The organism is Clostridium kluyveri DSM 555 (assembly GCF_000016505.1).
In the GTDB taxonomy this organism is placed as follows: domain Bacteria; phylum Bacillota; class Clostridia; order Clostridiales; family Clostridiaceae; genus Clostridium_B; species Clostridium_B kluyveri.
On the sequence record NC_009706.1, the window covers coordinates 749,537 to 980,222 of the forward strand.

Annotated in this window: 212 protein-coding genes, 3 tRNA genes, 8 rRNA genes, 1 other RNA gene, 2 pseudogenes, 3 riboswitches and 2 other annotated features (2 of these 231 cut by a window edge); of the genes and pseudogenes, 188 read left to right on the plus strand and 38 right to left on the minus strand. The window is 32.3% G+C overall.

The annotated features are described in order from the left end of the window. Both CKL_RS03700 and CKL_RS03705 read right to left on the minus strand, forming a co-directional pair. Window positions 1–214 carry the 5' end (the start) of a pyridoxamine 5'-phosphate oxidase family protein gene (locus tag CKL_RS03700; RefSeq protein ID WP_011989321.1) on the minus strand. It extends 236 nt beyond the left edge of the window, so 214 of the gene's 450 nt are visible here — the first part of the coding sequence; its start codon is at window positions 212–214; its stop codon lies off the left edge, out of view. Between the two features lie 112 nt (window positions 215–326). Beyond that, on the minus strand, window positions 327–1,310 hold the full coding sequence (locus CKL_RS03705; protein WP_011989322.1) for a phosphatase PAP2 family protein: 984 nt from the start codon (window positions 1,308–1,310) through the stop codon (window positions 327–329). A gap of 463 nt (window positions 1,311–1,773) precedes the next feature. Between CKL_RS03705 and CKL_RS03710 the strand changes: the two genes are divergently transcribed. Further along, the gene (locus tag CKL_RS03710) at window positions 1,774–2,328 is read left to right on the plus strand and encodes an ECF transporter S component (RefSeq protein ID WP_172634788.1); all 555 of its coding nucleotides are present in this window, start codon (window positions 1,774–1,776) and stop codon (window positions 2,326–2,328) included. A gap of 90 nt (window positions 2,329–2,418) precedes the next feature. On the opposite strand, the gene CKL_RS03715 is transcribed toward CKL_RS03710, so the two are convergent. Then, a complete protein-coding gene (locus CKL_RS03715; RefSeq protein WP_012620224.1) occupies window positions 2,419–2,583 on the minus strand; it encodes a zinc-ribbon domain-containing protein in 165 nt (54 codons plus the stop codon). A 409-nt stretch (window positions 2,584–2,992) separates the two neighbouring features. On the opposite strand from CKL_RS03715, the gene CKL_RS03720 reads away from it, so the two are divergent. From CKL_RS03720 to tyrS, 3 genes are all read left to right on the plus strand, one after another. Continuing rightward, complete coding sequence (locus CKL_RS03720) at window positions 2,993–4,135, plus strand: AlbA family DNA-binding domain-containing protein (protein WP_011989324.1); 1,143 nt, start codon at window positions 2,993–2,995, stop codon at window positions 4,133–4,135. 156 nt (window positions 4,136–4,291) lie between these two features. Next, entirely contained in the window at window positions 4,292–4,705 is a 414-nt protein-coding gene (locus CKL_RS03725) for a hypothetical protein (RefSeq protein ID WP_011989325.1), read from the plus strand. Between the two features lie 203 nt (window positions 4,706–4,908). Continuing rightward, a complete protein-coding gene (gene tyrS / locus CKL_RS03730) occupies window positions 4,909–6,129 on the plus strand; it encodes a tyrosine--tRNA ligase (protein WP_011989326.1) in 1,221 nt (406 codons plus the stop codon). An 86-nt stretch (window positions 6,130–6,215) separates the two neighbouring features. Here the strand turns inward: tyrS and rimI are convergent, their stop codons facing one another. The 4 genes from rimI to CKL_RS03750 are packed head-to-tail and all read right to left on the minus strand — an operon-like array spanning window position 6,216 to window position 9,170. Beyond that, window positions 6,216–6,665 carry a ribosomal protein S18-alanine N-acetyltransferase gene (gene rimI, locus CKL_RS03735; protein ID WP_011989327.1) on the minus strand — a complete coding sequence of 150 codons (450 nt, stop codon included), beginning with the start codon at window positions 6,663–6,665 and terminating at the stop codon, window positions 6,216–6,218. Further along, window positions 6,658–7,371, minus strand: a complete 714-nt coding sequence (gene tsaB, locus CKL_RS03740; protein WP_011989328.1) for a tRNA (adenosine(37)-N6)-threonylcarbamoyltransferase complex dimerization subunit type 1 TsaB — start codon at window positions 7,369–7,371, stop codon at window positions 6,658–6,660. The genes rimI and tsaB overlap by 8 nt, the downstream gene beginning before the upstream one ends. A gap of 4 nt (window positions 7,372–7,375) precedes the next feature. Further along, the gene (tsaE, locus tag CKL_RS03745) at window positions 7,376–7,831 is read right to left on the minus strand and encodes a tRNA (adenosine(37)-N6)-threonylcarbamoyltransferase complex ATPase subunit type 1 TsaE (protein WP_011989329.1); all 456 of its coding nucleotides are present in this window, start codon (window positions 7,829–7,831) and stop codon (window positions 7,376–7,378) included. A 37-nt stretch (window positions 7,832–7,868) separates the two neighbouring features. Further along, window positions 7,869–9,170, minus strand: coding sequence for an HD-GYP domain-containing protein (locus CKL_RS03750; RefSeq protein ID WP_011989330.1), 1,302 nt, complete (start codon window positions 9,168–9,170; stop codon window positions 7,869–7,871). A gap of 273 nt (window positions 9,171–9,443) precedes the next feature. Here CKL_RS03750 and CKL_RS03755 point away from each other — a divergent pair, with 273 nt between their 5' ends. The 3 genes from CKL_RS03755 (at window position 9,444) to CKL_RS03765 (ending at window position 13,340) form a co-directional block, all read left to right on the plus strand. Continuing rightward, a complete protein-coding gene (locus tag CKL_RS03755; protein ID WP_011989331.1) occupies window positions 9,444–10,373 on the plus strand; it encodes a metal ABC transporter substrate-binding protein in 930 nt (309 codons plus the stop codon). Window positions 10,374–10,463: 90 nt separating this feature from the next. After that, a complete protein-coding gene (locus CKL_RS03760; protein WP_011989332.1) occupies window positions 10,464–11,279 on the plus strand; it encodes an alpha/beta fold hydrolase in 816 nt (271 codons plus the stop codon). A gap of 417 nt (window positions 11,280–11,696) precedes the next feature. After that, the gene (locus tag CKL_RS03765; RefSeq protein ID WP_011989333.1) at window positions 11,697–13,340 is read left to right on the plus strand and encodes a glutamate synthase-related protein; all 1,644 of its coding nucleotides are present in this window, start codon (window positions 11,697–11,699) and stop codon (window positions 13,338–13,340) included. Between the two features lie 87 nt (window positions 13,341–13,427). On the opposite strand, the gene CKL_RS03770 is transcribed toward CKL_RS03765, so the two are convergent. Next, window positions 13,428–14,321 (minus strand): DMT family transporter, encoded by an 894-nt coding sequence (locus tag CKL_RS03770; protein WP_011989334.1) that lies wholly within the window; start codon window positions 14,319–14,321, stop codon window positions 13,428–13,430. 270 nt (window positions 14,322–14,591) lie between these two features. Here CKL_RS03770 and CKL_RS03775 point away from each other — a divergent pair, with 270 nt between their 5' ends. The 8 genes and pseudogenes from CKL_RS03775 (at window position 14,592) to CKL_RS03800 (ending at window position 18,384) form a co-directional block, all read left to right on the plus strand. Beyond that, the gene (locus tag CKL_RS03775; protein ID WP_011989335.1) at window positions 14,592–15,443 is read left to right on the plus strand and encodes a dimethylarginine dimethylaminohydrolase family protein; all 852 of its coding nucleotides are present in this window, start codon (window positions 14,592–14,594) and stop codon (window positions 15,441–15,443) included. Between the two features lie 143 nt (window positions 15,444–15,586). Further along, entirely contained in the window at window positions 15,587–16,033 is a 447-nt protein-coding gene (locus CKL_RS03780) for a pilus assembly protein PilX (protein ID WP_242652525.1), read from the plus strand. Further along, window positions 16,030–16,278: an FAD-binding protein gene (locus tag CKL_RS21690; RefSeq protein ID WP_011989337.1), complete on the plus strand. Its 249-nt coding sequence runs from the start codon at window positions 16,030–16,032 to the stop codon at window positions 16,276–16,278. Before CKL_RS03780 ends, CKL_RS21690 begins: the two co-directional genes overlap by 4 nt. Then, window positions 16,265–16,423 (plus strand): FAD-binding protein, encoded by a 159-nt coding sequence (locus CKL_RS21695; RefSeq protein WP_011989338.1) that lies wholly within the window; start codon window positions 16,265–16,267, stop codon window positions 16,421–16,423. The genes CKL_RS21690 and CKL_RS21695 overlap by 14 nt, the downstream gene beginning before the upstream one ends. Next, a complete protein-coding gene (locus CKL_RS21700; RefSeq protein ID WP_011989339.1) occupies window positions 16,423–16,566 on the plus strand; it encodes a hypothetical protein in 144 nt (47 codons plus the stop codon). Before CKL_RS21695 ends, CKL_RS21700 begins: the two co-directional genes overlap by 1 nt. A gap of 25 nt (window positions 16,567–16,591) precedes the next feature. Then, window positions 16,592–17,101, plus strand: a pseudogene (locus tag CKL_RS21705) (FAD-binding protein); the annotation flags it as partial. A 240-nt stretch (window positions 17,102–17,341) separates the two neighbouring features. Next, window positions 17,342–17,683, plus strand: coding sequence for a hypothetical protein (locus tag CKL_RS21710; RefSeq protein ID WP_341271433.1), 342 nt, complete (start codon window positions 17,342–17,344; stop codon window positions 17,681–17,683). Further along, window positions 17,680–18,384 carry a 2Fe-2S iron-sulfur cluster-binding protein gene (locus CKL_RS03800; RefSeq protein WP_012620228.1) on the plus strand — a complete coding sequence of 235 codons (705 nt, stop codon included), beginning with the start codon at window positions 17,680–17,682 and terminating at the stop codon, window positions 18,382–18,384. The genes CKL_RS21710 and CKL_RS03800 overlap by 4 nt, the downstream gene beginning before the upstream one ends. A gap of 81 nt (window positions 18,385–18,465) precedes the next feature. Here CKL_RS03800 and CKL_RS03805 read toward each other — a convergent pair whose 3' ends face one another. Both CKL_RS03805 and CKL_RS03810 read right to left on the minus strand, forming a co-directional pair. After that, entirely contained in the window at window positions 18,466–19,824 is a 1,359-nt protein-coding gene (locus tag CKL_RS03805; RefSeq protein ID WP_011989343.1) for a PFL family protein, read from the minus strand. Window positions 19,825–19,842: 18 nt separating this feature from the next. Continuing rightward, window positions 19,843–20,112 (minus strand): ACT domain-containing protein, encoded by a 270-nt coding sequence (locus tag CKL_RS03810; protein WP_011989344.1) that lies wholly within the window; start codon window positions 20,110–20,112, stop codon window positions 19,843–19,845. A gap of 136 nt (window positions 20,113–20,248) precedes the next feature. Beyond that, window positions 20,249–20,340: riboswitch (glycine riboswitch) on the minus strand. 234 nt (window positions 20,341–20,574) lie between these two features. Here CKL_RS03810 and CKL_RS03815 point away from each other — a divergent pair. The 5 genes from CKL_RS03815 to CKL_RS03835 all read left to right on the plus strand — a co-directional run bounded on the left by CKL_RS03815 (window position 20,575) and on the right by CKL_RS03835 (window position 25,541). Then, the gene (locus CKL_RS03815; protein ID WP_011989345.1) at window positions 20,575–21,759 is read left to right on the plus strand and encodes a quaternary amine ABC transporter ATP-binding protein; all 1,185 of its coding nucleotides are present in this window, start codon (window positions 20,575–20,577) and stop codon (window positions 21,757–21,759) included. A 1-nt stretch (window position 21,760) separates the two neighbouring features. Next, window positions 21,761–22,585, plus strand: coding sequence for an ABC transporter permease (locus tag CKL_RS03820; protein WP_011989346.1), 825 nt, complete (start codon window positions 21,761–21,763; stop codon window positions 22,583–22,585). A gap of 23 nt (window positions 22,586–22,608) precedes the next feature. Next, a complete protein-coding gene (locus tag CKL_RS03825) occupies window positions 22,609–23,505 on the plus strand; it encodes a glycine betaine ABC transporter substrate-binding protein (protein WP_172634789.1) in 897 nt (298 codons plus the stop codon). A gap of 328 nt (window positions 23,506–23,833) precedes the next feature. Then, entirely contained in the window at window positions 23,834–24,577 is a 744-nt protein-coding gene (ymfI, locus tag CKL_RS03830; RefSeq protein ID WP_011989348.1) for an elongation factor P 5-aminopentanone reductase, read from the plus strand. A 127-nt stretch (window positions 24,578–24,704) separates the two neighbouring features. Continuing rightward, on the plus strand, window positions 24,705–25,541 hold the full coding sequence (locus CKL_RS03835; protein WP_011989349.1) for a response regulator: 837 nt from the start codon (window positions 24,705–24,707) through the stop codon (window positions 25,539–25,541). 59 nt (window positions 25,542–25,600) lie between these two features. Here the strand turns inward: CKL_RS03835 and CKL_RS03840 are convergent, their stop codons facing one another. After that, window positions 25,601–26,929, minus strand: coding sequence for an SH3 domain-containing protein (locus CKL_RS03840; protein ID WP_011989350.1), 1,329 nt, complete (start codon window positions 26,927–26,929; stop codon window positions 25,601–25,603). Between the two features lie 411 nt (window positions 26,930–27,340). On the opposite strand from CKL_RS03840, the gene CKL_RS20605 reads away from it, so the two are divergent. The 17 genes from CKL_RS20605 (at window position 27,341) to CKL_RS03920 (ending at window position 44,602) form a co-directional block, all read left to right on the plus strand. Further along, window positions 27,341–27,493, plus strand: coding sequence for a hypothetical protein (locus tag CKL_RS20605; protein ID WP_011989351.1), 153 nt, complete (start codon window positions 27,341–27,343; stop codon window positions 27,491–27,493). Between the two features lie 165 nt (window positions 27,494–27,658). Then, window positions 27,659–28,693 (plus strand): 3-deoxy-7-phosphoheptulonate synthase, encoded by a 1,035-nt coding sequence (gene aroF, locus CKL_RS03845; RefSeq protein WP_011989352.1) that lies wholly within the window; start codon window positions 27,659–27,661, stop codon window positions 28,691–28,693. Window positions 28,694–28,720: 27 nt separating this feature from the next. Further along, complete coding sequence (locus CKL_RS03850; RefSeq protein ID WP_011989353.1) at window positions 28,721–29,593, plus strand: prephenate dehydrogenase; 873 nt, start codon at window positions 28,721–28,723, stop codon at window positions 29,591–29,593. Window positions 29,594–29,598: 5 nt separating this feature from the next. Next, window positions 29,599–30,678 (plus strand): 3-dehydroquinate synthase, encoded by a 1,080-nt coding sequence (aroB, locus tag CKL_RS03855; protein ID WP_011989354.1) that lies wholly within the window; start codon window positions 29,599–29,601, stop codon window positions 30,676–30,678. Window positions 30,679–30,718: 40 nt separating this feature from the next. After that, window positions 30,719–31,999, plus strand: coding sequence for a 3-phosphoshikimate 1-carboxyvinyltransferase (gene aroA, locus CKL_RS03860; protein WP_011989355.1), 1,281 nt, complete (start codon window positions 30,719–30,721; stop codon window positions 31,997–31,999). After that, window positions 31,977–33,059, plus strand: coding sequence for a chorismate synthase (gene aroC / locus CKL_RS03865; protein ID WP_011989356.1), 1,083 nt, complete (start codon window positions 31,977–31,979; stop codon window positions 33,057–33,059). Before aroA ends, aroC begins: the two co-directional genes overlap by 23 nt. Window positions 33,060–33,087: 28 nt before the next feature. Next, entirely contained in the window at window positions 33,088–34,227 is a 1,140-nt protein-coding gene (gene pheA / locus CKL_RS03870; protein ID WP_011989357.1) for a prephenate dehydratase, read from the plus strand. A gap of 31 nt (window positions 34,228–34,258) precedes the next feature. Further along, entirely contained in the window at window positions 34,259–35,068 is an 810-nt protein-coding gene (aroE, locus tag CKL_RS03875) for a shikimate dehydrogenase (protein WP_011989358.1), read from the plus strand. Window positions 35,069–35,145: 77 nt separating this feature from the next. Next, a complete protein-coding gene (locus tag CKL_RS03880) occupies window positions 35,146–35,655 on the plus strand; it encodes a shikimate kinase (protein ID WP_011989359.1) in 510 nt (169 codons plus the stop codon). 146 nt (window positions 35,656–35,801) lie between these two features. Continuing rightward, the gene (locus tag CKL_RS03885) at window positions 35,802–36,233 is read left to right on the plus strand and encodes a hypothetical protein (protein ID WP_011989360.1); all 432 of its coding nucleotides are present in this window, start codon (window positions 35,802–35,804) and stop codon (window positions 36,231–36,233) included. 30 nt (window positions 36,234–36,263) lie between these two features. Continuing rightward, window positions 36,264–36,926, plus strand: coding sequence for a L,D-transpeptidase family protein (locus tag CKL_RS03890; protein WP_011989361.1), 663 nt, complete (start codon window positions 36,264–36,266; stop codon window positions 36,924–36,926). Between the two features lie 104 nt (window positions 36,927–37,030). Further along, complete coding sequence (locus CKL_RS03895) at window positions 37,031–37,789, plus strand: YncE family protein (protein ID WP_011989362.1); 759 nt, start codon at window positions 37,031–37,033, stop codon at window positions 37,787–37,789. Window positions 37,790–37,940: 151 nt separating this feature from the next. Beyond that, entirely contained in the window at window positions 37,941–38,213 is a 273-nt protein-coding gene (locus CKL_RS03900) for a metal-sensing transcriptional repressor (protein ID WP_011989363.1), read from the plus strand. Window positions 38,214–38,224: 11 nt separating this feature from the next. Further along, window positions 38,225–40,480, plus strand: coding sequence for a heavy metal translocating P-type ATPase (locus CKL_RS03905; protein ID WP_011989364.1), 2,256 nt, complete (start codon window positions 38,225–38,227; stop codon window positions 40,478–40,480). Between the two features lie 67 nt (window positions 40,481–40,547). Next, the gene (locus CKL_RS03910; RefSeq protein ID WP_011989365.1) at window positions 40,548–40,781 is read left to right on the plus strand and encodes a heavy-metal-associated domain-containing protein; all 234 of its coding nucleotides are present in this window, start codon (window positions 40,548–40,550) and stop codon (window positions 40,779–40,781) included. A gap of 133 nt (window positions 40,782–40,914) precedes the next feature. After that, window positions 40,915–42,435 (plus strand): phosphohexomutase domain-containing protein, encoded by a 1,521-nt coding sequence (locus CKL_RS03915; RefSeq protein WP_011989366.1) that lies wholly within the window; start codon window positions 40,915–40,917, stop codon window positions 42,433–42,435. A 166-nt stretch (window positions 42,436–42,601) separates the two neighbouring features. Continuing rightward, window positions 42,602–44,602, plus strand: a complete 2,001-nt coding sequence (locus CKL_RS03920; RefSeq protein ID WP_011989367.1) for a fructose-bisphosphatase class III — start codon at window positions 42,602–42,604, stop codon at window positions 44,600–44,602. A 169-nt stretch (window positions 44,603–44,771) separates the two neighbouring features. Here the strand turns inward: CKL_RS03920 and cls are convergent, their stop codons facing one another. After that, complete coding sequence (gene cls / locus CKL_RS03925) at window positions 44,772–46,202, minus strand: cardiolipin synthase (protein WP_011989368.1); 1,431 nt, start codon at window positions 46,200–46,202, stop codon at window positions 44,772–44,774. A gap of 356 nt (window positions 46,203–46,558) precedes the next feature. Between cls and CKL_RS03930 the strand changes: the two genes are divergently transcribed. The 10 genes from CKL_RS03930 (at window position 46,559) to CKL_RS03975 (ending at window position 56,021) form a co-directional block, all read left to right on the plus strand. Next, the gene (locus tag CKL_RS03930; protein ID WP_011989369.1) at window positions 46,559–46,954 is read left to right on the plus strand and encodes an HNH endonuclease; all 396 of its coding nucleotides are present in this window, start codon (window positions 46,559–46,561) and stop codon (window positions 46,952–46,954) included. A 240-nt stretch (window positions 46,955–47,194) separates the two neighbouring features. Continuing rightward, the gene (locus tag CKL_RS03935) at window positions 47,195–47,374 is read left to right on the plus strand and encodes a hypothetical protein (RefSeq protein ID WP_011989370.1); all 180 of its coding nucleotides are present in this window, start codon (window positions 47,195–47,197) and stop codon (window positions 47,372–47,374) included. A gap of 195 nt (window positions 47,375–47,569) precedes the next feature. Continuing rightward, on the plus strand, window positions 47,570–48,004 hold the full coding sequence (locus CKL_RS03940) for a CBS domain-containing protein (RefSeq protein ID WP_011989371.1): 435 nt from the start codon (window positions 47,570–47,572) through the stop codon (window positions 48,002–48,004). A gap of 74 nt (window positions 48,005–48,078) precedes the next feature. Beyond that, window positions 48,079–48,324 (plus strand) — a binding site (T-box leader). Window positions 48,325–48,393: 69 nt separating this feature from the next. Continuing rightward, entirely contained in the window at window positions 48,394–48,909 is a 516-nt protein-coding gene (locus tag CKL_RS03945; RefSeq protein ID WP_011989372.1) for a tryptophan transporter, read from the plus strand. Between the two features lie 135 nt (window positions 48,910–49,044). Next, window positions 49,045–49,242: an alpha/beta-type small acid-soluble spore protein gene (locus CKL_RS03950; RefSeq protein ID WP_011989373.1), complete on the plus strand. Its 198-nt coding sequence runs from the start codon at window positions 49,045–49,047 to the stop codon at window positions 49,240–49,242. Between the two features lie 145 nt (window positions 49,243–49,387). Beyond that, window positions 49,388–50,905, plus strand: coding sequence for a hypothetical protein (locus CKL_RS03955; RefSeq protein ID WP_011989374.1), 1,518 nt, complete (start codon window positions 49,388–49,390; stop codon window positions 50,903–50,905). 304 nt (window positions 50,906–51,209) lie between these two features. Next, window positions 51,210–51,803, plus strand: coding sequence for an ECF transporter S component (locus tag CKL_RS03960; protein ID WP_011989375.1), 594 nt, complete (start codon window positions 51,210–51,212; stop codon window positions 51,801–51,803). 88 nt (window positions 51,804–51,891) lie between these two features. Beyond that, window positions 51,892–52,851 (plus strand): P1 family peptidase, encoded by a 960-nt coding sequence (locus CKL_RS03965; protein ID WP_011989376.1) that lies wholly within the window; start codon window positions 51,892–51,894, stop codon window positions 52,849–52,851. Between the two features lie 161 nt (window positions 52,852–53,012). After that, window positions 53,013–53,957 carry a 30S ribosomal protein S1 gene (rpsA, locus tag CKL_RS03970; RefSeq protein ID WP_011989377.1) on the plus strand — a complete coding sequence of 315 codons (945 nt, stop codon included), beginning with the start codon at window positions 53,013–53,015 and terminating at the stop codon, window positions 53,955–53,957. 162 nt (window positions 53,958–54,119) lie between these two features. Next, window positions 54,120–56,021, plus strand: a complete 1,902-nt coding sequence (locus CKL_RS03975) for an EAL domain-containing protein (RefSeq protein WP_012620241.1) — start codon at window positions 54,120–54,122, stop codon at window positions 56,019–56,021. A gap of 222 nt (window positions 56,022–56,243) precedes the next feature. Here the strand turns inward: CKL_RS03975 and CKL_RS03980 are convergent, their stop codons facing one another. Beyond that, window positions 56,244–56,564 (minus strand): DUF3892 domain-containing protein, encoded by a 321-nt coding sequence (locus tag CKL_RS03980; protein WP_242649449.1) that lies wholly within the window; start codon window positions 56,562–56,564, stop codon window positions 56,244–56,246. A gap of 231 nt (window positions 56,565–56,795) precedes the next feature. Here CKL_RS03980 and CKL_RS03985 point away from each other — a divergent pair, with 231 nt between their 5' ends. The 3 genes from CKL_RS03985 to CKL_RS03995 all read left to right on the plus strand — a co-directional run bounded on the left by CKL_RS03985 (window position 56,796) and on the right by CKL_RS03995 (window position 61,036). Continuing rightward, window positions 56,796–57,392, plus strand: a complete 597-nt coding sequence (locus tag CKL_RS03985) for a TetR/AcrR family transcriptional regulator (protein WP_011989380.1) — start codon at window positions 56,796–56,798, stop codon at window positions 57,390–57,392. Between the two features lie 72 nt (window positions 57,393–57,464). Beyond that, complete coding sequence (locus CKL_RS03990) at window positions 57,465–59,267, plus strand: ABC transporter ATP-binding protein (RefSeq protein ID WP_011989381.1); 1,803 nt, start codon at window positions 57,465–57,467, stop codon at window positions 59,265–59,267. Window positions 59,268–59,386: 119 nt separating this feature from the next. Beyond that, the gene (locus CKL_RS03995) at window positions 59,387–61,036 is read left to right on the plus strand and encodes an ABC transporter ATP-binding protein (protein WP_278184434.1); all 1,650 of its coding nucleotides are present in this window, start codon (window positions 59,387–59,389) and stop codon (window positions 61,034–61,036) included. 74 nt (window positions 61,037–61,110) lie between these two features. Here the strand turns inward: CKL_RS03995 and CKL_RS04000 are convergent, their stop codons facing one another. Beyond that, the gene (locus CKL_RS04000; protein WP_011989383.1) at window positions 61,111–61,851 is read right to left on the minus strand and encodes a polysaccharide deacetylase family protein; all 741 of its coding nucleotides are present in this window, start codon (window positions 61,849–61,851) and stop codon (window positions 61,111–61,113) included. A gap of 174 nt (window positions 61,852–62,025) precedes the next feature. On the opposite strand from CKL_RS04000, the gene CKL_RS04005 reads away from it, so the two are divergent. Both CKL_RS04005 and thiI read left to right on the plus strand, forming a co-directional pair. Next, complete coding sequence (locus CKL_RS04005) at window positions 62,026–63,162, plus strand: cysteine desulfurase family protein (RefSeq protein ID WP_011989384.1); 1,137 nt, start codon at window positions 62,026–62,028, stop codon at window positions 63,160–63,162. Further along, window positions 63,159–64,304: a tRNA uracil 4-sulfurtransferase ThiI gene (gene thiI, locus CKL_RS04010; RefSeq protein ID WP_011989385.1), complete on the plus strand. Its 1,146-nt coding sequence runs from the start codon at window positions 63,159–63,161 to the stop codon at window positions 64,302–64,304. The genes CKL_RS04005 and thiI overlap by 4 nt, the downstream gene beginning before the upstream one ends. A gap of 56 nt (window positions 64,305–64,360) precedes the next feature. Here thiI and CKL_RS04015 read toward each other — a convergent pair whose 3' ends face one another. Both CKL_RS04015 and CKL_RS04020 read right to left on the minus strand, forming a co-directional pair. Next, window positions 64,361–65,509, minus strand: a complete 1,149-nt coding sequence (locus CKL_RS04015; RefSeq protein WP_011989386.1) for a S1C family serine protease — start codon at window positions 65,507–65,509, stop codon at window positions 64,361–64,363. Window positions 65,510–65,518: 9 nt separating this feature from the next. Beyond that, window positions 65,519–66,811 (minus strand): FxLYD domain-containing protein, encoded by a 1,293-nt coding sequence (locus tag CKL_RS04020; RefSeq protein ID WP_011989387.1) that lies wholly within the window; start codon window positions 66,809–66,811, stop codon window positions 65,519–65,521. A gap of 460 nt (window positions 66,812–67,271) precedes the next feature. Here CKL_RS04020 and CKL_RS04025 point away from each other — a divergent pair, with 460 nt between their 5' ends. Then, a complete protein-coding gene (locus CKL_RS04025; protein WP_011989388.1) occupies window positions 67,272–68,429 on the plus strand; it encodes a DUF4317 domain-containing protein in 1,158 nt (385 codons plus the stop codon). 49 nt (window positions 68,430–68,478) lie between these two features. On the opposite strand, the gene CKL_RS04030 is transcribed toward CKL_RS04025, so the two are convergent. After that, window positions 68,479–69,096 (minus strand): acetate uptake transporter, encoded by a 618-nt coding sequence (locus CKL_RS04030; RefSeq protein ID WP_011989389.1) that lies wholly within the window; start codon window positions 69,094–69,096, stop codon window positions 68,479–68,481. A 234-nt stretch (window positions 69,097–69,330) separates the two neighbouring features. Then, a riboswitch (SAM riboswitch) is annotated at window positions 69,331–69,435 on the plus strand. A 203-nt stretch (window positions 69,436–69,638) separates the two neighbouring features. On the opposite strand from CKL_RS04030, the gene CKL_RS04035 reads away from it, so the two are divergent. The 11 genes from CKL_RS04035 to sufU all read left to right on the plus strand — a co-directional run bounded on the left by CKL_RS04035 (window position 69,639) and on the right by sufU (window position 80,845). Next, entirely contained in the window at window positions 69,639–70,418 is a 780-nt protein-coding gene (locus CKL_RS04035; protein ID WP_011989390.1) for a methionine ABC transporter ATP-binding protein, read from the plus strand. Continuing rightward, window positions 70,415–71,083 carry a methionine ABC transporter permease gene (locus CKL_RS04040; RefSeq protein WP_011989391.1) on the plus strand — a complete coding sequence of 223 codons (669 nt, stop codon included), beginning with the start codon at window positions 70,415–70,417 and terminating at the stop codon, window positions 71,081–71,083. The genes CKL_RS04035 and CKL_RS04040 overlap by 4 nt, the downstream gene beginning before the upstream one ends. A 25-nt stretch (window positions 71,084–71,108) precedes the next feature. Beyond that, complete coding sequence (locus CKL_RS04045) at window positions 71,109–71,933, plus strand: MetQ/NlpA family ABC transporter substrate-binding protein (protein WP_011989392.1); 825 nt, start codon at window positions 71,109–71,111, stop codon at window positions 71,931–71,933. Window positions 71,934–72,317: 384 nt separating this feature from the next. Next, window positions 72,318–73,784 (plus strand): nitrogenase component 1, encoded by a 1,467-nt coding sequence (locus tag CKL_RS04050; protein ID WP_011989393.1) that lies wholly within the window; start codon window positions 72,318–72,320, stop codon window positions 73,782–73,784. Next, the gene (locus tag CKL_RS04055) at window positions 73,784–75,112 is read left to right on the plus strand and encodes a nitrogenase component 1 (protein ID WP_011989394.1); all 1,329 of its coding nucleotides are present in this window, start codon (window positions 73,784–73,786) and stop codon (window positions 75,110–75,112) included. Before CKL_RS04050 ends, CKL_RS04055 begins: the two co-directional genes overlap by 1 nt. A 131-nt stretch (window positions 75,113–75,243) precedes the next feature. After that, window positions 75,244–75,351: riboswitch (SAM riboswitch) on the plus strand. A gap of 126 nt (window positions 75,352–75,477) precedes the next feature. Then, entirely contained in the window at window positions 75,478–75,636 is a 159-nt protein-coding gene (locus CKL_RS19695) for a YezD family protein (protein ID WP_081427957.1), read from the plus strand. A 166-nt stretch (window positions 75,637–75,802) separates the two neighbouring features. Beyond that, window positions 75,803–76,549 carry a Fe-S cluster assembly ATPase SufC gene (gene sufC, locus CKL_RS04060; RefSeq protein WP_011989396.1) on the plus strand — a complete coding sequence of 249 codons (747 nt, stop codon included), beginning with the start codon at window positions 75,803–75,805 and terminating at the stop codon, window positions 76,547–76,549. 29 nt (window positions 76,550–76,578) lie between these two features. Continuing rightward, a complete protein-coding gene (gene sufB, locus CKL_RS04065) occupies window positions 76,579–77,985 on the plus strand; it encodes a Fe-S cluster assembly protein SufB (RefSeq protein WP_011989397.1) in 1,407 nt (468 codons plus the stop codon). A 16-nt stretch (window positions 77,986–78,001) separates the two neighbouring features. Beyond that, window positions 78,002–79,156, plus strand: coding sequence for a Fe-S cluster assembly protein SufD (sufD, locus tag CKL_RS04070; protein ID WP_011989398.1), 1,155 nt, complete (start codon window positions 78,002–78,004; stop codon window positions 79,154–79,156). Beyond that, the gene (locus CKL_RS04075) at window positions 79,156–80,418 is read left to right on the plus strand and encodes a cysteine desulfurase (protein ID WP_011989399.1); all 1,263 of its coding nucleotides are present in this window, start codon (window positions 79,156–79,158) and stop codon (window positions 80,416–80,418) included. Before sufD ends, CKL_RS04075 begins: the two co-directional genes overlap by 1 nt. Further along, window positions 80,405–80,845, plus strand: coding sequence for a Fe-S cluster assembly sulfur transfer protein SufU (sufU, locus tag CKL_RS04080; protein ID WP_011989400.1), 441 nt, complete (start codon window positions 80,405–80,407; stop codon window positions 80,843–80,845). Before CKL_RS04075 ends, sufU begins: the two co-directional genes overlap by 14 nt. A gap of 79 nt (window positions 80,846–80,924) precedes the next feature. Here sufU and add read toward each other — a convergent pair whose 3' ends face one another. Further along, the gene (gene add, locus CKL_RS04085; RefSeq protein ID WP_011989401.1) at window positions 80,925–81,971 is read right to left on the minus strand and encodes an adenosine deaminase; all 1,047 of its coding nucleotides are present in this window, start codon (window positions 81,969–81,971) and stop codon (window positions 80,925–80,927) included. Between the two features lie 455 nt (window positions 81,972–82,426). Between add and CKL_RS04090 the strand changes: the two genes are divergently transcribed. The 53 genes from CKL_RS04090 (at window position 82,427) to CKL_RS04345 (ending at window position 135,616) form a co-directional block, all read left to right on the plus strand. Further along, entirely contained in the window at window positions 82,427–83,419 is a 993-nt protein-coding gene (locus CKL_RS04090; RefSeq protein WP_011989402.1) for an IS110 family transposase, read from the plus strand. 217 nt (window positions 83,420–83,636) lie between these two features. Next, window positions 83,637–83,807, plus strand: a complete 171-nt coding sequence (locus CKL_RS19700) for an aspartyl-phosphate phosphatase Spo0E family protein (protein ID WP_011989403.1) — start codon at window positions 83,637–83,639, stop codon at window positions 83,805–83,807. A gap of 587 nt (window positions 83,808–84,394) precedes the next feature. Further along, window positions 84,395–85,905, plus strand: a 16S ribosomal RNA gene (locus CKL_RS04095). Window positions 85,906–86,395: 490 nt separating this feature from the next. After that, a 23S ribosomal RNA gene (locus CKL_RS04100) occupies window positions 86,396–89,292 on the plus strand. The 16S and 23S rRNA genes sit together here, the layout of an rRNA operon. A gap of 541 nt (window positions 89,293–89,833) precedes the next feature. Beyond that, entirely contained in the window at window positions 89,834–90,796 is a 963-nt protein-coding gene (locus CKL_RS04105) for an NADH-ubiquinone oxidoreductase-F iron-sulfur binding region domain-containing protein (RefSeq protein ID WP_011989404.1), read from the plus strand. 15 nt (window positions 90,797–90,811) lie between these two features. Beyond that, the gene (locus tag CKL_RS04110) at window positions 90,812–91,573 is read left to right on the plus strand and encodes a 2Fe-2S iron-sulfur cluster-binding protein (RefSeq protein ID WP_011989405.1); all 762 of its coding nucleotides are present in this window, start codon (window positions 90,812–90,814) and stop codon (window positions 91,571–91,573) included. Between the two features lie 35 nt (window positions 91,574–91,608). Next, window positions 91,609–92,145, plus strand: a complete 537-nt coding sequence (locus CKL_RS04115) for a 4Fe-4S dicluster domain-containing protein (protein WP_011989406.1) — start codon at window positions 91,609–91,611, stop codon at window positions 92,143–92,145. A 62-nt stretch (window positions 92,146–92,207) separates the two neighbouring features. After that, window positions 92,208–93,581, plus strand: coding sequence for a [FeFe] hydrogenase, group A (locus CKL_RS04120; RefSeq protein ID WP_011989407.1), 1,374 nt, complete (start codon window positions 92,208–92,210; stop codon window positions 93,579–93,581). Between the two features lie 559 nt (window positions 93,582–94,140). Further along, the gene (gene eutM, locus CKL_RS04125) at window positions 94,141–94,419 is read left to right on the plus strand and encodes an ethanolamine utilization microcompartment protein EutM (RefSeq protein ID WP_011989408.1); all 279 of its coding nucleotides are present in this window, start codon (window positions 94,141–94,143) and stop codon (window positions 94,417–94,419) included. Between the two features lie 467 nt (window positions 94,420–94,886). Further along, the gene (locus CKL_RS04130; RefSeq protein ID WP_011989409.1) at window positions 94,887–96,551 is read left to right on the plus strand and encodes a propanediol/glycerol family dehydratase large subunit; all 1,665 of its coding nucleotides are present in this window, start codon (window positions 94,887–94,889) and stop codon (window positions 96,549–96,551) included. 102 nt (window positions 96,552–96,653) lie between these two features. Further along, a complete protein-coding gene (locus CKL_RS04135) occupies window positions 96,654–97,184 on the plus strand; it encodes a diol dehydratase small subunit (RefSeq protein WP_011989410.1) in 531 nt (176 codons plus the stop codon). A gap of 447 nt (window positions 97,185–97,631) precedes the next feature. Then, window positions 97,632–98,723 (plus strand): BMC domain-containing protein, encoded by a 1,092-nt coding sequence (locus CKL_RS21485; protein WP_011989411.1) that lies wholly within the window; start codon window positions 97,632–97,634, stop codon window positions 98,721–98,723. 6 nt (window positions 98,724–98,729) lie between these two features. Continuing rightward, complete coding sequence (locus CKL_RS04145) at window positions 98,730–99,392, plus strand: phosphate propanoyltransferase (protein ID WP_011989412.1); 663 nt, start codon at window positions 98,730–98,732, stop codon at window positions 99,390–99,392. 13 nt (window positions 99,393–99,405) lie between these two features. Further along, a complete protein-coding gene (gene eutJ, locus CKL_RS04150; protein ID WP_011989413.1) occupies window positions 99,406–100,404 on the plus strand; it encodes an ethanolamine utilization protein EutJ in 999 nt (332 codons plus the stop codon). A gap of 60 nt (window positions 100,405–100,464) precedes the next feature. Further along, window positions 100,465–101,415, plus strand: coding sequence for a flavoprotein (locus CKL_RS04155; RefSeq protein ID WP_011989414.1), 951 nt, complete (start codon window positions 100,465–100,467; stop codon window positions 101,413–101,415). A 33-nt stretch (window positions 101,416–101,448) separates the two neighbouring features. Then, window positions 101,449–101,730 carry a EutN/CcmL family microcompartment protein gene (locus tag CKL_RS04160; RefSeq protein WP_011989415.1) on the plus strand — a complete coding sequence of 94 codons (282 nt, stop codon included), beginning with the start codon at window positions 101,449–101,451 and terminating at the stop codon, window positions 101,728–101,730. A gap of 292 nt (window positions 101,731–102,022) precedes the next feature. Beyond that, entirely contained in the window at window positions 102,023–103,348 is a 1,326-nt protein-coding gene (locus CKL_RS04165) for a 4Fe-4S dicluster domain-containing protein (protein ID WP_011989416.1), read from the plus strand. Between the two features lie 17 nt (window positions 103,349–103,365). Then, a complete protein-coding gene (locus CKL_RS04170) occupies window positions 103,366–103,914 on the plus strand; it encodes a BMC domain-containing protein (protein WP_011989417.1) in 549 nt (182 codons plus the stop codon). Between the two features lie 118 nt (window positions 103,915–104,032). Beyond that, window positions 104,033–105,361 carry a 4Fe-4S dicluster domain-containing protein gene (locus CKL_RS04175; RefSeq protein WP_011989418.1) on the plus strand — a complete coding sequence of 443 codons (1,329 nt, stop codon included), beginning with the start codon at window positions 104,033–104,035 and terminating at the stop codon, window positions 105,359–105,361. A gap of 17 nt (window positions 105,362–105,378) precedes the next feature. Next, a complete protein-coding gene (locus CKL_RS04180; RefSeq protein ID WP_011989419.1) occupies window positions 105,379–105,927 on the plus strand; it encodes a BMC domain-containing protein in 549 nt (182 codons plus the stop codon). 70 nt (window positions 105,928–105,997) lie between these two features. Next, window positions 105,998–107,323 (plus strand): 4Fe-4S dicluster domain-containing protein, encoded by a 1,326-nt coding sequence (locus tag CKL_RS04185; protein ID WP_011989416.1) that lies wholly within the window; start codon window positions 105,998–106,000, stop codon window positions 107,321–107,323. Between the two features lie 17 nt (window positions 107,324–107,340). Further along, complete coding sequence (locus tag CKL_RS04190) at window positions 107,341–107,889, plus strand: BMC domain-containing protein (RefSeq protein WP_011989417.1); 549 nt, start codon at window positions 107,341–107,343, stop codon at window positions 107,887–107,889. Window positions 107,890–108,108: 219 nt separating this feature from the next. Continuing rightward, complete coding sequence (locus CKL_RS04195) at window positions 108,109–109,437, plus strand: 4Fe-4S dicluster domain-containing protein (RefSeq protein ID WP_011989418.1); 1,329 nt, start codon at window positions 108,109–108,111, stop codon at window positions 109,435–109,437. 17 nt (window positions 109,438–109,454) lie between these two features. Continuing rightward, a complete protein-coding gene (locus CKL_RS04200) occupies window positions 109,455–110,003 on the plus strand; it encodes a BMC domain-containing protein (RefSeq protein ID WP_011989419.1) in 549 nt (182 codons plus the stop codon). A 218-nt stretch (window positions 110,004–110,221) separates the two neighbouring features. Further along, window positions 110,222–110,659, plus strand: coding sequence for an ACT domain-containing protein (locus CKL_RS04205; protein ID WP_011989420.1), 438 nt, complete (start codon window positions 110,222–110,224; stop codon window positions 110,657–110,659). Between the two features lie 81 nt (window positions 110,660–110,740). Beyond that, window positions 110,741–111,034 (plus strand) — a binding site (T-box leader). A gap of 77 nt (window positions 111,035–111,111) precedes the next feature. Next, a complete protein-coding gene (locus CKL_RS04210) occupies window positions 111,112–112,353 on the plus strand; it encodes a homoserine dehydrogenase (protein ID WP_011989421.1) in 1,242 nt (413 codons plus the stop codon). Window positions 112,354–112,491: 138 nt separating this feature from the next. Beyond that, complete coding sequence (thrB, locus tag CKL_RS04215; protein ID WP_011989422.1) at window positions 112,492–113,394, plus strand: homoserine kinase; 903 nt, start codon at window positions 112,492–112,494, stop codon at window positions 113,392–113,394. A gap of 159 nt (window positions 113,395–113,553) precedes the next feature. Then, a complete protein-coding gene (locus CKL_RS04220) occupies window positions 113,554–114,066 on the plus strand; it encodes a GNAT family N-acetyltransferase (RefSeq protein WP_011989423.1) in 513 nt (170 codons plus the stop codon). 58 nt (window positions 114,067–114,124) lie between these two features. Further along, window positions 114,125–114,805 (plus strand): hypothetical protein, encoded by a 681-nt coding sequence (locus CKL_RS04225; protein WP_012101240.1) that lies wholly within the window; start codon window positions 114,125–114,127, stop codon window positions 114,803–114,805. A 178-nt stretch (window positions 114,806–114,983) separates the two neighbouring features. Continuing rightward, a complete protein-coding gene (locus CKL_RS04230; protein WP_012101241.1) occupies window positions 114,984–115,244 on the plus strand; it encodes a DUF4321 domain-containing protein in 261 nt (86 codons plus the stop codon). 11 nt (window positions 115,245–115,255) lie between these two features. After that, window positions 115,256–115,834, plus strand: a complete 579-nt coding sequence (locus tag CKL_RS04235) for a Maf-like protein (protein ID WP_012101242.1) — start codon at window positions 115,256–115,258, stop codon at window positions 115,832–115,834. Between the two features lie 14 nt (window positions 115,835–115,848). Continuing rightward, window positions 115,849–116,535: a RadC family protein gene (gene radC, locus CKL_RS04240; RefSeq protein WP_012101243.1), complete on the plus strand. Its 687-nt coding sequence runs from the start codon at window positions 115,849–115,851 to the stop codon at window positions 116,533–116,535. A 22-nt stretch (window positions 116,536–116,557) separates the two neighbouring features. Next, complete coding sequence (locus CKL_RS04245) at window positions 116,558–117,568, plus strand: rod shape-determining protein (protein ID WP_012101244.1); 1,011 nt, start codon at window positions 116,558–116,560, stop codon at window positions 117,566–117,568. Window positions 117,569–117,584: 16 nt separating this feature from the next. Then, window positions 117,585–118,445: a rod shape-determining protein MreC gene (mreC, locus tag CKL_RS04250; RefSeq protein ID WP_012101245.1), complete on the plus strand. Its 861-nt coding sequence runs from the start codon at window positions 117,585–117,587 to the stop codon at window positions 118,443–118,445. Window positions 118,446–118,456: 11 nt separating this feature from the next. Next, the gene (mreD, locus tag CKL_RS04255; protein ID WP_012101246.1) at window positions 118,457–118,948 is read left to right on the plus strand and encodes a rod shape-determining protein MreD; all 492 of its coding nucleotides are present in this window, start codon (window positions 118,457–118,459) and stop codon (window positions 118,946–118,948) included. A gap of 39 nt (window positions 118,949–118,987) precedes the next feature. Next, window positions 118,988–121,678, plus strand: a complete 2,691-nt coding sequence (locus tag CKL_RS04260; protein WP_012101247.1) for a penicillin-binding transpeptidase domain-containing protein — start codon at window positions 118,988–118,990, stop codon at window positions 121,676–121,678. A gap of 223 nt (window positions 121,679–121,901) precedes the next feature. Beyond that, complete coding sequence (minC, locus tag CKL_RS04265; RefSeq protein ID WP_012101248.1) at window positions 121,902–122,531, plus strand: septum site-determining protein MinC; 630 nt, start codon at window positions 121,902–121,904, stop codon at window positions 122,529–122,531. Between the two features lie 14 nt (window positions 122,532–122,545). Continuing rightward, window positions 122,546–123,343, plus strand: coding sequence for a septum site-determining protein MinD (minD, locus tag CKL_RS04270; protein ID WP_012101249.1), 798 nt, complete (start codon window positions 122,546–122,548; stop codon window positions 123,341–123,343). A gap of 13 nt (window positions 123,344–123,356) precedes the next feature. After that, entirely contained in the window at window positions 123,357–123,623 is a 267-nt protein-coding gene (gene minE / locus CKL_RS04275) for a cell division topological specificity factor MinE (protein WP_012101250.1), read from the plus strand. Between the two features lie 72 nt (window positions 123,624–123,695). Beyond that, window positions 123,696–124,817, plus strand: coding sequence for a rod shape-determining protein RodA (rodA, locus tag CKL_RS04280; protein ID WP_172634792.1), 1,122 nt, complete (start codon window positions 123,696–123,698; stop codon window positions 124,815–124,817). 194 nt (window positions 124,818–125,011) lie between these two features. Beyond that, window positions 125,012–125,377, plus strand: coding sequence for a hypothetical protein (locus CKL_RS04285; RefSeq protein WP_012101252.1), 366 nt, complete (start codon window positions 125,012–125,014; stop codon window positions 125,375–125,377). 18 nt (window positions 125,378–125,395) lie between these two features. Continuing rightward, window positions 125,396–126,241 (plus strand): M50 family metallopeptidase, encoded by an 846-nt coding sequence (locus CKL_RS04290; protein ID WP_012101253.1) that lies wholly within the window; start codon window positions 125,396–125,398, stop codon window positions 126,239–126,241. Window positions 126,242–126,383: 142 nt separating this feature from the next. Then, the gene (locus tag CKL_RS04295; RefSeq protein WP_012101254.1) at window positions 126,384–128,237 is read left to right on the plus strand and encodes a TIGR03960 family B12-binding radical SAM protein; all 1,854 of its coding nucleotides are present in this window, start codon (window positions 126,384–126,386) and stop codon (window positions 128,235–128,237) included. Further along, on the plus strand, window positions 128,206–128,922 hold the full coding sequence (locus CKL_RS04300) for a TIGR03936 family radical SAM-associated protein (protein WP_012101255.1): 717 nt from the start codon (window positions 128,206–128,208) through the stop codon (window positions 128,920–128,922). Before CKL_RS04295 ends, CKL_RS04300 begins: the two co-directional genes overlap by 32 nt. A gap of 46 nt (window positions 128,923–128,968) precedes the next feature. Next, the gene (locus CKL_RS04305; protein ID WP_012101256.1) at window positions 128,969–130,405 is read left to right on the plus strand and encodes a ribonuclease E/G; all 1,437 of its coding nucleotides are present in this window, start codon (window positions 128,969–128,971) and stop codon (window positions 130,403–130,405) included. Between the two features lie 130 nt (window positions 130,406–130,535). Further along, window positions 130,536–130,847: a 50S ribosomal protein L21 gene (gene rplU / locus CKL_RS04310; protein WP_012101257.1), complete on the plus strand. Its 312-nt coding sequence runs from the start codon at window positions 130,536–130,538 to the stop codon at window positions 130,845–130,847. 3 nt (window positions 130,848–130,850) lie between these two features. Then, the gene (locus tag CKL_RS04315; RefSeq protein WP_012101258.1) at window positions 130,851–131,180 is read left to right on the plus strand and encodes a ribosomal-processing cysteine protease Prp; all 330 of its coding nucleotides are present in this window, start codon (window positions 130,851–130,853) and stop codon (window positions 131,178–131,180) included. A gap of 3 nt (window positions 131,181–131,183) precedes the next feature. Then, on the plus strand, window positions 131,184–131,486 hold the full coding sequence (gene rpmA, locus CKL_RS04320; protein ID WP_012101259.1) for a 50S ribosomal protein L27: 303 nt from the start codon (window positions 131,184–131,186) through the stop codon (window positions 131,484–131,486). 225 nt (window positions 131,487–131,711) lie between these two features. Beyond that, window positions 131,712–132,986, plus strand: coding sequence for a GTPase ObgE (gene obgE / locus CKL_RS04325; protein ID WP_012101260.1), 1,275 nt, complete (start codon window positions 131,712–131,714; stop codon window positions 132,984–132,986). Window positions 132,987–133,000: 14 nt separating this feature from the next. Beyond that, window positions 133,001–133,612 (plus strand): nicotinate-nucleotide adenylyltransferase, encoded by a 612-nt coding sequence (nadD, locus tag CKL_RS04330; RefSeq protein WP_012101261.1) that lies wholly within the window; start codon window positions 133,001–133,003, stop codon window positions 133,610–133,612. A 33-nt stretch (window positions 133,613–133,645) separates the two neighbouring features. After that, a complete protein-coding gene (gene yqeK, locus CKL_RS04335; protein ID WP_012101263.1) occupies window positions 133,646–134,221 on the plus strand; it encodes a bis(5'-nucleosyl)-tetraphosphatase (symmetrical) YqeK in 576 nt (191 codons plus the stop codon). Between the two features lie 43 nt (window positions 134,222–134,264). Further along, window positions 134,265–134,645, plus strand: coding sequence for a RidA family protein (locus tag CKL_RS04340; RefSeq protein WP_012101265.1), 381 nt, complete (start codon window positions 134,265–134,267; stop codon window positions 134,643–134,645). A 71-nt stretch (window positions 134,646–134,716) separates the two neighbouring features. After that, the gene (locus CKL_RS04345) at window positions 134,717–135,616 is read left to right on the plus strand and encodes an RluA family pseudouridine synthase (protein WP_012101266.1); all 900 of its coding nucleotides are present in this window, start codon (window positions 134,717–134,719) and stop codon (window positions 135,614–135,616) included. Window positions 135,617–135,667: 51 nt separating this feature from the next. Here CKL_RS04345 and CKL_RS04350 read toward each other — a convergent pair whose 3' ends face one another. After that, window positions 135,668–136,891, minus strand: a complete 1,224-nt coding sequence (locus CKL_RS04350; protein WP_012101267.1) for a D-alanyl-D-alanine carboxypeptidase family protein — start codon at window positions 136,889–136,891, stop codon at window positions 135,668–135,670. 246 nt (window positions 136,892–137,137) lie between these two features. On the opposite strand from CKL_RS04350, the gene CKL_RS04355 reads away from it, so the two are divergent. The 6 genes from CKL_RS04355 (at window position 137,138) to holA (ending at window position 145,760) form a co-directional block, all read left to right on the plus strand. Next, window positions 137,138–137,740 (plus strand): helix-hairpin-helix domain-containing protein, encoded by a 603-nt coding sequence (locus tag CKL_RS04355; protein WP_012101268.1) that lies wholly within the window; start codon window positions 137,138–137,140, stop codon window positions 137,738–137,740. Window positions 137,741–137,905: 165 nt separating this feature from the next. Beyond that, complete coding sequence (locus CKL_RS04360) at window positions 137,906–139,096, plus strand: pyridoxal phosphate-dependent aminotransferase (RefSeq protein WP_012101269.1); 1,191 nt, start codon at window positions 137,906–137,908, stop codon at window positions 139,094–139,096. 51 nt (window positions 139,097–139,147) lie between these two features. Further along, window positions 139,148–140,059, plus strand: coding sequence for an AEC family transporter (locus tag CKL_RS04365; RefSeq protein WP_012101270.1), 912 nt, complete (start codon window positions 139,148–139,150; stop codon window positions 140,057–140,059). A gap of 192 nt (window positions 140,060–140,251) precedes the next feature. Then, entirely contained in the window at window positions 140,252–142,840 is a 2,589-nt protein-coding gene (locus tag CKL_RS04370) for a P-type ATPase actuator domain-containing protein (protein ID WP_012101271.1), read from the plus strand. 41 nt (window positions 142,841–142,881) lie between these two features. Beyond that, window positions 142,882–144,687 (plus strand): ComEC/Rec2 family competence protein, encoded by a 1,806-nt coding sequence (locus CKL_RS04375; RefSeq protein WP_012101272.1) that lies wholly within the window; start codon window positions 142,882–142,884, stop codon window positions 144,685–144,687. Between the two features lie 38 nt (window positions 144,688–144,725). After that, window positions 144,726–145,760 carry a DNA polymerase III subunit delta gene (gene holA, locus CKL_RS04380; protein WP_012101273.1) on the plus strand — a complete coding sequence of 345 codons (1,035 nt, stop codon included), beginning with the start codon at window positions 144,726–144,728 and terminating at the stop codon, window positions 145,758–145,760. Between the two features lie 29 nt (window positions 145,761–145,789). Here holA and rpsT read toward each other — a convergent pair whose 3' ends face one another. After that, window positions 145,790–146,056: a 30S ribosomal protein S20 gene (rpsT, locus tag CKL_RS04385; RefSeq protein ID WP_012101274.1), complete on the minus strand. Its 267-nt coding sequence runs from the start codon at window positions 146,054–146,056 to the stop codon at window positions 145,790–145,792. A 298-nt stretch (window positions 146,057–146,354) separates the two neighbouring features. Here rpsT and gpr point away from each other — a divergent pair, with 298 nt between their 5' ends. The 28 genes from gpr to CKL_RS20610 all read left to right on the plus strand — a co-directional run bounded on the left by gpr (window position 146,355) and on the right by CKL_RS20610 (window position 174,675). Continuing rightward, window positions 146,355–147,329, plus strand: coding sequence for a GPR endopeptidase (gpr, locus tag CKL_RS04390; protein ID WP_012101275.1), 975 nt, complete (start codon window positions 146,355–146,357; stop codon window positions 147,327–147,329). 145 nt (window positions 147,330–147,474) lie between these two features. Then, on the plus strand, window positions 147,475–148,539 hold the full coding sequence (locus CKL_RS04395) for a stage II sporulation protein P (protein ID WP_041700919.1): 1,065 nt from the start codon (window positions 147,475–147,477) through the stop codon (window positions 148,537–148,539). Between the two features lie 61 nt (window positions 148,540–148,600). Continuing rightward, window positions 148,601–148,933 carry a hypothetical protein gene (locus tag CKL_RS04400; RefSeq protein WP_242649451.1) on the plus strand — a complete coding sequence of 111 codons (333 nt, stop codon included), beginning with the start codon at window positions 148,601–148,603 and terminating at the stop codon, window positions 148,931–148,933. A gap of 79 nt (window positions 148,934–149,012) precedes the next feature. Beyond that, window positions 149,013–150,821: a translation elongation factor 4 gene (gene lepA, locus CKL_RS04405; RefSeq protein ID WP_012101278.1), complete on the plus strand. Its 1,809-nt coding sequence runs from the start codon at window positions 149,013–149,015 to the stop codon at window positions 150,819–150,821. Window positions 150,822–150,832: 11 nt separating this feature from the next. Next, on the plus strand, window positions 150,833–151,984 hold the full coding sequence (gene hemW, locus CKL_RS04410; RefSeq protein ID WP_012101279.1) for a radical SAM family heme chaperone HemW: 1,152 nt from the start codon (window positions 150,833–150,835) through the stop codon (window positions 151,982–151,984). Window positions 151,985–152,174: 190 nt separating this feature from the next. Continuing rightward, a complete protein-coding gene (hrcA, locus tag CKL_RS04415; protein ID WP_012101280.1) occupies window positions 152,175–153,215 on the plus strand; it encodes a heat-inducible transcriptional repressor HrcA in 1,041 nt (346 codons plus the stop codon). Window positions 153,216–153,317: 102 nt separating this feature from the next. Next, entirely contained in the window at window positions 153,318–153,971 is a 654-nt protein-coding gene (gene grpE / locus CKL_RS04420; RefSeq protein WP_012101281.1) for a nucleotide exchange factor GrpE, read from the plus strand. Between the two features lie 83 nt (window positions 153,972–154,054). Further along, window positions 154,055–155,911, plus strand: coding sequence for a molecular chaperone DnaK (dnaK, locus tag CKL_RS04425; RefSeq protein ID WP_012101282.1), 1,857 nt, complete (start codon window positions 154,055–154,057; stop codon window positions 155,909–155,911). 131 nt (window positions 155,912–156,042) lie between these two features. After that, complete coding sequence (dnaJ, locus tag CKL_RS04430) at window positions 156,043–157,182, plus strand: molecular chaperone DnaJ (protein ID WP_012101283.1); 1,140 nt, start codon at window positions 156,043–156,045, stop codon at window positions 157,180–157,182. Window positions 157,183–157,266: 84 nt separating this feature from the next. Beyond that, on the plus strand, window positions 157,267–158,205 hold the full coding sequence (gene prmA / locus CKL_RS04435; protein ID WP_012101284.1) for a 50S ribosomal protein L11 methyltransferase: 939 nt from the start codon (window positions 157,267–157,269) through the stop codon (window positions 158,203–158,205). A 27-nt stretch (window positions 158,206–158,232) separates the two neighbouring features. Next, the gene (locus CKL_RS04440; RefSeq protein ID WP_012101285.1) at window positions 158,233–158,988 is read left to right on the plus strand and encodes a 16S rRNA (uracil(1498)-N(3))-methyltransferase; all 756 of its coding nucleotides are present in this window, start codon (window positions 158,233–158,235) and stop codon (window positions 158,986–158,988) included. 87 nt (window positions 158,989–159,075) lie between these two features. Further along, window positions 159,076–160,380, plus strand: a complete 1,305-nt coding sequence (gene mtaB / locus CKL_RS04445; protein WP_012101286.1) for a tRNA (N(6)-L-threonylcarbamoyladenosine(37)-C(2))-methylthiotransferase MtaB — start codon at window positions 159,076–159,078, stop codon at window positions 160,378–160,380. A gap of 59 nt (window positions 160,381–160,439) precedes the next feature. Continuing rightward, entirely contained in the window at window positions 160,440–160,784 is a 345-nt protein-coding gene (locus tag CKL_RS04450) for a histidine triad nucleotide-binding protein (protein WP_012101287.1), read from the plus strand. 148 nt (window positions 160,785–160,932) lie between these two features. Next, entirely contained in the window at window positions 160,933–161,109 is a 177-nt protein-coding gene (gene rpsU, locus CKL_RS04455) for a 30S ribosomal protein S21 (RefSeq protein WP_007061146.1), read from the plus strand. 28 nt (window positions 161,110–161,137) lie between these two features. Beyond that, a complete protein-coding gene (locus tag CKL_RS04460; protein WP_012101288.1) occupies window positions 161,138–161,443 on the plus strand; it encodes a GatB/YqeY domain-containing protein in 306 nt (101 codons plus the stop codon). A gap of 243 nt (window positions 161,444–161,686) precedes the next feature. Then, window positions 161,687–161,968: a sporulation protein YqfC gene (gene yqfC, locus CKL_RS04465; protein WP_012101289.1), complete on the plus strand. Its 282-nt coding sequence runs from the start codon at window positions 161,687–161,689 to the stop codon at window positions 161,966–161,968. Continuing rightward, window positions 161,955–163,124 (plus strand): sporulation protein YqfD, encoded by a 1,170-nt coding sequence (yqfD, locus tag CKL_RS04470; RefSeq protein WP_012101290.1) that lies wholly within the window; start codon window positions 161,955–161,957, stop codon window positions 163,122–163,124. Before yqfC ends, yqfD begins: the two co-directional genes overlap by 14 nt. Window positions 163,125–163,162: 38 nt before the next feature. Further along, window positions 163,163–165,289 carry an HD family phosphohydrolase gene (locus CKL_RS04475; protein WP_012101291.1) on the plus strand — a complete coding sequence of 709 codons (2,127 nt, stop codon included), beginning with the start codon at window positions 163,163–163,165 and terminating at the stop codon, window positions 165,287–165,289. Then, window positions 165,286–165,780 (plus strand): rRNA maturation RNase YbeY, encoded by a 495-nt coding sequence (gene ybeY, locus CKL_RS04480; RefSeq protein ID WP_012101292.1) that lies wholly within the window; start codon window positions 165,286–165,288, stop codon window positions 165,778–165,780. Before CKL_RS04475 ends, ybeY begins: the two co-directional genes overlap by 4 nt. Before the next feature lie 46 nt (window positions 165,781–165,826). Beyond that, complete coding sequence (locus tag CKL_RS04485; protein WP_012101293.1) at window positions 165,827–166,525, plus strand: diacylglycerol kinase; 699 nt, start codon at window positions 165,827–165,829, stop codon at window positions 166,523–166,525. A 45-nt stretch (window positions 166,526–166,570) separates the two neighbouring features. Then, on the plus strand, window positions 166,571–166,987 hold the full coding sequence (locus CKL_RS04490) for a cytidine deaminase (RefSeq protein WP_012101294.1): 417 nt from the start codon (window positions 166,571–166,573) through the stop codon (window positions 166,985–166,987). Continuing rightward, complete coding sequence (gene era, locus CKL_RS04495; protein ID WP_012101295.1) at window positions 166,980–167,861, plus strand: GTPase Era; 882 nt, start codon at window positions 166,980–166,982, stop codon at window positions 167,859–167,861. The genes CKL_RS04490 and era overlap by 8 nt, the downstream gene beginning before the upstream one ends. 45 nt (window positions 167,862–167,906) lie before the next feature. Next, window positions 167,907–168,680, plus strand: a complete 774-nt coding sequence (gene recO / locus CKL_RS04500) for a DNA repair protein RecO (protein ID WP_012101296.1) — start codon at window positions 167,907–167,909, stop codon at window positions 168,678–168,680. Between the two features lie 16 nt (window positions 168,681–168,696). Next, window positions 168,697–169,296 carry a DUF4342 domain-containing protein gene (locus CKL_RS04505; RefSeq protein WP_012101297.1) on the plus strand — a complete coding sequence of 200 codons (600 nt, stop codon included), beginning with the start codon at window positions 168,697–168,699 and terminating at the stop codon, window positions 169,294–169,296. Between the two features lie 235 nt (window positions 169,297–169,531). Next, window positions 169,532–170,176, plus strand: a complete 645-nt coding sequence (ccpN, locus tag CKL_RS04510; RefSeq protein WP_012101298.1) for a transcriptional regulator CcpN — start codon at window positions 169,532–169,534, stop codon at window positions 170,174–170,176. Window positions 170,177–170,255: 79 nt separating this feature from the next. Further along, window positions 170,256–172,898 carry a pyruvate, phosphate dikinase gene (ppdK, locus tag CKL_RS04515; protein ID WP_012101299.1) on the plus strand — a complete coding sequence of 881 codons (2,643 nt, stop codon included), beginning with the start codon at window positions 170,256–170,258 and terminating at the stop codon, window positions 172,896–172,898. Between the two features lie 626 nt (window positions 172,899–173,524). Then, window positions 173,525–174,514 (plus strand): NAD(P)-dependent oxidoreductase, encoded by a 990-nt coding sequence (locus CKL_RS04525; RefSeq protein ID WP_012101301.1) that lies wholly within the window; start codon window positions 173,525–173,527, stop codon window positions 174,512–174,514. Continuing rightward, window positions 174,514–174,675 (plus strand): hypothetical protein, encoded by a 162-nt coding sequence (locus CKL_RS20610; protein WP_155814019.1) that lies wholly within the window; start codon window positions 174,514–174,516, stop codon window positions 174,673–174,675. The genes CKL_RS04525 and CKL_RS20610 overlap by 1 nt, the downstream gene beginning before the upstream one ends. A gap of 147 nt (window positions 174,676–174,822) precedes the next feature. Here CKL_RS20610 and CKL_RS04530 read toward each other — a convergent pair whose 3' ends face one another. Then, complete coding sequence (locus tag CKL_RS04530) at window positions 174,823–175,689, minus strand: LysR family transcriptional regulator (protein ID WP_012101302.1); 867 nt, start codon at window positions 175,687–175,689, stop codon at window positions 174,823–174,825. 126 nt (window positions 175,690–175,815) lie between these two features. On the opposite strand from CKL_RS04530, the gene proB reads away from it, so the two are divergent. Both proB and CKL_RS04540 read left to right on the plus strand, forming a co-directional pair. Then, window positions 175,816–176,622, plus strand: a complete 807-nt coding sequence (gene proB, locus CKL_RS04535) for a glutamate 5-kinase (RefSeq protein ID WP_012101303.1) — start codon at window positions 175,816–175,818, stop codon at window positions 176,620–176,622. A gap of 170 nt (window positions 176,623–176,792) precedes the next feature. Then, entirely contained in the window at window positions 176,793–178,838 is a 2,046-nt protein-coding gene (locus CKL_RS04540; protein ID WP_012101304.1) for an oxidoreductase, read from the plus strand. Window positions 178,839–179,137: 299 nt separating this feature from the next. Here the strand turns inward: CKL_RS04540 and CKL_RS04545 are convergent, their stop codons facing one another. The 4 genes from CKL_RS04545 to CKL_RS04555 form a co-directional block, all read right to left on the minus strand. After that, a complete protein-coding gene (locus CKL_RS04545) occupies window positions 179,138–179,800 on the minus strand; it encodes a B3/B4 domain-containing protein (protein WP_012101305.1) in 663 nt (220 codons plus the stop codon). A gap of 7 nt (window positions 179,801–179,807) precedes the next feature. Next, window positions 179,808–180,017 carry an EamA family transporter gene (locus CKL_RS21775; protein ID WP_081427959.1) on the minus strand — a complete coding sequence of 70 codons (210 nt, stop codon included), beginning with the start codon at window positions 180,015–180,017 and terminating at the stop codon, window positions 179,808–179,810. Window positions 180,018–180,021: 4 nt separating this feature from the next. Then, entirely contained in the window at window positions 180,022–180,540 is a 519-nt protein-coding gene (locus tag CKL_RS04550; RefSeq protein ID WP_012620278.1) for a DMT family transporter, read from the minus strand. Between the two features lie 92 nt (window positions 180,541–180,632). Further along, window positions 180,633–181,358, minus strand: a complete 726-nt coding sequence (locus CKL_RS04555) for a helix-turn-helix domain-containing protein (protein WP_012101307.1) — start codon at window positions 181,356–181,358, stop codon at window positions 180,633–180,635. Between the two features lie 230 nt (window positions 181,359–181,588). Here CKL_RS04555 and CKL_RS20230 point away from each other — a divergent pair, with 230 nt between their 5' ends. The 6 genes and pseudogenes from CKL_RS20230 to asrC all read left to right on the plus strand — a co-directional run. Then, window positions 181,589–181,747, plus strand: coding sequence for a transposase (locus CKL_RS20230; protein WP_041700774.1), 159 nt, complete (start codon window positions 181,589–181,591; stop codon window positions 181,745–181,747). Between the two features lie 351 nt (window positions 181,748–182,098). Next, entirely contained in the window at window positions 182,099–182,833 is a 735-nt protein-coding gene (locus CKL_RS04565; protein ID WP_012101308.1) for an AAA family ATPase, read from the plus strand. A 103-nt stretch (window positions 182,834–182,936) separates the two neighbouring features. Further along, window positions 182,937–183,566, plus strand: coding sequence for a class I SAM-dependent methyltransferase (locus tag CKL_RS04570; RefSeq protein ID WP_012101309.1), 630 nt, complete (start codon window positions 182,937–182,939; stop codon window positions 183,564–183,566). 116 nt (window positions 183,567–183,682) lie between these two features. Then, window positions 183,683–184,219 (plus strand): GNAT family N-acetyltransferase, encoded by a 537-nt coding sequence (locus tag CKL_RS04575; RefSeq protein ID WP_012101310.1) that lies wholly within the window; start codon window positions 183,683–183,685, stop codon window positions 184,217–184,219. 50 nt (window positions 184,220–184,269) lie between these two features. Then, complete coding sequence (locus tag CKL_RS04580) at window positions 184,270–185,049, plus strand: PhzF family phenazine biosynthesis protein (protein ID WP_041700775.1); 780 nt, start codon at window positions 184,270–184,272, stop codon at window positions 185,047–185,049. 128 nt (window positions 185,050–185,177) lie between these two features. Beyond that, window positions 185,178–185,876, plus strand: a pseudogene (gene asrC / locus CKL_RS04585) (sulfite reductase subunit C); the annotation flags it as partial. A 115-nt stretch (window positions 185,877–185,991) separates the two neighbouring features. Here asrC and CKL_RS04590 read toward each other — a convergent pair. Continuing rightward, window positions 185,992–186,687, minus strand: a complete 696-nt coding sequence (locus tag CKL_RS04590; RefSeq protein WP_012101314.1) for a Crp/Fnr family transcriptional regulator — start codon at window positions 186,685–186,687, stop codon at window positions 185,992–185,994. A gap of 116 nt (window positions 186,688–186,803) precedes the next feature. On the opposite strand from CKL_RS04590, the gene hcp reads away from it, so the two are divergent. From hcp to bioA, 4 genes are all read left to right on the plus strand, one after another. Continuing rightward, window positions 186,804–188,507, plus strand: coding sequence for a hydroxylamine reductase (hcp, locus tag CKL_RS04595; protein WP_012101315.1), 1,704 nt, complete (start codon window positions 186,804–186,806; stop codon window positions 188,505–188,507). Between the two features lie 486 nt (window positions 188,508–188,993). Continuing rightward, window positions 188,994–189,551 (plus strand): biotin transporter BioY, encoded by a 558-nt coding sequence (locus CKL_RS04600; RefSeq protein ID WP_012101316.1) that lies wholly within the window; start codon window positions 188,994–188,996, stop codon window positions 189,549–189,551. Between the two features lie 53 nt (window positions 189,552–189,604). Next, window positions 189,605–190,330, plus strand: a complete 726-nt coding sequence (gene bioD / locus CKL_RS04605) for a dethiobiotin synthase (protein ID WP_012101317.1) — start codon at window positions 189,605–189,607, stop codon at window positions 190,328–190,330. A 19-nt stretch (window positions 190,331–190,349) separates the two neighbouring features. Beyond that, window positions 190,350–191,705, plus strand: coding sequence for an adenosylmethionine--8-amino-7-oxononanoate transaminase (gene bioA / locus CKL_RS04610; RefSeq protein WP_012101318.1), 1,356 nt, complete (start codon window positions 190,350–190,352; stop codon window positions 191,703–191,705). Window positions 191,706–191,835: 130 nt separating this feature from the next. On the opposite strand, the gene CKL_RS04615 is transcribed toward bioA, so the two are convergent. Next, on the minus strand, window positions 191,836–192,876 hold the full coding sequence (locus CKL_RS04615; RefSeq protein ID WP_012101319.1) for a CotS family spore coat protein: 1,041 nt from the start codon (window positions 192,874–192,876) through the stop codon (window positions 191,836–191,838). 113 nt (window positions 192,877–192,989) lie between these two features. Between CKL_RS04615 and CKL_RS04620 the strand changes: the two genes are divergently transcribed. From CKL_RS04620 to CKL_RS04655, 9 genes are all read left to right on the plus strand, one after another. Continuing rightward, on the plus strand, window positions 192,990–194,015 hold the full coding sequence (locus CKL_RS04620; RefSeq protein WP_012101320.1) for a deoxyguanosinetriphosphate triphosphohydrolase: 1,026 nt from the start codon (window positions 192,990–192,992) through the stop codon (window positions 194,013–194,015). 261 nt (window positions 194,016–194,276) lie between these two features. Further along, entirely contained in the window at window positions 194,277–196,049 is a 1,773-nt protein-coding gene (dnaG, locus tag CKL_RS04625; RefSeq protein ID WP_012101321.1) for a DNA primase, read from the plus strand. 20 nt (window positions 196,050–196,069) lie between these two features. After that, window positions 196,070–197,134 (plus strand): RNA polymerase sigma factor RpoD, encoded by a 1,065-nt coding sequence (gene rpoD, locus CKL_RS04630; protein ID WP_012101322.1) that lies wholly within the window; start codon window positions 196,070–196,072, stop codon window positions 197,132–197,134. A gap of 94 nt (window positions 197,135–197,228) precedes the next feature. After that, window positions 197,229–198,116: a PH domain-containing protein gene (locus CKL_RS04635; RefSeq protein ID WP_012101323.1), complete on the plus strand. Its 888-nt coding sequence runs from the start codon at window positions 197,229–197,231 to the stop codon at window positions 198,114–198,116. Between the two features lie 48 nt (window positions 198,117–198,164). Next, window positions 198,165–198,854 carry a tRNA (adenine(22)-N(1))-methyltransferase gene (locus CKL_RS04640; RefSeq protein ID WP_012101324.1) on the plus strand — a complete coding sequence of 230 codons (690 nt, stop codon included), beginning with the start codon at window positions 198,165–198,167 and terminating at the stop codon, window positions 198,852–198,854. Continuing rightward, window positions 198,845–199,660: a Nif3-like dinuclear metal center hexameric protein gene (locus tag CKL_RS04645; RefSeq protein ID WP_012101325.1), complete on the plus strand. Its 816-nt coding sequence runs from the start codon at window positions 198,845–198,847 to the stop codon at window positions 199,658–199,660. Before CKL_RS04640 ends, CKL_RS04645 begins: the two co-directional genes overlap by 10 nt. A gap of 89 nt (window positions 199,661–199,749) precedes the next feature. Next, window positions 199,750–200,460: a zinc ribbon domain-containing protein gene (locus CKL_RS04650; RefSeq protein WP_012101326.1), complete on the plus strand. Its 711-nt coding sequence runs from the start codon at window positions 199,750–199,752 to the stop codon at window positions 200,458–200,460. Window positions 200,461–200,556: 96 nt separating this feature from the next. Further along, window positions 200,557–200,915: RNase P RNA component class A (rnpB, locus tag CKL_RS19565), an RNA gene on the plus strand. A gap of 333 nt (window positions 200,916–201,248) precedes the next feature. Then, window positions 201,249–201,560 (plus strand): hypothetical protein, encoded by a 312-nt coding sequence (locus tag CKL_RS04655; protein ID WP_012101327.1) that lies wholly within the window; start codon window positions 201,249–201,251, stop codon window positions 201,558–201,560. A gap of 125 nt (window positions 201,561–201,685) precedes the next feature. Here the strand turns inward: CKL_RS04655 and feoB are convergent, their stop codons facing one another. Then, window positions 201,686–203,803 carry a ferrous iron transport protein B gene (gene feoB, locus CKL_RS04660; protein ID WP_012101328.1) on the minus strand — a complete coding sequence of 706 codons (2,118 nt, stop codon included), beginning with the start codon at window positions 203,801–203,803 and terminating at the stop codon, window positions 201,686–201,688. 11 nt (window positions 203,804–203,814) lie between these two features. Next, window positions 203,815–204,093, minus strand: coding sequence for a FeoA family protein (locus CKL_RS04665; RefSeq protein ID WP_012101329.1), 279 nt, complete (start codon window positions 204,091–204,093; stop codon window positions 203,815–203,817). Window positions 204,094–204,357: 264 nt separating this feature from the next. On the opposite strand from CKL_RS04665, the gene CKL_RS04670 reads away from it, so the two are divergent. Beyond that, a complete protein-coding gene (locus CKL_RS04670) occupies window positions 204,358–204,756 on the plus strand; it encodes a hypothetical protein (RefSeq protein ID WP_012101330.1) in 399 nt (132 codons plus the stop codon). 248 nt (window positions 204,757–205,004) lie between these two features. Here CKL_RS04670 and CKL_RS04675 read toward each other — a convergent pair whose 3' ends face one another. Continuing rightward, window positions 205,005–205,307: a hypothetical protein gene (locus CKL_RS04675; protein ID WP_012101331.1), complete on the minus strand. Its 303-nt coding sequence runs from the start codon at window positions 205,305–205,307 to the stop codon at window positions 205,005–205,007. Window positions 205,308–205,973: 666 nt separating this feature from the next. Between CKL_RS04675 and CKL_RS04680 the strand changes: the two genes are divergently transcribed. From CKL_RS04680 to folK, 9 genes are all read left to right on the plus strand, one after another. Beyond that, window positions 205,974–207,484 (plus strand): 16S ribosomal RNA (locus CKL_RS04680). Window positions 207,485–207,588: 104 nt separating this feature from the next. Beyond that, window positions 207,589–207,665 (plus strand) — tRNA-Ile (locus CKL_RS04685). A gap of 421 nt (window positions 207,666–208,086) precedes the next feature. Next, window positions 208,087–210,983, plus strand: a 23S ribosomal RNA gene (locus CKL_RS04690). Between the two features lie 56 nt (window positions 210,984–211,039). After that, window positions 211,040–211,156: ribosomal RNA gene (gene rrf / locus CKL_RS04695) — 5S ribosomal RNA — on the plus strand. 10 nt (window positions 211,157–211,166) lie between these two features. Then, a tRNA-Phe gene (locus CKL_RS04700) sits at window positions 211,167–211,242 on the plus strand. Window positions 211,243–211,391: 149 nt separating this feature from the next. Then, complete coding sequence (folP, locus tag CKL_RS04705; protein WP_012101332.1) at window positions 211,392–212,207, plus strand: dihydropteroate synthase; 816 nt, start codon at window positions 211,392–211,394, stop codon at window positions 212,205–212,207. A 94-nt stretch (window positions 212,208–212,301) separates the two neighbouring features. Beyond that, the gene (folE, locus tag CKL_RS04710) at window positions 212,302–212,859 is read left to right on the plus strand and encodes a GTP cyclohydrolase I FolE (RefSeq protein WP_012101333.1); all 558 of its coding nucleotides are present in this window, start codon (window positions 212,302–212,304) and stop codon (window positions 212,857–212,859) included. Between the two features lie 15 nt (window positions 212,860–212,874). Then, a complete protein-coding gene (locus tag CKL_RS04715; protein ID WP_012101334.1) occupies window positions 212,875–213,351 on the plus strand; it encodes an HD domain-containing protein in 477 nt (158 codons plus the stop codon). Between the two features lie 27 nt (window positions 213,352–213,378). Next, window positions 213,379–214,269 (plus strand): 2-amino-4-hydroxy-6-hydroxymethyldihydropteridine diphosphokinase, encoded by an 891-nt coding sequence (gene folK / locus CKL_RS04720; RefSeq protein ID WP_012101335.1) that lies wholly within the window; start codon window positions 213,379–213,381, stop codon window positions 214,267–214,269. Window positions 214,270–214,296: 27 nt separating this feature from the next. On the opposite strand, the gene CKL_RS04725 is transcribed toward folK, so the two are convergent. The 6 genes from CKL_RS04725 to CKL_RS04750 form a co-directional block, all read right to left on the minus strand. After that, on the minus strand, window positions 214,297–215,544 hold the full coding sequence (locus CKL_RS04725; protein ID WP_012101336.1) for a S41 family peptidase: 1,248 nt from the start codon (window positions 215,542–215,544) through the stop codon (window positions 214,297–214,299). Between the two features lie 30 nt (window positions 215,545–215,574). Beyond that, window positions 215,575–216,303: an ABC transporter permease gene (locus tag CKL_RS04730; protein ID WP_012101337.1), complete on the minus strand. Its 729-nt coding sequence runs from the start codon at window positions 216,301–216,303 to the stop codon at window positions 215,575–215,577. Between the two features lie 121 nt (window positions 216,304–216,424). Next, entirely contained in the window at window positions 216,425–217,174 is a 750-nt protein-coding gene (locus CKL_RS04735) for an ABC transporter permease (RefSeq protein WP_012101338.1), read from the minus strand. Then, window positions 217,175–218,086: an ABC transporter ATP-binding protein gene (locus tag CKL_RS04740; protein WP_012101339.1), complete on the minus strand. Its 912-nt coding sequence runs from the start codon at window positions 218,084–218,086 to the stop codon at window positions 217,175–217,177. A 102-nt stretch (window positions 218,087–218,188) separates the two neighbouring features. Next, a complete protein-coding gene (locus tag CKL_RS04745) occupies window positions 218,189–219,118 on the minus strand; it encodes a sensor histidine kinase (protein WP_012101341.1) in 930 nt (309 codons plus the stop codon). 1 nt (window position 219,119) lies between these two features. Next, window positions 219,120–219,812 carry a response regulator transcription factor gene (locus CKL_RS04750; protein ID WP_012101342.1) on the minus strand — a complete coding sequence of 231 codons (693 nt, stop codon included), beginning with the start codon at window positions 219,810–219,812 and terminating at the stop codon, window positions 219,120–219,122. Between the two features lie 647 nt (window positions 219,813–220,459). On the opposite strand from CKL_RS04750, the gene CKL_RS04755 reads away from it, so the two are divergent. From CKL_RS04755 to CKL_RS04770, 4 genes are all read left to right on the plus strand, one after another. Continuing rightward, window positions 220,460–221,970: ribosomal RNA gene (locus CKL_RS04755) — 16S ribosomal RNA — on the plus strand. Window positions 221,971–222,525: 555 nt separating this feature from the next. Then, window positions 222,526–225,423 (plus strand): 23S ribosomal RNA (locus tag CKL_RS04760). Between the two features lie 56 nt (window positions 225,424–225,479). Continuing rightward, window positions 225,480–225,596: ribosomal RNA gene (rrf, locus tag CKL_RS04765) — 5S ribosomal RNA — on the plus strand. Window positions 225,597–225,603: 7 nt separating this feature from the next. Continuing rightward, window positions 225,604–225,678, plus strand: a tRNA-Asn gene (locus CKL_RS04770). A 48-nt stretch (window positions 225,679–225,726) separates the two neighbouring features. On the opposite strand, the gene CKL_RS04775 is transcribed toward CKL_RS04770, so the two are convergent. Together CKL_RS04775 and CKL_RS04780 are read right to left on the minus strand one after the other, a co-directional pair. After that, a complete protein-coding gene (locus tag CKL_RS04775) occupies window positions 225,727–226,593 on the minus strand; it encodes a ComEC/Rec2 family competence protein (protein WP_012101343.1) in 867 nt (288 codons plus the stop codon). Between the two features lie 36 nt (window positions 226,594–226,629). Then, on the minus strand, window positions 226,630–227,355 hold the full coding sequence (locus CKL_RS04780; RefSeq protein ID WP_012101344.1) for a lysophospholipid acyltransferase family protein: 726 nt from the start codon (window positions 227,353–227,355) through the stop codon (window positions 226,630–226,632). 450 nt (window positions 227,356–227,805) lie between these two features. Between CKL_RS04780 and CKL_RS04785 the strand changes: the two genes are divergently transcribed. Next, on the plus strand, window positions 227,806–229,167 hold the full coding sequence (locus tag CKL_RS04785; RefSeq protein ID WP_012101345.1) for a 2-isopropylmalate synthase: 1,362 nt from the start codon (window positions 227,806–227,808) through the stop codon (window positions 229,165–229,167). A gap of 36 nt (window positions 229,168–229,203) precedes the next feature. Further along, a protein-coding gene (locus tag CKL_RS04790) for an aconitate hydratase (RefSeq protein WP_012101346.1) crosses the window boundary here: on the plus strand, window positions 229,204–230,686 show its 5' portion. 443 nt of this gene lie beyond the right edge of the window; the window shows 1,483 of its 1,926 coding nt (coding positions 1–1,483); its start codon is at window positions 229,204–229,206; its stop codon lies off the right edge, out of view.

Genomic DNA, 230,686 nt, shown 5'->3' on the forward strand with positions numbered 1-230,686 from the left:
ATGCCTTTGAATTATTTTTAATGTTTGCCACGGTTTTATGTACTTTCATCAGGGCCAGTCTAATGGTTGAATGGTCTGGTGCAAACATTAAATGTACAGGCATAGCATGAGGAAAGCCTTCCTCTGTAACTGTTGATATTATAGCTGTAGTTAGTTCTTTATTAAATAAATCTATAACATCAGCAGGAAGAGTATTGCCTAAAATCTTACTCATTTGAATCATCCTTTCATAAATATAATTATCCTTACTTTACATATTACTTGCATATAAATAATCTGTCAATGAATCCTATTTATTATTATATATTTGTCTATATAAGTTCTATTTAATTTTTCATATTGCTTATATAAAAGCTATCCACATATATAGAATTTCTATTTTTATAGTAAAATATATCTAAAGGTCTTTTTAGAGGTATTTTAATTTTGTTCAATATAAGATCTGCTAGCTTTACAGTTATATAACCTAATAGCATTCCAGCAATAACATCTAGTACCCAGTGAATTTCTAGGTATAAAGTTGAATATATTATACTGAGGCAGAAAAAACTAAATAAAATTTTAAATAATTTATTTTTTTCTCTAAGTGCAAGCAAAAACATGGCAAAGGATATGGATGTGTGCATGGATGGAAAACAGTTAAGGGTAGTACCAGCGGCAGCATTAGTAGCTAAATGCCTGACTAATCCATCAGGATGTTTAAGTACATACCACACCTCTTGCAGATGGAAGGTAAGATAAAAAGGTGTTATCAGGAATACCTGTAGTATATGTGATGATAAAGTGTATCTCACCATCTTTTTTAAATCCATTATTATAGCGGATCTGTATAGGGCAAGTAATACAGGTAATACAAATCCGTTATTATAGACTATTCTAAAAAACCAGGTCAAAGTTTCAGATTTGTAAATTCTTGCGAAACTACCATCGTTGAAAGGTATATGAGCAAATATAGGATTTAAATTTACCACTATGGTTCTGCTTATTTGCCATCTTAACATTCTTCCCCAAAAATTATATCCATTCTTATTTATATAAAATATAAATATAAAAAATAGGGTGCATAGTATTAAAAATGAAATTGTATTTATATCTTTCCGTATATCTGAATAGGCAGAGAAACATATTAATGCCAGTATGAACATATGTATATTTTGTCTTTGGACAATAGATGAATGAAAAGTGTTATATATGGCTGATAAAAGGAAACATGAACCTATAAATATAAAATAGTAATTTTTCATCCAATTCAACAGTCCATAAAATTTATATTCATTCATAGTGGATATTTTTTTTATAAACTTACGCATAAAAATATACCTCCCTCTTATGCACAGAATAAATTATATCATTAGCAAAAAGGAAAGTATATGAAAATATTTTAAGTAAAAAGAGTGTGTTTTACAGTTACTTAAAGTCCTTTCTTTTAATAAAAAATATATCTATCATAAAAATGAAGGTACATATTAAAAGCAGTATATTTATAAATATAGCTCCTACTTTCAGTATTATACCTACAAATAGGAATATTAGTATAAGGCTGCAGAGCCATTTAAAAAATGTCATATTAAGTACTCCTTAATAGTTTAGTTTAGTATTTTATGCTCTATAATTCAAATATATTATAAATGTTATATAGTATAGTATTACCTTTAATCTATAAAGTTATTAAAATAAAAAGTAGTTTTTTAAAAATTGTATGGGTACATTTGATTTTTTTGTAAAAAAAAATATAATGGTATTAATTTATAAAAAGGAGGCGGCATATTTTTGATAGAACAAAAAAAATTAGAACTTAATACTTTGAAAGTAAGAGATATGGTTCAAGTATCACTTATGGCTGCAATAATTTATATTTCTACAGCTATAATTAATATACCTACACCAGGAGTTATATTTAAAGGAGTTGTACATCTTGGAGACAGCATGGTGCTTTTAGGGGCCATATTACTAGGAAAAAGAAAAGGGTTTTTTTCAGCAGCGGTAGGAATGTGTTTATTTGATATTCTTTCACCCTATGCTGTTTGGGCTCCATTTACCTTTTTTATAAAAGGAATCATGGCATGGATTGCTGCGGCTATTGCTTATAGAAAAGGAAATAATGGAGAGAAATTTGCAAATAATGTATTTGCATTTATTATAGCATGTATTTGGATGATACTAGCCTATTATGTGGTAGGTGCTTTAATGATGCATTTTGTAGCTAACTTAGGTTTAGTTAAAGCATTTGCGGTATCCGCTGCAGAGATTCCTGGAAATATAGCTCAAAGTTTGATGGGTATGGTTATAGCGCTGCCTTTAAGTAGGATACTAAAGAGAAAAATTTAATTTAGTAATGCAAGATTAAATAATTATTAGATTTATATGGAATTTGTTTACAAACAATAACTAGGAGGGATAAATTCCCTCCTAAGATTATTATCTAGGTCTCATTTTATTTTTTTCAGCTTTTCTTTTTCTTCTACAGTCTATACATCTTACAGGATCATTTTCAAATCCTTTTTCTTTGTAGAATTCCTGTTCACCTTCTGTGAATATAAATTCTTTTCCACAATCTTTACATACAATTGTCTTGTCTGTCATAAAAAAAACCTCCTTAAACCTAGGACTAATTTTATTCTTGATAATCTACCTCCAGGATTAAGGAGAATATAGTACCTTGAAAAAATTTGACCTAACATTATATAAAAAATATTTATAGTTAGAGTAAAACTCTATGCTCATTATACCATATTCTAATAAAAAAACAATGTTTTAGAAAAATATTGTTTTTTGTAATGGCTTGATATAGCTGGAGGAAGGGGAATATGACGGGTTTTAAATTTACATAATAAGGAATTTGAAAAATAGCTCATAAGTAAATATAATATTATATATGTAAATTAAAATTCTATGAAAAATCTATAAAATAATAACAATAGATTATAATTAAATTAACTTTTATAGAGTATAATTAAAAGTATACATACATATAAATATTGAGGTTATTTTTATGGATACTAAAAAATTTCTTAATTTATTAAAAAAAATAGAAGGACCTAAATTGGATTTTAAGCAGTGTATAAATATAGATAGTGATGGTGGAAAAAAGGAGTTAGCTAAAGATGTATGTGCCATAGCTAATTCTAGAGGGGGAAGAGGTTATCTCATAATAGGGGTTGAAGATAAAACAAAAAAAATACTTGGTATAGGTGAAGCAAATTTTGATGAGGAAAAAATACAGCAGATAATAAGTTCCAGAATAGATCCTCCTATACCAATTTCCTTGGAAATTTTTAAATATGAAGGTGAAAAAATAGCCATTATAACTATATACGATGGCCCTCAAAAACCCTATCAGATGAGGGACAATGGTTCTTTTTATATAAGAAGGGGATCTACAAACGATACTATGCGCAAGCAAGAAATAGTTTCTGCACTTGAAGAAAATCTCAGCATAAGTATAGAATCATGTCCCATACCCCGTAGTAATTTGAATTGCATAGATAGTGAACTGGTAAATAAATATTTTTCATTTCAAGGAATAAATGTGACAGATGAAAATAAACTAGAATTAATGGAGAATACTTCAATAGTATATATGGATAAAGATTCAGGAAAATATATGGCAACTTTAGGAGGATTATTAATTTTTTCTAAGAACAATAATGTATATATACCTCATAATATGATAAGAATAGTTAATAAGGTTAATAAAGATTTGAGTCCAATTAGTATAATCCAAGGTGATCTTATATCTATAATGGATAAAACAGAAAGTGTGATAGAAAAAATTATAACTGCAAAATCCTATCCTCTAGGATTTGTAAATGAAGGAATAAGAGATGCAATAATATATAGAGATTATTCTGATTTTTATAGAGCTATAGAAGTTATTATAGATTTTAACAGTATAATAGTTACAGGACCAGGCATTTTGGAGCATAAAAGAAATAAAAATGAATATAACTACATGAAAAGAAATATGTGGGTATATGAAAAGATAATTGCACTAGATACAAAGAAAAGGCTTATAAGAACTTCCACGGGATTAAATAAAATGAAAAAGGTATTTAAAAATACAGTTAAATTCATAAACTCTATAAAAAATAATGATTTTAAAATTATTTATCCTGGGATTAAGAAATTTAAATAGAAAATTTTATTTTAAGAAAAATGTAAAAATATGTAATGATTTTTTTAAAAGAATTTCTCATTTATATGTTGAAAAAATATTCTGAACATTATATAATTTAAATATAATTTGATTATGAGAATGGCACCTATGTATTAAATTAAAGGGGTGGTAAAAATGATTAATGTATTCTGCAGTAAAAGAGGTTCAGGGAAGACTAAGGAGTTAATTAATTTGGCCAATGAAAAGGCAATGATAGGAAGGGGGCATGTTGTATATATAGACGATGATAAAGGACCTATGTGTCAATTAAATAGGGAAATTAGGTTTGTAGTAACAAGCGATTTTAAATTAAGAAAAATGGAAAGCTTTTATGGTTTTTTGTGTGGCATACTTTCAAAAGATTATGATATTGATACGATTTTTGTAGATGGATTACTCAATATTATAGATGAAAATCTTGAAAATGTGTCACATTTGTTTTATAATATTGAAAAATTAGCAGAGGAATATAATGTGGATTTTTATATAAGTGTAAATGAGGATGAAGGAAAAATGCCTCAATTCATAATGAAGTATGTAGCAGCATAATTAATGCTGACATAGGCAGTTATGTTATTAATTAGAAAATAATGGTGATTTTATATATTCAAGACTGGAAACCTTTCCAGTCTTAAAATTTTACTTAATATGAAATTTCAGTAAAGGCGATTATAGGTTGATAAAAAGAAGGTTTAAATATATACTATAACTTATAACAACTGTGCTAGTTATTTGAAAGGTAGGGATACAAGTTGGCTAACGTTTATGACATATTATTAGAACGTGGTTACATAAAACAAATTACTCATGAAGATGAAGTAAGAGAATTATTAGGAAAGGAAAAGGTAACATTTTATATAGGATTTGATCCTACAGCAGATAGTTTGCATATAGGACATTTTCTACAGATGATGGTTATGTCCCATATGCAAAAAGCAGGGCATAAACCTATAGCTTTGCTTGGGGGAGGAACTGCAATGATTGGTGATCCCACAGGAAAGACTGATATGAGAAAAATGTTATCACGAGAACAGATACAGCATAATGCTGATTGTTTTAAAAAGCAGTTTTCTAAGTTTATAGATTTTGAAGATGAAAAAGCTATAATGGCAAATAACGCAGATTGGCTTATGAATTTAAATTATGTTAATTTTCTGAGAGAAATAGGGGTGCATTTTTCTGTAAATAAAATGCTTACGGCGGAATGCTTTAAGCAGAGAATGGAAAAAGGATTAACTTTTCTTGAATTTAATTATATGTTAATGCAGGGATATGACTTTTTAGAATTAAACAGAAGATACGGATGTACATTCCAAATGGGAGGAGACGACCAGTGGGCAAATATAATAGCAGGGGTAAATCTGATTAGAAAAAAGGAGAGAAAACCTGCTTTTGGAATGACTTTTACACTTTTAACCAAAAGTGACGGCAAGAAGATGGGAAAAACTGAAGGAGGAGCTATATGGCTGGATAAGGAAAAAACATCTCCTTATGACTTCTATCAGTATTGGAGAAATGTAGATGATGCAGATGTGGAAAAATGCCTTTTGCTTTTAACTTTTCTTCCTATGGATGAGGTAAAAAGACTGTCATCTCTTCCAGGAGAAAAAATAAATGAGGCTAAAAAAGTACTTGCCTATGAGGTTACTAAAATTATACATGGTGAGAAAGAGGCTCAAATGGCTAAAGAAGCGGCAGAAGCTTTATTTTCTGGAGGAGAAAGCTTAAATAATGTACCAACCATAGAATTGGATGAGAGTAGTTTAGGATGCTCTGTAGTTGAATTATTGGTTGATATTCACATATTACCGTCAAAAAGTGAAGCAAGAAGACTTATAAAACAAAATGGACTTACTATAAATGGTGAAAAAGTAACGGATTCAGAGCTAAAGGTTACAAAGGACCATTTTAAAAATGGAGAATTGCTTATAAGGAGAGGTAAGAAAAATTATAATAGAATTATAATTAAGTAAAATAATTAAATATGTAAAGTCTATAAGGCTGTTTTTATAAATTAAAGGTGAGTGTGCCTATTAAGTTATAAAAACAGTCTTATATTTTAAATATGATATTTCCACATTATTATAGCATCTTCTTTGTTATCTCCATAGTATTCTCTTCTTATACCGGATTCTATAAAACCATATTTTTTATAAAGGTTTTGGGCTACTATATTGGATTTTCTAACTTCTAAAGTCATACTGTTCATAGATTCAATTTTACAGATTTCTATTAGGGATTCAAGGAGCAGATTTCCCGCACCTATTCCTCTGTATTTTGGATGAACGGCTACAGTGGTTATATGTCCTTCATCTAATATGAGCCACATACCCGCATAACCAATAATGAATTCAGATTTTTTAGCTATAATATATCGGGCCAGAGTATTACCTTCAATTTCTTTTTTAAAGGATTCACGACTCCAGGGTACAGGAAAACATAAATTATCTATTAAAAGGATTCTGTCAATATGTTCTAATTTTAAAGAAGATATTTCTATGTCATTCATTTCTACAAGACTCCAATTTTTTTTCGTATTCTCTTTCAGCTTGTGACTTTCTCAAGTAAAAAGGGGCAAAATTATATATATTATCTTCTATGCCTGAATTCAATAGATGTAAGCCTAATTCACCAAGTGAAGAAGCTTTTACCGCATTTAAACTTATGGGGGCAAAGCTGGGATTTTTTACTTTTGAAATCAATATATCCTTGAATTTTGGAACAGCATCTCCTATAAAACATACAGGTTGGTGATACTTATTTACAAGTTCAATTAAGTCATTGATGGATACAGCCATATAATCAGTTATAATATCCAATTTATTATGAACAAATCTATATAGTGCAGTATATACATTTTCTCTTAATGCATCTAATATAGGACATATAATCCCCGGAGTATAGCACAAACTATATGCAAGAGCATCTAGTGAAGAAACTCCCACAAAAGGTTTACCAGTACCTTGACTTAGTCCTTTAATAACGGAGGCCCCAATTCTGAGACCAGTAAAGGAACCTGGACCTTTAGATACTACAAAACCGTCTAGAGAAGTGACATCCGTGTTTAAATTTTTTAAAAGTATATCTATTGTAGGCATAATAATTGTTGAATGTTGTTTTTTACAGTTTAAAGTAATTTCACCTAACAATTTGTAATCATCTAATAGGGCACAAGTTGCTGATTCAGTAGAAGAATCTAAACTCAATATTTTCATGTTATCATTTTAACTCCTTTATATAATCATATCTGCTGCCATGATATTCTATGGTTATTTTTCTCCCATTGGGATTTTCTTCAGGTAATTTATAGATATTTATGTATATATGTTCCTCTGGTATTAGTTCATCAATATAATTAGCCCATTCTATAATATTTACAGCATTACTATAAATATACTCATCAAATCCTAAAGAGAGGAGGTCCTCTATATCGTTAACTCTATATACATCAAAATGATGGAGTTTCAGTCTGCCTCTATATTCATTTACTATTGTAAAAGTAGGACTTGTTATAGGTTCTTTTATTTCAAGTCCCTTTGCTATTCCTTTAGCAAAATAGGTTTTTCCAGTACCTAAATCACCAATGAGACAAATTACATCACCAGGATTTAATAGATTACCTAATTTTTCACCCAGTTTTACAGTATCTTCAACACTGTTTAAAGTAAATTCCACATTAATTCACCTCGAAATATTTTCTGTAAAGTAAATATTAAACTATATTTTTATGGGTATTGGAAGCTGCGGTGTATTCCTTGGGACAATTTAAAGAATATATGGTTTCTTTTAAATGTCCAAGTGCAACAGCACATATAAAACCACCAGATACCATCTCATCCATTATATTAAATACATTATTAATATTCAATCCTTTGCGATAAGGTCTGTCTTCTGTAAGCGCCTGATATATATCGCATACTGCCATAATTCGAGATTCTTCAGAGAGCTCATTTGCTTTTAATCCCCGTGGATAACCTTGACCATTTAGTTTTTCATGATGATTGGATGCCCATTCACTTATATTGGGGATATCCTCTATTCTATCTAAGATGATTTTAGTATAGTAGGCATGAGATTTTATTATACCAAACTCCTGTGAGGTCAAAGGACCATTTTTATCAAGTATATTAAGGGGAATGGCTAATTTCCCAATGTCATGTAATAATCCTGCAATTTTCATTTCACAGCATTTTTCACCTGTATACCCTCGGAATTTTGAAACTGTATAAGCCAGGTTTGCTATGCCTTTGGAATGGATTGCAGTAAATTTACTTTTATTATCTATTATATTTGCAAATATTTCAGATATTTGCTCAAATTCCTTTATATCCATAAATATATTCAATTCAGGTTGAATTTTATCTAATATAAACTCAGCAAAAGATATATTTTCAACATTAAGCCAGAAAATATCTCTGGAAGCGTTTTTTAAAAAAGCAGTTACAAGTTTTTCAGAGAAGATTTTATTACAATTGTTTTTGACCCATTTTATAATTCTATCTCTTTGTTTAAAGTTCGATATATTTTCATCATATAGTAATTCTATTAAATCAGCTATTCTTATTACTTGACTTTCTATAGGGATATTATCTTTTTCTAAATTCATGGCACCGCTGCCATCAAAATTTTCATGATGATATAATATTATATTTGATAAATCACAAAAATAGGGAAAGGATTTAGTTATATTAGTACCAGTTTCACAATGATTTTTTATAAATGAATTGGCAGAATGACTCTTAGAGAGACAAGTTGTAGCACCTATATCATGTAATAAGGCCGATATATAGATTTGTTTTTTACTTTTTTCATTTAAATTTAATTGATTGGAAATCTCTAGTGCTATATAGGTAGTTCGTAGTGAGTGATGCATAAATGTATGGTCTGAATAATTCACATTAGTTATATCCTCAATTACAGCATCATGACCACAATCATCGTATTTGGAGCTTGCTTGAGCTAGGTCCAGTGCTATTGACATAGCTCTTATGGTTTTATCCATACTAATTTTCATGGCTAAACCTCCCTTTAATAGTGGTTGTACATCTTCAAAGAAAAATTTATTAGTTGTTTTAAAAACGCCGCATATTATGCTTTATACCTAATTTTAACACAATAAAATGAACTGATAAACTATTATTATTTTAAGTATATGTAAAAATATAATAAATCAGTGTTTGCATTGTTAAATCACATTATGTAAAATATATTTGTTATGAATTAATATATAGTAAATATGAACAAAATGTGATAGATATATATTATTTTACATATGGAGGCGAGAGGATTGAGGAAAATATTAACTTTGGTTATGCTTTCTTTCATATTGTTTTTTACTGCCTGTGGAGATAACAAAGACTATAAAGATTCAACTTATACCAATAAATTGGAAGTAAGAAAGGATATTCAATTAAATATAGAAACTACAGATAAACTTTTATACAATATGGTAAAATCCATAGTAGGGGATAGACATATAGTAGAATATATGTTTAATAATAGAGAAAGTGAGATAAGTTTTAAATTTACTGAAGATAGTATAAATAACATATCCAAAAAAGATTTATTTTTTTATGTAGGAGCAGGTTTTGAGCCCTGGATAGATAATTTTGTAGATAAATTAGATAAAAATAAAGTTGGTGTTATAAATGTTTCAAGAGGTATAGGATTATTATCCTATAATAAAATAGTAAAATATAACGATACCACATTAAAGGATAACCCTTATTATTTTACTAATATTGATAATTACATGACAGCCCTTATGAATATAAGAAATGCAGTTCAAGACAAGGAGCCTAGAAATAGAGATTTCTATGAAAAAAACTTTTCTGAAGCTTTAAAAGTGTTAGAAACTTATAAAGAAAAGTTGAAATCAGTAGATAATGAACTAAGTAATTATGAGTTCATCATAGTTGAAGATGAATTGAATTATTTTGTAAAGTATAATAATTTAAAGCTTGTAGATGTGGGATTGGGAGAAAACAATATAATTACATTGAGTTCATCACAGCGGGAAAATTTACAACAGAAATCAAATCGTAATAATTTAATAATCCTTTATAATGACGACTCGGTTGTTAAAAATAATGAAGTATTGTTAAAGAAATATAATATACCTGCTGTAAAGCTTCAAATTTACAATGGGGAGCTTAGTTATGAAGAAACTCTCACACATAATATTAGTGCATTGGAGAGTATATATAAAGCTCAATAAATCTAAAACGTAAAATATCAATTTGTTCTATTTTATATTTTAAATAATAAACTGGTTAATGAAAATAGTTTATTTATAGAAAGGTATCTTATGGGATATTATATTAAAGTAGAACCAAATGTAAAAGTTTATGTAGAAGATCTTAATCCTAAAGGAAAGCATACTATTTTATTTCTTCATGGATGGCCTGGAAGTCATGACCTATTTGAATATCAGTTTGATGAACTTCCCAAAAGGGGATATAGGTGTATCGGTGTGGATCAAAGAGGCTTTGGACAATCGGATAGGCCCTTTACAGGGTATGATTATGATAGATTATCAGATGATGTGCGAAATGTAGTGGAAGCACTCAAATTAAAAGATTTTACCCTAGGAGGTCATTCTACAGGAGGGGCAATAGCCGTTAGGTATATGGCAAGACATAAGGAATATGGAGTGGCAAGGCTTGCTCTCTTTGCAGCTGCTGTGCCCAGTCTCATCAGGCGGTCATATTTTCCCTATGGTTTAACAAAACAAGCTGTAGAGGAAATAATTAAAGAAACATATAATGATCGTCCTAAAATGCTGAGGGGATTTGGAGATATGTTTTTTTTCGAGTATATTACGGGACCCTTTTCAGATTGGTTTTTTCAGCTGGGACTTCAGGCGGCGGGCTGGGCTACTGCGGCTGTAGCAAGGACATGGCTGGGTGAAGAGGAGTTGTTTTCCGATATGAAAAAAATAACGGTTCCTACATTGATTCTTCATGGTATTCACGATAAGGTTTGTTTATTTCCTCTGGCAGAAGCACAACAAAAGGGTATTAAAAATTCCATACTTGTACCTTTTGCATACAGTGGACATGGACTATTTTATGATCAGCGTGATAAATTCAATAAGAAATTGATGGAGTTTATTAAAAGTTGAACTGTTAAAAATAAATAATATTATTGAATACCATCCAGCTATCTGTAAATTTAAAAATCTGCACTACTTTATGTGCAGATTTTTAAATTACAAATTTTTACACAAATAATGCAGCATAATAAAAATTTTGTTAAAAATACTTTTATAACTTATATTTTAATGTTATACTAACATTTGTATTAAAAAATATAGCATAAGATATATATAATAGCTATTATTTAAAGAAATGGCATATTTAAGATATATAGTGTAATGAAAAAGGGAAGGGGTATAACTTTCTAATCTAAACTTGCACTATGTCATCAAGTCATCTATGTCACTTCATCAATTTATCGTAAAACAGTCATATAACTGTTTTATATATTTATATTTAATTATTCGAGATATATTAAAATTATTTAAGTAGGAGGTATAAAAATGTCTCAATATCTAAAAAACAATGATGTTTTAAGTACTACAAATAGGGGGAATCCTGCAGAGTCAGGCCTTTGTACCTTATGTAGAGCGGACTGCCAGGGAAAATGTGAAACATGGATGTCAAGTATGAAAGGGAGAAAATTACTCTATCCAAGAGATTTTGGTACAGTTACCGCTGGAAGTTCAAACATAAACCATGTTGGGGTATGCTATAATAATCTAAGAGTTCAAGGGTATAATTATGGTGCAAATGGTATGCCATCCAATTTAACATGTGATGCTGACGACTGTATTTTCCCAAATGTAAACGTTGAATCGAAGTTTGGGAAAGCTGTTAAAACAAAATCCAGGCTGCCAATAATGACAGGAGCTTTAGGATCAACATTTATTGCACAAAAATATTGGGAGTCTTTTGCAATAGGTGCTGCCTTAGTCGGGCTGCCTATAGTTGTTGGTGAAAATGTTGTTGGTGTTGACAAAGATGCTGTTATCGAAAAGGGTAAAATCATAAAGGCACCTGAATTGGATAGAAGAATAAAGCAATATTTAAGTCATTACGATGGATATGGCGCTATAATTATCCAGATGAATGTGGAAGATACAAGAAATGGTGTAGCGGAATATGTAATTAATAAATATGGCAATGATGTAATTATAGAATTAAAATGGGGACAAGGCGCTAAAAATATAGGTGGAGAAATACAGGTTGATTCATTAGATTATGCTGTTTTCTTAAAAAATAGAGGTTACATTGTAGATCCGGATCCAACAGAGCCAGGAGTGCAGGAAGCTTACAAAGCTGGTGCAATTAAGGCTTTCGCAAGACATAGTAGATTAGGATATACAAACTTAAATTCTGCTTCAGATGTAAAAGAAGATTTCATGAAATCTATCGAATATTTAAGAAGTTTAGGATATAAGAGAATTACTTTAAAGACAGGTTCTTATGGAATGGAAGCATTAGCTATGGCTATTAAATATGCTACTGAAGCTAAGCTTGACTTATTAACTATTGATGGTTCTGGCGGTGGAACAGGTATGAGTCCCTGGAATATGATGGAATCTTGGGGGATACCTTCAATATTCCTACACTCTAAAGCCTATGAATACGCAAAAATATTAAAGGATAAAGGATATGATGTTGTGGATATAGCATTTGCCGGTGGCCTTGCAAGAGAAGATCATATATTTAAGGCATTGGCACTAGGTGCACCATTCACAAAACTCGTTTGTATGGGGAGGGCATTAATGATTCCTGCATTCTTAGGGGCTAATATTGAAGGTGTATTATATCCTGACAGAAAAGAATTAAGGAATGGAAACTGGAATGCACTTCCAAAGCATATTGTTAATGAATTTGGTTCTTCACCAGAAGAAATATTTGCTGGATATTTTGATGTAAAAGAAAAGGTTGGAGCAGATTATATGAAGAATATCCCATTAGGTGCAATAGCATTTTGGACTCTCGCAGATAAGCTAAAAGCAGGACTTCAGCAGTTAATGGCAGGAGCTAGAAAATTTAATATTTCTGAAATATCAAGAAATGACATATTCGCTGCAAATAGAGAAACAGAATTAGAAACAGGAATCAAGTTTATGACTGATGTTGACGATGATGCAGCAAAGAAAATATTAAGGGAATAATTACTGTTCAAATTAAAACAAATACCGTGCTAAAAAGAAGAAATATCTTGAAGCACGGTCATATTTGCTATTTTCATTTTACTTATTTTAGTTTTTACAAGAGATTTTCATTTTTTTAAGAAAAGCCAATCTAGTAGTTTGTATTATGATTCCTGTAAAAATAAGAACACATCCTATTAACATCTGAAAACTTAAAATTTCATTTAAAAGAATTACTGCAAATATTCCTCCAAAGGCTGATTCTAAAGTTAATATAAGAGCGGTACTTGTGGAGGATATATATTTTTGGGCAATATTTTGCACTACAAAAGGTATCACTGTTGTAAAGATTGTTAAGTAGGCTATTGATTTTAATACCTTTGAACTTAAATATATGGTAAAAGATTCAAAAATTCCTGTAAGTATAATAAATAAAATTGAGGTAACTAAAAACTGTATTATAGTTGATACAATTGGATCTGAATCCTTGTTGAAGTATTCAATGGCAATCATGTGACAGGCGAAGGACAGTGAACACAATATGGAAATCGAGTCCCCTTTATTAATATAAAAAGAGCCGTTTAATGTAAGTAGTCCTATGCCAAATACTGCAAGTACTGCACCAAAAACTGAGTATATGTTTGGGGGCTTTTTATATATTATCCATCCTAAAAAAGGAACTATAAGTACATAGGATCCTACCAAAAAAGATTGTTTTGATGCAGTGGTGTAAAATATGCCTGTAACTAAATTTAAAAATGCCAAAAAAAGAAATATGCCAATTATACTCCCATGTAATATGTCTTTTTTTCTTATGTTTCTTAGTTTCTTTGGAAATATGACACATAAAAAAATTGTAGAAATACCAAATCTCAAACTCATTAATGTAAATGGTCTTATATCACTTAGTATATCCTTTATAATTGCATAGCTTGTTCCCCAAAGCAAGGCGATTAGTCCTAAAGCTATTGAAGACATGATAGATTTCCTTTTATAATCCATGAAGTTGTTCACCTCTTCTTTCTTCAAACTGTCTTTTAATCACTTTATATAATGATAATAATCCATACGTTAAAGTATATATGTTTTATTTATAATTGTTAAGGAGTAAAATTAAATGAACTTTTTAGTTGTTTAAGATTCAATCTTTAGTGTTTAGGTTTCATCGTTTGAAAAAGTAAAGAATATTAAAAATAACAGCATTAGGATAAAAAACATATTAAAAGTACATATTAATAAAATGGATATTATTATGTTGAAAGGAGTATTTATATGGGTGATTGTTTTGTGAAAAATTCGACGGGTGTTTTAAAGAAAGTGTTGCTTTGTCCGCCTGATCATATAAAGCTTTATTCTATTAATGTTATATCTGAAGAATGGATTAAAAGGGGTATTAAACTAAATATAGAGCGTTGTATTAAGGAACATGAGGAATTAATACAGGCATATAAAGAAAATGGTGTAGAAGTAGTTTTAATGGAACCGGACGTAAAACTAACTAATGAAGTGTTTGCAAGAGATTTTGGTGCGTGTATAAGAGAGGGATATATTTTAGGGAATTTTAAGGAAAAAATTAGAACAGGAGAAACAGCAGCTTACAGAAATAAGATGAAAGAGCTGGGAATACCCTGTGTGGCAGAAGTTTCAAAGGGTTTTTTTGAAGGTGGAGATTTTTGGTTTTTGGATTATGATACATTAGCTATAGGGGTTATTGACAGAACTAATGAAACAGCTATAGGGGAGATCAAAGAGCAGCTTAATAAATTTGAATATAATATAATTCCTGTAAAGTGTGAAGAGGATAATTTACATTTAGATATGTGCTTTAATATTGTAGAAGAAAAAGTTGCAGTGGTGTGCAGAGAAGCTCTACCTAACAGTTTTATTAAAACTTTAGAAGGAAAAGGAGTTTACTTAATTGATATTTCTCAGGAAGATGTTTTTAAACACTATGGCAATCTTCAATCTTTAGGTAATGGAAGAGTAATATCACTTAAATCAAATAAAAAGGTGAATGAACAATTAAAATCATATGGAATTAGTGTAATAGATTTGGATATAAGCGAGATACTTAAAAGTGGAGGAGGGCCACATTGTATGACATTTCCCTTGGTTAGAATATGATTGATAATTTATAGACGAGAGAATATAATGACACATGAACATATATTTATATGTTCATGTGAAAATATTATAGTTCTTACAATATATAGTAAAACAATTGGACAACAGTTGTTGAAAAGGATGTATTAGGCAGTTTTATGCTTATGGACATCAGTACCAGTGGTGGAAAATTACTTGCATGGATAGGTCTTGCCTTATTAATTGTACATGCAGTATTTGGAGCAGTCTTTACTATTCAAGCTGTACAAAGTGGAAAAAAATCTGAAAAGTGGTATTTAAAACAAAATAGTAGATTTTGGACAAGACGTTTTAGTGGTATTGCTATTTTAATTTTGGTATTTTTTCATTTTGGAGTATATGGTGAAACAGTTAATGGTACATATGAACTTAAGGAGTTTACAACCTTTAAATTTGTTACACAGATTTTGCTCATTTTTGCACTTTTTGTAAATATACGTCCTCTTCTTATATCTTTGGGTTTGCTTCAGTATAAAGAACGCAAAGAAGATATATTTGTAGTTATTTCTGTTCTTCTATTGTTTTTTACTGGTGCAGTTTTATTTTATTATATAAGGTGGCAGTTTTTATGAATCATGTAATTATTGTTGTTGGTGCAGGACTTAGTGCTGCTGTTGTGGCAGCGAAGAATAATTATAAAGTTATTTTAGTTTCTCCCATGCCTTCGGAACGGGCTCAATCTGTTATGGCGGAGGGTGGAATTAATGGGGCTCTTGATACTAAAGGTGAAAATGACAGCATATATGATCATTATAATGATACTATGAAGGCGGGGAGTCTATCTTGCAAATCCCAATGCGGTGATGGCACTTGTTAAAGCGGCTCCCAATATTGTGAAAAGTCTTGCAGAATTAGGGGTAGTATTTAATTTAGATAAAAACAACTGTATTGATTTACGCAATTTTGGTGGACAAAAGAAAAAGCGTACCGCTTTTGCTATGGGTATACGGGAAAACAGATAATGACTGCTGTTATACAAGAAACCCGTAAATATGAAGCAGAGGGACTTATTATAAGATATTTAGAGCATTCTTTTGTAAGTATCATAAAAAATATAGAAGGCCATTGTAAAGGATGCATTGTTATAAACAACCGTACAGAGTGACTCTGTAGTTATTGCTGCAGGAGGTATGAATGGATTATTTGGTAAAACTACAGGTTCTATACAAAATAGTGGAGTTGTAACAGCTGAACTTTTCCGCCAGGGTGTTTCTATAGCCAATGGTGAATTTATTCAATACCATCCCATTACTGTAGAATGTTCGGAGAAGCGTATGTTAATAAGTGAAGCTGCACGTGGAGAAGGCGGTCGAATTTTTGTTTACCGTAATGGGAAGCCATGGTATTTTTTAGAAGAACGGTATCCTGAGATGGGTAATCTTATGCCTCGTGATGTAGTGTATGGGTAAATATGGAATTTGTGTAATGGACAAGAAGGCATAAACAAGGTTTTTCTTGATATGACCCATATTCCAGAAGAAGTTATGGAAAGCAAACTGTTGGATTTTGCAGAAAATTGTATAACCTACCTTCATCTAGATCCTAGAAAAGAATTTATTCCTGTGTATCCTGGTATTCACTATTTTATGGGAGGAATATATGTGGATGAACAACATAGGACATCTGTAAAAAATTTTTATGCTGCAGGGGAATGTTGTTGTCAATACCATGGAGCCAACCGGCTTGGCGGCAAATCACTGCTTGGAGCCATATATGGAGGCATAGTTGCAGCTGAATCCTGTATAAAATATATGGAGAATAGTTCTAGCAGCAGTGAATTTACAGAGTGTAGTATGTTAGCAATGAAGAATGTACATGAGAGAATTGTAAATTTAAAAGGGAGTTCAAAACATTTTTCTATTCCTAACATCAAGAAAGAAATGAACAATATTTTAAATATCAGCCTGGGTATTGTAAGAAATGCCAGCCAAATAGAAATAGCTCTTGATAATTTGAATAAGCTAGAAATAAATAAGGTTATGGGAAATTATGATTGTACTTGTGGATTATATGAAAATATTACTTTGGAGAGTCTTATTATCCTTGGAAAAGGAATTTTAATGGGCGCCTATAACCGCAAGGAAAGTAGAGGAGCACATAACCGAAGTGACTATCCACTTCAAAATGATAAAATATATGGGAAAAATACTGTTGTTAGGTATTTTGATAAATACATATCAGTTTCTATGGAGGATATTCCTAAAAAGAGGTCAGATGTATGATGTATATAAAAATTAAAAGAAAGAAAGACAAATATGATACTTCATTTTTTCAAACTTTCCTTTACCAAGGGGATTTGAAAGTTTCAGTGGCATATGTGTTAAGAGAACTGAATTCCAGGGCAACGCTTTTAGATAAAGATGGAAACAATGCTAGGCGGATTATTTGGGAGTGTAGTTGTCTCGAAAAAAAGTGTGGAGCTTGTGCCATGCTAATCAATGGTGTTCCTAGACTTGCCTGTGCTGTTTTTCTAAAGGAACTTAAATGCAAAAAGAACACCATTGTTCTGGAACCACTAAGCAAATTTCCTGTTATTTCAGATTTAAAAGTAGATAGAAACATTTTATTTGAGAATATGAAACGTATGAGATTATGGCTTGAAGATAATGTATCTATAAATTTTAGTGATAGAGAATATCAATATCAATCATCCAGATGTGTAATGTGTGGATGTTGTCTGGAAGTATGTCCAAGTTTTAGTGTTAAAGGTAATTTTGGTGGAGCTGTTTCTATGTCTGCCGCTTTTAAGTTAATAGATCAAAGTGCATATGGAAAACAAAGAGATGAACTTATGAAGAAATATCGAAAAAACTTCTTTGAAGGATGTGGTAAATCTTTATCCTGTGATAAAATATGTCCTATTGGGTTACCGCTTCAGGAGCTGCTTGTGAAATCAAACTCTGCTGCAATTTGGCATAAATAATTGAAATATAGTAAAAATATATATTGCATTTTCACTATATTTCAGCAATCTTAGTTGATAATTATTTTTAGATATTTTAAACTAATTTTTAAAGCTGTGAACAGGAGCTGGAATTTTTCCTCCTCTTGCTATAAAGGCTTCACTGGAAAATTTGCTTACAGACATTATAGGGGCTTTGCCTAGAAGTCCACCGAAATTAGCTTCTTCCCCGATTTTTTTGCCGTATACTGGAATTATTCTTACTGCAGTAGTTTTATTGTTTATCATTCCAATAGCAGCTTCATCTGCAATTATGGCAGATAGGGTGGATTCGGGAGTATCACCCGGTATTCCTATCATATCTAGTCCTACAGAACATACGCAGGTCATGGCTTCTAGTTTTTCAAGGTTTAAAGAACCTGTATTTACTGCGTTTATCATTCCTTCATCTTCGCTTACAGGTATAAAGGCACCACTTAGTCCTCCTACTTGAGAAGCGGCCATTATACCTCCTTTTTTTACTGCATCATTTAAGAGTGCCAGGGCGGCGGTAGTTCCCGGACAACCACAGCTTTCAAGTCCCATTTCCTCCAGTACTCTAGCTACACTGTCTCCTACGGCAGGAGTAGGTGCTAGGGATAAGTCTACTATGCCAAAGGGAACATTCAGTCTCCTTGAAGCTTCTGCAGCAACTAACTGTCCCATTCTTGTTATTTTAAAAGCAGTCTTTTTTATTGTCTCTGCTACCACATTGAAATTTTCTCCTTTTATTTCTTCAAGGGCACATTTTACAACACCGGGACCACTTACTCCTACGTTTATTATGCAGTCAGCTTCTCCTACTCCATGAAATGCTCCTGCCATGAAAGGATTATCTTCAACGGCATTTGAAAATACTACAAGTTTAGCACATCCTATGCTTTCCTTTTCTCGTGTAAGATAGGCAGTTTGTTTTATTATACGTCCCATATCCCTTACAGCATCCATATTTATTCCTGCTTTTGTAGTAGCTACATTTACAGAAGAACATACTTTTTCAGTAACAGATAGTGCTTCTGGAAGGGATTTAATTAATATCTTGTCGCCTTTAGAATAGCCTTTATGTACAAGACATGAAAAGCCTCCAATGAAATCAATACCCAGTGTTTGGGTTGCCTTATCTAAAATTTTTGCATATTCTATATAATCTGTATCGGAACTTGCCTGTGCAATAAGGGAAATAGGAGTTACAGATATTCTTTTATTTATTATTGGAATACCGTATTCCACTTCGATTTCCTGGGCAGTTTTAACTAGATTTTCAGCGCAGGTAGTTATTTTATCATATATTTTTGTACGTGCTTTTTTACCATCGCTATCTATACAATCTAAAAGGGATATTCCCATGGTTATAGTTCTTATATCTAAATTTTCTCTATGGATCATATTAATTGTTTCTAATATATTTTTAGTATTGATCATTTTATCCAACTCCTCAGTTTAAATTTCATGCATAGAAGTAAATATATCTTCTCGTTGAATTTTGATAACCACATCAATTTTTTTTGCCTTATCTTCAAGAGCAGTTTTTAAATTACTAAAAGTTATGTTCATTTGGGATAGGTCTACAAGCATTACCATGGTAAAGTAATCTTTTATGAGAGTTTGGTTTATGTCTAAGATATTTATATTATTTTCATATAAAACAGAAGTTACATTATAGATAATACCTGTTTTATCCTCGCCAATTACAGTTATGAATGCTTTCATTATTTACATCTCCTTAATAGTTATTGTATTGTTAATAATTTACCCAGAAAAAATAAAATGAGACTAAAAATAAAATTAGTCTCTGGAAAACAGATTTTAAGTGTATGTCTATAAAAGACAGACAGAAACTTAAAACATGAAATCCCCTGTCCTTTTTACCTGAGAGTTTCACCAAAATTTTGGCTTTCCCCTTCGGTGCTCTTAAAGAGTCTCTCCAGAGGTTCGTCCAATAACGGTTTACAAATTACTCCCATTATCTTCATCCGTTCTTATTAAATTGATAAAATGATTATAACACGTTTAAACAGTCAATTCAAATCAATTGTAAATTGACAGAATGTTGACAAAAAGACAAGGTATATGTTAGAATAAAGCGATCTTTAGTTACAACTTTTAAATATATTTAAAGTTGTTAGTTTAGAAGATTTTGATTATCATTCTAAATTGGATAGGGAGAATATTATGTCACAAATAGAAGTAAAAAATGTATATAAGATTTTCGGGAAAAATCCTAAGAGGGTAATTTCACTTTTAGAAAAAGGAATGACAAAAAATGAAATACATAATAAGACAGGAAATTCTGTAGGAGTAAATAATGCTAGTTTTCAAGTAAACGAAGGTGAATTTTTTGTAATTATGGGTCTATCAGGAAGTGGTAAGTCTACTTTAATAAGATGCCTGAATAGATTAATAGATGCGACAAGTGGCATGGTATTAATTGATGGAGAAGACATATTAAAATGCAGTGAAGATAAGCTTCGTGAAATCAGGCGAAAAAAAATAGCCATGGTATTTCAAAATTTCGCTCTTTTTCCCCATAGAACCATATGCAGTAATGTAGAATATGGATTGGAAATACAGGGAATTGACTTAAAAGTGAGGAAAGAGAAGGCATATAAGGCTTTAGAATTGGTGGGATTAAAAGGATATGAGGAAAGTATGCCTGATGAATTGAGCGGAGGTATGAAACAGAGAGTTGGACTTGCTAGAGCTTTAGCAACAGATGCAGGTATACTGTTAATGGATGAAGCATTTAGTGCGTTAGATCCGTTGATACGCAAAGAGATGCAAGAAGAGATGCTGCAGTTGCAATCAAGAATGCATAAAACTGTGATATTTATAACTCATGATTTGGACGAGGCACTGAGATTAGGTGATAGAATTGCCATAATGAAGGACGGAAGTATAGAGCAAATTGGTACATCAGAAAATATATTGACCCATCCTGCTAACAAGTATGTGAAGAGGTTTGTACAGGATGTGGATAGAACCAAAATAATCACTGCATCGGCTATAATGGAAAAATCCAAGGCAATAATTCTTTCTAAAGATGGCCCTAAATCAGCAGCAAGACTTATGAAAGATGAAGGCATATCCAGTATTTATGTAACAGATAAGTATAGAAAATTAAAGGGAATAGTAAGGATAGACGATACCATAGAACTGGTAGAGCAGAGAGTTTCTAATATAGAAAGTATACTTATAACTGAAGTTCCTACAACATCACCAGATACGTCCATATCGGATCTATTGTCTGTTGCAAAAGATGCAATATATCCAATAGCAGTGGTAGACGAAGACTACATCATGTTGGGAATTATAAAAAGGTCTACTATTATAGCGGGAATAGCAAGAGAGGAGGACTGATTTGTTTACATTTCACGTAGGACCATTTTTTGAATTTATCGTTAATTGGCTGACAGATAATATGGAACCGTTTTTTCACTTAATAACGTTAATTAACAGTACACTTATAGAAGGATTGGAAACTGTACTTTTATCTGTTCCAAGTATAATTGTTATAATAGTGTTTTCTTTATTGGCTTTAAAATTATCGGGTAAAAAAGTAGCTGTATTTACTGCCATTGGGTTATTATTTATAGATTGTATAGAATTATGGCCTCAGACAATGGAAACACTTGCATTGGTTATTGTTTCAACGTTAATATCTCTAATAATTGGCATACCTCTTGGAATACTGGCATCAAGGAGTGAAGGTTTTAATAGAGTGATACGACCAATATTAGATTTCATGCAGACAATGCCGGCTTTTGTATATTTGATACCGGCAGTTTTATTCTTTGGAATGGGAAAAGTGCCAGGAGCAATTTCAACTGTAATATTTTCCATGCCACCTGCAGTAAGGCTTACCAATTTAGGAATTAGACAAGTACCTGAGGATGTTATAGAAGCAGCTAGGTCTTTTGGCTCCACTAAGAGTCAGATGCTTTACAAAGTACAAATTCCCATAGCGTTACCTACAATATTGGCGGGAGTAAATCAAACAATAATGCTTTCTCTTTCAATGGTTGTTATTTCAGCTATGATAGGGGCAGGGGGACTTGGAAGGGAAGTTTATAATGGTATAACTCAGATGGAAATAGGCAGTGGCTTTGAAAGTGGTATTGCTGTTGTAATTCTGGCAATGGTATTAGATAGAATAACTCAATCATTAGGCCATAAAAAGAAATAAATTCTTAGGGGGTATAATAAATGATGAACAAAAAATTAAAAAAAATTGTTGTATTAGCCTTTTCAATTATATTAATCATAGGCGCATTATCTGGCTGTGGTAATACTATAGGTGATACCAATGATAAGGAATCAAAAAGAACAGTTAAATTAGTATATGTGAACTGGGCGGAAGGAATTGCCATGACAAATCTGGTAAGTGCCATATTACAGGATAAAATGGGATATAAAGTTGACATGAAACAAGGGGATGTTGGAATGGTATTTACTTCTCTGTCTAGTGGTGACATGGATGTATTTTTAGATGGATGGCTTCCGCTTACCCACAAGGATTATATGGACAAGTATAAAGGAAAATTGGATAATTTAGGTGTTAATTTTGAAAACGCAAAAATCGGATTGGTTGTTCCAAGCTATATGAACATAAATAGTATTGAAGAATTAAATGGCATTAAAGACGAATTAGGTGGCAAAATAGTGGGAATAGATGCAGGTGCAGGTATAATGAAAGTCACTAATAAAGCCATAAAAGAATATAACTTAAACTATGAACTTCTTGAAGGCAGTGGAGCCACCATGACTGCTATGCTGAAGAAGGCAGAAGACAAAAAAGAACCTATTGTGGTTACAGGATGGAAGCCTCACTGGAAATTTGCCACTTGGGATCTTAAATTTCTTGATGATCCTAAAGGAGTGTTTGGTGAAACAGAAAATATTTATACTATAACCAGAACTGGATTTGAAAAAGATATGCCAGAAGTTGCACAATTTCTAAAGAACTTCAAAATGAATGATCAGCAGCTAGGAAGTTTAATGGGAGATATCAAAGACAATGATAGTAAAAAACCTATAGATGTTGCAAGAGAATGGATGAAAAATAATGAAGAACTGGTTAATAGCTGGGTGCCAAAAAGTGAATAGAAAGATATAATTTTGGTTTATCTCCAACTGTATTTTATTGAACACTGGAATATACGGATGTAGATTAAAAAGGGGTTTACGGAATGTTTATGTAAACTCCTTTTTGATCTATCTAAGCCATCAACATTACATTTTAGGCTGTGGCTTCAGAGCCAACTTTAAGTCTCAAGCTTTTTAGCGCATCTATTGTTATAATGGAATATATTTTATTTTCATTTTTATTATCTCAAATAACCTATAGTAATTTTACACTAACAGTCTGTACAAATTGTAAATTTACTTAAGATTTATGGTGTATACTAGATATTGATAGGGAGTGAATTTACATATGGAAAATTTATCAGGAAAAGTAGCAGTGGTTACTGGAGCATCAAGAGGTATAGGCAGAAGTATTGCAGTAAATTTAGCTAGATGTGGTGCTTTAGTGGTAATAAATTATATTAAAAATGAAAAAGAGGCTTGCAAGACTTTGGATATGGTAAAACAGGAGGGAGCTAATGGAATAATAGTACAGGGAGATGTGAGCTTATATAATAGTGCTGAAAAAATAATGAAAAACACTTTGAGCAATATGGGCAAGATAGATATATTGGTAAATAATGCAGGTATATCTAAAGTAGGCCTTTTTATAGATATGAGAGAAAATGAATGGCAGCAGATAATAGACATTAACTTTAAAGGAGTGCTTAATTGTACCCATTGTGTATTAGAACATATGATCTCAAGAAAATCAGGTTCCATAGTAAACATATCTTCTATGTGGGGAAAAGTAGGGGCATCTTGTGAGTCTATCTATTCTGCATCTAAGGGGGCCGTAAATCTTTTTACAAAGTCTATAGCCAAGGAAATGGGGCCTTCTAATATAAGAATAAATGCTGTGGCACCTGGTGTTATCGATACAGAGATGAATTCATGGCTTCAAGAAGAAGAAAGAAAAAATCTGATAGAGGAGATACCTATAGGCAGATTTGGAAAAAGTGATGATATAGGAAAAATTGTATGTTTTTTAGCAGGAGAATCGTCTCAGTATATAACAGGACAGATAATAACTGTAGATGGGGGAATGATTTAACTAAAAAGGAAATTTATCCATTTCTATAGTTAGTAGTTTACTAAAGTAATATTTATATTAAACGATAAATAAAATAAGTTATAGGTATTTAGTTTAAAAATTTAAATATTATAGGATGAAAAAAATTATGTATAAGATTATAATGCTGGATGATACGGCTTATGTTAGATATAGAGTAAAGGATATTTTGGAAGATATAGGTATGGAATTATGTGAATCAGGAACTTCTTTTGATTTTTTTAATAAATTGTATGATAATAAAAAAGAATTAAATTTAATAATATTGGAAGTAGGACTCAGTAGTGAAGATGGTTTTAGTGTGCTTAGAAAAATAAAAGGTAGGGGTTTAAACATACCTGTAATGATACTTACTAAATTAAATGACAGAAGTTCTTTTATAAAATGCATAAAAGAAGGTACTTCGGATTATATATTAAAACCTTTTAATAATAAATTGTTAATTGACAGAATATCTAAGCTTGTAGTCTGTCATGAAAATTCAAATAAACCAGAGGAAATAATACATTTAAACTTCCAACAGTATATTGTTAGACAAGTTATTAAATGTAAAGCGGAAAGTAAGAAATTTTCAGTTATTATGGTAAGTCTAATAAAAGAACATTTTACAGAATTGGATGAAAAGATAGAGGTAAGAGATAGTTATCTTATTTTAATAGATTTTCTTTATAATCAACTAAAAGTTATTTTTAAAATATCGGATTTATTTGAAAAATACGGATTGTCAACTTTTGTAGGGGTACTTCCTGATTGCGATGAGGAAAAAGTTATTTCAATTATAAATAATATGAAATTGATTTATACTAAATTAAAAGCAATAGATAAAAGATATAGTGAATATGCTCTTCAATGCAGTTTTGTGGTATTCCCAGAAGATGGTGAGGATAAACAACAATTGCTAGATAAACTGACTGTTAAAATGAAGTTAGAAATGATTAGAAGTTGAATTAAAAAAGAATCCCTGTTTTAATTAGTTTGAGGAGATTCTTTTTCAATAAAGTAAAATTATATATTTATATAGTCTGAATGAACATATCCAATTGTAGAGCCCCATTGTATTTTATACCATCTACCTTCAGTACTTAGAATTGTGACACTAGTTCCATTTGGTAGTGTGGTAAGAATACGGCCTGTCCAAGGGTTATTCCTTAAGTTTAATACTGAAGAACTATTGCTTAAAGTTACTGTTCCGGTTTTTCCGGTTTGGCTGCTAGTTGATGATTGGCTTGTAGAGGTATTTGTAGCTGCCACATTAGATGAAGCTGCAGCTTGTGAAGTACTTATATAACTTGAATATACATATCCTGTAGTACCATTTACAGATACTTTATACCAGCTTCCGTTAGATTCTAAAATATTTACAGCGGTTCCGTTAGGGAGAGAGGATATTATATTGCCTTGAGGTGTACTTCTCAAGTTTAATGTAGAAGAGGTAGCGCTTAATTTAACATATCCTGAACCTGTGGAAGTACTGCTCCCTGAATTCTGTGATGGTGAATTGGAAGAAAGCTGTTGAACTGCACTATTGGTGGAACTGGCACCTGAACTTATATAATTGGAACTAACATATCCGTAAGACGAATTTAATTTGATTTTATACCAATCACCAATAGTTCCTACTATTTGAACCGTTTCCCCTTTTTTCAAATAACCTAGTATTGAAAAAGAAGTGCCTGCTCCATTTCTTATATTTAAAACTGAACTGCTATTTGATATATTTACCACTCCATTTTGGTAAGTACCATTACTTACAGGTTGGTATGTATCTGTAGAAGAACTGCTGCTTCCATTGGAATTAGAACCAGAAGATGCCTGAGTAGCACCCTCACCTACATATATGTATCCTTTAAGATATAAATTTCCTCTATTTTTTATAGCTTCTTTTGAAATAGTTTTTATATTCCCATCATAGCTTCCGCGTACACTAAAGTTGCCTTCGTTAAAATATATAGTATCTCCATCTACTTCTTCTACAAAGCCCACATGTCCATAACCCACTGAGCCGCCGCCCCACACGATTATGGAATTTGCTTTTGGCTCTGAACCATAGGAATATACATTATCTTTAGCATTGGCATACCACCAGTCTACTGCGTTGCCATAAAATTCTGAAGGAAGTGCAATTCCCAATTTTTCAAGAACACGTCCATAGGTAAACCAGGTGCATTGACCTGTATATCCACACTTTGCAAATATATTTCCCACTGCAGTATACGCACTGCTTTGTATATTTGGTAAATCACTGGAAGCATATGCAGTGTTTACTATATTTTTACTGTTCATAATAGCTGTTGAAATAAAAAAAGCAAATACCAACTTTTTAGATCTATTCATACTTGTGTACCCCCTGAAAACATAATATGAATTTAAATCATATTTAATCTAAATCATAAATAAACAAACTCTTAAAAGATTATCGTAGATTAATAAAGAATATTTAATAGAATATTTAATATAATTATACTATTTTTTTCATATTATTTCATCCTATAATTAAAACTTTTTTAACTTATTTTGTAATTCTATAAAAGATTGTAATCTTATAAAAATTTTAAATTATATAAATAAATGAAAAAATATAAAATTTGCTGTTGACATAGAGATAAAAAATGTTATAATTAAGAACAAATAGAATATATCACTTTACAGGATTAAATTAAAATTCCTGTGAATGTTTTGTTTAAATATTTTTTAAATGGTTTATAAAATTATTGTAATAGTAATTTTTTATGGAGGTTAGGTGTAATGGAAAATATCATCGGAAAGGAAAGAGAAGCAGTAGTAAATAATAATTCATATTATTTTAACTTTACTTTTAGCTGGGGCTATTTTTATTTTAGCGCTGGTTATGTTTGCTTCTCTAAAAAAATAAAGTTTCCTTCTGATGAGTTAGGATAAATTATAAAAATGCATGATTAAAGAAATTTTTATATACAGTGTGTATTTAGTTAATTCAAACAAGGCTCATTAGAGCCTTGTTTTTTATTTGGAAATAACTTCTAAAGCTAGCATAGAAGTTATCCTATAATTTTAAAGTGTTCAAAAATTTAAGGAGGAACTGAGATGATAGTAATTATGAGTCCAAACACACCAACAGAAGAAATAATCATATTAAAACAAAAGATTGAATCAGAAAATAATGTTTCTATAAATGTAATACAGGGGAAAGAATATTGTATATTAGGACTAATTGGAGATACCACAAAGGTTGATGCAAGTAAAATAAGGGCTAATGAATTTGTAGAAAATGTGGAAAAAGTTCAACAACCCTACAAATTGGTTAACAGGCTGTTTCATCCAGAAGATACTGTAATTAATGTAAAAGATGCTTCTATAGGAGGAGAAAAACTGGCAGTTATAGCAGGTCCTTGCTCTGTGGAAAGTGAAGAACAAATAGTAGAAATTGCAAAAAATGTAAAGGACAGTGGTGCTAAATTTTTAAGAGGAGGTGCTTTTAAACCAAGAACGTCACCTTACAGTTTCCAGGGACTTGGAACTGAAGGATTGGAACTTTTAAAAGTTGCAAGACAGGAAACAGGACTTCCCATAGTTACAGAAATTATGTCTGAAGATATGATAGATAAGTTTGTAGAAGATGTGGATGTAATACAGGTAGGCGCAAGAAACATGCAAAACTTTGAACTCTTAAAACAACTAGGTAAAACTAGAAAACCAATTCTTTTAAAAAGAGGATTGTCCTCTACTATTGAAGAACTTTTAATGTCTGCAGAATATATAATGTCTGAGGGAAATGAAAATGTAATACTCTGTGAGAGAGGAATAAGAACTTTCGAAACTTATACTAGAAACACCTTGGATTTAAGTGCCATTCCTGCTATAAAAAAATTAAGTCACCTTCCTGTAATAGTTGATCCAAGTCATGCTGCAGGACTTTGGTGGATGGTAGAACCTCTTGCAAAAGCAGCTGTGGCAGTGGGAGCAGATGGACTTATGATAGAAGTTCATAATGATCCTGCCAATGCAAAATGTGATGGACAGCAATCCATAAAATCAAAAGTTTTTCAGAATCTTATGACAGATATAAATAAGATGGTAGATATGAAATTGGATAAACTGCAGGATGCTGTAAAACTATAGGAGTACATGCTTAAGGAGGAAATATAAGTGGAAGATTGTGACTTTAATATTAATATAGCTGTAGTAGGTATGGGACTTATTGGAGGATCTTATGCCATGGCCCTTAGGGATTTGGAGCCTAAATGTGTTATTGGAATAGATAAAGATAAATATACTTTAAAAAGTGCTTTAGATGATGGGATTATAGATGGGGCTTATGAAAGTGGAGGAGATTTTTTAAAAGAAGTAGATCTTATTATAGTAGCTCTCTATCCTAAAGATACAATTGCATTTATAAAAAATAATTTGCAGTATTTAAAAAAGGGTGCCCTTATAACAGATACTTCTGGTATAAAACAAGATATAGTAGAAAATATAAATTCATTCCTGCCTGAATATTTGGAATTTATTCCTGGACATCCTATGGCGGGAAAAGAATCTAGAGGTATAAAAGGGGCATCTAAAGATATTTTTAAAGGGGCCAATTATATAATAACTCCCGGGGGAAAGAATACTTCCCGGGGGCTTCAAAAAATAGATAAAATGGCAAGGGCTATAGGCTGTAGTAATGTAACCTATATAAGTCCGAAGGAGCATGATAGAATAATTACTTTTACAAGTCAACTTCCCCATGTTATAGCTGTATCCCTTATGAATCTACATGAAGAAGAATACAAAGATAGTATAGAATTATTTACTGGGGGAAGCTTTAAAGATGCTACCAGAGTAGCACAGATTAATTCTAAATTGTGGACTGAATTATTTATTATGAATTCAGATAATCTCATAGAAGAAATAGAAAATTTTCAAAACAGCATGGAGATATTGAAGAAAGCTATAATGAGTAAGGATATAAGTACTATGAGATGTATTTTTGAAAAGTCCATGTTAAAAAGAAAAGAATTAGTTAAAGGACAGTGATTTGCGTGAAGGCTATTGATATTAATGTTAAAGAAAAAAGTTATAAAATATCTATAAAAAAAGGTATATTGAGTTCTATAGGAGAAAGATTGAAAACTACTTACCAGAGTAGAAATATAGTGGTGATTACGGACACAAATGTGGAAAAATTCTATATGGAAACATTGAAAAATTCTCTTTTAGAAAGTGGATTTACAATGAAAATTATATCTATAGAACCAGGAGAAAAGAGTAAAAACTTAGCTACACTGGAAAGAGTATATGAAAAACTATGTGAATTTCAGATAAGGAGAAAAGATATAATAATTTCTCTAGGAGGTGGAGTAGTTGGGGATCTTTCAGGTTTTGCAGCTTCCACTTACTTGAGAGGGATAAATTATATTCAAGTTCCTACTTCTCTTTTAGCCCAGGTAGATAGCAGTATAGGCGGAAAAGTAGCTGTAGATTTGCCCTGGGGTAAAAATTTGGTAGGAAGCTTTTATCATCCAGATGCCGTATTTATAGATCCAGACGTACTCCTATCTTTGAATGATAAATTCTTTAGTGATGGGATGGGAGAAGTTATAAAATATGGATTTATAAAGGATAAGAGTATTTTAAACCTGCTGGATTCTTGTAAAGATAAGGATGAAGTTTTACAATATATTGAGGATATAATATATAAATGCTGCAGTATAAAAAAACATTTGGTAGAAAAGGATGAAAGAGATTTGGGAGAAAGGATGATGTTAAATTTTGGTCATACACTGGCACATGGGATAGAAAAATATTATAACTATGGTAAATATAGTCATGGAGAAGCTGTTGCTATAGGTATGACATATATGACAAATATAACTGAAAGAATGGATATAACTAAGAAAGGAACTCATGACTACATGAAAGGTATATTGACAAAATATGGGCTTCCAGTAAATATGCCGGATATGGATAAACAAGCTCTTGTTAACTCTATAGCTTTAGATAAAAAGTCTTCAGGAGATAGAATAAATATCATAGTTATAGAAGAGGCAGGAATATGTAAAATAATGAAGATAAAATTACGGGAAGTATATGGGTTCTTATTTCCAGAAGATATTATATAGGCTAATTTTTAGTTGAAAATAGATAAAAAGGGGACAATCTATGAAATATGTATCAATAAATCCGACTAAATTAGAGGGACAGGTAAAGATTCCTCCTTCAAAAAGTGTATGCCATAGGGCCTTAATATGTGCTTCTTTGAGCAGTGGTGTGAGTAATATAACCAATGTGGATTTTTCAGAAGATATAGAAGCTACCTGTGAAGCTTTAAAGAGCTTAGGAGTAATTATAGAAAAAGGAAATAATTCATTATCTATAAAAGGGAATTCTAATTTGTATGTAAAAAAACCTAACGTACACTGCTTTCAATCAGGCTCTACGTTGAGATTTCTAATACCTTTGGCTGCAACATTAGGTGAAGAAATAACTTTTACAGGAGAGGGAAAGTTAGTAGAAAGACCTCTAAACGTATACTATGATATATTTAAGAGCCAAAAAATTTATTATAAAACAGAGAGCGGAAAACTGCCTTTAACCATAAATGGAAAGCTAAAATCAGGAGATTATAGAGTTAGGGGAGATGTAAGTTCCCAATTCGTAACAGGGCTTCTCTTTGCACTTCCTCTTTTATCAGGAGATTCAAAAATAGAAATAACTACGGAATTGGAGTCTAAATCCTATGTGGATATTACTATTGACATGCTTGGAAAATTTGGGGTTTGTGTAGATGGAAGCAGCTATAGAGAATTTATAATTAAAGGTAATCAAACCTACAAAGAAGTAGATTGTAATATAGAAGGGGATTTTTCACAGGTGGCATTCTGGCTTGTTATGGGTGCCTTGGGGAAAGGAATTACCTGCATGGGACTTGATACGGATTCTCTTCAAGGAGATAGAATTATAGTACATATACTAAAAGATATGGGAGTAGAAATTGAGGAAAAGGAAAATTGTATAGAAGTTAACCCTTCTAAGACGACCGGTGTTGTTATTGATGTTTCCCAATGTCCAGATCTTGTACCCGTTCTTGCAGCATTAGCTTCTGTAAGCCATGGAACTACTGAAATTATAAATGCAGCAAGACTTAGGATTAAAGAATCAGATAGACTAAAGGCAATAACTTCTGAATTGAATAAAATTGGGGCAGAGGTAATAGAAAAAGAGGATTCACTTATAATACACGGAAAAGAAAATCTTAAAGGAGGAAATGTTACAAGCTGGAAAGATCATAGGATAGCCATGGCACTGGCAGCAGTATCGTCAAAATGTACAGAGCCTTTAGTAATAGAGGGAGCTGAATGTGTAAAAAAGTCCTATCCGGGTTTTTGGGAAGACTTTAGAAGTTTAGGAGGGGAAATAGATGAGTGGAGTGTGGGGAAATAAAATAAAATTATCTATTTTTGGAGAATCACATGGAAAAGCTATAGGAATAGTTATAGATGGACTAAAATCAGGAATTGAAATTGATATAGATTATATAAAAAATGAAATGGAGAGAAGAGCTCCAGGAGCTAGTCCTCTTTCTACCCCTAGAAAAGAAACGGATAAATTTGATATTTTAAGCGGCTATTTTAATGGAAGAACCACAGGTACACCACTTTCGGCAATTATATTAAATAATAATACCCGCTCTCGTGACTACGAAAAAACTGCAGGTCTTTTAAGACCTGGCCATGCAGATTTTACTGGTAGTATAAGATATAGAGGGTTTAATGACTATAGAGGGGGAGGACATTTTTCAGGAAGAATAACGGCACCTTTGGTTTTTGCAGGTGCCATATGTAAAAAAATACTGGAGGATAAAGGAATATTAATAGGGAGTCATATAAAAAGCATAGGTGCAATTGAAGACGGAAGCTGTTTTGATCCTGTTTCTATAAGTAAAGAGAGTATTTTAAAGCTTTCAAAAAGTAAATTTCCTGTACTGGATGAAGTAAAAGGAAAAGATATGGAAGAGAGCATTTTAAAAATAAAAGAAGAAGGAGATTCTGTAGGAGGAGTCATAGAAACTGTAGTAGTAAATTTGCCCCCAGGCATAGGAAATCCCTTTTTCGATTCTGTAGAGAGCAGTATTTCACATTTGTTATTTTCTATTCCAGCAGTCAAGGGAGTAGAATTTGGGGAGGGTTTTAACATAGCTTCAATGAGAGGCTCTGAGGCCAATGATGAATATTATATTTCAGAACAGAGTACAATGAAAACTTACACCAATAATAATGGAGGAGTTTTAGGGGGAATTACAAATGGAATGCCTGTTATATTTAGAACAGCCATAAAACCCACTCCTTCTATAGCAAAAACCCAGAAAACTGTAGATATAAAAAAGAAACAAAATACATTTCTAAAAATAGAAGGAAGGCATGATCCATGTATTGTACCCAGGGCTGTGCCTGTGGTGGAAGCTGTGGCGGCTATAGGAATATTAAATTTAATGGAATATTGAGTTTTACATTATTTATGGAGGTAGTATTTTGGATAACTTAGATTATTTAAGAGATAAGATAGATAAGATTGATGGAGAAATGATTAAGCTTTTTCAGGAAAGAATGGATGTGGTATATAAAGTAGCAGAATATAAAAAGAAAAATGATATGGACATACTTGATGAAAGTCGTGAAGAAAATGTTATAAAGACTCAATTAAAAAGACTTGAGAATAAATCTATAGAAAAAGAAGCGGAAGTTTTCTTAAAAGAGATTATGAAAATAAGTAGGAATTTCCAAAAGAAAAGTTTTCAAAGTTCATATTATAATAATGAATGTTTAAGTGTAAAAAAATATGATAAATCATGCAGAGTAGGATTTCAAGGTGTACTGGCTTCCTTTAGTTATGAGGCCTTAATTGATTATTTTGGGCATGAAGTTGAAGCTGTAAATTTCGAGACATTTAAAGATGTGTTTCAAGGGTTGAAAGATGGAAAAATAAATTATGGTGTACTGCCTATTGAAAATTCCTCTACAGGAGGAATTCTGGAAGTATATGATTTGCTTCGAGATTATGGATTTTATATAGTAGGAGAAAAATGTATTAAAGTTAATCATAATTTATTAGGAGTAAAAGGTGCTTCACTTAATGATGTAAAAGAAGTTTATTCTCACAGTCAAGCCTTTATGCAAAGCAGTAAATTTTTAGATAAGTATGAAAATTGGCGTCTCATACCTTATTTCAATACAGCTAGAAGTGCTAAATATATAAATGAAGAAAATGATAAAAGCAGGGCATCTATAGCCAGTAAAAAAGCAGCTGAACTCTATGGTTTAGAAATATTAAGTGAAAATATAAATTATAATACCAACAATTATACTAGATTTATAATAATAAGTAGAAATGAAGAATGTAATAAAGATAATGATAAAATCAGTATACTAATTACTCTACCACATGAACCTGGGAGCCTGTATAAAGTGCTTAAGTATTTTAAGAAGAATAATCTGAATATGACTAAAATTGAGTCTAGACCAATGGTAGATAGATCTTGGGAATATTTTTTCTATATTGATTTTTATGGCAATGTTTTAGAGAAAAATGCTAAAGAAGCCTTAAAAGGAATAGAAAACGAAAGTGTTTATTTTAAATTACTAGGTAAATATAAAGGGGACTGTATAATCTAGTATTGTATTTTAAATTAGGTGGTGTTTTAATATGGGCAATTTTTATGGACTTATAGGTGACAAGCTAGGGCATAGTTTTTCTCCAGTAATACATGAAATGATCTTAAAAAAAATAAATTTACAGGGGAAATATAATCTGTTTGAAATAGAATCACAGAATTTAGGTGAAGCAATTGGGGCACTAAAGATTTTAGGGTGCAGAGGTGTAAATGTTACTATACCTTATAAAATTAAGATTATGAAGTATATGGATTATATATCTGAAGAAGCATTAAGCATAGGATCAATAAACACTATACAATTTGTAGACAATAAATTAAAAGCATACAATACAGATTATTATGGATTTGGAATGACTTTAAAAAGATATGGAATAGATGTGCTTAATAAAAGTGTAGTGATACTTGGAACAGGAGGAGCTTCTAAAGCTGTACTAAGGTATAGTATGGATGAAGGCGCAAAGTCCATTATATATGTGAGCAGAAAACCTGAGAATGTATCCAATGGGGAAATAGATGTTATTTCTTATGAACAGCTGCATCATATAAAGAGTGGAGATATTATAATAAATTCTACCCCCTGTGGAATGTATCCTCAAACAGATACTTGCGCCGTGGATAGTGAAATATTAAGTAAATTTAATACAGCTGTGGATTTAGTGTACAATCCACAGGAAACTACGTTTTTAAAAACAGGGAAAGAATTAGGTTTAAGGACAGCTAATGGGTTATATATGCTGGTGGCCCAGGCGGTAGCCGCTCAACAGATTTGGCAGCATAGAGAGATATCGTTGAAAACTTTAGATGAAATATATTATAAATTATTAAATATGCAGCAATAAGTCAGAATATTGAAATAATTGACATATTTCTAAAAATGTAATAGATTCTATGGTTTTAAATCGAGGAGGAGTTTATTGTGAAAAAACAAGTTAAAAATATAGTTATTATAGGTATGCCAGGTTGTGGCAAAACCACAATTGGAAAGATGATATCATCTAAGTTAAATAAAAGGTTTGTAGATTTGGATGATTATATAGTAGATAAGGCAGGATGTACTATTCCAGAAATTTTTCAAAAGGGAGAAGAACATTTTAGAAATATAGAATCAGAGGCAGTAGAGGAAGTCAGTATTGAAGGGTCTATGGTAATATCTACGGGAGGAGGAGTAATAAAGAACCAGAAGAATATTGTAAATCTTAAAAAAAATGGAATTATATTCTTTGTGGACAGACCTTTGGAAAATATAGTAAGCGATGTGGATATATCAACCAGACCTCTTTTAAAAAATGGCACCGGGGAAATAGAAAAACTTTTTAAAGAGAGATATGCAATATACAATAGTTCCTGTGACTTTTCAGTAGATAATGTATATACTATTGAAAAAGTTGTAGATGACATAGTAGAAATTTATAAAAATTGCATTTAAGTGAGGTAAAAGCTAATGACAATAAATTTTGTTGTTGGCTTTTTATCATAATTTTTATAAAAAGAGTAATATGATAATATATAATATTCTTATAAGGAGGATAAAATGTTTGATCAATTAAGGGTTTAAGCTGGGAGAGGATATTTATGGAAAAATTGAAAGCTATTTTAATTGAGATAGTAGTTATAATTGTCATATTATTTATTATATCTATAGCGGCTCTTGTAGATCTTAGGTTAAAAGATTCTAATTCAACTTCAGAGGCAATAGGAGATATGTACCTTAGCCTTGAACAGGAAAAAAAAGAAATAAATTATTTAGGAGATAATATTAAAAAGGAAGGTGAGGAACTGAGGAATTTAAAGGATAAAATGAATAGTATAAAGTCAAATGGAGGAAATGATTGGAATAATTTAGTGATAGAATATAATGGCAAATTAAATGAATATAATAAAAAGACAACGGAATATAATGAAAAAGTAAAAAGTTATGATAAAAGATATGAGCAGTATGAGAAAATGAAACAAAAAAATGAGAATATAATAAAATGGTTTAAAACACTAATTGGAACAGATTGATAAAAATATGAATAAAAGTGAAGTGGTTTTATGAAAGATAAAAACAGATTTTTTCCTCTTATATTTTTAATTTTCGGTATAATCTTAATATTAACTATATCTTTAGTATCTGTAAAAAGATATATTAAACAAAGTAAAAATGAAAGTAGTGCCAAAGATATTGTTTTGAAAGAAAAAGTAATAGAAAATGATGAAGAAGAATTGTTTTTTAAAAAACCTGAAAAATTTCCAGATACAACTTTTATAAAAATATACAAAGAGAAGAGGATAATGGAACTTTACGGGGATAATAAATTAATAGGTAGATTTAAGATGGCGCTTGGGAGAGTTCCCCAAGGTAAAAAACAAAGGGAAGGAGATAATAAGACCCCTGAAGGAAATTATTATATATGTTATATAAATTCCAAGACCAAGTATAAGTATTTTTTAGGAATAAGTTATCCTAATATTCAAGATGCAAAGTGGGCTTTAGATGAGGGTGTCATAGATAATAATACCTTTCAAAAAATTGAGAAAGCTATAGAAAATAAAAAACAGCCACCTTGGAATACTCCTCTTGGTGGAGCTATAGGTATACATGGAGGGGGTACAGACTATGATTGGACCTATGGATGTATTGCCATATCAGATAATGATATGGATATATTAAAACAATATGTTTTTGTTAGAACTTCTGTGGAAATATATAAATAATCTTTTCATTTGTAAAATTTTTTATTTATCTATAGAAATAAGAATATATATGGCAAAAAAGGCACAAAATAAAATAAGAAGAATATTTAAAAAGGGTGGTGCCTATGCTAAAGCATAAATTATTTAGAGTTTTATTTATAGTGGTTTTATTTATACTATTTTTCAGCGGGGCATTTATAACTATGGAATATAGAGCTAGATCACTGGCCAAGGATGCAAATGATTCTAGAAGTTATTATTTTATAATAGGGGGAAAAGATACTATTTACAAGATGGATTCAATTACCAATGAGATTGTAAATGAAATCAAAGTAGAAGGTTCTCCGCAGGATATTAAAGTTTCAGCAGATGGAAATACACTGCTGGTAGTTGTGTTAAATGCTAAAGATGAAGATGATAAAGGATATATTTTATTCTACAATATTAAAGACAATAAACTTATAAGAAAAGTTCAGGTTGGCAAACATCCATACAGAGTTGTATTTACTCCCAACAAAAAATATATAATGGTAAGCAATACTGAAAGTAATGACATATCTTTAATTGATAGTAAAAATTACACAATATTACAATCTATAGAAGTAGGCAGAGAGCCACAGGGATTTTGCATGTCAAAAGATAGTAAGTACTGTTATGTGGCAAATACGGGAGAAGACACTGTGAGCATATTGGATATGACAATTTTTAAAAGTATAAAAAAAATAAGGGTAGGAAGGTATCCTACAGATATTTCAATAAATAAGGATAATGGAAATGTGATGGTGACCTTAAGTAAAGAAAAATCTGTGGCCCTTATAAATCCTCGTACGGAAGATATTCAAAAAGTAAGTTTGAATAATAGCCCTACAGGTATTTGTAATTAATTATTTTTCTAGTTTAATTTTTAAAATATACTATGAAAAACTTTCTATAGGGTTTATAATAAATATATAATAAAATTTAAACATAATATCAAATGTTTAAATTTTATATTTTTATAAAATAACCACCCCGCCAGGGTGGGGGGAGGTAAATATGAATGAAGAAAAAAAGAAAGCATTTCAGGCATTAAAGACTTCAAAAGGTCAGATTGAAGGCATAATGAAAATGATAGAAAATGGAAGGTACTGTATTGATATATCAAATCAAATAATAGCGGCTCAGGCGCTTTTAAAAAGAGCTAATTTGCTTATATTAAAACAACATTTAAATCACTGCGTAAAAGAAGCTTTTCTACAAAATACTGGAGAAGAAAAAGTGGAAGAAATAGTTGACTTATTAGGAAAATTATTAGATAAAAATGGATAGGAGAGTAAAGAATGAAGGATGAAATATTAAAGATAGAAGGAATGAGCTGTGCAGCTTGTGTAAGAGCAGTAGAAAGGGCAGTAAAAAAAGTGGATGGAGTTGAAAGTGCAGGTGTTAACTTTGCTACTGAAAAGTTAACTGTAAGTTTTGATCAATCAAAAACCACACTTTCAGATATAAAAACTGCTGTAGAAAAGGCAGGATATAAAGCATTGGGTGAAATTGAAAGTTTGGATATTCATGAGGAAAGTAAACAGAAGGAAATTCAGAAATTAAAACAGCGATTTGTAATATCTGCTGTATTTACAGTTCCACTGCTTGTCGTAGCTATGGGACCTATGATAGCTCAGCAGTTGAATATAATGCTTCCTTCTATTATAGATCCCATGGTGCATCAAAAAATATTTGCAATAATTCAATTGTTGTTGGTACTGCCTGTAATGATAATAGGAAGAAGTTATTTTATAATAGGTTTTAAATCTTTATTTAGAAAAAATCCTAATATGGATTCTCTTATAGCCATAGGAACCTCTGCAGCATTTTTATACAGTTTTTCTTCCATAGTAAGTATGTTTTATAATGATAACCACTATCATTATCATCTGTATTTTGAATCTGCAGGAGTTATACTTACCCTTATAACTTTAGGCAAATATCTTGAGAGCATAGCTAAAGGAAAAACCTCTGAAGCCATAAAAAAGCTTATGAATCTTACACCTAAAACTGCCAATATAGTACAGGATGGAAAACAGATCGAAATTGCAATTGATGAAGTGGAAGTAGGAGATGTGGTTGTAGTAAAGCCTGGAGAAAAAATTCCCGTAGATGGAGAAGTTATAGAAGGACTTACTTCTGTGGATGAATCCATGCTTACAGGAGAAAGCATACCTGTGGAAAAGACTGTTGGCAGTAAAATTATTGGCGCTACTATAAATAAGAATGGTTCTATAAAATATAAGGCTACTAAAGTAGGAAAAGATACTGTGCTTTCACGCATAATAAAATTAGTTGAAGAGGCTCAAGGTTCAAAGGCTCCTATAGCGAAGATGGCAGATATAATAGCGGGGTATTTTGTACCTGTAGTTATAATACTGGCTTTAATAGCATCAGTGATATGGTATGGGTCTGGTCAATCCATGGTATTTGCAGTGACCATATTTATATCTGTACTTGTAATAGCCTGCCCATGTGCATTGGGTCTGGCTACACCCACTGCTATAATGGTAGGTACTGGAAAAGGAGCGGAATATGGTGTTCTTATAAAAAGTGGAGTAGCTTTAGAAATTTCCCATAAGATACAAACTATAGTTTTCGATAAGACGGGTACTATAACTGAAGGAAAACCCAGGGTTACGGACATAATAGTATCAGGGGATATAGAAGAAAGCTATTTACTTCAAATAGCCGCATCTGCAGAAAAATCTTCAGAACATCCATTGGGGGAAGCCATTGTAAGAGAAGCTGAAAATAAGAGTATCCAGTTTTTAAAGATAGACTCCTTCATGGCTATACCAGGACAGGGTATTGAAGTATCCATAGAAGATAGTAAAGTGTTTTTAGGAAATAAAAAGTTAATGATTGAAAAAAATATTTCCTTGGAAAGTGTGGAGGATATATCACATACACTTTCTAATGAAGGTAAAACTCCCATGTATATAGCACTTCAGAATAAATTGGTAGGTATAATAGCTGTGGCGGATACAGTGAAAGAAAGCAGCAAAAAAGCTATAAAAAGACTTAATTCCTTAGGCATAGAAGTGGCCATGATAACTGGGGATAATAAAAACACAGCGGAGGCTATAGCATCTCAGGTGGGAATTCATAGAGTACTTGCGGAAGTTCTTCCACAGGATAAAGCTGATGAAATAAAAAAGCTTCAAGGGGAAAATAAAAAAGTTGCCATGGTAGGGGATGGAATAAATGATGCACCGGCCCTGGCACAGGCAGATGTTGGAATTGCAATAGGGTCTGGAACAGATGTGGCCATGGAGTCAGCAGATATTGTACTTATGAAAAGTGATTTGATGGATGTGGTTACCGCAATAGATTTAAGCAGGAAAACAATAAAGAATATAAAAGAAAATCTTTTCTGGGCTTTTGGATATAATTCACTTGGTATACCAGTGGCTATGGGAGTACTTTTCATATTTGGAGGACCTCTTTTAAATCCTATGCTGGCGGCTCTTGCTATGAGTTTTAGCTCAGTGTCAGTTCTTTTAAATGCACTTAGATTAAAAAGGTTCAAGCCCAGCATATCAAGTGATTAAAGGGTAATAATTGATTACTAAATTGTTTTAAAGCAATTTTAAATAAAATATAAGGAGTGTATTTGCTATGTTATTCAAAGGAAAAATAAAAAAAGTAATACATGTAGAGGGAATGACTTGCCAGCATTGTGTTAGCCATGTTAAGTCAGCTTTGGAGTCTATAAAGGGAGTTTCAAATGTTAAAGTGAACCTAGATAGTAACACTGCTGTAATAAAATCTTCTACTGAAATTTCTGATTCCAATATAGAAGAAGTTATTAAAGAAGCAGGGTATGAAGTGAAAGGCATAGAAAAAGCCTAATATGTGTTTAGCCGGTACCTGCCAGGCAGATGTAGAGTTTTAATGGATGGAATTGGGTCGGTAATTTATTACCGGCCTAATTTTTATTTAGGTGTATAATATATATGAAAATTAAAATATAGGAGAAGATAATATGGGAGAGCAATTATATAAATTACAAAATGGTACGGATATAAGGGGAATTGCAACTAAAAATCCAGAAAAAGAGGTTAATTTAACCGTGGAAAGAGTAAAGCTTATAACTAGAGGGTTTATAAAATGGATTAAAAATAAAAAAAATTTGGAAAACAACAAAATAAAAATTGCCATAGGCATAGATTCTAGGCTGTCAGGACTTGAATTCAAGCGATGTATTTGTGAGGAACTTTTAAATTTAGGATGTTATGTATACGATTGTGGACTTTGTACAACTCCTGCTATGTTTATGACCACAGTGACCGGGAGTTACAGGTGTCATGGAGCTATTATGATAACAGGTAGTCATTTGCCTTATTACTATAATGGATTAAAGTTTTTTACTGAAAGCGGGGGATGTGAAAAAGAAGATATAAAATATATATTAAATAGAGCTTTGAATAAATACGATAATAGTGTACATAGTAGAGGAAATATTTTTAAGATAGATTTTATTGATGAATACTCTGGTATATTGGTTAAAAAAATTAGGGAAGGTATAAATTCCAAAGTAAATTACAATAGACCACTTTCAGAACTTAAAATCATTGTAGATGCGGGAAATGGAGCAGGAGGATTTTTTGCAAATAAAGTTTTGGAACCTTTAGGAGCAAAAATTGAAGGAAGTCAATTTATTATTCCTGACGGTAAATTTCCAAATCACCTTCCAAATCCAGAAGATAAAGAAGCCATGCATTCTATTAAAGAGGCAGTTATAAAAAATAAAGCTGATCTTGGCATAATATTTGATGCAGATGTAGATAGAGCAGCTATTGTAGATTGCAGTGGAAGAGAAATAAATAGAAATGCACTGATAGCCTTAATTTCTACAATAGTTCTAGAAGAATATCCTGGTACCACTATAGTAACAGATTCGGTAACCTCTGATGGATTAAGTGAGTTTATCCAGGAACTTGGAGGAAAACATCATAGATTTAAAAGAGGATATAGAAATGTAATAAATGAGGGAATAAGGTTAAATAATCAAAATGAAGGATGTTATTTGGCAATAGAAACCTCAGGGCATGCAGCTTTTAAAGAAAACTATTTTTTAGATGACGGGGCTTATCTGATAGCTAAGGTATTAATAAAAATGGCTAGACTGAAGTCAGAGGGCAAAAGCATAGAAGATTTAATACAGAATATGAAAATGCCTGTTGAAAGTTTGGAATTTAGATTTGATATTTTAGATGAAAATTTTAAAGAGTATGGGGACAAAATACTGGAAGAATTAAAATTATATATAGAAAAAGTTGAAGGATGGTCTGAGGTATCTCCAAATTATGAGGGTATCAGGATAAATTGCTGTAGCTTCAAGGGAAGTGGGTGGCTTTTGCTTAGATTGTCTCTTCATGAGCCTGTACTGTGCTTAAATATTGAATGTGATTTATCAGGCTATTCAAATATTATAATAGATAAATTAAAATCTTTTTTAATAGAGTATAAAGAACTTGATATTACAAGCCTAAAGACCCATTAAAATAAATTAAGAGTATTCCTAACTTCAATAACAAAATTGTTTTATTATGTAGATATATGATATATTAATTTATACATATTATACTATACAGGCTAATAGTGATATACTATAATATATTATAGTATATCACTTATATTTTATAAAAAATAAAAAGGAGAAAGTGAGAATGATTTTCTATGATGAGAATAATTTAGATGTAATAGAAAAAGATTTAAGATATCTTAAATTATTATCTAAAGAATACTCTACAATATCTAGTGCAAGTACGGAAATTATAAATCTTCAGGCTATATTAAATTTACCTAAAGCTACTGAACATTTCATAAGTGATGTTCATGGAGAATATGAATCTTTTACGCATATGTTAAGGAATGCATCTGGAGTGATAAAAAGAAAAATAGATGATGTATTTGGAGATTCACTTAGAGAAGAACAAAAGGCTGCCTTGGCTACTTTAGTATATTATCCAGAGAAGAAATTAGAGATTATTAAAGAAAAAGAAGAAAACTTAGAGGACTGGTACAGGATAACTTTGTATCAGTTGATTGAAGTATGTAGAGATGTAGCATCTAAATATACTAGATCTAAAGTGAGAAAAGCTCTTCCAAAGGACTTTTCATATATAATAGAAGAACTGCTCAATAAACAGGATGATAGATCAGATAAACAAGCCTATTATAGTGGAATAATAAAAACTATAATAGAGATAGATAGGGCACCTGAAGTTATTATAGCTATGTCAAATGTAATACGAAGGTTGGTAGTAGACAGGCTTCATATTATCGGAGATATATATGATAGAGGACCAGGTGCGGAAATTATAATGGATGCCCTTATGAAACATCATTCTGTAGATATACAATGGGGAAACCATGATGTGCTTTGGATGGGAGCGGCTTCTGGATGTGAAGCTTGTATGGCTAATGTACTTAGGATATCGTTAAGATATGCTAATTTAAAAACTATTGAGGATGGGTATGGAATAAATTTGCTGCCACTTGCAACATTTGCTTTAGAATTTTATCAGGATGATCCTTGTAAAAGGTTTATTCCTAAAACCTTAGATAAAGAAATAAGTGAAAATGAGCTGTATCTGCTGGCAAAAATGCATAAGGCTATAGCCATAATGCAGTTTAAATTAGAAGGACAAATAATAAAAAGACGACCTGAATTTAAAATGGAAGACAGGCTTCTGTTAGATAAAATAGATGTGGAAAAATGGGAAATAAATGTATATGGAAATACCTATAAATTAAATGACACTAATTTTCCTACAATAGACTGGAATGATCCCTATAAGCTTACAGCCAGAGAAGAGGAGATTATTGATAAATTAACTAATTCTTTTATAAACAGTGAAAAACTCCAAAGACATATTAGATTTTTGTATAGTAAAGGAAGTATGTATTTGATTTATAATTCTAATCTTTTATATCATGGCTGTATACCGCTAAATGAAGATGGAAGTCTTAAAGAAGTTAAGATAGGAAAAATAAACTACAGTGGAAAAGAACTTCTTGATAGATATGATCGTGTTGCTAGAGATTCATTTTTCTTTAAACATAATACTTATAATAAGAAATATGGAATGGATATGATGTGGTATATGTGGTGTGGAGAAGATTCACCTGTATTTGGAAAAATAAGAATGACAACTTTTGAAAGATATTTTATTAGTGAAAAAGCCTCACATTATGAACAAAAAAATTATTATTATAAATACAGAGATGATGAAGAAGTTTGCAGAAATATATTAAAAGAGTTCAATTTATCTCCAGATAGTTCTCATATTATAAATGGTCACATTCCTGTAAAGACTAAAGAGGGAGAAAGTCCTATAAAAGCAAATGGAAGGCTGCTTGTAATAGATGGAGGATTCTGTAAGGCATATCAGCCTGAAACAGGTATTGCAGGATATACCCTTATATATAATTCTTATGGATTATTACTTACTTCTCATGAGCCTTTTTCTGCTATAAAAAATGCCATAGAAGAGGACAAGGATATATTATCTTCTACAATAATTTTAGAACATGCTGCCAGGAGAAAGAGGGTAATGGATACAGATGTAGGTACAAAAATCAGAACACAGGTAGCAGATCTTGAAAAACTTTTAATTGCCTATAGAAAAGGATTAATCAAGGAAGACAATAATGAATTAGAGTAAAGACGTGAAAAATATAACTCCGTAGTTTGATGATAAAATCAGCTGAAATCCCCCGATTTCTTCAAAGAGGAGGATAAATACTGCTGTGAACCTTTATAAGTTCTTCTTATGTTCAGGCGGAGAAAAGCATTTCTTTATAGCAAACTCCGCCTGAACATAAGAATCATTTTTATAATAGTGAGGAGAATATTCTGCAAAAAGCTTCAAAGAACTTAATAAAGGGGGATAAATTATCAAAATACTCTTGGGTAATTCTTTTGCTGTTTCGAATATCTTCAAAAAATAAGTTTTCAAGTTCTTCTGTAGTTTCCTCATCGTAAATCATTGCATTTATCTCGTAATTCAATTCATAGCTCCTTATGTCCATATTGGCAGTACCAATGCTGCACACCTTACCATCTATGGAGGTGGTTTTAGAGTGTATAAAACAATTTTTATCATAAAAATAAACTTTTACTCCATTTTTAAGAACATCTTCTAAATAAGTCCGGGAAGCATAATATACTAGTATGTGATCAAATCTGCCAGGAAATATAATACGTACATCTACGCCGCTTAATGATGAAATTTTAAGTGCATTTAATATGCTTTCTGTAGGTACAAAATAAGGCGTTGTTATATAAATATGGTCTTTCGCCATACTTATCATTTTTAAAATTGCCTGTTCAATAGCAGGAAATTGAGAATCGGGTCCGCTTTTTACAAGCTGCATTAATTTATTTCCCGTAGTATCATTTGATAGTTCAGGAAAAAACTCTTCAAAGTTCCCATCATAGAAAAAATAGTCTTTATTAGCTGATTTTATGGTGGCGAAATCGTCTATAAAGACTGCCTGCAGCCCAAATACGAAATCACCTTCCACCATTATATGTGTATCACGCCAGTAGCCATATTTGCTGTGACCTAGGTATTCATCTCCTATGTTTATTCCTCCTACAAATCCTACCTTGCCGTCAATTACTACTGTTTTTCTGTGATTTCTATAATTTATTTGGGTATTTATATGTCTCAAAATTGGAGCTAAAAAGTAGGAATATTGGACTACGTCTACACCTGAATCTTTTAAATCACTTATATACTTTCTACCTAATCGTATACAACCGACTCTGTCTAAAATAAGTCTTACATTTACACCACTTAAAGATTTTTCTATTAGAATATCTTTTATTTCATTTCCTATATTATCATTTTTAATTATAAAGTATTCTATATGAATGTGGTGCTGTGCTTTTAAAAGTTCTGCTTTTAAGCATTGGAATTTTTCTATTCCATCTTTAAAGATTTTTATAGAGTTATTTGTAAATAACGGGGATTCGCTATTTTTAGAAAGAAGTTCAATTAAAGGAGTATAGGTATTGTCTTTTATGTCTTTTATGGCTTCATATATTAATTCTTCTATATTTATGTTTGTTTCTTCGTGAAGCTTGTGTTTTTTCCAGTTGCGTCCTAAAAATATATATACTATTAGTCCTAGAACAGGAAGTACTATAAAAACCGATAACCATGCAATTGTTTTTTCAGGGTTTTTTCTCTCTAAGATTATAACTGTTACAGATAATATGGCATTTATTATAATCACAAAATAGAGGATATTTCTCATATTTTTATCACCTCTTTCTACAAAACAGGCTATTTTAATTTAAACACTATAAGAAAAGATATGTAATCCATTTCTTCTGTATTTATATATAATACTAAGAATTTAATATATTATCATCTAATTAATAATATACACTATTAATATAAAATTGATAGTAGTTTTAGTGAAATAGAGCTATAAACTTTACAATACAATGTTGATATAAAATCATTACCATGAAATGTAAAATTATCATAAATTTTTATAAAAATTTAAATAAAATTCATGATTTTTTATAAGTGTAATAGAGCAAAAGCTGTGATATAATAATAATATAAATTATAATGAAAATCCAATATAAATTGGGAGGGGAAAAATTGTTAAAATGCCAGATATGTGGAAAACCGGCAGATAAACATCATATAGTTTATAGGAGTCAAGGAGGATTAGATTTTCCTTTAAATTTTAAATATCTTTGTTCAGAACATCATAGAGGAAAAAACGGACCTCATAAAAATAAAAAAGTAGATCTGGAATATAAACTAGAAATGCAAAAGCAACTTGAAAAATTACTTTGTAAGAAATTTTATAGGTTGGATGAATTAATTACCCTTCTCCAAATTAATAAAAGAATATTAAAAAAGCTTTTTAAGGATTATAAGCTGTATAAAGAGGGATATAAAAGTATTGATATTATATATAGACTTATGGGCAACAAGATATACACAGAATATATGATGGAAGAATATTATGATTTTACAGCTAATTTTTAAACAGTTCTTTGAAAATTTATTTTATAAATTGTTATATTATTAAGTAGAGATTAAATATAGATGACAAATAATGCTTTTTAAGGGATTATTTATTATAAAATTTATATTTATCAGTGCTATTAATAAAATTATCTCTAAATAGGCACTTTATATTAACTTAAATTTTACGAAATGTTATAAAAGGGATAATAGATACAGGTCACTTTCTAAAAGATTAAGTTAGATAAGGGGGTTATTAACATGAAAGAGAATATACTTATGTTGTTAACACTAGAGGAAATAAGTAATATAACTAAAGGTTTAAAACTTGCAATAGAGGCGGTCAATGAAGATAATTTAAACATTGATGAGGAATTGGAAGATAATATAGAAGAAGTACTTAGAAAATTACTTCAAGTAGAGGCTGAATGTTCCAGATAATAGTGAAGACTAGGCCAATTAAAATTTTTGATTCATAGTTTAAAGTAAATAATTGGTCTGGCTTATGAAACTTAAGTTATGTACTTAGTGAATAATTTTCTGATTATAAGGGTATATTTTATTTGTTAGGGCAGGTTAAATAAAACATTTAGCCTTAAATGTATAAATTATGTGATATTAAGGAGTAGAAAATATATGAATATAGCATTTTTTCTCACACCTAAAGAGGATGTAGTCTGTGAAACTCTTAATTCATCTATGAGACAAGCACTTGAGAGAATGGAAAAATACAGATATACAGCCATTCCACTTATTGATAACAAGGGCAAGTATGTAGGTACTCTTACAGAAGGAGATTTATTGTGGAAATTAAAAGATACTCAGGAGTTTAACTTTAAAAATACAAGCAAAATACTATTAAAGGAGATTCCAAGACATATGAATAATAAACCTGTTAGAATTAATTCCAACATGGAAGATCTGGTATCTTTAGCTGTTAATCAAAATTTTGTACCAGTGATAGATGATAATGATGTCTTCATAGGAATTATCAAGCGAAGTGATATAATAAATTACTGTTACAGGGAATTGTTTGATAAAAATTGTAATTTTACTTTAAATATGAGATAAATATTTTGAAATTTAGTTGTTAATAGTTATTGACAGCATAATATTTAAGTGATATTATGTTAATAATTTAATTAGTAAATCCTTTGACGAGGAATAGTAGCTATGTTGTTGAATTCTAGAGAGTTGAGGAAGGTGGAATCTCAATATTACAACCTGTAGTGAATGGGCCTAAGAGGAGTAAATTGAAATCTATGTGTATAGAGAGTAGTGGTTAACGTTAGCCGTACGTTACAGCGGATAGGACATGTTAGTGTCTGATAAAGAGGTGTTTTAAAAAGCACAATTTAGGTGGTACCGCGGGTGATATCTCCGTCCTAGTTTTAGGATGGGGATTTTTTATTTTATTTAAATTTAACTTGTATTTAATATAATTTAAGGGAGTGTTATTCATGAATTTAAAAAGGATGATTATAAATTCTATATTACTTGCTATAGGTGCTGTATTACATCAGATTGCACCTCCTCTTATACTTGGAATGAAGCCAGATGTTTCACTGGCCATGCTTTTTGTAATACTTATATTCAATAGAGAATATAAAACCTGTCTTGCGGCAGGTATTGTAGCAGGTATTTTGGCTGCAGCAACTACAACTTTTCCAGGGGGACAATATGCCAATGTAATAGATAAGATAATAACTATAAATGTAATGTTTTTACTTTTTAAACCATTTAGAGATAAATTAAACAATCAAATAAATATTATAGTAATTACTGCGCTTGGAACTATAGTCAGTGGTTCTACATTTTTAACGGTAATTTTGATTACCATGGGACTTGATGCTGGATTTAGTGTAATGTTTTTATCAGTAGTTTTACCTGCAGCGGTGGTAAATACTGTAGTAGGTGCAATCTTATTTAATATTATAAATGTAGCTTTAAAAAGAGGTTCTATTAAACAAGCATAGATACAGAGTGTATATTACTTATGATGTTAACTTTTTTGGTATTAATTTTATAGAATATTAATTTAAAAACTGCGTAAACTTTATTTGTACAGTGATTAAATGAAATCTATCTAATTTATTAAGGAGTGATTAATAATGGCAGGTAGAAGAAACAAAGTATTAGTTCCAGAAGCGAAAGCATCTATAGATAGATTTAAAATAGAATCGGCAAAAGAAGTAGGAGTAAACTTAAAAGAGGGCTATAATGGAGATATCACATCTAGAGAAGCAGGTTCCGTAGGAGGACAGATGGTAAAAAAGATGGTAGAGGCTTATGAGCATGACTTAAAGTAATGTAACTGTTATAAAAATGGCCGGGTGGGATTTAACGCCCGGTCTTAATTTATTCATTCACATATTTACATGTATATAAAATATATCTATTATATATTAAGGTATGAATTTTAGAATTACTTGATTATGGAGGGAGAATATAATTATGCCTGAAAAATATTGGCCTGAAACAGTTATACTTTGGGGAGCTGGTGCTACCAAGAATTTAGGACTTCATGCAACAAAAGAATTGATAAAATTAATTTTAGATATCAGCAATAATGATTTTTCTTTTTTAAAGGATAAAGATAAAAAATTAGCCGATGCATTTAAAAAATTAGTAACAGAAGATTTAATAAAGGATCCAATGATTTCTAGAATATATGATTTAAAGGCGCTTGATATTATAATAAGTACCAATAATAAATTTAATATGCATGATCTTTTCACTATGTTAGATCAACTCATTGAGAACGATATGGGATTCAATGCATTTTGCGATGGCAGAACACAATTTTTAAGGGTAGAAAGGGTAAAAGCCGCAAAGAGATGCCTCATATTGCTTATTGAGGAATTGGAAAGGCTAAGTGTACAGAAAACACCAGGATATGTAGATAAAAAGAAAATAGAACCATATTATGAATTTGCTAAAATTCTCACAGAACTCATGGTGGAAGAAGCAAGGGCATTTGAAGATAGGGGATATAAAAGAGACACAAGAAGATTCTATCTTTATTCCTATGCCATAATATCATTCAACTGGGATCCTTTAATACTCTGGAATATATTTAATGTACATAAAGAAGAAAATAAAAATCCTATATGTTTTAAAGATGGGTTGGAACTACAATTATATGATGATTTTGGCACAAAAGTGGCCTCAAACTATTTAGATGGAGATGAATCTGAGATATGGTATACTTCAGATGAATCTCAATGTAGAAGTATTAATGATTATAATTATCCGTCTAGAATAGCCAGGATAGGCAAAGTATTATTTCCACATGGTATGTTTGGTTCTAGAATTTGCCCGGAGTGTGGTAAATCTATAATTACCTTTGAAGAAAAATGGGATAGGTTATCCACAGAAATTTTTGGACCTTCTATTTTACAAGATTTACAAAAAAACTGGAAATATAAAACACATAAAGAGAATAAATATAAAAAAGGTGCCATAGAATGTCCCTATTGTGGACAGATAACCTATCCCTATGATATGACACTTATAATACAGAGTCTTTCAAAGCAAAAAAATGTGGCAGCTTTAGAAGAATTAAAAACTGAAATGGGACTACTTATGAAAAATGCAAAACATATAATATTTGCAGGATATAGCCTACCTTTGGATGATATAATGGTAAAAACATTTTTTATGTCTTCTATATCTGGAAATGATAAAAATAAATTGAAATGTACTGTGATAAATTATGATGAAAAATATAGAGGAGAAGACTGGCTAACAGGACAAAATATATATAAATACATGAGAAGATCGAAAAATCACTCTGTAGTAGAATGTATAAGAAATGTGCTTGACATATTTTTAGAAAAAAATATAAGAGTATGCCTTAAAGGAATACCGGAGGTATTTATGAAAGATGGAAGAATAAGCAAAAAAAAGGTAATAGATATACTATATCCTAGGGATTATTTTAGGGAAGGGTTTCCTATAAAAAGAGATTAGATATCATCGAATTAGTTAGGATAATTGAAGAAAGTTGTTAATTAATATACAAGTACATTACTCATATTAATGGCATGTAATGCTTTAATATAAAAATAACAACGATTTCACCCCTGTATAAAGCTAAAAATATAGATAATTATGACTTTATATATAAAATAATTGTGTTTTTTTTAACTAATATATTGAACTTTTTTTTTTACGTGATAAAATAAAGTTGTCAGTATTTCTAGAAAAACTGAACTAAATTTATAAAGGAGGTTCCGTGTTGTATCTTAAAATAGAATAACAACGGAGAAAACTAATGGAGAGACAAATAAGAACAAGATTAAAATTTAATGTTAAGCAGATTACAGTAATTGGTATGCTGTCTGGAATTTCTATTATGCTTGGGTTAACTGGATTAGGATTTATACCTATTCCGCCAGTTAAAGCTACTATAATGCATGTTCCTGTAATAATAGGAGCTATTTTGGAGGGTCCTTTAGTAGGGGCCATGGTTGGACTTATTTTTGGTATATTTAGTATAATTCAGTCTATAACGGCACCCACGCCAGTTTCTTTTGCTTTTATAAATCCATTGGTATCAGTTTTACCAAGGATATTAATAGGACTAGCATCTTATTATTTATACAAGGCTATCAGCAATAAAAATAGAAAAGTCATACCTATGGGAATAGCTGCAGCGGTTGGCTCCATGGTAAATACTGTAGGGGTTTTAGGAATGATGTACCTTATATATTTAGAACCTTATGCAAAGGCTTTAAATATAAGTTTAGGTGCTGCAAAGAAAGGTATATTGGCGGTGGCCTTTACTAATGGTATACCAGAGATGATTTTATCTGTAATTATTACGGTATCTGTTATTACTGCAGTAAATAAAATTAGACATAATTAATTAAATAGTTTATGATTAAATTAAAAGTTAGGTTAAAAAATCACCCTAAGTCTGAATAGACTTAGGGTTTTAATAGTAGGAGGAAAAAATGAAAAGTATTTTGTTTAATAGTATAGAAGGAATTAAAGTAGGAAATGCACAAAATTTAAATGGGCCTACAGGGTGTACTGTGATTATATGTGAAGAGGGAGCATCAGCTGGAGTTGATGTAAGAGGGGGTTCTCCAGGTACCAGAGAAACAGATCTTTTGAATCCGGTAAATTTGGTAGATAAAATTCATGCAGTAATCCTTGCAGGGGGAAGTGCTTTTGGGTTAGATGCATCAAGTGGTGTAATGCAGTATTTAGAAGAGAAAAATATAGGATTTGATGTAACCGTTACAAAAGTACCCATAGTTTGTGGAGCGGTTTTATTTGATCTTGCCATAGGAGATTTTACTATAAGACCAGATAAAATTATGGGATATGAAGCCTGCATAAATTCTGAATTAAACTTATGTGAAAATGGTAATATTGGAGCCGGGGCTGGAGCAACTATAGGCAAAATAAAAGGAAGTGAATATTCAATGAAGGGAGGGCTCGGTTCTTTTGCAATTCAAGTAGGGAATCTGAAAGTTGGAGCTTTAGTAGCTGTAAATTGTCTTGGAGATGTGATAGATAGTAAAACTGGAAATATAATAGCAGGGGCTTTAAATGAAGATAAAAAATCTTTTGCAAATACAGAAAATATAATGCTTGAAACATATTATGAGAAGAAAAATTTATTTAATAGAAATACTACTATTGGAGTTGTTGTGAATAACGGAAAATTTACAAAATCAGAAATGAATAAAATTGCCTCCATGGCGCATAATGGCTATGCTAGAGCTATGAGACCTGCTCATTCTATCTTTGATGGAGATACTATTTTTTCTATGGCTACAGGAAAAGTAGAAGCAGATTTGAGTGTGGTGGGCTTTTTATCTGCACAAGTTATGGAAACAGCCATTATAAATGCTATAAAAAGTTCTGAATCTGTCTTAGGCTATAAAAGTTATAAGAATATCTAATTTGTGGTATTTTTGCAATTTTTTAATTGCAATTTTTTGACGAAACATTGCTAATAAAGAATAAAAAATGTATATGAGTTAAGTTTTGAACAGGAAACCCTATATTTATGATAAAATATAACTTATAATTGCATTAATATAGATAAAAGGAGATGGGATTTATGATAAATAATGATCAGACAAATTCAGTAGATGGAATAATAAATGAAACTGATATGGAGTCTGTATGGAGCAAACTTGAAAATGAATTTAAGAATGAAGATATTTTTGAAGTGGTTATAAAAGAATTAGTTAAAGGAGGACTTATAGCAGATTTACATGGGCTTAGGGCTTTTATACCTGCTTCTCATATTTCGGTAAAGTATACAGATGACCTTAAAGAATTTATTGGTAAAACTTTAAAGGTAAAGTTGATACAATTAGATAAAAGTAAAAACAAAATTGTATTGTCAGGAAAAGAAGTTGAAAAACTAGAACTTGAAGAAATGTCAAAAAAATTATGGAGTACTATATCAAAAGGAGACAAGATAGAAGGCAGGGTAAGCAGAATAACAAATTTTGGGGTTTTTGTAGATTTAGGTGGTGTAGAAGGACTTGTCCATATATCTGAATTGTCATGGAAAAAAATAAAAGATCCTTCAGAAGTGGTATCTGTGGGAGATAAATTGAAAGTTTATGTATTAAACTTGAACCAAGATAGGAATAGAATTTCTCTCTCCATAAAGAGAACATTAAATAGTCCCTGGGAGAACATAGGCAAAAAGTATAAATCAAATGATATAGTGGATGGAATAGTAAGTAAAGTTATAAATATAGGTGCTTTTATAGAAATTGAACCTGGGATTGAAGGCTTGGTTCACATATCTGAGATATCGCAAGAACATATTACCACACCCGAAGAAGTTCTAAGAGTGGGGGATAAGGTAAAAGTAAAAATACTTAATATAGATGAAAAAGCCAGTAGGATATCATTGAGTATAAAAGAAGCTCAGGATAAATTTTCTCCAAATTTTAAGGAGTATAAAGAATATTTAGATAAAGATAGTGATAAAATTACATTAGGAGATCTATTTAAGGATAAACTAAAAGATATGAAATTTAATTAAAAGATAATTAATTTTTTCAAATTAATTATATAATCTATGATAAATATTAATGCTTAAAGTTTAGAATAAAAAATTTAGAATGGATGAATAATTATGTAATAAAATGTTGTAAAATATGTAGTTTTATATGTATTATTGAATAGAGAAGAAGTGTAGTGATAGATGAAAGTTGGTGTTAATATGGATTATAGAGTTTCAGATATGCTAAATATATCTGAACTTAAAGATTTCATGGAAAGTATCTATAATATGACAGGAGTAGCATGTGTTATTGAAGACATTCAAGGAGAAATAATAAATATGGTTTCCGAGTATAGTATATTTAATAACTTAGAAAGCAATGATTGTCATTTGAATATACTCAATCAAATTAATAGGGGAAAAAAGGTGGCAATTCATAAATGCAATAATGGATTGGTTTATGTAGGTATACCTATATTTATGATAAAAAAACATGTTGGAACTATATTTCTAAGTCCGATATTTTTTAGAGAAAGTCATAGAGAATCCTTTAAAAGATGGCTAAATTTCAATGATTCTCATAAACAAGAGTGCTTAGTGAACATAGAAAAAATACCTGTTATAGGGTGGAGAAAATTAAAAAAGATTATTAAATTTTTTTGCAGTTCTTCTTTAATATTAGGCAAAATAGGAGATAAAATTATTAAAGATTTAGATAAAAATGAAATGTTAAATCAAAGTTACAGAAAGCTTTCAAATGTATATAAACGGTTGAGTATAGCACAAAATGAATTAAGATCTCAATATTATGAAATTGAAAAGATAGCCTATTATGATCAGTTAACAGGACTACCAAATTGGAATTTTTTTGGTATAGAGGTTGAGAATAGAATTAAAGAGAATCCTGATGAAGGGTTCTCCATATTTCAAATAGATTTGGATAATTTTAAAAATGTAAATGATATATTTGGGTATGAATATGGAGATAAATTACTAAGAGAAATAGGAAATACTTTAAATTCATTACATATGGGAATGGTTTCAAGATCTTCTGGAAATGAATTCTTGATTTTAAAGGATAAATGTGAAAGTGTAGAGAGTTTAAATAATACAGCTCAGTATATTTTAAATACCATAAGTGGACTTTGGAATTTAGATGGAAATGAAATATTGATATCAGTTAGTATAGGTATAACAGTCTATCCCAAGCATGGAGATAAGTTTACTACATTGATTAGAAATACAGATATAGCTTTAAATAAAACCAAACTGCTGGGAAAAAATTCATATAAACTATTTGAAAAATCCATGTATGATGAAATTTTAAAAAAGGCAGAAATGGAAAAAGAGTTAAGAAGAGCGGTACAGAATAATGAACTTATTTTATACTACCAGCCCCAGGTAGATTTAAAGACTAGAAAGGCCGTAAGTTTTGAAGCTTTAATCAGATGGAAAAATCCAAAGTTGGGATGGGTTATGCCTTTAGATTTTATAAGTCTGGCGGAAGAAACAGGACTTATAGTACCTATAGGAGAATGGGTTCTTAAGACTGCTTGTATGCAAAATAAAGTGTGGAAGAATAAGGGATATCCCTATGATTTTATATCCATAAATGTTTCCCCCATACAATTGAAAGATAAAAATTTTCTAAGTATAGTAAAAAAGATTCTAAAAGAAACTCAGTTGGAGTCACAACATCTGGAAATAGAGATAACTGAAAGTGTTATGATGGAATCCCTTGAGGGAAATTTAAAAGTTATAAATGAACTTAAAGGTATGGGCATAAGGGTAGCATTGGATGATTTTGGAAGCGGATATTCTTCTTTAAACTATTTGAAGAGTATTCCCATAAATACTCTTAAGATTGATAAAACTTTTATAGATGGAATATGTAAAGATTCTTATAAAGATATTATAACAGAAGAAATAATAAAGCTAGCCCATAGGATGGAACTGGAAGTAGTAGCAGAAGGGGTGGAGGGAGAGGAACAAATACAATCCTTGAGGGGAAAAAATTGTAATAAAATTCAAGGATATTACTTTGGAAAACCTATGCCTTCAGAACATATAGAAACTTTATTTAAAAAACAATCTGCAATATGATTCTTAAACTGAAAAGAAGTGATTATATTATCATGTAATTTTAAGGTGCGTTAGCCACGGTTATCTCCCTCTTTGAAGAAGATAGGAGTATTGGCAATGGCAGCCGTTCGGATAAATGTGTTGTGTTATAGTCTATTCTGCAATTATAAAGATCCTCTATTTTTTTGGATAGGGGATCTTTGTTTAAATTACTATGAATGAGAAAATACAAATGGAAATCCTTTATAATTCCCATATATCATAGGGAATTAATGGTAAACTTTCCAGATCACTTCCTCGATCAATATCAGGTCTTGTAGTTATAAATTCTTTTAATATAATTTCTGCTCCTCTTTTCCAGGTCTTATAACCAGTGCTTACTAATGTTATATATTTATCACCCTTTTTAATATTTTCTATAACTTCTTCTATCGGTTGATCCTGGAAGTTATCACTAAATTTATCTTCTCCCGTTACTTCACAAACTCTAACTTTTGTGATATGTGCATCACCTTTAGTACAATTATAATTTTCATATTCTACTTTAATAATTCCATATTCCATACTATCATCTCCTCTCATTACACTATTATAACATTTTTCTAGAGGCATCCAATATACTCTAACTGTAATAATTTAAGTAATTTTTAAATTTTCAAGGAGTTTATTAAATGGAAATATGTACTATAAAATTTAACTTTGACATTAGAGAATATATATGATAATATTTATACGACTATAATGATTAAAATAGTCATATAAAATAAAAAAATATTCGCATAAGGAGATGTAAATATGTCGCCTAAAATATTTGATATTCAGGAAAGAGAAAATGTAAAAATTCAGATGCTGGAAGCCGGATTTTTATTGGTAAAAGAATATGGCATGACCCATGCTTCTGTAGAAAAAGTTACTAAAGCCGTAGGTTTGGGGAAAAGTACTTTTTATAATTTTTTTCATTCTAAAGAGATGTTTATATGTGAAATTATAAAGTACCAAAGAGACAGGGCAAAACAGTTTTTCACGGATATATTAGGAGATAGGGACAGAATGAGTATGTCAGAGGGCAAAGAATTTCTGAAAAAAATTATATTTAGTGAAAATAGTATTTATAAATATCTCACCATGGAGGACATTGATAAATTAAAAGCAGCACTTCCACCTGAATATGTAATAGACTTTAATGCTGAAAAAAAGGTCATGGATGGTTTGTTTGGACACATGGAGGGAGTTAGGGAAGATATAGATTACAAAGTGGTAGCTAATCTTATTAAAATTATGGCACTTTCAATGATGGGAAAGGAAGAACTTCATCAAGATGCCCTGGAAAGGACTTTGGAGCAAATGTATAATCTGTTATTCTCCTGTATCTTTAAAGAGAATACAAACTAGTTCTCTTTTCACAAAAAGTTAGAGTATTACAACTTTTCCAGATCATTTGTTACGAAAGGAGTAGATATTATTATGAAAAAAAGAGATGCTTCTGCCAAGAAGAAAGCAGGTTTATCCCGTTTGATGGAGCTTGCAGGTGCTAAAAAGAAAAAATTAATATTTGCATGCTTTTTGTCGGTGTTATCATCTGCAGCACGAATGGTTCCTTTTTTTACTATTTACGAGGTGATAAAAGAACTTTTAGTTTACTATACATTACCTTCTAGTATGAATATAGAAACAATTTACAAAATGGTTTTTATTACTTTTGGAGCAGCACTGATATATGGAATTTGTGCTTTTTCATCCTCAGTACTGGCTCATGGCTCTGCCTATGATATTATATATGAACTAAGGGTACAGATTATAAATAAACTTGGACGTATTCCATCTGGTTTTTTTACTGGAACTACACAGGGAGCTATTAAAAAAGTCATTTCCGATGATGTAGAGCAGATTGAAGTGTTTGTTGGCCACCATGTTATAGATATTGCTGCTGCAATAGCCACACCTTTGTTTACACTAATCTACCTATTCATTATAGATTGGCGGCTGGCCTTTGTAACACTAATACCTATTTTTGTATCTCTATTTCTATTGAGCAGTGGCTTAAAAAACCCAAAAGGAGCACAAACACAAAAGGATATGCATGATACTAAGGAGAAAATGGAAGGAACTATTGTAGAGTATATACATGGAATGCCTGTTATTAAAATTTTCAACCGTACCCTTAGTGCTTTTCATCAATTTGAGGAAAATATATCTGCATATGTGAATACTGTGGAGCATACTGCCTATCATTTTGCTTCTCGAATGGGTGCATACTATGCTTTTTTCGGGGCACAACTTTTGTTTCTGCTGCCCGTAGGACTGGTGATTTCTATCACTGCCTCATCTTATATGGATTTTCTTCCCATACTTTTAATGTTCTTTCTTATAGGAGGGGGATTGAAAGAACCTATGGAAAATATGATGAATATGGTAATTCACAGTGGAAAAATTACAGAAGGTGTGGCACGTATTGATGGAATCTTAAATCAGCCGGAGCTTGAGAATACTGGAAATAGAAATCCCTCTACATATGATATTGTTTTTGAGCATGTTTCTTTTTCCTATAATAAGAATGTACAAGCAATTAAGGATATAAGTTTTGTGGTGAAGGAAGGAACTATCAATGGACTGGTGGGTCCATCTGGCGGTGGAAAATCTACTCTAGCACAACTTTTATTGCGATTTTATGAACCACAGCAGGGCAGTGTAAAAATAGGTGGAGTGGATATCCGTGATATTTCACCGGAAAAGCTGACGGACATCATATCCTATGTGTTTCAGGATTCCTTTCTCTTTCGCGGTACTATTGAGAATAATATCCGTATGGGTAATGAAAAAGCTGACTTTAAGGAAGTGGAAAAGGCTGCAAAGAATGCTAATATCCATGATGTAATTATGTCCCTGCCTCAAGGTTATAGCACTGTTGTGGGAGAGAAAGATGTTTATCTTTCAGGGGGAGAAAAACAGCGTATTGCTATTGCGAGGGTATTTTTAAAGGATACTCCTATTGTAATTTTAGATGAAGCTACTGCTTATGCTGACGCTGAAAATGAAAGTAAAATTCAACAGGCCTTTGCCCGTCTTGCTGAAAATAAAACAATACTGATAATTGCTCACCGTATTAAATCCATTGAAAAGGGAAACAAAATTTTGGTGCTTGATAAAGGTGGATTAAAAGGCTTTGGAGATCATAAAGAACTTTTAGAACAGTGTCATGTATATTGCCATATGGTAGATGCAAATGAACGTCGTCATTGTTGGACTATGAGGAAAGGAGTGATTTGATTATGAATAATTTTAAAATTTGGTTTAGTATTGTTACTTTTGGAGAAACAAAAAAATATACAAAACTTTTTCTGTGAAATTTTTTAGATAGTTTTGTGGTGACTATTCCTTATGCTGTTATGATTCTTGCCGTCTATCTTCTCTTAATTCCAGTGGTTCATTCTTCAGAGATGCTTCCGTTAAACCGACTTTGGATTTTGTGTGGTGTACTTTTGGCTCAAACTATTGTGTATGGTTTTATAAGAAGGCGTACTTATATTAAAATCTGTGTAGGATTTGCACAAACTACAAAAAAAGCTCGTATTTCCATGGGAGAGCATTTAAGAACATTATCTATGGGGTTTTTTAGTAAACGAGATGCAGGTGATTTATCTACGGTGCTGCTTAGAGATTATACAGAGATGGAAAATTTGGCTTCTGGTCTTATTCCTCAAGTTTCTGTTATTCTGGTACGGCTTATTATTTCTATTATTGTACTATCGGCTTTTGACTGGCGTATGGTGCTTGCAGTAATTTTAACAATTCCCATGTCACTTCCCTTTGCTATCATCAGTTACAAGCGTATAGGAAAAATAAGTGATAAGCTTTTGAAAGCTCAGCAGGAGGCTGCCTCCCGTATACTTGAGTATGTAGGAGGTATTCAAACCCTGAAGGCTTTCAATCAGGCAGGAGAACATTTCCGTATTTTGAAAGAAACTTTCCTCAACCAGAGTAAGCACTCTAAACGTATGGAATTGGCTGCGGCACCTATTGGTATGATTGGAAGATTTGTTCTTAATTGCGGCATAGGTATAGTAATGTTGTGCGGAGTATGGCTTTTAACAGGCGGAGACATGTCTCCTTTTTACTATATTGTATTTTTACTCCTTTCTTTAAATATTTACGAACCCATTATGACAGTATTTGCTTTTATTGCGGATTATGCCAGAACTAATGGCTCTGCTCAGCGCATATATATTCTGAACAATGAAAAGCCTTTGCTAGAGCCTAAAAATAGTCTCCCTATATCAGATACAGAAATTATATTTAAAGATGTTTCTTTTAGTTATGGTGATAAGGAAGTATTGCATAATATTTCTTTCTCCATTCCACCAAAAGGTTTGACAGCTCTAGTAGGTCCCTCGGGTTCAGGAAAATCCACCATAGTAAAGCTTGTAGCACGATTTTGGGATGTGGATAAAGGGGAAATTATTATTGGAGATGTACCGGTAACTAAAATAAAAAATGACGATCTGCTTTCTAAAATAAGTATGGTATTTCAAGATGTATATCTATTTAATGATACCATTGAGTCCAATATACGTATGGGTAACTCCAGTGCAGCCATGGATGAGGTCGTAGAGGTGGCAAAAAAAGCAGCATGCCATCAGTTTATATCAGCATTGCCACAGGGTTATAATACTTTGGTAGGAGAAGGTGGCTCTACTTTATCTGGCGGGGAAAAACAGAGAATTTCCATTGCCAGAGCTTTGCTTAAAAATGCACCTATTGTTCTTTTAGATGAAGCCACAGCCTCCCTTGATCCGGAAAATGAGATACTTATACAGCAGGCTATCAGTGCGCTTGTAGAAAATAAAACGGTGATAGTCATTGCCCATAGGCTCCAGTCAATCAGAAATGCACAGCAAATTATTGTACTTGATAATGGAGGGATTAGAGAAAAGGGAAGTCATGATACACTGCTAAAGAAAGGCGGCATGTATGCCCATCTTTGGGAAGAACAAAGCAGGGCGGGAAGCTGGAGATTGATGGATAGTATTGTGAATTAAAAGCTATGAAAGGGCTGGGTGGAGAAAAGTATCATTTATTAACCAACTCCACCTGAAGCTCTAAATTAGTTGATCTATTTTGATATTCTAAAATAGTATTCTGGAGTATTTTCTGTAATTGCCTTAAATTCATAACCACAATCTTTATAGTATTTGATGATTTTAGGAAGTGCTCTGCAGGTATTTCCATTAGTACCATCACAGTGTGCCAGCAGAAATACTTTATTCGGATTGACACATTTTCTTGTAGCTTCATTATAGAGTTTATCAACTGATGTTCTATAGTTTATACCATCTGACAAAGAAAGATTCCAATCGTATATTTTGTATTCATTAGTGTGTAATTTTTCTAGAAGAGAAGCGGTAAGATGATTTTTGCTTCCCGTGGGAAAACGTATTATTTTAGGAGAAAATCCTAAAACCTTTTTTACTTCATTTTCAGTTTTTATCATCTCATCTAAAAAAGAATTTTCACTGGAATATATTACACCACATTTATGGGTGTATGTATGCAGACCTATACTGTGACCTTCATTATACATTCTTTTTAACAAATCTTCTCTACCTTCAATTTTATAACCTATTATAAAAAAAGAGGCTTTTACATTTTGTTCCTTTAAAATATCTAATATTTTACCTGTAACTGTGCTGCTTGGGCCATCATCAAAGGTAAGATAAATTACTTTATTAGGGTAAAGAGTGGTTATATCTTCTGCACAGAATAAGTCTTTTGAAAGGGCTTTTACAGGAGAAGTATAATATATTACCATATATAAAATGCATATTGTAGTTAATAAAAAATGTTTAATCTTCATTTAAACATATCTCCTTTGCTTTTGCGATTTTGTCCCTATTAGTATTTGCTTTTATACTTAATTTATAAGTGCCTAAGTAAAAACCTTTAAAAAATAGGTTTTGCTACGTTTATAAGTATGATAATATATGTTATATTGTTTAATTATTTTGACATACAAAAAGGAGTGAAAACAGTGGAAGTTTATTTTGACAACGGTGCTACCACTAAGCCCTATAATGAAGTGATAGACTCTATGGTAGATACTATGAGAGAATATTATGGCAATCCTTCTTCTGCGTATTCTTTAGGGTTAAAGGCAGAATTAAAGATGAAAGAGAGTAGAGATGTAATAGCTAATACTATAAATTGCAGTAGAGATGAAATAATATTTACTTCTGGAGGAAGTGAAAGTAATAATTTTTTAATAAAAGGTTTTATTGAGCCTGGTAAACATATCATAACAACTAAAATAGAGCATTCAAGTGTTTTAAATACCTGTAGACAGCTAGAAAAGCAAGGGGTAAAAGTTACTTATTTAAATGTAGATAACAGGGGAGAAGTAGATTTGGAAGAACTGGATGCAAGTATTACCAAGGAAACTCATATAGTAAGTATAATGCATACCAATAATGAAATTGGAAGCGTTCAGAATATTGAATATGTAGGTAAATACATAAAGGAGAGAAATAGTAGAATAAAATTCCATGTAGATGCAGTTCAAGGTTATGGAAAGTATGAAATAGATGTAAAAAAAGGCAATATAGATTTGTTATCTGTAAGCGGACATAAAATACATGGACCCAGAGGAATTGGTATTGCCTATATCAGAAAAGGATTTATTCCACTGCCTTTAATATGTGGAGGAGGACAGGAAAAGGGTTTTAGATCGGGTACTGAAAATTTGCCGGCTATTATAGCATTTGCAAAGGCAGCTGAAAAAGTATGTAAAAATAGAAAAGAAAGTTTTAATAAAGTAAATAAATTAAAAAATTATTTTATAGATAAATTAAAAGATATTCCAAAAGTTAAGATAAATAGTGAAGGAGATAACTATTCCCCCTATGTGCTTAGTGTATCTTTTGTAGGGATTAAGGGAGAGGTACTGCTTCATCTTTTGGAAGAAAAACATATATATGTCTCTACAGGGTCTGCATGTTCTGCCAGAAATAATGAAGAGAGTCACGTATTGAAGGCTATAGGATTAAAAAAAGAAGAATTAGATGGAACTATAAGGTTTAGTTTTGCAGAGGATAATTCATTGGAGGAGATAGACTATACTTTGGATGTATTAATTAAATCTTTAAAATTTTTAAGGAGAGTTGGTAAATGAAAAGGTTATTGCTGGTAAAATATGCATCAGAAATATTTTTAAAAGGGTTAAATAAAGGTAAATTTGAGAAAAAGTTAAAAGACAATATAAAAAATATTCTGAAAGATGTACAATATAATTTTGTAATGGATCAAGGAAGATGGTTTATAGAATGTAGTGACATTGAAAAAGGCATAGAAAAGTTAAAATCAGTATTTGGAGTATGGGAAATTTGTGTAGTAGATGAAGTAGAAGCTGATATGGAAAAAATAAAGGAGCAGTCACTTAAAAATGCCCTTGAAAGTAAGGGAAGCACATTTAAAGTACTTACTAAAAGGGCAGATAAAAGTTTTCCAGGGACATCTATGGAGGTGAGTAGGGAAATTGGAGCTTATATTTTACAAAATGTCCCCAATTTATCTGTAGATATAAAAAATCCCGATTTTTTTGTCAATATAGAAATAAGAAATAAAGCTTATGTATATTCAAAGAAAATAAAAGCAGTAGGGGGAATGCCCTATGGTACTAATGGAAATACATTGCTTATGCTTTCAGGAGGAATAGATTCGCCGGTGGCAGGATATATGATGGCAAGACGGGGAGTTCAATTAAATTGTATATATTTTCACAGTCATCCCTATACCAGTGAGAGGGCAAAAGAAAAAGTCAAGGAACTTGCAGGGATATTAAAAGGATATACGGGAAATATAAATCTTTATATAACACCTTTTACAGAAATACAGATGCAAATAATTGAAAAGTGCAGAAAGGATGAACTAACTATAATAATGAGAAGATTCATGATGAGGATAGCCTGCATTATAGCTGATAAGTATAATATAAATTCCGTAACTACAGGTGAAAGTATAGGGCAGGTTGCAAGTCAAACTATGGAGGGTCTAGTTGTAAGTAATCAGGCAGCAGATAGGCCTGTGTTCAGGCCTTTAATTGCCATGGATAAAGTAGATATAATGGAAGTGGCAAGGGAAATAGGTACCTATGAGACTTCCATATTACCTTATGAGGATTGCTGCACTATATTTGTTCCAAAACACCCTAAGACTAAACCAAGACTTCAAGAAATAATAAAATCGGAAGAGAACTTGGATATAGACGTTTTAGTGGAAGAAGCCGTTTGTGACACTGAATTTTTATCCATATAAATTTTAATCATGAGATGCAGCTTGTTTGGAGCTGCATCTCTAAGCATTTAAACACTCTATTTAGTGCTATTAGTTTTTCCACTTAAAATTTTAAGTACGTTATTTTCATATCCTACATTATAGATGATATTATATGTATTTACGGTTGAATTTGATTTAGTTCCTTGAGTGGCCTGTATGGTAGTAGATACCTGTATATTTCCGTTATCCAGTTTACCACAGGTCATAGTATCTATTTTTACGGATAGGGTTTCTATATAATCTTTTCTAAAATTATCATAAGTTATACTTTCCTGCCAGCCGGAACCTAGTAATGAGTAGGCCGTTACATAGTCTTGGGAATTAATATTGTTATAAAAATAGGAAACCAAATAAGCTGCATCCTCTGTAGATAAGTTTAAATGTTCTTCAGTATAGGATTTATCCGTATTTTCCGAGGAAGATGTATATGCAATAGGGTTATCAGACCAGGTATTTACAAGGGGGAGAATTTGAGTTATTGGTATACTGAAACCTATAGACTCATTTCCGGACTTTGCAGAATTTATTCCTATAACTTCACCTGTAGTTTTATCTAAGAGAGGGCCGCCGCTGTTGCCAGAGGATATAGGAGCAGAAATTTGATATGCTCCTTTATATTCATAATTTTCTATGTAAAAATCTCTGTTAAGACCACTTATTATACCTATAGTAGCTGTATTTTGAAGGCCTAAAGGACTTCCCAGTGCTATTATTTCATCACCTATATCTACATTGCTGGATTTTGAGATTTTCATGGGAGTTTTTTCTTTTAATTTATCAACTCTAACTAAAGCTACATCTGTAACATCACTTTTACCTATAAGAGTACCTTTATAAGTAGTGGTATCAGACATTTTTACTGTAATAGAAGAGGCACCGTCTATTACATGGGCGTTGGTTATTATATCTCCCTTAGTATTATATAAAAATCCAGAACCTGTGACTTTTCCAGTGCTTTTTTCCACATCAAGAGATACAACCAGTTTTTCATTTTCATGTATTATTGTCTTTAAGTCTTTAGGTTTAGAGCTACTTAAAACATCTTCTATATCTGCTAACTTAGAAGAATTCTTAGATGTTTTAAGACTTATATTCTTATGTATCAAAAAACATAATGTTACTCCACAGCATATAACAATAATTGTTATAATGAGGGAAATTACAAAGTTCTTATTTTTTTTCATGTTAACCTCCTATTGTAAAAACCAGGTTATATTTGTGATTTTAATATGATGTCCCTTTAACATATTATATTCTGTATTTTCAAATTTTCCTGTAGCACCTACATCTAAGTAATTAGGATATACATAAGTAGAGCCACTGCCAAGATTTTTGTTATTTGAATCAAATATGTCATAGTATATTTTTATGGAACCTATGGGTTTGGTAGCTATATTTTTAACAGTTCCTTTGATAACAAAATCACCATACTTATTTATATTGGTAGAGGTGGAAGTCACTTCTACGGCATTGGTCTTATTATTTTTATCTTCCGTGGCAGCGGAAGTCAGTGCCTGTTGGATTCTATTTTGCTCAGCTTTTTCAAAGGAATTTTTTTTAGCCACTATGGTTTCTTTAAAATTAAGTAACTTTTCATCCTTTGGATTGTAGGTTATTCCTTTGTTTATGGTATCAAGAGCAGAAGTAAAATTATTCTTTTTAAGATATTCATTTGCAGTATCATAGGCTACACTACTTATTCTATTCCGAAGTTCATTTGCAGTATCTTTTGCTTCTTGTATGGTATAATTTGATATCTTAGTAAGAAGATCTGCTAGATCATCTATACTGCTTTCATTATTCATTTCACTTTTTATTTGTATTACAGTTACAGCCATTCTTTTATTTTCTATAGTTTTGTTCAATAAAGAGTAAAAAGCTCCCTGTTTATTATATATTAAATCGTTTGCTTTATCTAATTCATTAAAAGCCTGTATGTAATTCTTCTTTTTAATATAGTTGTCCACTATATTTATGTGTGAATTTATATTTTCCCCATCTTGTAAAAATTCTTTATCTGCCTGTAAAGTCTTATTATTTGGGCGTAAACTCAAAGCCTTGTCCACTTTAGCATAGGCTTCCGATATATTACCCTTAAGAGCCATATTCTCAGCATCTACTCTATTTTTCTCTACATTTTTTGAAACGGTTATTTCATAGAAATAATAACCTATAGTTATAAATGTCATAAGTATTGTTGATACAAGGGGGAGCATTATATTTTTATTTTTATAAAAAGAAAATTTGGAATATATCTTATTGCCATTTTTATTAGAGTTATTTTTTTTAGAAGTAGTTTTAATGGGAGGTAAAGTTTTTACCTGACTATTTTCTACAGTATTTTTTAAAATTTCGTTAATTTTATAAACTTGAATGGTATCACTGTTTGAATTTATTTCAGTGTCTTCTCTTTTTAATCTAGCACCACATTTATGGCAAAAAACGGCATTATCGGACACTTCTATTTTACAGTTATAACAAAACATAGTATTATTTCTCCTTAAATTTTGTATTAATATATAAAGTTCTACCTAGCGTATGTATATTGTACCAAAAATTCTATGTTTGCACTATAGTAATTCTTTACAGTGAGTGCTTATTATATTATATTTTTAATCTAAAAATCATTTTTGATGTAATATTATGATAAAATGTACTGGTAAATTAAATTATGCTATGGTAAAATATGTATAAATGTACAAAAGGTAAAACAAATATTATTTTTATGTGAAGGCGGCGATTACCTAATATTTACATCTTCTTAAAGGGAGATAAGTACTGCTGCATGCCTTTACAAGTTCTTCCCCTAAAGGATAACGTATTCTAAGTGCTAAAGACACTAAGAATACTGTTAATAAGGTTCATATGGAGGCAATCATCTCTCCATATGCAAATTTCACCTGAACTCAGGAATTACTTGATTTAAATAGAGTGGAGAGAGGTTTTATGAATAAAAAGGATTTATCAAATATAAGGAAAGAATTTAAATTAGGAAGTTATATGCTTAAGATTAAAGAAGTTTATAGTGTTTATTTGAAAAAAGATAATGGAGAAGTAATAACAGGAGAACTGGAATATTTTGAAATGATGGAAGTGGAAAAGAGAGAGCTTTATTTAAATAATTTTAAGAAAGTGCTTACAGGAAATCTTGATTCTAAAATATTTGAATTGGATTTTAAAAATATGAGTGAAGAAGAATCAGAGGAAAATACACAGCATGTATTATATGGAGCTTTAAATTCAAAGGAAAGAATAAATGAATATGTAGATAAAATAGTGAATAAAATTTGTGAAAATTATAATTATGATACGGATGTAGTTATAAGTTTTACAAAAGCAGAATATTATAGTTCTGATAAGAGAGAAAAGGAATCTTTATATGAATATGTACAAGCTATTGATATTATATTATGTAGTGTAAATAAGGTAGAAATACCTAAAAGGATGTTAAAATTTGATTATGCGGAGATGAGATTTAAACCTAATTCTGCATTAGACATGATTATAAATTTAAATTCCCCTATAGAAGGATTTATGTTTCCAAGCTTTACACTTCAATATGTAGATGTAAATAGGATAATTTATTATTCTTCAAAATCAAAGAATATAAACAATATTTTTGTAGAAAAAATATTAGAGTGTAATATTAAACCTACAGCTTTAGAGGAAAAGGAAAACTTTAATGCTATTTTAGGAACTTCATTAGGAGGAAAAATAAAGCCCGACATAGTTCAGGATATATACGAAAGGATAAATGAAAAATTTGAAGGTGAGGAAGAAGAGCCTATTTTAGATATAAATGAAGTAACTAGATTGTTAGAGGAAAGTGGAGTTGAAAATACAGGAGTAGTTAAAAGCGCTTTTGAAGAAGTGTGTGGCGGAGATTATGAATTTAAGGTTAGAAATGTAATACCGGATTTTAAGAGTAAATCTATAAAGATAGAAAATGAAAATACTAATATAACAATAAGTCCAAGAGATTTAAGCGCTGTAAAACAGGTAGTGAACAGATTTGGGAAGAAATGTTTGCTAATAGAACTTAAGGAGGATATGGTTATAGATGGATTCAATCTGGAAACAGAGAAAATAGAAGAATATATTTAAAAAGGATGTATTTTTAAATATACATCCTTTTGTAAACTTAATTATAATGTTATTTTTTAAATATACCAAAAGGTTTTCCTATAGGTAAGAATTCTCTTCCAAAGTGAGGATTTAATACAGCAGCAGCAGAACCGTAAAAAGCTGTAAGTGATGCCAATAATTCTGCAATTCCTGCCAGCTTATGGGAAAACTCTGGCAAAATGTCAAAAGAATTGAGTGACAGTCCTATAAATAAGAAAATTATAAAAAAGAAAACTGAAAATAATACCTTGTTAGTCTCAGCTGCACCTATGGTCATAAATATGGTGAATATTAAATATGCTATAAATGCAAAACCTAGCTGTTTTGGATCTACTGCCTCTGCAAGACCTTGTCCAAATGTACCGGCGTTAATCATCCATGACATACCTACTGCAAACCAGAATAGTGCAAAAGCTCCAAAAGCTGTTGTGCCGAAAGTATTTTGCCTTTTGGAATCATTAATACAAGCAAATAATTGAGCAAAGCCACCTAAAAATATTGCCCAGGGAATTACAAAAGAAGTGCCTTCAGTGATGCCAAGTTTCTGAGAGGAAGCTACTAAAGTTACAACAGCAAGTCCAAATAGCCCCAATGCGGATGGATCACAGTTAGCGATTTTGATGTGTTGAATTTCATTTGAATTCATGATAAGTCCCCCTTATAAGTTATATTTGTGAATTATTTCACATAAATAATTTATCAAAAAAAAATGCATTTGTAAAGTAAATTTTGAAATTTTATGAATTTAATTTTTTTTGCCCAAAGATAAATAAAATTATTCTATTTTCAGTAAATTAAAAGTTGTTAAATTTTATATTATAAAAATATTGACAATATATCTAAGCACTGATATACTAATTACTACAATATTAAATATCATAACTTATTAAGAGAGGCGGAGGGAAAGGCCCTATGAAGTCCGGCAACCAGCATTATGTAATGTATTGGTGCTAAATCCTGCAGCATTGTAGCTGAAAGATGAGGTAATCATTGAGGATGTAGACTCAGGGATTTACCCCCTGAGTTTTTATAATTTAATCAATCTAAAAGTTGACCAGAAAAACTGGAGACTGAATCTTAACTTTATAAAGTATAAGATTTAGTCTTTTTTGTTTTGATATATTTATTTAAATTAAAATAAGAAGTATATAGGTGAATGCTGGGTGTAAGGGGGTAAAGACCGATTATATGATAGATATAAGAAATTTAAATAAAACATTTAATACATCTAAGGGTAAAGTTGAAGTTTTAAAGGATATAAATCTTAAAGTTGAAAAAGGAGATATTTTTGGCATTATAGGATTTAGTGGGGCTGGAAAGTCTACTATGATACGATGCTTGAACAGACTTGAAGAACCTACTTCTGGAAGTATATTTATTGGAAATAACGATATTGTGGCTATGAATAAAGCTGAGCTTAGAGAAGCCAGAAAAAAAATTGGAATGATATTTCAAGATTTTAATTTATTTGATTCAATGAATGTATATAAAAATGTAGCGTTCCCTTTAAAAATAGCTGGTTACTCTGAAGAAAAAATAAAAAATAGAGTGTATGAAATATTAAATTTAGTGGAACTAAGTGATAAAGTAGACTTTTATCCTGCACAACTAAGTGGAGGTCAAAAGCAAAGAGTAGGTATAGCAAGGGCTCTAGCTAATGAACCAGATGTTTTATTAAGTGATGAAGCTACTTCTGCTTTAGATCCACAAACTACCTATTCTATATTGGAACTTTTAAGAGATATAAATAAAAAATTGAATTTAACTATATTACTTATAACTCATGAATTAGATGTTATTAAATATATATGCAATAATATGGCAGTAATTGAAAACGGCAGTATCGTAGAAACAGGAAGCACAAATTCAGTATTTTTGAATCCTAAAAGTAATACTGCAAAAAAATTTGTTAAAATAATGGCAAATCTCAGTGTGAATTCGGAATGCGCTGGAGGGGGGGTAATATGATTGATGATTTTAAAATATTTGTTCTAAAGGGATTATCGGAAACTATAGAAATGGTGATTATAGCTGGCAGTATAGCTTTACTTATAGGAATGCCACTTGGAATTATTCTTGTTGTTACTAGAAAAGGACATATTTTGGAGAATGAAAGGTTAAATAAGATATTAGCTACTATAGTAAATGCAATAAGATCTCTTCCGTCTATAATATTAATTGTAGTTTTACTGCCCTTAGCTAGGTTAATTGTAGGGACTACACTTGGTATGAAGGCGGCTATTGTACCTATATCCATAGGAATATCACCTCTTTTGGCTAGAATTATTGAGACATCTATAGAACAAGTAGAATGGGGAAAAATTGAAGCAGCATTATCTATGGGAGCAAAACCATTTCAGATTATATCAAAGGTTTTAATACCGGAGGCACTTCCTTCCCTTATAAAGGGAATTACAATTTCAATTATATCTATTATTGAATTTACTGCTATAGCTGGGGTTATAGGTGCAGGGGGATTAGGAAGTCTGGCAATACGTTTTGGTTATCAGAGATTTCGTGAGGATATAATGATAGTTACAGTAATATTATTAATTTTTTTAGTACAGTTTATACAGTTTTCAGGAGATCGTATTTCTAAACATGTAAATAAAAAGAGATATAAATTTGATTGATTATTTTTAAGGGGGATAAATCAATATGAAGAGAAAAAGTATAATATTTTTAGTTTTGGCGTTGGCTGTAGGATTATTTTCGGGCTGCAGCAATGGGAGTGACTCAAAAAGTGCAGACAGTAAAAGTGATAAGGTTGTAGTTAAAATAGGAGCAGCGGCAGTGCCCCATGCAGAAATATTGAATCATATAAAACCTGCACTGGCAAAAGAGGGGATAGATTTACAAGTTGTTGTTTTAGATAGCGAAGATGAGTTAAATCCAGCTTTACAGGAAAAACAAATAGATGCGAATTATTTTCAACATGTACCTTATTTAGAGTCTGTAGCTAAAGAAAAAGGATATAATTTTGCAGTGGCTGGAAAAGTTCATGTGGAACCCATAGGTTTTTATTCTGATAAAATTAAATCTAAAGATGAACTTAAAGAGGGCGCCAAGATTGCTATACCTAATAATCCTTCAAATGAATACAGAGCTTTGGCTCTTCTTGAAGCTGAAAAACTTATTAAATTAAAATCCGGAATATCTAATTATAATGCTACGCCTTCAGATATTGCAGATAATCCTAAAAATCTGGAATTTGTAGAAGTTGATGCAGCTCAGCTTCCAAGGGTATTGCCGGATGTAGATGGCTCCATAATAAATACAAATCTTGTATTAGAAGCTAAAATGGATCCAAATAAAGCACTATTTAGAGAAGGCAGCAATTCACCTTATGCAAATGTAATTGTTGTAAGAAAGGGTGATGAAAATAAAAAAGAAATTAAAGCCATAGTGGCAAAGCTGAATTCAGAAGATGTAAAAAACTTCATAAAAAGCAAATATGGAGTTGCAGTAGTGCCGGCTTTTTAAAATAATTAGAAAGGGAGATGCCGCTTGAAAAGAATCTATATTTTTTCATATTCTATGTATCAATGCAATTTATCAGAGGGCTAGAATTAGCTAATACTCCCATCCTCTTCAAGGTTGGAGATAAGCACGTCTAATGCGCATGGATAAGTTCTTCTAAGGTTCAACTGGAGATAAGCATTTTTCTATAGCAAGCTCCATCTGAACCTAAGAATTACTTGATGATTACAAACTATATTATTTAAAGAGTATGTATAATTTGGATGTTTAGTTGACCAGTATACTGGAGACTAAACTTTATGTTTTGTAAAGCAAAATTTCCTCATAGTATTTGGATTCATATAAATATGTAAAAGGTTAAATGATAATTATAAAGGAGGTATATTCTTGGGTATTAATATAAAATCCCCAGAGGTTGAAATTAGAGAATCTAGATTAGGTTCTATTACTGGCTTTGCAGGAACTGCTAGAGAGCTTTGTAATAGATCTAAAGGTAAAAGATTATGTGATAGAAGGCGCTCTTTTAGCCAATGTTTAGGATGTAATTCAGGTTATTCACTGTGTCAGCTTATTATGATACAGGATTCTGTGGTAATAAATCATGCTCCAATAGGATGTTGTGCGGATTTACCTGATTTTAATTTTACTAACAGAGTAGGACAGATTAAAAGGAATCTTCCATTAAGAAATGCAAGACTATTGAATACAAATTTAACTGAAAAGGATACTATATATGGTGGAGAGGAAAAATTAAGAAAAACTATAAAAGAAGCTTATAAAAGATTCAAGCCTAATGCAATTTTTGTTACTACTTCCTGTGCCTCGGGAATTATAGGGGATGATGTAGAAGTAGTAACCAATGAAGCGGAAAAAGAATTGGGGATACCCATAGTTTTCGTAGCTTGTGAGGGTTTTAGATCAAAAATTTGGACAACAGGTTTTGATGCAGCATATCATGCCATTTTGAGAAAAATTGTTAAGCCTCCTGTTAATAAAAGGGAGGATTTAGTAAATGTAATTAATTTTTGGGGAACTGATATATTTACAGAGTTATTTGGACGAATTGGGCTAAAGCCTAATTATATTGTACCATTTTCTACTATAGCACAGCTTGAAAAAATATCTGAAGCTGCAGCTACAGTACAAATATGTCCTACACTTGGCACATATTTAGCAGCAGGATTAGAGCAAGAGTATGGAGTGCCAGAAGTAAAAGCACCGCCTGCTTATGGACTTAAGGGTACAGATCTTTGGTTTAGAGAACTTGGCAGAGTAACGGGAAAAGAAAAGGAAGTTGAAGAATTGATAAAATCTGAAAGAGAAAGAATTGCCCCTAAACTTAAGGAGTTGAGAAGTAAATTGAAGGGGAAAAGAGTATATATTACTGCAGGTGCAGCTCATGGACATAGTTTAATAGCACTTTTAAAGGAGCTCCATATGGAAGTGGCAGGTGCAGCAATATTTCATCATGATCCTTGCTGTGATAATAAAGATCCTAGAAGTGAAAGTCTTCCTCATGTAGTGAAGAATTATGGAGATGTTAAGAATTTCAACGTATGCAATAAACAACCTTTTGAGTTAGTGAATGTACTAAACAGACTAAAACCTGATTTGTTTATAGCACGTCATGGGGGTATGGCTGCCTGGGGACCAAAGCTTGGCATACCCACATTTTTAATGGGAGATGAGCAATTTGGATTAGGATATCAAGGATTGCTTAATTATGGTGATAAAATCATAGGTGTACTTTTAACTAAAGAGTTCGTAACTAATATTGCAGCACATTCCAAGTTGCCATATACTGATTGGTGGCTTAAACAGGATCCTTATACTTTTCTGGGAGGTGATATTTGATGGATGAAATAATAGAGCAGCCTAGACATTATTGTGCATTAGGTGCACAACAATCAGTACTAGCTATAAAAGGAGCTATTCCTATACTTCATTCAGGGCCAGGTTGTGGGATTAAACTTTTTGATGGTCTTAGTGTTGATTCAGGATATCAAGGAGTAGGTTATTCTGGTGGAAGTTCTGTGCCTTGTACAAATACTACGGAAAGAGAAGTTGTGTTTGGGGGAGAGCAGAGATTAAAGCAAGTAATAGATGGAACTCTTAAGGTCTTAAAAGGGGATTTGTTTGTAGTTTTAACAGGATGTACTTCTGATATAATAGGAGATGATGTAGGGCAAGTAGTAAGTGAATATAAAGATAAAGGCATACCTATAGTTTATGCAGAGACAGCAGGTTTTAAAGGAAGTAACTTTAAGGGTCATGAGTTAGTTATTGAAGCCATTATAAATCAGTTTGTAGGTGAAAAACCAGTAAAAAAAGAAATGGGATTAGTAAATGTGTGGTCTGTACTTCCCTATCAGGATACATTTTGGTGTGGAAATTTAAGCGAGGTAAAGAAATTACTTGAAGGAATAGGGCTAAAAGTGAATATACTTTTTGGTACAGAGTCCGGCGGCGTCAGTGAGTGGGAAACAATACCACAAGCACAGTTTAATTTAGTTTTATCACCTTGGGTGGGTTTAAATACTGCTAAATTATTAGAGAAAAAGTATGGTACTCCTTATTTGCATTATCCAATTTTGCCTATAGGTGCAAAGGAAACTAGTAAATTTTTAAGAACTGTGGGGGATTTTGCTAAGCTTGATAAAGAAAAGGCGGAAGCTTTTATAAATGAGGAAGAAGAGAGATTTTACTATTATATTGATAGATCAATAGACTTTTTTATAGAATTCAGATATAGTGTGGCAGATAGATTTTCTAATATAACAGATTCTTTTTATGCCCTTGGAATTAGTAAATTTTTAACCAATGAATTAGGTATTGTTCCAGGAGAACAATATATTACAGATGATACTCCTGAGCAATATAGAAAAAGCATAGAGCATGAATTTGAACATCTCTCAAATAGCACTTCTGCTAAAGTAATATTTGAAGTAGATGGAGGAAAAATACATCAAAGGTTGAGAAAATATGAATATGGCAATCATACTCCTCTGATTTTAGGGAGTTCATGGGATAGAGATATAGTGTCAGAATTAAATGGATTTGGAATAAATATATCTCTGCCAGTGAAGCATAGGTTAGTGCTAAATAGAACTTATGTGGGATATAACGGAGGATTAACTTTGACGGAGGATATATACAGTAATATACTGGAGACTTATAAATAGTGGTATATAAAATTTATGTAGCACAAATCTGATTTATTTACTAAAAAATTATTTCAATTTTATTGACATCGTAAAGTTTAATATAATATAATGAAACTTATATAGGTAATAATTCAAAAATTTAATGAATATCCTTATCAAGAGAAACTTAGGGAATGGCCCGATGAAGTTTCAGCAACCACATTTTAATTTTATGTAAGGTGCTAAGTCCATCAGAACATAGTTCTGGAAGATGAGGTAAAGAAAAAACCTTTAAGGTCGATTCTTTTATATCTTAATCATGATATACAACCCTCTTCTTGTTTGGAAGAGGGTTTTTGATTTTTATATTAATAAGATTGTATAAAAGGGGGTACAATATAAAAATGGAGAAAAAAATTGAAAGGAAAAATCAGATTTCGGAAGAATATATAAGAAAAATAATTGAGTCATTGAAAAATATAAGCTATGGATCAATAACTTTGGTAATTCAAGATGGGATAGTGATTCAAGTGGAAACTAAAGAAAAAATAAGACTTAAATAAAAGGGTATTTGTTGATTATCGTCTAAATAAAGAGTAAAATATAATCAGAAACAATGTTGAGCATTTAGGTCGGGTATTACCCTGTTTAATTGCCGGAGTAACTTTGTGGCTGATTTTTTTTATATTTAAATATGAGTCAAATACTCGGATTTAAAGGAGAGATAAAATGTCAAATAAATTATTAGAAATAAACAATTTAAAAGTAAAGGTTGAAGATAAAGAGATATTAAAGGGAGTAAACTTAGAAGTTGGTAAAGGTAAAGTTCATGCCATAATGGGGCCAAATGGTGCGGGAAAATCTACACTTGTAAATACTATTATGGGCCATCCTAAATATAATATGACAGCAGGAGATATAATATTTGAAGGAAAGTCTATCAGTGACTTAAAAGTAAATGAAAGGGCAAGGTGTGGAATCTTTATGTCTTTTCAATATCCACAGGAGATACCAGGTATAACTGTGGAAAATTTCTTAAGAAGCGCAAAAATCTCAGTTTCTAAAAAGAAAATAGGCATTTTGGCATTTAGAAAAATTTTGAAGGAAAAATTAGAACTTTTAAGAATAGATGAAAGTTATACTAGAAGATATTTAAATGTAGGATTTTCTGGTGGAGAAAAGAAAAAAAATGAAATACTTCAGATGGCGGTACTTGAACCAAAACTCGCTATGCTAGACGAAACGGATTCGGGACTTGATATAGATGCAGTGAAAATAGTATCAGAAGGAGTAAGCAAGCTTATAACAAATGAGAATTCTATACTTATAATTACCCATCATAATAGTATTTTAGAGTATTTAAAACCAGATTATGTCCATATACTTGTAGATGGAAAAATAGTTGAGACTGGGAATGCATCTTTAGCTGAAGAAATAGAGAAAAGCGGATATGATAAATTTAAGTCTTTGGTATAGTTTACTGCTTAATAAGAGAGGTGATCCTGTTGAAAAAAAATAAGACTTATATAAAAGATATAATAAGAAGTATTTATGATGTAAAGAACAAAGATAAATCTGTTTATAAAACGGATAGAGGGCTTACAAAGGAGATAATAGAGGAAATATCTCATGAAAAAAATGATCCAGCTTGGATGAGGGAATTTAGGCTTAAGGCTTTGGAGATATATGATAATATGTCAATGCCATCTTGGGGACCTGATTTAACAGATCTAAATATGGATAATATAGTTGCCTATGTAAGACCAGATACTGACATAAAACATAATTGGAGAGATGTTCCTAAGGATATAAAAAATACTTTTGATTTGCTGGGTATACCTAAAGCAGAGCAAAAATCACTAGCAGGAGTGGGTGCTCAATATGATTCTGAAGTTGTTTACCATAATGTAAGTGAGGATTTGAAAAAACAAGGTGTACTATATATGGATATGGAAACAGCCATAAGAGATTATGAAGAATTGGTCAGACCTCATTTTATGAAACTTGTACCTCCAACGGATCATAAATTTGCTGCACTTCATGGAGCGGTCTGGTCTGGTGGATCTTTTGTATATGTTCCACAGGGAGTGCAGGTTGATATTCCGATTCAATCTTATTTTAGGTTAAATGCCCCAGGAGCGGGACAATTTGAACATACCCTTATAATAGTTGAAAAAGGAGCGAAAATTCATTATATAGAGGGCTGCTCTGCACCTAAATATTATGTGAATAATCTACATGCAGGTTGTGTAGAAGTTTATATAAGAGAAGGAGCTTCATTAAAGTATAGTACCATAGAGAATTGGTCCAGAAATATGTATAATTTAAATACAAAAAGGGCAATAGTAGATAAAAATGGTCATATAGAATGGGTAACAGGCTCCTTTGGCTCTAAAGTGTCAATGCTGTATCCTATGAGTATATTAAAAGGCGAAGGGGCAAAATGTGACTTTACAGGGATAACTTTTGCAGGTGCTAATCAGTATTTAGATACAGGTTCAAAGGTAGTTCATGCAGCGCCAAATACTACATCTACTGTAAATTCAAAGTCCATATCTAAAGATGGAGGTGTTGCTATTTATAGAGGACTTTTAAGTTCTACAAAAAATGCAGTTAACTCAAAATCAAGTGTATCTTGTGAATCACTCATGTTGGATAGTAAGTCCAGATCAGATACCATACCTGTTATAAATGTATCCAATAATAATGTAGACATAGGACATGAAGCTAAAATAGGAAGAATAAGTGAGGATGCTATTTTTTATCTTATGAGTAGAGGACTCACAGAGGAAGAAGCAAAGGGTATGATAGTCACAGGTTTTGTAGAACCTATAGCGAAAGAACTTCCACTTGAGTATGCTGTAGAGATGAATAATTTGATTAAGGTAGAGTTAAAGGGAACTATAGGATAAGGAGGTATGTAGTAGGATGTTCAATGAAAACAAAGACAAAGAAGTTATATTTCAGGATAAAAGGGACTTTAAGCTGAATTTAGCCTATGTTCCCACATGGAAATATCTTGGACTAAATAATTTCCACATTAAAAATTGTAGACTTTCCAAAATAAACCCTTATAATAAGGATTATATAAATTATAAAATTGAAGATTTTAAAGATGATGTTATAATGCCTATGAATAAAGGAATAAAAAATGAATATTTTCATGATTATCCCAGTTTTAAAAAAGCAGCTTTATTATGTGGAGATTTTGTAAACTTGGGAGAAGAGATGTTTAATTCAGGGGTATTTATAAAAGTTCCCCAAAATAGGATTCTGCATTCAAATGTGAGGCTTGATTTTAATTTGGATAAAGATAATAATATGGTCATAGATCATAATATAATCGTAGCGGAACCAAATAGTAAGGTTACTTTTATAGTAGATTATCATACAGATAATGAAGAAATAAGTGCCTTTCATAATGGACTGACTAAAATAATTGCAAAAGATGGGGCAGAGGTGAATGTTATAAAAGTTCAAAGGATGAATAATAAATCCTTTCATTTCGATTGGAATATGGCGCTTTTAAAGAAAAGCGCAAAAATAAATTGGATAACCATAGAAATTGGAAGTAGTATAAATGTTACAAATTATAATTCCGATTTACTAGGAGAACATAGTGAGGTTAATATTTATTCAGCTTATATGGTGGATGGAGATAGAAAACAGGATATTTATTATACTAACAATCATTTTGGTGAAAAGAGTGTCAGTAATATGTGGATAGAAGGAGTTCTAAAGGATAGAGCAAAGAAGACATTTAAAGGTAATATAGATTTTAAAAAAGGATGTCATGAATCCAAGGGATCACAGATAGAAGAAGTACTTCTTTTAAATTCTGAAGTGAAAACAGACTCTATTCCAATGCTTCTTTGTGAGGAAGAGGATGTAGATGGGGCACATGCAGCCAGTATTGGTAAAATAGATGAAGATGAACTTTTTTATTTAATGAGCAGAGGTTTTAATTATAGTGAGGCACAAAAGCTTGTAATAGAAGCCAGATTCAATCCTATTTTTGATAAAATTCCTGAGGAGAATTTGAGAAAACTTTTATCTGAAGAACTTAATAGGAGGATTATATAATGAATGGTTTAGATGCAAAAATAACAAATATAAATGTAAAAAAAATAAGAGAGGATTTTCCTATACTATCTATAAAAGTGAATGGAAATGATTTAGTATATTTAGATAATGGTGCCACAACTCAAAAACCAATACCTGTGATAAAAGCTGTTGAAAACTATAATGAAAATTATAATGGAAATCCTCATAGAGGTGCTCACTATTTGGGAATCACATCCACAGAAGCCTATGAGGGAGCCCGTGAAAAAGTAAGAGAATTTATAGGAGCAAAAAAATGCTCTGAAATAATATTTACAAGAAATGCTACAGAGTCTCTCAACTTGATAGCGTATACCTACGGTATAAATTTTATAAACAAAGGGGATGAAATAGTAATTCCTATATCAGAACATCATAGTAATATACTTCCCTGGCAAATGATATCAAGGGCCAAAGGTGCAGTACTCAAATATATGTATACTGATAAAAATGGTAGACTAACTGAAGAAGAGTATAAAAGTAAAATTACAGATAAAACAAAGCTTGTTTCCATTGCACAGATGTCCAATGTACTTGGAACAAAATATCCAGTTAAAGAAATTGCAAAATATGCTCATGAAAAAGGAGCTGTGGTTATAGTGGATGGAGCCCAGAGTGCCCCCCATATGAAAGTAGATGTGTGTGATATTGATGTAGATTTTTTTGTGTTCTCAGGTCATAAAATGTTGTCTTCCATGGGGATTGGAGTACTTTATGGAAAAGAAGAACTTCTGCTAAAAATGCCGCCTTTTTTAAGAGGAGGGGATATGATAGAATATGTCACAGAACAGGAAGCTACTTTTGCAGAACTTCCATATAAGTTTGAAGCAGGAACTCAAAATGTAGAAGGAGCTGTGTCTATTGGAGCAGCTATTGATTATTTAAATTCAATAGGACTTGATAAGATTGAAGCATATGAAAAAGAACTTACAGAATATACACTTGAAAAAATCAGTGAAATAGAGTATGTTACAGTATATGGAGCTAAAGATACAGAACATAGGGGAGGAATTATTTCCTTCAATGTAAAAGATGTGCATCCTCATGATGTGTCAACAATATTAAATAATTACGGAGTGGCAATAAGAGCAGGACATCACTGTGCACAGCCCCTTATGAAATATTTAGGTATACAATCATCTTCAAGAGCTAGTTTCTATTTCTATAATACCTATGAAGAAATAGATAAATTTATAGAAGGTCTTAGGCAGGTAAGGAAGTGGTTAGGATATGGACGATCTTAATATGATATACTCAGAAATAATAACAGAACATAATCAAGATACTACAAATAAAAGATATATAAAAGATGCAGATGTAAAAGAGAGAGGACATAATCCCAGCTGTGGAGATGATATAACTCTTTTATTAAAATTTAATGGAGATGTAATAAGTGATTTGGCCTATGAAGGCAGTGGATGTGCTATATCTCAGGCTTCTACATCTATGATGATAGATTTGGTAAAAGGTAAAACTATTGATGAAGCTATAGATTATGTAAATCTCTTTATAGGAATGATAAAGAAAGAAGTTACTGATGAGAAAGAATTAGAAAAACTAGAAGATGCCATTGCCCTTAAAAATATATCTACCTTGCCTGGCAGAGTAAAATGTGCAGTGCTTGCATGGCATACTTTAGAAGAAGCTATAAAAAATAGAAAAGTAGTTTAAAAAAATAAATCTCCTACCCTAAAATCAGTATTTTTTTAGGTGGGAGATTTTTAATTAAAAAGCTGATGATCCACATAAGCTATAAAATAGGATTGGTTAACTCTATTACATTTATAGCTGACAGATATTCTTCATATAGTTTATTTATATCTTCCTTAGATGCAAAGGAAGATTCTATTCCATTTTTTATAACTTTTTTTATGTCATCAAATCTAAAGCTTTGATATTTTATAAGATAATTGAATTCTTCAATTAAGTTAGTATTTGATACAGTTGTATTATCGGTATTTACTGTAATGATTAGATCTTCATCTAAATATTTTTTTATAGGATGTTCCTGGTAAGAAGTTACAGCTGAAGTATTTACATTACTGGTTATACATACTTCTAGGGGAATTCTATTTTCTTTTAGGCAGGTTATTATTTCTTTGTCTTTGTATGCATAAGTGCCGTGTCCTATTCTTTCCGCCCCTAAAATATTTATAGATTTTATTATGTTTTCTGGCAAACCTGTTTCTCCAGCGTGTACTGTCCGATGAAGTCCGTATTTTCTGGCTAGTGTAAAAGCTTCTTCATGAATTTCAGGAGGAAAGTCTGATTCATTTCCCGCAAGATCTACGGCAACTACACCTTTGCCAACATATTTTTTAGCTGTATTTACAAGTTCTATTCCTTTTTCTACAGGTTCTTGTCTTAGTATACATAAAATTAAGTTAGACATAATATTTAAATGAGTCCTTCCGTAATTCATAGCAGTTAATACAGTATTTATAACCTGATCTAAGGTTAAACCATCTTTTAAATGATTAAAAGGGGCAAAGCGTATTTCTATATATTTTATATTTTGTTTTAAAGCATCTTCTAATAGTTCTAAGGTTACCCTATATATATGTTCTTCCTTCTGCATGATTTGTATGGGAAGGTTGAACTTATTTAAGTATTCTTTTAAAGAAGTACATTTTCCAATAACTTTAATTTCTTCTTGGAAGTTAGCTAGTTCTTTATTTGGAAGGGGTATGTTCTCTTTATAGGCAATATCTAAAATAGTTTCTGGCCTTAAACTACCGTCTAAATGACAGTGTAAATCTGTTTTGGGAATAAGTTTAAGTATTTTATTTAAATTCATTATAGTATCACTCCTCGTATAATAAGTTTATAGTAAGTTAAATAACTGCTATAGACTTATTTATTTTTTATATTTTGTATAGATTAAGAAAGCACCTCAATTTTTCCAGTGGGAATTCTCCCAATTCAATATTGCTGATTCTTGTACTTTCCAAATCTATACTGTTTTAACCTATTATTTATTAACGGATTTCCTAATGCTAAAATAATCATAATGGAACTTTAGCGAAGGTTACTGCTGATCACTCCTGCAAAACACATTGTGTTATTGCCCGTAAAGCTTGCAGCCTGACCAAAGTATCATATTCTGCTTACACAAATGTTGCATCTCCTTTCGTAGCCACCAGCAAGGTCTTGCGTCTGGATGAATGCTAACTACGCGAGGTTGCAGTCAGTACTTTGGATTAGGATAATTCCTTTCTAATTTCCTCATTACTTTTGAAAGGTGGTGATTTCATGAAGAAATTAGATTACTTATCAACTCTATTTGTTGGTATTGACATTGGTGCCAGACAAAATATTGTCTCTGCTATTAACTTTGATCAAGAATTCTTGATTAAAATGAAATCTGTTCCTAATACACAATTTGGTGCAGAGCAACTAGAAACCATGCTTGTTAAGGTATTAGAAAACTGCACTTTTAAAACTGTAATAATCGGCTTAGAATCTACTTCCTTTTACGGAGTACATATAGCTAATTTTTTATCTTCAAGTGAAGGTCTTATGCCTTACAAGCCTTATGTTTACTGCTTAAACCCTAAGGAAGTTGCTAACTACAAAGATTCCTTCAATTCTCTTGATAAAAATGACCGCATCGACTCTTTTGTTATTGCCGATTTTGCAAGAGTTGGCAGAATTCATACTGATCCCTGGCGCGGCTCTCAATATCTTGCTCTACAAAGACTTACAAGACACAGGCTTCATATTGTTGACTGCTTAACCAGAGAAAAGACTTACATGTTATCCAATGTATTTCTCAAATTTAGTGAATTTGCTTTGTTACAAGGTATTCAGCATCCTTTTTCTGATAAATATGGTGCTACTGCTTCTTCTATACTCACCGAGTTTTTGTCTTCTGAAGATATTGCAAATACTTCAATTGAAGAGCTTGTTGACTTCGTCAGTAAAAAAAGTCGTAAACGGATTTCTAATCCTCAGATGACAGCTGAAATTCTTAAGCAGGCTGCACGTAATTCATACCGCCTTGATAAATGTTTATATGAGCCTTTAACAACCTCAATTGCCTGTTCTTTTAACTGTATTCAGGCTTTTGAGAAAGAACTTAAAACTATTAATAGGGCTATTGAAAAAGCTGTTATGGGAATGAACCCTTTGGAATACCAAATTTTAATGTCAATCCCTGGTTTTGGTCCTGTTTACTCTAGTGGTATTCTTTCAGAATTAGGTAGTGTTCATGCATTTATTTCTCATAAGCAAACTCAACCTTAGCCTAAGAATTACTTGATAATATAGTATCATTATTAGTATACATTTACAATAAAGAGACTTTAATGTATGTTAATACATTATTTGTCTAAATGTAATATTTGATAGTATAATTTATGTTTTAAAGTAAATAAATGTATTATATTAATTATTGCAATATATGAAATAAAGTAATACAATAAAAAAGGTTGTAAAAAATTAATAAATGGAGTGAAGATTTATGAAACGAATAGAGCAACTTAGAGAAAGATTAAATGAACTGGTTGTTAAAAGTGATGTATTATATAGAGGAGAAGTATTGAAGTTAAGTCAGGAATTAGATGAGTTAATATATATTCAATATAACAAGAACATTAAAGAGAATGGTGATGGTTTTCAATATGATATGTAAAAATGATTTTAAATGTATTGGAAAAGTATGAGGTATTGGTATCCTAAATATAAAATTTATTTGTACATATTACATTTAAAATGAAAAGCTTGTGTGTATAAATTTTTATAAAATCATATAATGTATGATAAAAGCATATAATGCTATAAGTCCTCTTACTGTTCCAATTACTTTATAGGATTAAATGAATCAATTCTTATAAAATAAAAAGTGATATAATAATGTTGACAAAGGGAAAATGAGATGATATACTGTAAAAGCTGTCTGGGGAAAACAGGCGGCAGTAAAGATAAAATGTGATCCTTGAAAATTAAACAGAATGAATGAAGATAGGTAAACTTATTTATTAAGAATAAACCAGCAATTCTTTTGAGCTGCGAGAGCAGTAAAGAGAGTAATTTCGTAATGTAGTATATTCAAGCAGTATTCTGCTGAAAGAGATATACTAAAATTACTAGTAGCGAGTACAGCGAGGAAAAGGCTGAATGAGGAGCGGAACTTACTTATGTAATTGAGCACCGGAATGAGGCATTTGACGAAGCTGGGCGAAGCTAATAGTAATTTTCAACAGAGTCAAATAAAACTTTTAAAATAAGAGTTTGATCCTGGCTCAGGACGAACGCTGGCGGCGTGCCTAACACATGCAAGTCGAGCGAGGAAGCCCCTTCGGGGGTGGAATAGCGGCGGACGGGTGAGTAACACGTGGGTAACCTGCCTCAAAGAGGGGGATAGCCTCCCGAAAGGGAGATTAATACCGCATAGAAGGTAAAAATCGCATGATAAATACCTTAAAGGAGCAATCCGCTTTGAGATGGGCCCGCGTCGCATTAGCTAGTTGGAGGGATAAAAGCCCCCCAAGGCGACGATGCGTAGCCGACCTGAGAGGGTGAACGGCCACATTGGAACTGAGATACGGTCCAGACTCCTACGGGAGGCAGCAGTGGGGAATATTGCACAATGGGGGAAACCCTGATGCAGCAACGCCGCGTGAGTGAAGAAGGTTTTCGGATCGTAAAGCTCTGTCATCCGGGACGATAATGACGGTACCGGAAGAGGAAGCCACGGCTAACTACGTGCCAGCAGCCGCGGTAATACGTAGGTGGCGAGCGTTGTCCGGAATTACTGGGCGTAAAGGGTGTGCAGGCGGATATTTAAGTGAGATGTGAAAGACCCGGGCTTAACCCGGGCAGTGCATTTCAAACTGGATATCTAGAGTGCAGGAGAGGAGAACGGAATTCCTAGTGTAGCGGTGAAATGCGTAGAGATTAGGAAGAACACCAGTGGCGAAGGCGGTTCTCTGGACTGTAACTGACGCTGAGGCACGAAAGCGTGGGTAGCAAACAGGATTAGATACCCTGGTAGTCCACGCCGTAAACGATGAGTACTAGGTGTAGGGGGTATCGACCCCCCCTGTGCCGCAGTAAACACAATAAGTACTCCGCCTGGGAAGTACGATCGCAAGATTAAAACTCAAAGGAATTGACGGGGACCCGCACAAGCAGCGGAGCATGTGGTTTAATTCGAAGCAACGCGAAGAACCTTACCTGGACTTGACATCCCCTGAATGACTCGTAATGGAGGAAGCCCTACGGGGCAGGGAGACAGGTGGTGCATGGTTGTCGTCAGCTCGTGTCGTGAGATGTTAGGTTAAGTCCTGCAACGAGCGCAACCCCTGTCGTTAGTTGCCAGCACGTAAAGGTGGGCACCCTAACGAGACTGCCGCGGTTAACGTGGAGGAAGGTGGGGATGACGTCAAATCATCATGCCCCTTATGTCCAGGGCAACACACGTGCTACAATGGGCAGAACAGAGAGAAGCAATACCGCGAGGAGGAGCAAATCTCAAAAACTGCCCCCAGTTCGGATTGTAGGCTGAAACCCGCCTGCATGAAGTTGGAGTTGCTAGTAATCGCGAATCAGCATGTCGCGGTGAATACGTTCCCGGGTCTTGTACACACCGCCCGTCACACCATGAGAGCTGGCAACACCCGAAGTCCGTAGTCTAACCAAGGAGGACGCGGCCGAAGGTGGGGTTAGTGATTGGGGTGAAGTCGTAACAAGGTAGCCGTAGGAGAACCTGCGGCTGGATCACCTCCTTTCTAAGGAGTCGAAAGGCTGGGAAAAAACCTGCCTTAAAAGCTGGAATTTGAGATAAATAAGTTGCCCTTTATTCTGTTTAATTTTGAGGGATCATAGTCAGTTGACGATAAAGGATTGACAGTTAGATTCCTATTTCAATTGAGCAGTGCAGACTGTAATAATAAATTGTGCACTGTGAATAGTAAATTGAAATAAAATTGTCCTTTGAAAATTGCACAGTAAATAAAAGAAGTAAAGCTAAGGTTAGAAATAACCTTTGTAGTGGATAAGTATAAATGAGTTTATGCTTATTTTAATAAGATGTAGTTCCTATATTAATATAATTGAGAATAAAGTTTTAATTATATTTACGTAGGACAAAGAAAATTAGTGATAACGAGCAGAGCAAGGAAAGACTTGAGTGAGGAGCAGAGTTTACTTGTGTAAATAAGCACCGCAGGGAAAGGCTTGACGAAGCTGTGCGAAGTTAGCAGTAATTTTCGGTAATCAGGTCAAGCTACAAAGGGCGCATGGAGGATGCCTTGGTACCAGGAGCCGAAGAAGGACGTGATAAGCTACGAAAAGCTCTGGGTAGGCGCAAATAGCCAGAGAACCAGAGATGTCCGAATGGGGAAACCCACCTATAAAACAATAGGTACTGCATGCTGAATATATAGGCATGGAGGGGAAAACCCGGGGAACTGAAACATCTAAGTACCCGGAGGAAGAGAAAGAAAAATCGATTTTCTAAGTAGCGGCGAGCGAAAGGGAAAGAGCCCAAACCGGAAACTTGTTTCCGGGGTAGAGGTCAGGTGATAAAAAATGTGGAAGCTTAAGTGAATTCAACTGGAAAGTTGAGCCGCAGAAGGTAAAAGCCCTGTAAGTGAAAAGCAGAAGCAAAATAACCTGTACCGGAGTACCACGAGACACGAGAAACCTTGTGGGAAGCAGGGAGGACCACCTCCCAAGGCTAAATACTACCTGGTGACCGATAGAGGAGGAGTACCGTGAGGGAAAGGTGAAAAGAACCCCGGGAGGGGAGTGAAATAGAACCTGAAACCGTGTGTCCACAAACAGTCGAAGTACGTTAAAGTACGACGGCGTGCTTTTTGTAGAACGAGCCAGCGAGTTACGGTATGCAGCAAGGTTAAGTACTTAAGGTACGGAGCCGAAGGGAAACCGAGTCTGAAAAGGGCGGGGAGTTGTATGCCGTAGACCCGAAACCGGGTGACCTATCCATGGCCAGGTTGAAGCGGAAGTAAAATTTCGTGGAGGACCGAACCACGTTGGTGTTGAAAAACCATGGGATGAGCTGTGGATAGCGGAGAAATTCCAATCGAACTCGGAGATAGCTGGTTCTCCCCGAAATAGCTTTAGGGCTAGCGTCGGGAGTGAGTAATGGAGGTAGAGCACTGACTGGGGTAGGGGCTGACAACAGTTACCGAACCTTATCAAACTCCGAATGCCATATACTTGAATCCCGGCAGTCAGACTGCGAATGATAAGATCCGTAGTCAAAAGGGAAAAAGCCCAGACCAACAGCTAAGGTCCCGAAGTGTAAGTTAAGTGGAAAAGGATGTGTGATTTCGAAGACAACTAGGATGTTGGCTTAGAAGCAGCCATACATTTAAAGAGTGCGTAATAGCTCACTAGTCAAGAGGTCATGCGCCGAAGATGTCCGGGGCTAAAACTTACCACCGAAGCTATGGGCCTGAAAGGGCGGTAGGGGAGCATGCTGCACAGGGAGAAGCCATACCGGAAGGAATGGTGGACAGTGCAGGAGAGAGAATGCTGGCATAAGTAGCGAGAAATAAGTGAGAATCTTATTGGTCGAAAACCTAAGGTTTCCTGGGGAAGGTTCGTCCGCCCAGGGTAAGTCGGGACCTAAGCCGAGGCCGAAAGGCGTAGGCGATGGACAACCGGTTGAGATTCCGGTACCACATTTTTGCGAAAAAGAACAGAAGGGATGACGCAGAAGGATAGGATGTGCACACGAATGGATGTGTGTCCAAGGAGTGAGGGAGGACATAAAGGAAAAGCCGTATGTCCGATAATCCTGGGCTTTGAAGGGGAGTCCGCAAGGACGAGTATCTGATTTCACACTGCCAAGAAAAGTCTCTATGGAGCAGGGATGTGCCCGTACCGCAAACCGACACAGGTAGGTGAGGAGAGAATCCTAAGACCATCGGAAGAATTGTTGTTAAGGAACTCGGCAAATTGACTCCGTAACTTAGGGAAAAGGAGTGCCTCGAAAGAGGCCGCAGAGAAAAGGCCCAAGCAACTGTTTATCAAAAACACAGGTCTCTGCTAAAGCGAAAGCTGAAGTATAGGGGCTGACGCCTGCCCGGTGCTGGAAGGTTAAGGGGACTGCTTAGCGCAAGCGAAGGCAAGAACTTAAGCCCCAGTAAACGGCGGCCGTAACTATAACGGTCCTAAGGTAGCGAAATTCCTTGTCGGGTAAGTTCCGACCCGCACGAATGGCGTAATGATTTGGGCACTGTCTCAACAACAAATCCGGCGAAATTGAAGTGCAAGTGAAGATGCTTGCTACCCGCGATTGGACGGAAAGACCCCGTAGAGCTTTACTGCAGTTTATCACTGAATTTTGGTATTGCCTGTACAGGATAGGTGGGAGGCAGAGAAGGAAGTGCGCCAGCATTTCTGGAGTCAACGTTGGGATACCACCCTGGCAGTACTGGAATTCTAACCGGAGTGCATGAAACTGGACACGGGACAATGATAGGCGGGCAGTTTGACTGGGGCGGTCGCCTCCAAAAGAGTAACGGAGGCGTACAAAGGTTCCCTCAGAAGGGTTGGAAATTCTTCGTAGAGTGCAAAGGCAGAAGGGAGCTTGACTGTGACACACACAGGTGGAGCAGGGACGAAAGTCGGGCTTAGTGATCCGGTGGTACCTCGTGGGAGGGCCATCGCTCAACGGATAAAAGCTACCTCGGGGATAACAGGCTGATCTCCCCCAAGAGTTCACATCGACGGGGAGGTTTGGCACCTCGATGTCGGCTCGTCGCATCCTGGGGCTGGAGTAGGTCCCAAGGGTTGGGCTGTTCGCCCATTAAAGCGGCACGCGAGCTGGGTTCAGAACGTCGTGAGACAGTTCGGTCCCTATCCGTCGCGGGCGTAGGAAATTTGAGGGGAGCTGTCCCTAGTACGAGAGGACCGGGATGGACTGACCGCTGGTGAACCAGTTGTTCCGCCAGGAGCACAGCTGGGTAGCTAAGTCGGGAAGGGATAAACGCTGAAAGCATCTAAGTGTGAAGCCCACCCCAAGACAAGATTTCCCATGGCGAAAGCCAGTAAGACCCCTCCGAGAAGAGGAGGAGATAGGTCAGGGGTGTAAGCATGGCAACATGTTAAGCTGACTGATACTAATAGGTCGAGGGCTTGACCAAATAATATTTACTGTGCAATTTTGAGGGGATACTATAAAAAATATATGGATTAGATTATTGTTAAGATTAATGTAAAGTTTTAAACTTGATGTAGAGAGATTTCTTCATCAAGTTTTTTTTGTTTATCCGAATGATATTATTCTTATTAAGAATTACTTAATAAACTTCTTTTTATTGTTCTTTTATTTACATTTAAAACATGTTATACTAAAGTTGAATAGATTGTTTACATATTAACAATCTATATAGACATAGGATGTATGTTTTATTTGAATACGTGAAAATTTTCACATAGTAAAAGGCATATATTAGGAGGCATAATAAATATAATTTTCATATATACTATATAAAAATTATATTTATTGTTAATATTTTAGTTTTGTTGAGTTAATGGTTGTTACAAGGTAATGAAGTCGTTTACAAAAAGGCGCTGATAATTTTAAGTACATAGGTTGAAGTCTCATGGACAACTGATTAAATGTATGAATGAGAGTATTAAATGGGATTATTTGAATTGATAAATTTATAGAGGTGAAAAATTATGGGCAATAAAAAGAAAATTTATGTATGTTGTGGAACAGGGTGTATAGCTAAAAATAGTATGTCAATTTTTGAAGAATTCAGAGATAAAATACACGAGATGGAAATTGATGCAGAAGTATCAGCTAAGTTGACATCCAGCGTATGTAGTGGAATATGTGATAAGGGCCCTGTAGTTAAAATTTATCCGAATATAACTTATTATGGGGTTAAAATTAAAGATGTTGAAGAAATAATTCAAAGGACAGTGGTGAATGATGAAATTGTTAGTAGATTGATAAAAACTACTCCTTCTATGAAGGAGAAGTTAAAAGATTATCATGAAAGTGGATTTTATAAAAGACAGTATAAAGTAGCTCTAAAAAATGTGGATGATATAGATCCTACTACCATAGATCAATATATTGAAAAAGGTGGATATGAAGCTTTAAAGGAAGTACTACTTGAAATGAAACCGGAAATTATTATAGGTGATAGAAATTGCATGGTGGATGTTGTTAAAGATTACTTGAATTTTTTAAGTAAAGAATTTTGCGGGAAATGTATACCCTGTAGAGAGGGAGTAAAGAGAATGCTGGAGATGGCTACTGATATCTGTGAAGGTAATGCAAAGGAAAGAGATATAGAAAATATGCTTCAGATGTCTTATGTTATCAGTCAAGCTTCTTTATGCAATCTTGGTAAGCGGGCACAGAATCCAATAATGATTGCTATTAGATACTTTAGAGATGAATTTGAGGAACATTTGAAAAATAAGCGATGTAGACAAGGAGTTTGTAAAAATCTCACTACCTTTTATATAGATAAAGATAAGTGCATGGGATGTAACTTATGTAAGAAGAATTGCGACAGTAATTGTATTACAGGGGAATTTAAAAAACCTCATGAAATAGATGAGAGTAAATGCATAAGATGTGGCAATTGTATAGATATATGTAGATTTGATGCTATTAAGATTTTATAAAGAGGTGAGTTTATAATGAAAATTGTGATAAATGGTGAAAATTATGAAACCCAAAAAGGAGATACCATATTAAAAGTAGCTAGAAGAAATAATATATATATACCTACACTATGTCATAGTGATGCATTGCCTGGTTTGGCTACCTGTAGATTTTGTATAGTAGAGGTTATAGATGGAGAAGAATCTAAAGTGGCGGCTTCTTGTATATCTCCTGCGAATCCGGGAAATAGGGAAATAGAAGTCATAACTGATTCAGATAAGATAAAAAGGATGAGGAAAGTCATAGCTATGCTGCTTCAGGCTAGATGTCCCAATAATAAAGAAGTAGAAAAATTTGCAAAAGCTTTTGGAGTAGAGAAAAGAAAAGTAAATAGATTTAAATTAGAAAAAGGAGAAGATTGTGCTTTATGTGGACTTTGTGTAAAGGCCTGTAAGGCAGTGGGGGTGGGAGTACTTTCTTTAGTCAACAAGGGTATATATAAGAAATTGGATACTTCTGATAAATCCACACAAAAATGTATAGGGTGTGGTTCCTGTGCTAATGTATGTCCCACTAATGCCATAGACATTATAGATAAAGATGGCAAAAGAGAAATATGGGGCAATAAATTTAAAATGGTGAAATGTGATTGCTGTGGAGAATACTTTGCTACGGAAGAGCATGTTAAATATGCTTATGATAAGTTAGGAATAGAACAACCGGAAAGATTTTACTGCAGCAGGTGTAAACGGGAACAAGCAGTTCAGGGTATGAACCATGTATTGGGAAGTATTTAAAGTTATGTATTAGAATAGGAAAGGTGGTAAGTTAAATGGAAGAGCATGCAAATTCTTTTGTAATGGCAAATTCAAATAAATGCATAGGATGTAGAGCCTGTGAAATTGCCTGTGCTGCAAGGCATAGAAAAAATAATTCTGGAGGTACTGTTGGAACTATGAATAATGAAGTGGTACCTAGATTATTTCTTGTCAAAAAAGAGAGTATGGCAATGCCCATACAATGTAGACATTGTACAGAAGCTTTTTGTGTAAATGTTTGTCCTGTGAAAGCTATAGTTGAAAATCATGGGTCAATATTTGTTCAGGAGGATAAGTGTATAGGATGCAAAAATTGTATGCTGGTATGCGCAGTAGGAGCTGTGAATTTGTTACCAAGAATTGAAAGTCAGGTGAGTAAAGGTAGGATCAAACCTAAAGCTAGTGCCGTAGCATATAAATGTGATTTATGTATAGAAGAAGGTGGAAAACCTGCCTGTATCGAAGAATGTTCACAGGGAGCTTTGAAATTAGTAAAATGTGAAGAAAATAAACACTATAGTGGAGAGCTTAATACTAAGAAAACATTATAATTAATTAAATGAAATAAAATTTTATTAAGAAAGGAATGTTAGATATGTGGACTAATACCCCCATGATAAATATAGATAGGGAATTATGTACAGGTTGTAGACGATGTGCCGATGTATGTCCAGTAGATGCTATAGGAGGCAACAAAGGTGAACCACAGGCAATAGATATGGAAAAATGTATTATGTGCGGCCAATGTATTCAAATTTGTAAAGGATATTATTCTATATATGATGATGTTGCTACACCTGTGAGTAAAAAATTGTTTGATAGGGGATTATTAGATAATGTAGATGAACCACTTTTTGCGGCATATAGTACAAGCAGGATTAAAAATGTTAAGGAAATACTTAGAAATACAGACGTATTTAAAATCGTGCAGTGTGCTCCTGCTGTAAGAGTTGCCATAGGAGAAGAGTTTGGACTGCCTTTTGGAACTTTAAGTGAGGGAAAAATGGCAGTTGTACTTAGAAAAATTGGATTTGATAGGGTATATGATACAAATTTTGGGGCAGATCTTACTATAATGGAAGAAGGTAGTGAACTATTAGATAGGATAACAAAAGGGGGAACCTTACCTATGTTTACTTCTTGTTGTCCAGCATGGGTGAAATACATGGAACAAACTTATCCAGAACTTTTGCCTCATCTTTCCAGTTGTAAATCTCCTCAGCAGATGGCTGGTGCCATTTTTAAAAGTTATGGAGCTGAAATAAATAAAGTGAATCCAGCTAAGATATATAACGTAGCTGTTATGCCCTGTACCTGTAAAGAATTTGAGAGTGAAAGAGAAGAAATGAGCTGTAATGAATATAGGAGTGTGGATATAGTTATAACTACGAGAGAATTAGCACACTTAATAAAGGATGCGGATATTGACTTTAATACTCTTTCCGATGATAAATTTGATGATGTGCTGGGGATGTATACTGGAGCGGGAACTATATTTGGTTCTACTGGAGGTGTAATGGAAGCAGCCCTTAGAACAGGATATGAATTATATACTAAGAAATCTATTCCTAAAATAGAACTTACTGATATCAGAGGAGGACAAGGATTTAGAACTGCAGAAGTGGAATTAGGAGATTTTAAATTGAAGGTAGGGATAGTATCAGGTTTAAAGCATGTAAAAAAAGTATTGGATATGATAAAAAAGGGAAAATGTGATATGCATTTTATAGAGGTAATGACGTGTCCAGAAGGCTGTGTCAGTGGAGGAGGACAACCCAAAATTATATTTGAATCAGATAAGAATATAGCCTATGATGCTAGAAAAAGGGGACTTTACAATCATGATTCCAGTCTTCCTTATAGAAAGTCTCATGAGAACCCAGGTATACAAAAATTATATAGTGAATTTTTAGGAGAACCTTTAGGATATAAATCTCATGAACTGCTGCACACAAAATATAAATCAAGAAAGAATATTACTTTATAATATATATAAATTCATAATTTATAATATTTAGGATTTAAATTAATAAAAAATTAACATAAAAAAAAAGATAAGTAAATACAAATGGGTTAAGCATAGTCAATATAAAAATAGGAATAATCTGATCTATAATTGTTCTTATATCATGTATATTGTAATTGATTTTTTAATTTTTAAGCAAATGTGGAAAAGTTTTTTTCATTTGTCAATGATATTAGTAAATAATCTATGAAAATTTAATGATTTTATTTATAAAATGATGTATAATTCTATTTATCAGATACAATCTTTACTTTACTTTATGTTGTTGCTGTTGTATTATTGAAATTATTTATGTATTTTCCAGAATTTCTTCATTGGTATATTGAAATTTATCAATATTATGTTAGTATATGAAGATGTAAAGAAAGTACATAAATATATATAAAAAATACAATTTTAAATAGTTAATATAGGTATTAAACTAAACAATATTTTGCAAGATAAGTATATAAAAATGATATACAATAGGAAATGTAAAAATATTAATAAAAATAATTTTAAATTTCATGGAGGTGTTCTTATGGGACAAGAAGCATTAGGTATGATTGAAACAAAAGGATTGGTTGGAGCTATTGAGGCAGCTGATTCAATGGTAAAGGCAGCAAATGTTCAATTAATAGGAAAAGAACAAATAGGTTCAGGACTTGTAACCGTTATGGTAAGAGGAGACGTAGGTGCAGTAAAAGCTGCTACAGATGCAGGGGCTGCTTCAGCTAAGAGAGTAGGAGAACTTGTATCAGTACACGTTATTCCAAGACCTCATACAGATGTTGAAAAGATATTACCTAAAATTGGTTAATAGTATCAAATCTGATTGTTAATGAAAGCAGTTATGTTAAGTGATGATTTAATCGAAAAGGTTTTAAATCAGTGTAACAAAAGTATAATTTGAAAAATTTTGACCTATAAAATTTTAGTAATACATTAGGAAATTGGATCTAGTTTAATAAGGGCTCCGTTAATAACAGTTGAATTTGCAGAAAAAGCTGTAGGTGTTAAATATGAAAATTACAGAGGTTAAAACTGGACATTAAGGTTATTAATCATTAAGTAACTGCTAAAGATGTATCTGATGAAAAAGGGCAGTAGAAGAACCACTTGAACAAGAATTAAAAGTATAGTGATTGAGTGGTATTTTAAGTGCTGTTATGCAGTCAGTAATTGCCGCCCAAGAAGTAAGAGACAGAGGTAGTTGCCTTAAAATTATTGGGACAAAGTTCTGTTTCTGCTACTAACTTTTATATCTAAAGAGGGTGGTGTAAATTAGTGAGAAGATCTGAAAGATTTGAGATATTAGAACAAAGGTCAATTCATAAGGATGGCTTTGTGGAAGAATGGCCGGAAATAGGACTTGCAGCCATAGAAAGTCCTAATAATCCTATTCCAAGTGTTAAAGTGGAAGATGGAAAAATAATTGAGATGGATGGAAAGAGCAGAGAAGAGTTTGATTTTATAGATATCTTTCTTGCAGAACATTCAATCAATGTAAGAAATACAGAAAAAGCCATGGCAATGGATTCACTGGATATTGCTAGAATGTTGGTGGATATAAATATTTCCAGGGATGAAATTATGAATATAGCCAATTCACTTACAGCGGCAAAATTGGTAGAAATAATTAGTAACTTAAATGTAGTAGAAATGATGATGGCTCTTCAGAAGATGAAGGCCAGAAGGACACCTGCAAACCAAGCATGTGTGACTAATTTGCGGGATAATCCTGTTCAAATTGCGGCAGATTCAGCGGAAGGAGCCCTTAGGGGTTTTGCAGAAATGGAAACAAGGGCAGGAATGTTAAGATATACCCTTTTCAATGCAATTTCAATTTTAATAGGTTCTCAGACAGGAAGGCCTGGGGTATTAACACAATGCTTACTGGGAGATGCTACAGAAATTAAATTGAGTATGCTTGGTTTTGCTTCTTATGTGGAAACTATATCTGTATATGGTACAGAAAGTGCATTTGTAGAGGGTGATGATACTCCCTGGTCTGATTCTTTTTTAGCTTCAGCATATACTTCGAGGGGATTTAAAATGAGGTTTTCTTCAAGCATTGGTTCTGAAGTTCAAATGGGATATTCAGAGGGAAAATCAATGCTTTATTTAGAAGCAAGATGTATAATGATGGCTAAAGGTACAGGGGTTCAAGGATTGCAAAATGGATTAGTAAATGGTGTAGGCATTTCAGCAGCAGTACCAGAAGGTATGAGGGCAATCTTAGGAAGAAGCCTTATAATTGAAATGCTTGGACTAGAAGTTGTATCAGGTAATGAGCAAGTTTTGACAAATTCTGAAATTAGAAAAACTTCAAAAGCTATGTTGCAATTTCTGCCTGGAGTTGATTTTGTATCTCCGGGGTATAATTCTACTCCAAGTTACGATAATATGTTTACACATTCCAATTGGAATGCAGAAGATTATGATGACTGGTTAATTTTACAAAGAGATTTAAGAATTGATGGGGGTCTTAAGCCTGTTAAAGAAGAAAAAGTTATAGCAGTTAGGAATAAGGCTGCTAGAGCAATTCAGGCTTTATTTAAGGAATTAGGATTGCCATCTATAACTGATGAAGAAGTGGAAGCTGCAACTTATGCCCATGGCAGTAGAGATATGCCAGCTAGAAATGTAGAAGAAGATTTAAAGTCAATTGAAAAATTATTGAATAAGGGCATTACAGTTTTAGATATAGTTAAGGGACTTTACAGCGGAGGCTTTGCTGATGTTGCTGAAAATATACTTAATATGTTTAAGCAGAGATTAATAGGGGATTATTTGCACCAGTCTTCAATATTTGATGAGCAGTATAATGTTATAAGTGCAATAAATGATAGAAACGATTATATGGGCCCTGGAACTGGTTATAGGGTGGAAGCAAAAAAATGGGATGAATTGAAGAATGTAAACTTTGCTTTAGAACCCCATAAGATTTAAAAACATTAATTATTTATCTTAAATTTTACAGGTAACCATTGATTATGTAAAAATTTTCAGATTTAAAAACATTATGAGTAAATTTTGAATAGGGGTGAAGCCATGAGTAGTAATGATTTAATAGAACAAATAGTTAAAGAAGTTTTGAAAAGTATGGAATCTATTCAAAATGATGAACAGAAATATGAGTCTGAAGAAATTCATGGCAGTGGAAGAGCTTGTGAAATTGTAAGTAAAAAAGATTATCCTTTAGGTAAGAAGAGACCAGAGCTTATAAAGACAAGTACAGGTAAATCTATAGATGATATAAGTTTAGAAAATGTGTTAAGTGGAAAAATAACTTTAGATGATGTTAAGATAAATAAGAAAACACTTTTATATCAAGCTCAAATAGCAGAATCTGTGGGTAATATTCAACTTGCAGCAAATTTTAGAAGAGCAGCTGAACTCACTGTAGTTCCAGATGCTAGGGTATTGGAGATTTATAATGCCTTGAAACCTCATAAATCTACAAAACAGCAATTAATTGAAATAGCAGAAGAACTTGAAAGTAAGTATAAGGCTAAATTAAATGCTGAGCTTGTTAGGGAAGCAGCTGAGTCATATGAAAAAAGAAATATGATAAAAGTGTAGATTTAAAGAGTAGTGTTTAAGTTTTAAACATTGGATATACTGAGATAAGTTGTAGTATGATACCAATTTAGAGATGCAGCTTTTGGTTATAATAAAACGAATAAGTTTGCCTGTAGTAAAGCTTTGGAGAAATCTATAATGGAGACAGAGCCGGTGCAATTAAAAACGATAGGAGCAGTACTTCATCGCTATAAACTTAAAGAAAATCACCCTCTTATTAATAAAGGACTCTAAATATTTATGAAAGAATAAAGTAGATGTAGAATAATTGGGTGTAACGCTTCAAGATTCTATAAAGTTATACCTTTGAGATCAATTTATAGTGCAAGTAATGAGAAATTAGAACAACAGACAAAATAGTTCTGTAGTCATTTCTATTTTTAAGAAGTATAATTATTCTCTAAAATTTATGCATTAACTCCATAATGTAGCAAGGGGGGGATTTTGATGAATGGAGAAGCTATTGGTGTTATTGAAACTATTGGAATGACTGCAGCAGTTGAAGCTGCAGATAGTTGTGTGAAATCGGCTAATGTGACCCTTATAGGCTATGAGTTGTCAACAGGAGGACTTGTAACAATTAAAATAGAAGGTGACGTAGGAGCAGTTAAAGCTGCCATTGATGCAGGAAAAGTAAGTGCAGAAAGAATAGGTACTGTGGTTGGAACGCTTGTCATACCAAGGCCTGCACAGAATTTACACAAGATTATAGAATCCAATTCAACAGTAGGAATTAAAAATACAGAATCAGAAAAAAATTTAATTTGTGATAAAGATGTGGACGTACAAGAAACTTTAGTTACTGAAAAGAATTTAGAAACTGAAGGGCTGGAAGAAAAACCAGTTTCAGAGGAAACTAAAAAGCCTGAAGAGGAGTCAGTTCTAGAGGAAGCTGAAGAGCCTGAAGAAGAACCAGTTTCAGAAGAAACTGAAAAACCTGAAGAGGAGCCAGTTCCAGAAGAAACTGAAGAGTCTGAAGAGGAATCAGTTCCAGAGGAAGCTGAGGAGTCCGAAGAAGAACCAGTTTCAGAAGAAACTGAAAAACCTGAAGAGGAGCTAGTTCCAGAAGAAACTGAAGAACCAGAAGAAGAGTCAGTTTCAGAAGAAACTGAGGAATCAAAAGAAGAATCTGTTTCAGAAGAGATTGAAGAATCGGAAGAAAAGCCAATTTCAGAAGAAACTGAAGAACCAGAAGAGGATTCAGTTCCGGAAGAAACTAGAGAACCGGAAGATTTAGCTCTTGAGAAAAATATAGAATCGGAAAAAGATTTAACTCCTGAAAAAGATGTAGAGTCAGAAGAGAATTTGACTCTCAAGGAAAGCGTAGAGCCAAATGATAATAATTTTAATGAAGAAGCAAAGGAAAAAGACGAAGAAGTAGCTGTTAAAAAAGATAAAGGTAAAACTGGAAATCATGTTTCTTCAAAAAAGAATGCTAAGGATAATGAAGTATGTAATATATGTCGTGATCCTGCATGCCCTAGGAGAAAAGGACAGCCAAGGCATTTATGCCTTCATTATAAAAAGATGGGAAAGTGATGAATTATGGTAGAAATAAATGAAAAACTAATACAAGATATAGTAGCTAAAATCGTAACTGGAAATAAACCTGAACCTAAGGCTGAAATTGATAAAGATGGATTTTCTATACCTGTAGGTATATCCAATAGACATATACATTTAACTAAAGAGCATTTAGAATGTTTATTTGGTGAAGGATATGAATTAACAGTTAAAGGTTCAGTAAAACAACCAGGACAATTTGCAGCAAATGAAACTGTTGCCATTGCAGGACCAAAAGCTATTTTTCCTAAAGTAAGAATTTTAGGACCTATAAGAAGCTATAGCCAGATTGAAATATCCAGAACGGATTCACGTACTCTTGGCATAAAAGCACCAGTTAGAAATTCTGGAGATTTAGATAATTCAGCAACTCTTTCTGTTATTGGACCTAAGGGATCAATAATCCTAAAGAATGGAGTTATATGTGCTAATAGACATGTTCATATGTTACCAGAACAGGCAAAGGTTTATGAGGTAAAAGATGGAGACTTAGTAAAGGTAGAAACTATGGGAGATAAAGGAGTTATTTTCAAAAATGTTTTAGTTAGAGTAACTAATACTTCTGCTTTAGAATTCCATATAGATACAGATGAAGCTAATGCGTGTGAAATAAAAAATGATGCTTTAGTTAGAATATTAAAATAAGCAGGTGATGATATTGGCAAGAAAGCTTTCAAGAATTTTATTAGGAGTAAATGATCCACCTAAGAAATCTTCAAAACGTGATGTGCCTAAAGAAACTCCAAAGGAAGTTTCAGAAGAAACGCCAAAACAGAATTCAAAAGAAGTCTCAAAAGAAAAAAGCGTACCTAAGAAACCAGCTAAAAAAAGTATATTAGATGATGCTAATGCATTCATAATGGATATGGAAAAAGTCATGAAAAAGCCTAGGGCAGTGGGAAAAGATGATAAATTAAAGGTTGGAGTAGATTTAGGTACTTCTAATATTGTTGTAGCAGTATTAGATGAGAAAAATAAACCAGTGGCAGGAGAATTATTTTCTGCAAATGTAGTTAGAGATGGTATAGTTGTTGAATATCTAAATGCTGTGACTATACTCAGAAAATTAAAAGGTAAATTGGAGGGTACTTTAAATAGAGAATTATTGTATGCTGCTACAGCTATACCTCCAGGAATAAGTACAGGGAATACAAAAGTTATTCAAAATGTGGTAGAAGCAGCAGAATTTCAAGTAAGTAATGTAGTAGATGAGCCAACTGCGGCTTCTGAAGTTTTAAAAATAAAAAATGGTGCAGTGGTGGATGTAGGTGGTGGAACTACGGGAATATCCATATTACAAGATGGAGAAGTAGTGTATTCAGCAGATGAACCTACGGGAGGACATCATTTAAGTTTAGTTGTAGCTGGAGCACTTCAGATGGATTATGAAGCGGCGGAAAAATATAAAGTTGATATGAAAAATTATAATAGAGTGTTTACATTGGTAAGACCAGTAGTAGAAAAGATGGCAGATATAGTTGTTCAGCATATTAAGGGATTTAATGTAAATGAAATTTATCTGGTTGGAGGAACCTGTTGTCTAAAAGATATAGAAAAGATATTTGAAAAGTATACAGGTATAAAAACTATTAAACCACATGATCCCCTTTTAGTAACACCTATGGGAATTGCTATGAATGATACTAAATTCAGTTAGGAAATATTCTATAAAGTGCGGCTAGGGGTTAAATGACTTAAAAATAAGTGAGGTGAGTAAATGGATATTCAAGATTTACTAAGGCCTATAGTTACTCAAATTGTAAATATGTTAAACAAGAGAGCACTTTTGTTTATATCTGGAGGAGAAGTCAACTTAAAAGAAATATTTGAATCTCTTTCTTCCATGGGCATTATAAAATACGATATAGTTATGACAGAAAATGCCAAAAGTGTTATTCCAGAAAGTTACATTAGTAGTTTAAAAGGAAAGATGATAGAATCTAAAGAAGAATTGAGTGGTGCTTTAAAAGCAGATGATTTAATAGTAATACCTGTAATGACTAGAAACACATTGTCTAAGTGTGCGGTTGGAATACAAGATAACTTAGTTACTACGGGGATAGCAGAAGCTCTTATGATGGATAAAGAAATAATTGCAGTAACAGATAGTTTTGATCCAGAAAATCCTACAAATGTGTCTTTAGGACTTAATAAAAATAAAGCATATAATAAATTTATATTGAATTACAAGGATACTTTGAGTAGTTTAGGAATTAATTTTGTAGAAGGAAATAACTTGAAGAAAGCAATAGAAGAAAAATGTGTTCTTATAAATCACAGGACTGTACATGGTGAGGAAAAGAGTGAGCCTGTGAATAAAGAGAATATGGAAGATCTGATCAGTGCTATAGTAGAAAAACAAATAAATAGCAGACTCGGAAATATGAAGCCAGTAAACAATACTGTACAACAACAAGCAAGTAATACTGTAGAAAAAGTAAAAGACACACCAACAGTTTGTGAGATTCCAAAGGTATCTTCAGATACAAGTTCAAATGAACCAAAAGTAGTTGAAGACAAAGGAATGTTATCGGGGATTATAACAATGAAAGATATTATGCAAAATGCTCACGGGTGTAAAGAAATTAATGTAAAAGAAGGTGCTTTAATAACTCCTTTAGCAAAAGATTATATAAAAAATAATGATATAACTGTAAGGTATTGTTAATAGCTGAGAAATTTTAAGAAAAGGAGAATAAATATGTTTTTAGCTAAAGTAGTGGGAAACGTTGTTTCTACTCAAAAGCATGAAAAGCTCATAGGAAATAAACTTCTAATAGTTAAAAAACTAGATGAAAAAGAAAATATAATACAAACTGAACCTATGGTTGCTATAGATACAGTAGGTGCCGGCATTAACGAAATTGTTATTGTGGTTACAGGAAGTGGAGCAAGAAAAGCAAGCAATACTATAGATATACCAACAGATGCTTCAATTGTGGGGATTGTAGATTCCGTTGAGTGGAACGAAAGTTTGATTTAATGCATCCTTTTCAAAATAATGTTTTATATAGTTGATTTTAGTAAATATATTCTTAAATAACATTGTGTATGAGTAGAATATATATTACTTTATTTTTTAAAAGTGCTCTTTATTGTATTTACCCATTGTATTTGCAAGTGAAGGTTGTGTGATATTTTTATAATATTGTGGTGCTAATATAAGTAAAGGATTAACAGTTGTAAATTTCTTTACTGAACTTAGAAAATGAAGTATAATGTCATAATAGTAATATAAATATTGCAACACTTTAGAGGGAAGAGAGGTGTAATAGATGGATTTACTAAAAAAGATTAAAGATGCAGGTATTATAGGAGCTGGAGGAGCAGGATTTCCGACTCATGTAAAACTGAATACTAAAGTTGAATATTTCATAGTAAATGGTTTGGAATGTGAACCATTGCTGCAGTCAGATAAATATTTGATGAGAAATTACAGTGACGAAATAGTAGAGACAGTACAGAAAATAGGGGAAGCAATTGGAGCAGCACATGCTGTAATAGGCTTAAAAGCAGCTTACCATACTGAAATAGAAGCACTTAAAAAGTCCATAAACAAATTGAATTCAACAGTAGAGTTATTTTTAAGTGAAGCATTTTATCCTGCAGGTGATGAGCAAGTATTGGTTTATGAAGTAACAGGAAGGACAATACCACCAGGAGGAATACCTTCAAGCGTAGGAGCAGTGGTATCAAATGTAGGTACAGTAGTTAATATTGCTGATGCTATTAATGATAAACCGGTTACATATAAGTATGTAACTGTTATAGGAGAAGTAGGAAACCCTTCAATCATAAAAGTTCCAATAGGAACAAAAGTTATGGAATGTATAGACAAATGTGGGGGCACTACAGTAGATGACTATACAGTAATAATGGGTGGACCTATGATGGGAAAGAAGCTTTCAAAAGAGGAAGCAGAAGACACAGTTATTACAAAGACTAATGGAGGAATTATAGTAATTCCAAGGAACCATCTTATACAGCAAAAAGAATCAATATCAATAGATCACATGATAAACAAGGCAAAATCATCCTGTATACAATGTCATTATTGTACAGATATGTGTCCAAGATTCTTAATTGGACATCCATTGCATCCACACAAGGTAATGAGAGGCATAGCTTTGGCTGAAGGAAATGAAGCACTTAAAGAAGCAATAATATGCTGTCAATGTGGAGTGTGTGAAATGTTTGCATGTCCTATGGGATTGTCACCAAGGAGAATGAATGCATATGTTAAAGCACAGATGATGGCAAAGGGTATAAAATGGAAGAATGAAACAGACCAATTTGAAGGCAGAATAATGAGAGAAGAAAAGAGAATACCAACAGGTAGATTAATCGCAAGATTAAAAATGAGTAAATATAAAGGACAGTCAATTAAAGAGGGAGAAGAATTAGTCCCAGGACAGGTAAGTATTCCATTGAAGCAGGGACTTGGAGCACCATCTACAGCAATAGTTTCTGTAGGAGATGTAGTGGAAGTAGGACAGATGGTAGGTGCAATAGACGAAGGAAAAATGGGAACAAATGTGCACGCCAGCATTAAAGGCGAAGTTGTAGAAGTAAATGAAAATGTAGTCATAAAGGCTATATAAAAAGTTGAGGTGATATCATGGTAAGAACTATAGGAATGGTAGAGTTAAATAGTATAGCGAAAGGAATAAAAACAGCAGATGCCATGGTAAAGGCTGCAGAAGTAAAGCTGCTTTTATCAAAGACTGTTTGTCCAGGAAAATACATTATATTGATTACAGGAAATGTAGGAGCTGTTACAGCTTCAATAGAAGCGGGAGTAAGTATAGGAGGACAGCATGTAGTAGACAAGTTATTACTTCCAAATGTACATGAACAGGTAATTCCTGCAATAAATGAAGCAACAGGTGTTTCACAATTAAAAGACCTAGGAGTTATGGAGTTCTTCAGTATAGCAACAGGTATAGTTGCAGCAGATGCAGCAGCTAAATCAGCAGATGTACAGCTTATAGAAGTTAGAATGGGAGTTGGAGTAGGAGGAAAATCCTTCGTAACTTTAACAGGAGATGTAAGTGCAGTTAAGAATGCAGTAGAAGCTGGAGTTAATGTTTCACTTGAAACTGGAATGCTTGTAAATAGTGAAGTTATATCCGGACCAAGCAAAGATTTATTACAATATTTATTGTAAGTTTTAAATTTGTTAGAAATGCACCTTCTTATGCAGAAATGCTTTGGAGGGAAGTATATAATTAATAGTAAAAGTAATATAAATATTACGACATTTCAGGGGGAAGAGAGGTGTAATGATGGATTTACTAAAAAAAGTTAAAGATGCAGGTATTATAGGAGCTGGAGGAGCAGGATTTCCTACTCATGTAAAGCTGAATACCAAAGTTAAATATTTCATAGTAAATGCTTTAGAATGTGAGCCGCTATTACAGTCAGATAAATATTTGATGAGAAATCACAGTGATGAAATAGTAGGAGCAACAGAGATAATAGGAAAATCATTAGGGGCAGAAAAAATTGTAATAGGTTTAAAGAACGTTTATTATAATGAAATAGATGCACTTACAAATTCTATAAAGAAGTTAAATTCTTCAGTAGAACTGTTTTTAAACAGAAGTTTTTATCCTGCAGGGGATGAGCAGATACTGGTTTATGAAGTAACAGGGAAGACAATAGCACCAGGAGCAATACCTTCAACTGTAGGAGCAGTGGTATCAAATGTAGGTACAGTATTTAATGTATTTGAAGCTCTTAAGGATGAGCCCGTTACATACAAATATGTAACTGTTGTAGGAGAAGTGGCAAGTCCTGCCATAGTTAAAGTTCCTATAGGTACAAAAGTTACAGAATGTATAGAAAAATGCGGTGGAGCCACATTAGGCGACTACGTAGTAATAATGGGCGGACCTATGATGGGAAAGAAAATCTCAAAAGAGGAAGCAGAAAACACAGTTATTACAAAAACTAACGGGGGAATTATAGTAATTCCAAAGGATCATTATGTAGCTGCAAGAGAAAGACTTACTATAGAGGAAATGGTACACAGAGCAAAAGCAGCCTGTGAACAATGCCGTTATTGTACAGAATTATGTCCTAGATATCAAATTGGACATCCACTACACCCACATAAAATAATGAGAACTATGGCATTAGGGAGAAACGATGAAGAAGTTCTCAAGGAAGCAATAATGTGCTGCCAGTGTGGAGTATGTGAAATGTATGCATGTCCAAATGGGTTATCTCCAAGACGTATAAATGGATATGTAAAAGCTCAGTTTGGAGCTAAAGGTATAAAATGGAAGAATAAAACAGATGTATTCACAGGAGATCCTCAGAGAGAATTCAGAAAAGTTCCTACAGGTATGCTTATAACAAGACTTGGAATGAATAAGTATAAGGGACAACCATATAAAGAAAATGAAGAGTTGGTACCAGCACAGGTAAGTGTCCCTTTGAAACAGGGTATAGGTGCACCATCTACAGCAGTTGTAAAAGTAGGAGATGTGGTTAAAAAAGGACAGATGATAGGGGCAATAGACGAAGGAAAAATGGGAACAAATGTACATGCCAGCATCGACGGAACTGTTGTTGAAGTAAATGAAAATGTAGTCATAAAAGCTATTTAAGGGTTGAGGTGATAACCATGATAAGAACTATAGGAATGATAGAGTTAAACAGTATAGCTAGGGGAATAAAGACAGCAGATGCCATGATAAAGGCAGCAGAAGTTGAATTACTGTTGGCAAAAACTATTTGTCCTGGTAAATACATTGTATTGATTACAGGAAATGTAGGAGCTGTTACAGCTTCAATAGAGGCAGCAGTGAGCATAGGAGGAAAACATGTAGTAGACAAGTTATTGCTTCCAAATGTTCATGAACAGGTAATTCCTGCAGTAAATGAGGCTACAGGTGTTGTAAAATTAAAGGATTTAGGAGTTATGGAATTCTTTAGTGTGGCAACAGGAATTGTTGCAGCAGATGCGGCAGCTAAAGCTGCAGATGTACAGCTTATAGAAGTTAGATTAGGAATGGGAATGGGCGGAAAATCTTTTGTAACTCTTACAGGAGATGTAAGTGCAGTTAAGAATGCAATAGAAGCTGGAGTTAATGTTTCACTTGAAACTGGAATGCTTGTAAACAGTGAAGTTGTATCTGGACCAAACAGAGATTTGCTGCCACATTTGTTATAGAATATGTAAGGAATAATATAAGTAGAGTAGTATAGTATTACAACACTTTAGGGTTAAGAGAGGTGTAATGATGGATTTACTAAAAAAGATTAAAGATGCAGGTATTATAGGAGCTGGAGGAGCAGGATTTCCGACTCATGTAAAACTGAATACTAAAGTTGAATATTTCATAGTAAATGGTTTGGAATGTGAACCATTGCTGCAGTCAGATAAATATTTGATGAGAAATTACAGTGACGAAATAGTAGAGACAGTACAGAAAATAGGGGAAGCAATTGGAGCAGCACATGCTGTAATAGGCTTAAAAGCAGCTTACCATACTGAAATAGAAGCACTTAAAAAGTCCATAAACAAATTGAATTCAACAGTAGAGTTATTTTTAAGTGAAGCATTTTATCCTGCAGGTGATGAGCAAGTATTGGTTTATGAAGTAACAGGAAGGACAATACCACCAGGAGGAATACCTTCAAGCGTAGGAGCAGTGGTATCAAATGTAGGTACAGTAGTTAATATTGCTGATGCTATTAATGATAAACCGGTTACATATAAGTATGTAACTGTTATAGGAGAAGTAGGAAACCCTTCAATCATAAAAGTTCCAATAGGAACAAAAGTTATGGAATGTATAGACAAATGTGGGGGCACTACAGTAGATGACTATACAGTAATAATGGGTGGACCTATGATGGGAAAGAAGCTTTCAAAAGAGGAAGCAGAAGACACAGTTATTACAAAGACTAATGGAGGAATTATAGTAATTCCAAGGAACCATCTTATACAGCAAAAAGAATCAATATCAATAGATCACATGATAAACAAGGCAAAATCATCCTGTATACAATGTCATTATTGTACAGATATGTGTCCAAGATTCTTAATTGGACATCCATTGCATCCACACAAGGTAATGAGAGGCATAGCTTTGGCTGAAGGAAATGAAGCACTTAAAGAAGCAATAATATGCTGTCAATGTGGAGTGTGTGAAATGTTTGCATGTCCTATGGGATTGTCACCAAGGAGAATGAATGCATATGTTAAAGCACAGATGATGGCAAAGGGTATAAAATGGAAGAATGAAACAGACCAATTTGAAGGCAGAATAATGAGAGAAGAAAAGAGAATACCAACAGGTAGATTAATCGCAAGATTAAAAATGAGTAAATATAAAGGACAGTCAATTAAAGAGGGAGAAGAATTAGTCCCAGGACAGGTAAGTATTCCATTGAAGCAGGGACTTGGAGCACCATCTACAGCAATAGTTTCTGTAGGAGATGTAGTGGAAGTAGGACAGATGGTAGGTGCAATAGACGAAGGAAAAATGGGAACAAATGTGCACGCCAGCATTAAAGGCGAAGTTGTAGAAGTAAATGAAAATGTAGTCATAAAGGCTATATAAAAAGTTGAGGTGATATCATGGTAAGAACTATAGGAATGGTAGAGTTAAATAGTATAGCGAAAGGAATAAAAACAGCAGATGCCATGGTAAAGGCTGCAGAAGTAAAGCTGCTTTTATCAAAGACTGTTTGTCCAGGAAAATACATTATATTGATTACAGGAAATGTAGGAGCTGTTACAGCTTCAATAGAAGCGGGAGTAAGTATAGGAGGACAGCATGTAGTAGACAAGTTATTACTTCCAAATGTACATGAACAGGTAATTCCTGCAATAAATGAAGCAACAGGTGTTTCACAATTAAAAGACCTAGGAGTTATGGAGTTCTTCAGTATAGCAACAGGTATAGTTGCAGCAGATGCAGCAGCTAAATCAGCAGATGTACAGCTTATAGAAGTTAGAATGGGAGTTGGAGTAGGAGGAAAATCCTTCGTAACTTTAACAGGAGATGTAAGTGCAGTTAAGAATGCAGTAGAAGCTGGAGTTAATGTTTCACTTGAAACTGGAATGCTTGTAAATAGTGAAGTTATATCCGGACCAAGCAAAGATTTATTACAATATTTATTGTAAGATATATAAAATTATATTAAACACGATAATTTATAGGGATGTAATATAATCTAATATTATAGATTTAGCTAAAAATAAAAAATAGATACTACTATATTTGTTAAGAATGCACCTTCTTATGCAGAAATAGGCTTTGGAGGATATGACATACAACATTTACAATAATGTGAATACGGTAGTATAAATATTACAACCTTTAGGGTTAAGAGAGGTGTAATGATGGATTTACTAAAAAAAGTTAAAGATGCAGGTATTATAGGAGCTGGAGGAGCAGGATTTCCTACTCATGTAAAGCTGAATACCAAAGTTAAATATTTCATAGTAAATGCTTTAGAATGTGAGCCGCTATTACAGTCAGATAAATATTTGATGAGAAATCACAGTGATGAAATAGTAGGAGCAACAGAGATAATAGGAAAATCATTAGGGGCAGAAAAAATTGTAATAGGTTTAAAGAACGTTTATTATAATGAAATAGATGCACTTACAAATTCTATAAAGAAGTTAAATTCTTCAGTAGAACTGTTTTTAAACAGAAGTTTTTATCCTGCAGGGGATGAGCAGATACTGGTTTATGAAGTAACAGGGAAGACAATAGCACCAGGAGCAATACCTTCAACTGTAGGAGCAGTGGTATCAAATGTAGGTACAGTATTTAATGTATTTGAAGCTCTTAAGGATGAGCCCGTTACATACAAATATGTAACTGTTGTAGGAGAAGTGGCAAGTCCTGCCATAGTTAAAGTTCCTATAGGTACAAAAGTTACAGAATGTATAGAAAAATGCGGTGGAGCCACATTAGGCGACTACGTAGTAATAATGGGCGGACCTATGATGGGAAAGAAAATCTCAAAAGAGGAAGCAGAAAACACAGTTATTACAAAAACTAACGGGGGAATTATAGTAATTCCAAAGGATCATTATGTAGCTGCAAGAGAAAGACTTACTATAGAGGAAATGGTACACAGAGCAAAAGCAGCCTGTGAACAATGCCGTTATTGTACAGAATTATGTCCTAGATATCAAATTGGACATCCACTACACCCACATAAAATAATGAGAACTATGGCATTAGGGAGAAACGATGAAGAAGTTCTCAAGGAAGCAATAATGTGCTGCCAGTGTGGAGTATGTGAAATGTATGCATGTCCAAATGGGTTATCTCCAAGACGTATAAATGGATATGTAAAAGCTCAGTTTGGAGCTAAAGGTATAAAATGGAAGAATAAAACAGATGTATTCACAGGAGATCCTCAGAGAGAATTCAGAAAAGTTCCTACAGGTATGCTTATAACAAGACTTGGAATGAATAAGTATAAGGGACAACCATATAAAGAAAATGAAGAGTTGGTACCAGCACAGGTAAGTGTCCCTTTGAAACAGGGTATAGGTGCACCATCTACAGCAGTTGTAAAAGTAGGAGATGTGGTTAAAAAAGGACAGATGATAGGGGCAATAGACGAAGGAAAAATGGGAACAAATGTACATGCCAGCATCGACGGAACTGTTGTTGAAGTAAATGAAAATGTAGTCATAAAAGCTATTTAAGGGTTGAGGTGATAACCATGATAAGAACTATAGGAATGATAGAGTTAAACAGTATAGCTAGGGGAATAAAGACAGCAGATGCCATGATAAAGGCAGCAGAAGTTGAATTACTGTTGGCAAAAACTATTTGTCCTGGTAAATACATTGTATTGATTACAGGAAATGTAGGAGCTGTTACAGCTTCAATAGAGGCAGCAGTGAGCATAGGAGGAAAACATGTAGTAGACAAGTTATTGCTTCCAAATGTTCATGAACAGGTAATTCCTGCAGTAAATGAGGCTACAGGTGTTGTAAAATTAAAGGATTTAGGAGTTATGGAATTCTTTAGTGTGGCAACAGGAATTGTTGCAGCAGATGCGGCAGCTAAAGCTGCAGATGTACAGCTTATAGAAGTTAGATTAGGAATGGGAATGGGCGGAAAATCTTTTGTAACTCTTACAGGAGATGTAAGTGCAGTTAAGAATGCAATAGAAGCTGGAGTTAATGTTTCACTTGAAACTGGAATGCTTGTAAACAGTGAAGTTGTATCTGGACCAAACAGAGATTTGCTGCCACATTTGTTATAGAATATCAAGAATAAAGTGAATTTTAATAACTATAAAGATTAAAACAGAGAATATTTTAAATTAAATTCCAGTAAAATGAACCATTTATTTTACTGGAATTTAATTTTGCAGTAAAATTTTTTATAAAGTTATTGAATATTTATTTTATATGTGGTAATATAATTCATATATTCAATTGAAAAACATATGTCTTTCAATTGCGGACAAGGTGTGAAGTTATGAAAAATAAATTTCTTATAATTGATACTAGCATACTTCCTGATGTGTTTGACAAAGTGGTAAAGGTAAAGGAACTTCTTAGAACTGGCCATGTGAAGGATATATCAGAAGGAGTAAAACAAGTAGGTATAAGCAGAAGTACTTATTATAAATATAGGGATTCAGTCTTTACCTTGTCTGAAAGCGTGGCAGGGCATAAAATAACTCTGGGATTAACTTTAGCTCATAAGGCAGGAACATTATCGAAAATACTTGATAATATAGCTCAGAAGAAAGGAAATATACTTACTATAAATCAAGATATACCTATTAATAATGCCGCTAATGTATCTATAACTTTTGATGCTTCTCAGCTAGAGGTTGAAGTTAACGAGTTGATGGAAGATATAAGAACCTTAAAAAGTGTTATAAAGGTAAATTTAGCTGCAGTAGAGTAAAAAAGATGTTTAATAATATCTATACATATATGTAGTTATGTTGAATACCTTTAATGACTTATCTGTTTGAAATTATATATAAATAAAACTATGAAAAGGAAGAGTAAATAATAAACTACTTTAAAGAGAGAGGAATTCCGTGGCTGAAATATTCCTTGAGGAAGAATTATTGAAAACCACCTTTGAGTTGTATACTGAAATTCTTATTAGGTATTTCCGCAGATCTGCGTTATGGATATGGAGATAACAGTATAAAAATTGTAATAAGTATAATATTATCTATTAATACACATGATTTGGGGTATGTGTATTAAATAATTTTAATTAAATATTACTGTTAATTTGGGTGGAATCGCGATAAAACTCGTCCCATGTGGGAAGAGTTTTTTGTTTTGATAACAAGGGAATTAATTATTTGTTTGAAAGTGTTAAATAAAAAGGAGGGCGATAATATGATTAATATAGCAATGCTTGGATATGGTGTAGTAGGTAGTGGTGTAGCTGAACTTATATTTAGAAATAGAGATAAATTCAAGGATGAATTAAATGAAGAATTGGTATTATCAAAAATTTTAGTTAGAAATATTAGTAAGCATATAGATAATAAAAACAAAGAACTTTTAACAGAAGATATAGATGATATTTTTAAAGAAAAAGTGGACATCATAGTTGAAGCTATGGGGGGACTTGATCCATCTTATGAATATGTAAAAAGGGCTTTAAATATGAAAAAGCATGTGGTTACAGCTAACAAAGATTTAATTGCGGAATATGGTTATGAACTTTTACAAATAGCAAAGAAAAATGGAGTTACTATTCATTTTGAAGCTAGTGTAGGGGGAGGAATACCTATACTTAAATCAATAAATGAATGTCTTGTAGGAAATGAAATAAAAAGCATAAAATCCATATTGAATGGTACTACTAATTTTATATTGTCTAAAATGAATCATAATGGCATGAGCTACACAGAAGCGCTGGAACTTGCACAAAAATTAGGATTTGCAGAAGCCAATCCAGAATCAGATGTGAAGGGATATGATGCGGCTAGAAAACTTTCAATTTTATCTACAATTGCCTACAATAGGAGGGTAGACTGGAAGGATATAAACATAGAGGGAATTACAGAAATTGATGAATATGATTTTAAATATGCTAAGATGGAGAAATGCAGTATAAAATTAATGGGAATTAGTAAACTAGGCAGTAAACATATATATGCTACAGTTATGCCTGTTATGGTAAAAGAAGATTCTGTTCTTGGGAAAATTGAGGACGAGTATAACGCTATTTTGGTAGAAGGAGATGCTGTGGGAGATGTTATGTTTTCAGGAAAGGGCGCAGGAATGTTTCCTACTGCCAGTGCGGTATTTGCAGATATAGCGGATATAGTTAAACAGAAGAGAAAAAAATGTATTACTTTTAGCAGTGAAAAGGCAGAAATAGATAAGAGCTGGGGATTGAAGGGAAAGTGGTTTCTTAGAGTAAAGACACAAAATCGAGTAAAAATTATACAGGGTATATCTTCGAGTTTTAAGAGTTGTTATATTTTATCCAGTACTTTTTCAGGAAATAAAGAAGAAGTGGTAGCTTTTGTAAATGCAGATAATGAGGTCTGTATAGATAATTATATTGAGAAAGTTAAATCAGAAGGAGAAGCCTGTGATGTTAAAAAATTGTTGATTTTACACTAAAAAGTCTATCCAAAATGAATGACTAGCTTATTATACTAGTCTAGTTACATAGTATCCGTTGATTAATAATTACTGGCAGAATTTGTTTTCCAAGGTATCTTTATAAAAAATATTTTATCAATTGGGAGGAAGTTGAATATGGCTAAAGTGAAAGTAAGAATACCAGCTACTACTGCAAATATGGGACCGGGATTTGATACTTTGGGTATGGCCTTAAAGTTATATAATGAAATTGAAGTGGAAGAAATAAATGGAAAAACACAAATATATAATAATGGATTAAAATCTGAAGAGGATTTTGGAAACAATCTTATATATAAAAGTATAATAGAAACCATGAATAAAGGAGGATATTCTTATAAAGGATTTAAAATTAATGTAGTTAAGTGTGATGTACCTATCTCTAGAGGACTTGGAAGTAGTTCCGCTTGTATAGTTGGAGGTATAAAGATAGCAAATGAGATTATGGGAAATAAATTAGAGTTAAAGGATATGATTGACCTAGCTACTAAAATAGAGGGCCACCCAGATAACGTAGTACCTGCAATGGTAGGTGGCATGGTAGTATCTTTGAAGACGGGAGAGGATATAAAATATTCAAAGATAGATTTGCCTAAGCAGTTAAAGTTTGTGGCCATGATACCATCTTTTCAGGTAAATACGGCTCTTTCTAGAAAGGTTTTACCTAAGTCTTATTTAAAAGAAGAATGTATATTTAATATATCAAGATGTGCTATGCTTGTAAGTGCTCTTTACAATGGGGAATTTGATAAGCTTAGGACATGTTTTCAGGACAAAATTCATCAGCCTTATAGAAAAAATTTAATAAAAAATTCTGATGATATCTTTAAAAAGGCAGTGGAATTTGGTTCTATAGGTGAGTTTATAAGTGGCTCAGGATCTACACTTATGGCTGTGTTGAATAAAAATGAGGATGAATTTGTTATATCTATTAAAAGGTATTTAAGTGGACTACAAGATAAATGGAATGTAATTTTACTTGAACCAGATTTAGAAGGAGTTAGAATTGTTAAGATCTAATATTATAATATAAAATATACCTCTTTAGTATATTACTTTTTACTTTTATAGATAAATAAGATATTTTTATTTATAGTTTATTCAATATATTTAAAATAAAGGGATTTAATTATTTATGTAGAATTTAAAATTCATAGATGAATATAAAGAGGTGGAATTATGTTAGATGTTAACATAAAGTTTAAAGATATGAAAATCTCAAGTGTGGAAGAAAAAGATTTAATTGGAATACAAAAATGGATGGAAACCAATAAGGTTTTTTTGAAAGAAGAATCTACTCTGGAAGAATTAAAAAATAGATTTTTAGAAAGTTATATAAGTGAATGTGAATTCTTTTTTAAAATAGAAAAGAGTGAAAAGTTAGCAGGTATTTTGAAAGGAAGAGTTGAATTTAAAAAACAAAATGAACTTTGGATATGGTTTTTTTATTTAGATAATATATGCAATAATGAGGATTTACGTATTGATATAATAAAATATTTAATGAATTATTTTAATAGAAGATATGGAGTAAATATTTTTTTTGCTAGGGTAATTAAAGATGAAACAAACAACATAGTTTTTTGGAAAAATATAGGATTTAATCTTACAAGAATAGTAAAGGATTTTTATAATGTCAACGGAAGACATATAGATATGATGCTTATGAAAAAAATTGGTGTATCACAGTAATATTTTTCTCTCCCCTATAATAATAATATATAGGAATACTATGAGTAGGGGTGAAAAGATGAGATACACAAGATATGATTTAAAAAAGCAAAATGGTTTTAAGATTTTTGTGGTTTCGCTATTAATGATATTTTTTCTTGCTTTTATAATTGGAACTTTTGTATTTAAAGTAATTGTGAAAAATACAGCTGGCTTTAGTTCAAATGATATAAAAATTTCTGATTCTAGTAATAAGTATGTGAAATTTGTAGCTATTCAAGGTGGAGTCTATAAGGATAAGAATAATGCAGATACGCAAAAAAATTTACTGTCTAACTATGGAGTTTCCTTTTCTGTAACAGATTCAGATAAGACGAGAGTTTGCATGGGTATTTATACTGAGGAAAATGCAAAAGGTATTATGGATTCCCTTACGAAAAAGAATATAGATAATACAAAAATAGTATTTACTATACATCAAAATGATTTGTATAATGTAGAAGTAACAGAAATAATAAATGCGAATCTTAAGATATTAAATAAACTCTCAGAAAGTGATGTAAAATCTATAAAAACAGATGAATTAAAAAAATGGTGTGCTTCTTTAAAAGATGTAAATGACGGTGACAACAATAGTAAGTTAATTTTAAAAGAACTAAAAGAATATATAAATAAGCTTCCAGGAGAAATTGAAAAAAAAGATGGTGAACAAAATTATATTTACATATTTGATGTATTAAAAAAAATAAGTTCTAGTTAATTAAGTGTTGCTCATAAATAAATGTGAAAAAGCATGGCAAGTATAGGAGATTCTTACTAATACTTGCCATTTTTATATATAATTTAAAAAATTTTTTTAACAATAATATATTTACTTGTTTATGGTTTTATTAAATGATAAACTATATAAGATATATTGTTAAGGTAGGGGATTTTATATGAAAGGGGCCGGAAAAAGTAAAAGTTTTATATGGTTTTTCATATTCTTAGGAGCCATATGTGGCAGTCTTATAGGAGATGCCATTGGAAATAATTTTAGTTTTTTAAGTTTTTTAAAAAATTTTTATTCAATAGGGATGACAGATCCAGTCGTATTAAATCTCAAAGTTATGGTTCTAACTTTAGGTATAAATTTCAGTATAAATATTATGACTGTAATAGGTATAATCATAGCTGTTATGTTGTATAGAAAATATTAGGAAGTGATGACGTGAAAATTGTATTGGCTTCAGCTTCTAGTAGAAGAAGACAACTTTTAAGTAGATTAATAGAAAATTTTCAAGTAGTGGTAAGTGATTTTGATGAAGACTCTGTGGTATTTCAAGGGAGATGTGAATCCTATGTTATGAAACTGGCTGAAGGTAAGGCAAAAGATGTTTGTAGAAAACTAACGAATGAGAGTTCAATAGTTATAGGATGTGATACCGCAGTGTTTTTAAGAGGAAAAGTAATGGGAAAGCCAAGAGATATACAAGAAGCATTTCATATGTTGAAAGCATTAAGTGGAAATGAACATGATGTATACTCAGGTATAGCGATAATGGATAAGGTTTTACATAAAACAGTTAAAAGTTTTGTACGTACTACTGTAAAATTTTCTGAAATAGATGATAGATGTATAAAAAATTATTTAAAAAAGGGAGAATACAAAGATAAGGCAGGAGCCTACGGCATTCAAGGTTATGGGGGAGTTTTTGTAAAAGAAATTCATGGGTGTTATTATAATGTAGTAGGATTACCTTTAAATAAGTTGTATAATATGTTAAGTGGGATGGGGGTAAATTTATAATAGGGAGATTTAAAATGAAAGATAATTTAAAGATTATGGATTTGCCCAAAAATGAAAGACCAAGAGAAAGGCTGTTTAGATATGGTTCGGAAGCGTTATCTAATTCAGAACTTCTAGCAGTAATACTTGGAACAGGCATTAAAGGTGAGAATATAGTATCTTTAAGTAACAGAATAATAAAAGATAATGGGGGATTAAATGGAATTTTTAATTCTGATTTAGAGGATTTTGTGAGTATTTCAGGGGTGGGAAAGGCTAAGGCAGCTAAGATACTTGCTATGGCGGAGCTGTCAAAGAGGTTTAAGTCCTACAAAGATGGGGATGACTATAGGATATGCAGTCCTCAAGATGCTGCAGTACTTGTTATGGAAGAAATGAGAGGGATGAAGCAGGAACATCTTAAAGTCATTCTGTTAAATACAAAAAATATGGTTATAGGAATTAAAAATGTATTTATTGGGACTTTAAATTCATCTATAGTGCATCCAAGAGAAATATTTTTTTATGCCATAAAAAAGAATAGTGCTTCTATAATTCTATGTCATAATCATCCTTCTGGAGATCCCTCACCTAGTAATGAAGATGTAAACGTAACTTTTAGATTAAAAAAGTGTGGTGAGCTTTTAGGAATACAATTAGTTGATCATTTAATAATAGGAAATGGAATATTTATCAGTTTAAAAGAAAAAGGAATTTTGTGAGGTTGAAAGGAGAAATATAAAAATGGGTTTTTTTGGAATATCTAGAGATATGGGAATTGATTTAGGAACAGCTAATACATTAATATATGTTAAAGGAAAAGGAATAGTACTTAGGGAACCTTCTGTGGTGGCTATAAATAAAAATGTTAAAAAGGTAATGGCCATAGGTAATGAAGCAAAGGATATGATAGGTAGGACTCCGGGTAATATAGTAGCTATAAGACCGTTAAAGGATGGAGTTATTGCTGATTTTGATATAACTCATACTATGCTTAGAAAATTTATAGAGAAGGTAAGTCCTAAGTCAGCGTTTACAAGTCCTAGAATATTTGTATGTTTTCCCTCTGGAGTTACTGAGGTGGAGAAAAGGGCAATAGAAGAGGCAACAAAACATGCAGGAGCTAGAGATGTGCTCCTTATGGAAGAGCCTATGGCAGCTGCAATTGGAGCGGGGCTTCCAGTACATGAACCTACAGGAAGTATGATTGTGGATATAGGTGGAGGAACTACAGAGGTTGCTGTGGTATCCCTTGGAGGAATTGTTACAAGTAAGTCACTTAGAATTGCTGGAGATGAATTGGATCAAGGTATAATAAGCTACATAAAGAAGGAATATAATTTGATGATAGGTGAAAGAACAGCAGAAAATGTAAAAATCCAATTAGGATCTGCATATGATATGGGAGAAGAGAACTCCATGGAAATAAGAGGAAGAGATTTAATATCAGGATTACCTAAAGTTATAAATATAACTGAAAGTGAAGTTAGAGACGCTTTGAAGGAGCCTATAGTGTCAATAATTGAGTCTATAAAGACAACTCTTGAAAAAACCCCACCGGAACTTGCGGCGGATATAATGGATAAAGGAATCATGCTGGCAGGTGGAGGAGCAATGCTTAAGGGATTAGATCAATTAATAAATATAGAGACACATATGCCAGTACACATAGCTGAATCACCTCTTGATTGTGTGGCCTTAGGCGCAGGAAAGGCATTAGATACTATTGATAAAATAGTAGCTAGTAGAAAATAGTTATGAGTGATATGTTATGCGATTTTTGAAAAATAAACTTGTAATAACTATAATAATACTCTCAATTATTTTTTTAGTACTAATTTCTTTTAGTTTCAAGAGTGATGGTAATTCGGTTATAAGAAATGGTGTAGGTATTACCTTTAATTCTCTTCAGGGAGGATTGTATAAAATTAATAGTAAAATAAAAGACTCCATAAGCTTTATTCTAAATTTTTCTGATGTTAAAAAAGAAAATGAACAGTTGAAGAAAAAAAATAGTTCCCTAGAAAATAAGCTTGTGGAATATAATACTTTAAAAGATGAAAATTCTAATTTGAGAAAAGAGTTAGATTTTAAAAGTGAAAGAGAAGAATACAATTATATAGGCTGTGACATAATAGGGAAAAGCAGTAGCGGAATGTTAGACCAAGTTGCCGTAAATAGAGGAAGTAAAGATGGTATAGAAAAACAAATGATAGCTGTTACTGCAGATGGCTTAGTGGGTCAAGTTGTACATGTGGAAAAAAATTGGTCTATAGTTCAATGCTTAACTAATGAGAATATGGCAGTGGGGGGAACTGTTAATAAAACAGGAGATGAAAACGGAGTAATAAATAGTGGTATTGTAAAAGGCTATAAAAGCGATGAGAGCAAGTTTTTGGCTAAGCTTTATTATCTTCCCCAGGAATCTACTGTAAAAAAAGGAGATAGCGTGTTAACTTCAGGAATTGATAATTCCTATCCTAATGGAATTAGAATTGGAACTGTAGTAGATGTGGAAACGGATAAAGGAAAGGTAATGAAAAATGCTTTAATAAAGCCTTATGTGAATTTTGACAAAATTCAACAATTGCTTATAGTAATCCCTAAAAATAAAATAGATATAAAATACTAGGGTGATGAAAAATGAAAAAAATATTAGTATTAAGTGTCTTGTCTATAATTTTGTTTATATTAGACAATGTATTAATGCCTTTTTTTGCTATAAAAACTTTTTATCCAAGTCTCCTTTTCATTTTTATAATCTGTTATTCTATTGTAAATGGAAAGTGGGAAGGATTATGGCTTGGAGTATTTGTGGGACTATTACAGGATGTATACTTTTCTCAGGGGTTTGGAATAAATGCATTTACAAATATGATAATATGTGTCACAGCAGGAGTTGTAGGGGACAACATATTCAAAGAAAAAAGACTTATTCCAGTTATTTCTTGCTTTCTATTGGCTTTATTTAAAGGTATTCTGGTATTTGGACTGTTATATCTATATGGCATATATGTAAATATAAGTAAAGTATTTTTTATAAGTATTTATGATATGGTACTATGCATTTTCATGTATAGACCTATATATAAACTTTGTAATAAAGAGTATATGCAGATTAAATGGAAGTTCTAAAAGTCAAAATAGGGCACTTTATAATTGGAGGTGATTTTTGTGAAAAATAAAAAGCATCATAATATTACAAGGTATACTACTATTATAATAATTATGGTATTAATTTTTACAACGATGGCTATGAGACTTTTCTTCCTCCAGGTAGTGCAGGGTAAGGAATATAAGGAACAGTCAAACAATAAGTCTATAAGAGAAATACCTGATGCCGCTCCCCGGGGAGATATTTTAGATAGTAAAGGAAATAAGTTAGCCACAAGCATTCAGGGTTACGTACTTGTATATAACCAGCCTGATGAAGATGAGAATACAGATGAAAGTGACAGCACATTTTTTGCTACCATGGATAAGGTATTTAAAATATTGGATGAAAACGGTGAAAGCCAGCAGGATGATTTTGAACTTAAGGTAAATCCATTTAGATTTGAATTTAGAAGTGATGATGAAAATACCCGAAATACCTTGGAGGTAAAATTTAAAAGAGATAGAGGATTAAATGAGGCCATAGAGAAAAAAATTAAAAGTAAAAATGAAGATATTTCAGATGATGATTTAAAGACACAGGTTAACAGAGAACTTTTGAAGATATCTGCAGAAGATACCTTTAAAGCACTCCTAAAGGAATATGAAATTCCAAATGGATATTCACTGGAAGAGCAGAGAAGATTCATGATTATAAGAGATACTTTAAAGATGCAGAGTTTTTCAGGCTATAAACCGGTAACAATAGCAAGTAACATAAGCAAAGATACTGCTTTTAAATTTTTACAGATGTTAAATGAACTTCCAGGAGTAGACGTAAGTACTCAGCCCATAAGGTCCTATCCAAATGGAGAACTGGGTTCTGCTTTTTTGGGATACATATCAAAAATAGCCTCCAATTATGAAAAATATACAGACAAGGGCTATGATATAAGCAGTGATTATGTGGGGCAAGCGGGAATTGAGGCAGCTTTTGAAGATAGATTAAAAGGTTCAAAAGGCGGCAGGATAGTAAAACTCAATAAAGATGGCAGAGTAATTGAGGAACTAGGCAGCAGGGATTCCTATCCAGGGCAAACTGTACAGCTTACCATAGACAAGGATGTGCAGGCGGCAGCAGAAAAGGCACTGGATGAGAGGATGGCCGAATTAAGACAGAATCCTTATGGTCAGCAAAGAGCTGATACTACAAATGCAACCAGAGGAGCAGCTGTAGTGATTAATGTAAATACCGGGGCTATAATAGCACTGGCCAGCAGGCCGGGATATGATCCCAATGATTTTGCAACGCCGGGAAAACTTTCTACGGAGCAATACAACAAATATTTTAATCCTGATTTAGAGGAGTTTGGAAGGGAGTATATAAGAGCAAGAAATATTACGGCCAATTATCCTGGAAAAACTGAGGATGAAGTATTAAATATACTTTTTCCTATTGATAAAAGCATAAAAAATAATACTACCATAAGACAGGATGTATATGATATATATGCAAAGCATTTTTATAATTATGCCACTCAGTCTCTAATACCTCCAGGTTCTACTTTTAAGCCTATGACTGCTATTGCAGGGTTGGAAAGTGGAGTTATAACACCTTATTCTAGTTATTATGATAATGGTACTTATAACCAAGGGGGAAGACTTGTAAGATTTGAATTGGATGGAGCAAATGGACTGGTGAACCTTACAACTGCCATACAAAGATCCAGTAACCCCTATTTTATGGAAGTGGCAAGGCTTATTAGAGAAACTTTTGGAGATGATATCTTAGCTAAATATGCTTGGAAGTTTGGACTTGGAGTACCTACAGGCAGTGAAGAAAAACCTGCTACAGGCATAGAAATTCCAGAAAAATTTGGACAGGTATATAATACTAAGTCCAATGAAAATACCTATGCAAATACTTACCTGTGGAAAATTATGTCCTTACTTAAAAGTGGACTGGATGACAAGGGAAACAGTGTAGTTAAAATAGATTTATACGATAATGATAATGACTCTAGTAAAGTTAAAGCATTGAAAAAGGAAATAAAAACTTTGATACAAAATTCTATAAAAGGTGGAAGTAATGCCTTTGATAAAGAAAAATATAAAGAAGTATTTTCAGAACTGACCAAGGAAGATCCAAATAATAAAAAAGATATCAGTGATAAAGAAATGAATAGTTTAATTGAGGCCATATATTACACAGCTGTTTCAGATGCCAATGCCCAGCTTGATGTACCGGCTAATATAGAAAATGCTGCTATAGGGCAGGGATTAAACCAGTTTACTCCCCTTCAGATGGCAGATTATATTGCAACGTTAGCAAACGGAGGAACCAGATATAAGCTCCATCTAGTAGACAAGTTTCTGGATTCTGATGGTAATGTTATTGAAGAGGTTAAGCCGGAGGTTCTTGAAAAGACGGAGGTTAAGGCCGAAAATATAGAGGCGGTTAAAGCGGGAATGGAGGCAGTTAATGAAAAAGGTACTGCATCCCAGGCTTTTGCAAATTTCCCTATAAAAACTGCGGGAAAGACAGGTACTGCAACTATAGGAAGTCAGGAACAGCAAACCCAAATTGGAAGAACTGACTATGCAGAGTATGTAGGCTATGCACCACTAGATAATCCTGAAATAGCTGTATGTGTGGTGGTATTTGACGGAGGTATGGGCTCTGGTTCTGCTTATATAGCTAGAGATATTTATTCTGCATATTTTAATTTAAATCAAGGAAACAGTGAAGAGAATTCAGATGCCGGTGAATAACAGTATATGAATTTGCGAATAGATTAATCTATTCGCAAATTCATATATGATAATTAATGTAGTATTATGTATTTAAATAAAAGTTAGCTTAGGTAAGATATTTTCAAAAATACGAAGAAATTTAAGGATACAAGAATTTTTGATAAATAAAGTTAAAATATAGGGAGGATTTATGTGAATAATGTTGAAATATTATTATGAGGTAACTTATGGAGGCTAATTTATGATAGATAATAATATATTAGTTAAGGGTAATAAAGAGGGCATAAATATAGTTATAAATATAAATAAATTTAAAGATTTTGAAGAAATGCTGGAGGCCTTAGTAAAAAGGCTTTCAGTAGGCAAGATGTTTTATAAGGGATGTAATTTAAAAATAATTACAGACTTAAAAAATATAAATGAAAAACAATCTGTAAGATTGAAACAGGTGTTATTTGAAAAATTTTTGATAAAGGATTGTATATTTGAAGACAGCAATGAAAAACCTAGTAAAATATTTTCTGGTATTTATGAGGGTAGAACTAAATTCTTGAGAAAAACAATAAGAGGAGGACAGGTTGTAAATTATCCTGGCAATATAGTTATAATAGGGGATGTAAATGCTGGCTCAGAAATATATGTAGGGGGTAATATAGTAGTATTTGGAGCACTGCGAGGATATGCTCATGCGGGTTTTGGAGGAAATTCCAAAGCAATAGTTGCTGCAATTTCCTTGGAGCCAGAAATGCTTCAAATTGCTGATTTAGTGACTAGATCTCCAGATAACATGAAACCCCAATATCCAGAGGTAGCTAAAATTAGAGGAAATATAATAATAGTAGAACCATATTTGCCTAATAAGTTTATTTAAGGGAGGTAGTGTAAATGGGAGAAGCAATTGTAGTAACATCAGGCAAGGGAGGAGTTGGAAAAACTACTACTACGGCTAATATAGGTACAGGATTGGCTGCTTTAAATAAAAGTGTAGTGGTAGTAGATGGGGATACTGGACTTAGAAATCTAGATATTCTTATGGGGCTTGAAAATAGGATTGTATTTACTTTATTAGATGTACTAGAAAATAAATGCAGACTTAAACAGGCTCTTATAAAAGATAAGAGATTACCTAATCTATATCTTTTACCTACGGCACAGACCAGAGATAAGGAAGATATAAGTGCAGAACAGATGATGAATTTAGTGAATGAACTAAAAGCCAGTTATGATTATGTAATAATAGATTGTCCAGCAGGAATTGAACAGGGATTTGAAAATGCCGTAGCAGGTGCAGATAGAGCATTGATAGTAGTAAATCCTGAGGTTACTTCTGTTAGGGATTCTGATAGGGTTATTGGTAAACTGGATGCTAAAGGTCTTGAAAATCACCAGCTTATAATAAATAGAATAAATTATAAGATGACTAAAAGTGGAGATATGTTAGATGTTAATGACATATTAGATAGTTTAGCTATAGAACTTATAGGGGTAGTACCAGATGACAGAACTATAACTGTTTCAACTAATAAAGGAGAACCAATAGTATTAGATAAAAGTGCTATCTCAGGTCAGGCTTTTAGAAATATAGCAAGAAGAATAATAGGGGAAGAGGTGCCTCTTATAGATTTAAGCAGTGAGCAAGAAGGATTATTTTCATCCATAAAAAAAATATTTGGTATTAAATAAGGAGTGTAGGGAAATGGATTTATTTAGGGCGTTTTCCAAGCCATCTTCCAAGGATATAGCTAAAGAAAGATTGAGGTTAATACTTATAAATGACAGATGCAGTATGCCTCAGGAAGTATTAGAAGATATAAAGGAAGATATACTTAAAGTACTTTCAAAATATATGGAAATAAACTATGCTGAAATAGATGTTAGAATGACGATTACTGAGAAAGTCGAGGAAGATCCAGTAGCACTTGTTGCCAATATACCTGTAAAAAAAGTTAAGTATAATAAATAGCTGTGTATTATACATGGCTTTTTTATTTTGCTGTGGTATAATCATTATAGTTATATTGGAGGGATATAGATGTTGTTTGAAAAACTTACTATTAGTAAAAGATTCTTGAGAGAGCTTGATTTTCCTATGCTTATTACAGTATTGATTATATGTGTATTTGGAAGTTTAAATATATATAGTGCTTCCCATCTAAGTTATGGGAATCAATTTTTAAAGTCTCAGATTATTTGGATAATTATGGGGTTTGTATTAATCTATTCTATACTTTTAATAGATTATTCCTTAATAAAGAGTTATGCTGCCATAATATACTGGTTTGGAGTATTTTTACTTGTTATAAACTGTATTCCTATGTTTCAATATACGGTAAATGGAGCTTCTTCATGGATTAAAATTGGAAGGTTTACTATGCAGCCTTCTGAATTTGCCAAAGTAGGAATTATACTGATGCTGGCAAAAGAATTAGATGATATGGAAGGAAATATCAATAATTTAAAAAACTTTTTTAAGCTTACAATGTATGCGGTTATTCCTATGGCTTTAATTGTAAGTCAGCCTGATATGGGGATGACTATGGTTTGTTTCTTTACTGTACTTGGGATATTTTTTATCTCAGGATTGGATTTAAAAGTAATACTTGGAGGAATGCTTGGATTGACATTGGTGGTAGCCATAGCCTGGAAAACCACACTTATACCATATTATCAAAGAATGAGAATTATATCCCTATTCAATGCCGATAAATATCAGTTAAGCTTTGCACTTCAGCTTACACAGTCAAAAATAGGAATTGGATCAGGCGGAATATTTGGAAAAGGTTTCTTAAAAGGAACTCAAATATCCGGGGGATACGTTCCAGAATCTCATACGGATTTTATTTTTTCTGTAGTTGGAGAGGAGTGGGGACTTGTAGGAGCACTTTCACTAATAGCATTTTATGGAGTTGTAATATACCGTTCTATAAATATAGCCAGAGAGTCTAAAGATATATTTGGCTCCATGGTGTGTGTAGGTATTGTATCTTCCATGCTATTTTCTATTTTTCAAAATGTGGGCATGACCATAGGTTTATTACCTATAACAGGTATTACATTACCTTTTATGAGTTATGGAGGAAGTTCTATTTTAACAGCGTTTATAAGTATAGCTCTTATTTTAAATATAGGTATGAGAAGAAAGAAAATTAATTTTTAAGGCATGTGAAAATAAGTAATAATCAAAATATGATAAATATATATTTTAAAGAGACTTTATAAAATTTTTATTTTTTAATTTTATAAAGTCTTTTTAAAGTAGTATGCTTGGGCTAGCCGTCCCAAATTCTAGTCATAAATAGTGATACCCTTAAATATATATTAAGTAGCATGTTATTTAAAAAGGAGGATGCTGTGGGATATTATGATTCAGAATATGAAAAATATTATGGCTCATTAAGGAGAAAACTCAATTATTCACCTTATTATGGAGGAAAAGCATATAATAAAGAAAACTATTGTAATAAAAAAGGAAACTATTTAGTAAGAAGAATTATAAGAGAGCTAATAGGAGTGTTGATATTATTTATATTCATTATATTATGTAAAGTAACTTCAAATACTCAGGCTAAAAATGTATATAGTTATTCTAAGAGCATAATAAATCAAAATTATAATTATAGTAAGTTAAAATCTCAATTTAATAGTATCAATATAAATTATGTTGAAGATAAAATAAAAAATACAGTTAAGGAACTCAGGGTTAATGGGGAAAAATAAATTTTAAGAGGTATTTTTGTGATTAAAATAAATAAATACTTTATTCCCTATATAATACTTTTGATTGTAGTAGGTTATAGAGGGCAGATTATTTATACAGCTATAGTAGTTTTTTTTCATGAAATTATTCATTATTTATTTTCTAGATATTATAAGTTTTCTGGATTTGGTATAGAATTCATAGCAGTGGGAGCTGTTATAAAACTTAAAGATTTAGATGAAGCATTTCCAAAAGAGGATTTAATAATTTCGATTTCTGGTCCCATATTTAATTTGATTTTCAGTGGACTTTTTTATTTTATGTATAAAATCGTATATTCTAATTTTTGTTATGTATTTTTTTCTATAAACTTGGCCATAGGATTGTTCAATCTAATACCTGCATTTCCTTTAGATGGAGGAAGAATACTAAGAAGTATTCTAAACCTTAAAATACCCTATAGAATGGCAAATAAGATTACCATAGTAATAAGCATAATTATTGGAATAATGCTTATGTTAGTTTATGTATTCCTATTTTTAAATGGACATAATAATTTCACCATTGGAATAATAGCTACATTTATAATGACTACATCTTTGAAAGAAAATGAAAGGACATCTTATATAATTATGGGAGACATTATTAAAAAGAAATATAAATTTATAAAGAGAGGATATATTGAAAACAGAAATTTATCTATATATTATAAACAAAATCTTCTTACAGCTATGGGATTGTTTGATAAAGGTAAATATAACATATTTACAGTACTAGACGATGAAATGAATGTGATGGATTTGATATATGAAGAGGAAATAATTGATGCTCTAAAATCATATGGAAATATAACCATAGAAGAGTTTATGAAGTTGAATCGATAGAGTACAGCATGCTTCTTTTTGCATCTGTACTTTTTTGTAATTTAAGTAAATTTACAGATGATAATATATCACTGTTTTTGCATTTTAAATTGTTTAGGGGTATGCTAAAATATAATGATGAATACCTAAGAGGAGGATTTTAATGAATAGAATTTCTGATGATATATTATTTAAGGTAGAAAAGCCTGGCCGTTATATTGGAGGTGAAATGAATTCTTACATAAAAGATAAAGAAAAAATAGATATTCGTTATGCATTTTGTTTTCCGGATGTGTATGAAGTGGGTATGTCACATTTAGGCATGAAAATATTATATTACATATTAAATGAAAGAGAAGATACTTATTGTGAAAGAGTATTTACACCCTGGCCGGATATGGAAGAGCTCATGAGAAAAAATGATATATTATTGTATGGACTAGAAAGCAAAGAACCGATACGGGATTTTGATTTTATAGGATTTACTCTGCAGTATGAGATGAGTTATACTAATATTTTAAATATGTTAAATTTGGCAGGATTGCCTGTGAGAGCCTCCGAAAGGGGAGAAGATATGCCTATAATTATGTGTGGGGGACCCTGTGCATATAATCCTGAACCACTATGGGATATAGCTGATTTGTTTTCTATAGGAGAAGGAGAAGAACAAATAAATGAAGTTATGGATTTATACAAAGTTTATAAGGGAAATAAGAAGGAATTTTTGAGAAATGTGTGCCATATAGAAGGGATATATGTACCTTCTTTTTATGAAGTGTATTATAATGAGGATGGCACTATTAAAGAATTTAGACCTATTTATGAAGATGTACCTAAAAAAGTTACTAAGAGGATAATTAAAAATTTTAATGATGTGGTGTATCCTGATAAACTTATAGTACCTTATACTGATATAGTACATGACAGAATAGTTCTTGAGACTTTTAGAGGATGTACAAGAGGATGTAGATTTTGTCAGGCGGGCATAATATATAGGCCTGTAAGGGAGAAAAGTACATCAAAATTACTAGAACAGGTGGATAAATTAATAAAAAATACCGGTTATTCGGAAGTGTCATTAACTTCATTAAGCATATGTGATTATTCTGATTTGAAAAATTTAGTTTATAGTTTTATTGAAAAATATGAAAAGGAAAAGGTGGGAGTATCTCTTCCTTCTCTTAGAATAGATTCTTTCTCTGTGGAACTTATAAATGAAATCCAAAAAGTAAGAAAAACAGGACTAACTTTTGCACCAGAAGCGGGCAGTCAGAGAATGAGAGATGTAATAAACAAAGGCGTTACAGAAGAGGATTTAATGAATTCTGTAAAAAGTGCATTTTTATCGGGATGGTCCACTATAAAATTGTATTTTATGATAGGACTTCCTTATGAGACTGTAGAAGATGTAAAGGGTATAGCAGAAGTATCTCAAAAAGTAGTAGATCAGTATTTTGGAATTCCCAAAAATATAAGAAAAAAAGGGCTTAAAGTAACGGTTAGTACATCCATATTTGTACCTAAACCTTTTACAGCTTTTCAATGGTCAGCTCAAGCTGAAATGGAGGGAATAAGGGAAAAAATTAAAGTTTTAAGATCTTCTATAAAAAGCAAAAACATAGTGTATAATTGGCATGAAACACCAGTGAGTTACCTGGAGGCTGCTTTTGCCAGGGGAGATAGAAAAATGTGTGATGTATTAGTTAAAGCCTATGAAAAAGGAGCTAAATTCGATGGATGGTCGGAATATTTTAATTTTGAATTGTGGATGGAAGCTTTTCGGAAATGTAAAGTAAATTCAGATTTTTATATCTACAGAAATAGAAATTATGATGAAATACTTCCCTGGGATTTTATAGACATAGGAGTGGATAAGGAATTTTTAATAAAAGAAAATGAAAAAGCCAAAAAAGCTTTAGTAACTCCTGATTGTAGAAAGGGATGCAAAAATTGTGGGGTGAATGTTAACTTAGGAGGTAAATGCTTTGAAGGAGCAGTATTTAATAAAATTCAGTAAAAAAAATAGTATAAAATTTATAGGTCATCTGGATTTGATGAGAACTATACAGAGGATGATAAAGAGAACAGACCTTCCGGTAGAATACTCCAAAGGATTTAACCCTCATATAAATATGTCTATAGCACAACCCCTCGCTGTGGGAATATATTCTTGTGGAGAATATATGGACTTATATTTTGAAGAGGAGGTATCAAAGGAAGAAATTTTAGAAAAATTAAATAATAATGCTCCTTTAGGTATAGAAATATTGAAAGCAAGTAAAGTCTACAATGTGGAAAATAAAAAGATATTTAAATCCATGGCAGCAATTAGGGCAGCCAAGTATAGCATACAAATACCCTGTAGGGACACTGATAAAATAGAAACACATATGAACAATTTGATAAATATGGCAGAGTGGAATACCTTGAAAAGAAGTAAAAAAGGGGAACAGGAAACAGATATAAAAAAGATGGTAAAGTATATGAATTATTCTATTTGTCACAATAGTTTGGTTCTAGATACTACTATTTCCTGTGGAAGTATTGATAACTTGTCACCAGGATTTTTATCAAATTATATACAAAATAATATTGGAGGTTGTGATGAAAATTCTTTTGTTAATATAATGAGAGAGGAAATGTATGGGGAACTAGAAAATAGGTTAATTCCATTATATGAATATGTAGAAAAAATGTATTAAAGTTTATTTTTCATAGACATCAGGCTTTCAGAAGAGGTGATTATATTTGAAAGAAATATTTGTTGAAAGATCAACAAAAGTTTTAAGGATAATTATAAGACAGGAAAAAATAATTAAAGAGTGTTTTATGAAGGAACAGGACCAAAAGGCCTATCCAGGAGAAATATATATGGGTATAGTTAAAAATATAGTTCCTGCTATAAAATGTGCCTTTATAGACATAGGATGCAAAAGAAATGCCTATATGTATATAGATAAAAAATTTAAAAATATTAATTTGAAAAAAGGGGATATGGTTCTAGGAGAAATTGTGAAAGAGGATCAGGGAAAAAAAGGGGCTAAAATTGTAAAAAATATAAGTATTCCGGGGAAATACTGTGTTTTAAATAGTTCTTATAATGGAATACAATTTTCCAAGAAAATACATAGTGAATCTTTTAAGAAAAATATATTAGAATCATTAAGGTTACCTGCTGGAATTGGACTTATGATAAGAACTGAAAGTGAAAATATTCCCCTTGAGGTAGTACATAATGAAATGGAAAAACTATATAAAGTATATAGTCAGGTAATTAAATCAGCTGCATATTTGCAAAAGCCTGGATTATTATTTGATAATGGTGGAATACTGGGAGAAGTGCTTAGAAATAAACTTATTGATGATGATTTTATGATATATGTAAATAATCAGGAGGATTATAAGTATGTAGAAGATTTTTTAAAAGGATTACATAATGCACGTGTGAATTTGCAATTGTACACAGGAAATAAAAATCTATTTTCCTATTATGAACTGGAAAATAAGATATTAAATTTGAGAAGTAATAAAATAGAATTAAAATGTGGTGGATATATAGTCATAAATAAAACGGAAGCTATGTTCGTAATAGATGTTAATTCAGGTAAAAATATAAAGAACGGTACTATGGATAAGACTGTACTTATCACTAATCTACAGGCTGCAGAGGAAATTGCAGCACAAATAATACTTAGAAATTTAAATGGCATAATACTTATAGATTTTATAGACATGGACAATAATAAAAACAAGAGAAAAGTTATGGATAAATTAAAAGAAGGACTTTTGATGGATAAAAATAAGACTGTAATATATCCTTTTACAGAGTTGAATTTGGTACAGATAGCCAGAAAAAGAATGGGAAGATCCATAAATGATTATATAGAAGAAGACTGTGGATGTTGTGGGGGAACAGGCAAAAAAATAAAATTATCCTATATGACTTTACTCATAAAAAACGAAATTTTAAATATGTGTTATGAAAAGAATATAGAGGATATTCATATTGATATGGATTCCTTCTATGAAAGTTATATAAAAAAGGGTACAAAGGATTTTATAAAAGATATAGGAGCTGAGAATAAAAGGGTATATATTACCTATGGAAAGAAAATATCTTGTAAAGTAGAAGCACTTTTATTTGCTAGTGATATAGAAGATTTTAAAGATTTTAGGGTAAATTGAAAGAACTTTACAAAGGGGAACATATATGTTAAAATGACAGCTGTAGACCGCTCAAAAAAGGTTATGTAAATTATTTGGAAAGTTTTTCTAATATACCTTTTAGGCGAGACTGGATTGAGGAGGTGTTTTTATGTATGCAGTTGTAGCTACTGGAGGAAAACAGTATAAAGTTTCAGAAGGAGACATAATATACGTTGAAAAGTTAGAGGCTGAAGTTGATTCTACAATTGAACTTGACAAGGTACTTATGATAAACAAGGATGAAGGATTAGTTGTTGGGAAACCTGTAGTTGAAGGAGCTAAAGTAAAGGCTAAAGTATTAAAGCAAGGAAAAGCTAAGAAGATTATAGTATTTAAATATAAGCCTAAAAAAGATTACAGGAAGAAACAGGGACATAGACAGCCATATACTAAGTTACAGATTGAAAAAATCGATGCATAAGTTATGATTGAAGCGGTATTTAATAAAAAATCTGGTAACTTGGTTTCGGTTATAATTAAAGGCCATGCAGAATCAGTAGAACAGGGATATGACATGGTATGTAGTGCTGTTTCTGCAATATCCCAGAGTATTTTAATCGGAATAACAGAAGTTTTAAAATTAAATATAAAATATTCCTTAGAGGATGGCTTTTTAAGTTTTTCATTGGATGGTATAGATGAAAATGATATTTTAAAGTGCCAGGTGCTTATGAAAACTATGCTACTTGGATTAAAGAGTATTGAAATTAGTTTTAGTGAATATATAGCTGTAAAAGAAGTGGAGGAGGTGTAATTTATGATTATTATGAATCTTCAGATATTTGCTCATAAAAAAGGTATGGGTAGCTCAAAAAATGGTAGAGATAGTGAATCCAAGAGACTTGGAACTAAATCAGCTGATGGACAGTTTGTTTTGGCAGGGAATATATTAGTTAGACAGAGGGGAACTAAAATTCATCCTGGAAAAAATGTGGGAAGAGGTTCTGACGATACTTTATTTTCCAAGATAGATGGTATAGTTAGATATGAAAGATTCGGAAAGACAAAAAAGAAAGCCAGTGTATATCCTTTAGAGGTAGAAGAATTAGTAGCTGAATAGTTGTTATTGAGGCACCCTGACAAAAGGGTGCTTTTTTGAAAATATGATTTATCTAAGCGCAGCAATTAGTTAATACTCCAAAACTATTTTAAAGTGGGGTATAAGCAGGGCTAATGCGCCTGGATAGGTTCTTCTTAGGTTCAGGTAGAGAAAAGTAGTTATTGTGAGCAAACTCCACCTGAACCTAAGAATTACTTGATAACTTTTTATAAGGAAGTGATTAGTATGTTTGTAGATAGGGCCGAAGTATTTGTAAAATCAGGCAGTGGTGGTAATGGTTCTGTTTCATTTAGACGAGAAAAATATGTGCCTCGTGGAGGTCCAGATGGGGGAGATGGAGGAAAAGGCGGGGATGTTATATTAGTAGTAGACCCGGAAATTACCACACTTCTGGATTTTTCATATAAGAAAAAATATGTTGCAGAAAAAGGTGAAAATGGATCTGGTTCTAAATGTTTTGGGAAAAATGGAGAAAATTTGTATATAAAAGTGCCTTTAGGAACAGTTATAAGGGATGTGGATACAAATAAAATAATGGCAGATCTTTCTCATATTGGAGACAAATATATAGTAGCAAAAGGAGGAAAAGGTGGAAGAGGTAATGTAAGGTTTACCACTGCTGTGAGGCAGGCACCGGATTTTGCTGAACCAGGTATGCCCGGAGAAGAGAGATATATATCACTAGAACTTAAGATCTTAGCAGATGTGGGACTTTTGGGTTTTCCTAATGTAGGTAAATCAACTCTTTTGTCTGTAGTTACTAAAGCAGCCCCTAAGATTGCAAACTATCACTTTACAACACTATCTCCTAATCTAGGAGTGGTAAATATTCCGGGAATACAAAGTTTTGTGATAGCGGATATACCTGGCATAATTGAGGGAGCAGCAGAAGGAGTGGGCCTTGGAATAGATTTTTTAAGGCATATTGAAAGGACTAGACTCTTAATACATATAGTGGATATATCTGGGTTAGAAGGAAGAGATCCTTTTGGAGATTTTATTAAAATAAATGAAGAGTTGAAAAAATATGATGTGAAGCTTTGGGATAGACCCCAGATAATTGCGGCTAATAAAGCAGATATGTTATATGACGATAGTATATTTCAAGATTTTAAGAAAAAAGTAGAAAATTTAGGGTATAATAAGGTTTTTAAAATATCTGCAGCTACTAGGCAGGGAGTAGAAGAACTTATGAAGGAAGCTGCAGCCATGCTTACCAATATACCTGTAACAGATATGCACATAAGTGAGGAAGATAAATTTATACCAGAGGAAAAGAGATTCACTTATGAAATAGAAAAACAGGGAAATGTATATGTGGTCAAAGGAAGTTTTGTTGACAGGTTACTGGCAAGCATTAATGTAAACGATGCGAATGAATTGAGATATTTTCATAAAGTACTTCAGAATAAGGGAGTTATGAAGCAGTTAATAGATATGGGAATTAAAGACGGAGATGTAGTTAGACTTAATGATTTTGAATTTGATTATATATTATAATGGAGAGAAAATAGATGGTTAAAAAAGCTATTTTTGGTGGAACATTTGATCCCATACATAATGGACATATACATATAGCTTATGAGGCAATATATAGATTGGGATTGGATGAAATTGTATTTATGCCTACGGGTAATCCACCACATAAGGCAAAAAAGAGCATAACAGATGCTTTTTTAAGATATGAAATGGTAAAAGTAGCTATAAGATCAGAAAGCAAATTTACGGTAAGTAACTATGAGGTGAATAAAACTACCTTAAGTTATACTTATAGTACTTTAGAGCATTTTAACAAACTGGAGTCAAAAACTGAATGGTATTTTCTTACTGGAGCAGATTGTTTAATGGATATAGAGAAGTGGAGTAGGGTAGACAGCATATTTAGATTATGCAAATTTATAGTATTTAACAGACCTGGATTTCCAGCATTCACATCGGAAAGTATAGAGGATCAGAAGAAAAAGATAGAAGATAAATACTCTACTAATATAATATATCTAGATGCTCCCTTATTTGATATTTCTTCTACAGTTATAAGAAACAGTGTGAAGGAAGGAAAAAATGTAAACTATTTTTTGCCTGAAAGTGTTTGTAATATTATAAAACAGTTAAATCTTTATAAATAAGGTTAATAATTTTTTATTTTGGAGTGATACGGGATGTGGAGTGAAGAGGAGATAAAAGAATATTTAAAGGAGAGATTATCAGAAAAGAGATATAAACATAGCCTAAATGTAAAAATTACAGCGATAAAATTAGCTGAAGCTTATAATGGAGATGTCAACAAAGCAGCACTGGCTGGACTTATACATGATTGTGCAAAATATATGTCAGGTAATGAAATTTTGAATTTAGCAGGGAAAAATGGAATTTATGTAGATGAGGTAAGCAGATTGAATCCTAATCTTCTTCATGGCAATGTAGCTGTTGTGGTTGCAAAAAAAATCATGGGAATTTTTGATGAAGATATACTAAGTGCCATAGCTTGCCATACTACTGGAAAAAAGAATATGAATCTACTGGAAAAAATAATATATATTGCAGATTATATAGAACCTGCCAGGGATTTTCCAGGAGTAGAGGAGCTTAGAAAAAAAGCCTTTGTAGATTTAGATGGAGCAATACTAGATGCTTTTAATAATACTATCAAAGTTGTGATAAATAGAGGTCAGCTTTTACATTTAAACACTATAGAAGGAAGGAATTATTTGGTGTTTCATAGTGGAGAAAAGTAGAATATACAATATATTTTATAAATTAGTATAGGAGGTTTTTATAATGAAAAAGGAAATAATAAGTACAAAAAAGGCTCCTGGAGCTGTAGGTCCTTATTCACAGGCCGTAAAAGTGGGGAATTTTTTATTTACATCGGGTCAAATCCCCTTGGTTCCAGAAACAGGGGAGCTAATTTCAGATGACATAAAAAAGGCTACCGAAAGGTGTCTTGAAAATATAAAGGCCATATTTCAGGAAGCAGGAACTTGTTTTGAAAATGTGATTAAGACAACAGTGTATGTAAAAAATATGTCAGACTTTACAGATGTGAATGAAGTATATGCAAAATATTTTCAAAAAGACATGCCTGCAAGATCTTGCGTAGAAGTAAAACTTCCTAAGGATGCTCTGGTTGAAATAGAGGTAATTGCATTAATAGATTAATTCAAAGATAGGTTTAAAGGAGTGAGCTTTAAAAGAGTTCACTCCTAATAATTTAACAGGAGAGAAGTTAAATGGAAGAAAATAAAATAGTATTTAAAGTTAAAGAACAAGAACAGGGATTAAAATTAAAGGAGTATTTAAAAAAAATTCAAAGATTTTCAGGAAGACTTATAAGAGGGGCGGCTTTAAGTGGAAGAATAGAAATAGATAATAAAAGAGTAAAACTTAATCATGTATTAAAATCAGGAGATGTTATATGTTTTAATTTAATAAAAGAAGAGTCTCAAAATATAGGGGCAGAAAAAATGGATATAGAAGTGGTGTATGAGGATAGGGATATAATAGTAGTAAATAAAAAGCCGGGAATAGTAGTCCATCCTACGAGAAGTTATCCTAGTGGAACGCTGGCTAATGGTCTTATTTATTATTTTCAGAAAAGTGGAGAAAATTGTATAGTTAGATTGGTAAGTAGGTTGGATATGGATACTTCAGGACTTATAATAGTGGCAAAAAATCAGTTTGCCCATATGTGTTTGTCAAGGGATATGAAAAGTGAAGATTTTGAAAAAAGCTATATTGCTGTTATTCATGGAAAGATGAAAGAAGGACAGGGTATTATAGATTTACCTATATATAGACCAGAAGGAGATGATATAAGAAGAATTGTGGATAAAAGGGGTCAAAGAAGTATTACACATTACAAAGTTATAGAAGAATTTAAACATGATCAACTGCTAAAGCTTATATTAAAAACTGGAAGAACACATCAAATTAGGGTTCATTTAAGTTACTTAGGTCACCCACTATATGGAGATACCCTATATGGAATAGAGGGGGATAACAGGTATATAAACAGGCAGGCTCTTCATGCCTATAGGCTTAAGTTTCCTCATCCTAGAGGAAATAAAATATTGGAATTAGAAACTGACATACCAGAGGATATCTCACATTTAATAAAAGAAATAAAATAAGGCATCTTTTCGTATTTTTGGTTTGGATGCCTTATTGTAGATAAAATTATTTTATTTAGAAATTACAAATCTTCTTATAGTAAAGGAGACTATGAGAGTTAATATAAACATAATTGATATAAAAATTATGTATTTGTTTTTTATAATATTTTCTATATGAGCAGAAGCCATTGTTTGTTTTTCATAATGGCTGGAGCTGCTTAGGAGATCCAATTTTCCTATATTTTTTCCTTTAAAGGATATGGTGGCCTCTTCAACTACTTCTCCTGTATTAAAAAACTTAACTGATAAATTTGAATTTTTTAAAGTAAAACTAGGAACAGCAGCATCATCTTTATTTTTAACATAGTAAAAATCAGAAGCTGCAGTCAGCGGAACAGAGATATTATTTTTATTATAAGTTGTAACTAAATCTCCTTTTGAATACAATTTTACAAGACTGAAATTGTCAAATCCAAAATTAAATAAAGATATGGAATCAGGAAAAAAAGTTTTATTTTTATCATGTACCAGAGCTACAATAAGACGCTGGCCATTTCTTGTAGCGGCAGATACGTAAGAGTGTAGAGATTGTGTTGTATATCCGGTTTTACCCCCTTCACAACCACTGTAATAGTAAGTTGAGTTTGGTTGTATCAATTTATTCTCATTCCATACGCCTCTCTCCTTGGGAGATTTATTGGTAGGAGGAATAGTATAATATAATGTAGTAGCTATTTTTGAGTATTCGGGATTTTTACATAATTCTTTCATTATGAGAGCTAAATCCTTTGCGGAAGTTTTGTGTTTTTCGTCAAATAATCCACTGGGATTTACAAAGTTTGTATTATAAGCTCCAAGTTCATGTGCCTTTTTATTCATTTCAATTGCAAATTTCTCTGAGGAACCATTTCCTATATGTTCTGCTAATGCTTCTGCACAATCATTGGCTGAAGCTAATAAAAGACCATACAGTAAATCTTTTACGGTTAACTCTTCACCTTCGTAAAGTCCTATTCTAGTTCCATCTACCAGAGGTGGATTTTTACCAACTGTTACTTTATCGTTTAAATTTGTATTTTCAAGGGTTAAGAGTGCAGTCATTATTTTTGTAGTGGATGCGGGAGGATAGGCAGAATCAGGATTTTTAGCATATAAAACCTCACCTGTTGTAGCATCTAAAATTACTGCACTATCGGCTGAAACAGAAGGAAGTGTTTGGGTGGCGTAAACGTTATAGGGATTAATATAACAGATAATTAGAAAAAATAATATAAATGTAACTATTTTTTTCATTTTTTCCTCCTTTAAGATAATCATTAAATATTATATCAAAAAAATGATATAGATGCGACAAATTTTTTTTTAAAGTTGTCAATAATTTAAATATAAACTGTGTATATAACGTATATTTTATTTTAAATTAAAAGTATATAAAGTTCCATATATCCTTAAATTATAGCCATTTTAGCTTATAATATAATGAAATTTACACAATTTTAATATTAATATTAAAATTTAAAAATTATTAGGAGGAAAAAAGTGAAATATAAAAAGAAAATTATAGGTTCTGCTGTGATTTTAATAATATTTAGTTTATTTCTAATAGTATTTTATGTTAATTCAAAGTCTATAGATAATGTATCTAACAATAAAGAAGAGATATTTAAAGAACAGTCTGATGCAGGAGATATTACAGAACAGTCTTCCAGTGACATAACTGTTTATATAAATGGAGAAGTTAAAAGTCCCGGGGTATATAAATTAAAACAAGATAGCAGGGTGCAGGATTTAGTAAAAGCATGTGGGGGCTTTACAAATGAAGCTAATAGTTATAAACTAAATTTGGCTAAAAAGTTAAAAGATGAGGACTATATATATGTAGACAAGAAGTCAGATAATGAAAATTTGCAATTACAAAATGGACTGCAGGGAGAAACATCGGAAAATGCAAAAATAAATATAAATACTGCTACTAAAGAAGAATTAAAAACCATACCTGGCATAGGAGATGTAACTGCACAAAAAATTATGGATTATAGGGAACAAAATGGAGGCTTTTCATCAATAGAGGATTTAAAGAATGTAGATAGAATAGGAGATAAAACTTTAGAAAAGATAAAAGATAAGGTAGATATAAGGTAAACTGAAGCTAGGGTTTATTTCAAAATATGTAGTATGAAGTAATTATTGATACTTTTTGATTTTTAGAAAATTGAGATGGAGAAGAGTGTTTTTTAGCAAACTCTATCTCAATTTAATCAAAACTTGATATAATGGATATATATTATAGTATATGGAGGAAAAAATATGTTGTCAAAAGATATGGTACAATTAGGAAGCAGGAGATCTACTATTAGAGAGATATTTGAGTTTGGCAGGAAAAGGGCAGCTATAGTTGGAAGAGATAAGGTATATGATTTTAGCCTTGGAAATCCTAACGTCCCATCACCAGATTCAGTAAAAAATGCAATTTTAGATATATTGGATCATGAAAAATCTACTGCTGTACACGGGTATACAAGTGCGCAGGGAGATGATAATGTAAGAGATGTAATTACCAGGTCTATAAATAAAAAATTTGATACAAATTTTACAAAAGATAATCTATATATGACTGTAGGTGCTGCAGCATCTATAAGTATATGCTTTAAGGCGTTAACAAATCCGGGAGATGAATTTATTACCTTTGCACCATTTTTCCCGGAATATAAGTGTTTTGTGGAACAGGGTTCAGGAGGAAAACTTGTTGTTGTACCTGCTGACACAGAAAACTTTCAGGTGAATTTCTTGGAATTTAAAAAGAGAATTAACAAAAGGACAAAGGCCGTTATTGTCAACTCTCCTAATAATCCATCAGGAGCTGTTTATTCAGAAGATACTATATTAAAGCTGGTATCTATTTTAGAGGCTAAATCTAAAGAATATGGACATGCAATCTATTTAATATCTGATGAACCCTATAGGGAAATTGTGTATTCAGGAGTTGAAGTGCCTTATATTACTAAATATTATAAGAATACTTTTGTTTGTTATTCCTATAGTAAGTCATTATCACTGCCGGGAGAAAGAATAGGATACATAGTTGTGCCTAGTGAAATGGATAATTTTAAAGATACTTATGCTGCTGTTTGCGGAGCAGGTAGAATACTTGGCTATGTTAATGCACCTAGTTTATTCCAAAAAGTTGTTGCAAAGTGTGTGGGCCAGACTTCAGATATTTCAATCTATGAAACAAATAAAAATCTGCTGTATAAGGGATTAATAGAAATGGGCTACAGATGTGTAGAGCCACAGGGGGCATTTTATTTATTTCCTCAATCCCTAGAATCTGATGCAAATTTATTCTGTGAGAAGGCTAGAAAATATGATCTTTTAATGGTGCCTGGAGATGATTTTGGATGTCCTGGTCATGTTAGAATCTCTTATTGTGTGGAGACACAGCAGATTATAAATGCACTACCTGTATTTAAAAAATTAGCAGAGGAGTATAAAAAATAATATTTTAGACCAAGGGCTTTTAAATAATGATTTATCATAAAAGGGGATTGTATGATACTAAATACAGTAGTTAAACAAATAGCATCGTTATTTATAATTTCAGTAATAGGTTTTTATTGCGGTAAAAAAGACATTATTGATGAAAATTTTTCAAATCAGCTTTCTAAATTATTATTAGAGGTAACGCTTCCTCTTTTAATTATATCCTCTTTTAGTTTCACTTATGAAAGGGCTATAGTAAATAATATAGTAAAAGCATTTATTTATGCAGTGCTTATATTTGCTATAACTCCTTTAATGGTAAAACCTTTATTGATGAAAATTGGAAAGGAAAAAAGAGATGTGCTTCAATTTGCCATGGTATTTTCAAATTGTGGCTTTATGGGATTCCCCATAACTCAAAGTATTTTTGGAAATGAAGGAATCATATATGCATCTATATTCAATATGGTTTTTAATATTTTTGTGTGGACTTATGGAATAATGTTGTTCAGCGAAATAAAAACTATTCGAGAAATTGGTAAAATATTAAAGAATCCAGGAATAATATCTGCTTTAATTGGAATTTTAATTATGATTTTTTCCATAAAAGTGCCTTCAGTATTTCAAGATGCCATGAAGGCAGTAGGGGGATTAACCACCCCTATATCCATGCTTATAATAGGAAGTTTATTATCAAAATCTAATTTTAAAAATCTTATTAATGATGCAAGTATGTATTATGGGACTTTTATTAAGCTTTTGTTTATACCTGCAGCTTTATATATAGTTTCAATTTTTTTAAAAGAAAACTCTATAGTTATGAAAACTTTTATTTTAATGCAGGCTATGCCGGCAGGTGCAACAACTTCACTTTTTGCAGAGAATTTTAATAAGGGAAAAGAATATTCTGTATTCATAGTTTCTTTGTCAACGCTTTTCTCCATGCTTACAATACCTTTGATAATTAAGTTTTGCTTATGATAATTTAAAAGGTGATGGGAAAATTTACATAAATATATTTAAAAAGCTGGTTTATTTCAGTTATATGTTAAAGTATATTATAGTATAAATCGATTATTATATAAGATGATAAATATTATTTGATAATAAAGTAAAATAAGTTAGATTTATGTATTTTAACAGTGTTTTGTTTATATGGGAAGGTGTTGGGGTATGATTAATTGGCATAGACATCCGTGGAGTGAAGTAGTAAAAGAATTAAACAGTAATGTATATTATGGACTGGAAGATGATCAAATAGAACTCTGCAGGGAGAAATATGGGAAAAATAAAATTATTATGCCTTCTACCAAAGGGCTATTTTATCTTATGTTTATACAATTTAGAGAAATTTGGATTGTATTTTTAATTTTATGTATAGTTATGTTTATATATTTAGATATGTTTATATATGCAGTTGTATCCTTAGCTATTATATTTTTTAATATGTTATATGCAGCACTTGAAAGATATAAAGAAGAGAAAAATATTAAAGAATTACAAAAATTAAATTTAGGCATGGCAAGAGTAATAAGAAATGGAAGAACTGTAAAAGTACCTTCAGAAGAACTTGTAGTAGGGGATATAGTTATTGTAGGTGAAAGAGAAGGAATACCTGCCGACATGAGAATCATAGAAAGTAATGATTTAAAAGTTGATGAGTGTTCTGTTACAGGGGAGAATTTTATATCTGAAAAATATGAATCTAAGATAGATGATAAAGAATTACTTTTGTCAGATATGAAAAATATATTGTTTAAATCATCTTCTGTAGTGTCAGGAGATGGTACAGGTATAGTGGTATCGGTAGGCATGGATACAGAAGTGGCTAATATGGTCAAGCTTTTAATTGAAGAAGGAACAGAAAAAAAATCTTTTGGCTTTAGACTTCATAAAATTTTAAATATGTTTACTTTGATTTCCATGGGAGTTCTTGCGGTTATTCAATTAATATTGACTTTTATATTTAAACAAAATTTTTATGATAATTTAAAAGAATTATCCATTATATTTTTGAGTTCCATTCCTCAGGTAATGATTATAATAATTTTATTTTCAGGTACTATATTATTTAAGAAGTTAATAAAAAAGAAAGTTTTTTTCAAGGGCTTATCTAGTTTGGAAAAGCTTTCAAGAGTCTCAGCTATTTGTACGGACAAAGTAGGAGCCTTTTCTAAAAATAAGATGGAGATTGTAAAGGCTTACGACAGTAATGGATTTATTGATGTAAATGAGGAAGTTTTAAAAGAAAATATGGGGAAGAGTCTATACAGGATGTTAAGTATAGGTATATTGTGTAATGACATTAGATCTGTTAAAGTAGATGTGGAAAATTCCAGAGAAAATTTAGTGGAGTTAGCTTTAGTGAGATTCGGACAACAAAATGGCATTTATAAAGGAGAATTGGATGAAAGCAATAATAGAATATTTCAAATTTTATTTGACAGTGAGAGGCGTATAATGACAACTGTAAATAAAATGAGTAAAAAGTATAGAGCCAATGTAAAAGGGGCACCAGATTCTATTATAGCTAGGTGCACCCATATATTTAAAAATGGTGTGGAAGTTGAGATAACAGATGAAGATATAAAAGCTATAAAAGATTGGAATATTAATATGTCCAATGAATGCCTGTATGTGGTAGGATTCGCCTATAGAAATTTCAATTATGAACCTAGTGTTAAAGAGAATATTGAAAGTAATTTGGTATTTGTAGGATTAATTGGCTTTGATAATATGTTAAAAGAAAATGCAGTGGAGTCTATTAAAAAATCAGTAGCTCTTTCTATTAGACCCATTATAATTACAGAAGATAATAAGCTTACATCACTAGCCATAGGAAAAAAACTGAAGATTGTATCTAGGCTTCACCAAATATTATCTGGAGTGGAAATAGATAATATGACAGAGAGTGAATTTAAACGTATCGGAGAAAAAGTAAATATTTTCTGCAGGGTAAATTCCAAGCATAAGGTACAGATAGTAAAGGCATTAAAGAGTTATGGATATGTAACTGCAATAACAGGGTGGAAGCTTACTGATTTACCTGCTCTTAAAATATCTAATGTTGGGATAACTAATACAAAAAGCAAAATAGTAAAGAGATTATGTGATATATTTACTGATAATATAGATTTTATGAATATTTTAGGTACTATAGAGGATTCAAGAAAGATAATGAAAGTATTTAAAAAAATAATTGTCTATATTATAAGCTGCAATTTTGCACTTTTAATATTTTTAATGGGAAGTTTTTTATTTGATTTTCATATTGTAAATAATATTATTATAGAATCTTTTTGGTTTAATAGCATACTTATGTTTTTATCTATTTTAGCCCTTATATACCAGTATAAAGAGGAAGAAGGAGACTATACGTACTATTCTATTGATAAAAGTATAGTTATAGATAATTTTACATTTATCATAACTGGCGGATTTCTAATGGGAATTGTGGCCTTTATAGGTTTTTATGTAGGTAATCTGTACAAAGTTCAATTTGATCTTTTAACTTCTCTCTGGATTTTAAATACCTGTGCAGTAATATTTACTTATAGCTTTTCCAATAAAAAGTTTTTTCAAAATAAGGTATCTAACTTAATTATAATTATAAGTTTGCTTATTCAATTTGCAGCAGTGTCAATTATAAGTAATTTTATGATTTTATCTAATAGTATTTATTTAAAAATATTTTTAATATGTATTTTAATATGGGTTATTTTCTGTGTATTTTATAAATTTCAAAGAGAAGAATTTGTTTAGCCTGTTATTTTTAGGATAAAATAATAACAGGAGGTGGTTTTTTGTATAGTAAATATAGTATAAAAAAGCCACTGGTGTTTTATTCCATTTCATTGGCGGCGGGTTGTATATCCGCCATAACATTTCTGGATAACATTTTTATAGCAGCGGTGCTCGCTGTTTCTTTTTTTATTATGGTATTATTGACTTTAGAAACTAAATTTTGTATTTTAAATATGTTGTTTTTTATTTTTGGAGTAGTATCTTTTAATGTATATTTTTATGTAGATATTAAAGAAGCTACTGAAATTAGAGTAGTGGAAAAGAAAGATTACTATTTTATAGGAGATTTCAAGGGGAGAAAAATTGTATTGAACGGGAAAGTGAATCTACTTCAAGAGGGACAAAAAATAGAGGCACAGGGGAGTTTCAAGAGAAATGCTTATATAGACAGGGGTATAGTTGGAAACTATACTTTAGAACAATATAAGGTGTGTGGAAATGATGTAATATATGATATTTATGAATTTAAAAGGAATATATATGAAAAATTTAAAGAGGCAATAGGGGAAAGCAGAGCAGCTATGGTTATGTCACTTTGTTATGGAGAAACTGATTACATGAGTGAAGATCAAATGGAAGATTTTCAAAAGCTTGGAATAATTCACGCTGTAAGTGTATCAGGATTTCATATGGTCATAATATATAAAACACTGGAATTTATATTTGGTCTTAAAGTGGCTGTGGGTATATCCATTTTATACGTAATTTTTACAGGCATGGGTGCTGCTACTATGAGATCCTTCATAATGATATTAATATTTAAACTATCCAAAATATTTTTAAAAGAATATGACAGCATATCTTCTTTGAGCTTATCAGCTTTGATCTTAATGGCTGTAAAACCTTATTATATAGTAAATATTGGATTTGGACTTTCTTTTTTAGCAACTCTTGGAATAATATTATATAATGAAAAAATCTATAGAAAGTTGTTTAAGCTGCCGTCTAAAATTGCCAGTAATATAAGTCTTAGTCTAAGTTCTCAAATATTTTCCATGCCTTATATAGCTTTTACAATTAAAAACTTTAGTTTAGGATTTATAATGGGAAATTTATTCCTCATTCCTTTATTTTCGGCCATAGTAATTTTAGGAAATTCAGCATTGTGTTTGTACTTTATTAAACCTGTATTTAAAGTCATTTCCTGGACTATAAATTTTATTTTTATTTTGGAAGAAGCTTTTAACGAAATCATTTTAAAGTTCTGCCCTGATATAATTTACTTTAAATATATAGATGGAGTAATTATAATTATAACCTATATAAGTTTTCTTATGTATAGATATGGACATAAAAGTTTTAAATATATCCCTGCAATTTGCGCAGTGTTAGTTTTCTTTCAAAGTTATAATTTTTTCCCTACCATAACTTTTATGAATAATAATAATGGGGAAGCTGTAATTATAAGAAAGGGTTTTAATAAGGTTTTTATATGTAATTACGATTATATTAATACTCGCTGGATAAGTGACATAAAGGATAATGAACAAATAGAAAAAATAGTGACCAATCCTGAAAAAAATTTTATATGTAGACTAGATAAACATATATATTTGAAAGTATATGATAATTTAGATACCTCTATGAAAATTAAATTTTATGATGAGGATAAAGAATTCAATTTTTTATTGACTAAGTATTATAAAGACCATATAGAAGTTTTTAGAAAAGATAATTGTATATATATACCTAAAATAAAATTGACTAATAAATATATTAATGAAAGTTATAAAAAATATTCATTAAATGATGAAGAAAGTGTGGAGTATGGTATAATACTAAATAGACTTTTTAGAATCAAATAATATTTAATTCTATTTAAATAAAATGGAAGTGATTATAAGTGATAGATGTATTTACTTTTGAGAAAAATTTGAAAAAGGCACAGATAGAAAATTGTTATTTGTTTTGTGGAATAGATGAATTTATTATAAAAGAAAATATAAGAAAATTAGTTCAGAAAAGTATAAAAACTGATTTTGCAGATTTTAACTATATAAAATTTGATGGAAGTTCCCTTGAAAGTTTTGATCCTGTAATAAATGCCTGTGAAACGTTACCCTTTATGAGTGATAAGAAGGTGGTACTTGTATATAGGGCTGCTTTTATAGGTGATGAACAAAATGGTAAGAGTAAACTTTCTTATGAATTTAATAGTATACAAAATTATTTAAAAAATGTACCGGAGCATTGTATTTTAATATTATACTATTTATTTAAGAATAAAAGAGATAAAATAAGTAAAAAGATATATGGGCTAGATAAGTACTTATGTATAGTAAGAACTGATAAAGTGAAAGGGTACCAACTGGAAAATAAGGTTCAAGAGTTTTTTGACGAAAGAGTGAAAAATATAAAAAAAGTAGATCTTAGAATATTTTGCAGTCTTATGAATGATAACAATTTGAATATGATAGAAAATGAAGTTGAAAAGTTGTGTTGTTATACTTATGGAAGAGATATAGAAAGAGAAGATATTAAGAAAGTATTTTTAAAAAGCAGTGAAGAGGATATATTTGATTTGGTAAATGCCATATCCAATAAAAAAATAAAAGATGCACTTCACATATTAAATGAACTTATCTATGGTGGTGCCAAAATAAGCTACATCTTGTCCATGATAGAAAGACAGTTTAATATTTTATTGAAAATAAAATTATATTTGGAATATGGAAGCACCAAAAAAGAGGCTATGGAAAAATTAAATATTAAATCAGAATATGGATACAGTGTTATGTTAAGCCAGAGTAAAAAGTTTACTTTGAACCAACTAAAAAGAGCTGTAGAAATGTGTTTAAATACAGAAGAAAAGTTAAAGAGTCTATCTACAGATGAAAGGATTGAAATGGAACTTTTAATAATAAATACTACAGCATAATAAATAACCGGCAAGTACCGGTTTATTTATTATGCTGTCAATTTATTTAATTTCAAAGCTAATTTAGACTTATTTCTAGACGCCTTATTTTTATGAATTACACCTTTTGATGCGGCCATATCCAAAGCTTTTACAGTTGCAGTAAAGCTAACTTTAGCTTCTTCTACATTTCCACTTTCAACTGCAGCTAAAAATTTCTTTATAGTAGTTTTTAATGAAGACTTTATAATCTTATTTCTAAGTGTCTTGGTTTTTATAACCTTTATTCTCTTCTTTGCAGACTTTATGTTTGCCATGCTTTCACCCCCTTATTAATTATTAGATCTCAACAGCCTTGGGGAAATTTACCAATGAGTTCATTATATTTAACAAATGCTATTATAACATTAAATTTTAACCACTTCAAGGGGGAATTTAATAGCTTTAATTTATCTGAAAGCTGTAATTGCTAATACCAATTCAAGAATTACTTAATATATTCTAGACCTTGTATAAGAGTATATTGCAGGAGAAAATAAGCAATAATAATGTATATGTAGAAAAGGAGTAAAATTAAATTTTAATGTTAATTTGTAAATGGAGAGTGGTACATAGATGTTTAATATAAGAACTGATTTAGCAGTAGAAGCTAAAGAGATCTGTGAAAAAAGAATGGGCAGTAAAATTCCAGGAGTAGAGATAGAGGAAAAGATGGAGGAGGATATAAAAGTAACCTATGTGAAGATAGTGGAAGATGTGGGAGAAAAGTTTATGGGGAAACCTAAAGGCTCCTATATAACTATAGATATGCCGGAATTTACCCACTATGATGGAGAAATGAGAGATAAGGTAAGTGTGGTAATGGGAAAAGTATTATCAGGAATGATAAATATAGAGGGAAGTATGACAGCTATGGTGGTTGGACTTGGGAATTGGAATATAACTCCAGATGCATTAGGGCCTAAAACAGCCTCCAAATTAATGGTAACCAGGCACTTAAAGGAATTAGTACCGGATAAAATAGATGAAGGGATAAGACCGGTATGTGTTATTTCACCGGGAGTCCTAGGTATTACCGGTATTGAAACAGGTGAAATCATAAAAGGGGTTGTAGATAAGATAAAACCTAATATTATAGTGTGTATAGATGCTCTGGCTTCTAGAAAAATGGATAGGGTAAATACTACAATACAGATAGGCAATACAGGAATATCTCCAGGCTCTGGAATAGGCAATAAAAGAATGGAACTAAGTGAGAAAACTTTAGGGATCCCTGTAATAGCTATAGGAGTACCTACAGTAGTAGATGCAGCTACCATGGCAAATGATACTATCGATTTAGTTCTAGATGAAATGATAAATCAGAGTGAAAAAGGAAAGGAATTCTACAAGGTATTAAAATCTATAGATAAAGATGAAAAGCAAAAAATGATAAAAGAAATACTGGAACCTTATGGGGAAAATATTATGGTGACACCTAAAGATGTAGATTTAGTTATAGATTCAATTTCAAAAATTATTGCCAATGGAATAAATATAGCGCTGCAGCCGGCTCTAGATTTAAATGATATAAATACTTTTTTAAATTAAATTTTAAAATCATATTAAGTGGAAGGAGTAGGTACATTCCTTGCATTAATTAAGTAATAAATTTAATATACCTCTCATATAAATTAACAGTAATATGTTTACGGGAGGGGGGAAAGCTGCTTTGAATAATTTAAGGCAGAAAAAATTGAATTACAGAAGAAACAGTTTTAAAAATAAATCTAAGTTAGAAATATGTATGTTAACAGTGACAATAATACTAGTTATTATTTTACCTTGTATGGTAAAGGCTAATTCATATAGCAGTGATAAAAAAAGAAATATGTTTTATGTTCAAGTTTTAAATTACACCCTGTCCACTGTGAAAGCCACTTCTTTTTCAGAAGATGATATGGCAGAAAATACTTTTTCTATAAGGGATACAGCTTTAAAGATGATAGGATTAAATACCAGTGATGTGTTGTCGCTTTTGGGAAGAGAAATGGCTTTTTTGGATTTAGATAGTTCAAAGGATGTAAGTTTTAATGAATTTAATTTAGAAGATAAAGAAATTGAAAAAAGTAGTGATACATCAAGTTCCAACAGCCAGAATGATTTAAATTTAGAAAATAAAACTGTAACTTTATATGATTCAAGTCTTAAAAAAACTTTAGATACCAGCACACCGGAAGTACTTATATATCATACTCATACCACAGAAAGCTATAAACCAGGAGAGGCAAATAGTTTTGATAATACACAAAATGTTTGTGCTGTAGGAGACGTAATAGTTAATGAACTTCAAAATAATTATGGAATATCAGCAATAAATGACAAAACAGTCCATGATGCAGAAGCCTATACTCAAAGCTATGCCAGATCCTCTGTAACTTTAGATAATTATTTAAAAAAATATGGAGATTTTAAGCTTATAATAGATCTTCACAGGGATTCAGTAGAGGATAAAAAAGCAGTGACTGCTAGATTGAATGGAGAAAATGTAGCTAAATTTATGCTGGTAATGGCTAGAAAAAATCCTCACTTTGATAAAAATATGATTATGGCAAATAAAATAATAGAAACTTCTAATAATTTATTTCCAGGACTTGCAAAAGGTATCTGTTATTACAATTATGGAACTAGATATTTTAATCAGGATAGGAGTAACAATGCAGTACTTATGGAAATAGGAGCGGATATAAATACGTCTGATGAATCTAAGGCTACAGGTAAATATGTAGCTAGAATAATAGCAGAAATACTTAATAAGTAAAATTTGTATAAAATCTGTGAAAAGGATCATCCTTATAATGTAAACAATGTTTGTTATAGGGGTGATTTTTTTGAGTAAAAAAAGATTTATAACTGTAATGGTGATTTTTATCATGATAATCTTTTCAGGTTTTACAATTGTTAGTGCAAGGCTGCCTGAATTTATAAAAGATAATTCAAATTTTAAAATAAATTGTTCTATTTCACCTTTTGATTTCAGGGTAGACGTGGGAGAATATTCTTTGTGTATAAATAATAAAATAGGCTATAATTTCAAAAATGGTACAAAGAAACTTGTAAACTCAATAGGAGAAGAAATTCATTCTGGAATTTCCAGAGTTACAAATGGAACTGGACACATATTTGAAAACATAGAAGATAAATTTACTAAATAATAGACTTTTCACTATATATACGTTATGATATAATTTACTGTAGCTATCCATGTAGTTAGTAATATTGGAGGAAAATAGTATGCACACCGAAAGACAAAAACATATAAGAAATTTTTCTATAGTAGCTCATATAGATCATGGTAAATCTACCTTGGCAGATAGATTAATTGAAAAGACAGGAACACTTACTGAAAGAGAAATGAATTCTCAAGTACTTGATAATATGGAACTAGAAAAAGAGAGAGGTATAACTATAAAATCCCAAGCTATAAGGCTTATATATAAAAGGAAAGACGGAGGAGAATATGTGTTAAATCTTATAGATACACCTGGACATGTGGATTTTAATTATGAAGTTTCAAGGAGTCTTGCAGCTTGTGAAGGAGCAATCCTGGTGGTGGATGCTACCCAGGGAATTCAGGCTCAAACTCTGGCAAATTGCTATTTGGCAATGGAGCATGACCTGGAAATACTGCCTGTGATAAACAAAATAGATCTTCCAAGCGCCAGGGCTGAGGAAGTAAAAGAAGAAATAGAAGATATTATAGGAATAGAGGCTTCTGAAGCCCCTCTTGTTTCAGCAAAGACAGGCCTTAATATAGAACAGGTGCTAGAAGCAATAGTGGATAAAATACCATCTCCACAGGGAGATGAGAATGCACCTTTAAAAGCACTTATATTTGATTCAAATTATGACAGTTATAAGGGTGTAGTTTGTCATATAAGAGTAAAAGAAGGCAATATTAAGCCTGGAGATGAAATAAAGCTTATGGCCACTGGAAAGATATATGAAGTTACAGAGACAGGCATATTTGTTCCGAATTTTATGCCAAGAGCTGAATTAAGAGCGGGAGATGTAGGGTATTTTACTGCATCTATTAAAAATGTGAGAGATGCCCGGGTAGGTGATACTGTAACTGGAGCTAAGAATCAGGCAAAAGAGCCTTTAAAAGGATATAGACCTGTAATTTCTATGGTATACAGTGGTATATATCCTGTTGATGGAGCAAAATATGGAGAGTTAAAAGAAGCATTGGAAAAACTGCAGGTAAATGATGCAGCTTTAAATTTTGAGCCAGAAACCTCTGTGGCATTGGGCTTTGGATTTAGATGTGGATTTTTGGGGCTATTACATATGGATGTTATACAGGAAAGAGTAGAGCGAGAATTTAATTTGGACATAATAACTACAGCTCCATCTGTTATATATAAAATAGGAAAAACAGATGGTACAGTGGTAGAACTTACAAATCCTACAAACATGCCTCCTGTTTCAGAAATAAAGTATATGGAGGAACCTATAGTAAAAGCATCTATAATAACTCCTTCTGAATATGTAGGGGCAGTAATGGAACTTGCACAAAACCGCAGGGGGGTATTTCGGGATATGCAGTATATTGAAACTACAAGAGTATCCTTAAATTATGATATACCCTTAAATGAGATAATATATAATTTTTTTGATGTTCTAAAATCCAGAACTAGAGGATATGCATCCTTAGATTATGAGTTAAAAGGGTATAAGTCAGCTAAATTGGTGAGGCTTGATGTGCTTTTAAATGGAGATATGGTAGATGCATTATCTATGATTGTGCCTGAAGAAAGAGCCTATGATAGAGGAAGAGGCATAGCCGAGAAGCTGAAAGGCATAATTCCAAGACAGCTTTTTGAAATACCTATACAAGCTGCTGTGGGTGGAAAAGTTATAGCAAGAGAAACAGTTAAAGCTATGAGAAAAGATGTACTTGCAAAATGTTATGGAGGAGACATATCAAGAAAGAGAAAGTTACTTGAAAAACAAAAAGAGGGGAAAAAGAGAATGAGACAGGTAGGAACGGTAGAAATCCCACAGGAAGCATTTATGGCTATACTGAAAACTGAAGAATAAGAGGTTATGGTATGTATGATAATAAAGAAGTAAATTATAATAAGCCTCTATCTTTATATATACATATTCCATTTTGCAAGAAAAAGTGTTTCTATTGTGATTTTCCATCTTATAGTGGGAAAGAAAATGTTATGATGGATTATTCAAAAGTATTGGCTAAAGATATAGAAACTATGGGAAATAGGGAAATAGACACTATATTTATAGGTGGGGGAACTCCCACCTATTTATCTTTAGATGCATGGTATAATATAGATAAATCTATACAAAAATTGAATACTACTGAAGATTTAGAATTTACAGTAGAAGGAAATCCAGGCACATTTACAAAGGAAAAACTTATATTTCTAAGGAACATGGGAGTTAACAGATTAAGTATAGGTCTTCAGGCCTGGCAAAATGATATGCTTAAAAATTTAGGAAGAGTTCATACCTTAGAGGATTTCTTAGAAGGATATAAAATGGCAAGGAGTTTAGGATTTTCAAATATAAATGTAGATCTTATATTTGGACTTCCAGGACAAACTTTAGAAATATGGAGAGATTGCCTGGAAAATGTAGTTGAAATTTCACCGGAGCACATATCCTGTTATAGTCTTATTGTGGAAGAAGGGACACCTTTCTATAATCTATATGGGGAAAACAAATTAAATCTTCCCCCGGAAAAAGAAGAGAGGGCAATGTATGATTTTACATTGGAATTTCTCTTGAAAAAATGTTACAAGCAATATGAAATATCTAATTTTTGCAAAAAGGGTAATATGTGCAGGCATAATCTGGTATACTGGGATTTAAAACAGTATGTAGGTTGTGGTGCAGGTGCACATTCATATGCAGGGGGATATAGGTATAGAAACACAGAAAATATAGAACAATATATTTTGGAAGGTACTAGGGGAAATTTTTTAAAATTGGATAGGCATAAAAATTCTATTTATAATGATATGGAAGAGTTTATGTTTATGGGGCTTAGAAAAGTAAATGGGATTTCTATAAGTGACTTTAATAATAGATTTAGTAAAAATATTTATTCAGTATATGGAAATATAATAACTAAATATATAAATAATAAAATGTTAATATTAAGAGATGGTAGACTATACTTAAGCAGAAGAGGAATAGAGGTATCTAACAGTATAATGTGTGAATTTATATTTAACTAATACCAAGTGCATTAGATATCTTGAGAAAACATGAGAAAAAATCATGAATTTAGTTTTAAACCTGGTAAACTAAACTATTTACTTAAATAATATAATTTATATGATGTTGACAAAAAAAATCATGAGTGATATTTTTTAATCATGGTAATTAGCACTCAATGCTAGCGAGTGCTAATAAAGAGGTGATATTATGGAAATAGATGAGAGAAAGATAAGAATACTTCAGGCCATAGTGAATGATTATATAAATACGGCAGAGCCTGTAGGATCTAGAACCATAGCTAAAAAATATAATTTAGGTGTGAGTTCAGCTACTATACGAAATGAAATGTCTGATCTAGAAGAGATGGGATATTTGGAACAGCTTCACAGCTCTTCTGGAAGAATACCTTCCAATAAGGGCTATAGATTATATGTGGATGAACTAATGCAAATACCAAATTTAACTCCTGAAGAACTTTATATAATAAAAAGTCAGATAATAGATGCCACTTTATTTGAAGTTGATAAAATAATAAAGCAAGCTATTAATCTTTTGTCAGAATTGACAAAACTTACTTCCATAGTAAAGGCACCCTCCATTAAAAAAGGATATATAAAGCATATACAGCTGATAAATATTGAATCCAGTAAAAATATATTATTAGTGATTATAGTTGATAGTGGGATTATAAAAAACAATTTAATAAAGGTAGGCAAGGCCATCACAGATGATGTGCTTGCTAAACTTAGCAATATATTAAATGCCAGACTGAAAAATCTAACTGCAGAGCAGATAAACTTAAAAGTTATAAATGATTTAAGGATAGATTTAAAGGGTTATGAAGGTATATTTAATAATATAATATCTGCTTTATATGAAAGTTTAAACAGTGTAGATAATTCTCAAATATATATGCAGGGTACTACTAATATATTTAATTATCCAGAATATAAGGATATAGAAAAAGCAAAAGGATTTTTGTCTATGCTGGATAATAAAGATAAGGTAAGTGGATTATTAAATAGTGCTTCAAATATTTCAGTAAAGATAGGTGAAGAGAATTATATAGAGGGTGCAGAAAATTGTAGTGTTATATGTTCAGTTTATAGTCTCAATGGAAGACCTATAGGGGAAATTGGTGTAATAGGACCTACAAGGATGCCTTATTCAAAAGTTATATCAATATTAGAAAATGTAGTGAAGGAAATGAATTATATATTAAGTCATACTTATTCAGAGGAAAAGTAATTAATCTTTTGATTTCCAATAGGGTTTTAAACTGCCTAGCATAGTGGTGTAAACTAGTTGTTTAAGTGGTGATAAAATATTAGATTGGAGGAAATTTCTAAAATGTTAAGGGAAGAAGATAAAAATACATCGGATTTTCATGGTAATGTAGAGCAAGAGAAGGAAAATACGGACTTTAAGGGTAATGAGAATCTGGAAAATGATATGGATTTAGAAACAGAAATAGATGAAGAAGAGGATGAAGTGGAAAATGTAGAAGAGGATGAAGTTTCAGAGATAAATTTAGAAGAAGAATTGAAAAGTGAAAATATCAAATTGAAGTCTGAAAATGAAAAAATTCATAATGAATTTAAAACTCTGCAGGATAGACTATCAAGAACTGCGGCAGAATACGATAATTTCAGAAAAAGAACAGCTAAAGAGAAGGAAGCTATCTATTCTGATGCCTGCAAGGATATATTAAAGGAAATATTACCTGTTCTAGATAATCTTGAAAGAGCAGTGGAAGTAGAAGGGAATATAGATGACTTAAAAAAGGGTGTAGAAATGACAATCAAGCAATTTAAGACTGCATTCGAAAAATTAAATGTAGAGGAAATTTCTACAGAAGGTGAGTTTGATCCTAATATTCATAATGCAGTTATGCATATAGAAGATGATAAATATGATAAAAATTCTATTGTAGAGGTGTTTCAAAAAGGATATAAAAGGGAAGATAAAGTAATAAGGTATAGTATGGTTAAAGTGGCTAATTAAGTTTTCAATAGTATAAAGCTAAATTATATAAATAGGTATACAAGATAAATCTCAACTGAGTTAAATTTAGGAGGTAAATTAACATGTCAAAAGTAATAGGTATTGATTTAGGAACAACAAATTCTTGCGTTGCAGTTATGGAAGGTGGAGACCCGGTAGTAATAGCAAACTCAGAAGGTGCAAGAACAACTCCCTCTGTAGTATCTTTTCAGGCAAATGGAGAGAGATTAGTAGGGCAGGTTGCTAAAAGACAATCAATAACAAATCCTGATAAAACAATAATTTCAATAAAGAGGGAAATGGGAACAAATCATAAGGTTAATATAGATGGAAAACAATATACACCACAGGAGATATCTGCAATGGTGCTTCAGAAAATAAAAGCAGATGCAGAAGCTTATTTGGGGGAAACTGTCACACAGGCAGTTATAACAGTACCTGCATATTTTAATGACAGTCAGAGACAGGCAACTAAAGATGCAGGAAAAATCGCAGGACTTGAAGTACTTAGAATAATAAATGAACCTACAGCTGCAGCTCTTGCCTATGGAATGGATAAAATGGATACCAACCAGAAAATATTTGTATATGATTTAGGAGGAGGTACCTTTGATGTATCCATACTGGAGCTTGGAGACGGTGTATTTGAAGTTAAAGCCACAAATGGAGATACCCATTTGGGAGGAGATGATTTTGATAAAAAGATAATAGACTATATAGCAGATACTTTTAAAGCTGATAATGGAATAGATTTAAAAAATGATAAGATGGCACTTCAGAGATTAAAGGAAGCTGCAGAAAAAGCTAAAATTGAATTATCATCTTCAACTCAGACTAACATAAATTTACCATTTATTACAGCAGATGCTACAGGACCAAAGCATATAGATATGAGTTTAACAAGAGCAAAATTCAATGAACTTACACAGGATCTGGTTGACAGAACAATAGAGCCTATGAAAAAAGCATTAAATGATGCAGGACTTACAATAAATGATATAAATAAAGTTATATTGGTAGGTGGATCTACAAGAATACCGGCTGTTCAAGAAGCGGTTAAAAGTTTTACAGGTAAAGAACCATCTAAAGGGGTTAACCCTGATGAGTGTGTAGCTATGGGAGCAGCTATCCAGGCAGGAGTTTTAACTGGAGATGTAAAAGATGTATTGCTTCTTGATGTAACTCCACTTACTCTTGGAATTGAAACTTTAGGAGGAGTTGCTACTCCTTTAATTGAGAGAAATACTACAATACCTACTAAGAAGAGTCAAGTATTTTCAACTGCAGCAGATGGCCAGACTTCTGTGGAAATCCATGTAGTTCAAGGAGAAAGACAAATGGCTGCAGATAATAAGACTCTTGGAAGATTTACTCTGTCAGGTATAGCTCCAGCTCCAAGAGGAGTGCCACAAATTGAAGTTACTTTTGATATAGATGCAAATGGTATAGTGAATGTATCCGCTAAAGATAAGGGAACTGGCAAGGAAGCTAATATTACAATTACAGCATCTACAAACTTAAGTGATGATGAAATAGATAAGGCTGTAAAGGAAGCTGAAAAGTTTGAAGAGCAAGATAAGAAGAGAAAAGAATCCATAGAGATAAAGAATAATGCAGATCAGGTGGTATATCAGACAGAAAAGACTTTGAAAGATTTAGGAGATAAAGTTTCAAGTGAAGATAAAAAGGCTATAGAAGAAAAAGTTGAAGCTGTTAAGAAAGTAAAAGATGGAGATGATCTTGAAGCAATTAAAAAAGCCACAGAAGATTTAACACAGACTTTCTATGGAATTTCGTCAAAAATATATAGTCAGAATGCTGAGCCAGGGGCAGATGGAGGAGCAAACTCAGGAGCAAACCCAGGCGGAACAACAGGAAATACAGATACTAAAGATGACAATGTAGTTGACGCGGAGTATAAAGTAGATGATGATAAATAATATTTTCTCTTCACGATTATATAATAGATGTGTATAATAATAATAGTTAAGGGATGAGTTTTTAGCTCTTCCCTTAATTTAAGTAGAAATTGTAATTTATACTTTTGTTTTAGGTGGTGAAAAACACAAAAATGGCAAAAAAAGATTATTATGAAATTTTGGGACTGGATAAAGGAGCCAGTGATCAGGATATAAAAAAGGCTTTTAGAAAATTAGCATTAAAATACCACCCAGATAGAAATCCAAATGATAAGAAAGCAGAAGAGAAATTTAAAGAGATAAATGAGGCATATCAAGTACTTACAGATCCACAGAAAAAAGCTCAATATGATCAGTTTGGTACCACTGATTTTAATGGTGGAGGATTTCAAGGCGGTTTTGGAGGATTTGATTTTTCAGATCTGGGGGGATTTGGAGATATATTTGACTCCTTTTTTGGAGGCGGATTTTCTTCTGGAAGAAGAAAAAATGGACCAGAGAGAGGTTCTGATCTTGAATATACATTGAGTTTGACCTTTGAAGAGGCAGTTTTTGGTGTAGAAAAAGAGATATCTGTGACTAGAAATGAAAGATGTGAAACTTGTAATGGCACAGGGGCAAAGAAAGGAAGTCATCCTCATACCTGTGATAAATGCAATGGCACAGGACAGGTTAGACATCAAAGAAGTACTCCACTTGGAAATTTTGTTACCATGACTACTTGTGATAAATGTGGTGGCAGGGGTACTATAATAAAAAATCCATGTGAAGAATGTAGGGGTAAGGGCATAGTAAGAAAGCATAGAAAGATAAAAGTAAAAGTTCCTGCAGGAGTGGATACTGGTAATATAATACCTATAAGAGGACAAGGAGAACATGGTAAAAATGGAGGCCCTTCAGGAGATCTCTATATAAACTTAAGGGTTTCTCCCCACAGTAAGTTTAAAAGAAAGGGATTTGATATTTATCTAGATGCACATATCAGCTTTGGAAAAGCGGCACTTGGAACCAGTTTAAAGGTTCCATCCATAGATGGAGATGTTAAATATGAGATTCCACCTGGAACACAGCCGGGAACTGTGTTTAGATTAAAAGGAAAAGGTGTCCCTAAAGTTGACGGAAGAGGTAGGGGAGATCAATACGTTAATGTAATTGTAGATATACCTAAAAATTTAAATGAAAAACAAAAAGAAGCCCTCATGATGTTTATGGAAGCTAGTGGAGAAATTCAACCAAGAGATGTAGAAAAAAAATCATTTATCGATAAAATTTTCAAAAATGATTCCAAATAGAATTTTCAAAATTATAATAAGTAAATATACTGACAGTTTTCATATTATAACTGTCAGTATATTTGCTTATGTAGGAGGAAGCATATGAGTAAAGAATGGATAGAGGTCTCCATAATTGTAAGCAGTGAAGCAGTAGAGGCTGTTTCAGGAATATTGTATAATACGGAAGTTGAAGGTATATCTATAGAAGATACAAAAGATATAGAATTTAAGAAAAAACATCCTGGAGACTGGGATTATTTTGATGAAAGTCTATTGAAAGTTGAAGAGGGAGCAGTAATTAAAGCATACTATAGAGAAAGTGAAAGCTTTTATGGTTATTTAAAATACATAAGGCATAATATAAATAATTTAGAAAATTTGGGCATAGATAAAGGAAAAGGTCTGGTTGTAGTAAATAAAGTAAATGAAGAAGATTGGGAAAATGGGTGGAAAAAGTACTATAAGCCCTATAGGGCTGGAGAGAAAATAGTGATAAAACCGCTTTGGGAAGAATATGAAAATAAAAAACAGGATATAGTAGTAGAAATTGATCCAGGTATGGCTTTTGGCACTGGAACTCATGAAACTACAAAAATGTGTATAAAGGCATTGGAGAAATATGTTAGGCCAGAGTCAAATGTATTTGATATAGGCACGGGCTCTGGAATATTAGCTATAGCTGCTTCAAAGCTTGGGGCAAAAGAAGTTACCGCTGTGGATTTGGATCCTGTGGCTGTAGAGTCCGCCTTGAAAAATATAAGTTATAATAACATAAAAAATATAAAGGTATTCCATGGGAATCTTATGGAAGGAGTCCATGGAAAGGCAGATATTTTGGTTATAAATATAATTGCAGATGTGATTCTATCTCTAACAGAAGAAGTTAAAAAATTTTTAGTTTCAGAAGGAATTTTTATATCTTCCGGTATAATAATAGATAGAAAAGAAGAAGTAGTTGAAAATTTGCAAAATAATGGGTTTTGCATAAGAGAAATAAATGAAGATGGAGAATGGGTGTGTATAGTGTCAACTATCAAGTGATTTTTAGGGATAAAAAGGTGATTTAAAATGAATAAATTTTTTGTGCCCCAGGAGGATATAAATTTTAATACGGCACATATTAAAGGGGATGACTTAAAACACATACATAAGGTACTTAGACTGAAAATAGGAGATAAAGTAAACATAAATAACTGTCATGGAAAAGAATTCTTAGGGGTAATAGATAGTATAGAAAGGGAAAAAGTTACAGTAAATATTGTGGAAGAACTTAAATTATATAATGAAAGTCCCCTTAAAGTATATTTATTTCAAGGATTACCCAAATCTAGCAAAATGGATTTGGTTGTACAAAAAGCCACTGAACTTGGAATTTGGGAGATAACTCCTATAATTACTAACAGAGTGGCAATAAAAGGTGATTTTAAAGAATTTAAAAGGGTAGACAGATGGAATAAAATTGCACTGGAAGCCTGTAAACAGTGTAAAAGAAGTATAATACCTGCCGTGAAGCCTCCCATTTATTTTGAAGAACTTTTAAAATATTTATCCAATATGGATTTAATTGTAGTTCCCTATGAAATGGAAAAGTCTATTGGAATAAAAAAAGTAATAGATTCTATAGAATATAGAGATTCTATAGGGGATATAGCTATTGTAATTGGTCCAGAGGGAGGATTTGAAGAAGAAGAAATAGAAGAACTTAAAAACATTAGTTCTAAAATAGTAACTCTTGGTCCTAGAATACTTAGAACAGAAACTGCAGGATTTGTCTGTACAGCACTTCTTATGTATGAATTAGGAGATTTAGGAGGTTTTTGTTAGGTGGAACCAGTTAATACAAATAGAGCAAATTTAACACTTTCAGGTAGTGAATTTTTTCGTCTGTATGGTAGAAAAAAAAGAGTGGCTATGGCCACTCTTGGATGTAGAGTAAACCAGTATGAAACTGAAGCTATGGCTGAAAAGTTTATTGAAAAAGAGTATGAACTTGTGAATTTTGAGGAGTATGCTGATGTGTATGTAATAAATACCTGTACAGTAACCAATATGGGGGATAAAAAGTCAAGACAGATGATACATCGTGCTAAAAGAAAGAATTCCAGTGCTGTAATTGCTGTGGTGGGATGTTATTCACAGATTGCACCAGATGAAGTGTCTAAGATAAATGGAGTAGATGTGGTTTTAGGAACTAAGAATAAGGGAGATATACTGCACTTTGTAAATAAGGCCTTTAAGGATGAAGAAAAGATAATAAAAGTCAGCCATGTATTAAAAAATAAAACATTTGAAGATTTAAATATAAGTGAATATCAAAATAGAACAAGAGCATTTTTAAAAATCCAAGATGGATGTAATAGGTTTTGTTCTTATTGTCTTATACCTTTTGCCAGAGGGCCTGTATGCAGTAAAGAACCTGATAAAATTATAAAAGAAGTAAAAAAACTTCAAGTTAATAATTTTAAAGAAATAATACTTTCGGGGATACATATTGCCTCTTATGGGGTAGACATAAGTGGGAGTTGGAATCTTATTAAAATATTGGAAGAGATAGATAAGATAAAAGGCATTGATAGAGTTAGAATAGGGTCCATAGATCCTAAATTCTTTACAGAAGATATTATAAATAGAATGGCAAGCTTAACAAAATTATGTCCTCATTTTCATCTTTCACTTCAAAGTGGATGTGACTCTACTTTAAATAGAATGAATAGAAAATATACTACCACGGAGTATGAGAAAATAGTGTATAAACTTCGAGATAGTATAAAAGATGTATCTATAACTACTGATATTATAGTTGGCTTTCCAGGAGAAACAGAAGAAGAATTTTACAAAACTTATGATTTTTTGAATAAAATAGAACTTTCCAAAATCCATGTATTTAAGTATAGCAGGAGAGAAGGTACTAAGGCTGCAGATATGAAAGAGCAAATAGACGGCAAGATAAAGGATGAAAGAAGCAGTAAAATTATAAAGTTAAATGAAAGACTAGAGAATAAGTTTATGAATAGATTTTTAGGTAATAACATGGATGTATTGTATGAACAGAAGGTTTCAGGAGATAAGATATATTATGAAGGATATACACCAAATTATATAAAAGTAATTGCAGAATCTGCAGAGGGTGAAAACTTAGAGGGTAAAGTTTTAAATACAAAGCTTGAAAGTGTAAAAGAAGGATATATTTTAGGAAGAATTAAAAGTTTCATGTGATTTTAGAAGGATATTCATTATAAAGTATTGAATTTATACAGTTAAAGGAGGTGAAATTTATGGAAGATTGTATTTTTTGTAAAATAATAAAAGGAGAAATACCTTCTGAAAAAGTATATGAAGATGACAAGGTGTTATGTTTTAAAGATATAGAGCCAGGTGCACCAGTACACGTACTTATAATACCTAAAAAGCATATAGATAGTATAAATGACATCACTGAGGAGGATACTAAACTTATTGCTTATATATACTTAATTGCAAAACAAATTGCAGTTAAATTAGGTATAGCAAATAAAGGATATAGAATTGTAACTAACTGTGGAAAAGAAGGAGGACAGACAGTATCACATGTTCATTTCCATATGTTAGGGGGTAGGACTTTAAAATGGCCTCCAGGCTAATATAGTACAATTATGTTTAATATAATCCGCCATGAAATTGTTGACAGTATCTAAAGATTTATTGTATAATGGCTATGTGCTATTTTACCCATGTTAACTGTATTTAATTTTTAAAATTAAATTGAGCTAGCGGAGGGAGGGATATAATATGTCAGAAATAAAAGTTGGAGAAAATGAAACTATAGAGAGTGCATTGAGAAGATTTAAGAGAAAATGTGCTAGAGCTGGTGTTCTTTCAGAAGTTAGGAAAAGAGAACATTATGAAAAACCAAGTGTAAAAAGAAAGAAAAAATCAGAAGCTGCAAGAAAGAGAAAGTTTAAGTAGAATTTTTTGAAAGAGGGTATTAAACAATATGTCCCTTAAACAAAAATGCCGGAAATATGATTTAAAATTAATAAATAAGTTTAAATTAGATACTATAAGTATGGTTAAATGGATTATTTCACTAAAGGAAAGACTACAATCTATACTTGAATTTAAAAAAGGCAAAAAATGGGATTTGATTCGTAAGACGAGATCTGAAATAGGGATTTTGTTGAATTACCTTCCTCAGCAGTTAAGTAAAGAAAAACTTTCCGAAATCTTTAGGAAAGCAGTTGACAAGATGGGTGCAGAAAGCATAAAAGACGAAAAATATTATGGCAATTGTTGTACTTAGAAACTATGACTATGATATAAGATGGTAGGCTTGGGAGTCAAATAGTAAAAAATATTTAAATAAATATAAGAAGCTGGGAGTTATCTCAGCTTTTTTTATTTATCCAAAAATTACATGATTAAGGAGAAGATAAATCAGTACTTCTTAAATGTAGTTTAACCTTTAAGGAATTTATTATATATATGTTTCATAAATTAGTAAAGGCCATGTGTTTAATATAGATAATTTTTTAGAGGTGATACTATGGGAGACAAAATATATAATACAAAACGAAATATTGCAGATAAATTGGATTTGCCAAGAGATATAATTTTAAATATGCCTCAGATTAAAGTTACAGGAAATAATGAAATAGTAATAGAAAATCATAGAGGCATTGTATTATTCGATGAAAATCAAATAAAAATTAATTCTGGTGTGGGCTTGATATCTATATATGGTAGTAAATTTGAAGTGCTTTTTATGGGGGGAAGTACTATAACTATAGGGGGGAGGTTTAATTCTATAGTTTATGAGGGAAATTAGTAAATTTAACATAGCACACTATAGAAAAGGAATTGTTTTAATTGAGATACAGTCGCTAATACCTGAAAAGTTTATTAACCTTATGTGGAAAAATAATATTTATATAAAAAATATAAAAAAGAAAAGTATTACCACTATGACTATGGAAATAAATTTAAAGGACTATTATAATATAAAAAATATAGCCCAAAAAACAGGAACTAAAATAAAAATAATTAAAAGAAGAGGGATCTTATTTTTAATAATCAAGCTTAAGAAGAGAATAACACTAGTAACGGGAATAATTTTATTTATAGGAATAATATATTATTTGTCTACATTCATATGGAGTATAGAAATTACTTCTGATAAGGGTCTTCCGCCTTATATAATAAGACAACAATTAAAAAATTATGGAATAAAACCGGGGATAAATAAAAGTAAGGTAAATATATATAAAATAGAAGAAGAACTTATGAAAAATAATGATAGTATAATGTGGATAAAAGTAAGGATAGAGGGTTCTAAGTTAGCTGTAAAAACTATAGAAAGAAAATCTCCTCCTAATATAGTTAAAGAAGATAGTCCTTGCAACTTAGTGGCCAATAAAGATGGTAAGGTATTAAGAATATATACTACACTGGGTACTCCAGTTGTTAAAATAGGAGATGATGTAAAAAAAGGACAGATACTTGTAAAAGGGGAACAGGGGCAGGAATCTGCCACCTATAGTGTTGCTGCAGGAGGCTATGTCATATGCAGAACCCTATACGAAGATACAGAAACAGTAAATATAAATAGTATAAAAAAACAAAGGACGGGCAAGAAAATACAAAATTATTATATTAGACTAGGAGGAAAAAAGCTATATTTTAAAAAAAATGATAACAAATTTAATAATTATGATAAAATAGAGGAAAGCAAATTTATGTTGACAAAAGAGACTTACTTTGAAGTTAAAGAAATCTCAGTAAAAGGGGACGTGCAAAAAATAGTAAAGGATACTGAAGATAAATTGTATAAGAAAATATGTTCTAATTTAGATAAATCTATAAATATTTTAGATAAAGTAGTTACTTATGAGCAAGGAGATTCCTGTAAAGTTAAAGTCCAGGTTATAGCAGAAGAAAATATAGCAGTTCAGGATAAGATTGAGAATATAGATAAGGAAAACTAACATCAAGATATAAAATAGAAAACAAAGGGTGATTTTCATTGAAAAAATTATCATTGAAAAGATTTTTTTTAAGTAAAAATATTAATAAAATAATTGTTTTTGTAGTAAGCTCTATGTTTATTTATTTTTTACTTGCCACTGGACTTACAGCAAAAAGATATAGTCTGAAGGTAGGGGACATTCCAAAGGTTGATATAAAGGCTCCGAGGGAAGTAAAAGATGAATTGTCCACAGATGCTAAACTGCAGCAGGCTATTGATTCTGTACCTATTCAATATAATAAAAATCCTGAAGTGAAGACGAATATATTAAATAATATAAATGGTTTTTTTACCAAAGCAAATCAATTGAAAGATTCACAGATAGAAGACAAGGATAAATTAGAAAAATTAAAAAGTGAATATAATATGAACATAACAGATGATACCTATAAAGCTGTAATAGCACTTGATAAAGATGATATGAAAAGACTTCAGGATTTCCTGCAGAAAACATTGGGTGATATATATGATGACAGCAATATAAGTGATAATACACAAAGTGATAATCAGGATGATATTAAAAAAGCCCAGGAAAACATATTATTAAAGGTAACCACTTCTGATTTATCCAAAGAGTTAAGAACCTTAGCCACTAATATAGCATATTCTCAAATTTCACCTAATTTTTTTTATGATAAAGAAAAAACTGAAGAATTAAGAAAAGAAGCTGAAAAAAAAGTTTCTCCTGTTATGATAAAAAAAGATCAGACCATAGTAAAAGAAGGGGAACCGGTAACAGAACATCAAATACAAATATTGAAAGATTTGGGTCTTTTAGATAATAGCCCTTATTTTCAGTGGCATATATATTTATCATTGGCGGTATTGGTAATACTGGTATTATTATTGCAGTGGATTTATATTTATAAGTATCATGAAAAAGTTTTTGGGGATGTAAAACTAATTATCATGATAAATATATTAAACTGTACAGCCATATTGTTATCTAGAATTGTGGGAATGATTTCTCCATTTTTGATGCCTATTACTTTTATACCTATGATAATGGCACTGTTAGTTAATCATAGAATATCTTTAACATTAAGTGTGTTAAACTGTGTTTTGATAAATGTGGCGTTAGGTTTCAATTTAGATATAACTATATTAGCTATTGTAAATTCAGTGGTAGGGGCCATTATACTTAAGAAAATGCAGCAGAGAAATGATATATTAATAGCTTCTTTATATGTATTTATTATAAATATTACACTTACTTTTTCCATAGGATTTTTGCTCAGCAGCAATGTGTTAGATGTAGTTCAAAAAAGTATATATACTGGAAGTGCAAGTATAGTTTCTGGGATTTTAGTTATAGGGTTTTTACCTTTATTTGAAAGTGCATTTGATATAGTAACCACTATAAAACTTCTAGAACTTTCAAATCCTAATGCACCGCTTTTAAAAAGATTGCTCATGGAGGCACCAGGAACTTATCATCACAGTATAATGGTAGGAAATTTGGCAGAAGTGGCTGCAGAAGAAGTAGGAGGTAATTCTCTCTTAGCCAGAGTGGCAGCTTATTATCATGATATAGGTAAAATAAAGAGACCCTATTTTTTCAGGGAAAATCAATTGGGAAAAGATAACCCACATGATAAGCTAACACCTAACCTTAGTACCCTAATAATAATATCCCATGTAAAAGACGGCTCTGAAATGGCCAAGGAGTACAAACTACCTAAAATAATAAGGGATATTATAGAAGAACATCATGGTACATCCATTGTAAAGTATTTTTATTTAACTATGAAGAATTCAAGTGAAAAAATTGAGAACGTAAATGAAGATGATTTTAAATATTCGGGACCTATTCCTAAAACAAAAGAATCAGGTATAATAATGTTAGCTGATGGGGTGGAAGCGGCAGTAAGATCTATAAATGAACCTGATGAGTTTAAAATTACACAGATGATAGATAACATATTTAAAGATAGGTTAAATGAGGGACAGCTTGATGACTGTGACCTTACTTTAAGGGATATAAGTAAAATAAAGAAAGCATTTTTAACAGTTTTAATTGGTATATACCACCATAGAATAGAATACCCGGAGGATAAGTTTTCTAAAAAACATGTGGAACAATTACAAAAATTTAATGTATTAAAGCAGGGAGGAAAAGAATGATTTTTCTAGATAACAGACAGGATAAAATAGAAGTGACAGATAAGCTTGAAAAGATTGTTACAAGTAGTATAGAATGTGCTTTAAAAGAAGAGAAAGTGAATTTTCCCTGTGAAATAAGTGTTGTATTTGTAGATAATGAGAATATAAAAGATATAAATAGAGAAAATAGAAATATAGATAGAGTAACTGATGTTTTATCCTTTCCTATGCTGGAGTATCCAGAGAGCAAAGTATTTAAAGAGGTTTACTTAAATTATAAATTTCCTGAATATGATATGAATGATGGAAATTTAGTACTTGGAGACATTGTTGTATCTCTTGAAAAATGCGAAGAACAAAGCAGGGAATTTGGACATTCGTTTTTTAGAGAAACTTGTTATTTAATAGTGCATTCAGTTCTCCATCTTTTAGGGTATGATCATACAGAGGATAGCGATAAAAAAATCATGAGGGAAAGAGAAGAATATATTCTTAAGAAAGCTAAATTGTAATTATGAACACTATGTAAATTTTAATTTGATAAAATGAGGAGTAGTCATGAAGGTAAAAAAGTTATTGGACAGTTTTAACTATGCTATTGAGGGAATAATATATTCTGTTAGAACCCAGAGAAATATGAGAATACACATGACAGTAGCTCTTTTAGTGTTGATTATATGCTTCTTTTATGACCTAAGCAAGGCAGAAATACTAGCTGTAATAATAACCATAAGCATGGTTATTATGGCTGAACTCTTTAATACCGCAGTAGAATTCGCAATAGATGCAACCACCAACTATTATCATCCACTGGCCAAAATATCAAAAAATGCAGCGGCAGGGGCGGTACTTATTACTGCAGTAAATGCTATAGCTGTGGGTTTTATAGTATTTGGAGATAAACTAGAGTATATGAATTTTATAGTTATAAAGAAAGTTAGAAGTACAAGTCCTTATACTATATTTATAATATTAACAGTTGTATGTATAGCTACTATAGGTATAAAAGCCATATTTGGAGAGGGTACTCCCCTTAAAGGAGGTATGCCAAGCGGACACAGTGCTCTAGCTTTTTCCATAGCTACTACCATTGCTTTAATAACGGGAGAGTTAGCAGTAGTTATTTTAAGCTATCTTTTAGCTTTTATAGTGGCACAGAGCAGGGTAGATTCGGAAGCACATTCTGTAATGGAGGTGATTTATGGAGGGATATTTGGAACCTTAGTAACAGCTTTTCTTTTTAGAATATTTGGATAGAAGAGTCTATTTAATCGGAAAGTCTATATTTTCAGGGGGAATGATATGGATTATAAAAAATTGATTTCTAAAGCTGTGGATGCGAAAAAACTTGCCTATGCTCCTTATTCCAAATTCAGAGTTGGAGCAGCTGTACTAACAGGAGATGGAAATATATATACAGGCTGCAATATAGAAAATGTCTCTTATGGAGCCACTAACTGTGCAGAGAGAACTGCCGTATTTAAGGCTGTCTCAGAAGGACATAGGGATTTAAGGGCTATTGCAATAGCAGGATCAAATAAAGAATATACTTATCCCTGTGGTATATGCAGACAGGTAATTTCAGAGTTTGCACGGGAAGATATGGAAATCATAATAGTAAAAAATGAAAATGAGTATATGGTAAAAAAGTTAGAAGAAATTTTACCCTATGCATTTATAAAAAAACATTTGGAAAATAGGGAGAAAGTTTATGATTAAATCAGGATTTATTACAATCATAGGAAGACCTAATGTAGGAAAATCTACATTGTTAAACAGTATTATGGGAGAAAAACTGTCTATTGTATCTTGTAAACCACAGACTACCAGGAATAGTATACAGACTATTTTAACTAGGGATGATTTTCAGTTGATCTTTGTAGATACACCGGGCATACATAAACCTAAGCATAAGCTGGGAAATTATATGGTAAAAGTTGCGGAAAGTTCTGTGAAGGATGTGGATTTAATACTCTTTTTAATAACTCCTGATGTAGAAGTTGGAAAAGGAGATAGATATATTTTAGAACAACTTAAAAAGGAAAATATACCTGTATTTTTAGTGGTAAATAAGATAGATGAAAATCCACAGGAAAAAGTAGCTCAGACTTTAAAAAATTATTCGGAGATTTTTGATTTTGCTGAGATTATACCAATATCTGCATTAAAGCAAAAAAATGTGAAGGAACTTGTAGAACTTATGGTAAAGTATATGCCGGAAGGACCTAAATATTATCCGGATGATATGATTACAGATAAACAGGAAAAATTCGTAGTAAGCGAGATTATAAGAGAAAAAGCACTTAGACTTCTTTCAAAAGAAGTTCCTCATGGCATAGCTGTGGATATACTCTCTATGAAAAAAAATTCCAAGGGATTGTATAATATAGAGGCTACTATACTTTGTGAAAAAGAATCTCATAAGGGAATAATAATAGGAAAAAAAGGAGCTATGCTAAAAAAAATATCTACTTATGCCAGAGAAGATATTGAAAAATTTTTAGATTCAAAGGTTTATTTAGAGGTTTGGGTTAAGGTTAAAAAGGAATGGAGAGATAGTGATAGGCTGTTAAAGGAGTTAGGATATAAATAAATTAATATAGAAATTTATTTTAGAATAAGGGATATACTAAATAAAGTGGGGGATGATTTTCTGGCTATATTTAAAACTAGGGCTATAATTATAAAGACGCAGGATATAAAAGAATCAGATAAGTTAGTATGGCTTTTTACTGAAAAACTTGGTAAAATATCTACTATAGCTAAAGGTTCTAAAAAGAGCAGAAGTCCGCTATTTTCTACTACTCTTCAGTTTTGCTATGGAGATTATGTGGTTTATAAAGGGAAAAGTTTGTATGTTATAAATGAAAGTAGTTTAATAGACTCATTTCAACATTTATTAAATGACTTAAATGATTTAACTTATGCTTCGTATTTTTGTGAACTTACAGATATAGCAATGGATGATGGGGAGAGTAGCAGAGAACTTTTTAGGTATTTGGCTACTTCTTTTTATCTTATAAGAAGTCACGCAGTAGATATTGAGACATTAGCAAGAACTTTTGAATTGAAAATTTTAAAGACTACAGGATATGGACTTAATTTTGACTATTGTGCTTTATGCAGAAAAAAAATAACATCTTTTGAGTATCTGCACCTCCAGTATTTAGGAGGGATCTGCAGAGAATGTGACAAAGAAAACAGTATGCATATAAGTTACTCTACCTGTAGTGCATTAAAGTATCTGTCTAGTATTTCTATGGAAAATGTGTATAAGGTTGTTTTAACTAAAGAGGTGAAAGAAGAATTATATAAAGTTTTGACACTTATTATTTCTCAAAATTATTTTAGGAAACCTAAAAGTTTAGATATTTTAAGGAATCTTATAAGTTTTGAAAAGAATAAAGTCTAAAAAAGGAGAGAAAAATATGAGTGAAGTAACATTAGAAAAAATTGATATTATAAGAGAAAGAACTGGAGTGACTTATTCCGAGGCAAAGGAGGCATTGGAATTTTGTGATGCCAATGTAGTTGATGCACTTATATATATAGAACAAAATAAAAAATCTTATAAAGATAATTTGTATACAACAAAAGATGAATTTCTACAATGGATAAAAGATCTAGTGAATAAGGGAAATGTAAATAGGATAAAAATAAAAAAAGATGACAGAGTAGTAGTAGATATTCCTGTAAATGCAGGTATTGCTGCAACATTAACGGCTCTTGTATGGCCACCACTTATAGCTATAGGTATATTAACTGCTGTAATTACTAAGGTAACTATAGAAATAACTAGAGATGATGGAACAGTAGAGATAGTAAATAAGATAATAAAAAATGGAGTTAAAAATACAGTAAATGATATGAAAGATAAGGTATATGATGCAGCCTCTTCAGTTAAGGATAAATTCTCCAATAAAGAAAAAGAAGAGGATAAGAACACATATAAATATACTGTAAAATTCGATGATATAGATGAGGAAGAAAAAGAGTATGGCGGGGATAATGAGGAACACAAAGAGTAAATATTATGTTTATAACATATAATCAAAGACAGCTGTATTAAAGACTATTGTTTGTGTAAATATGGATAGTAATAGTTTTAATTATAATGACAATTTTCAGTAAAGAATGAAATCATATACTATTCACCCACATATATATGGTATAATGACTATAGGAAATTAACTTTGGGAACTTATACTAAATTCCTCTTAGTAAATGTTTGCACAATTATTTAATTTACTATAGAGAGAGAGGGTGGACATCATTAAACTATCATCAAGGCAAGAGAAAATAATAGAATTAGTAAAGGAACATGCACCTATAACCAGTGAACAGCTTGCAAATAAATTAAATGTTACAAGAGCAGCGCTCAGACCAGATTTAGCTATACTTACTATGACAGGTATATTAGAGGCAAAACCTAAGGTGGGATATATATATTCTAAAAAACCTTCATACAGTTTAATATATGACTATATTATGAATATAAAGGTAAAGGATATAATGTCAAAGCCTGTAATGCTGGATGAAAATACTACAGTGTATGATGCTATAGTATACTTATTTTTAAATGATGTAGGAACTTTATTTATAGAGAATAAAGGGGTTCTTACAGGAGCTGTTTCAAGAAAGGATTTTTTAAAGATAGCTATAGGAAGTAGTGATATGCATAAAATACCAGTGGGTATAATAATGACTAGAATGCCTAATATTGTATTTGTAGAAAAAGAAGATGCTGCGTATCTGGCAGCTCAGAAGATAATGGAACATGAGGTTGATAGCCTTCCCGTGGTAGAGAGATCCTATGATGAATCAAATAATGAAATTCTTAAAATTATAGGAAAAGTTTCAAAGACAAATATAACAAGACTTTTTGTAAAAATAGGGGAAAATAAATAGAGTCAATGAGCAGTTTAATATCTGCTCATATTTATAAAAAATATATGTAAAATCTTGCAAATAAAGGAGAATGTGTCCTATGGAAAATAAAAAGTATGTGTATCTCTTTAATGAAGGAAATGCCAGTATGAAAAATTTGTTGGGAGGCAAAGGAGCTAATTTAGCTGAAATGACAAATTTGGGAATACCTGTTCCCGCTGGATTTACTATATCTACAGAAGCATGCATTAAGTATTATGAAGATGGAAAAGTAATATCATCATATATTATAGATCAAATTTATGCCTCGTTGAAAGGTATAGAGGAGATCACAGGTAAAAAATTTGGCAGTGTAGAAAATCCTCTTTTAGTTTCAGTAAGATCGGGAGCCAGGGTTTCTATGCCTGGAATGATGGATACTATATTGAATTTGGGGTTAAATGATGATACTGTAAAAGGTTTGGCTAAGTTAACTGGCAATGAAAGATTTGCTTACGATTCTTATAGAAGATTTATTCAGATGTTTTCCGATGTAGTCAAAGGTATTGAGAAGAGGAAATTTGAGGATATACTAGAAGATACCAAGAATGCAAAAGGTGTTGAGTTTGATAAGGATTTAGATTCATCTGATTTAATTAATATAATTAAAAAGTTTAAAGAGCTTTATAGAGATGAAATAGGAAAAGATTTTCCACAAGAACCTGAGCAGCAGTTAATTCAGTCTGTTACAGCTGTTTTTGACTCTTGGGAAAATCCAAGAGCCGTAGTTTATAGAAGACTTAATGATATTTCAGGCAAATGGGGAACTGCAGTAAATGTTCAATCCATGGTATTTGGAAATATGGGAGAAACTTCAGGTACGGGAGTTGCATTTACAAGAAATCCTGCTACTGGAGAAAAATCCATATTTGGGGAATATCTTATAAATGCACAGGGAGAAGATGTAGTTGCAGGTATAAGAACGCCGGAACCTATAACTAAGTTGAAAGAGGATCTTCCAGAGTGTTATTCAGAGTTTATGGATATAGCTCAAAAGTTGGAAAACCACTATAAGGATATGCAGGATATGGAGTTCACCATAGAACAGGGTACTTTGTATTTCCTTCAGACCAGAAATGGAAAAAGAACAGCTCAGTCTGCTCTTAAAATAGCAGTGGATATGGTAGAAGAAGGTCTTATTACTAAAGAAGAAGCCATACTTAAAGTGGAGCCTAGACAATTGGATACCCTGCTTCATCCTAATTTTCACAGTGAGGAATTGAAAAAGGCAACTGTAATAGCTAAAGGGCTTCCAGCATCTCCGGGAGCTGCTTGTGGCAAAATATATTTTACAGCAGAAGATGCCAAAAGGCACCATGATGAAGGTGAAAAAGTAATACTTGTAAGACTTGAAACATCTCCAGAGGATATTGAAGGAATGGCAGCTTCAGAAGGAATACTTACCATTAGGGGAGGAATGACATCTCATGCTGCTGTTGTAGCCAGAGGTATGGGAATCTGTTGTGTAGCTGGATGTGGCGGCCTAATCATAGATGAGAGTACCAAAAGCCTCCGCAGCCTCAATAAAGTTTATAAAGAGGGAGACTACATATCATTAGATGGAAGTACCGGAAATGTATATGGAGAATCTATAAAAACAGTATCACCTGAGATATCTGGATATTTTGAAATTTTTATGGAATGGGCAGATAATATAAGGTATTTAAAGGTTAGGACAAATGCGGATACACCAAGGGATGCTAAACAGGCCATTGAATTTGGAGCTGAAGGAATAGGGCTTTGCAGGACAGAGCATATGTTTTTTGATGAAGACAGAATATCGGAAGTAAGGGAAATGATAGTGTCAAAAACAGAAGAACAAAGAAGAAAGGCATTAAGTAAACTGCTTCCAAGACAAAAGGGAGACTTTATTGGAATATATGAAGCTATGGAAGATAAACCTGTAACAATTAGATTTTTAGATCCACCACTACATGAATTTCTACCAACTGAAACTGAGGATATAAAAAATCTAGCACAGGACATGGGTATAAGTTTTCAGGAGTTGAAAGACACCATAGACTCATTACATGAATTTAATCCTATGATGGGACATAGAGGCTGTAGATTAACTGTTTCATATCCTGAAATAGCAGAGATGCAAACTAGAGCCATAATTGAAGCTGCTATAGATGTCAAGAAAAGAAAAGGCTATAATATAGTACCTGAAATAATGATACCTCTTGTAGGAGAAATAAAAGAGTTAAAATATGTTAAAGATATAGTTGTAAAAGTAGCAGATGAAATAATACAAAAAGAAAACGTAGATTTAAAGTATAAAGTTGGAACCATGATAGAAATTCCTAGGGCTGCCATTACAGCAGATGAAATAGCAAAAGAAGCGGAATTCTTTTCATTTGGTACTAATGATTTGACTCAAATGACTTTTGGATTCTCAAGAGATGATGCGGGCAAATTCCTAAATGATTATTACGAAAAGAAAGTGTATGAGTTCGATCCTTTTGAAAAATTAGATCAGATTGGAGTAGGAAAGCTGGTTGAAATGTCTGTAGAGTTAGGTAAGAAAACAAGGCCGGATATACATCTCGGCATATGTGGAGAGCATGGAGGAGATCCTTCTTCAGTAGAGTTTTTCCACAATGTAGGGCTTGATTATGTTTCTTGTTCTCCTTTTAGAGTTCCAGTAGCAAGATTGGCAGCAGCACAGGCTCAGGTAAAACATCCAAGATCAAGTTTAAAGTAAAATAAATGGTTGTAAGAGTGCTTAGAAAGCCTTATATAATAAAGGTTTAAAGGTATTTATATTGTAAGAGTTATAGGGTATTGAAACTTTAAATTAGTAGTTAATTTTAGTTTCAATGCTCTATTTTAGTTGTAAAGTAGTATTATAGAACATTTTTTATTTTTAATTATGGAACATTTTTGTGGTAAAATAGTGATGAAAGAAATCCAATTGTTAGTATTATTATATAATTAAGATGAAAAACCATTTAGTAGTTGTCTCTGAAAGTGATTAAAGCTAGATTAGGGTATATAATAAGTAAAAAATTCAATATCATAATGATATTTCACTTGGATTAAGTAAAAAAGATGAAAATCATAAAAAATTAAAGAGAGTACATTGCTGGAGGTACAAGATAAGTTTATAAGTAAGGTTGATGAGGAGTTGCATGGATTATTCGTAGAGTATGGAGATATCATAAATATCGAGATGGCAATTATATATAGGGTAATTTACATATGTGCTTTCAAGGATGCCTTGAGGTCTAATGCTGATTTCTGTTTTTCTTATATATTCTCAACAAGCTGTTAAGAACAATGTTTAATTTTTTAATCATGAGTAATATCAAGTATAAAGGGGGAAAATTCGTGAAAATATTAATTATTGGAAGCAAAGACCGATATCTGAAATATATGCCAAATATAAAATTCGTACAAGACTGCGAAAAAGTCTATATACCAAGAGACTATTCTCAGACAGAAATTTTGGACCAAGCAAAGAATGTCAATGCAATCATTATTGATGCTATTGCAAAACTACCCGAAAAAATAATTGTTCAGATGCCGAACCTCAAGATTATACAGTCAGAAGGAGTTGCCTATAACGGAATCGATTGTCGGGCGGCAAAGCAAAGAGGTATATATGTCTGCAATTGTAAAGGTGCAAATGCAAGTTCTGTAGCAGAACAAACCATCCTCCTTATGCTGGCACTACTCCGAAGCATGGTTATCGCTGATCGAATTGAACGTGAAGGTTATCAAATCGAATTAAAGGAACATTTGATGCTGGAAGGTATCACAGAACTGGGTGACTGTAGAATTGGCCTTATTGGATTCGGCGATATTGCCAAGGCGACGGCAAAACGGTTGGCTCCATTCGGTTGCAAAATTTTTTACTATACGAAACGGCCGAAGTCGCATTATGTGGAAAAGGAATTTCAAGTTTCCTATTTAGGAAGAAAGGAACTAATTAGTAGCTGCGATATTGTTAGTATTCATTGTCCAGTGACTCCGGAAACTACTGGTATGGTCAACACTGAATTTTTATCCCACATGAAGCATAGTTCTTATCTTATTAATACTGCGCGGGGAGAAATTGTGGATAACCAAGCATTGTATAATGCCATAGTTTCTGAACAAATCAGCGGGGCAGGCTTGGATACGGTTTATCCGGAACCGACCACCAAGGATAATGTTCTACTGAATCTTCCGGGAAAATATGCGGAGCGGATTATTTTTTCACCTCATATAGGTGGTATCACGACGAGCTTTTTCCGCCGGGCCCATGCCTTTGTCTGGAACAATGTGGCAAAAGCTTTGAAAGGTGAAAGACCGGAATTTATTGTGAATGGATTATAATGACGCTTCTAAATAAAGGGGGCAATACAATAAGACTTGGAAATGACAAACGCCCGATCTTTAACGAAGTCAAAAAGTCTTATGGGGGTGGACGTAGACCTCTTTATCTACATAAGAATATTGTCTCAAAAGATGAATTATTAAGCAATAATTATATTTAAACGAATGCTCATATTTAAGAATAACAGAGTAACATTTTGAAGTGTCTCCTATGAGGGGAAGCTTTAGTAGCCATAGCTGCCATGCTTGCTGTTTTATAGATTATCCAAAACATCAGAAAAAAACCAATCTTACTATGTCTTAAAAAGCTATAAAAGCTGTTTTTCAGAATACATTATGAATTTTTTTGTTGCTGGTGAAAGTTTATCTGTGTTAGGTACAGCGATGCCAAGAGAAATATACCTTTCTGGTTGCAATGGGAGCTTTGCAACATTACAGACACGCCCTTTCGTAATCAACTCATTCATCACACTCATACCGAGGCCACATTCAATCATTGAGAGGGCAGCATAATTCTCAAAAGTTTTATAACGGATTTTAGGTGAAATTTTATCATTACGGAATAATTGGACTACATCGTAATCATATCCGCAGGCAGGCATAATAAAATTCTCTGATTCACAATTCTTAAGTGGGTACGCATTTTCTTTTGCCAAAGGGTGATCCAATGGGAGCACAGCTAACATGGGATCATCTCGCAAAGGGATCCAATCAAATTTCATATTTGGCTGATAACTCATAAATCCCAAGTCTATTTTTCGCTCTTCCAGCCATGTGACTACCTCCTGCCGGATACCCTCCATTAACTTAATACGAATATTTGGATAATCGCTTTGAAAATTTTTAATAATTCTCGGCAGCCAATGTACTGCAATACTAGAATAGCTTCCAATGTGAATTGTTCCTGTGTTCAATCCTTTGATTTCGGAAACAGTTTGGGAAAAATCCTCCTCTAAACGCAGCAGCTCACGCAGAATTGGCACAAGACGTTCGCCGTTTTCAGTTAGCTGAACACCTTTTTTGCCTCTTGTTAGGATATTAAATCCCAATTCATCTTCTAATGCGTTCATCATGTGCGTAACACCGGAAGGTGTATAGTCAAGCTGTGCGGCGGCCTTGGTGAAACTTCCCAAATCGATTGATGTTAGAAAAACTTTATATTTTTTTAGATCCATAATACACTCTCCTATATATGAGAAATTCTCAACTTAAAATTTAAGAAATGTCGTTTTACTTAATACATTTTTCATTATATACTAATGTGAGAAAGAATACAACAGAAAAGAAAGCAGGCGCAGAACATGAAATCCAGAATTGTAGTTAAAGTTGGAACTTCGACATTAACCAGTGAAAATGGAAAAATAGATTTACGTAACATTGAGCATTTGGTTCGGGTTTTATCAGACATCATGGCAAAAGGAGTTGAAGTCGTACTTGTCACTTCGGCAGCTATTACAGTAGGCTATGAAAAAATGGGGCTTCCCGCCCGCCCGAAAGAATTAAATTTGACTCAAGCTGCCGCCGCTGTTGGCCAATGTGAGTTAATGCATATCTATGATAAGCTGTTCAACGAATATGGCAGGGTTGCTGCTCAAATCTTATTGGACGAGGAAGATATGTGCTGTGAAAAACGGCGTCAAAACTTGCTCCGTACTTTTTTAACTTTGTTGGAGCATGGTATTATACCGATTGTCAATGAAAACGATTCTGTTAGCTATCAAGAAATCGAATCGGCTGACAAGCTGTTTGGAGATAATGATACGTTATCGGCTCATGTTGCACTTTTATGCGGTGCTGATAAATTGATTTTGCTTTCGGATATTGATGGGTTCTATGAGCAAGATCCGAGAGAAAATCAGAACGCAGAGTTAATCCAACAGGTATCATGTATCGACGAACACATTAAAAAATTGGCAGGAGGAAGTGGAACCGCAAGGGGTACTGGTGGCATGATTACTAAAATTCATGCAGCAGAATTGGTGACACCTTATGGCTGCGAAATGTTCATTGTCAACGGTGCTTATCCCAATTATATTTATTCTATTTTAGAGGGGGTCTCTGTGGGAACCTATTTTAAGACAACGAAAGAAATACAGACAATAAAATAGTATCTATAGTATTTTATGTATTGCTAACACAGTGATTACTAAAAATGTAGTTTGTAATATTATATAGTAAATTATATGTAAGCAAATCCAACTGTAGGAGGTGTATATATAAAAGTTATGGTAAGAGGCTTATAACACTTGTACACTAAATAAGAAGAGGAGATAATTTTATGGATGATCTTTATATGAATAAAATTCAAGACACGGTAAAAAATATAATGAAAGATATGAAAAATTCTGAGGAACAAAGTATATATAAAAACTTATTTTCCAAAGGTAAAATTGGAGGTTTAGAATTAAAAAATAGAATAGTAATGACACCTATGGAAAATTGCCTAAATAATAAGGATGCTACTGTATCAGATGAGATGATTGCCTTTTATGTTGAAAGGGCAAAAGGTGGCATTGGACTTATAATCACAGAGGTAACAAGGGTAAATGATGAAAATGGAGTAGCTGACAGACAGCAATTATCTGCTGCTCATGATAAATATATACCTGGACTTAAAAAGCTGGCTGATGCTGTACATGAAAATGGAGGCAAAATATTTATTCAGCTTCACCATCCGGGAAGACAGGGTTTTTGTGAGGTAAACGGTAACAAGCCAATGATGGCACCAAGTAGAACTCAATGTAATGTGGTACACCAGGAAACAAGGGAAATGACTACAAAAGAAGCAGAAGGATTAGTACAGGATTTCATAAATGCCGCCTGTAGAGTTAGGGCAGCGGGTATTGATGGGGTTGAAATACACGGTGCTCATGGATATTTGATCAATCAATTTTTAAGTCCTTATACAAATAAAAGAACTGATAAATACGGTGGAAGCTTTGAAAATAGAATGAGATTTATTGAAGAAATAGTTATAGGAATAAGAGAAAAATGTGGACAAGATTATCCGGTTATAGCAAGGCTGTCCGTAGATGAATTTTTAAGAACTAATGGTGTTGAAGATGGAATACTTTTGAAAGATGGAATTAAAATTGCAAAACATCTAGAGAAAATAGGGGTTGATGCAATAGATGTAAGTGCAGGTATTTATGAAACCATGAATGTATCCTGGGAACCTATATCTTTTTCTCAAGGGTGGAAGCTGTACCTTGCAGAAGAAATAAAGAAATCAATTAATATTCCTGTAATATCAGCAGCAGTGATTAGAGAAGCAGCTTATGCAGATAAAATAATAGGAGAAGGCCGTACAGATTTTGTGGGTTCTGCAAGACTTCATTTTGCAGACCCTGAATGGTCTAATAAAGCAAGAGAAAACCGTGCTTATGAATCCAGGTTATGTATATCCTGCCTTCACTGTATAGAAACCTTGTTTAGTGGAGTAGCTACAGGTAATCCTGTAGAGTGTAGTATAAATATTCAGGCAGGAAAAGAATTTGAGTATTGTAATATGAAAAAAAATGGAGATGGAAGAGTGGTAGTAATATTGGGAGCAGGTCCTTCGGGACTTGAAGCCGCAAGGGTACTTGCCATGAGAAAATTCAAACCTATAATATTTGAGAAATCAGATAGGATAGGTGGTCAACTTAATCTGGCAAATAAACCTCCTAAGAAAGAAAAAATATCATGGCTTATAAATTATTTGCAATTACAAGTCCATAAGTTGGGAGTGGAAATAAGGCTTAATAAAATACCTACCATTGATGAAATTAAGAAACTAAGTCCTTATGCTGTATTTGTGGCAGAAGGCTCAAGTCCTATAATTCCTGAGTCCATAAATGGTATTCATGGAAAAAATGTATTCACTATTGTGGATGTATTATCAGGGAAAACAGAAATTTATAATAAAAAAGTAGCAGTAATAGGTTCAGGAATGACAGGACTTGAAACTGCAGAATTTTTAGCATCAAAGAATAATGATGTAACTGTATTTGAGATGGGAGATAACATAGGTGAGGGCGTATTTTTTCAAAATTTAACAGATGTTCAGGGAAGGTTAAAAAAACACAATGTAGAAATGATTACAAATCATAAATTAATCAGCATAAGAAATAATACAGTGATATTTGAAATACTTCCTCATGGAGAAATAAAAGAATATGATTTTGATTATATAATCATATCATTAGGGACAAGTCCAAACAAAGAGCTTATAGATGAAATAAAGTCAAACTTTTATACAGTAAGGGTAATAGGAGATGCTGAAAAGCCTGGAAGAATACGAAATGCAATGGAAACTGGATTTGAAAGTGCGTATAATCTATAAAAATTAATCTAAAATATACTATAGATAATATTAATTTTACTATAGTATATTTTAGCATTGTATATTTAAAGAAGTATTTATGCAGAATTTAAATATTACTATTTTATTTTGATATTTAGTATTTCAAAATGTTTAAAACAATAGCAATTAGGGGTAATTGTTAATCCAGAAGGTAAGTACCCTTTTTGCTAATTATCCATATAAAAGTAATTTAATATATGTATTTGTAAGTAGAGAAGAAAGAAAAGAGTTTTTACCTGTGTAATACAGCTGATGGTATTAGGCCGTATTTTTAAATATTACTTAATTATTTCAATTTCAATATCTTTTCCATTTGCATATTTTTTTAAAAGTTCTTTACTATACTTTAAATATTCATTAATATCAGTTTTACCACTAAAGGAATAAATACACATTAATATTTCACTGGCATTACTTGTTATCATAGCTCTCTCAGAATCACTTGTTGGGCTTCCAAAACTACCGATATAATCAGTTAATACTGGAAGGTTTTCTATATTTATTTGCCCTTTACCGATTCCTTTGTATTGACCGTCTTTTTTACCTATCATTAAAGAAATTGGGTTATGTAAGTTTTCAATATTATATGAACCTATAGGAAACTTTGATTTCAATGATATTAGATTATTAATGTCTACAATGTTGTTTATTTTATAGACTCCTTTTCCCTGCAATATCCTTCTTATTAATGCTTCTGAAGATAATCTATATTTACTAGGTACTTTACCTAGTTTTTTATATATTTCTCTTCCTTCTTTAATTCTAGGTAGTGATGCTAGTTCTTCTATATGAATTTCTTTCTTTAAAACTTCACAATAATCGTTAATTTCTTTCCATAAACTATCACTGCTGTTTTCTACATCTACATGCGCTTGTATACAGCCTAGTGTCATTTCAGGACAAATTTTCTTTAATTCTTCGCAAATTATAACATTTACCATAATATAATCAAGCTCCTTTGTATTTATTAATTTTAATATATTGAAATAGAACTCCCAAAACTATAACTGTAATACCTACTACTGCACTTATCAATATTCTCTCATTCAAAAATATTAAAATATAGATTAAGGATATAAATGGAGTTAAGTATAGTAAATTTGAAACTATATGAGTTTCTCCGCCTTCTAAAGCCTTGAACCAAAATATATAAGATATACTATTAACGAATTAGTGCGAGTATATCTCCTTGTAAGTTTGTTAAATTGAAGGCTGAAATATTCCCTTTAGTAGTTATGATAATAATGCCAAGGAAACTAATAAGGATTCCAACTAATTTTTGCAAAGTGATCTTATCTTTGAGTATGATAAAAGACAATATAAGTACTAATATAGGCCAAGTGTAAGATAATATAAAACCTTCAGAAGCTGTTGTTCTACTTAGTGCCCCGTATAAAAAAACATAGTACATATAATTGCCGAGAAATCCAAGAAAAATCATTGATCCATATTGATTCTTATTATATTTTTTTAAATCTCCAGTTTTCTTTTGAGATATCAATATTAAACCAAGTACTAGTGTTGATAAAATGGTTGAATAGAACAAAGTTTGCAAATTATCTAGCTCTACCAAAATCTTTTTTGTTGCCACGGGTATGGAACCCCATAATAATACGCAAAGAGCTAAATTGATATATGCATTGAATTTTTTTGCTTTAAATAACTTAATAATCAATTTCATCCCCCACTAAACTATTAAAAAATAAAGAACTATTAAACATAGTTCTATAAATATTATTATAGTTTTTTAGTTAGATAAGTCTTCTCTTAAACTTAGTTAGTTTTTAGCCTATTTTTAGATTTTTTTCTAAACTCTGAAGGGGCTACTTTTTCTAAATACTTAAATACTCTAGTAAATGATGAATTGTAATCATAACCTACCATTTGTGAAATTTGTAATATTGATAAATTTGAATTTAAAAGAAGTTCTTTTGCTTTTCTTACTCTTAGATTTTGTATGTAGTCAACAGGTGAAACTTTCATTTTATTTTTAAACCATTCGGTATAATAACTGATATTATAATGTTCAATAACTGCTAATTTTTTCAAATCTATATCTTCAGCGAAATGTTCATTTATATATTTTATAGAATCAGGAATATTTTCATTTGTAATAAAGTCATAACAATAGAGGAATAGGTTAGTAATGGAACTAGAACTTTTCTTATTGTTAGCCTCATTTAGGAATAAATATCTTATAGCTTTCCACTTATCATCAAATAGGATTTCCTTTCCACCTATCAGCTTTTTTATATCGGATTTTTTAATTATATTAGTAGAAATATCTAAAACTAAGAACTCGTTACCTTTATCAGCACTAAAGGTATGTTTACAATCTGGAGGAAGAAAGAATAAGTGTTCATCTTTTAATGTTAGTTTTTTATGATCGGTTTCTATATAAAGAATTCCGTGAATGGGTAAAATTAATTGCGCATATGAATGAGCATGTGTATTAAGTTTACGATCATATATTCTACGTTCACATATTACACTGTTCAATAGTATTCACTTCTTTCTCTTATATACAATAGCTCAAATTTGCGTGTTAAAGTTATTATAGCATAAATGTAGGATTGTTTATTAAGAAATCTACATTATATCTTTATTATTTAAACCATATATCACATGTGATGGCTAATATTTTAGTTTATACGTAGTGGTGCTAGTATAAAAATGTAGACACAAAAATTGGAACAATATAAAATAAAAGAAAAGGAGTGTCTACAAATATGTTAAATAAGTCCAAAAGATACACAGAAGATTTTAAAAATACAATAGTAGAACTTTATAAATCAGGTAAATCTTTAAGTGAATTAAATAGCGAATATGGCACATCTAAATCAACAATAAATCATGGGTTAAAAATCAACACCTATACAGATAGATAATAACAAAACTATTACGACAGCTGATTATCAGGCATTGATGAAAAAGATGACCAGGTTGGAAGAAGAAAATGATATATTAAAAAAGCTATGGCCATATTTGCAAAGAAAAATTAAATATATTATATAAGTTTATTAAAAATAACAAAAATAATTATGGTATTAAGTTAATGTGTGAGGTTTTTAATGTATCAAGAAGTTCTTTTTATAAAAATTCCAGGCGCAGCCAGAGTACATGAAGTATTCAAAATAAACAGATTAAATCCTCTATTCTAGATATTTATAGAAGTAGTAAGGGACGTTATGGTGCAATAAAAATAAATTATAAGTTAAGGTAACTTGGAGGTGTAACAAATGGATTCAGTGAAATATAATCAATATTTAAGATGCGTTAAATTATGTAGAGAAAAAATACATTCATTTTCTAAATATCCATATTGCTTATCAGCCGTAAAGGATTTATCTATGTTGGAATTTCATCCAAAAGTAACATATATAGTAGGAGAAAATGGTACGGGTAAATCAACAATACTTGAGGCTATTGCGGTGGCATATGGATTTAACCCAGAAGGTGGAACAAGAAATTTTAACTTTTCAACAAAAGATACTCATTCAGATTTATATAGGAATCTTAAATTAGTTAAAGGGGTCAAAAGACCTAATGATGGTTTTTTCTTGAGAGCAGAAAGCTTTTATAATGTAGCAACAAATATAGATGAGATAGATGCTTCTAGTTCATATGGAGGTATTTCACTACATTTACAATCTCATGGGGAATCTTTTTTATCAGTTATTGGGAATAGATTTAGTGGAAATGGTTTATATATTTTAGACGAACCAGAAGCAGCATTGTCACCTTCAAAACAAATGTCCCTGATTGTTATAATGAATAAATTAATACAGAAGAAGTCTCAATTTATAATAGCTACTCATTCTCCTATAATAATGTCTTATCCAGATTCAATAATTTATGAATTAAGTGATGGAATAAAAGAAGTGAAGTACAAGGATACTGAACATTATAAGATTACAAAAGCCTTTCTTGATAGACCTGAAAAAATGTTAGAGATGCTTTTATTTGAAGAATAATAAGTTAAAATGTATGAACGTAAATCAATTAATTTTATGTAAAAGTTAGAAAATACGAAGTAAATAACATATACTTAAAATAAAATATAAAGGAGATAGAGGTATGACAGAATTCTGGGAATCAAGTTTTATAGAAAATCAAATGATGTGGGGATTTGAACCTTCAGACTCCGCAATCTTAACAAAGGACTTTTTCCTTGAAAAGAATATTAAGGACATATTGATACCAGGTATTGGATATGGCAGAAATGCAAAGGTTTTTATTGACAACGAAATAAATGTAACGGGTATTGAGATTTCAAAAACAGCCGTTGATTTGGCGAGGCAAAATGGGCTTAATATTAGTATTTTTCATGGTTCAGTAACTGATATGCCTTTTGATAACAAACTTTATGACGGTATATTTTGTTATGCACTTATTCACTTATTGAATAATCATGAGAGAGATAAGTTTATTAAAGATTGCTATAATCAGTTAAAGCCAAACGGATATATGATTTTTACTACTATTTCAAAAGAAGCCCCAATGTTTGGAAAAGGCAAACAACTGGGTAAAGACTATTTCGAGATAATGGAAGGGATAAAAATGTTTTTTTATAATTCTGACTCGATAAAACAGGAATTCGGAAAATATGGACTGATAGAATTTTCGGAAATTGTTGAGCCACATAAGAATGTGGAAAATAAACCTCCATTTAAATTTATAATGGTAAGATGTCAAAAAGAACTATAATTACAATTATATAAAAAATAGTGAATTATTAAATAATATGATAATTTTAAAAATACATGCAGGTGTAAATAATTACGAGTTTTATAGATAATTATTATAAAGGGAGAAAGTCAAGAATGAGTATTTATGTTGAGACTGAAAGACTTATATTGAGACAATTTACTGCAGATGATGTGGAGGAATTACATCATATTTGCAGTCAGCCTTATATATTAAAATGGATGTCTGATTGGAAAAGAACAAAAGAAGAGAGAAAAGAATGGGTAATCTGGATTCAAGAGTATTACACCAAATCAACAAAATATATTGCAAGAATAATGCTTGCAGTTACCCTAAAAGCAAGTAAAGAACTTATAGGTATGGTGGATATTGGAAATAAGGAGGAGGTTAATAATGAAATAGAAATAGCATATTTTATTTCCGAATATCATAGTAATAATGGGTACATAACTGAGGCTTCAAAGGCAATAATAGAATGGGCATTTAATAACTTAAAACTTAGGTATCTAATAGCTATTATTGAACCTGATAATATAGGATCCCAAAGAGTAGTCGAAAAATGTGGATTTACTAAGCTTGATATTAAAATGATTTCAAATAGTAGAGATACAGAAGAAAAGCCATTTTATTATTATCGAATATATAATAAATGAATTAATTTTGGTTTTATAGAATAACTGTTAATAATGGGGGAGCGGTGGAAATGAGAATACCAATTTATCAGATTGATGCATTCACAAAGGAGGAATTTAAAGGGAATCCGGCAGCAGTATGCCCATTAGAAAAGTGGATTGAAGATGGTTTAATGCAAAAGATTGCTAAAGAAAATAATTTATCTGAAACTGCTTTTTTTACAAAAAAGGATGATATGTATGAGTTGAGATGGTTTACCCCAGAAGAAGAGATTGACCTATGTGGGCATGCCACATTAGCAGCTGCTTACACTATATTTGAGTATTTAAATAAAAATTCAAATGAGATAAGTTTTAATACAAAGAGTGGAATTTTGAAGGTACTAAAAAAAGATAAGTTGATTACAATGATATTCCCATCAAGAGAAGGAGAAAAAAGTGAAATACCAGAAGAATTAATAAGAGGACTAGGAAAAAAACCTAAAGAAGTATATAGGTCTAGAGACTACATGGCAGTGTTCGAAAAAGAAGAAGATATAAAAAGTCTTAGATTAAATATGGAGGAATTAAAGAAACTAGATGTATTTGGAATAATAGTAACGGCTAAAGGTAATGAAGTAGATTTTGTATCAAGATATTTTGCCCCAAAGTCAGGAATAAATGAAGATCCTGTGACAGGTTCAGCACATTGTATATTAGTTCCGTATTGGAAGAGGATTTTAAATAAGAATGAATTCGTAGCATATCAGTTATCTGATAGAGGAGGGAAATTATATTGCACTGATAAAGGAGAAAATATAGAAATATCAGGTCAAGCTATTTCTTATTTGGAAGGTTATATAAATGTATAAAACTATTTTATTGATTTAAGTTATAATATGAAAACTTATGTGTCACAAAGACTTATTAACTTAGGTCTTTTTATTTTGACTAGAATGTAAAATATGGTACTATTAAATTATAGTCTTTAAGGAAGGAGGACATAGCATTGAAAAATAAATACTCAACTACAGGATATGCCTCCTCCGGTACAAGAAATGTATCTGCATGTATAGGAAATATGGTATGTCCTTTTGCTAATTATAACACTTCCGCATTTGCAAAGAGGATAGAAAAGGCTATTTTCCCTAACGATCGTCATGTTAAAATTGCCTTAACTGGATGTCCAAATGATTGTATAAAAACTAGAATGCAGGACTTTGGAATTATAGGAATGACTGAAACACAATATGACAGCTACAGATGCATAGGCTGCCAAGCCTGTGTTAAGAACTGCAAGAAAAGATCCACAGGAGCACTAACATTTGGAAGTTTTAAGGTTGTAAGAGACCATGACAAGTGTATTGGATGTGGAGAATGTGTTGGAAAATGTCCAACAGGTGCATGGACAAGAAGTGATGAAAAATACTTTAAGCTAGTCATAATGGGAAGAACGGGAAAGAAAAATCCAAGACTTGCTCAAGATTTTGCCAAATGGATAGATGAAGAGAGTATAATAAAAATTATATTAAATACTTATGATTATATAGAAGAATATATTGATAAAGATGCGCCATTAGGAAAAGAACATATTGGATATATTGTAGATAGAACCGGGTATCATGAATTTAAAAGATGGGCATTAAAAGATGTAAAACCAGGGAATAAAGTTGAGATACAAGAAAATATTAATTGGTAATAGATGAGCTGAGGAACGGGCATTAGTGCCCGTTTTTTAACTATAATTTGTGATATTGAATTATTGTTGTTATTAATTAAAGTGGTATTATATAATTTCTATGGAACAATATTTTTTAATATTCGCAAAAGCTCTGCAAGGCTTGAATATCCTTTATTTTAAATGTAGACAAATGAAAATCAATTATACCTTCATCTCTCATTCGGCACATTTCTCTTGACATAGATGGTCTTGATACATTTAAAAAATCAGCGAGTTCGTTCCGCTTTAAGGGTAAAATTATAGTGTTGTTTTTGGCATTTTGATATTGTTCCAACAAATATGAACATATTTTGCCCCGTATACTTTTAATTGAAAGATATTCAACTTTTTTATTCAATAATAATGCTTTATCTGATATTACATTCATAAAATTTTGCAGCATTGCGGTATGCCATGGACACATCTTTCCACATCTAGCTATAAGGTCTGAGTTTGTAAGAAATAGAACTTTGCAAGTGTTCTGTACTCTCACTGTTGCCGGCCATATTTTACGACTTGAAAATACCAACATTTCCCCAAATAAATCTCCTTTTTTTACTACAGAAATAATTACTCTATTTCCTTCAGAGTTTTCTTTGAGGATAATTGCTTCCCCTTCTAAAACTATACCAAATCTGTCAACTGATTCACCTGAATTTACTATACATTCATTTTTACTAAAACTATGTATTTTAGGAGTTAAGCATTGTAACAAGTAAAAGAGTTCTTCTTTTTTTATGCCGTAAAATAAAGGAGAATCTTTTATTATTTCAATATATGATTTTATCATTTAATTATCATCCTTTTCGTATCCTAAGTTACCGAATTGTTTTAATTTCTATAATATAATAATCCTATAGAAATTACAAGGGAAAGATAGTAAATAATAAACAGGGAGGTATAATTATGTCAAATATGTTTTGTTTTCAATGTCAGGAAGCTGCAGGGGGAAAGGGATGTACTGTAAAAGGTGTATGCGGGAAAACCGCAGATGTAGCAAAAGCTCAGGATTTATTGGTTTATGTAACAAAGGGATTGGCAGTAGTGAGTAATGAAGGAAGAAAAGTTGGAGTAATTGATGCTAATGTGGACAAGTATATAACGGAAAGCTTATTTGCTACAATTACTAATGCTAACTTTGATAGACAAGTACTTTTAAATAGGGTAAAGGAAACTTTAAAATTAAGAAAAGAATTAAAAGATAAAGTTATAAAAGTTGGTGGACAACTTGGAGAAACCAAGGGTATTAGTGGAATATTTAAAAAGTTATTAAAAACGGCATCAAGTGAAATCACTATTACTGATGCAGCAGTATGGTCATCTGATAATATTAGTGAATTTGATGCTAAGGCTGAGCAAGTTGGGGTATTGGCAACTAAAAATGAGGATATAAGGAGCTTAAGAGAACTTATAATATATGGCCTTAAGGGCCTATCAGCATATATGAAGCATGCTATGAACTTAGGATATAATGATGTAGAGGTTCATGGATTTATAGCTAAGGCTCTAGCTGCCACATTAGATGATTCATTATCAGCGGATGATTTAGTTGCACTTTCATTAGAAGCAGGAAAATATGGTGTCACTACTATGGCTTTACTTGATAAGGCTAATACGGAAACCTATGGAAATCCTGAAATTACAAAAGTTAATATTGGAGTTAGAAATAATCCGGGGATACTGATTTCCGGCCATGATTTGAAGGATCTTCAGATGCTATTAGAGCAGACAGAAGGAACAGGAGTAGATGTTTATACTCATGGTGAAATGCTTGCAGGACAGTATTACCCAGAATTCAAGAAGTATGCTCACTTTGCAGGAAACTATGGAAATGCATGGTGGAAGCAGGGAGAAGAGTTTGAAAAATTCAATGGAGTAATTTTAATGACTACAAACTGTGTAATCCCTCCAAAAAATTCATATAAGAATAGATTATTCACCACAGGGGCAACTGCTGTACCGGGCTGCAAGCATATTCAAGCAGATGAAGCTGGAAATAAGGATTTTTCAGAATTAATTGCTATGGCTAAAAAATGCAGTGCTCCAACTGAAATAGAAAAGGGAGAAATTGTGGGTGGATTTGCTCACAACCAAGTATTGGCTCTTGCTGATAAAGTTGTAGATGCTGTTAAAACTGGTGCAATAAAGAGATTTTTTGTAATGGCTGGTTGTGATGGTAGAGCAAAATCAAGAAACTACTATACTGAATTTGCAGAAAAGCTGCCTAAGGATACAGTTATATTAACTGCAGGATGTGCAAAATACAAATATAACAAACTGGAACTTGGAGATATCGGTGGAATACCAAGAGTACTTGATGCAGGCCAGTGTAATGATTCATATTCACTAGTTGTAATTGCATTAAAACTTCAGGAAGCATTTGGATTGGATGATGTTAATAAACTTCCAATATCCTATAATATAGCATGGTATGAGCAAAAAGCTGTAATAGTATTATTAGCATTATTACACCTTGGGGTTAAAAACATTCACCTAGGACCAACGCTTCCAGCTTTTCTTTCACCAAATGTGGCTAAAGTCTTAATAGAAAACTTTAAAATAGCGGGAATTGGAACTGTTGATGAAGATTTAAAACTGTTTTTAGAATAATTGATGCTCAATTGTAAAATAAATTCCAGCCCTTTAATTTTATTTGAGTTATAAAATTTTTAATTAAATATATATGCTAAGGAGATTGCATCCTGGTTTATAAAAAGATTGGTGAGGAGCCAGTCTTTTTTGTTGCGTTATTTTTATGAGATATTTATCGTTGGAGAAGAAGTTTTAACAAAACTTAGGTGTGCACCGGTTGCAGCCAGTGACATCATGTTAAAGACAGTTCTTCTCGAAAGATAAACGATAAAACTGCATTTCGTTTACAAATATTTAGCTGTTGATTACAAACATTGTATTTTAATTTACAAAGTAGTATCTTGTTTTACAGTTGAGTAGGTTAAAAATTTTTCATAGTCTGATAGGTGAAAATATCTGGCTGCAAGTACATTGTAAACCAAATTTAAAATAAAGGTTGACTATAAGGAGATTATTTAGTATTATTGATACGTACAAGCAAATGTTGGAATAGGAGAATGTTTTATGAGAAATACAAGAAATTTAATTTTAGTAGCCATGTTTGCAGCTTTAACAGCAATTGGAGCATTTATTAGGATACCAATACCATATGTTCCTTTTACTCTGCAATATCTATTTTGTGCTTTAGCTGGTATAATTTTAGGCTCAAAGCTAGGGGCTTTATCACAAATAGTTTATGTTATTATTGGACTTGTTGGTGTACCTGTCTTTACTGAAGGAGGTGGCTTTAATTATATATTTAAACCTACTTTTGGCTATCTTATAGGTTTTATTATAGCGGCTTATGTCATAGGTAAAATAAGAGAAAATGTTAAAGAGCTAACTTTTATCAAGGCAATATTTATGCTGCTCTCAGGTTTGTTTTTTATATATTTATTTGGAGTGGTATATTTATATATTAGTTATAATTTATATTTAGGGAAAAACATTTCCTTTTATTTTGCATTTTTTTATGGTTTTGTAGTTTGCATAGCTGGAGATTTGGTACTAACGATATTTACGGCCTATATTTCAACAAAAATATTACCTGCATTAACAAAAAGTGGACATATTAATATATGAAGGAGTTCCTTAAGCGAAAGAAATATGTAAATTAAAGATGGAGGGTAGAAAAAATGGCTAAGGGTATATTTATAGTTGGGACGGATACTGATATTGGTAAGACTGTTGTAACTGCTGGACTTATGCATGTTCTGAGGAGCAGGGGATATAATGCTGTTTACTTTAAAGCAGCCCTAAGTGGTGCTTTAGAAATAGACAATAAGCTTATTCCTAGCGATACTAAGCTTGTAAGTGATGTGAGTAAATTAGAAGAACCCTATGAAAATATCACACCTTATGTTTATAGGACTGGAGTATCTCCTCACCTTGCAGCAAGGTTGGAGAATAACCCCATGGATTTAGATATAGTAAAAGAAAAATATGTTTATTTAAAGGAAAAGTATGATTTTATAATTGCTGAGGGCAGTGGTGGAATAGTGTGTCCATTGATAGATGATGGAAGAGGAGTATATACTATTGGAAATCTTATTAAGGATTTAAATATGAGCGTTATTATTGTGGCAAGTGCTGGGCTTGGAACAATAAATCATACAGTGCTTACAGCAAAATATATAGAAAATTTAGGGATTAAAATTGAAGGCATTATAATAAACAAATATGAAAAGGATTTATTTTATGATGATAATATTGGAATGATAGAAAAAATCACTAAACTACCTATTGTAGCAAAGCTTAAGAATATAAAGGATATGAATGATAACGAGATAGAAGCTATAAGAATACATTCTGAAAAGGCGTTTAGTGCTGAGAACATAATAAAGCATATGGAACAATTATAATAAAAATTGAGGTGTGACTATGAATGACTATGTAAAAAGAGATTTAAAATACATATGGCATCCTTGTGGACAAATGAAGGATTATGAGGAATTTAATCCTATAGTTATAGAAAAGGGAGAAGGGGTTTGGCTTTATGATATTGAGGGAAATAGATATTTAGACTGTGTATCATCTTGGTGGACAAACACCTTAGGTCACAGTAATAAAAGAATTAACGAGACTATAAAAAAACAGATAGATAATATTGAACACGTTATATTTGCAAATTTTTCGAATAAGCCTGCAGTAGATTTATCAGAAAAGCTGGTAAATATAACGCCAGATAGACTAGCGAAAGTATTTTTTTCTGATAATGGTTCTTCAGCGGTAGAAATAGCTTTAAAGATGAGTTTCCATTATCATATGCAAAAGGGAAACACTAAAAAGAAAAGATTTGCGGCTTTGAGCGATGCATATCATGGAGAAACTTTAGGTGCTTTGTCTGTTTGTGATATTGATGAGTACAATAAGATATACAACCCTCTTCTTTTAGACACTATAAGAGTAGAGGGGCCAGATTGTTATAGGTGTAGATATGGCTGTACTAGAGATAATTGTAATGCAGAGTGCTTTGCAGATATGGAAAAATGTATGGAAGAAAAACATGATGAAATAAGTGCTGTAATAATTGAACCAATGGTTCAAGGAGCTGCAGGTATGAAGATATATTCACCTAATTATTTAGAGAAACTGCGTAAAATCTGTGATAAATACGATGTGCATCTTATTGCAGATGAGATTGCAGTTGGTTTTGGCAGAGCTGGAGAGATGTTTGCTTGTAATCATGCCCAAATAAGTCCAGACTTTATGTGCCTTTCAAAGGGAATTTCTGCGGGATATATGCCTATGTCCGTGGTTATGACAACAGATGAAATATATGATTGCTTCTATGGTGATTATAATGAGCAAAAAGCATTTCTTCACAGCCATACCTATGCAGGTAATGCCACAAGTTGTGCCATTGCCTTAGAAAGTTTAAAAATATTAGAAGAGGATAATATTATTGAAAACAATCGAAAAAAAGGTAATCTAATAAAAAAACTTACATTGGAAAAGGCAAAAGTATCAAAACATATAGGTGAAGTTAGAAATATAGGTATGATAACAGCTGTTGAAATAGTAAAAGACAAGTTCACCAAAAAAAACTATCCTTGGGAGATGAGAGTAGGGTATGAGATTTATAAGATTGCTCTTAGTAAGGGGTTATTATTAAGACCTATTGGAAATGTTCTTTATTTTATTCCTCCATACATTATTAATGAAGAGGAAATAAAATTTATGGTAAATAAATGCTTCCAAAGTATAGAAGAGTATTTTATAGAAAATAAATTATAAGTTAAAATTACATAAATAGTAATTATATATTTTAAATCACTGCCTAATAATACCGACCTCTTCCTATCTATGAAGAGGTCGGTTTAGTTATTTTATAAAAGGTATCAGTTTAAATGTGTCTTGATAGTGATTAATTAATTGTAGTATTAAATTTTTTTTCTGTATATTTTCCGAGGCCTATTGTAAATTCTAATTGATTAATAGTATTATTAGAAGCTTTTTTTAATAAATAAAAAAAAGAACTCATGTTGCATTTTGTTATATTATTATAGTAGTCTCTGGATATTTTCCAAAATTTTTGAGGAAAGGATAGGTAAGAAATGATATACTTATAATCGTCCAAAGTTAAACTGGAGACTTCTTCGTAAAGAGATAAGCATTTTATAGCTGTATTTAAATCCCAGTTAATATTATTTCTCTTTAGAAATCTTCTTAAGAAGTAAGATAAATCATGAGAGCAATAATCTATGCTGCATTTATCAAAATCTATTACCCAAATTTTATTATTGTTATCGAATATTATATTTTTATTTACATAATCTAAGTGACAAAGGGAAGTAGTCAAATTATTATAGTTTATATTAGAAGATACTGTAAGTGCTATTTCTGCTAAGGTGGAGTTGACTTCAAAATTCTTTAAAAATAATTTAGAAAATTTGTCTTGATATCTGAAAGATAAATTTGAACAATTTAAAAGTTGTCTAAAATGTTTTTCAAAGGATGTATATATATTTTGAAAATTATTTCTTTTATAACTTTTATCTATTGGAATAAAGTTTTTAGATCTATTGTGCATTTTTGCTAGGTTTAAAGTAGTGCTAAATAAATGGGAACTGTTGTCATAATCGCATTTTATACCATCTATCCAGGGTGTTAATATGAAAAGCATATTATTGTATTTTACAAAGCGTTCCTTGTGAATTGTGGGCAATATTCTCGGAACATTTATGTTATTTCTAAATAGCCATTCTATTGCGGAGTATACAAAGAGCAAATTTCCTTCGTCAAAATATACTTTTTTTAAGCAATAATTTTTATTTAAATAAGATATTTTATACACTGCTCTTTGTTTGTTTGTGTCTTTAAATTTAATTCTGGTTATATCTGCATTTGCCATATTGTATTTAGGCAGTACATGTTCTTTTACATTTTCCTCAGACAATAAATCCATACAAAAACTCCTTAAAAAGTTCTTTCCTTATAATAATATTAGAAAGTTTTTTACAATATACGTTCCTTGTTAAAAAAGCAATCTTAAATAATAAAGTTTAGGAGATGATTTATATGAATATAAGACAAAAAATAGAAGATAAAGAAAAGTTGATGCTAATAAAAGAAGCTGCTTTTTCTTCTAACAGCAAGGGAAGAAAGATAAATGAAGAAAAAGACAATATTAGAACTGATTATATGGTAGATAGAGATAGAATAATACATAGCAAGTCTTTTAGGAGACTTAAACATAAAACTCAGGTATATATAAAGACTCAAGGGGATCATTATAGAACCAGGCTTACCCATACATTGGAAGTAAATCAAATAGGTAAAAGTATAGGTAAGGGGATAGGATTAAATGAAGATCTAATAGAAGCCATAGCAATGGGACATGATATAGGCCATGTAGCTTTTGCCCACAGCGGAGAAGAATTATTAAATAAACTTTTGCCTAGAGGATTTAATCACAGTGAAAATAGTGTACGTGTACTTACCAAAATAGAAAAACTAGGTTTAGGATTAAACTTAACTGAAGAAGTTTTAGATGGAATATTAAATCACAGTGGTTTTTCAAGTAAGTCAAAAGCTATGACATTAGAGGGACAGGTAGTTAGGTATAGTGATAAAATAGCCTATATAAATCATGATATAGATGATTCTATAAGAGCAGGACTGTTAGAAGATGAACAGATTCCTTCATATTCAGTGAAAATACTAGGAAATACTAATAGTGAAAGAATAGACACACTTGTGAAAGATTGCATTTATACTACTATAGAGAACATTGAAAAAGGAGTGAGAGAGGTATCTCTAAGTGAGGAAGTATTTGAAGCCTTAAATACACTAAGGGAATTTATGTTTAAAAAAATCTATAGAGGTAATATACTTGAGGATGAGAGAAATAAAGCTAAATTTGTACTAGAACAAGTATTTAATTATTTTTTAAAAAATCCAGATAAAATGCCTGAATTTTATATAGGTATTGTTGAGAATGAAGGACTTTATAGGGGAGTATCAGATTATATAGCTGGTATGAGTGATGACTATTGTATTATGCAATTTAATAACATATATATGCCTAAATTTGTTATATATTGAAGAATAATTTTTACTATTATATGGGTAAAATACGAATATAAATATAATAAAACTAATTTATATATTAGATAAATAATTAATTTAATATTAAATTAATTATTTATTTTCACAGAAGGATATTTAATTTTTATAAAGAATATATTATATATAATATATTCTTATTAAAAAAAGAAAAATATTTATTTTTAAGGAAGGAATATAGTAATTTATGTCGAATATATTTATTCTTGAGCGTAATAATTTAAGATAGGGGGGAATTTAGTGATATCGGAAGATGTCATTCAAAGAATCAAAGAGGAAAATGACATAGTAGATGTAATATCTGAAAAGGTAAAGCTAAAAAGATCAGGTAGGAATTATTTGGGGCTATGTCCCTTTCATAATGAAAAAACTCCCTCTTTTAGTGTGTCTAGAGATAAGCAAATATATAAATGTTTCGGATGTGGAGAGGCAGGCAATGTAATAACTTTTATAATGAAGTCACAAAATTTAAACTTTTTAGAAGCAATAGAATTGTTGGCAGATAGAGTAAATATAGATATAGACTTAAGTAAAAATAAAAATAATAGAAAAAGTACATTTGAGAATTTATATAAGTTAAATGTAGAGGCAGCTAGATATTTTTTTTATTCTCTAAATAAGAATAAATCCGCTAAATCATATCTATTAAACCGGGGTATAACGGAACATACCATAATAAAATTTGGTCTTGGATATTCTAATGATAGTTGGAATCATATGATGAATTTTTTAAAAGACAAAGGATTTACAGAGTTAGATATGGTTTCAAATGGACTTATAATTAAAAGTGAAAAAGGAAATTATTATGATAGATTTAGAAATAGAATAATGTTTCCGGTATTTGACTATAGGGGAAAGATAATAGGATTTGGAGGTAGGGTATTAGATAATTCAAAGCCCAAATACTTAAATTCACCAGAAACTCCTTTATTTAAAAAAGGTGTAAATCTCTATGGGTTAAATTTTGCTATAAAAAGCAATACATCTAGAACTCTCATAATTGTAGAAGGGTACATGGATTGTATATCTCTCCATCAATATGGTATAAAAAATGTTGTAGCTTCTTTAGGAACAGCTCTTACTGTAAATCAGGCAAAGCTCATGGCAAAATATGTAGATAAGGTAATATTATCCTATGATGCGGATAAGGCAGGTGAAATAGCTACATTGAGAAGTATGAGCATACTTAAAAATGTAGGCTTAGAGGTGAAGATTCTATCTATACCTCAGGGAAAAGATCCAGATGAATTTATTAGAAATAATGGAAGAGAATCATTTATGGAGCTTATACAAGAAGCTGATGATTTAATAGAGTATAGAATTAAAAATATAAAAAAGAATATAGATTTCAATAATTCACAAGATATTGCAAAGTATACAGAAAAAGTGTTAAAAATATTGGTCGAGTTAAATCCCATAGAAAGAGAAATACATATAAAGAAGTTATGGGAAGATACAGGTATAAAGGAACAGATACTTCATGACATGTTGAATATAAATGCACAAAAAAATGTAAAAAAAGATGTAAATATGAATATAGATATGGGTTTTGGACAAAAATTATATTTAGAACCCGCATATTTAAAGGCAGAGAGAGCTTTTTTGAAGCTTATACTAGAAAATGATGAAGCTTTTAAATATAGTTTGAATAAAATAGGAAATGGTGAACTTATACTAGAAAGTCATAAAAAAATATATGAATATATAATTGAAAATATGAAGTATGACGATGCACAAAAAAGAAAAAAGTATATAGAATTAAAATGTGTAGATATAGATACGTCTAAAGAATGGATAAATATTATGGAAACAGAAGTTCAATATGATAATGAAGAATGGATGAATATGTTACATAATTTTATAAATAGAATAAAAAAATATAAATTGGAAGAATATAAAAAAAATATTATTGGAAAAATAAAGGAATATGAATCTAAAGGAAATTTGGAAGAATCTCTGAAGTTTGCACAACAGTTGATGGGAATACAAAAAAGAATAGGTGAAATACAGTAATGGTCAAGGGAGGCAAGTAAATGAAAGATAAAAGTGCAAAAGTAAAATTAGTTAAGAAGCTCATAGAAAAAGGTAAAAAAAACGGCACTTTAACTTATAAAGAAATAATGGATGAATTACAAGAAGTAGATTTAAGTCCACAGCAAATAGAAAAAATATATGAGGTACTTGAATCTATGGGAATAGAAGTGAATGGAGATATGAATGAGCTAGAATTAAATGAAAAAAATTTAGATTTATCGGTTCCAGAAGGCATTGCCATAGATGATCCCGTAAGAATGTATCTAAAGGAAATAGGTAAAGTACCTTTGCTTTTACCTGAAGAAGAAATGTCCCTTGCAAAAAAAATAGAAGAAGGAGATCAAATTGCCAAAAAGAAATTAGCAGAAGCTAATTTAAGACTAGTAGTCAGTATAGCAAAAAGGTATGTGGGAAGGGGAATGCTTTTTTTAGATTTAATTCAGGAAGGGAATTTAGGTCTTATAAAGGCGGTGGAAAAATTTGATTATAGGAAAGGATTTAAGTTTAGTACTTATGCAACCTGGTGGATAAGGCAGGCAATTACAAGGGCAATAGCAGATCAGGCTAGAACTATAAGAATACCAGTTCATATGGTGGAAACCATAAATAAGCTTATAAGAGTTTCAAGACAGTTACTTCAAGAACTGGGAAGAGAACCGCATGCAGAGGAAGTAGCTAAGATAATGGAGATGCCCGTGGATAAAGTCAGGGAAATTATGAAAATAGCACAGGAACCAGTATCGTTAGAAACTCCAATTGGAGAAGAAGAAGATAGCCATCTGGGAGACTTTATACCTGATGATGAGGCTCCGGCTCCAGCAGAAGCAGCAGCTTTTACTATGCTTAAAGAACAGCTCATAAATGTACTGGATACTTTAACTCCAAGAGAGGAAAAAGTATTAAGGTTAAGATTTGGATTAGATGATGGAAGAGCAAGGACTTTAGAAGAAGTGGGAAAAGAATTTAATGTAACTAGAGAAAGAATAAGGCAGATAGAGGCAAAAGCACTTAGAAAGTTGAGACATCCAAGCAGAAGTAAAAAATTAAAGGATTATCTAGATTAAAGCACCATTTGCAGGGTGCTTTTATATATAGGATATCATTTTAGTGAAAAGTGCAGTTTGTGTTATAATGGGTATCGAAAAGGTGGTGAACAGTGTGAAAATTTATAAGTCAGCAAAAGGGATAGGGGTATACATTATATTGGGTGTGTCTATTTTATATAATAGTTTATTAATATTTTTAATACATTATGTAGATTCTTATGAGATATCCATTCTTTTAAAATTCACTTTAATAGCCATTAATCTATATCAGTTATATTATATTATAGTCTGTGGAACATTAAAATATTTTATAGATACAGAAAATTTATATATAACTAGCATTTTAAAACTTAAAAATGAAAAAATTTCTTTTGATAATATTCAAATGTATCAGAAGTCAAAGGGTAGAATTAAGGGAGTAAAGGTATCGGGATATGGTAAAAATAAATTTGCCATAGGTAAATCCTTTATTCATAAAATAGGTAATACGCAGATGTTTGTCACTTCAACTGAAAATGTTATATATTTAAAAACAGACACAACAAGTTATGCTTTGTCCCCGGAAAATTTTTATGAATTTGAAATGGAGTTGAATAGAAGAAATATATTTTATTCAGAATGGGAAAACAAATTAAGTAAAATTGTTAATCCAAGTAGAAAACAAAAGTTCTTTATACCATTTGTAATTACTGCTATAATTATAATTTTAATTACTTTAGAACCAATAATATTATATCTTCATGGAAATTTACCTGATAAAATGCCTCTTAGTTTTCGGCCTAATTTTACGACCGTAGAATTTGGGACAGGTAGGCAGTTTGCATTTAAACAAATGAGTTATGGTCTCTTAAACATGGGGGTATTGTTTTGTATGTATTATGCAGGACATATTTATTCTAGATATGATGAAAAATATTCTTATAAGTTTTTATATGCAGCATTGATAGTTTCAATAATTTTTTTAGTTATGCAGATAAAGATAATTTATACATTTAGATAATATTGAATCTTATGATTTTCAATAAGCCACTTTAGAATGGAGAATTATATGGAAATTAGTTTAAGACTTAAAACTTTATTAAATATGGTGGATAACTGCCAATGTATGGCAGATATAGGAACAGATCATGGCTATGTGCCTATTTATCTAGTAAAGAATAAAATTTGTAGGAGAGCTATAGCTTCTGATATAAATAAAGGACCTATAAAAAAAGCGGAGTTTAATATAAAGCTTCATAAATTGGAAGATAAAATAAACTGCAGATTAGGTAGAGGGCTTTCAACTATAATTCCGGGGGAAGCTGAGGAAATAGTAATTGCAGGTATGGGAGGAAATCTTATAAGGGACATAATAGAAGAAGATCTTGAAGTGTTCAAGAGCGCAAAATCATTAATTCTTCAACCTATGCAGCATTCCCAGGTATTAAGAAAGTATATATATAATAGTGGATTTAAAATATTAGATGAAGAATTGTGTATTGACGAAAATAAATTTTATGAGATAATAAAAGTAAAATATGATGAAGATATTAAATATATAGACAGTATATTTTATGAAGTAGGAGAAGTATTAATAAAAAAGAAACACAGCCTTGTTTTTAAATTTTTAAAGAATAAAATTGACAATTATAATAAGATAATTTTGAATATAAATAAAGATACGAAACTGGCAAATAAAAGAAAAGTAAATTTATTAAGTAAAATAGAAAAATTGCAGGAGCTGATAGAATGTATTTAAGGGTAGAAGATATACATAATATAATAGAAAAATATGCTCCGTCTATACTTAAAGAAAGTTATGATAATGTAGGGCTCATGGTAGGAGACATGAAGAGTGAAGTAACTTCTATATTGATAGCTTTAGATTGTACTTTAGAGGTAATAGAAGAAGCAAAACAAAATAAGTGTAATCTCATACTTACCCATCATCCGTTATTGTTTAAAAGGCCAGATAGTGTAACTACAGATACTTTAACTGGCAGGAAGATAATAGAGTTAATAAGAAATAACATAAATCTATATTCTGCTCATACTAATCTGGACTCTGTAAAAGGAGGGATTAATGATATTATTATGGAATTACTTCAGTTGACTTGCTGTCATATCATTGATCCTTCAGAGATCAAAAATTATGGAGAAGATCACTGTGGTATAGGGAGGATTAGTGAGCTTAAGGTTCCTATTACACTAGGAGAACTCTGCGATAAAGTAAAGAATAATTTAAATATTTCCACGCTGAGATATTCAGGAAGCGAATCCCAAATTATAAATAAAATAGCAGTTATAAATGGAAGTGGAGAAAGCTATTTTAATTCTGCAAAGCTATTAGGTGTAGAATGTATAATTACTGGAGATACTACTTATCATTATGTAAGTGATTTTCAAGAAGAAGGAATTGCTGTAATTGATGCCGGCCACTTTGAAACAGAATGGCCTGCTATGAGAAAAATAGCAGAGGTTTTAATGCAAAAAATAGAATTTGATGGATTTTGTAATACTGTAATTTTATCAAAAGTAAATAGAAGTCCGTATAAATATAAGTAGAAATGAGGGTGAGTTCATTTCTGCTTTTTTAATTTAGTAATAATATCATATATTTGAAGATAAATTAATTTAATAAGGAGGGTAGTATTATGCTGGATTTGCTCGTTGAAATTCAAGATAATAAGGAAATAATAAAGAAATGTAAAAAAGAATTAAAAATTGATTTAGGTATTCATTCTATGAAAAAAATAAAGAATGAATTTGAACAGGAAAAAGAAAAATATAAATCTATAGATACTAAACTAAAAGAAAATAAAATAGAAATAGAAAATGTTGAAAATAAACTGAATATTATTAAGCAAGAAATAACTTCTGAAGAGGATAAATTATATAGAAATTTAAAATATGATTTGAAATTGATTAATTCGTTGGAAAAATCTATTGAATTAAAAGTAAGTAAAATGAAAGAATTAGAGGAGAAAAATCTAAAACTATTATATGAAGAGGAAGAGTTGTTACAACAAAAGGGATGTAGTGGGAAAAGACTAATTACTCTCAAAGCTGATTTTCATAAAAACAAAAAAACCAGTAGTGAAAAAATAATTAAAATTAAACAAAATATAGAAAAAGCTCAGCAGAATATTCTCGATATTGAGAAGCGGATTCCAAAGGAATTGTTGGATAAGTTTAATCAGCTATCCTCTATTAAAGGAACAGGGGCTGCCAGATTATCAGAGGGGGTATGTTTGGGGTGTAAAATGAAAGTATCTGCTATGACTATAGATAATGTAAAAAATCATAGAGGTATAGTTTACTGTGATAACTGTGGAAGGATAATAAGTTGTAATAAAATATCTTAAAATTAACAGATATTTTTAATTGTTATCTAATTTAACTTAGGATTTATTTCAGATTTTTATTGTAATGTATTATTAACTATGATATTATTTAATTCGTAAGTAAGCCAGACAATCGCTGCTGTATAATTACAGGAGAGGAAAGTCCGAGCTTCATAGGGCAGGGTGCTGGGTAATACCCAGTCAGGGTGACCTGAAGGAAAGTGCAACAGAAATATACCGCTGAAGCAACAAGAAATTATTGCTTCAGTAAGGATGGAAAGGCGAGGTAAGAGCTCACCAGCGCATTGGTGACTTTGCGGCTATGTAAACCCCACCTGAAGCAAGATCGAATAGGAAAGCATATTAAAAAGTGGCCCGCTTTGCTTTCGGGTAGTATCGCTGGAGCCTATTGGTAACAATAGGCCTAGATAGATGATTGTCTAATACAGAACTCGGCTTATAGACTTACTTACCCATTGAAAACACTAGGTTTCAGACTTAGTGTTTTTATTTTGCTATACTAATCACCACAATTTTATATTGTTCTATTTTTGCTTTTTACAGATTTATTGATATAAAGTAGACAGTATATAAATAATTTGCTACAATACAGTAGGATAATTGGCTTATGTTTAATGTAGAAACTCGGACAATTAAATAGTATGGTAGAGAAAAACTTGCCATACTATTGTCATACTAAAGTAAAAAACCTTATGTTTACACATTTTTATCTTATAATAAATATATGAAAAAAATAGATAGTTTCAATGTAAATATACACTATTATAGGTTATAGGAGGATAAGGCTAATGGAGCAATATAAAAATTTAAATATATTGAAAAATGAAACCGATTCACAGGTTAATATAAAAAATGTATTTGTGGATATAAAGTTAATACTTAATGTCTGTGAGGATGGACTGAAAAAAGATAAAGGTATGTATACTATGACAGTTTTTGATATTGCAGATAAGATTAAAGATAAAATTTCTCAAGAGGATGTTTCTGTACAACTATATGGATATAGTGGAAACATAATAAAGATGAAAAATGTAACCATAAGTTATGTTAAAAATGATGTTATATTGGAATCAAAACAATATACGAAAATAGTTAAATAAGTACATATATAGTAAGGGATAAGCGCTGTTTGGTGACTAGATAAGTTCTTCTAAGGCTTAAACGGAAAAAATATTTTTGTAAATGAAATCCATCCAAGCTTAGAAGAACTTGATAAGATTTAAGGCTAACTTAAATTTAAAATTTTAAATATTATAGTTGTCATGAAACACACAATAATTGCTATGCTAGTTGGGATAAGTGCTGCTAGTGCTGTCCATTTTAAACTTCCTGTCTCCTTCTTTATAGTTAAAAGAGTGGTAGCACATGGCCAGTGCAGTAAGCTAAACAACATAGTATTAAGTGCTGTAAGATAAGTCCAACCATGATTTAATAATATTTTTTTTAAAGATTCTATACTTTCAAATTCAATGAGAGAACCAGTTGATAAATAGCACATTAATAATACTGGAAGTACTATTTCGTTGGCAGGTAATCCTAATATAAATGCCATTAATATAAATCCATCAAGACCAATAAGCTTAGAAAAAGGATCTAGAAAGGCAGCAATATGACCTACAATGCTTAAGTTACCAATATATATATTGCTAAGTATCCAAATTATAGCACCAGCTGGAGCAGCAACTACTATGGCTCTCCAGAGTACAAATATAGTTCTGTCGATTATGGAAGTATATAAAACCCTACCTATTTGAGGTACTCTATAAGGGGGAAGTTCCAAAGTAAAACTGGAAGGAACTCCTTTTAATATAGTTTTGGACAGCATATAAGACACTAATAGAGTTATAAATATACCTATGACAACTAATGCTGTTATAGCTACTGCGGGTAAAAAACTTGTATTGTTACTGTTTGTAACAACAAGGAATATACTAGATATAGCTATTAAAGTAGGAAATCTTCCATTGCATGGAACTAAGTTGTTAGTTAAAATTGCTATAAGACGTTCTCTTGGAGATTCTATTATTCTGCAGGATATTATACCGGCTGCATTACATCCAAATCCCATACACATTGTTAAACACTGTTTACCATGAGCACAAGCTTTCTTAAATAGATGATCAAGATTAAAGGCCACTCGCGGCAGATACCCTAAATCCTCAAGTATTGTAAATAAAGGGAAAAATATTGCCATTGGAGGAAGCATGACAGATATAACCCAAGCTAGAGTTCTATAAAGTCCAAGTATTAGAACTCCATGAAGCCATTGGGGGGCATTTATATTGTTAAACCATAAGGTGAGCTTATCTTGTATGCTAAAGAGTAAGTCTGCTATCATGGCAGAAGGTACATTAGCTCCAGCAATAGTAATCCAAAACACTATTGCTAAAGTTAAAAGCATTAGTGGAATACCAAAAATTTTTGAAGTAATGTAGTTATCAATCAACCTGTCTCTATTTATTTTAGCTTTATTTTCTTTTATATATTTATAACTTATTTCTTCTGCTTTTTTATAAATATTATTTGAAATATTATCTCTTATGTTTAGCTTATCATCATATGTAGTAGATGAATTTATCATTTTTAATAGTTCTTTTAAAGATTCATTATCTATATTATTAGAGAGGAAATCTATTAATTTTGTATCACCATCTACAAATCTTAAAGCAAGCCATCTTGAGCTTGTATAATTTATTTTTTTATCAATGAAAGGTTGTATAGACTTAATTCTTTCCTCAATGTAATCTTCATATATTACTATTTTAGGTATAGGTGTAATTTTACCTATAATAACTTTGTGAACTGTTTCTTTTAATTCTTCTATACCTAGGCCACTTCTAGCAGCACATAAAACTACAGGGATACCTAGTTCCTGTTCTATTCCTTTGGCGTCAATAATAATATTTTTCTTTTTTGCTTCGTCTATAAGATTGATACAAAGGACCACATTGTTAGTAATTTCCATTATTTGATAAACGAGATTTAGGTTTCTTTCAAGGCAGGTTGCATCTGTGACTACTATTACTGCATCAGAATTGCCAAAGCATATAAAATCTCTTGCTACTTCCTCTTCTGTAGAAGATGCAAAAAGTGAATAGGTTCCAGGAAGATCTACTAATATATTTTCTTTACCATTATGTGTAAATTTCCCTCTTGCATTTACTACTGTTTTTCCAGGCCAGTTACCAGTATGTTGATGAAGTCCCGTAAGGGCATTAAAGACTGTACTTTTACCGGTATTGGGGTTACCGGCAAGAGCAATAACATATTGACCTTCCTCTTTTTCAATTTCAAATAAGTCTGATAAAGAGTTATTTTGAGTAGATTGAAATGTTAAACCCATTATAAACCTCCCTATATAATATTTGTTCTGATTTCAGAAGATAGGTTGTTCTTGTATAAAATTTTTTTTAAATCCACTAAAATCAAGGATGATTCTTCGCTCCTAAGAGCTATCATTGCACCTCTGATGTTATAGACAGTAGGATCACCAGAGGGACCTTTTCTTACTACCTCTATTGTAGTACCTTTAGTTAAACCAAGTGCAAGCATTCTTTCTCTTAACATTCCAGTGGATAATAAATTATCAATTATAACATAATTTCCTGTAGGTACATTATTAAGTTTTAACATAAAATATCCTCCTAAAAAATAAATTTAATGTGATATTTCGAATATATCGAAGATTTTTTATAGTCTAATAGTCATAAAAATTAGATGTGTATTTGAATTTGTTTCATGTGACTAATTTTGTTTCCTAAAGCTAACTTTAATAATAATGTATGCTGTCAGTCTGGAAAATGTTACATAATATAATTTAAAATTTTTAATAAAGTAGTAACTTTAGCATATATTTTATTGAAAGTATTTTTATAAAGTTTAAGGAGGATAGGAGTTATGAGAGAGCAATTGTTAAGTATAGTGGTTCAATTTATCTTAGGGATAGTTGGAATTATAGCAGCGTATGTACTTAAAAAAATTTCAGATGCACTGGAATTACAAAAGCAGTCTATTGTGGCAAGGAAAGGAGCATATAATTATAATCATGCTCTTAGTGTTGCAAAAGGTATGTACTATGTATTAGAAGAAGAATTCAGCTCTGTAAAGAAAGCAGGAAAAAAGAAAAAAGATGAGATGGAAAAAAGATTACTGCAGGTAATACCAGGACTTACACAAAATGAATTAGATTCTATAAATAAAGAAATATGTAATAATGTTAAGCAAATAGGTGAAGAAATATTGAAATCTCAAGAAGTAAAACAAGTGAGTACAAATGATGTATTAAAGGATGAATAGATTTGAAAAATTTATTCCAAAGACTGCTAGGCTCAGGTATTTTCTAGTTTGTCTAAAAATTAAGATAATAATTAAGAATGTAAATTTAAATTGGCAAATAAAAGATTATGTAAATAATAAAAGAGCAAAAATGCTCTTTTATTATTTACAAAAGTAGAAAGATTATATATTTTGTGAAAATTATTAATTATATTCCATGATGTGTTTAATCATGCAGGAATAAGTTGCTATTATTTTTATTTCAGGCTTTATAAATGTTCATTTTCAATATCTACTTTAAGATTTTCTTCTACGTATATACTATCTAAATCTACTTTTTGTTCTCTAATAAAAAATTCAGCTAGTCTATGTATCGTAGTATCTCCATACATAGGTACATTTTCTTCACTTTCCAAAATATATTTTATACTTTGGTTAACGGGATTTATAAGTTTTTTGATCCCCCAAAGTTTACAATAATTTGTAGAATGTTTATCCTGTTTTATAGATACGCTTTCAGTGTCATTGTCATAGACAAAAGTATGTTCTTCATCTGATATTTTAATTTTCATGATTAATATTTCTCCTCCCATGTTTTTTATATACTTATTGCATAATAAATATTGAAGAAAGTCAATACATTTTAACTTATTATTAAAGAATTTTTTGAATAATTACAATTTGATAGAATAAAAAACTGTTTTTTATTTTATTAGTATATTATGATATGTAATATGTTATGCAATTTATTGTGTCATTGTAATATTATTAGTATTTTATGTATAGTCTCCATTTAAATTTAAGAATGCAATATAGATAGATTTTTAAGAGAAAATAGTGAAAAACAAATAAATATGAAAAAAATATTTAAAAGATGTTGACAAAAGAAAAATGAGATGATATACTGTAAAAGCTGTCTGGGAAAACAGATGGCAGCAAAGATAAAATGTGATCCTTGAAAATTAAACAGAATAAAAAAGATAGGTAAACTTATTTATTAAGAATAAACCAGCAATTCTTTTGAGCTGCGAGAGCAGTAAAGAGAGTAATTTCGTAATGTAGTATGTTTATCCGGTAGTTTACTGGAAGAGATATACTAAAATTGCTAGTAGCGAGTACAGCGAGGAAAAGGTTGAATGAGGAGCGGAACTTACTTATGTAATTGAGCACCGGAATGAGGCATTTGACGAAGCTGGGCGAAGCTAATAGTAATTTTCAACAGAGTCAAATAAAACTTTTAAAATAAGAGTTTGATCCTGGCTCAGGACGAACGCTGGCGGCGTGCCTAACACATGCAAGTCGAGCGAGGAAGCCCCTTCGGGGGTGGAATAGCGGCGGACGGGTGAGTAACACGTGGGTAACCTGCCTCAAAGAGGGGGATAGCCTCCCGAAAGGGAGATTAATACCGCATAGAAGGTAAAAATCGCATGATAAATACCTTAAAGGAGCAATCCGCTTTGAGATGGGCCCGCGTCGCATTAGCTAGTTGGAGGGATAAAAGCCCCCCAAGGCGACGATGCGTAGCCGACCTGAGAGGGTGAACGGCCACATTGGAACTGAGATACGGTCCAGACTCCTACGGGAGGCAGCAGTGGGGAATATTGCACAATGGGGGAAACCCTGATGCAGCAACGCCGCGTGAGTGAAGAAGGTTTTCGGATCGTAAAGCTCTGTCATCCGGGACGATAATGACGGTACCGGAAGAGGAAGCCACGGCTAACTACGTGCCAGCAGCCGCGGTAATACGTAGGTGGCGAGCGTTGTCCGGAATTACTGGGCGTAAAGGGTGTGCAGGCGGATATTTAAGTGAGATGTGAAAGACCCGGGCTTAACCCGGGCAGTGCATTTCAAACTGGATATCTAGAGTGCAGGAGAGGAGAACGGAATTCCTAGTGTAGCGGTGAAATGCGTAGAGATTAGGAAGAACACCAGTGGCGAAGGCGGTTCTCTGGACTGTAACTGACGCTGAGGCACGAAAGCGTGGGTAGCAAACAGGATTAGATACCCTGGTAGTCCACGCCGTAAACGATGAGTACTAGGTGTAGGGGGTATCGACCCCCCCTGTGCCGCAGTAAACACAATAAGTACTCCGCCTGGGAAGTACGATCGCAAGATTAAAACTCAAAGGAATTGACGGGGACCCGCACAAGCAGCGGAGCATGTGGTTTAATTCGAAGCAACGCGAAGAACCTTACCTGGACTTGACATCCCCTGAATGACTCGTAATGGAGGAAGCCCTACGGGGCAGGGAGACAGGTGGTGCATGGTTGTCGTCAGCTCGTGTCGTGAGATGTTAGGTTAAGTCCTGCAACGAGCGCAACCCCTGTCGTTAGTTGCCAGCACGTAAAGGTGGGCACCCTAACGAGACTGCCGCGGTTAACGTGGAGGAAGGTGGGGATGACGTCAAATCATCATGCCCCTTATGTCCAGGGCAACACACGTGCTACAATGGGCAGAACAGAGAGAAGCAATACCGCGAGGAGGAGCAAATCTCAAAAACTGCCCCCAGTTCGGATTGCAGGCTGAAACCCGCCTGCATGAAGTTGGAGTTGCTAGTAATCGCGAATCAGCATGTCGCGGTGAATACGTTCCCGGGTCTTGTACACACCGCCCGTCACACCATGAGAGCTGGCAACACCCGAAGTCCGTAGTCTAACCAAGGAGGACGCGGCCGAAGGTGGGGTTAGTGATTGGGGTGAAGTCGTAACAAGGTAGCCGTAGGAGAACCTGCGGCTGGATCACCTCCTTTCTAAGGAGTCGAAAGGCCGGGAAAAAACCTGCCTTAAAAGTTGGAATTTGAGATAAATAAGTTGCCCTTTATTCTGTTTAATTTTGAGGGATCATACCTCAAATGGGCTTATAGCTCAGCTGGTTAGAGCGCACGCCTGATAAGCGTGAGGTCGATGGTTCGAGTCCATTTAAGCCCACCAAGTACAAGAAAAATTTACAATTTAATTGTAAATTGTGCACTGTGAATAGTAAATTGAAATAAAATTGTCCTTTGAAAATTGCACAGTAAATAAAAGAAGTAAAGCTAAGGTTAGAAATAACCTTTGTAGTGGATAAGTATAAATGAGTTTATGCTTATTTTAATAAGATGTAGTTCCTATATTAATATAATTGAGAATAAAGTTTTAATTATATTTACGTAGGACAAAGAAAATTAGTGATAACGAGCAGAGCGAGGAAAGACTTGAGTGAGGAGCAGAGTTTACTTGTGTAAATGAGCACCGCAGGGAAAGGCTTGACGAAGCTGTGCGAAGTTAGCAGTAATTTTTTAATGAAACTCACTCAGCTAAGGCTGAGGAGTGCAATTTAGGCACCAAATCGAAGATTTGGACTAAATTATCAGGTCAAGCTACAAAGGGCGCATGGAGGATGCCTTGGCACCAGGAGCCGAAGAAGGACGTGATAAGCTGCGAAAAGCTCTGGGTAGGCGCAAATAGCCAGAGAACCAGAGATGTCCGAATGGGGAAACCCACCTATAAAACAATAGGTACTGCATGCTGAATATATAGGTATGCAGGGGAAAACCCGGGGAACTGAAACATCTAAGTACCCGGAGGAAGAGAAAGAAAAATCGATTTTCTAAGTAGCGGCGAGCGAAAGGGAAAGAGCCCAAACCGGAAACTTGTTTCCGGGGTAGAGGTCAGGTGATAAAAAATGTGGAAGCTTAAGTGAATTCAACTGGAAAGTTGAGCCGCAGAAGGTAAAAGCCCTGTAAGTGAAAAGCAGAAGCAAAATAACCTGTACCGGAGTACCACGAGACACGAGAAACCTTGTGGGAAGCAGGGAGGACCACCTCCCAAGGCTAAATACTACCTGGTGACCGATAGAGGAGGAGTACCGTGAGGGAAAGGTGAAAAGAACCCCGGGAGGGGAGTGAAATAGAACCTGAAACCGTGTGTCCACAAACAGTCGAAGTACGTTAAAGTACGACGGCGTGCTTTTTGTAGAACGAGCCAGCGAGTTACGGTATGCAGCAAGGTTAAGTACTTAAGGTACGGAGCCGAAGGGAAACCGAGTCTGAAAAGGGCGGGGAGTTGTATGCCGTAGACCCGAAACCGGGTGACCTATCCATGGCCAGGTTGAAGCGGAAGTAAAATTTCGTGGAGGACCGAACCACGTTGGTGTTGAAAAACCATGGGATGAGCTGTGGATAGCGGAGAAATTCCAATCGAACTCGGAGATAGCTGGTTCTCCTCGAAATAGCTTTAGGGCTAGCGTCGGGAGTGAGTAATGGAGGTAGAGCACTGACTGGGGTAGGGGCTGACAACAGTTACCGAACCTTATCAAACTCCGAATGCCATATACTTGAATCCCGGCAGTCAGACTGCGAATGATAAGATCCGTAGTCAAAAGGGAAAAAGCCCAGATCAACAGCTAAGGTCCCGAAGTGTAAGTTAAGTGGAAAAGGATGTGTGATTTCGAAGACAACTAGGATGTTGGCTTAGAAGCAGCCATACATTTAAAGAGTGCGTAATAGCTCACTAGTCAAGAGGTCATGCGCCGAAGATGTCCGGGGCTAAAACTTACCACCGAAGCTATGGGCCTGAAAGGGCGGTAGAGGAGCATGCTGCACAGGGAGAAGCCATACCGGAAGGAATGGTGGACAGTGCAGGAGAGAGAATGCTGGCATAAGTAGCGAGAAATAAGTGAGAATCTTATTGGTCGAAAACCTAAGGTTTCCTGGGGAAGGTTCGTCCGCCCAGGGTAAGTCGGGACCTAAGCCGAGGCCGAAAGGCGTAGGCGATGGACAACCGGTTGAGATTCCGGTACCACATTTTTGCGAAAAAGAACAGAAGGGATGACGCAGAAGGATAGGATGTGCACACGAATGGATGTGTGTCTAAGGAGTGAGGGAGGACATAGAGGAAAAACCGTATGTCCGATAATCCTGGGCTTTGAAGGGGAGTCCGCAAGGACGAGTATCTGATTTCACACTGCCAAGAAAAGTCTCTATGGAGCAGGGATGTGCCCGTACCGCAAACCGACACAGGTAGGTGAGGAGAGAATCCTAAGACCATCGGAAGAATTGTTGTTAAGGAACTCGGCAAATTGACTCCGTAACTTAGGGAAAAGGAGTGCCTCGAAAGAGGCCGCAGAGAAAAGGCCCAAGCAACTGTTTATCAAAAACACAGGTCTCTGCTAAAGCGAAAGCTGAAGTATAGGGGCTGACGCCTGCCCGGTGCTGGAAGGTTAAGGGGACTGCTTAGCGCAAGCGAAGGCAAGAACTTAAGCCCCAGTAAACGGCGGCCGTAACTATAACGGTCCTAAGGTAGCGAAATTCCTTGTCGGGTAAGTTCCGACCCGCACGAATGGCGTAATGATTTGGGCACTGTCTCAACAACAAATCCGGCGAAATTGAAGTGCAAGTGAAGATGCTTGCTACCCGCGATTGGACGGAAAGACCCCGTAGAGCTTTACTGCAGTTTATCACTGAATTTTGGTATTGCCTGTACAGGATAGGTGGGAGGCAGAGAAGGAAGTGCGCCAGCATTTCTGGAGTCAACGTTGGGATACCACCCTGGCAGTACTGGAATTCTAACCGGAGTGCATGAAACTGGACACGGGACAATGATAGGCGGGCAGTTTGACTGGGGCGGTCGCCTCCAAAAGAGTAACGGAGGCGTACAAAGGTTCCCTCAGAAGGGTTGGAAATTCTTCGTAGAGTGCAAAGGCAGAAGGGAGCTTGACTGTGACACACACAGGTGGAGCAGGGACGAAAGTCGGGCTTAGTGATCCGGTGGTACCTCGTGGGAGGGCCATCGCTCAACGGATAAAAGCTACCTCGGGGATAACAGGCTGATCTCCCCCAAGAGTTCACATCGACGGGGAGGTTTGGCACCTCGATGTCGGCTCGTCGCATCCTGGGGCTGGAGTAGGTCCCAAGGGTTGGGCTGTTCGCCCATTAAAGCGGCACGCGAGCTGGGTTCAGAACGTCGTGAGACAGTTCGGTCCCTATCCGTCGCGGGCGTAGGAAATTTGAGGGGAGCTGTCCCTAGTACGAGAGGACCGGGATGGACTGACCGCTGGTGAACCAGTTGTTCCGCCAGGAGCACAGCTGGGTAGCTAAGTCGGGAAGGGATAAACGCTGAAAGCATCTAAGTGTGAAGCCCACCCCAAGACAAGATTTCCCATGGCGAAAGCCAGTAAGACCCCTCCGAGAAGAGGAGGAGATAGGTCAGGGGTGTAAGCATGGCAACATGTTAAGCTGACTGATACTAATAGGTCGAGGGCTTGACCAAATAATATTTACTGTGCAATTTTGAGGGGATAAAACTCCTGAAAAGAATAATATAAATCTGGTGGCAATAACGTGGAGGCAACACCCCTTACCATTTCGAACAGGAAGGTTAAGTTCCACAGTGCCCATGGTACTGCAGGGGAGGCCCTGTGGGAGAGCAGGTCGCTGCCGGATATATTAATATGGCCAGATAGCTCAGTCGGTAGAGCAGAGGACTGAAAATCCTCGTGTCCCTGGTTCGATTCCTGGTCTGGCCACCAAAAACTTCAGATAAAATCTGAAGTTTTTTTATGTATAATAAAAATGTAAGAGTAAGGATATTTGTATATTTCACAATGTTTTGTTAAAATAAATAATGTATAAAAATAATTATGGTATTTAATAAAAAATAATAACTGAAGGTGGCATAATGAGTAGAATAATGAGGATAGGTGAAAAAGATTTTCAAATAGGTAAAAGAACTTATATAATGGGTATACTTAATATTACCCCAGATTCTTTTTCAGATGGAGGAAAGTTTAATAATATAGAATTAGCTTTAGAACGTGCTAAACAAATGGAAATAGAAGGAGCTGACATAATAGATATAGGTGGAGAATCTACGAGACCGGGTTATAAGCCTATAACTGAACAGGAAGAACTAGAGAGGATTATTCCTGTAATAGGGACATTAGTAAAACACATAAATATACCTATTTCGGTAGATACATATAGATCTAAAGTTGCAGAACGAGCTTTAGATGTAGGAGCATCTTTTGTAAATGATATATGGGGACTTAAAAAAGATCCTCGCATGGCGTTTATCGCATCTCATTATAAGGTTCCGTGTTGTTTAATGCATAATAGAGACAATACAAACTATAATAATTTGATAGAAGATATATTGAATGATTTAAAAGAGAGTATAAATATTGCTTTAAATGCTGGAGTAGATGATAAAAATATAATATTAGATCCTGGAATTGGATTTGGGAAGAACTATGAACAGAATTTAATGGTTATGCGTAATTTAGAAAGGTTTTCTGAACTAGGTTATCCTGTGCTTCTTGGAACCTCAAGAAAATCAATTATAGGAAATACATTAAAGCTTAAAGTACATGAGCGATTGGAAGGAACTATAGCTACCACAGTGATAGGTATAATGAAAAAATGTGCTTTTGTAAGAGTTCATGATGTTAAAGAAAATAAAAGAGCAGCTGTAATGTCAGATATAATAGTTAGATGATTATAATAAACTAGTGATTTTTTAAGTAGATGATTTCACGTATTTTAAGGAGGTAAATATTGAGTATGTTTTTCATACTCAATATGTTTGTATTATGGATGAAAACAAGATTAAAGATGCTGTAAGAATGATTATAGAAGCTATAGGAGAAAATCCTGAAAGAGAGGGACTTGCAGAAACCCCTGATAGGATTGCCAGAATGTATACTGAAATATTTTCCGGGCTAAAAGAAAAGCCAGAAGAACATTTAAAGAAAGTATTTACTGTAAATAATGATGATATTGTGTTAGAAAAAGACATTCAATTTTATTCTATGTGTGAACACCATTTTATGCCTTTTTATGGAAAAACACATGTAGCATATATACCCAATGGTAAAGTTGTTGGATTAAGTAAGTTGGCAAGAACCGTGGAGGTATTTGCAAAAAGACTTCAACTTCAAGAAAGAATGACTGTTCAAATTGCAGATTCAATAATGGATTATCTGAAAGTAAAAGGAGTTATGGTTGTTATAGAAGCAGAACATATGTGTATGACTATGAGAGGAATAAAAAAACCAGGAAGTAAAACTGTTACAGTTGCTACCAGAGGAATATTTAAAAATAAAATTGAATTTAGAAATCAAGTTTATGAAATGATAAAAATGAAATAAAAGGCAGGTGGATTTTTGAATAGAATAAACGCTATATTAGAAAATCAGAAATTTTGTAGATATCTACAAAAAAACTTTCAAATAGAAAAGCACCGAGAATTTTGTAAGCATGATATATGTCATTCGTTAGATGTAGCCAGAATAGCTTATATAATGGTATTGGAAAATAATATTCACATAAAAAAGGAAAATATATATGCAGCTGCATTGCTGCATGACATAGGAAAATGGATGCAATATGAGGAGGGTATACCTCATGAATTGGCTAGTGCTAAATTGGCCGAAGATATTTTAATTGAATGTGGTTTTACAGAAGATGAAATAGAACAGATCCTAAATATGATATTAAGTCACAGAAAAAAAGAGACTGATGATTTGATAAATAAGATATTTTATTCAAGTGATAAAATATCTAGAAATTGTTTTAGATGTGAAGCTGCTTCCAAATGCAATTGGTCAGAAGAAAAGAAAAATTATAATATTAAATACTAATGGCAATTAGGTAGGAGATGATGGCATATGGACATTATATATATTAAAGATTTGGAAGTGTATGCATATCATGGAGTAAATCAAGCTGAAAAAGATTTAGGCCAGAGATTTCTAATATCTTTAAAAATGTTTTTAGATTTAAGTGAGGCAGCAGATAAAGATGACTTAAGTAAAACTGTGAACTATAGTGAGTTATGCTTTGAAATAGAAAAGGAATTTAAAAGGAAGAGATATAATCTTATTGAGAAATCTGCTCAGTCGTTGGCATATTTTATATTAAAAAAGCATGAAATAGTAAAAGGGGTAAAGGTTAAGGTGAAAAAACCCTGGGCACCTATAGGCAAACCTTTAGATTGGGTGGCTGTGGAAATAGATAGGTGGTGGCATAAAGCCTATATTGCTGTTGGTTCAAATATGGGAAACAAAGAAAAAAATATACAAAATGCAATACATAATATAAATTGTTCACCTTATAATAAGGTGATAAAAGTATCTAGGTTATATAACACTAAACCTGTGGGGTATGTGGAACAAGAAGATTTTTTAAATGGGGCCTTAGAAATAAAGACCTTAATGGCTCCTAAGAAATTGATGGAGTTTTTACTAGATGTAGAAAAAACATTAAAACGGGAAAGAACTATAAGATGGGGACCACGCACCATAGATTTAGATATAATTTTATATGATAATATAGTGACTTATGAGGAAGAAATTGTTATACCTCACCCTAGAATGCAGGAAAGATTATTCGTACTGAAGCCTTTATGTGATATTGCACCATACATGGTTCATCCACTTTTAAAAACTAGAATTATAGATTTGACAAGAGAACTCGAGAAAAAAGGTACATTGTCAAGTGATTCAGAGGTTCAGGTAGAGTTTACTACAGAGAAATATTCTTCTCCATCTGAACCTTAAAAGAACTTATAACTTTTCTGTTTGAGGTTAATTTTTAAGAATATAGTTTAGAACAGGATCTTCTTTGTCTAAATAATCTTTTATGGATATTTCAATTATTTTGTCTGGTATAAAAGTGTTTTTATTGTCTGTGGAAGTTTTATTAAATTGTGTGGAATATTGTATTTCTATTTTTGAATTAGGAAGAGTAAAACTTTTCACAGAACCATAATGATTTGGTTTGCCACTTGTCTCTTCACCTATAAAAGTTGCATTAGTTTCTTTTCTTAAAGTAACAGCGTTGATTATAGCTGATGAAAAAGTGGTTCTTCCCACTATGACGAAAAGATGAGTTTTATTATTTATTTCTTTGTTTTTTATCCAGTCTATAATAGGGTTTATATATTTATCACTGCCTCCTGAATTGTCTCTTATATCAATTACAAATTTATCAACAATATGAGTATTCATAAATTTAAGCATATCACCCGTAAAATCTTCCATTGTTTTGGAAGTATCATCTTCTTGACATTTATTGTATTTAAAATACAAGATTTTTTCTTCGGATATATACTTATACCAGTAATTTAAATTACTTTTCTGCATATATAAAGGATATGAAGTATCAAAGTTACCTTTTATAATGAATTTTCCATGGAGATCTTCATTATTTAGGGAATTTATATTTAAATTAAAGGCTTCTCCTTGATTGTTTTCAAAGGTAAAAAGAGTATTTTTTACATTGGATGTAATATTTAAACCATGGAGAATTTCAGCATTCGTAAGATATTTAGGAATATATTTTTTTATTACAGCACTATTTTCATTAACTATTAATGGTAAAATATTTTTTTGAACTGTCTCTATGTTTACACCATTTATCTTTATAAGTTTTGTGTAAAGAGCTTTTTTATATTCAGGTATGGTATTTACAACGTATATACCTTCTTTAAAATAGTAAAATTGTATTGGGTAAATAATTGAAGTTTCTTTATAGAGAGAGGTATGGGTGTCTCCTATGCTAGCTATTATCTTGTAAATGCCTGATAGTATTTGGTCATCGTTTAGCTTATATACAGAATTTTTCAAGGTGGTTAATTCATTATTAAACTTCTCCTCATTAATTTTAAAAAAGAGATTTACATGTTTTTTTGGAAGAGATTTTTGTATATAATTTAAATCTTTTATCCATTTTGTATTTCTGTCTCCACCTAGATATTGTGATTCACAACTGGTAAAAAATATACTTAAGTAAATTAATATAAAACAAAAATTAGCTTTTATGAATTTGTTCATTATTAGACTCCTTTTTATTTGGTACAAATTTTAGTTAATGTCCTGTTGAATAAAATGATACATACCAATGAATAAGAATAGAATAAAACATAAAATGCCTGAAGTTAAAACATACTTCAAGTTGATATCTTTTAAATTATAAAAATATGCAGATGAAAGATAAGGGGATGTTAATGGAATATATTTTAAATTTCCCAGGTCATTATTTACTAAGAGGCTGCTTAAAATAAAGGCCAATATTCCATATGAAGAAGGTATTATAAGATTTTTACTTATATTTGCAACTAATATTGGGATAGGTGTTAGAAGGAATTGGAAAAATAAGGAGTAACCATTGGCTCTTATATCCTTAATTATTAAACTTCCTTCTGGGAAAATACCATTTAGAAAGTAATAACTTAGAGGAATGGAGAGGGTTTCAATGGCATATGTAAAAAAAATAACTATATACAAGGTTATTAATTTTGATATAAAAATCTTTAACCTGCTTATAGGGTAAGTATACAATATGTTAGTGGTAATATCTGTAACTTCTCGTGAAAAAATATAGGCTGCTGTTATTGAAAATAGAACTGTGTATAACATTAAAAAATTTACCTGTTCTATATTATAGGCATATTTTTCAAAGGGCATATCATGTTCAGTTATGAATCTTGCCAGAAACATAAATATTGTCATAAGGATTCCACAAATAAAAACTACGGGTATTATATAAGTCTTTTTTAGTTTTAAAAATTCTGAGTATATAGTATTTAGCATTTGAATTCCTCCATTAAAGTAATTTGTTCAATAAAGTGTCCATCTGAATCTTAGAAGAACTTATCCAGTCCCCACTTTGAACAAGATGAGGGTGTTAGTGATGGTAGCGTTTGGATAAAAATTACTTGATATCTATATGGTTATAATGATAAGTGCATATAAAGATTGATATGCAAAAGGTTAAAACAGTATTTACAGTAATTATTACAAAATCCAGGGGATCTCCCACATGAAAATAATATACAGGAATTGCAGGAAGCATCAAAGGAGACATCTGCATATATATACCTGTTAAAGTAATAAATGCATTGGATATGGAAGCCAATGTACCACATACTACAGGTAAAATAATGTTTCTGGTTATATTTCCAATGAGTATAGGAATAGGCATCAGTAAAAGTTGTGCAAACAGGGAATATGTATTTACTTTTATATCTTCTATAATAAAATTTTTAGCAGGAAACTGTCCCCAGCATATATAAAGAGTTACATAGGCAGCTATAAATTGAATAAAATATACAGCCAGAATTAATATATATATTGTAATGAGTTTGGCTATGAATATTTTTGTTCTGTTAATGGGATAGGTGTATAAGATATTAGTGGTTCTATCTGTAAATTCCCTCGAAAAAATATAGCTTGATATTAGTGAAAAAAAAACTACATACAAAAATTGAAAACAAATCAGTTCTACATTTATTCTATAATTTTTAATAAGGGTATATCGCAGTGTGTCTGAAATATTACTATAATCATTTGAAAGCGATGCAATACATTGAAAGATAGGAATAAAAACTGAAATAATTAAGGATAAAATGATTATATAGGATTTTTTTAATTTCAAAAATTCCGAATATATTATATTAAACATTTAATTTCCTCCTGTAAGTTTTAGAAAATAATCTTCCAGGCTGTCTATTTTTAAGCAGATTTCCTCCACAAGTATATCATTTGAAACAAGAACCTTGTTTATAGTAGAAACTTCTTGAAGTCTTTCATAAACTCTTAGATTATTTTTTCCCCACAGTGTATAATCTTTTATATTTAGCTTTTCTTCTAAGATAAAACAAGATTTTTTATCCTTATCGACTTTTATATTTATATAATGTCTATTTCTTTTTTTAAGTTCATCATAGGGTATTTCTTCTAAAAGTACACCCTTATGAATTATTCCAACTTTTGTAGCCATTTGTTGAATCTCGCTTAATATATGACTAGATATTAAAAATGTAATATTTTGTTTATGAGCTAAATCTATAATTAATTCTCTTATTTCTTTTATCCCAGTAGGATCAAGGCCATTTGTAGGTTCATCCAATATTAAAAATTCAGGATGATGTAAAAGGCTTCTTGCAATTCCAAGTCTTTGCTTCATGCCAAGGGAAAATTCTTTTACCTTTTTATTTTCCACATTTCCTATACCAACTACTTTTAAAGAGTTTTTTATAGAATCTTTTTCCTGAACACCCATCATACGTCTGTGTATTTCTAAATTTTCCGAAGCTGTGAGGTTTGGGTAAAATCCAGGATATTCTATTATAGAACCTATTCTTTGAAGTAGATTTTTATTTTTACTGGACACTTTTTGGGAAAATAGTTCTATTTCTCCAGAGGTTGATTTTATAAGTCCCATTATCATTCTTATAGTGGTAGTCTTTCCTGCACCATTTTCACCAAGAAAACCGTATATATCACCTTTTTCTATAGTCATATTTAAATTATCAACTGCATAAAAATTTTTAAATTTTTTAGATAAATTATAGGTTTTTAGAATGTTATCCATTTAAGTCACCTTCCTGTTATTTATAATCTATTTAATTATTTTACATAAAAAAGGACTATATTTATAATACAATATAATCCTTACAAGCTATTTACACGGTTCTTACAATTTTCTTACATCTCTATCAAGTGTAAATTTGAATTCTGTTCTTTTTAAGGGAATACTAGATACAGAAATTGTACCGCCTAGAGATTCTACCAATTTTTTAACTATGCTAAGGCCAAGACCACTACTTTTTAAATTTGATTTTCTTGATTTTTCAACGGTATATAATCTATCAAATACGTAATTTATCTCATCTTGAGGTATCCCTAAGCCATTATCCCATATTGATATAAAAACTGTATTTTTAGTACAGCTTATATCGACACATATTTTTGTGCTGTTTTTTCCATGTTTTAGGATATTGCTTATAATATTGTTTAAAATTCTATTTAAGGCTTTTTCGTCTGCATTAACATATATATTATCTTTTTGAACATTTAATTCAGGTTCTATGTCTTTCTTTTTAAATTCATTAAAAAAGGATATAAGCTGTTGTCTTATAACTTCACATATATTAATTGATTTCATTTCTAATTTAAAGTCTTTTGAGTCCATCTTTGAAATTTCAAAAAACTCTTCCAACATATCATAGAGATAATTTCCCTTAGTATAAACTATTTTTATGTATCTATTTATTTCATCCTGGCTTAAATTAGAGTCATTTAGTATAAGTTCTATATATCCAAGAATTGAAGTAAGTGGTGTCCTTAAATCATGTGATATATTTGAGATCATTTTTTTCCTTGATTCTTCACTTACAACATTCTTCTTTTCAATATGTTGGAGCTTTTCTATAAGACTATTTATCTTTATAGTTAATTTGCTAAGACATTTTATATGAGTTTGAAGTCTTATTCTCTGATTGGAGTTTCCATTAAGTATATCATCTATATATTTACATATGCCATTTATATTTTTATAAAGATGCAGTAGTAATATTGAAAGAAAAATTATTATAGATATGAGTATGTAAGTAACTATGTTCATATTATTCACCCAGTTTGTATCCTATACCCCAAACAGTTGATATATATTTAGGGTTGTTTGGAGTATCTTCAATTTTATTTCTCAGTCTTTTTATATGTACCATTACAGTATTATCATCATGTATATATTTATTTTCCCATACATTATTAAATATTTGAGCTTTTGTAAATACCCTGTCTGGATTTTCAAGAAAAAGTTTTAGAAGTTGAAATTCTTTTGGTGTTAAATTCAATTCCTTATTTTTTTTAGATACTTTGTAATTTAAAGTGTTCAATTTAAGATCCGCATATTGTAAAATTGGATTTTTAGAGTACTCTTTATTATAGCTTATATATCTTCTAAGCTGAGATTTAACTCTTGCGGTTAATTCTCTTATGGAAAAAGGTTTTACAATGTAGTCATCTGCACCCATGCCAAGGCCTATAATTCTATCTGTTTCTTGGTCCTTGGCAGATAGGATTATAATAGGTACTGTACTGCTTTCTCGTATTTTTCTTAAGACTTCTATGCCGTCTATATATGGAAGCATTAAATCAAGAATAACTAATTGAAAATTATCACTATGATATTTATTTATTGCATCTTCTCCATTGAAAGCTTGTATCATATTATATTTTTCTCTTTTTAAAGTATTATAAATCAAATTATTTATTTCTTCATCGTCCTCTACGATTAATATTCTAGGCACGTTCATTTGTGTAGACCTCATTTCATATAGTTAATTATTTGTTTAATTTAAATTATAGCACACATATTATTATTTAAATTTAATGAATAAGTTATAGTTAAAAGAGGAATCATAATAAATAAACATATCCAGGAGTATCTATGCTAAAAATACTTTGAAATATGTAATAAAACTTAGATATGTAGATATAAATTAGTTATATTGTATTTGGAATTAAGACCTAATGTAATGCTCATGATGTAATAATATCCGTCGTCTTAGAAATGCCCAAAATGAAATAAGTCAGCAAATTTTATTGATAATAAAAAAATGATAAAAAAATGTTGACAAAGGGAAAATGAGATGATATACTGTAAAAGCTGTCTGGGGAAAACAGGCGGCAGTAAAGATGAAATATGATCCTTGAAAATTAAACAGAATAAGGAAGATAGGTAAACTTATTTATTAAGAATAAACCAGCAATTCTTTTGAGCTGCGAGAGCAGTAGAGAGAGTAGTTTCGTATGAAGTATACTTAAAATTGGCAGTAACGAGCAAGACAAGGAAAAATACCCGGGAGGAGCAGAACTTACTTGTGTAATTGAGCACCGGAGCGGGGATTTTAACGAAGTATTGCGAAGTTAATGGCAATTTTAAAGATGAGTCAAAAACTTTTAAAATAAGAGTTTGATCCTGGCTCAGGACGAACGCTGGCGGCGTGCCTAACACATGCAAGTCGAGCGAGGAAGCCCCTTCGGGGGTGGAATAGCGGCGGACGGGTGAGTAACACGTGGGTAACCTGCCTCAAAGAGGGGGATAGCCTCCCGAAAGGGAGATTAATACCGCATAGAAGGTAAAAATCGCATGATAAATACCTTAAAGGAGCAATCCGCTTTGAGATGGGCCCGCGTCGCATTAGCTAGTTGGAGGGATAAAAGCCCCCCAAGGCGACGATGCGTAGCCGACCTGAGAGGGTGAACGGCCACATTGGAACTGAGATACGGTCCAGACTCCTACGGGAGGCAGCAGTGGGGAATATTGCACAATGGGGGAAACCCTGATGCAGCAACGCCGCGTGAGTGAAGAAGGTTTTCGGATCGTAAAGCTCTGTCATCCGGGACGATAATGACGGTACCGGAAGAGGAAGCCACGGCTAACTACGTGCCAGCAGCCGCGGTAATACGTAGGTGGCGAGCGTTGTCCGGAATTACTGGGCGTAAAGGGTGTGCAGGCGGATATTTAAGTGAGATGTGAAAGACCCGGGCTTAACCCGGGCAGTGCATTTCAAACTGGATATCTAGAGTGCAGGAGAGGAGAACGGAATTCCTAGTGTAGCGGTGAAATGCGTAGAGATTAGGAAGAACACCAGTGGCGAAGGCGGTTCTCTGGACTGTAACTGACGCTGAGGCACGAAAGCGTGGGTAGCAAACAGGATTAGATACCCTGGTAGTCCACGCCGTAAACGATGAGTACTAGGTGTAGGGGGTATCGACCCCCCCTGTGCCGCAGTAAACACAATAAGTACTCCGCCTGGGAAGTACGATCGCAAGATTAAAACTCAAAGGAATTGACGGGGACCCGCACAAGCAGCGGAGCATGTGGTTTAATTCGAAGCAACGCGAAGAACCTTACCTGGACTTGACATCCCCTGAATGACTCGTAATGGAGGAAGCCCTACGGGGCAGGGAGACAGGTGGTGCATGGTTGTCGTCAGCTCGTGTCGTGAGATGTTAGGTTAAGTCCTGCAACGAGCGCAACCCCTGTCGTTAGTTGCCAGCACGTAAAGGTGGGCACCCTAACGAGACTGCCGCGGTTAACGTGGAGGAAGGTGGGGATGACGTCAAATCATCATGCCCCTTATGTCCAGGGCAACACACGTGCTACAATGGGCAGAACAGAGAGAAGCAATACCGCGAGGAGGAGCAAATCTCAAAAACTGCCCCCAGTTCGGATTGCAGGCTGAAACCCGCCTGCATGAAGTTGGAGTTGCTAGTAATCGCGAATCAGCATGTCGCGGTGAATACGTTCCCGGGTCTTGTACACACCGCCCGTCACACCATGAGAGCTGGCAACACCCGAAGTCCGTAGTCTAACCAAGGAGGACGCGGCCGAAGGTGGGGTTAGTGATTGGGGTGAAGTCGTAACAAGGTAGCCGTAGGAGAACCTGCGGCTGGATCACCTCCTTTCTAAGGAGTCGAAAGGCTGGGAAAAAACCTGCCTTAAAAGCTGGAATTTGAGATAAATAAGTTGCCCTTTATTCTGTTTAATTTTGAGGGATCATAGTCATTTGACGATAAAGGATTGACAGTTAGATTCCTATTTCAATTGAGCAGTGCAGACTGTAATAATAAATTGTGCACTGTGAATAGTAAATTGAAATAAAATTGTCCTTTGAAAATTGCACAGTAAATAAAAGAAGTAAAGCTAAGGTTAGAAATAACCTTTGTAGTGGATAAGTATAAATGAGTTTATGCTTATTTTAATAAGATATAGTTCCTATATTAATATAATTGAGAATAAAGTTTTAATTATATTTACGTAGGACAAAGAAAATTAGTGATAACGAGCAGAGCGAGGAAAGACTTGAGTGAGGAGCAGAGTTTACTTGTGTAAATGAGCACCGCAGGGAAAGGCTTGACGAAGCTGTGCGAAGTTAGCAGTAATTTTTTAATGAAACTCACTCAGCTAAGGCTGAGGAGTGCAATTTAGGCACCAAATCGAAGATTTGGACTAAATTATCAGGTCAAGCTACAAAGGGCGCATGGAGGATGCCTTGGCACCAGGAGCCGAAGAAGGACGTGATAAGCTGCGAAAAGCTCTGGGTAGGCGCAAATAGCCAGAGAACCAGAGATGTCCGAATGGGGAAACCCACCTATAAAACAATAGGTACTGCATGCTGAATATATAGGTATGCAGGGGAAAACCCGGGGAACTGAAACATCTAAGTACCCGGAGGAAGAGAAAGAAAAATCGATTTTCTAAGTAGCGGCGAGCGAAAGGGAAAGAGCCCAAACCGGAAACTTGTTTCCGGGGTAGAGGTCAGGTGATAAAAAATGTGGAAGCTTAAGTGAATTCAACTGGAAAGTTGAGCCGCAGAAGGTAAAAGCCCTGTAAGTGAAAAGCAGAAGCAAAATAACCTGTACCGGAGTACCACGAGACACGAGAAACCTTGTGGGAAGCAGGGAGGACCACCTCCCAAGGCTAAATACTACCTGGTGACCGATAGAGGAGGAGTACCGTGAGGGAAAGGTGAAAAGAACCCCGGGAGGGGAGTGAAATAGAACCTGAAACCGTGTGTCCACAAACAGTCGAAGTACGTTAAAGTACGACGGCGTGCTTTTTGTAGAACGAGCCAGCGAGTTACGGTATGCAGCAAGGTTAAGTACTTAAGGTACGGAGCCGAAGGGAAACCGAGTCTGAAAAGGGCGGGGAGTTGTATGCCGTAGACCCGAAACCGGGTGACCTATCCATGGCCAGGTTGAAGCGGAAGTAAAATTTCGTGGAGGACCGAACCACGTTGGTGTTGAAAAACCATGGGATGAGCTGTGGATAGCGGAGAAATTCCAATCGAACTCGGAGATAGCTGGTTCTCCTCGAAATAGCTTTAGGGCTAGCGTCGGGAGTGAGTAATGGAGGTAGAGCACTGACTGGGGTAGGGGCTGACAACAGTTACCGAACCTTATCAAACTCCGAATGCCATATACTTGAATCCCGGCAGTCAGACTGCGAATGATAAGATCCGTAGTCAAAAGGGAAAAAGCCCAGATCAACAGCTAAGGTCCCGAAGTGTAAGTTAAGTGGAAAAGGATGTGTGATTTCGAAGACAACTAGGATGTTGGCTTAGAAGCAGCCATACATTTAAAGAGTGCGTAATAGCTCACTAGTCAAGAGGTCATGCGCCGAAGATGTCCGGGGCTAAAACTTACCACCGAAGCTATGGGCCTGAAAGGGCGGTAGGGGAGCATGCTGCACAGGGAGAAGCCATACCGGAAGGAATGGTGGACAGTGCAGGAGAGAGAATGCTGGCATAAGTAGCGAGAAATAAGTGAGAATCTTATTGGTCGAAAACCTAAGGTTTCCTGGGGAAGGTTCGTCCGCCCAGGGTAAGTCGGGACCTAAGCCGAGGCCGAAAGGCGTAGGCGATGGACAACCGGTTGAGATTCCGGTACCACATTTTTGCGAAAAAGAACAGAAGGGATGACGCAGAAGGATAGGATGTGCACACGAATGGATAGTGTGTCCAAGGAGTGAGGGAGGACATAAAGGAAAAGCCGTATGTCCGATAATCCTGGGCTTTGAAGGGGAGTCCGCAAGGACGAGTATCTGATTTCACACTGCCAAGAAAAGTCTCTATGGAGCAGGGATGTGCCCGTACCGCAAACCGACACAGGTAGGTGAGGAGAGAATCCTAAGACCATCGGAAGAATTGTTGTTAAGGAACTCGGCAAATTGACTCCGTAACTTAGGGAAAAGGAGTGCCTCGAAAGAGGCCGCAGAGAAAAGGCCCAAGCAACTGTTTATCAAAAACACAGGTCTCTGCTAAAGCGAAAGCTGAAGTATAGGGGCTGACGCCTGCCCGGTGCTGGAAGGTTAAGGGGACTGCTTAGCGCAAGCGAAGGCAAGAACTTAAGCCCCAGTAAACGGCGGCCGTAACTATAACGGTCCTAAGGTAGCGAAATTCCTTGTCGGGTAAGTTCCGACCCGCACGAATGGCGTAATGATTTGGGCACTGTCTCAACAACAAATTCGGCGAAATTGAAGTGCAAGTGAAGATGCTTGCTACCCGCGATTGGACGGAAAGACCCCGTAGAGCTTTACTGCAGTTTATCACTGAATTTTGGTATTGCCTGTACAGGATAGGTGGGAGGCAGAGAAGGAAGTGCGCCAGCATTTCTGGAGTCAACGTTGGGATACCACCCTGGCAGTACTGGAATTCTAACCGGAGTGCATGAAACTGGACACGGGACAATGATAGGCGGGCAGTTTGACTGGGGCGGTCGCCTCCAAAAGAGTAACGGAGGCGTACAAAGGTTCCCTCAGAAGGGTTGGAAATTCTTCGTAGAGTGCAAAGGCAGAAGGGAGCTTGACTGTGACACACACAGGTGGAGCAGGGACGAAAGTCGGGCTTAGTGATCCGGTGGTACCTCGTGGGAGGGCCATCGCTCAACGGATAAAAGCTACCTCGGGGATAACAGGCTAATCTCCCCCAAGAGTTCACATCGACGGGGAGGTTTGGCACCTCGATGTCGGCTCGTCGCATCCTGGGGCTGGAGTAGGTCCCAAGGGTTGGGCTGTTCGCCCATTAAAGCGGCACGCGAGCTGGGTTCAGAACGTCGTGAGACAGTTCGGTCCCTATCCGTCGCGGGCGTAGGAAATTTGAGGGGAGCTGTCCCTAGTACGAGAGGACCGGGATGGACTGACCGCTGGTGAACCAGTTGTTCCGCCAGGAGCACAGCTGGGTAGCTAAGTCGGGAAGGGATAAACGCTGAAAGCATCTAAGTGTGAAGCCCACCCCAAGACAAGATTTCCCATGGCGAAAGCCAGTAAGACCCCTCCGAGAAGAGGAGGAGATAGGTCAGGGGTGTAAGCATGGCAACATGTTAAGCTGACTGATACTAATAGGTCGAGGGCTTGACCAAATAATATTTACTGTGCAATTTTGAGGGGATAAAACTCCTGAAAAGAATAATATAAATCTGGTGGCAATAACGTGGAGGCAACACCCCTTACCATTTCGAACAGGAAGGTTAAGTTCCACAGTGCCCATGGTACTGCAGGGGAGGCCCTGTGGGAGAGCAGGTCGCTGCCGGATAAATTGTTCCGTGGTAGCTCAACGGTGGAGCATTCGGCTGTTAACCGAAGGGTTGGAGGTTCGAATCCTCTCCACGGAGCCATTTTTTTATTTTTTGTTTTATATTTAGAAAATATATTATATTATGTAGTCATTTCTTAACTATGTTTTTTCCATCACTTATAAGCACTATATTTCCATCAATATCAGTTCTATAAATACGTATATTTCTTTTTTTTAGTTTTCTTAAGGTTTCTTTATGGGGATGCCCATATCTGTTATCTGCACCACAACTTATAATTGCTATTTCAGGGGATACTTTATCCAAGAATTCATCTGTGGTAGAAGTAGAACTACCATGGTGACCAAGCTTTAATACATCTGCAGATATATCATAATTTTTATCTAGAATTTCTCTTTCACTTAATTTTTCAGCATCTCCTGTAAAAAGAAATTTAGTATTTCCATAGGATATTTTTAAAACTATGGAGTAGTTATTAGTATCTTCATATCTATCGCTGTTGGGAGCTAATATTTCTGCTTTAGTACCTTCACCTAAATCCAATTGCATACCCGGCTTTGGAACATCTATTTTCATATTTTTAGATTTTAATTCAGTTATCATATTCTCAAAGGCCCTGGTATTAACTGTTTTTTTGGGAGCATAAAATTTGTCTATAGGGTATGTATTTATTACAGTACTCATACCACCTATGTGATCTTCATCAGGATGGGTGGCAATTACATAATTCAATTTTTTAATATCTATACTATTTAAATAGGATAAAAGCTTATCAGTACTTTTAGTTGGTCCTGCATCTATTAGTAGATTTTTATTATTTACTTGAATAAGTTCACTATCTCCCTGACCAATATCTATATAATATACTGTAAATTCTAAAGATTTATTGAAGGAATTGCTTGTTTGGCTGCTTTCTAAATTCATGCAGCCGGATATCAAAAAGGTTATTGATATTAATAGAGCTATTATATTAAAATATTTTTTTATATAATTCATAAAATTCAACCACCCTGTTGTAATAATTATCTTACGTTATTCTTCAATGTATATCTGTTTAAGTATCTCTTGTCTTATAATATTTGATATATCTGATAACTCTTCTTTAGAAAGTCTATCAGTATATATAGGTTTACATATGGTTACTTTCACCTCTGCCGATTTTACTATACTATATTTATTGCCTTCTCTTAATTTGTAGCTGCCATCTATGGCTATAGGAACTATAGGGACCTTTGCTTTTAAAGCTAATTTCAAACTTCCTTTCTTAAATTCACCTATTCTAGGACCTTTACTTCTGGTGCCTTCTGGAAATATTACCATGCTGTGTCCACTCTTTAATATTTGAATTGCTTTATTTATGGATTTCATAGATTCTCGTATACTTTCTCTATCTATAAAAACACATTTTATTTGTTTCATCCAGTAAGCTATCAATTTAAATTTTATTATTTCCTTTTTGGCTATAAAGCCTACTGTTCTATCTACAGAATGAACTATTATGGGTATATCTAAAAAACCTTGATGATTGGAAACGAAAAGACAGGGGGACTTAGGTATATTTTCCACTCCCTTTAATTCTATTTTGGCACCTATAAGTTTTAATATAAAATCAGCCCATTTTTTTAAAGATATATTTATGTAATTTTGGGCTTCTTCTTCATTTTTGGTTTTTCTAATTTTATTTAACTTTGATTTCTTACCCAATGAATATATCATATACAAGAAAAAAATAAAGTAAAATAAAATGGTTTTTAACATAAGTAAAAACTCCCTTTCTGTAATATTATATTTTTATTTAATATATATTGCCTTATTTATTATATCATAGGAATAATTATATTCATGTATATTTGCTAAATATAAAATTACAGTTTTAAAAATAAAATTGTAATTTTATAGAGCCAATATGTAGTGGAAAAAATCCTTTTTCATATATAATTAAAGGAGATGAATACGTTTTATTCAAATGTATGATAATGGGATAAAATTTATTTGCTAAAATATAATAAAAGTGCTACAATATAAGTATAATTATTCTTATTTGTAGTTATTAGAGTGCTATATATCTAATAACTATTTGAATTTTAAGTATAAATATAATGTTTTTACATATAAAGGTAAAGATATATATGAATTAGCTTTACCAAAATAATTCAAAAATTCATTTTAAGTTATAGATCCAATATTTAAAATAAGGAGATGATTTATATGAAAAAATGTTCCTATGATTATAAATTGAACAATGTAAATGATCCTAATTTTTATAAAGACATATTTCCATATGAAGAAGTGCCAAAAATAGTTTTTAATAATATACAGTTACCTATGGATCTTCCAGATAATATATATATTACAGATACTACATTTAGGGATGGACAGCAGTCTATGCCTCCTTATACTTCTAGGGAGATAGTTAGGATTTTTGATTATCTTCATGAATTAGATAATAATTCAGGAATAATAAAACAGACGGAATTTTTTCTATATACAAAAAAAGATAGAAAAGCTGCAGAGGTATGTATGGAAAGAGGATATGAATTTCCAGAAGTTACTTCTTGGATAAGGGCAGATAAGGAAGATTTAAAATTAGTAAAGGATATGGGAATTAAAGAAACAGGAATGCTTATGTCTTGTTCAGATTATCATATATTTAAAAAGCTTAAGATGACAAGAAAAGAAACTATGGATATGTATTTAGATTTAGCAAGGGAGGCGCTAAATAATGGAATTCGCCCTAGATGTCATCTGGAAGATATAACAAGGGCGGATTTTTATGGATTTGTGGTGCCTTTTGTAAATGAACTTATGAAAATGTCAAAAGAAGCAAATATACCCATAAAAATAAGGGCCTGTGATACTTTAGGATTAGGAGTACCTTACAATGGTGTGGAAATTCCAAGGAGTGTACAGGGAATTATACATGGACTTAGAAATATTTGTGAAGTTCCTTCAGAATCCATAGAATGGCATGGACATAATGATTTTTATGGAGTAGTAACTAATTCTTCAACTGCGTGGTTATATGGGGCATCTTCTATAAATACCTCTTTCTTAGGAATAGGAGAGAGAACAGGAAATTGTCCTTTAGAGGCTATGATATTTGAATATGCTCAAATAAAAGGGAATACTAAGAACATGAAACTTCATGTTATAACAGAATTAGCACAATATTTTGAAAAGGAGATCAAGTATTCTGTACCTGTAAGGACTCCTTTTGTAGGTACTGATTTTAATGTAACAAGAGCAGGAATACATGCAGATGGTATATTGAAGGATGAAGAGATCTATAATATATTTGATACGGATAAAATTTTAGGAAGGCCAGTAGTAGTTGCAGTAAGTCAGTATTCTGGCCGTGCAGGAATAGCAGCTTGGGTTAATACTTATTATAGATTGAAGGATGAGGATAAAGTCAATAAAAATGATTCTAGAATTGATCAAATAAAAATGTGGGTAGATGAACAATATAGAGCAGGAAGGACTAGCGTAATAGGCAATAATGAGTTAGAATTATTAGTGAGCAAAGTAATGCCAGAAGTTATTGAAAAAACAGAAGAAAGAGCTAGCTAATTTATAGCTCGTAATTTATAAAAATGGAGGATAGGAATGGGATTAAATGCATCACAGAAAATCATAAAAAATCATTTAGTTAAAGGTGAAATGATACCTGGAAAAGAAATAGCCATAAAGATAGATCAAACCCTTACACAGGATTCTACAGGGACTATGGCTTATCTTCAATTTGAGGCGTTAGGAATAGATAGAGTTAAAACAAAACGCTCTGTAGCCTATATTGATCATAATATACTACAGTCTGGACCGGAAAATGCAGATGATCACCTTTATATTCAAACTGTAGCGAAAAAACATGGTATATATTTTTCAAGACCAGGAAATGGAATATGCCACCAAGTTAATTTAGAGAGATTTGGAGTTCCAGGAGATACTCTTTTAGGTTCAGACAGCCATACTCCTACTGGTGGAGGCATAGGAATGCTGGCCATTGGTGCAGGTGGATTGGATGTAGCTGTAGCTATGGGAGGGGGAGAATATTATGTAAATATGCCCTCTATTGTAAAGGTAAACTTAACTGGAAAATTGAGTCCTTGGGTTACGGCCAAGGATATAATTTTGGAGATGTTAAAAAGGCTCACAGTTAAAGGTGGAGTGGGAAAGATTTTTGAATATACTGGAGAGGGAGTTAAAACTCTGTCTGTACCAGAGAGGGCTACCATAACCAACATGGGTGCAGAACTGGGTGCTACGACTTCTATATTCCCTAGTGATGATGTAGTACAGAAATTTTTAAAAGCACAGGGAAGAGAAGAAGACTTTTATTTAATACAGCCGGATGAAGATGCGGTATATGATGAAGAAATGGAGATAAATTTATCTCTGCTTGAGCCTATGGTAGCGTGTCCGCATAGTCCTGACGATGTAGTACCTGTTTCTGAATTGAAAAATATAAAAGTGAATCAGGTGTGCATAGGAAGTTGTACTAATTCTTCTTATGTGGACATGATGAAAGTTGCAAACATATTAAAGGGAAATACTGTAAGTGAAAATGTATCCTTAGTAATATCTCCAGGATCTAAACAGGTTTTAACTATGTTAGCGGAGAATGGTGCTTTGGCTTCTATGGTAGCAGCTGGAGCCAGAATACTTGAAAGTGCCTGTGGGCCTTGTATAGGCATGGGACAATCACCATCTACTGATGCTGTCTCCCTTAGAACTTTTAATAGAAACTTTGAAGGAAGATCTGGAACCAAATCTGCTAAAATATATTTGGTTAGTCCAGAAATTGCAGCAGCTTCCGCGTTAACAGGGCATATTACAGATCCAAGAACTTTAGGAGAGTACTTTGATATAGAAATGCCTTCTAAATTCTTAGTAGAAGATAATATGATAGTTGATCCTTCAGAAGATGGAAGAGAAGTTGAAGTAGTAAGGGGACCTAACATAAAACCTTTTCCTAAGGCAAAAGCTTTGGGAGAAGTTGTAGAAGGAAAGATTCTCACAAAAGTAGGAGATAATATAACTACAGATCATATAATGCCTTCTAATGCTAAGCTTTTACCTTATAGGTCTA

What these genes read in the sequence shown, in the direction of transcription:
- CKL_RS03705 (WP_011989322.1), bottom strand. Translation starts at nt 1,310, where the DNA reads ATGCGTAAGTTTATAAAAAAAATATCCACTATGAATGAATATAAATTT.
- CKL_RS03715 (WP_012620224.1), bottom strand. Translation starts at nt 2,583, where the DNA reads ATGACAGACAAGACAATTGTATGTAAAGATTGTGGAAAAGAATTTATA.
- CKL_RS03720 (WP_011989324.1), top strand. Translation starts at nt 2,993, where the DNA reads ATGGATACTAAAAAATTTCTTAATTTATTAAAAAAAATAGAAGGACCT.
- CKL_RS03725 (WP_011989325.1), top strand. Translation starts at nt 4,292, where the DNA reads ATGATTAATGTATTCTGCAGTAAAAGAGGTTCAGGGAAGACTAAGGAG.
- rimI (WP_011989327.1), bottom strand. Translation starts at nt 6,665, where the DNA reads ATGAATGACATAGAAATATCTTCTTTAAAATTAGAACATATTGACAGA.
- tsaB (WP_011989328.1), bottom strand. Translation starts at nt 7,371, where the DNA reads ATGAAAATATTGAGTTTAGATTCTTCTACTGAATCAGCAACTTGTGCC.
- CKL_RS03750 (WP_011989330.1), bottom strand. Translation starts at nt 9,170, where the DNA reads ATGAAAATTAGTATGGATAAAACCATAAGAGCTATGTCAATAGCACTG.
- CKL_RS03760 (WP_011989332.1), top strand. Translation starts at nt 10,464, where the DNA reads ATGGGATATTATATTAAAGTAGAACCAAATGTAAAAGTTTATGTAGAA.
- CKL_RS03765 (WP_011989333.1), top strand. Translation starts at nt 11,697, where the DNA reads ATGTCTCAATATCTAAAAAACAATGATGTTTTAAGTACTACAAATAGG.
- CKL_RS03770 (WP_011989334.1), bottom strand. Translation starts at nt 14,321, where the DNA reads ATGGATTATAAAAGGAAATCTATCATGTCTTCAATAGCTTTAGGACTA.
- CKL_RS03775 (WP_011989335.1), top strand. Translation starts at nt 14,592, where the DNA reads ATGGGTGATTGTTTTGTGAAAAATTCGACGGGTGTTTTAAAGAAAGTG.
- CKL_RS03780 (WP_242652525.1), top strand. Translation starts at nt 15,587, where the DNA reads ATGGACATCAGTACCAGTGGTGGAAAATTACTTGCATGGATAGGTCTT.
- CKL_RS21690 (WP_011989337.1), top strand. Translation starts at nt 16,030, where the DNA reads ATGAATCATGTAATTATTGTTGTTGGTGCAGGACTTAGTGCTGCTGTT.
- CKL_RS21695 (WP_011989338.1), top strand. Translation starts at nt 16,265, where the DNA reads ATGGCACTTGTTAAAGCGGCTCCCAATATTGTGAAAAGTCTTGCAGAA.
- CKL_RS21700 (WP_011989339.1), top strand. Translation starts at nt 16,423, where the DNA reads ATGACTGCTGTTATACAAGAAACCCGTAAATATGAAGCAGAGGGACTT.
- CKL_RS21710 (WP_341271433.1), top strand. Translation starts at nt 17,342, where the DNA reads ATGAACAATATTTTAAATATCAGCCTGGGTATTGTAAGAAATGCCAGC.
- CKL_RS03800 (WP_012620228.1), top strand. Translation starts at nt 17,680, where the DNA reads ATGATGTATATAAAAATTAAAAGAAAGAAAGACAAATATGATACTTCA.
- CKL_RS03805 (WP_011989343.1), bottom strand. Translation starts at nt 19,824, where the DNA reads ATGATCAATACTAAAAATATATTAGAAACAATTAATATGATCCATAGA.
- CKL_RS03810 (WP_011989344.1), bottom strand. Translation starts at nt 20,112, where the DNA reads ATGAAAGCATTCATAACTGTAATTGGCGAGGATAAAACAGGTATTATC.
- CKL_RS03815 (WP_011989345.1), top strand. Translation starts at nt 20,575, where the DNA reads ATGTCACAAATAGAAGTAAAAAATGTATATAAGATTTTCGGGAAAAAT.
- CKL_RS03825 (WP_172634789.1), top strand. Translation starts at nt 22,609, where the DNA reads ATGAACAAAAAATTAAAAAAAATTGTTGTATTAGCCTTTTCAATTATA.
- ymfI (WP_011989348.1), top strand. Translation starts at nt 23,834, where the DNA reads ATGGAAAATTTATCAGGAAAAGTAGCAGTGGTTACTGGAGCATCAAGA.
- CKL_RS03835 (WP_011989349.1), top strand. Translation starts at nt 24,705, where the DNA reads ATGTATAAGATTATAATGCTGGATGATACGGCTTATGTTAGATATAGA.
- CKL_RS03840 (WP_011989350.1), bottom strand. Translation starts at nt 26,929, where the DNA reads ATGAATAGATCTAAAAAGTTGGTATTTGCTTTTTTTATTTCAACAGCT.
- CKL_RS20605 (WP_011989351.1), top strand. Translation starts at nt 27,341, where the DNA reads ATGGAAAATATCATCGGAAAGGAAAGAGAAGCAGTAGTAAATAATAAT.
- aroF (WP_011989352.1), top strand. Translation starts at nt 27,659, where the DNA reads ATGATAGTAATTATGAGTCCAAACACACCAACAGAAGAAATAATCATA.
- aroA (WP_011989355.1), top strand. Translation starts at nt 30,719, where the DNA reads ATGAAATATGTATCAATAAATCCGACTAAATTAGAGGGACAGGTAAAG.
- aroC (WP_011989356.1), top strand. Translation starts at nt 31,977, where the DNA reads ATGAGTGGAGTGTGGGGAAATAAAATAAAATTATCTATTTTTGGAGAA.
- aroE (WP_011989358.1), top strand. Translation starts at nt 34,259, where the DNA reads ATGGGCAATTTTTATGGACTTATAGGTGACAAGCTAGGGCATAGTTTT.
- CKL_RS03885 (WP_011989360.1), top strand. Translation starts at nt 35,802, where the DNA reads ATGGAAAAATTGAAAGCTATTTTAATTGAGATAGTAGTTATAATTGTC.
- CKL_RS03890 (WP_011989361.1), top strand. Translation starts at nt 36,264, where the DNA reads ATGAAAGATAAAAACAGATTTTTTCCTCTTATATTTTTAATTTTCGGT.
- CKL_RS03895 (WP_011989362.1), top strand. Translation starts at nt 37,031, where the DNA reads ATGCTAAAGCATAAATTATTTAGAGTTTTATTTATAGTGGTTTTATTT.
- CKL_RS03900 (WP_011989363.1), top strand. Translation starts at nt 37,941, where the DNA reads ATGAATGAAGAAAAAAAGAAAGCATTTCAGGCATTAAAGACTTCAAAA.
- CKL_RS03905 (WP_011989364.1), top strand. Translation starts at nt 38,225, where the DNA reads ATGAAGGATGAAATATTAAAGATAGAAGGAATGAGCTGTGCAGCTTGT.
- CKL_RS03910 (WP_011989365.1), top strand. Translation starts at nt 40,548, where the DNA reads ATGTTATTCAAAGGAAAAATAAAAAAAGTAATACATGTAGAGGGAATG.
- CKL_RS03915 (WP_011989366.1), top strand. Translation starts at nt 40,915, where the DNA reads ATGGGAGAGCAATTATATAAATTACAAAATGGTACGGATATAAGGGGA.
- CKL_RS03920 (WP_011989367.1), top strand. Translation starts at nt 42,602, where the DNA reads ATGATTTTCTATGATGAGAATAATTTAGATGTAATAGAAAAAGATTTA.
- cls (WP_011989368.1), bottom strand. Translation starts at nt 46,202, where the DNA reads ATGAGAAATATCCTCTATTTTGTGATTATAATAAATGCCATATTATCT.
- CKL_RS03935 (WP_011989370.1), top strand. Translation starts at nt 47,195, where the DNA reads ATGAAAGAGAATATACTTATGTTGTTAACACTAGAGGAAATAAGTAAT.
- CKL_RS03940 (WP_011989371.1), top strand. Translation starts at nt 47,570, where the DNA reads ATGAATATAGCATTTTTTCTCACACCTAAAGAGGATGTAGTCTGTGAA.
- CKL_RS03945 (WP_011989372.1), top strand. Translation starts at nt 48,394, where the DNA reads ATGAATTTAAAAAGGATGATTATAAATTCTATATTACTTGCTATAGGT.
- CKL_RS03950 (WP_011989373.1), top strand. Translation starts at nt 49,045, where the DNA reads ATGGCAGGTAGAAGAAACAAAGTATTAGTTCCAGAAGCGAAAGCATCT.
- CKL_RS03955 (WP_011989374.1), top strand. Translation starts at nt 49,388, where the DNA reads ATGCCTGAAAAATATTGGCCTGAAACAGTTATACTTTGGGGAGCTGGT.
- CKL_RS03960 (WP_011989375.1), top strand. Translation starts at nt 51,210, where the DNA reads ATGGAGAGACAAATAAGAACAAGATTAAAATTTAATGTTAAGCAGATT.
- CKL_RS03965 (WP_011989376.1), top strand. Translation starts at nt 51,892, where the DNA reads ATGAAAAGTATTTTGTTTAATAGTATAGAAGGAATTAAAGTAGGAAAT.
- rpsA (WP_011989377.1), top strand. Translation starts at nt 53,013, where the DNA reads ATGATAAATAATGATCAGACAAATTCAGTAGATGGAATAATAAATGAA.
- CKL_RS03975 (WP_012620241.1), top strand. Translation starts at nt 54,120, where the DNA reads ATGAAAGTTGGTGTTAATATGGATTATAGAGTTTCAGATATGCTAAAT.
- CKL_RS03980 (WP_242649449.1), bottom strand. Translation starts at nt 56,564, where the DNA reads ATGGAATATGGAATTATTAAAGTAGAATATGAAAATTATAATTGTACT.
- CKL_RS03985 (WP_011989380.1), top strand. Translation starts at nt 56,796, where the DNA reads ATGTCGCCTAAAATATTTGATATTCAGGAAAGAGAAAATGTAAAAATT.
- CKL_RS03990 (WP_011989381.1), top strand. Translation starts at nt 57,465, where the DNA reads ATGAAAAAAAGAGATGCTTCTGCCAAGAAGAAAGCAGGTTTATCCCGT.
- CKL_RS03995 (WP_278184434.1), top strand. Translation starts at nt 59,387, where the DNA reads ATGATTCTTGCCGTCTATCTTCTCTTAATTCCAGTGGTTCATTCTTCA.
- CKL_RS04000 (WP_011989383.1), bottom strand. Translation starts at nt 61,851, where the DNA reads ATGAAGATTAAACATTTTTTATTAACTACAATATGCATTTTATATATG.
- thiI (WP_011989385.1), top strand. Translation starts at nt 63,159, where the DNA reads ATGAAAAGGTTATTGCTGGTAAAATATGCATCAGAAATATTTTTAAAA.
- CKL_RS04015 (WP_011989386.1), bottom strand. Translation starts at nt 65,509, where the DNA reads ATGAAAAAAAATAAGAACTTTGTAATTTCCCTCATTATAACAATTATT.
- CKL_RS04020 (WP_011989387.1), bottom strand. Translation starts at nt 66,811, where the DNA reads ATGTTTTGTTATAACTGTAAAATAGAAGTGTCCGATAATGCCGTTTTT.
- CKL_RS04025 (WP_011989388.1), top strand. Translation starts at nt 67,272, where the DNA reads ATGAATAAAAAGGATTTATCAAATATAAGGAAAGAATTTAAATTAGGA.
- CKL_RS04030 (WP_011989389.1), bottom strand. Translation starts at nt 69,096, where the DNA reads ATGAATTCAAATGAAATTCAACACATCAAAATCGCTAACTGTGATCCA.
- CKL_RS04035 (WP_011989390.1), top strand. Translation starts at nt 69,639, where the DNA reads ATGATAGATATAAGAAATTTAAATAAAACATTTAATACATCTAAGGGT.
- CKL_RS04040 (WP_011989391.1), top strand. Translation starts at nt 70,415, where the DNA reads ATGATTGATGATTTTAAAATATTTGTTCTAAAGGGATTATCGGAAACT.
- CKL_RS04045 (WP_011989392.1), top strand. Translation starts at nt 71,109, where the DNA reads ATGAAGAGAAAAAGTATAATATTTTTAGTTTTGGCGTTGGCTGTAGGA.
- CKL_RS04055 (WP_011989394.1), top strand. Translation starts at nt 73,784, where the DNA reads ATGGATGAAATAATAGAGCAGCCTAGACATTATTGTGCATTAGGTGCA.
- CKL_RS19695 (WP_081427957.1), top strand. Translation starts at nt 75,478, where the DNA reads ATGGAGAAAAAAATTGAAAGGAAAAATCAGATTTCGGAAGAATATATA.
- sufC (WP_011989396.1), top strand. Translation starts at nt 75,803, where the DNA reads ATGTCAAATAAATTATTAGAAATAAACAATTTAAAAGTAAAGGTTGAA.
- sufD (WP_011989398.1), top strand. Translation starts at nt 78,002, where the DNA reads ATGTTCAATGAAAACAAAGACAAAGAAGTTATATTTCAGGATAAAAGG.
- CKL_RS04075 (WP_011989399.1), top strand. Translation starts at nt 79,156, where the DNA reads ATGAATGGTTTAGATGCAAAAATAACAAATATAAATGTAAAAAAAATA.
- sufU (WP_011989400.1), top strand. Translation starts at nt 80,405, where the DNA reads ATGGACGATCTTAATATGATATACTCAGAAATAATAACAGAACATAAT.
- add (WP_011989401.1), bottom strand. Translation starts at nt 81,971, where the DNA reads ATGAATTTAAATAAAATACTTAAACTTATTCCCAAAACAGATTTACAC.
- CKL_RS04090 (WP_011989402.1), top strand. Translation starts at nt 82,427, where the DNA reads ATGAAGAAATTAGATTACTTATCAACTCTATTTGTTGGTATTGACATT.
- CKL_RS19700 (WP_011989403.1), top strand. Translation starts at nt 83,637, where the DNA reads ATGAAACGAATAGAGCAACTTAGAGAAAGATTAAATGAACTGGTTGTT.
- CKL_RS04105 (WP_011989404.1), top strand. Translation starts at nt 89,834, where the DNA reads ATGGGCAATAAAAAGAAAATTTATGTATGTTGTGGAACAGGGTGTATA.
- CKL_RS04110 (WP_011989405.1), top strand. Translation starts at nt 90,812, where the DNA reads ATGAAAATTGTGATAAATGGTGAAAATTATGAAACCCAAAAAGGAGAT.
- CKL_RS04115 (WP_011989406.1), top strand. Translation starts at nt 91,609, where the DNA reads ATGGAAGAGCATGCAAATTCTTTTGTAATGGCAAATTCAAATAAATGC.
- CKL_RS04120 (WP_011989407.1), top strand. Translation starts at nt 92,208, where the DNA reads ATGATAAATATAGATAGGGAATTATGTACAGGTTGTAGACGATGTGCC.
- eutM (WP_011989408.1), top strand. Translation starts at nt 94,141, where the DNA reads ATGGGACAAGAAGCATTAGGTATGATTGAAACAAAAGGATTGGTTGGA.
- CKL_RS04135 (WP_011989410.1), top strand. Translation starts at nt 96,654, where the DNA reads ATGAGTAGTAATGATTTAATAGAACAAATAGTTAAAGAAGTTTTGAAA.
- CKL_RS21485 (WP_011989411.1), top strand. Translation starts at nt 97,632, where the DNA reads ATGAATGGAGAAGCTATTGGTGTTATTGAAACTATTGGAATGACTGCA.
- CKL_RS04145 (WP_011989412.1), top strand. Translation starts at nt 98,730, where the DNA reads ATGGTAGAAATAAATGAAAAACTAATACAAGATATAGTAGCTAAAATC.
- CKL_RS04155 (WP_011989414.1), top strand. Translation starts at nt 100,465, where the DNA reads ATGGATATTCAAGATTTACTAAGGCCTATAGTTACTCAAATTGTAAAT.
- CKL_RS04160 (WP_011989415.1), top strand. Translation starts at nt 101,449, where the DNA reads ATGTTTTTAGCTAAAGTAGTGGGAAACGTTGTTTCTACTCAAAAGCAT.
- CKL_RS04165 (WP_011989416.1), top strand. Translation starts at nt 102,023, where the DNA reads ATGGATTTACTAAAAAAGATTAAAGATGCAGGTATTATAGGAGCTGGA.
- CKL_RS04170 (WP_011989417.1), top strand. Translation starts at nt 103,366, where the DNA reads ATGGTAAGAACTATAGGAATGGTAGAGTTAAATAGTATAGCGAAAGGA.
- CKL_RS04175 (WP_011989418.1), top strand. Translation starts at nt 104,033, where the DNA reads ATGGATTTACTAAAAAAAGTTAAAGATGCAGGTATTATAGGAGCTGGA.
- CKL_RS04180 (WP_011989419.1), top strand. Translation starts at nt 105,379, where the DNA reads ATGATAAGAACTATAGGAATGATAGAGTTAAACAGTATAGCTAGGGGA.
- CKL_RS04185 (WP_011989416.1), top strand. Translation starts at nt 105,998, where the DNA reads ATGGATTTACTAAAAAAGATTAAAGATGCAGGTATTATAGGAGCTGGA.
- CKL_RS04190 (WP_011989417.1), top strand. Translation starts at nt 107,341, where the DNA reads ATGGTAAGAACTATAGGAATGGTAGAGTTAAATAGTATAGCGAAAGGA.
- CKL_RS04195 (WP_011989418.1), top strand. Translation starts at nt 108,109, where the DNA reads ATGGATTTACTAAAAAAAGTTAAAGATGCAGGTATTATAGGAGCTGGA.
- CKL_RS04200 (WP_011989419.1), top strand. Translation starts at nt 109,455, where the DNA reads ATGATAAGAACTATAGGAATGATAGAGTTAAACAGTATAGCTAGGGGA.
- CKL_RS04205 (WP_011989420.1), top strand. Translation starts at nt 110,222, where the DNA reads ATGAAAAATAAATTTCTTATAATTGATACTAGCATACTTCCTGATGTG.
- CKL_RS04210 (WP_011989421.1), top strand. Translation starts at nt 111,112, where the DNA reads ATGATTAATATAGCAATGCTTGGATATGGTGTAGTAGGTAGTGGTGTA.
- thrB (WP_011989422.1), top strand. Translation starts at nt 112,492, where the DNA reads ATGGCTAAAGTGAAAGTAAGAATACCAGCTACTACTGCAAATATGGGA.
- CKL_RS04220 (WP_011989423.1), top strand. Translation starts at nt 113,554, where the DNA reads ATGTTAGATGTTAACATAAAGTTTAAAGATATGAAAATCTCAAGTGTG.
- CKL_RS04225 (WP_012101240.1), top strand. Translation starts at nt 114,125, where the DNA reads ATGAGATACACAAGATATGATTTAAAAAAGCAAAATGGTTTTAAGATT.
- CKL_RS04230 (WP_012101241.1), top strand. Translation starts at nt 114,984, where the DNA reads ATGAAAGGGGCCGGAAAAAGTAAAAGTTTTATATGGTTTTTCATATTC.
- radC (WP_012101243.1), top strand. Translation starts at nt 115,849, where the DNA reads ATGAAAGATAATTTAAAGATTATGGATTTGCCCAAAAATGAAAGACCA.
- CKL_RS04245 (WP_012101244.1), top strand. Translation starts at nt 116,558, where the DNA reads ATGGGTTTTTTTGGAATATCTAGAGATATGGGAATTGATTTAGGAACA.
- mreC (WP_012101245.1), top strand. Translation starts at nt 117,585, where the DNA reads ATGCGATTTTTGAAAAATAAACTTGTAATAACTATAATAATACTCTCA.
- mreD (WP_012101246.1), top strand. Translation starts at nt 118,457, where the DNA reads ATGAAAAAAATATTAGTATTAAGTGTCTTGTCTATAATTTTGTTTATA.
- minC (WP_012101248.1), top strand. Translation starts at nt 121,902, where the DNA reads ATGATAGATAATAATATATTAGTTAAGGGTAATAAAGAGGGCATAAAT.
- minD (WP_012101249.1), top strand. Translation starts at nt 122,546, where the DNA reads ATGGGAGAAGCAATTGTAGTAACATCAGGCAAGGGAGGAGTTGGAAAA.
- minE (WP_012101250.1), top strand. Translation starts at nt 123,357, where the DNA reads ATGGATTTATTTAGGGCGTTTTCCAAGCCATCTTCCAAGGATATAGCT.
- CKL_RS04295 (WP_012101254.1), top strand. Translation starts at nt 126,384, where the DNA reads ATGAATAGAATTTCTGATGATATATTATTTAAGGTAGAAAAGCCTGGC.
- rplU (WP_012101257.1), top strand. Translation starts at nt 130,536, where the DNA reads ATGTATGCAGTTGTAGCTACTGGAGGAAAACAGTATAAAGTTTCAGAA.
- CKL_RS04315 (WP_012101258.1), top strand. Translation starts at nt 130,851, where the DNA reads ATGATTGAAGCGGTATTTAATAAAAAATCTGGTAACTTGGTTTCGGTT.
- rpmA (WP_012101259.1), top strand. Translation starts at nt 131,184, where the DNA reads ATGATTATTATGAATCTTCAGATATTTGCTCATAAAAAAGGTATGGGT.
- obgE (WP_012101260.1), top strand. Translation starts at nt 131,712, where the DNA reads ATGTTTGTAGATAGGGCCGAAGTATTTGTAAAATCAGGCAGTGGTGGT.
- nadD (WP_012101261.1), top strand. Translation starts at nt 133,001, where the DNA reads ATGGTTAAAAAAGCTATTTTTGGTGGAACATTTGATCCCATACATAAT.
- yqeK (WP_012101263.1), top strand. Translation starts at nt 133,646, where the DNA reads ATGTGGAGTGAAGAGGAGATAAAAGAATATTTAAAGGAGAGATTATCA.
- CKL_RS04340 (WP_012101265.1), top strand. Translation starts at nt 134,265, where the DNA reads ATGAAAAAGGAAATAATAAGTACAAAAAAGGCTCCTGGAGCTGTAGGT.
- CKL_RS04345 (WP_012101266.1), top strand. Translation starts at nt 134,717, where the DNA reads ATGGAAGAAAATAAAATAGTATTTAAAGTTAAAGAACAAGAACAGGGA.
- CKL_RS04350 (WP_012101267.1), bottom strand. Translation starts at nt 136,891, where the DNA reads ATGAAAAAAATAGTTACATTTATATTATTTTTTCTAATTATCTGTTAT.
- CKL_RS04360 (WP_012101269.1), top strand. Translation starts at nt 137,906, where the DNA reads ATGTTGTCAAAAGATATGGTACAATTAGGAAGCAGGAGATCTACTATT.
- CKL_RS04365 (WP_012101270.1), top strand. Translation starts at nt 139,148, where the DNA reads ATGATACTAAATACAGTAGTTAAACAAATAGCATCGTTATTTATAATT.
- CKL_RS04370 (WP_012101271.1), top strand. Translation starts at nt 140,252, where the DNA reads ATGATTAATTGGCATAGACATCCGTGGAGTGAAGTAGTAAAAGAATTA.
- rpsT (WP_012101274.1), bottom strand. Translation starts at nt 146,056, where the DNA reads ATGGCAAACATAAAGTCTGCAAAGAAGAGAATAAAGGTTATAAAAACC.
- gpr (WP_012101275.1), top strand. Translation starts at nt 146,355, where the DNA reads ATGTTTAATATAAGAACTGATTTAGCAGTAGAAGCTAAAGAGATCTGT.
- lepA (WP_012101278.1), top strand. Translation starts at nt 149,013, where the DNA reads ATGCACACCGAAAGACAAAAACATATAAGAAATTTTTCTATAGTAGCT.
- hemW (WP_012101279.1), top strand. Translation starts at nt 150,833, where the DNA reads ATGTATGATAATAAAGAAGTAAATTATAATAAGCCTCTATCTTTATAT.
- hrcA (WP_012101280.1), top strand. Translation starts at nt 152,175, where the DNA reads ATGGAAATAGATGAGAGAAAGATAAGAATACTTCAGGCCATAGTGAAT.
- grpE (WP_012101281.1), top strand. Translation starts at nt 153,318, where the DNA reads ATGTTAAGGGAAGAAGATAAAAATACATCGGATTTTCATGGTAATGTA.
- dnaK (WP_012101282.1), top strand. Translation starts at nt 154,055, where the DNA reads ATGTCAAAAGTAATAGGTATTGATTTAGGAACAACAAATTCTTGCGTT.
- dnaJ (WP_012101283.1), top strand. Translation starts at nt 156,043, where the DNA reads ATGGCAAAAAAAGATTATTATGAAATTTTGGGACTGGATAAAGGAGCC.
- prmA (WP_012101284.1), top strand. Translation starts at nt 157,267, where the DNA reads ATGAGTAAAGAATGGATAGAGGTCTCCATAATTGTAAGCAGTGAAGCA.
- CKL_RS04440 (WP_012101285.1), top strand. Translation starts at nt 158,233, where the DNA reads ATGAATAAATTTTTTGTGCCCCAGGAGGATATAAATTTTAATACGGCA.
- mtaB (WP_012101286.1), top strand. Translation starts at nt 159,076, where the DNA reads ATGGCCACTCTTGGATGTAGAGTAAACCAGTATGAAACTGAAGCTATG.
- CKL_RS04450 (WP_012101287.1), top strand. Translation starts at nt 160,440, where the DNA reads ATGGAAGATTGTATTTTTTGTAAAATAATAAAAGGAGAAATACCTTCT.
- rpsU (WP_007061146.1), top strand. Translation starts at nt 160,933, where the DNA reads ATGTCAGAAATAAAAGTTGGAGAAAATGAAACTATAGAGAGTGCATTG.
- CKL_RS04460 (WP_012101288.1), top strand. Translation starts at nt 161,138, where the DNA reads ATGTCCCTTAAACAAAAATGCCGGAAATATGATTTAAAATTAATAAAT.
- yqfC (WP_012101289.1), top strand. Translation starts at nt 161,687, where the DNA reads ATGGGAGACAAAATATATAATACAAAACGAAATATTGCAGATAAATTG.
- yqfD (WP_012101290.1), top strand. Translation starts at nt 161,955, where the DNA reads ATGAGGGAAATTAGTAAATTTAACATAGCACACTATAGAAAAGGAATT.
- ybeY (WP_012101292.1), top strand. Translation starts at nt 165,286, where the DNA reads ATGATTTTTCTAGATAACAGACAGGATAAAATAGAAGTGACAGATAAG.
- CKL_RS04485 (WP_012101293.1), top strand. Translation starts at nt 165,827, where the DNA reads ATGAAGGTAAAAAAGTTATTGGACAGTTTTAACTATGCTATTGAGGGA.
- CKL_RS04490 (WP_012101294.1), top strand. Translation starts at nt 166,571, where the DNA reads ATGGATTATAAAAAATTGATTTCTAAAGCTGTGGATGCGAAAAAACTT.
- era (WP_012101295.1), top strand. Translation starts at nt 166,980, where the DNA reads ATGATTAAATCAGGATTTATTACAATCATAGGAAGACCTAATGTAGGA.
- CKL_RS04505 (WP_012101297.1), top strand. Translation starts at nt 168,697, where the DNA reads ATGAGTGAAGTAACATTAGAAAAAATTGATATTATAAGAGAAAGAACT.
- ppdK (WP_012101299.1), top strand. Translation starts at nt 170,256, where the DNA reads ATGGAAAATAAAAAGTATGTGTATCTCTTTAATGAAGGAAATGCCAGT.
- CKL_RS20610 (WP_155814019.1), top strand. Translation starts at nt 174,514, where the DNA reads ATGACGCTTCTAAATAAAGGGGGCAATACAATAAGACTTGGAAATGAC.
- CKL_RS04530 (WP_012101302.1), bottom strand. Translation starts at nt 175,689, where the DNA reads ATGGATCTAAAAAAATATAAAGTTTTTCTAACATCAATCGATTTGGGA.
- proB (WP_012101303.1), top strand. Translation starts at nt 175,816, where the DNA reads ATGAAATCCAGAATTGTAGTTAAAGTTGGAACTTCGACATTAACCAGT.
- CKL_RS04540 (WP_012101304.1), top strand. Translation starts at nt 176,793, where the DNA reads ATGGATGATCTTTATATGAATAAAATTCAAGACACGGTAAAAAATATA.
- CKL_RS04545 (WP_012101305.1), bottom strand. Translation starts at nt 179,800, where the DNA reads ATGGTAAATGTTATAATTTGCGAAGAATTAAAGAAAATTTGTCCTGAA.
- CKL_RS04550 (WP_012620278.1), bottom strand. Translation starts at nt 180,540, where the DNA reads ATGAAATTGATTATTAAGTTATTTAAAGCAAAAAAATTCAATGCATAT.
- CKL_RS20230 (WP_041700774.1), top strand. Translation starts at nt 181,589, where the DNA reads ATGTTAAATAAGTCCAAAAGATACACAGAAGATTTTAAAAATACAATA.
- CKL_RS04565 (WP_012101308.1), top strand. Translation starts at nt 182,099, where the DNA reads ATGGATTCAGTGAAATATAATCAATATTTAAGATGCGTTAAATTATGT.
- CKL_RS04570 (WP_012101309.1), top strand. Translation starts at nt 182,937, where the DNA reads ATGACAGAATTCTGGGAATCAAGTTTTATAGAAAATCAAATGATGTGG.
- CKL_RS04575 (WP_012101310.1), top strand. Translation starts at nt 183,683, where the DNA reads ATGAGTATTTATGTTGAGACTGAAAGACTTATATTGAGACAATTTACT.
- CKL_RS04580 (WP_041700775.1), top strand. Translation starts at nt 184,270, where the DNA reads ATGAGAATACCAATTTATCAGATTGATGCATTCACAAAGGAGGAATTT.
- CKL_RS04590 (WP_012101314.1), bottom strand. Translation starts at nt 186,687, where the DNA reads ATGATAAAATCATATATTGAAATAATAAAAGATTCTCCTTTATTTTAC.
- hcp (WP_012101315.1), top strand. Translation starts at nt 186,804, where the DNA reads ATGTCAAATATGTTTTGTTTTCAATGTCAGGAAGCTGCAGGGGGAAAG.
- CKL_RS04600 (WP_012101316.1), top strand. Translation starts at nt 188,994, where the DNA reads ATGAGAAATACAAGAAATTTAATTTTAGTAGCCATGTTTGCAGCTTTA.
- bioD (WP_012101317.1), top strand. Translation starts at nt 189,605, where the DNA reads ATGGCTAAGGGTATATTTATAGTTGGGACGGATACTGATATTGGTAAG.
- bioA (WP_012101318.1), top strand. Translation starts at nt 190,350, where the DNA reads ATGAATGACTATGTAAAAAGAGATTTAAAATACATATGGCATCCTTGT.
- CKL_RS04615 (WP_012101319.1), bottom strand. Translation starts at nt 192,876, where the DNA reads ATGGATTTATTGTCTGAGGAAAATGTAAAAGAACATGTACTGCCTAAA.
- CKL_RS04620 (WP_012101320.1), top strand. Translation starts at nt 192,990, where the DNA reads ATGAATATAAGACAAAAAATAGAAGATAAAGAAAAGTTGATGCTAATA.
- rpoD (WP_012101322.1), top strand. Translation starts at nt 196,070, where the DNA reads ATGAAAGATAAAAGTGCAAAAGTAAAATTAGTTAAGAAGCTCATAGAA.
- CKL_RS04640 (WP_012101324.1), top strand. Translation starts at nt 198,165, where the DNA reads ATGGAAATTAGTTTAAGACTTAAAACTTTATTAAATATGGTGGATAAC.
- CKL_RS04645 (WP_012101325.1), top strand. Translation starts at nt 198,845, where the DNA reads ATGTATTTAAGGGTAGAAGATATACATAATATAATAGAAAAATATGCT.
- CKL_RS04650 (WP_012101326.1), top strand. Translation starts at nt 199,750, where the DNA reads ATGCTGGATTTGCTCGTTGAAATTCAAGATAATAAGGAAATAATAAAG.
- CKL_RS04655 (WP_012101327.1), top strand. Translation starts at nt 201,249, where the DNA reads ATGGAGCAATATAAAAATTTAAATATATTGAAAAATGAAACCGATTCA.
- feoB (WP_012101328.1), bottom strand. Translation starts at nt 203,803, where the DNA reads ATGGGTTTAACATTTCAATCTACTCAAAATAACTCTTTATCAGACTTA.
- CKL_RS04665 (WP_012101329.1), bottom strand. Translation starts at nt 204,093, where the DNA reads ATGTTAAAACTTAATAATGTACCTACAGGAAATTATGTTATAATTGAT.
- CKL_RS04670 (WP_012101330.1), top strand. Translation starts at nt 204,358, where the DNA reads ATGAGAGAGCAATTGTTAAGTATAGTGGTTCAATTTATCTTAGGGATA.
- CKL_RS04675 (WP_012101331.1), bottom strand. Translation starts at nt 205,307, where the DNA reads ATGAAAATTAAAATATCAGATGAAGAACATACTTTTGTCTATGACAAT.
- folP (WP_012101332.1), top strand. Translation starts at nt 211,392, where the DNA reads ATGAGTAGAATAATGAGGATAGGTGAAAAAGATTTTCAAATAGGTAAA.
- folE (WP_012101333.1), top strand. Translation starts at nt 212,302, where the DNA reads ATGGATGAAAACAAGATTAAAGATGCTGTAAGAATGATTATAGAAGCT.
- folK (WP_012101335.1), top strand. Translation starts at nt 213,379, where the DNA reads ATGGACATTATATATATTAAAGATTTGGAAGTGTATGCATATCATGGA.
- CKL_RS04725 (WP_012101336.1), bottom strand. Translation starts at nt 215,544, where the DNA reads ATGAACAAATTCATAAAAGCTAATTTTTGTTTTATATTAATTTACTTA.
- CKL_RS04730 (WP_012101337.1), bottom strand. Translation starts at nt 216,303, where the DNA reads ATGCTAAATACTATATACTCAGAATTTTTAAAACTAAAAAAGACTTAT.
- CKL_RS04735 (WP_012101338.1), bottom strand. Translation starts at nt 217,174, where the DNA reads ATGTTTAATATAATATATTCGGAATTTTTGAAATTAAAAAAATCCTAT.
- CKL_RS04740 (WP_012101339.1), bottom strand. Translation starts at nt 218,086, where the DNA reads ATGGATAACATTCTAAAAACCTATAATTTATCTAAAAAATTTAAAAAT.
- CKL_RS04745 (WP_012101341.1), bottom strand. Translation starts at nt 219,118, where the DNA reads ATGAACATAGTTACTTACATACTCATATCTATAATAATTTTTCTTTCA.
- CKL_RS04750 (WP_012101342.1), bottom strand. Translation starts at nt 219,812, where the DNA reads ATGAACGTGCCTAGAATATTAATCGTAGAGGACGATGAAGAAATAAAT.
- CKL_RS04775 (WP_012101343.1), bottom strand. Translation starts at nt 226,593, where the DNA reads ATGAATTATATAAAAAAATATTTTAATATAATAGCTCTATTAATATCA.
- CKL_RS04780 (WP_012101344.1), bottom strand. Translation starts at nt 227,355, where the DNA reads ATGTTAAAAACCATTTTATTTTACTTTATTTTTTTCTTGTATATGATA.
- CKL_RS04785 (WP_012101345.1), top strand. Translation starts at nt 227,806, where the DNA reads ATGAAAAAATGTTCCTATGATTATAAATTGAACAATGTAAATGATCCT.